Annotated in this window: 255 protein-coding genes, 1 other RNA gene and 4 riboswitches (2 of these 260 running past the window's edge); of the genes, 43 read left to right on the top strand and 213 right to left on the bottom strand. The window is 44.6% G+C overall.

All coding sequences use genetic code 11. The features are described from left to right. The 6 genes from JOJ89_RS12120 to JOJ89_RS12145 form a co-directional block, all read right to left on the bottom strand. Window positions 1-1,016: the 5' portion of a S1C family serine protease gene (locus JOJ89_RS12120; RefSeq protein WP_029280489.1), read on the bottom strand. Its footprint begins 106 nt before the window's first position; only the first 1,016 of its 1,122 coding nucleotides appear in the window; it begins with the start codon at window positions 1,014-1,016; the stop codon falls past the left edge of the window. A 13-nt stretch (window positions 1,017-1,029) separates the two neighbouring features. After that, the gene (locus tag JOJ89_RS12125) at window positions 1,030-2,202 is read right to left on the bottom strand and encodes an FxLYD domain-containing protein (protein WP_203287555.1); all 1,173 of its coding nucleotides are present in this window, start codon (window positions 2,200-2,202) and stop codon (window positions 1,030-1,032) included. Between the two features lie 268 nt (window positions 2,203-2,470). Continuing rightward, window positions 2,471-3,055, bottom strand: a complete 585-nt coding sequence (locus tag JOJ89_RS12130) for a YpmS family protein (protein WP_203287556.1) — start codon at window positions 3,053-3,055, stop codon at window positions 2,471-2,473. A gap of 15 nt (window positions 3,056-3,070) precedes the next feature. Beyond that, a complete protein-coding gene (locus JOJ89_RS12135; RefSeq protein WP_203287558.1) occupies window positions 3,071-3,865 on the bottom strand; it encodes an SGNH/GDSL hydrolase family protein in 795 nt (264 codons plus the stop codon). 122 nt (window positions 3,866-3,987) lie between these two features. Then, window positions 3,988-4,560 (bottom strand): SCO family protein, encoded by a 573-nt coding sequence (locus JOJ89_RS12140; protein ID WP_203287560.1) that lies wholly within the window; start codon window positions 4,558-4,560, stop codon window positions 3,988-3,990. A gap of 69 nt (window positions 4,561-4,629) precedes the next feature. Then, on the bottom strand, window positions 4,630-5,586 hold the full coding sequence (locus JOJ89_RS12145) for a nucleoside hydrolase (RefSeq protein ID WP_203287562.1): 957 nt from the start codon (window positions 5,584-5,586) through the stop codon (window positions 4,630-4,632). Window positions 5,587-5,731: 145 nt separating this feature from the next. Between JOJ89_RS12145 and JOJ89_RS12150 the strand changes: the two genes are divergently transcribed. Beyond that, window positions 5,732-6,214 (top strand): PCYCGC motif-containing (lipo)protein, encoded by a 483-nt coding sequence (locus JOJ89_RS12150; protein ID WP_029280479.1) that lies wholly within the window; start codon window positions 5,732-5,734, stop codon window positions 6,212-6,214. Between the two features lie 78 nt (window positions 6,215-6,292). Here JOJ89_RS12150 and JOJ89_RS12155 read toward each other — a convergent pair whose 3' ends face one another. The 4 genes from JOJ89_RS12155 to ilvA form a co-directional block, all read right to left on the bottom strand. Beyond that, the gene (locus JOJ89_RS12155) at window positions 6,293-6,460 is read right to left on the bottom strand and encodes a hypothetical protein (RefSeq protein ID WP_158001624.1); all 168 of its coding nucleotides are present in this window, start codon (window positions 6,458-6,460) and stop codon (window positions 6,293-6,295) included. Between the two features lie 105 nt (window positions 6,461-6,565). Next, on the bottom strand, window positions 6,566-7,408 hold the full coding sequence (locus tag JOJ89_RS12160; RefSeq protein WP_029280477.1) for a DegV family protein: 843 nt from the start codon (window positions 7,406-7,408) through the stop codon (window positions 6,566-6,568). A 978-nt stretch (window positions 7,409-8,386) separates the two neighbouring features. Beyond that, on the bottom strand, window positions 8,387-8,638 hold the full coding sequence (locus tag JOJ89_RS12165) for a DUF2535 family protein (protein WP_029565979.1): 252 nt from the start codon (window positions 8,636-8,638) through the stop codon (window positions 8,387-8,389). Window positions 8,639-8,728: 90 nt separating this feature from the next. Further along, window positions 8,729-9,997: a threonine ammonia-lyase IlvA gene (gene ilvA / locus JOJ89_RS12170; protein WP_029280473.1), complete on the bottom strand. Its 1,269-nt coding sequence runs from the start codon at window positions 9,995-9,997 to the stop codon at window positions 8,729-8,731. A gap of 111 nt (window positions 9,998-10,108) precedes the next feature. On the opposite strand from ilvA, the gene JOJ89_RS12175 reads away from it, so the two are divergent. The 3 genes from JOJ89_RS12175 (at window position 10,109) to trhA (ending at window position 12,135) form a co-directional block, all read left to right on the top strand. Further along, a complete protein-coding gene (locus JOJ89_RS12175; RefSeq protein ID WP_347401497.1) occupies window positions 10,109-10,336 on the top strand; it encodes a hypothetical protein in 228 nt (75 codons plus the stop codon). A 103-nt stretch (window positions 10,337-10,439) separates the two neighbouring features. Beyond that, window positions 10,440-11,510 carry a sigma 54-interacting transcriptional regulator gene (locus JOJ89_RS12180; RefSeq protein WP_029565981.1) on the top strand — a complete coding sequence of 357 codons (1,071 nt, stop codon included), beginning with the start codon at window positions 10,440-10,442 and terminating at the stop codon, window positions 11,508-11,510. Further along, window positions 11,494-12,135 carry a PAQR family membrane homeostasis protein TrhA gene (gene trhA, locus JOJ89_RS12185; protein WP_029280469.1) on the top strand — a complete coding sequence of 214 codons (642 nt, stop codon included), beginning with the start codon at window positions 11,494-11,496 and terminating at the stop codon, window positions 12,133-12,135. The genes JOJ89_RS12180 and trhA overlap by 17 nt, the downstream gene beginning before the upstream one ends. 19 nt (window positions 12,136-12,154) lie before the next feature. Here trhA and JOJ89_RS12190 read toward each other — a convergent pair whose 3' ends face one another. The 4 genes from JOJ89_RS12190 to JOJ89_RS12205 all read right to left on the bottom strand — a co-directional run bounded on the left by JOJ89_RS12190 (window position 12,155) and on the right by JOJ89_RS12205 (window position 15,151). Further along, window positions 12,155-12,880 (bottom strand): lysophospholipid acyltransferase family protein, encoded by a 726-nt coding sequence (locus tag JOJ89_RS12190; RefSeq protein ID WP_029565982.1) that lies wholly within the window; start codon window positions 12,878-12,880, stop codon window positions 12,155-12,157. Between the two features lie 227 nt (window positions 12,881-13,107). After that, a complete protein-coding gene (locus tag JOJ89_RS12195; protein ID WP_203287564.1) occupies window positions 13,108-13,590 on the bottom strand; it encodes a dihydrofolate reductase in 483 nt (160 codons plus the stop codon). After that, a complete protein-coding gene (locus JOJ89_RS12200; RefSeq protein ID WP_029280463.1) occupies window positions 13,587-14,381 on the bottom strand; it encodes a thymidylate synthase in 795 nt (264 codons plus the stop codon). Before JOJ89_RS12200 ends, JOJ89_RS12195 begins: the two co-directional genes overlap by 4 nt. 26 nt (window positions 14,382-14,407) lie before the next feature. Then, the gene (locus tag JOJ89_RS12205; RefSeq protein WP_347401530.1) at window positions 14,408-15,151 is read right to left on the bottom strand and encodes an anthrax toxin lethal factor-related metalloendopeptidase; all 744 of its coding nucleotides are present in this window, start codon (window positions 15,149-15,151) and stop codon (window positions 14,408-14,410) included. Window positions 15,152-15,296: 145 nt separating this feature from the next. Here JOJ89_RS12205 and JOJ89_RS12210 point away from each other — a divergent pair, with 145 nt between their 5' ends. Then, on the top strand, window positions 15,297-15,452 hold the full coding sequence (locus tag JOJ89_RS12210; protein WP_158001626.1) for a hypothetical protein: 156 nt from the start codon (window positions 15,297-15,299) through the stop codon (window positions 15,450-15,452). 49 nt (window positions 15,453-15,501) lie between these two features. Here JOJ89_RS12210 and JOJ89_RS12215 read toward each other — a convergent pair whose 3' ends face one another. The 7 genes from JOJ89_RS12215 to ilvD form a co-directional block, all read right to left on the bottom strand. Then, window positions 15,502-16,278, bottom strand: coding sequence for a TerC family protein (locus tag JOJ89_RS12215; protein ID WP_029280460.1), 777 nt, complete (start codon window positions 16,276-16,278; stop codon window positions 15,502-15,504). 179 nt (window positions 16,279-16,457) lie between these two features. Next, window positions 16,458-16,982: a phosphatidylglycerophosphatase A family protein gene (locus JOJ89_RS12220; RefSeq protein WP_029280458.1), complete on the bottom strand. Its 525-nt coding sequence runs from the start codon at window positions 16,980-16,982 to the stop codon at window positions 16,458-16,460. Between the two features lie 16 nt (window positions 16,983-16,998). Beyond that, on the bottom strand, window positions 16,999-17,586 hold the full coding sequence (locus tag JOJ89_RS12225; RefSeq protein WP_203290334.1) for a YpjP family protein: 588 nt from the start codon (window positions 17,584-17,586) through the stop codon (window positions 16,999-17,001). A 466-nt stretch (window positions 17,587-18,052) separates the two neighbouring features. Continuing rightward, entirely contained in the window at window positions 18,053-18,178 is a 126-nt protein-coding gene (locus JOJ89_RS12230) for a YuzL family protein (protein WP_087946325.1), read from the bottom strand. 27 nt (window positions 18,179-18,205) lie between these two features. Continuing rightward, window positions 18,206-18,985, bottom strand: a complete 780-nt coding sequence (locus JOJ89_RS12235; RefSeq protein ID WP_203287568.1) for a class I SAM-dependent methyltransferase — start codon at window positions 18,983-18,985, stop codon at window positions 18,206-18,208. Window positions 18,986-19,111: 126 nt separating this feature from the next. Beyond that, window positions 19,112-19,546 carry a BrxA/BrxB family bacilliredoxin gene (locus JOJ89_RS12240; RefSeq protein WP_029280452.1) on the bottom strand — a complete coding sequence of 145 codons (435 nt, stop codon included), beginning with the start codon at window positions 19,544-19,546 and terminating at the stop codon, window positions 19,112-19,114. Window positions 19,547-19,619: 73 nt separating this feature from the next. Continuing rightward, window positions 19,620-21,332 (bottom strand): dihydroxy-acid dehydratase, encoded by a 1,713-nt coding sequence (ilvD, locus tag JOJ89_RS12245; RefSeq protein ID WP_277987825.1) that lies wholly within the window; start codon window positions 21,330-21,332, stop codon window positions 19,620-19,622. A 156-nt stretch (window positions 21,333-21,488) separates the two neighbouring features. Between ilvD and JOJ89_RS12250 the strand changes: the two genes are divergently transcribed. After that, window positions 21,489-22,187 carry a DUF421 domain-containing protein gene (locus JOJ89_RS12250; RefSeq protein ID WP_412768600.1) on the top strand — a complete coding sequence of 233 codons (699 nt, stop codon included), beginning with the start codon at window positions 21,489-21,491 and terminating at the stop codon, window positions 22,185-22,187. A 41-nt stretch (window positions 22,188-22,228) separates the two neighbouring features. Here JOJ89_RS12250 and map read toward each other — a convergent pair whose 3' ends face one another. The 9 genes from map to JOJ89_RS12295 all read right to left on the bottom strand — a co-directional run bounded on the left by map (window position 22,229) and on the right by JOJ89_RS12295 (window position 30,220). Continuing rightward, window positions 22,229-22,978, bottom strand: a complete 750-nt coding sequence (map, locus tag JOJ89_RS12255; protein ID WP_029280446.1) for a type I methionyl aminopeptidase — start codon at window positions 22,976-22,978, stop codon at window positions 22,229-22,231. Between the two features lie 31 nt (window positions 22,979-23,009). Further along, entirely contained in the window at window positions 23,010-23,714 is a 705-nt protein-coding gene (locus JOJ89_RS12260) for a class I SAM-dependent methyltransferase (RefSeq protein WP_203287570.1), read from the bottom strand. Between the two features lie 147 nt (window positions 23,715-23,861). Beyond that, window positions 23,862-24,986 (bottom strand): conserved virulence factor C family protein, encoded by a 1,125-nt coding sequence (locus tag JOJ89_RS12265; RefSeq protein ID WP_029280442.1) that lies wholly within the window; start codon window positions 24,984-24,986, stop codon window positions 23,862-23,864. 79 nt (window positions 24,987-25,065) lie between these two features. Further along, window positions 25,066-25,716, bottom strand: coding sequence for an HD domain-containing protein (locus tag JOJ89_RS12270; protein ID WP_203287571.1), 651 nt, complete (start codon window positions 25,714-25,716; stop codon window positions 25,066-25,068). Between the two features lie 13 nt (window positions 25,717-25,729). Beyond that, the gene (locus JOJ89_RS12275) at window positions 25,730-26,578 is read right to left on the bottom strand and encodes a DegV family protein (RefSeq protein WP_203287572.1); all 849 of its coding nucleotides are present in this window, start codon (window positions 26,576-26,578) and stop codon (window positions 25,730-25,732) included. Between the two features lie 59 nt (window positions 26,579-26,637). Continuing rightward, window positions 26,638-27,501, bottom strand: a complete 864-nt coding sequence (locus tag JOJ89_RS12280; protein WP_029280438.1) for an amidohydrolase family protein — start codon at window positions 27,499-27,501, stop codon at window positions 26,638-26,640. 57 nt (window positions 27,502-27,558) lie between these two features. After that, entirely contained in the window at window positions 27,559-28,041 is a 483-nt protein-coding gene (locus JOJ89_RS12285; protein ID WP_029280436.1) for a glutathione peroxidase, read from the bottom strand. A gap of 2 nt (window positions 28,042-28,043) precedes the next feature. Next, the gene (locus JOJ89_RS12290) at window positions 28,044-28,544 is read right to left on the bottom strand and encodes a hypothetical protein (protein WP_029565995.1); all 501 of its coding nucleotides are present in this window, start codon (window positions 28,542-28,544) and stop codon (window positions 28,044-28,046) included. Then, entirely contained in the window at window positions 28,544-30,220 is a 1,677-nt protein-coding gene (locus JOJ89_RS12295) for a formate--tetrahydrofolate ligase (protein ID WP_029280432.1), read from the bottom strand. Before JOJ89_RS12295 ends, JOJ89_RS12290 begins: the two co-directional genes overlap by 1 nt. A 139-nt stretch (window positions 30,221-30,359) precedes the next feature. Here JOJ89_RS12295 and metA point away from each other — a divergent pair, with 139 nt between their 5' ends. From metA to JOJ89_RS12310, 3 genes are all read left to right on the top strand, one after another. After that, window positions 30,360-31,268 carry a homoserine O-acetyltransferase MetA gene (metA, locus tag JOJ89_RS12300; protein ID WP_029280430.1) on the top strand — a complete coding sequence of 303 codons (909 nt, stop codon included), beginning with the start codon at window positions 30,360-30,362 and terminating at the stop codon, window positions 31,266-31,268. 139 nt (window positions 31,269-31,407) lie between these two features. Further along, window positions 31,408-32,577 (top strand): diglucosyl diacylglycerol synthase, encoded by a 1,170-nt coding sequence (locus JOJ89_RS12305; RefSeq protein ID WP_051827260.1) that lies wholly within the window; start codon window positions 31,408-31,410, stop codon window positions 32,575-32,577. Between the two features lie 42 nt (window positions 32,578-32,619). Further along, window positions 32,620-33,627, top strand: coding sequence for a metal-dependent hydrolase (locus JOJ89_RS12310; RefSeq protein ID WP_203287573.1), 1,008 nt, complete (start codon window positions 32,620-32,622; stop codon window positions 33,625-33,627). A gap of 44 nt (window positions 33,628-33,671) precedes the next feature. On the opposite strand, the gene JOJ89_RS12315 is transcribed toward JOJ89_RS12310, so the two are convergent. Both JOJ89_RS12315 and JOJ89_RS12320 read right to left on the bottom strand, forming a co-directional pair. Continuing rightward, window positions 33,672-34,370: an AIM24 family protein gene (locus JOJ89_RS12315; protein WP_029566000.1), complete on the bottom strand. Its 699-nt coding sequence runs from the start codon at window positions 34,368-34,370 to the stop codon at window positions 33,672-33,674. Further along, window positions 34,367-35,065 (bottom strand): class I SAM-dependent methyltransferase, encoded by a 699-nt coding sequence (locus tag JOJ89_RS12320; protein WP_234703403.1) that lies wholly within the window; start codon window positions 35,063-35,065, stop codon window positions 34,367-34,369. The genes JOJ89_RS12315 and JOJ89_RS12320 overlap by 4 nt, the downstream gene beginning before the upstream one ends. A gap of 138 nt (window positions 35,066-35,203) precedes the next feature. Between JOJ89_RS12320 and JOJ89_RS12325 the strand changes: the two genes are divergently transcribed. Together JOJ89_RS12325 and JOJ89_RS12330 are read left to right on the top strand one after the other, a co-directional pair. Then, a complete protein-coding gene (locus JOJ89_RS12325) occupies window positions 35,204-35,431 on the top strand; it encodes a DUF3892 domain-containing protein (RefSeq protein WP_029566002.1) in 228 nt (75 codons plus the stop codon). A gap of 12 nt (window positions 35,432-35,443) precedes the next feature. Next, complete coding sequence (locus tag JOJ89_RS12330; RefSeq protein WP_203287574.1) at window positions 35,444-35,599, top strand: hypothetical protein; 156 nt, start codon at window positions 35,444-35,446, stop codon at window positions 35,597-35,599. Between the two features lie 802 nt (window positions 35,600-36,401). Here JOJ89_RS12330 and JOJ89_RS12335 read toward each other — a convergent pair. The 3 genes from JOJ89_RS12335 to JOJ89_RS12345 form a co-directional block, all read right to left on the bottom strand. Further along, complete coding sequence (locus JOJ89_RS12335) at window positions 36,402-36,584, bottom strand: hypothetical protein (RefSeq protein ID WP_029280420.1); 183 nt, start codon at window positions 36,582-36,584, stop codon at window positions 36,402-36,404. A gap of 74 nt (window positions 36,585-36,658) precedes the next feature. Further along, window positions 36,659-36,925, bottom strand: a complete 267-nt coding sequence (locus JOJ89_RS12340; protein ID WP_029280418.1) for a phosphocarrier protein HPr — start codon at window positions 36,923-36,925, stop codon at window positions 36,659-36,661. Window positions 36,926-36,994: 69 nt separating this feature from the next. Further along, window positions 36,995-37,246 carry a hypothetical protein gene (locus tag JOJ89_RS12345; protein ID WP_029280417.1) on the bottom strand — a complete coding sequence of 84 codons (252 nt, stop codon included), beginning with the start codon at window positions 37,244-37,246 and terminating at the stop codon, window positions 36,995-36,997. Between the two features lie 237 nt (window positions 37,247-37,483). Here JOJ89_RS12345 and cspD point away from each other — a divergent pair, with 237 nt between their 5' ends. Then, window positions 37,484-37,684 carry a cold-shock protein CspD gene (gene cspD, locus JOJ89_RS12350; protein ID WP_029280415.1) on the top strand — a complete coding sequence of 67 codons (201 nt, stop codon included), beginning with the start codon at window positions 37,484-37,486 and terminating at the stop codon, window positions 37,682-37,684. A 57-nt stretch (window positions 37,685-37,741) separates the two neighbouring features. On the opposite strand, the gene JOJ89_RS12355 is transcribed toward cspD, so the two are convergent. After that, window positions 37,742-37,948, bottom strand: a complete 207-nt coding sequence (locus JOJ89_RS12355) for a hypothetical protein (RefSeq protein WP_029280413.1) — start codon at window positions 37,946-37,948, stop codon at window positions 37,742-37,744. 191 nt (window positions 37,949-38,139) lie between these two features. Here JOJ89_RS12355 and JOJ89_RS12360 point away from each other — a divergent pair, with 191 nt between their 5' ends. Beyond that, on the top strand, window positions 38,140-38,406 hold the full coding sequence (locus JOJ89_RS12360; protein WP_029280411.1) for a DUF2564 family protein: 267 nt from the start codon (window positions 38,140-38,142) through the stop codon (window positions 38,404-38,406). A gap of 38 nt (window positions 38,407-38,444) precedes the next feature. On the opposite strand, the gene JOJ89_RS12365 is transcribed toward JOJ89_RS12360, so the two are convergent. Both JOJ89_RS12365 and JOJ89_RS12370 read right to left on the bottom strand, forming a co-directional pair. Beyond that, entirely contained in the window at window positions 38,445-38,630 is a 186-nt protein-coding gene (locus tag JOJ89_RS12365) for a zinc-finger domain-containing protein (protein WP_029280409.1), read from the bottom strand. Continuing rightward, on the bottom strand, window positions 38,623-39,309 hold the full coding sequence (locus JOJ89_RS12370) for a reverse transcriptase-like protein (protein ID WP_029280407.1): 687 nt from the start codon (window positions 39,307-39,309) through the stop codon (window positions 38,623-38,625). Before JOJ89_RS12370 ends, JOJ89_RS12365 begins: the two co-directional genes overlap by 8 nt. Before the next feature lie 137 nt (window positions 39,310-39,446). Here JOJ89_RS12370 and JOJ89_RS12375 point away from each other — a divergent pair, with 137 nt between their 5' ends. The 3 genes from JOJ89_RS12375 to JOJ89_RS12385 are packed head-to-tail and all read left to right on the top strand — an operon-like array spanning window position 39,447 to window position 41,431. Continuing rightward, window positions 39,447-40,124: a queuosine precursor transporter gene (locus JOJ89_RS12375; RefSeq protein WP_029280405.1), complete on the top strand. Its 678-nt coding sequence runs from the start codon at window positions 39,447-39,449 to the stop codon at window positions 40,122-40,124. 12 nt (window positions 40,125-40,136) lie between these two features. After that, complete coding sequence (locus JOJ89_RS12380) at window positions 40,137-40,538, top strand: reverse transcriptase-like protein (protein ID WP_029566006.1); 402 nt, start codon at window positions 40,137-40,139, stop codon at window positions 40,536-40,538. After that, the gene (locus JOJ89_RS12385) at window positions 40,535-41,431 is read left to right on the top strand and encodes a DMT family transporter (RefSeq protein ID WP_029280402.1); all 897 of its coding nucleotides are present in this window, start codon (window positions 40,535-40,537) and stop codon (window positions 41,429-41,431) included. The genes JOJ89_RS12380 and JOJ89_RS12385 overlap by 4 nt, the downstream gene beginning before the upstream one ends. A gap of 27 nt (window positions 41,432-41,458) precedes the next feature. Here JOJ89_RS12385 and JOJ89_RS12390 read toward each other — a convergent pair whose 3' ends face one another. The 6 genes from JOJ89_RS12390 to JOJ89_RS12410 form a co-directional block, all read right to left on the bottom strand. Further along, on the bottom strand, window positions 41,459-41,737 hold the full coding sequence (locus tag JOJ89_RS12390; protein ID WP_087946326.1) for a DUF6123 family protein: 279 nt from the start codon (window positions 41,735-41,737) through the stop codon (window positions 41,459-41,461). A 22-nt stretch (window positions 41,738-41,759) separates the two neighbouring features. Then, on the bottom strand, window positions 41,760-42,416 hold the full coding sequence (locus tag JOJ89_RS12395; protein ID WP_029280399.1) for an NAD(P)H-binding protein: 657 nt from the start codon (window positions 42,414-42,416) through the stop codon (window positions 41,760-41,762). Window positions 42,417-42,516: 100 nt separating this feature from the next. Continuing rightward, on the bottom strand, window positions 42,517-43,416 hold the full coding sequence (locus tag JOJ89_RS12400) for a 5'-3' exonuclease (RefSeq protein WP_029280397.1): 900 nt from the start codon (window positions 43,414-43,416) through the stop codon (window positions 42,517-42,519). Window positions 43,417-43,534: 118 nt separating this feature from the next. Next, the gene (locus tag JOJ89_RS21280; RefSeq protein WP_087946327.1) at window positions 43,535-43,660 is read right to left on the bottom strand and encodes a hypothetical protein; all 126 of its coding nucleotides are present in this window, start codon (window positions 43,658-43,660) and stop codon (window positions 43,535-43,537) included. Window positions 43,661-43,728: 68 nt separating this feature from the next. Then, complete coding sequence (locus tag JOJ89_RS12405) at window positions 43,729-44,004, bottom strand: YpbS family protein (RefSeq protein ID WP_029280395.1); 276 nt, start codon at window positions 44,002-44,004, stop codon at window positions 43,729-43,731. 177 nt (window positions 44,005-44,181) lie between these two features. Next, window positions 44,182-47,757: a dynamin family protein gene (locus tag JOJ89_RS12410; protein ID WP_203287575.1), complete on the bottom strand. Its 3,576-nt coding sequence runs from the start codon at window positions 47,755-47,757 to the stop codon at window positions 44,182-44,184. Window positions 47,758-47,985: 228 nt separating this feature from the next. On the opposite strand from JOJ89_RS12410, the gene JOJ89_RS12415 reads away from it, so the two are divergent. Further along, window positions 47,986-48,378, top strand: a complete 393-nt coding sequence (locus JOJ89_RS12415) for a sporulation protein (protein ID WP_029280390.1) — start codon at window positions 47,986-47,988, stop codon at window positions 48,376-48,378. A gap of 205 nt (window positions 48,379-48,583) precedes the next feature. Here JOJ89_RS12415 and JOJ89_RS12420 read toward each other — a convergent pair whose 3' ends face one another. The 4 genes from JOJ89_RS12420 to JOJ89_RS12435 form a co-directional block, all read right to left on the bottom strand. Then, window positions 48,584-49,210 (bottom strand): metal-dependent hydrolase, encoded by a 627-nt coding sequence (locus JOJ89_RS12420; protein ID WP_029280388.1) that lies wholly within the window; start codon window positions 49,208-49,210, stop codon window positions 48,584-48,586. A 107-nt stretch (window positions 49,211-49,317) separates the two neighbouring features. Beyond that, window positions 49,318-49,839, bottom strand: coding sequence for a DUF2812 domain-containing protein (locus JOJ89_RS12425; RefSeq protein ID WP_051827261.1), 522 nt, complete (start codon window positions 49,837-49,839; stop codon window positions 49,318-49,320). A gap of 3 nt (window positions 49,840-49,842) precedes the next feature. Continuing rightward, entirely contained in the window at window positions 49,843-50,178 is a 336-nt protein-coding gene (locus JOJ89_RS12430; RefSeq protein ID WP_029280384.1) for a PadR family transcriptional regulator, read from the bottom strand. A gap of 138 nt (window positions 50,179-50,316) precedes the next feature. Next, complete coding sequence (locus JOJ89_RS12435; protein WP_029280383.1) at window positions 50,317-50,952, bottom strand: FMN-dependent NADH-azoreductase; 636 nt, start codon at window positions 50,950-50,952, stop codon at window positions 50,317-50,319. 209 nt (window positions 50,953-51,161) lie between these two features. On the opposite strand from JOJ89_RS12435, the gene JOJ89_RS12440 reads away from it, so the two are divergent. Further along, entirely contained in the window at window positions 51,162-51,449 is a 288-nt protein-coding gene (locus JOJ89_RS12440) for a hypothetical protein (protein WP_029280381.1), read from the top strand. Between the two features lie 273 nt (window positions 51,450-51,722). Here the strand turns inward: JOJ89_RS12440 and JOJ89_RS12445 are convergent, their stop codons facing one another. The 4 genes from JOJ89_RS12445 to JOJ89_RS12460 all read right to left on the bottom strand — a co-directional run bounded on the left by JOJ89_RS12445 (window position 51,723) and on the right by JOJ89_RS12460 (window position 54,836). Continuing rightward, window positions 51,723-52,286 carry an isoprenylcysteine carboxyl methyltransferase family protein gene (locus JOJ89_RS12445; protein ID WP_277987826.1) on the bottom strand — a complete coding sequence of 188 codons (564 nt, stop codon included), beginning with the start codon at window positions 52,284-52,286 and terminating at the stop codon, window positions 51,723-51,725. Then, window positions 52,283-53,383, bottom strand: a complete 1,101-nt coding sequence (locus JOJ89_RS12450) for a type III polyketide synthase (RefSeq protein ID WP_029280377.1) — start codon at window positions 53,381-53,383, stop codon at window positions 52,283-52,285. Before JOJ89_RS12450 ends, JOJ89_RS12445 begins: the two co-directional genes overlap by 4 nt. A gap of 186 nt (window positions 53,384-53,569) precedes the next feature. Further along, window positions 53,570-54,106 (bottom strand): GNAT family N-acetyltransferase, encoded by a 537-nt coding sequence (locus tag JOJ89_RS12455; protein ID WP_029566014.1) that lies wholly within the window; start codon window positions 54,104-54,106, stop codon window positions 53,570-53,572. Between the two features lie 76 nt (window positions 54,107-54,182). After that, the gene (locus JOJ89_RS12460; protein WP_029280373.1) at window positions 54,183-54,836 is read right to left on the bottom strand and encodes an MtnX-like HAD-IB family phosphatase; all 654 of its coding nucleotides are present in this window, start codon (window positions 54,834-54,836) and stop codon (window positions 54,183-54,185) included. 105 nt (window positions 54,837-54,941) lie between these two features. Here JOJ89_RS12460 and JOJ89_RS12465 point away from each other — a divergent pair, with 105 nt between their 5' ends. Next, window positions 54,942-55,700, top strand: a complete 759-nt coding sequence (locus JOJ89_RS12465; protein ID WP_029280370.1) for a L,D-transpeptidase family protein — start codon at window positions 54,942-54,944, stop codon at window positions 55,698-55,700. A 67-nt stretch (window positions 55,701-55,767) separates the two neighbouring features. Here JOJ89_RS12465 and JOJ89_RS12470 read toward each other — a convergent pair whose 3' ends face one another. The 14 genes from JOJ89_RS12470 to JOJ89_RS12535 all read right to left on the bottom strand — a co-directional run bounded on the left by JOJ89_RS12470 (window position 55,768) and on the right by JOJ89_RS12535 (window position 70,349). After that, window positions 55,768-57,078, bottom strand: a complete 1,311-nt coding sequence (locus JOJ89_RS12470) for a nucleobase:cation symporter-2 family protein (protein WP_029280368.1) — start codon at window positions 57,076-57,078, stop codon at window positions 55,768-55,770. Further along, complete coding sequence (locus JOJ89_RS12475) at window positions 57,075-57,665, bottom strand: xanthine phosphoribosyltransferase (protein ID WP_029280367.1); 591 nt, start codon at window positions 57,663-57,665, stop codon at window positions 57,075-57,077. Before JOJ89_RS12475 ends, JOJ89_RS12470 begins: the two co-directional genes overlap by 4 nt. Before the next feature lie 90 nt (window positions 57,666-57,755). Beyond that, window positions 57,756-57,857: riboswitch (purine riboswitch) on the bottom strand. A 146-nt stretch (window positions 57,858-58,003) separates the two neighbouring features. Beyond that, window positions 58,004-59,527, bottom strand: coding sequence for a carboxypeptidase M32 (locus JOJ89_RS12480; RefSeq protein WP_203290337.1), 1,524 nt, complete (start codon window positions 59,525-59,527; stop codon window positions 58,004-58,006). Between the two features lie 490 nt (window positions 59,528-60,017). Further along, on the bottom strand, window positions 60,018-61,955 hold the full coding sequence (locus JOJ89_RS12485) for an ATP-dependent DNA helicase (protein ID WP_203287576.1): 1,938 nt from the start codon (window positions 61,953-61,955) through the stop codon (window positions 60,018-60,020). 143 nt (window positions 61,956-62,098) lie between these two features. Continuing rightward, window positions 62,099-62,296, bottom strand: a complete 198-nt coding sequence (locus tag JOJ89_RS12490; RefSeq protein ID WP_029280361.1) for a hypothetical protein — start codon at window positions 62,294-62,296, stop codon at window positions 62,099-62,101. A gap of 55 nt (window positions 62,297-62,351) precedes the next feature. Continuing rightward, window positions 62,352-63,503, bottom strand: coding sequence for a THUMP domain-containing class I SAM-dependent RNA methyltransferase (locus JOJ89_RS12495; RefSeq protein ID WP_203287577.1), 1,152 nt, complete (start codon window positions 63,501-63,503; stop codon window positions 62,352-62,354). Window positions 63,504-63,662: 159 nt separating this feature from the next. Further along, a complete protein-coding gene (locus tag JOJ89_RS12500) occupies window positions 63,663-63,809 on the bottom strand; it encodes a hypothetical protein (RefSeq protein ID WP_203287578.1) in 147 nt (48 codons plus the stop codon). Between the two features lie 173 nt (window positions 63,810-63,982). Further along, an RNA gene (rnpB, locus tag JOJ89_RS12505) (RNase P RNA component class B) lies at window positions 63,983-64,373 on the bottom strand. A 69-nt stretch (window positions 64,374-64,442) separates the two neighbouring features. Beyond that, window positions 64,443-64,748, bottom strand: a complete 306-nt coding sequence (gpsB, locus tag JOJ89_RS12510; protein WP_029280358.1) for a cell division regulator GpsB — start codon at window positions 64,746-64,748, stop codon at window positions 64,443-64,445. 76 nt (window positions 64,749-64,824) lie between these two features. Then, a complete protein-coding gene (locus JOJ89_RS12515) occupies window positions 64,825-65,391 on the bottom strand; it encodes an SLOG family protein (RefSeq protein WP_203287580.1) in 567 nt (188 codons plus the stop codon). A gap of 63 nt (window positions 65,392-65,454) precedes the next feature. Next, window positions 65,455-65,877, bottom strand: coding sequence for a spore coat protein (locus tag JOJ89_RS21350; RefSeq protein ID WP_320155872.1), 423 nt, complete (start codon window positions 65,875-65,877; stop codon window positions 65,455-65,457). Between the two features lie 344 nt (window positions 65,878-66,221). Next, window positions 66,222-67,466, bottom strand: a complete 1,245-nt coding sequence (locus JOJ89_RS12525; RefSeq protein WP_029280352.1) for a ribonuclease H-like domain-containing protein — start codon at window positions 67,464-67,466, stop codon at window positions 66,222-66,224. Beyond that, the gene (locus tag JOJ89_RS12530; RefSeq protein WP_029280350.1) at window positions 67,457-69,742 is read right to left on the bottom strand and encodes a DEAD/DEAH box helicase; all 2,286 of its coding nucleotides are present in this window, start codon (window positions 69,740-69,742) and stop codon (window positions 67,457-67,459) included. Before JOJ89_RS12530 ends, JOJ89_RS12525 begins: the two co-directional genes overlap by 10 nt. Window positions 69,743-69,845: 103 nt before the next feature. Continuing rightward, the gene (locus JOJ89_RS12535; RefSeq protein ID WP_029280348.1) at window positions 69,846-70,349 is read right to left on the bottom strand and encodes a PTS sugar transporter subunit IIA; all 504 of its coding nucleotides are present in this window, start codon (window positions 70,347-70,349) and stop codon (window positions 69,846-69,848) included. A 200-nt stretch (window positions 70,350-70,549) separates the two neighbouring features. Between JOJ89_RS12535 and JOJ89_RS12540 the strand changes: the two genes are divergently transcribed. The 4 genes from JOJ89_RS12540 to JOJ89_RS21285 all read left to right on the top strand — a co-directional run bounded on the left by JOJ89_RS12540 (window position 70,550) and on the right by JOJ89_RS21285 (window position 71,556). Beyond that, entirely contained in the window at window positions 70,550-70,954 is a 405-nt protein-coding gene (locus JOJ89_RS12540) for an Hsp20/alpha crystallin family protein (RefSeq protein ID WP_029280347.1), read from the top strand. A 61-nt stretch (window positions 70,955-71,015) separates the two neighbouring features. Continuing rightward, window positions 71,016-71,171, top strand: a complete 156-nt coding sequence (locus JOJ89_RS12545) for a hypothetical protein (RefSeq protein WP_168713767.1) — start codon at window positions 71,016-71,018, stop codon at window positions 71,169-71,171. Then, a complete protein-coding gene (locus JOJ89_RS12550; RefSeq protein ID WP_029280346.1) occupies window positions 71,171-71,422 on the top strand; it encodes a hypothetical protein in 252 nt (83 codons plus the stop codon). The genes JOJ89_RS12545 and JOJ89_RS12550 overlap by 1 nt, the downstream gene beginning before the upstream one ends. Beyond that, window positions 71,422-71,556: a hypothetical protein gene (locus tag JOJ89_RS21285; RefSeq protein WP_087946328.1), complete on the top strand. Its 135-nt coding sequence runs from the start codon at window positions 71,422-71,424 to the stop codon at window positions 71,554-71,556. Before JOJ89_RS12550 ends, JOJ89_RS21285 begins: the two co-directional genes overlap by 1 nt. Window positions 71,557-71,578: 22 nt before the next feature. Here JOJ89_RS21285 and JOJ89_RS12555 read toward each other — a convergent pair whose 3' ends face one another. Continuing rightward, window positions 71,579-71,881, bottom strand: a complete 303-nt coding sequence (locus JOJ89_RS12555; protein ID WP_029566022.1) for a phage holin family protein — start codon at window positions 71,879-71,881, stop codon at window positions 71,579-71,581. Between the two features lie 32 nt (window positions 71,882-71,913). Continuing rightward, a complete protein-coding gene (locus JOJ89_RS12560) occupies window positions 71,914-72,363 on the bottom strand; it encodes a YppG family protein (protein ID WP_051827262.1) in 450 nt (149 codons plus the stop codon). Window positions 72,364-72,535: 172 nt separating this feature from the next. On the opposite strand from JOJ89_RS12560, the gene yppF reads away from it, so the two are divergent. Together yppF and JOJ89_RS12570 are read left to right on the top strand one after the other, a co-directional pair. Continuing rightward, window positions 72,536-72,715: a YppF family protein gene (yppF, locus tag JOJ89_RS12565; protein WP_029280340.1), complete on the top strand. Its 180-nt coding sequence runs from the start codon at window positions 72,536-72,538 to the stop codon at window positions 72,713-72,715. A gap of 108 nt (window positions 72,716-72,823) precedes the next feature. Beyond that, window positions 72,824-72,997 carry a hypothetical protein gene (locus tag JOJ89_RS12570; protein ID WP_203287582.1) on the top strand — a complete coding sequence of 58 codons (174 nt, stop codon included), beginning with the start codon at window positions 72,824-72,826 and terminating at the stop codon, window positions 72,995-72,997. Between the two features lie 91 nt (window positions 72,998-73,088). Here JOJ89_RS12570 and JOJ89_RS12575 read toward each other — a convergent pair whose 3' ends face one another. Further along, on the bottom strand, window positions 73,089-73,460 hold the full coding sequence (locus tag JOJ89_RS12575) for a DUF1798 family protein (RefSeq protein ID WP_029280338.1): 372 nt from the start codon (window positions 73,458-73,460) through the stop codon (window positions 73,089-73,091). A 58-nt stretch (window positions 73,461-73,518) separates the two neighbouring features. Further along, complete coding sequence (locus JOJ89_RS12580) at window positions 73,519-73,755, bottom strand: hypothetical protein (RefSeq protein WP_029280337.1); 237 nt, start codon at window positions 73,753-73,755, stop codon at window positions 73,519-73,521. A 194-nt stretch (window positions 73,756-73,949) separates the two neighbouring features. Here JOJ89_RS12580 and JOJ89_RS12585 point away from each other — a divergent pair, with 194 nt between their 5' ends. Continuing rightward, window positions 73,950-74,054 carry a spore protein gene (locus tag JOJ89_RS12585; protein WP_081414142.1) on the top strand — a complete coding sequence of 35 codons (105 nt, stop codon included), beginning with the start codon at window positions 73,950-73,952 and terminating at the stop codon, window positions 74,052-74,054. Window positions 74,055-74,670: 616 nt separating this feature from the next. Here JOJ89_RS12585 and JOJ89_RS12590 read toward each other — a convergent pair. Next, window positions 74,671-75,642, bottom strand: a complete 972-nt coding sequence (locus tag JOJ89_RS12590; protein WP_029566023.1) for a DUF2515 domain-containing protein — start codon at window positions 75,640-75,642, stop codon at window positions 74,671-74,673. A 146-nt stretch (window positions 75,643-75,788) separates the two neighbouring features. Between JOJ89_RS12590 and recU the strand changes: the two genes are divergently transcribed. Both recU and JOJ89_RS12600 read left to right on the top strand, forming a co-directional pair. Further along, window positions 75,789-76,382: a Holliday junction resolvase RecU gene (gene recU / locus JOJ89_RS12595; RefSeq protein WP_029280332.1), complete on the top strand. Its 594-nt coding sequence runs from the start codon at window positions 75,789-75,791 to the stop codon at window positions 76,380-76,382. 44 nt (window positions 76,383-76,426) lie between these two features. Beyond that, the gene (locus JOJ89_RS12600; RefSeq protein WP_203287592.1) at window positions 76,427-79,093 is read left to right on the top strand and encodes a PBP1A family penicillin-binding protein; all 2,667 of its coding nucleotides are present in this window, start codon (window positions 76,427-76,429) and stop codon (window positions 79,091-79,093) included. A 74-nt stretch (window positions 79,094-79,167) separates the two neighbouring features. On the opposite strand, the gene JOJ89_RS12605 is transcribed toward JOJ89_RS12600, so the two are convergent. From JOJ89_RS12605 to JOJ89_RS12690, 18 genes are all read right to left on the bottom strand, one after another. Continuing rightward, entirely contained in the window at window positions 79,168-79,701 is a 534-nt protein-coding gene (locus JOJ89_RS12605; protein ID WP_029280330.1) for a YpoC family protein, read from the bottom strand. After that, window positions 79,694-80,356, bottom strand: a complete 663-nt coding sequence (gene nth, locus JOJ89_RS12610) for an endonuclease III (protein WP_203287594.1) — start codon at window positions 80,354-80,356, stop codon at window positions 79,694-79,696. The genes JOJ89_RS12605 and nth overlap by 8 nt, the downstream gene beginning before the upstream one ends. A gap of 22 nt (window positions 80,357-80,378) precedes the next feature. Continuing rightward, the gene (locus JOJ89_RS12615; RefSeq protein WP_203287596.1) at window positions 80,379-81,083 is read right to left on the bottom strand and encodes a DnaD domain-containing protein; all 705 of its coding nucleotides are present in this window, start codon (window positions 81,081-81,083) and stop codon (window positions 80,379-80,381) included. 179 nt (window positions 81,084-81,262) lie between these two features. After that, window positions 81,263-82,555, bottom strand: coding sequence for an asparagine--tRNA ligase (gene asnS, locus JOJ89_RS12620; RefSeq protein WP_029566028.1), 1,293 nt, complete (start codon window positions 82,553-82,555; stop codon window positions 81,263-81,265). A 112-nt stretch (window positions 82,556-82,667) separates the two neighbouring features. Next, on the bottom strand, window positions 82,668-83,855 hold the full coding sequence (locus JOJ89_RS12625; RefSeq protein WP_029566029.1) for a pyridoxal phosphate-dependent aminotransferase: 1,188 nt from the start codon (window positions 83,853-83,855) through the stop codon (window positions 82,668-82,670). A gap of 13 nt (window positions 83,856-83,868) precedes the next feature. Then, window positions 83,869-84,360: a cell wall elongation regulator TseB-like domain-containing protein gene (locus JOJ89_RS12630; protein ID WP_203287598.1), complete on the bottom strand. Its 492-nt coding sequence runs from the start codon at window positions 84,358-84,360 to the stop codon at window positions 83,869-83,871. Window positions 84,361-84,372: 12 nt separating this feature from the next. Continuing rightward, window positions 84,373-84,543: a YpmA family protein gene (locus tag JOJ89_RS12635; RefSeq protein ID WP_081414144.1), complete on the bottom strand. Its 171-nt coding sequence runs from the start codon at window positions 84,541-84,543 to the stop codon at window positions 84,373-84,375. A gap of 181 nt (window positions 84,544-84,724) precedes the next feature. Further along, window positions 84,725-87,529 carry an ATP-dependent DNA helicase DinG gene (dinG, locus tag JOJ89_RS12640; RefSeq protein WP_203287600.1) on the bottom strand — a complete coding sequence of 935 codons (2,805 nt, stop codon included), beginning with the start codon at window positions 87,527-87,529 and terminating at the stop codon, window positions 84,725-84,727. Between the two features lie 132 nt (window positions 87,530-87,661). Further along, on the bottom strand, window positions 87,662-88,045 hold the full coding sequence (gene panD, locus JOJ89_RS12645; RefSeq protein WP_029280316.1) for an aspartate 1-decarboxylase: 384 nt from the start codon (window positions 88,043-88,045) through the stop codon (window positions 87,662-87,664). A gap of 24 nt (window positions 88,046-88,069) precedes the next feature. Then, entirely contained in the window at window positions 88,070-88,912 is an 843-nt protein-coding gene (panC, locus tag JOJ89_RS12650; RefSeq protein WP_203287602.1) for a pantoate--beta-alanine ligase, read from the bottom strand. After that, the gene (gene panB / locus JOJ89_RS12655) at window positions 88,909-89,751 is read right to left on the bottom strand and encodes a 3-methyl-2-oxobutanoate hydroxymethyltransferase (RefSeq protein ID WP_203287604.1); all 843 of its coding nucleotides are present in this window, start codon (window positions 89,749-89,751) and stop codon (window positions 88,909-88,911) included. The genes panC and panB overlap by 4 nt, the downstream gene beginning before the upstream one ends. A gap of 251 nt (window positions 89,752-90,002) precedes the next feature. Further along, the gene (locus JOJ89_RS12660; protein ID WP_029566034.1) at window positions 90,003-90,986 is read right to left on the bottom strand and encodes a bifunctional biotin--[acetyl-CoA-carboxylase] synthetase/biotin operon repressor; all 984 of its coding nucleotides are present in this window, start codon (window positions 90,984-90,986) and stop codon (window positions 90,003-90,005) included. Further along, window positions 90,971-92,170, bottom strand: a complete 1,200-nt coding sequence (locus JOJ89_RS12665; protein ID WP_203287606.1) for a CCA tRNA nucleotidyltransferase — start codon at window positions 92,168-92,170, stop codon at window positions 90,971-90,973. Before JOJ89_RS12665 ends, JOJ89_RS12660 begins: the two co-directional genes overlap by 16 nt. Further along, entirely contained in the window at window positions 92,163-93,308 is a 1,146-nt protein-coding gene (bshA, locus tag JOJ89_RS12670; RefSeq protein ID WP_203287618.1) for an N-acetyl-alpha-D-glucosaminyl L-malate synthase BshA, read from the bottom strand. The genes JOJ89_RS12665 and bshA overlap by 8 nt, the downstream gene beginning before the upstream one ends. Beyond that, on the bottom strand, window positions 93,305-94,045 hold the full coding sequence (gene bshB1 / locus JOJ89_RS12675; RefSeq protein WP_242524605.1) for a bacillithiol biosynthesis deacetylase BshB1: 741 nt from the start codon (window positions 94,043-94,045) through the stop codon (window positions 93,305-93,307). The genes bshA and bshB1 overlap by 4 nt, the downstream gene beginning before the upstream one ends. Next, window positions 94,008-94,436, bottom strand: a complete 429-nt coding sequence (gene mgsA / locus JOJ89_RS12680; protein ID WP_029280303.1) for a methylglyoxal synthase — start codon at window positions 94,434-94,436, stop codon at window positions 94,008-94,010. The genes bshB1 and mgsA overlap by 38 nt, the downstream gene beginning before the upstream one ends. A gap of 13 nt (window positions 94,437-94,449) precedes the next feature. After that, on the bottom strand, window positions 94,450-95,247 hold the full coding sequence (gene dapB, locus JOJ89_RS12685) for a 4-hydroxy-tetrahydrodipicolinate reductase (RefSeq protein WP_203287624.1): 798 nt from the start codon (window positions 95,245-95,247) through the stop codon (window positions 94,450-94,452). A 12-nt stretch (window positions 95,248-95,259) separates the two neighbouring features. Beyond that, window positions 95,260-95,589: a nucleotide pyrophosphohydrolase gene (locus tag JOJ89_RS12690; protein ID WP_029566040.1), complete on the bottom strand. Its 330-nt coding sequence runs from the start codon at window positions 95,587-95,589 to the stop codon at window positions 95,260-95,262. A 148-nt stretch (window positions 95,590-95,737) separates the two neighbouring features. On the opposite strand from JOJ89_RS12690, the gene JOJ89_RS12695 reads away from it, so the two are divergent. Next, window positions 95,738-96,610 (top strand): YitT family protein, encoded by an 873-nt coding sequence (locus tag JOJ89_RS12695; RefSeq protein ID WP_029280298.1) that lies wholly within the window; start codon window positions 95,738-95,740, stop codon window positions 96,608-96,610. A gap of 194 nt (window positions 96,611-96,804) precedes the next feature. On the opposite strand, the gene ypjB is transcribed toward JOJ89_RS12695, so the two are convergent. From ypjB to JOJ89_RS12725, 6 genes are all read right to left on the bottom strand, one after another. Continuing rightward, window positions 96,805-97,617, bottom strand: coding sequence for a sporulation protein YpjB (gene ypjB / locus JOJ89_RS12700; protein WP_029566041.1), 813 nt, complete (start codon window positions 97,615-97,617; stop codon window positions 96,805-96,807). 80 nt (window positions 97,618-97,697) lie between these two features. Next, a complete protein-coding gene (gene lhaT, locus JOJ89_RS12705) occupies window positions 97,698-98,294 on the bottom strand; it encodes a lipoprotein heptaprenylglyceryl N-acetyltransferase LhaT (protein WP_029566042.1) in 597 nt (198 codons plus the stop codon). A 71-nt stretch (window positions 98,295-98,365) separates the two neighbouring features. Next, window positions 98,366-99,133, bottom strand: coding sequence for a menaquinol-cytochrome c reductase cytochrome b/c subunit (locus JOJ89_RS12710; protein ID WP_029280292.1), 768 nt, complete (start codon window positions 99,131-99,133; stop codon window positions 98,366-98,368). A 59-nt stretch (window positions 99,134-99,192) separates the two neighbouring features. Further along, window positions 99,193-99,867 carry a menaquinol-cytochrome c reductase cytochrome b subunit gene (qcrB, locus tag JOJ89_RS12715; protein ID WP_029280290.1) on the bottom strand — a complete coding sequence of 225 codons (675 nt, stop codon included), beginning with the start codon at window positions 99,865-99,867 and terminating at the stop codon, window positions 99,193-99,195. A gap of 3 nt (window positions 99,868-99,870) precedes the next feature. Then, on the bottom strand, window positions 99,871-100,380 hold the full coding sequence (locus JOJ89_RS12720) for a QcrA and Rieske domain-containing protein (RefSeq protein ID WP_029280287.1): 510 nt from the start codon (window positions 100,378-100,380) through the stop codon (window positions 99,871-99,873). 143 nt (window positions 100,381-100,523) lie between these two features. After that, window positions 100,524-100,979: a YpiF family protein gene (locus JOJ89_RS12725; RefSeq protein ID WP_203287626.1), complete on the bottom strand. Its 456-nt coding sequence runs from the start codon at window positions 100,977-100,979 to the stop codon at window positions 100,524-100,526. Window positions 100,980-101,101: 122 nt separating this feature from the next. Here JOJ89_RS12725 and JOJ89_RS12730 point away from each other — a divergent pair, with 122 nt between their 5' ends. Then, window positions 101,102-101,323 carry a hypothetical protein gene (locus JOJ89_RS12730; RefSeq protein ID WP_203287628.1) on the top strand — a complete coding sequence of 74 codons (222 nt, stop codon included), beginning with the start codon at window positions 101,102-101,104 and terminating at the stop codon, window positions 101,321-101,323. A 33-nt stretch (window positions 101,324-101,356) separates the two neighbouring features. Here the strand turns inward: JOJ89_RS12730 and JOJ89_RS12735 are convergent, their stop codons facing one another. The 32 genes from JOJ89_RS12735 to JOJ89_RS12890 all read right to left on the bottom strand — a co-directional run bounded on the left by JOJ89_RS12735 (window position 101,357) and on the right by JOJ89_RS12890 (window position 134,605). Next, window positions 101,357-105,052, bottom strand: coding sequence for an alpha-amylase family glycosyl hydrolase (locus JOJ89_RS12735; RefSeq protein WP_203287630.1), 3,696 nt, complete (start codon window positions 105,050-105,052; stop codon window positions 101,357-101,359). Window positions 105,053-105,265: 213 nt separating this feature from the next. Further along, window positions 105,266-105,805: a ReoY family proteolytic degradation factor gene (locus tag JOJ89_RS12740; protein WP_029566046.1), complete on the bottom strand. Its 540-nt coding sequence runs from the start codon at window positions 105,803-105,805 to the stop codon at window positions 105,266-105,268. 81 nt (window positions 105,806-105,886) lie between these two features. Continuing rightward, the gene (locus JOJ89_RS12745; protein WP_203287632.1) at window positions 105,887-107,152 is read right to left on the bottom strand and encodes a tetratricopeptide repeat protein; all 1,266 of its coding nucleotides are present in this window, start codon (window positions 107,150-107,152) and stop codon (window positions 105,887-105,889) included. Between the two features lie 23 nt (window positions 107,153-107,175). Continuing rightward, window positions 107,176-108,072, bottom strand: coding sequence for a hypothetical protein (locus JOJ89_RS12750; RefSeq protein ID WP_203287634.1), 897 nt, complete (start codon window positions 108,070-108,072; stop codon window positions 107,176-107,178). Between the two features lie 107 nt (window positions 108,073-108,179). Further along, window positions 108,180-109,490, bottom strand: coding sequence for a 3-phosphoshikimate 1-carboxyvinyltransferase (gene aroA, locus JOJ89_RS12755; protein ID WP_203287636.1), 1,311 nt, complete (start codon window positions 109,488-109,490; stop codon window positions 108,180-108,182). Between the two features lie 11 nt (window positions 109,491-109,501). Next, window positions 109,502-110,614: a prephenate dehydrogenase gene (locus tag JOJ89_RS12760; RefSeq protein WP_203287638.1), complete on the bottom strand. Its 1,113-nt coding sequence runs from the start codon at window positions 110,612-110,614 to the stop codon at window positions 109,502-109,504. Window positions 110,615-110,672: 58 nt separating this feature from the next. After that, complete coding sequence (gene hisC / locus JOJ89_RS12765) at window positions 110,673-111,755, bottom strand: histidinol-phosphate transaminase (protein WP_203287640.1); 1,083 nt, start codon at window positions 111,753-111,755, stop codon at window positions 110,673-110,675. Window positions 111,756-111,806: 51 nt separating this feature from the next. Further along, window positions 111,807-112,628: a tryptophan synthase subunit alpha gene (gene trpA / locus JOJ89_RS12770; protein WP_203287642.1), complete on the bottom strand. Its 822-nt coding sequence runs from the start codon at window positions 112,626-112,628 to the stop codon at window positions 111,807-111,809. Further along, complete coding sequence (gene trpB, locus JOJ89_RS12775) at window positions 112,591-113,820, bottom strand: tryptophan synthase subunit beta (RefSeq protein WP_029280270.1); 1,230 nt, start codon at window positions 113,818-113,820, stop codon at window positions 112,591-112,593. The genes trpA and trpB overlap by 38 nt, the downstream gene beginning before the upstream one ends. Further along, window positions 113,801-114,457, bottom strand: coding sequence for a phosphoribosylanthranilate isomerase (locus JOJ89_RS12780; protein ID WP_029280268.1), 657 nt, complete (start codon window positions 114,455-114,457; stop codon window positions 113,801-113,803). The genes trpB and JOJ89_RS12780 overlap by 20 nt, the downstream gene beginning before the upstream one ends. Beyond that, window positions 114,454-115,212: an indole-3-glycerol phosphate synthase TrpC gene (gene trpC / locus JOJ89_RS12785; protein ID WP_029280266.1), complete on the bottom strand. Its 759-nt coding sequence runs from the start codon at window positions 115,210-115,212 to the stop codon at window positions 114,454-114,456. Before trpC ends, JOJ89_RS12780 begins: the two co-directional genes overlap by 4 nt. After that, entirely contained in the window at window positions 115,205-116,221 is a 1,017-nt protein-coding gene (gene trpD / locus JOJ89_RS12790; RefSeq protein ID WP_203287644.1) for an anthranilate phosphoribosyltransferase, read from the bottom strand. Before trpD ends, trpC begins: the two co-directional genes overlap by 8 nt. Beyond that, window positions 116,193-117,737 (bottom strand): anthranilate synthase component I, encoded by a 1,545-nt coding sequence (gene trpE / locus JOJ89_RS12795; RefSeq protein ID WP_203287646.1) that lies wholly within the window; start codon window positions 117,735-117,737, stop codon window positions 116,193-116,195. The genes trpD and trpE overlap by 29 nt, the downstream gene beginning before the upstream one ends. Before the next feature lie 334 nt (window positions 117,738-118,071). Next, window positions 118,072-118,437, bottom strand: a complete 366-nt coding sequence (aroH, locus tag JOJ89_RS12800) for a chorismate mutase (RefSeq protein ID WP_029280260.1) — start codon at window positions 118,435-118,437, stop codon at window positions 118,072-118,074. Beyond that, window positions 118,434-119,519 carry a 3-dehydroquinate synthase gene (aroB, locus tag JOJ89_RS12805; protein ID WP_203287648.1) on the bottom strand — a complete coding sequence of 362 codons (1,086 nt, stop codon included), beginning with the start codon at window positions 119,517-119,519 and terminating at the stop codon, window positions 118,434-118,436. Before aroB ends, aroH begins: the two co-directional genes overlap by 4 nt. After that, a complete protein-coding gene (aroC, locus tag JOJ89_RS12810) occupies window positions 119,519-120,691 on the bottom strand; it encodes a chorismate synthase (RefSeq protein WP_029280257.1) in 1,173 nt (390 codons plus the stop codon). The genes aroB and aroC overlap by 1 nt, the downstream gene beginning before the upstream one ends. A 76-nt stretch (window positions 120,692-120,767) precedes the next feature. After that, the gene (locus tag JOJ89_RS12815) at window positions 120,768-121,541 is read right to left on the bottom strand and encodes a CheR family methyltransferase (RefSeq protein WP_203287650.1); all 774 of its coding nucleotides are present in this window, start codon (window positions 121,539-121,541) and stop codon (window positions 120,768-120,770) included. 678 nt (window positions 121,542-122,219) lie between these two features. Beyond that, on the bottom strand, window positions 122,220-122,666 hold the full coding sequence (gene ndk / locus JOJ89_RS12820) for a nucleoside-diphosphate kinase (RefSeq protein WP_029280253.1): 447 nt from the start codon (window positions 122,664-122,666) through the stop codon (window positions 122,220-122,222). A gap of 101 nt (window positions 122,667-122,767) precedes the next feature. Further along, the gene (gene hepT / locus JOJ89_RS12825; protein WP_203287652.1) at window positions 122,768-123,730 is read right to left on the bottom strand and encodes a heptaprenyl diphosphate synthase component II; all 963 of its coding nucleotides are present in this window, start codon (window positions 123,728-123,730) and stop codon (window positions 122,768-122,770) included. A 107-nt stretch (window positions 123,731-123,837) separates the two neighbouring features. Next, complete coding sequence (locus JOJ89_RS12830; protein ID WP_203287654.1) at window positions 123,838-124,533, bottom strand: demethylmenaquinone methyltransferase; 696 nt, start codon at window positions 124,531-124,533, stop codon at window positions 123,838-123,840. 1 nt (window position 124,534) lies between these two features. Continuing rightward, a complete protein-coding gene (locus tag JOJ89_RS12835; RefSeq protein ID WP_203290339.1) occupies window positions 124,535-125,341 on the bottom strand; it encodes a heptaprenyl diphosphate synthase component 1 in 807 nt (268 codons plus the stop codon). Between the two features lie 111 nt (window positions 125,342-125,452). Next, window positions 125,453-125,680, bottom strand: coding sequence for a trp RNA-binding attenuation protein MtrB (gene mtrB / locus JOJ89_RS12840; protein WP_029280244.1), 228 nt, complete (start codon window positions 125,678-125,680; stop codon window positions 125,453-125,455). 29 nt (window positions 125,681-125,709) lie between these two features. Next, the gene (gene folE, locus JOJ89_RS12845; RefSeq protein WP_203287655.1) at window positions 125,710-126,276 is read right to left on the bottom strand and encodes a GTP cyclohydrolase I FolE; all 567 of its coding nucleotides are present in this window, start codon (window positions 126,274-126,276) and stop codon (window positions 125,710-125,712) included. 205 nt (window positions 126,277-126,481) lie between these two features. Further along, window positions 126,482-126,760, bottom strand: coding sequence for a non-specific DNA-binding protein Hbs (hbs, locus tag JOJ89_RS12850; RefSeq protein WP_029280242.1), 279 nt, complete (start codon window positions 126,758-126,760; stop codon window positions 126,482-126,484). Window positions 126,761-127,286: 526 nt separating this feature from the next. Then, window positions 127,287-128,765 carry a stage IV sporulation protein A gene (gene spoIVA, locus JOJ89_RS12855; protein WP_029280240.1) on the bottom strand — a complete coding sequence of 493 codons (1,479 nt, stop codon included), beginning with the start codon at window positions 128,763-128,765 and terminating at the stop codon, window positions 127,287-127,289. Between the two features lie 201 nt (window positions 128,766-128,966). Beyond that, complete coding sequence (locus JOJ89_RS12860) at window positions 128,967-129,686, bottom strand: hypothetical protein (protein ID WP_203287657.1); 720 nt, start codon at window positions 129,684-129,686, stop codon at window positions 128,967-128,969. Window positions 129,687-129,714: 28 nt separating this feature from the next. Beyond that, window positions 129,715-129,915: a DUF2768 domain-containing protein gene (locus JOJ89_RS12865; protein ID WP_203287659.1), complete on the bottom strand. Its 201-nt coding sequence runs from the start codon at window positions 129,913-129,915 to the stop codon at window positions 129,715-129,717. A gap of 426 nt (window positions 129,916-130,341) precedes the next feature. Continuing rightward, a complete protein-coding gene (locus tag JOJ89_RS12870; protein WP_203290340.1) occupies window positions 130,342-131,376 on the bottom strand; it encodes an NAD(P)H-dependent glycerol-3-phosphate dehydrogenase in 1,035 nt (344 codons plus the stop codon). Between the two features lie 15 nt (window positions 131,377-131,391). Beyond that, window positions 131,392-132,702, bottom strand: coding sequence for a ribosome biogenesis GTPase Der (der, locus tag JOJ89_RS12875; RefSeq protein WP_029280232.1), 1,311 nt, complete (start codon window positions 132,700-132,702; stop codon window positions 131,392-131,394). Window positions 132,703-132,925: 223 nt separating this feature from the next. After that, window positions 132,926-133,117 carry a capping complex subunit for YIEGIA gene (locus JOJ89_RS12880; RefSeq protein ID WP_029280230.1) on the bottom strand — a complete coding sequence of 64 codons (192 nt, stop codon included), beginning with the start codon at window positions 133,115-133,117 and terminating at the stop codon, window positions 132,926-132,928. Then, window positions 133,114-134,010, bottom strand: a complete 897-nt coding sequence (locus JOJ89_RS12885; protein WP_029280228.1) for a YIEGIA family protein — start codon at window positions 134,008-134,010, stop codon at window positions 133,114-133,116. Before JOJ89_RS12885 ends, JOJ89_RS12880 begins: the two co-directional genes overlap by 4 nt. A 1-nt stretch (window position 134,011) precedes the next feature. Next, on the bottom strand, window positions 134,012-134,605 hold the full coding sequence (locus JOJ89_RS12890) for a YphA family membrane protein (RefSeq protein WP_203287661.1): 594 nt from the start codon (window positions 134,603-134,605) through the stop codon (window positions 134,012-134,014). A gap of 126 nt (window positions 134,606-134,731) precedes the next feature. Between JOJ89_RS12890 and JOJ89_RS12895 the strand changes: the two genes are divergently transcribed. Continuing rightward, a complete protein-coding gene (locus JOJ89_RS12895; protein WP_081414146.1) occupies window positions 134,732-134,863 on the top strand; it encodes a YpzI family protein in 132 nt (43 codons plus the stop codon). A gap of 51 nt (window positions 134,864-134,914) precedes the next feature. On the opposite strand, the gene fni is transcribed toward JOJ89_RS12895, so the two are convergent. The 9 genes from fni to prsW form a co-directional block, all read right to left on the bottom strand. Next, complete coding sequence (fni, locus tag JOJ89_RS12900; RefSeq protein ID WP_029280225.1) at window positions 134,915-135,976, bottom strand: type 2 isopentenyl-diphosphate Delta-isomerase; 1,062 nt, start codon at window positions 135,974-135,976, stop codon at window positions 134,915-134,917. Window positions 135,977-135,988: 12 nt separating this feature from the next. Further along, window positions 135,989-137,137, bottom strand: coding sequence for a 30S ribosomal protein S1 (rpsA, locus tag JOJ89_RS12905; RefSeq protein WP_029280223.1), 1,149 nt, complete (start codon window positions 137,135-137,137; stop codon window positions 135,989-135,991). A gap of 129 nt (window positions 137,138-137,266) precedes the next feature. Next, window positions 137,267-137,851 (bottom strand): lysophospholipid acyltransferase family protein, encoded by a 585-nt coding sequence (locus JOJ89_RS12910; protein WP_029280221.1) that lies wholly within the window; start codon window positions 137,849-137,851, stop codon window positions 137,267-137,269. A 5-nt stretch (window positions 137,852-137,856) separates the two neighbouring features. Continuing rightward, window positions 137,857-138,528 (bottom strand): (d)CMP kinase, encoded by a 672-nt coding sequence (gene cmk / locus JOJ89_RS12915; protein ID WP_029280219.1) that lies wholly within the window; start codon window positions 138,526-138,528, stop codon window positions 137,857-137,859. Between the two features lie 83 nt (window positions 138,529-138,611). Further along, on the bottom strand, window positions 138,612-138,806 hold the full coding sequence (locus tag JOJ89_RS12920; RefSeq protein WP_029280217.1) for a DUF5359 family protein: 195 nt from the start codon (window positions 138,804-138,806) through the stop codon (window positions 138,612-138,614). Between the two features lie 51 nt (window positions 138,807-138,857). After that, window positions 138,858-139,502: a flagellar brake protein gene (locus JOJ89_RS12925; protein WP_203287671.1), complete on the bottom strand. Its 645-nt coding sequence runs from the start codon at window positions 139,500-139,502 to the stop codon at window positions 138,858-138,860. A gap of 95 nt (window positions 139,503-139,597) precedes the next feature. Then, window positions 139,598-140,941 carry a germination protein YpeB gene (gene ypeB, locus JOJ89_RS12930; protein WP_203287673.1) on the bottom strand — a complete coding sequence of 448 codons (1,344 nt, stop codon included), beginning with the start codon at window positions 140,939-140,941 and terminating at the stop codon, window positions 139,598-139,600. Between the two features lie 12 nt (window positions 140,942-140,953). Beyond that, complete coding sequence (sleB, locus tag JOJ89_RS12935) at window positions 140,954-141,901, bottom strand: spore cortex-lytic enzyme (protein WP_481825275.1); 948 nt, start codon at window positions 141,899-141,901, stop codon at window positions 140,954-140,956. A gap of 237 nt (window positions 141,902-142,138) precedes the next feature. After that, entirely contained in the window at window positions 142,139-142,813 is a 675-nt protein-coding gene (prsW, locus tag JOJ89_RS12940; protein WP_203287687.1) for a glutamic-type intramembrane protease PrsW, read from the bottom strand. A 105-nt stretch (window positions 142,814-142,918) separates the two neighbouring features. On the opposite strand from prsW, the gene JOJ89_RS12945 reads away from it, so the two are divergent. After that, window positions 142,919-143,887 (top strand): asparaginase, encoded by a 969-nt coding sequence (locus tag JOJ89_RS12945; protein WP_029566059.1) that lies wholly within the window; start codon window positions 142,919-142,921, stop codon window positions 143,885-143,887. Window positions 143,888-143,914: 27 nt separating this feature from the next. On the opposite strand, the gene JOJ89_RS12950 is transcribed toward JOJ89_RS12945, so the two are convergent. The 10 genes from JOJ89_RS12950 to JOJ89_RS12995 all read right to left on the bottom strand — a co-directional run bounded on the left by JOJ89_RS12950 (window position 143,915) and on the right by JOJ89_RS12995 (window position 153,764). Continuing rightward, a complete protein-coding gene (locus JOJ89_RS12950) occupies window positions 143,915-144,895 on the bottom strand; it encodes a YpdA family putative bacillithiol disulfide reductase (protein WP_481825276.1) in 981 nt (326 codons plus the stop codon). Window positions 144,896-144,987: 92 nt separating this feature from the next. Further along, window positions 144,988-146,259, bottom strand: coding sequence for a Glu/Leu/Phe/Val family dehydrogenase (locus JOJ89_RS12955; RefSeq protein ID WP_029280204.1), 1,272 nt, complete (start codon window positions 146,257-146,259; stop codon window positions 144,988-144,990). A 230-nt stretch (window positions 146,260-146,489) separates the two neighbouring features. Then, complete coding sequence (locus JOJ89_RS12960) at window positions 146,490-147,092, bottom strand: genetic competence negative regulator (protein ID WP_029280203.1); 603 nt, start codon at window positions 147,090-147,092, stop codon at window positions 146,490-146,492. A gap of 122 nt (window positions 147,093-147,214) precedes the next feature. Beyond that, window positions 147,215-148,135 carry a MerR family transcriptional regulator gene (locus JOJ89_RS12965; protein ID WP_029280202.1) on the bottom strand — a complete coding sequence of 307 codons (921 nt, stop codon included), beginning with the start codon at window positions 148,133-148,135 and terminating at the stop codon, window positions 147,215-147,217. Between the two features lie 559 nt (window positions 148,136-148,694). Further along, a complete protein-coding gene (locus JOJ89_RS12970; protein WP_029566062.1) occupies window positions 148,695-149,330 on the bottom strand; it encodes a CBS domain-containing protein in 636 nt (211 codons plus the stop codon). Window positions 149,331-149,399: 69 nt separating this feature from the next. Next, entirely contained in the window at window positions 149,400-149,858 is a 459-nt protein-coding gene (locus JOJ89_RS12975; RefSeq protein ID WP_203287689.1) for a DUF2663 family protein, read from the bottom strand. A gap of 109 nt (window positions 149,859-149,967) precedes the next feature. Further along, entirely contained in the window at window positions 149,968-150,633 is a 666-nt protein-coding gene (locus JOJ89_RS12980) for a LysM peptidoglycan-binding domain-containing protein (protein ID WP_203287691.1), read from the bottom strand. A 4-nt stretch (window positions 150,634-150,637) separates the two neighbouring features. Next, window positions 150,638-151,222 (bottom strand): CPBP family intramembrane glutamic endopeptidase, encoded by a 585-nt coding sequence (locus JOJ89_RS12985; RefSeq protein WP_242524606.1) that lies wholly within the window; start codon window positions 151,220-151,222, stop codon window positions 150,638-150,640. Between the two features lie 4 nt (window positions 151,223-151,226). Then, the gene (locus JOJ89_RS12990; RefSeq protein WP_203287693.1) at window positions 151,227-152,705 is read right to left on the bottom strand and encodes a RecQ family ATP-dependent DNA helicase; all 1,479 of its coding nucleotides are present in this window, start codon (window positions 152,703-152,705) and stop codon (window positions 151,227-151,229) included. Between the two features lie 9 nt (window positions 152,706-152,714). Then, window positions 152,715-153,764 carry a YpbB family protein gene (locus JOJ89_RS12995; protein WP_203287695.1) on the bottom strand — a complete coding sequence of 350 codons (1,050 nt, stop codon included), beginning with the start codon at window positions 153,762-153,764 and terminating at the stop codon, window positions 152,715-152,717. A 290-nt stretch (window positions 153,765-154,054) separates the two neighbouring features. On the opposite strand from JOJ89_RS12995, the gene JOJ89_RS13000 reads away from it, so the two are divergent. Further along, on the top strand, window positions 154,055-154,303 hold the full coding sequence (locus JOJ89_RS13000) for a ferredoxin (RefSeq protein WP_029280187.1): 249 nt from the start codon (window positions 154,055-154,057) through the stop codon (window positions 154,301-154,303). Window positions 154,304-154,346: 43 nt separating this feature from the next. Here JOJ89_RS13000 and JOJ89_RS13005 read toward each other — a convergent pair whose 3' ends face one another. Beyond that, complete coding sequence (locus JOJ89_RS13005) at window positions 154,347-154,928, bottom strand: ECF transporter S component (protein WP_203287704.1); 582 nt, start codon at window positions 154,926-154,928, stop codon at window positions 154,347-154,349. 154 nt (window positions 154,929-155,082) lie between these two features. Further along, a riboswitch (FMN riboswitch) is annotated at window positions 155,083-155,223 on the bottom strand. 179 nt (window positions 155,224-155,402) lie between these two features. Here JOJ89_RS13005 and serA point away from each other — a divergent pair. Next, window positions 155,403-156,977 (top strand): phosphoglycerate dehydrogenase, encoded by a 1,575-nt coding sequence (gene serA, locus JOJ89_RS13010; protein WP_203287706.1) that lies wholly within the window; start codon window positions 155,403-155,405, stop codon window positions 156,975-156,977. Window positions 156,978-157,022: 45 nt separating this feature from the next. Here the strand turns inward: serA and JOJ89_RS13015 are convergent, their stop codons facing one another. From JOJ89_RS13015 to JOJ89_RS13040, 6 genes are all read right to left on the bottom strand, one after another. Continuing rightward, complete coding sequence (locus JOJ89_RS13015) at window positions 157,023-158,276, bottom strand: ATP-binding protein (protein WP_203287708.1); 1,254 nt, start codon at window positions 158,274-158,276, stop codon at window positions 157,023-157,025. A 141-nt stretch (window positions 158,277-158,417) separates the two neighbouring features. Next, window positions 158,418-159,230, bottom strand: a complete 813-nt coding sequence (locus JOJ89_RS13020; protein ID WP_203287710.1) for a histidinol-phosphatase — start codon at window positions 159,228-159,230, stop codon at window positions 158,418-158,420. Window positions 159,231-159,300: 70 nt separating this feature from the next. Further along, window positions 159,301-160,149 carry a M23 family metallopeptidase gene (locus JOJ89_RS13025; protein ID WP_203287712.1) on the bottom strand — a complete coding sequence of 283 codons (849 nt, stop codon included), beginning with the start codon at window positions 160,147-160,149 and terminating at the stop codon, window positions 159,301-159,303. Window positions 160,150-160,931: 782 nt separating this feature from the next. Further along, window positions 160,932-161,417, bottom strand: a complete 486-nt coding sequence (locus JOJ89_RS13030) for a hypothetical protein (RefSeq protein ID WP_203287714.1) — start codon at window positions 161,415-161,417, stop codon at window positions 160,932-160,934. An 80-nt stretch (window positions 161,418-161,497) separates the two neighbouring features. Continuing rightward, entirely contained in the window at window positions 161,498-161,926 is a 429-nt protein-coding gene (locus JOJ89_RS13035; protein WP_203287716.1) for a hypothetical protein, read from the bottom strand. A 196-nt stretch (window positions 161,927-162,122) separates the two neighbouring features. Beyond that, window positions 162,123-162,848, bottom strand: a complete 726-nt coding sequence (locus JOJ89_RS13040) for an alpha/beta fold hydrolase (RefSeq protein ID WP_203287718.1) — start codon at window positions 162,846-162,848, stop codon at window positions 162,123-162,125. Between the two features lie 528 nt (window positions 162,849-163,376). Here JOJ89_RS13040 and JOJ89_RS13045 point away from each other — a divergent pair. Then, complete coding sequence (locus JOJ89_RS13045) at window positions 163,377-164,633, top strand: MDR family MFS transporter (RefSeq protein ID WP_203287720.1); 1,257 nt, start codon at window positions 163,377-163,379, stop codon at window positions 164,631-164,633. A 222-nt stretch (window positions 164,634-164,855) separates the two neighbouring features. On the opposite strand, the gene JOJ89_RS13050 is transcribed toward JOJ89_RS13045, so the two are convergent. The 18 genes from JOJ89_RS13050 to JOJ89_RS13135 form a co-directional block, all read right to left on the bottom strand. Further along, window positions 164,856-165,992 carry a hypothetical protein gene (locus JOJ89_RS13050; protein ID WP_203287721.1) on the bottom strand — a complete coding sequence of 379 codons (1,137 nt, stop codon included), beginning with the start codon at window positions 165,990-165,992 and terminating at the stop codon, window positions 164,856-164,858. Then, window positions 165,989-166,525: an RNA polymerase sigma factor SigX gene (sigX, locus tag JOJ89_RS13055; protein ID WP_029280156.1), complete on the bottom strand. Its 537-nt coding sequence runs from the start codon at window positions 166,523-166,525 to the stop codon at window positions 165,989-165,991. The genes JOJ89_RS13050 and sigX overlap by 4 nt, the downstream gene beginning before the upstream one ends. A gap of 117 nt (window positions 166,526-166,642) precedes the next feature. Then, the gene (locus JOJ89_RS13060) at window positions 166,643-167,221 is read right to left on the bottom strand and encodes a cob(I)yrinic acid a,c-diamide adenosyltransferase (RefSeq protein ID WP_203287723.1); all 579 of its coding nucleotides are present in this window, start codon (window positions 167,219-167,221) and stop codon (window positions 166,643-166,645) included. A gap of 80 nt (window positions 167,222-167,301) precedes the next feature. Beyond that, a complete protein-coding gene (locus JOJ89_RS13065; protein ID WP_203287725.1) occupies window positions 167,302-167,817 on the bottom strand; it encodes an ECF transporter S component in 516 nt (171 codons plus the stop codon). Between the two features lie 12 nt (window positions 167,818-167,829). Continuing rightward, entirely contained in the window at window positions 167,830-168,243 is a 414-nt protein-coding gene (locus JOJ89_RS13070) for a DUF4430 domain-containing protein (protein WP_203287727.1), read from the bottom strand. Window positions 168,244-168,393: 150 nt separating this feature from the next. Continuing rightward, window positions 168,394-168,578: riboswitch (cobalamin riboswitch) on the bottom strand. A gap of 77 nt (window positions 168,579-168,655) precedes the next feature. Further along, entirely contained in the window at window positions 168,656-170,461 is a 1,806-nt protein-coding gene (locus tag JOJ89_RS13075; RefSeq protein ID WP_242524607.1) for an ATP-binding protein, read from the bottom strand. Then, window positions 170,458-171,180: a response regulator transcription factor gene (locus tag JOJ89_RS13080; RefSeq protein ID WP_029566080.1), complete on the bottom strand. Its 723-nt coding sequence runs from the start codon at window positions 171,178-171,180 to the stop codon at window positions 170,458-170,460. Before JOJ89_RS13080 ends, JOJ89_RS13075 begins: the two co-directional genes overlap by 4 nt. A 351-nt stretch (window positions 171,181-171,531) precedes the next feature. After that, window positions 171,532-172,707, bottom strand: a complete 1,176-nt coding sequence (gene ccsB / locus JOJ89_RS13085) for a c-type cytochrome biogenesis protein CcsB (RefSeq protein ID WP_203287729.1) — start codon at window positions 172,705-172,707, stop codon at window positions 171,532-171,534. Window positions 172,708-172,727: 20 nt separating this feature from the next. Further along, complete coding sequence (resB, locus tag JOJ89_RS13090; RefSeq protein WP_203287731.1) at window positions 172,728-174,353, bottom strand: cytochrome c biogenesis protein ResB; 1,626 nt, start codon at window positions 174,351-174,353, stop codon at window positions 172,728-172,730. Between the two features lie 16 nt (window positions 174,354-174,369). Beyond that, window positions 174,370-174,894: a thiol-disulfide oxidoreductase ResA gene (gene resA, locus JOJ89_RS13095; RefSeq protein WP_029566083.1), complete on the bottom strand. Its 525-nt coding sequence runs from the start codon at window positions 174,892-174,894 to the stop codon at window positions 174,370-174,372. A 100-nt stretch (window positions 174,895-174,994) separates the two neighbouring features. After that, a complete protein-coding gene (gene rluB / locus JOJ89_RS13100; protein WP_029280139.1) occupies window positions 174,995-175,720 on the bottom strand; it encodes a 23S rRNA pseudouridine(2605) synthase RluB in 726 nt (241 codons plus the stop codon). Window positions 175,721-175,894: 174 nt separating this feature from the next. Continuing rightward, window positions 175,895-176,422, bottom strand: coding sequence for a spore maturation protein (locus tag JOJ89_RS13105; RefSeq protein ID WP_029566084.1), 528 nt, complete (start codon window positions 176,420-176,422; stop codon window positions 175,895-175,897). A 2-nt stretch (window positions 176,423-176,424) separates the two neighbouring features. Then, window positions 176,425-177,018: a nucleoside recognition domain-containing protein gene (locus JOJ89_RS13110; protein WP_029280135.1), complete on the bottom strand. Its 594-nt coding sequence runs from the start codon at window positions 177,016-177,018 to the stop codon at window positions 176,425-176,427. Next, complete coding sequence (locus JOJ89_RS13115) at window positions 177,011-178,162, bottom strand: D-alanyl-D-alanine carboxypeptidase family protein (RefSeq protein WP_481825258.1); 1,152 nt, start codon at window positions 178,160-178,162, stop codon at window positions 177,011-177,013. Before JOJ89_RS13115 ends, JOJ89_RS13110 begins: the two co-directional genes overlap by 8 nt. A 665-nt stretch (window positions 178,163-178,827) precedes the next feature. Further along, window positions 178,828-179,319: a DUF3907 family protein gene (locus JOJ89_RS13120; protein ID WP_029566085.1), complete on the bottom strand. Its 492-nt coding sequence runs from the start codon at window positions 179,317-179,319 to the stop codon at window positions 178,828-178,830. 24 nt (window positions 179,320-179,343) lie between these two features. Next, window positions 179,344-179,751, bottom strand: a complete 408-nt coding sequence (locus JOJ89_RS13125) for a hypothetical protein (protein WP_203287733.1) — start codon at window positions 179,749-179,751, stop codon at window positions 179,344-179,346. A gap of 99 nt (window positions 179,752-179,850) precedes the next feature. Continuing rightward, window positions 179,851-180,435, bottom strand: coding sequence for an SMC-Scp complex subunit ScpB (scpB, locus tag JOJ89_RS13130; protein ID WP_277987827.1), 585 nt, complete (start codon window positions 180,433-180,435; stop codon window positions 179,851-179,853). A gap of 4 nt (window positions 180,436-180,439) precedes the next feature. Continuing rightward, a complete protein-coding gene (locus JOJ89_RS13135) occupies window positions 180,440-181,189 on the bottom strand; it encodes a segregation/condensation protein A (RefSeq protein ID WP_203287735.1) in 750 nt (249 codons plus the stop codon). 198 nt (window positions 181,190-181,387) lie between these two features. Between JOJ89_RS13135 and JOJ89_RS13140 the strand changes: the two genes are divergently transcribed. Beyond that, a complete protein-coding gene (locus JOJ89_RS13140; protein WP_081414149.1) occupies window positions 181,388-181,483 on the top strand; it encodes a YjcZ family sporulation protein in 96 nt (31 codons plus the stop codon). A gap of 133 nt (window positions 181,484-181,616) precedes the next feature. Further along, window positions 181,617-182,138 (top strand): DUF309 domain-containing protein, encoded by a 522-nt coding sequence (locus JOJ89_RS13145; protein ID WP_203290345.1) that lies wholly within the window; start codon window positions 181,617-181,619, stop codon window positions 182,136-182,138. Between the two features lie 74 nt (window positions 182,139-182,212). On the opposite strand, the gene JOJ89_RS13150 is transcribed toward JOJ89_RS13145, so the two are convergent. From JOJ89_RS13150 to JOJ89_RS13180, 7 genes are all read right to left on the bottom strand, one after another. Further along, window positions 182,213-182,569 carry a GNAT family N-acetyltransferase gene (locus JOJ89_RS13150; protein WP_029280123.1) on the bottom strand — a complete coding sequence of 119 codons (357 nt, stop codon included), beginning with the start codon at window positions 182,567-182,569 and terminating at the stop codon, window positions 182,213-182,215. Between the two features lie 188 nt (window positions 182,570-182,757). Next, window positions 182,758-183,222 carry a 6,7-dimethyl-8-ribityllumazine synthase gene (ribH, locus tag JOJ89_RS13155; RefSeq protein WP_029280121.1) on the bottom strand — a complete coding sequence of 155 codons (465 nt, stop codon included), beginning with the start codon at window positions 183,220-183,222 and terminating at the stop codon, window positions 182,758-182,760. Between the two features lie 17 nt (window positions 183,223-183,239). Next, window positions 183,240-184,436 carry a bifunctional 3,4-dihydroxy-2-butanone-4-phosphate synthase/GTP cyclohydrolase II gene (locus JOJ89_RS13160; protein WP_203287737.1) on the bottom strand — a complete coding sequence of 399 codons (1,197 nt, stop codon included), beginning with the start codon at window positions 184,434-184,436 and terminating at the stop codon, window positions 183,240-183,242. A gap of 15 nt (window positions 184,437-184,451) precedes the next feature. Then, window positions 184,452-185,093, bottom strand: coding sequence for a riboflavin synthase (gene ribE / locus JOJ89_RS13165; RefSeq protein WP_029280117.1), 642 nt, complete (start codon window positions 185,091-185,093; stop codon window positions 184,452-184,454). Window positions 185,094-185,099: 6 nt separating this feature from the next. Then, window positions 185,100-186,185, bottom strand: a complete 1,086-nt coding sequence (gene ribD / locus JOJ89_RS13170) for a bifunctional diaminohydroxyphosphoribosylaminopyrimidine deaminase/5-amino-6-(5-phosphoribosylamino)uracil reductase RibD (RefSeq protein WP_203287738.1) — start codon at window positions 186,183-186,185, stop codon at window positions 185,100-185,102. 146 nt (window positions 186,186-186,331) lie between these two features. After that, window positions 186,332-186,477: riboswitch (FMN riboswitch) on the bottom strand. A 567-nt stretch (window positions 186,478-187,044) separates the two neighbouring features. Further along, entirely contained in the window at window positions 187,045-187,956 is a 912-nt protein-coding gene (locus tag JOJ89_RS13175; protein ID WP_203287740.1) for a nuclease-related domain-containing protein, read from the bottom strand. Between the two features lie 113 nt (window positions 187,957-188,069). After that, window positions 188,070-188,504, bottom strand: coding sequence for a peptidylprolyl isomerase (locus JOJ89_RS13180; RefSeq protein WP_029280109.1), 435 nt, complete (start codon window positions 188,502-188,504; stop codon window positions 188,070-188,072). A 172-nt stretch (window positions 188,505-188,676) separates the two neighbouring features. Between JOJ89_RS13180 and JOJ89_RS13185 the strand changes: the two genes are divergently transcribed. Then, complete coding sequence (locus tag JOJ89_RS13185) at window positions 188,677-189,558, top strand: DUF1002 domain-containing protein (RefSeq protein ID WP_035206863.1); 882 nt, start codon at window positions 188,677-188,679, stop codon at window positions 189,556-189,558. Window positions 189,559-189,597: 39 nt separating this feature from the next. Here JOJ89_RS13185 and JOJ89_RS13190 read toward each other — a convergent pair whose 3' ends face one another. The 25 genes from JOJ89_RS13190 to spoIIM form a co-directional block, all read right to left on the bottom strand. After that, window positions 189,598-191,022 carry a sigma-54 interaction domain-containing protein gene (locus tag JOJ89_RS13190; protein WP_203287751.1) on the bottom strand — a complete coding sequence of 475 codons (1,425 nt, stop codon included), beginning with the start codon at window positions 191,020-191,022 and terminating at the stop codon, window positions 189,598-189,600. Window positions 191,023-191,183: 161 nt separating this feature from the next. After that, a complete protein-coding gene (locus JOJ89_RS13195) occupies window positions 191,184-191,969 on the bottom strand; it encodes a 3-hydroxybutyrate dehydrogenase (RefSeq protein ID WP_203287753.1) in 786 nt (261 codons plus the stop codon). Window positions 191,970-191,999: 30 nt separating this feature from the next. Next, window positions 192,000-192,653 carry a CoA transferase subunit B gene (locus tag JOJ89_RS13200; RefSeq protein ID WP_203287755.1) on the bottom strand — a complete coding sequence of 218 codons (654 nt, stop codon included), beginning with the start codon at window positions 192,651-192,653 and terminating at the stop codon, window positions 192,000-192,002. Window positions 192,654-192,668: 15 nt separating this feature from the next. After that, window positions 192,669-193,370, bottom strand: a complete 702-nt coding sequence (locus JOJ89_RS13205; protein ID WP_203287757.1) for a CoA transferase subunit A — start codon at window positions 193,368-193,370, stop codon at window positions 192,669-192,671. Window positions 193,371-193,400: 30 nt separating this feature from the next. Beyond that, on the bottom strand, window positions 193,401-194,843 hold the full coding sequence (locus JOJ89_RS13210) for a GntP family permease (protein WP_029280099.1): 1,443 nt from the start codon (window positions 194,841-194,843) through the stop codon (window positions 193,401-193,403). A gap of 910 nt (window positions 194,844-195,753) precedes the next feature. Next, on the bottom strand, window positions 195,754-197,076 hold the full coding sequence (gene lysA, locus JOJ89_RS13215; RefSeq protein ID WP_029280097.1) for a diaminopimelate decarboxylase: 1,323 nt from the start codon (window positions 197,074-197,076) through the stop codon (window positions 195,754-195,756). 136 nt (window positions 197,077-197,212) lie between these two features. After that, window positions 197,213-198,691: a spore germination protein gene (locus tag JOJ89_RS13220; RefSeq protein ID WP_029280095.1), complete on the bottom strand. Its 1,479-nt coding sequence runs from the start codon at window positions 198,689-198,691 to the stop codon at window positions 197,213-197,215. Beyond that, window positions 198,648-199,256, bottom strand: a complete 609-nt coding sequence (gene spoVAEA / locus JOJ89_RS13225) for a stage V sporulation protein SpoVABEA (RefSeq protein WP_029280093.1) — start codon at window positions 199,254-199,256, stop codon at window positions 198,648-198,650. The genes JOJ89_RS13220 and spoVAEA overlap by 44 nt, the downstream gene beginning before the upstream one ends. A gap of 9 nt (window positions 199,257-199,265) precedes the next feature. Beyond that, on the bottom strand, window positions 199,266-199,616 hold the full coding sequence (gene spoVAE, locus JOJ89_RS13230) for a stage V sporulation protein AE (RefSeq protein WP_029280091.1): 351 nt from the start codon (window positions 199,614-199,616) through the stop codon (window positions 199,266-199,268). Then, a complete protein-coding gene (gene spoVAD, locus JOJ89_RS13235; protein WP_029280089.1) occupies window positions 199,604-200,638 on the bottom strand; it encodes a stage V sporulation protein AD in 1,035 nt (344 codons plus the stop codon). Before spoVAD ends, spoVAE begins: the two co-directional genes overlap by 13 nt. Window positions 200,639-200,660: 22 nt before the next feature. Continuing rightward, window positions 200,661-201,110: a stage V sporulation protein AC gene (spoVAC, locus tag JOJ89_RS13240; RefSeq protein ID WP_029280087.1), complete on the bottom strand. Its 450-nt coding sequence runs from the start codon at window positions 201,108-201,110 to the stop codon at window positions 200,661-200,663. A 17-nt stretch (window positions 201,111-201,127) separates the two neighbouring features. Then, a complete protein-coding gene (locus tag JOJ89_RS13245; protein WP_029280085.1) occupies window positions 201,128-201,550 on the bottom strand; it encodes a stage V sporulation protein AB in 423 nt (140 codons plus the stop codon). Continuing rightward, entirely contained in the window at window positions 201,540-202,160 is a 621-nt protein-coding gene (locus JOJ89_RS13250; RefSeq protein ID WP_203287759.1) for a stage V sporulation protein AA, read from the bottom strand. The genes JOJ89_RS13245 and JOJ89_RS13250 overlap by 11 nt, the downstream gene beginning before the upstream one ends. A 177-nt stretch (window positions 202,161-202,337) precedes the next feature. Continuing rightward, complete coding sequence (locus JOJ89_RS13255; RefSeq protein ID WP_203287761.1) at window positions 202,338-202,553, bottom strand: hypothetical protein; 216 nt, start codon at window positions 202,551-202,553, stop codon at window positions 202,338-202,340. Window positions 202,554-202,632: 79 nt separating this feature from the next. Next, the gene (sigF, locus tag JOJ89_RS13260; protein WP_035206878.1) at window positions 202,633-203,391 is read right to left on the bottom strand and encodes an RNA polymerase sporulation sigma factor SigF; all 759 of its coding nucleotides are present in this window, start codon (window positions 203,389-203,391) and stop codon (window positions 202,633-202,635) included. 11 nt (window positions 203,392-203,402) lie between these two features. Then, window positions 203,403-203,843, bottom strand: a complete 441-nt coding sequence (gene spoIIAB, locus JOJ89_RS13265; protein WP_029280081.1) for an anti-sigma F factor — start codon at window positions 203,841-203,843, stop codon at window positions 203,403-203,405. Further along, on the bottom strand, window positions 203,840-204,193 hold the full coding sequence (gene spoIIAA / locus JOJ89_RS13270; RefSeq protein ID WP_029280080.1) for an anti-sigma F factor antagonist: 354 nt from the start codon (window positions 204,191-204,193) through the stop codon (window positions 203,840-203,842). The genes spoIIAB and spoIIAA overlap by 4 nt, the downstream gene beginning before the upstream one ends. 110 nt (window positions 204,194-204,303) lie before the next feature. Next, a complete protein-coding gene (locus JOJ89_RS13275; protein ID WP_029280078.1) occupies window positions 204,304-205,464 on the bottom strand; it encodes a D-alanyl-D-alanine carboxypeptidase family protein in 1,161 nt (386 codons plus the stop codon). A 117-nt stretch (window positions 205,465-205,581) separates the two neighbouring features. Then, entirely contained in the window at window positions 205,582-206,886 is a 1,305-nt protein-coding gene (locus tag JOJ89_RS13280) for a pyrimidine-nucleoside phosphorylase (protein WP_203287762.1), read from the bottom strand. Next, window positions 206,883-207,716 (bottom strand): purine-nucleoside phosphorylase, encoded by an 834-nt coding sequence (locus JOJ89_RS13285; RefSeq protein ID WP_203287765.1) that lies wholly within the window; start codon window positions 207,714-207,716, stop codon window positions 206,883-206,885. The genes JOJ89_RS13280 and JOJ89_RS13285 overlap by 4 nt, the downstream gene beginning before the upstream one ends. Before the next feature lie 14 nt (window positions 207,717-207,730). Beyond that, complete coding sequence (gene deoB / locus JOJ89_RS13290; RefSeq protein ID WP_203287767.1) at window positions 207,731-208,918, bottom strand: phosphopentomutase; 1,188 nt, start codon at window positions 208,916-208,918, stop codon at window positions 207,731-207,733. Window positions 208,919-209,129: 211 nt separating this feature from the next. Next, window positions 209,130-210,023 (bottom strand): site-specific tyrosine recombinase XerD, encoded by an 894-nt coding sequence (gene xerD, locus JOJ89_RS13295; protein WP_203287769.1) that lies wholly within the window; start codon window positions 210,021-210,023, stop codon window positions 209,130-209,132. A 6-nt stretch (window positions 210,024-210,029) separates the two neighbouring features. Beyond that, window positions 210,030-210,236, bottom strand: coding sequence for a YqzK family protein (locus tag JOJ89_RS13300; protein WP_203290346.1), 207 nt, complete (start codon window positions 210,234-210,236; stop codon window positions 210,030-210,032). Window positions 210,237-210,360: 124 nt separating this feature from the next. Continuing rightward, window positions 210,361-210,825 (bottom strand): ferric iron uptake transcriptional regulator, encoded by a 465-nt coding sequence (gene fur, locus JOJ89_RS13305; RefSeq protein WP_029280065.1) that lies wholly within the window; start codon window positions 210,823-210,825, stop codon window positions 210,361-210,363. A 113-nt stretch (window positions 210,826-210,938) separates the two neighbouring features. Further along, the gene (spoIIM, locus tag JOJ89_RS13310; protein ID WP_029280063.1) at window positions 210,939-211,589 is read right to left on the bottom strand and encodes a stage II sporulation protein M; all 651 of its coding nucleotides are present in this window, start codon (window positions 211,587-211,589) and stop codon (window positions 210,939-210,941) included. 126 nt (window positions 211,590-211,715) lie between these two features. Here spoIIM and JOJ89_RS13315 point away from each other — a divergent pair, with 126 nt between their 5' ends. Next, the gene (locus JOJ89_RS13315; protein ID WP_029280061.1) at window positions 211,716-212,279 is read left to right on the top strand and encodes a GNAT family N-acetyltransferase; all 564 of its coding nucleotides are present in this window, start codon (window positions 211,716-211,718) and stop codon (window positions 212,277-212,279) included. 32 nt (window positions 212,280-212,311) lie between these two features. Here the strand turns inward: JOJ89_RS13315 and JOJ89_RS13320 are convergent, their stop codons facing one another. Further along, window positions 212,312-213,481 carry an endonuclease Q family protein gene (locus tag JOJ89_RS13320; RefSeq protein WP_203287770.1) on the bottom strand — a complete coding sequence of 390 codons (1,170 nt, stop codon included), beginning with the start codon at window positions 213,479-213,481 and terminating at the stop codon, window positions 212,312-212,314. 1 nt (window position 213,482) lies between these two features. After that, window positions 213,483-214,034: an NUDIX hydrolase gene (locus tag JOJ89_RS13325; RefSeq protein WP_203287772.1), complete on the bottom strand. Its 552-nt coding sequence runs from the start codon at window positions 214,032-214,034 to the stop codon at window positions 213,483-213,485. Window positions 214,035-214,173: 139 nt separating this feature from the next. On the opposite strand from JOJ89_RS13325, the gene mciZ reads away from it, so the two are divergent. Together mciZ and JOJ89_RS13335 are read left to right on the top strand one after the other, a co-directional pair. Beyond that, a complete protein-coding gene (mciZ, locus tag JOJ89_RS13330; protein WP_081414156.1) occupies window positions 214,174-214,296 on the top strand; it encodes a Z-ring formation inhibitor MciZ in 123 nt (40 codons plus the stop codon). A 71-nt stretch (window positions 214,297-214,367) separates the two neighbouring features. Next, window positions 214,368-215,270: an aldo/keto reductase gene (locus tag JOJ89_RS13335; RefSeq protein ID WP_203287773.1), complete on the top strand. Its 903-nt coding sequence runs from the start codon at window positions 214,368-214,370 to the stop codon at window positions 215,268-215,270. Between the two features lie 230 nt (window positions 215,271-215,500). On the opposite strand, the gene JOJ89_RS13340 is transcribed toward JOJ89_RS13335, so the two are convergent. The 4 genes from JOJ89_RS13340 to JOJ89_RS13355 form a co-directional block, all read right to left on the bottom strand. Beyond that, window positions 215,501-216,943: a YfcC family protein gene (locus JOJ89_RS13340; RefSeq protein WP_203287774.1), complete on the bottom strand. Its 1,443-nt coding sequence runs from the start codon at window positions 216,941-216,943 to the stop codon at window positions 215,501-215,503. Between the two features lie 75 nt (window positions 216,944-217,018). After that, window positions 217,019-217,681 carry a DUF2848 family protein gene (locus JOJ89_RS13345; protein ID WP_203287775.1) on the bottom strand — a complete coding sequence of 221 codons (663 nt, stop codon included), beginning with the start codon at window positions 217,679-217,681 and terminating at the stop codon, window positions 217,019-217,021. A 102-nt stretch (window positions 217,682-217,783) separates the two neighbouring features. Next, window positions 217,784-219,457, bottom strand: a complete 1,674-nt coding sequence (locus JOJ89_RS13350) for a M20/M25/M40 family metallo-hydrolase (protein WP_203287776.1) — start codon at window positions 219,455-219,457, stop codon at window positions 217,784-217,786. Between the two features lie 26 nt (window positions 219,458-219,483). Then, window positions 219,484-220,665 (bottom strand): aminotransferase A, encoded by a 1,182-nt coding sequence (locus tag JOJ89_RS13355; protein WP_203287777.1) that lies wholly within the window; start codon window positions 220,663-220,665, stop codon window positions 219,484-219,486. 254 nt (window positions 220,666-220,919) lie between these two features. Between JOJ89_RS13355 and JOJ89_RS13360 the strand changes: the two genes are divergently transcribed. Continuing rightward, window positions 220,920-221,570, top strand: a complete 651-nt coding sequence (locus tag JOJ89_RS13360) for a GntR family transcriptional regulator (RefSeq protein WP_203287778.1) — start codon at window positions 220,920-220,922, stop codon at window positions 221,568-221,570. A gap of 201 nt (window positions 221,571-221,771) precedes the next feature. Here the strand turns inward: JOJ89_RS13360 and JOJ89_RS13365 are convergent, their stop codons facing one another. The 4 genes from JOJ89_RS13365 to JOJ89_RS13380 form a co-directional block, all read right to left on the bottom strand. Further along, window positions 221,772-222,029: a DUF3886 domain-containing protein gene (locus JOJ89_RS13365; RefSeq protein ID WP_203287779.1), complete on the bottom strand. Its 258-nt coding sequence runs from the start codon at window positions 222,027-222,029 to the stop codon at window positions 221,772-221,774. A 66-nt stretch (window positions 222,030-222,095) separates the two neighbouring features. Continuing rightward, window positions 222,096-222,764, bottom strand: coding sequence for a CoA transferase subunit B (locus tag JOJ89_RS13370; RefSeq protein ID WP_203287780.1), 669 nt, complete (start codon window positions 222,762-222,764; stop codon window positions 222,096-222,098). A gap of 14 nt (window positions 222,765-222,778) precedes the next feature. Continuing rightward, window positions 222,779-223,474 carry a CoA transferase subunit A gene (locus tag JOJ89_RS13375; protein WP_035207274.1) on the bottom strand — a complete coding sequence of 232 codons (696 nt, stop codon included), beginning with the start codon at window positions 223,472-223,474 and terminating at the stop codon, window positions 222,779-222,781. 3 nt (window positions 223,475-223,477) lie between these two features. Next, window positions 223,478-224,671 (bottom strand): acetyl-CoA C-acetyltransferase, encoded by a 1,194-nt coding sequence (locus JOJ89_RS13380; protein ID WP_029280043.1) that lies wholly within the window; start codon window positions 224,669-224,671, stop codon window positions 223,478-223,480. Window positions 224,672-225,590: 919 nt separating this feature from the next. On the opposite strand from JOJ89_RS13380, the gene JOJ89_RS13385 reads away from it, so the two are divergent. Then, window positions 225,591-225,950, top strand: the beginning of a protein-coding gene (locus tag JOJ89_RS13385; RefSeq protein ID WP_203287782.1) for a hydroxymethylglutaryl-CoA lyase. 552 nt of this gene lie beyond the right edge of the window; the window shows 360 of its 912 coding nt (coding positions 1-360); its start codon is at window positions 225,591-225,593; the stop codon falls past the right edge of the window.

The following is a 225,950-nucleotide window of genomic DNA, read 5'->3' on the forward strand; positions in this document are numbered from 1 at the left end:
GTTTTTGGCTGTACAGTAATGTCTGCATGCACGATGATTTCCTCACCGGATTTTTCTGTTGTGATTGTCTCAATTGACATAGATGAAAAACGGTTAAACTGCTCTTTGAATGCTTCATAGGTCAATTCTGTCTGCAGTTCGCTTCCAAGCAGAGAATAGGCCGTAACATAGTCGTGGAAGTCAAGACTCTCTATGTAATAGCTGACCAGATAATCGGCCGTTTCTGACTTTTTATTTTCACTCATTTCTCCTGAATCGTCAAGACCTGTATATGCAGGCAATGACTTCATCGGATTTTGCGCCCATGTTTTGGCAATAGGCAGTATATCCTCAATCGGTATGCTGAAGCCAATTTCCCCGTCTTCCATTCTCGCAGAGTTCATGCCGACGACCTGTCCGGTTTTTCGGTCAATAAGAGGCCCCCCGCTGTTTCCCGGTGCAATAGGTGCAGATATTTGATGTACGCCTTTGTACGTATACGGAGGAAGATCAAAATCTCTGTTTGTTCCGCTGATAATACCTGTTGTCACCGTGTTTTGAAACCCTAAAGGACTTCCAAGAGCCAGAATTTCCTGTCCAAGTTCAGCATCGAATTCTTCTGCGATCCGGACCGGTTCCTGCCCTTTAAGCCCCTCCACTCTTACTAATGCAACATCTGTTTCAGTGCTGATGCCAATGACTTTCCCGTCGTAGCCTTTCGCATCCGTCGTTCTCACTTTAACTTCGTCTGTTCCGGCAACCACATGCGCATTTGTGAGAATGTCGCCTTCCATGTTGAAAAGAAATCCTGACCCAACTGTTCCATCTGCAAGCTCAACCATTACTGTTTTTTTCTGCGTTTCCCTGATAATCTCCTTTAAATCCAGCTGCATTTCTTCCTTTTTTGATTCACGGAGAATAGAAGGCTCAGAAAAGATGTTTTCTGCAGCGTCACTTTTAATTTGAACATATCCTGCTGCCCCTGCTGAAAAGATAAGGAGTGACAGCGAAATGCTGATAATCCAATTCTTTTTCATATACGTCCCTTTCTTATTGGTGCTTAGTGACCGTGTTTTTGCCTGCATGCCATGTCATGCGTTCAATGGCAAACGAAACCTCTTGTTTCACTCCATATGAGATATGTGAGTATTCAGCTTCTTCACCAGGCTTAAGTTCATTTGGAAATACATTTGTTTTTCCTTTTTCAATAAGTGTTCCCTCTTCATTCTTTACAATAAAATAAATCGTGATGGACTGGACGGGAGCACCTGAAATGTTTTTGACTTTCCCGGTTATATGAGCATCGCCGAATTCGTCTTCTTCCACAGCGGGATTCGACGTTTTCAGGACTTTGTCCGTCCGTTCCTTCTCTTCATTTGCTGCCATGGCTATCTGCTTCAGCCTGTTCTGTTCAGCCTGTTCAAAATGGGTCCGCTCTGATAGAATCTTCTCCTTTAAGGAAAGAAGTTTTTCGTTGTCCCCATCATACTGCAGGGCTTTATCAACAGACACAATGGCTGCATTAAATTGCTTTTCTTCAAGATCTTCTTCTGCAGCTGATGAACCGATCAGAACCATTTTGGCCTTTATCTGTTCTTTCACTTTACCTGCTTCCGCTGCATCTAAAACAGTCACTTCTTTGAGCTTTTCAGAAAGCTCCTCAATCGTGTTAAGCGTTTCTATTTCTTTTTTCACTTCGGCCACTGTCACATTTCTGTCTGCCTGTTCAAGCTCAGCTTTAAGTTTCGCATACAGAGGCGATGAATGTCCGCTGAACGTTTTAGACAGTACGGCTATTTGCTTTGCCGCCTGATCCAGATTTCCTTTTTGGATATGGGCATTGATCTGATCCAGGTCTTCTTTATCCTGAAGAACTCCAAGAAGCAGTTCTTTTTCCTGTTCAAGAATCCGGTAGTCTTCTCTAAGGGCAAGTCCTTTATCTGCAAAATCAAGTGCTTTCTCATACTCTCCTGCAAGGGCTGTATCTTCCGCTTTTTGCTGATAGGAAATCACTTTATCATTAATCGCAGCCTCATGCTTATCCGCTGCCGTCAGAAGCATCCATACAAGACCGATGCTTGCAGCTGGAAGAATAATCAGGGCACGCTTGGATATCCGGTAATGCTTCCATTCCTGCTCGTTCATAAATACTTTTTTTCCGCAAAATGGACAATAATTCGAAAGGGGATCTATTTCTTTTTCACCGCAATAATGACACTCCATGTCCGGCCTCCTTTTCTGAGTACAGACGCCTTATTTCGACTCAATCTCTATTAAGTATACATGGTTCGCTATTTTCGCTCTACTTTCATTCGTGCCGCGAAGCTTCATGATGGCAGGCCTATTTTACTAATAATCAGGTTTATAAGACAGCTTCTTGCGGCTGCATTCTATCTATTACTGTTACACCTGATCACTGTTCAGCTTAACCGGTGTCAATTGACTCATTTTTTAAAAATAAAAAGCACCGTATCCGTTTTAAGATACAGTGCTACTTTTCGAAGTCCGCCGGCACAAAAAGCTTGAACCGGATATCATCATTTTTCAGATTGAATGATTCTGCCTTAGCCTTGAGATTGTTTTTAAACTTCAATTCGGTAACCTGAACGGTAACACTTTCCTTTTTTGGATCAATGTATACATACTCGGGCAGCGGATATGTCTTTTTAATATAGCTCATAACATACGGCACAGGAATCGGCAGCCTGCCGATTGACAGACGTTCAACCTTTAACAGCAGGTTCCCGTTCTCGTTCACCTGAGGCTCAAATGAGAGCGTCAAATCAACATCTTTACCAAAAGCCTTTACCGAACCATACAGGTTTACCTTATCTTCAAGCAGAACCTTGTAATTCAGTTCCTCTGCTTTAGCTTCTTTCACCAGATAATAGTTAATCAGCCGGTTCAGGTCGTTCTTTGAAGAACTGACGGTAAGAGGAATCGTATCCCCTGCTTTGAAATCTGCTGTTTCTGTTTTTGGCTGTTCTGCGGGCAAAAACGGAGATACGGCCAAAAACAGCAGAAATACCAGATTTAATGTGAGCAGTACGATAAATGCGAGTTTCCATTTTCCCATTGATATCATCCAATCCTATTCGTTCTGTTCAGACAAGCTTGTATAAACTCTGTCTGCAATTAATGAATACCCTGTTTCACTGGGGTGAAACTCGTCTACATACAGCAATTTGCCATAAGATCTGGTTGCAAACAAATCTTCTGTCGGAACAAATATAGCATTTCCGTCAGCCATAATCATCCTGTTTGACGCCTGATTCCATTCCTCGACAATCGTATCAATCTCGCTCAGTTCAGGAAGCATGAATTTAAATGGATTGTAGAGTCCTGTATAAACAATAACGGCATCCGGATTTGCGCTGCGGATCGTATTTAAAATTTTCTTAAACCGCTTCTCAAAACGCGGCTGTTCCTCTCTGTACGGTTCAAGCTGAAGATCCATAATATGATTGCGGGTAACTTTCATGATATCATTTCCGCCGATTGTCATCAAAATGATGTCTGCTTCTCTCAGCTTTTCAATCACGTCCCGTTTGCCCAGTACTTTTAATAAGTCATTCGTTTTGTGTCCCCTGACGCCGAAGTTGGATACATCTACTGAGGAAACCTCTTCCTCAAGCTGGAGAAGGTCGCTGACATCCCCTACATATCCACCATTGTTGTCAGCGTCCCCGACTCCTGCTGTCAGTGAGTCTCCTACTGCAACCACGTTTAAATTGCTTTCGATAAAGTCAGAGGGGATAGGTTTTTTCGTATAAGGGTCCTCAGCTGCTTCAGGTTTCATAGCCATATTAGCAGGCTTTGCAGAAAAAACGTCACATCCGGCAAGCATGAGACATAATCCTGTAAGAGCTAAAAACGATTTCCGCATGTTGTTATCCCCCTTTCCTCGTTCTTTTAGCCTATGATTATACCATGCTTTTGCTTACAGTTACAGCGCAGAAATCTGTACAATGTACTCTGTAAATTAAAAATACCCGCATTTTGCGGGCATCAGTCATGAATTTTCTTAGCATCCCCGATGATTTCTTCATACGGCACATTCTCAACGCCGTCATAGTCCTTCATCACTTTGCCGTTTTGGTCTACTAGATAAAAAAGCGTTCCATGTATCACCTGATCTTGTCCTTCAGGCTTCTGAACAATTGTTTTAAAGCTGTTTTTCGCAAAAGCGTCTATGTCGCTCTGTTTATATCCGGTAAGGAAATCCCAGTTATCTAATGACAGCGGATACCTTCCTGCATATTCCTTCAGTTTTTCAGGGGTGTCCACTTCAGGATCAACACTGAAAGAAACAAGCCTTACGTCATCAAGGCCCTCCGCTTTCAGCTGCTTCTGAAGCTCTGTCATATGGGCAGTCATTGGAGGACAAACGGTGTCGCAGCTTGTAAAAATAAAATTCGCCACCCAGACTTCACCCTTCAGATCACTCAGTCCAACTTTTTCCCCGTCCTGATTTGTATAGGAGAAATCTTCAATTTCATAATTGAGCGCCCCCTTAATGCCTCCGGTTCCGCACCCGGTTAAGAGAGTAAGAGATACTATAAGCCACAGCCATTTTTTCATCACGGGTTCACCTTTCCTTATCTTTCAATAAGGGTAGTGTATCAAAACATGCCTGGCATGAAAAGGATTTCATTTCTTTCTCATAATCTTTTGAAAATCAGACACAAATGCCCCGTAATCAAATTTGACGGCAATTCTGTGCACAGGGTAGTCCGCGAGCGTTTTATACGGCCTGAAATCTGCAATGCTCTGGCCTCTGGCATACTCTGATTCTACAATTACTTTCACAGGCTTTTCTACATAAGTAATCTTTTCTTCCCTGACTGCGCCCCAGAATGCAAGAAGATCGTGAAGCGGGCCGCCTTGAATTTCCGGGTTGTTTTTTTTATAAAAATTCGTATAGTAATCAATCATAGGCTTCAAAATCTGGCCAAACTGATTATCGGTCTCTTTGTAGAATTGATCCAGTTCCTGAATAATCTCATCCGGAATGATGGCGTAATTTGTGACATTCAGCGGAAAAATGGAGACCTTATTCGCAAGGGTCAAAACAAGATTGGCTGCTGCAGGATCGCCGTAGAAGTTTGCTTCTGCAACGGGTGTTACATTGCCGGGGTATAAAAAGGCGCCGCCCATGATAAAGATATCCTTCACCCTTCCGACAATGTTCGGAAAAAGAACGAACGCCGTTGCGAGCGACGTAAGACGCCCTACATTTACGATTGTGACACCATAGTTATACGTAACGATCAATGATCGGATCATTTCAAAATTTTCAAAATTGCCATCTGGGAAATCGCCTTCGGGCACAATGGGTCCAAGCCCTTGTTCGCCGTGGATTTCCGGATAGTAGACAGGTATTTCTCCAGTAAGGGGCCTTGCTGCGCCTCCAATAAGGGGAATGTTCTCCGTTTTTGACAGCTTCGCCAAGTATTGCGCTGTTTTTAAAGCCGTCTGCTTGGAAACGTTCCCGTAGTCTGCCACAATGCCAATGATGTCTGTATCATCATCAAAATAACTGAACATCAGCGCCGTGATATCATCCACTCCAAAATCGCCAAAAAACAGCACCTTCTTAGTTCCCATCTCTTCCCCCCCCTTTTCTTACTGTATGAGAAGAAATTCAATATTTGTTCAAAAGTTTGGAAGGACTGCCTCATCTGAAATGTGTTAGAGTAAAGGTAATCAAGCAAAGCAGGTGACCGAATTGAAAAAGAAAATACCATTCTTCATGACCGCTTTTCTGTCTTGTTCTCTTATTCTCTCAGGCTGCCAGGAATCTGCCGGCAAGGAAACACATGAAGACCACAGCAGTCATTCAACGTTTAAAAACAACGGAGACATCCGCGAGGAAACCCCTTCAGCGGACATTCTCCCTGGATTTTTGGATAAGCAGCCAGACGAAATCAAAACTCTATATGCAGCGGCAGCCAGACATGAAGATCTGCTGAGCTATATGCCTTGCTACTGCGGCTGCGGCGAATCCGCCGGGCATAAAGATAACGGGGACTGCTTTATCAATGAACGGAAAGAAGACGGCACCATTGTCTGGGACGACCACGGCACAAAATGCGGAGTATGCCTGGAGATTGCCGCTAAAGCCATTATCGAACGCGAAAAAGGCACCTCTGTAAAAGAAGTGCGTCAAATGATTGATGAGCAGTATAAGGAAGGGTATGCAGAACCTACGGATACTAAACTGCCGGGAGTATAAGCAGAGGCAGCTTATTTGTGAGACAACACCCGGGAATAGTGATATTCCCGGGTCTTTTTATAGAAGAGGCTGCGGAGGCTAGTTTGGAGGACCGTAAGAATTCATTGTTGAGCCTGAACCGGACAGAAAACCAGAGTGCTCATCCTGTTTAGAATCCTCAGGAAGAGTCATTCCGGATTTTCTGCTGAAATAAATGGCAATAGCCGACAGGATTAAAACCGGGGACAGAATCATCAGCCAAAGCATAGTTGTTTCACCTTCTTTCTATAGGTTAGTACTAATACGGATGAACCGAAAATAAGTTTCAGAATATTCAAAAAGGCGCATGATTGCTCATGCGCCTTTTTTTATCTATTCAGCATAGTACATAAATCCGATAGCTCCGGGACCGGTGTGCGTTGAGATGACCGGGGTAGTGTAATGGACATCAATCGGATAATCTGCGTTCATTTCATGCAGGGCATTTTTTAAGTTGGTCGCAAGCGTCAGTGAATCCGCGTGCACAATTCCGACAGCTTTAACCGTTTTGTTTTTTACATCCTCCGCAAATTGTTTTGCAAGATACTTAACAATTTGTGAGTGGCTGCGCACTTTTGTAACCGGCGTGTATACACCGTCTGCCAGTGAGGCAATCGGCTTGATGTTCAGAAGGGATCCAATCATGGCTTTTCCTCTGCCGATACGGCCTCCCTTTACAAGGTTCTCAAGCGTGTCAACCGTTACAAACAGACTTGTATTGCGGCGGATTTCATCCAATCTCTCAAGAATTTCTTCTTTAGAAGCTCCGTCCTGTGCCATCTTAGCGGCTTCTATCACCTGAAAGCTTAGCGCTCTTGAGATGAACATAGAATCAACAACGGTCACATCTGCATCCGTCATTCCGGCTGCACTCTCTGCAGAACGGACAGTCCCGCTCATGCCGCCTGTCATGTGGATGGAGATGATGATGCTTCCGTCAGATGCCAGCTTGTCATACATTTCCACAAACTTTCCTGCAGGCGGCTGAGAGCTTTTTGGGAGCTCGTCCGCTTTTTTCATCTTTTCAATAAATTCAGCGGGCTGAATATCTACACGGTCAAGGTACGATTTTCCATCTATCACAATCGTCAGCGGAACAACGTTAATCTCATATTTCTCAAGAATGTCCTGACTCAAATCTCCGGTTGAATCAGTCACAATTTTCACTTTTGTCAACGGTATCACTTCCCTATTATTCTTGCTACCTTGTATTATACATTCAAATAAAGATGTTTCAATCGAAATCGCATACAAACTTATGGAAACTGCCAATTTTGCAGGCATCAGACTTTTTTCTGTACACAAAAGACTGTTTTTTCATCATACCAGTCTTTGTTTTTTCTGACAAATATCTGTATAAAATAAGATCGTGCGCGATCTTGCTTACCATCCCAAATCGTTTTTCGGTTTGCGAGGGTATGATTCCCGGTGTTACTTACCCTCCCACATCGTTTTTCGGTTTGCGAGGGTACGATTCACGGCGTTACTTACCCTCCGACATCGTTTTTCGGTTTGCAAGGGTACGATTCTCGACCTTGCTTATCCTCACACATCGTTTTTCGGTTTGCGGGGGTACGATTCACGCCTTTGCTTACCCTCTCAGATCGTTTCTCGGTTTGCGAGGGTACGATTCGGGCCTTTGCTTACCCTCCCAGATCGTTTTTCGGTTTGTAAGGGTACGATTCACGCCTTTGCTTACCCTCCCAGATCGTTTCTCGGTTTGCGAGGGTACGATTCACGCCTTTGCTTACCCTCCCAGATCGTTTTTCGGTTTGCGGGGGTACGATTCACGGCGTTGCTTACCCTCCCACATCGTTTTTCGGTTTGCGGGGGTAAGATTCGCGGCCTTGCTTACCCTCCCACATCGTTTTGCGGTTTGCGGGGGTAAGATTCGCGGCCTTGCTTACCCTCCCACATCGTTTTTCGGTTTGCGAGGGTACAATTCGAGACGTTGCTTACCCTCCCATATCGTTTTTCGGTTTGCGAGGGTACGATTCGGGCGCTTGCTTACCCTCTCACATCGTTTCTCGGTTTGCGAGGGTAGGATTCGAGACGTTGCTTACCCTCCCACATCGTTTCTCAGTTTTCCAGGGCATGAATTAAAGATACAGGCTAAAAATGAAAGAGCGCATGCCCGGGGCATGCGCTCTTGTACTATGCATTATGCTTTAGTGTGACTGGCTGATAGATTGCTTCATAATCGGTCCATTTGACGGTTCTTTTTAAGTACTCTTTAAATGAGTAAACAGCGTTTGGTTTCGGTTTTGCAGTGATCTTTCTGAGGAACGACTGCAGACGGCTTTGAACGAGAAATCGGTATTGATTATCTTCCTCCAATACTGGAATATCTGTGATCTTTACCTTATGTCCATTTAACAGCTTGAACTCTAGGCTTTTGAATAACAAGTTATCAATCCTCTTTTTCACCCGTTTCTTATATTATACCCCAACAGCTTTAAGAAATCTGTCTAATTGTGTCAGGAAGAATGAAATTTTTCAGATGAAAAGATGGAACAGGCTGCTGTCTTTTTTCACTTCTGTGTATGGGAATCCTTTGCGGTTCATTCTTTCGATCAGGCCGCTGTAATCTTCCCTTTTTTTCAGTTCAATCCCTACAAAGGCAGGGCCGCTGTCACGGTTGTTTTTCTTTGTATATTCAAATCTTGAAATGTCATCATCCGGGCCGAGCACTTCATCCAGAAATTCTCTGAGTGCGCCTGCTCGCTGCGGGAAGTTGACAATAAAGTAATGCTGCAGGCCTTCGTACATGAGTGACCGCTCTTTCATCTCCTGCATCCGTCCAATGTCGTTGTTCCCTCCGCTTACGATGCAGACAATGTTTTTTCCTTTTATCTGGTCGCGGTAAAAATCCAGGGCGGCAATCGGCAAGGCTCCGGCAGGCTCTGCCACGATCGCATTTTCATTGTAGAGGCTGAGAATGGTCGTGCACACTTTCCCTTCCGGAACAAGTACCGTGTCATCTACAACGGACCTGCAGATGGAAAAATTGGTGTCCCCAACTCTTTTTACTGCTGCTCCGTCTACAAATTTATCAATTTTATCAAGCTCAACCACTTTGCCGGCTGAAATGGATTCCGCATATGACGGAGCTCCTTCCGGCTCAACTCCAATGACCTTCGTTCCTGGGGAAACCTGCTTAAAATAACTGCCGACGCCTGAAATCAGGCCGCCGCCCCCGATGCTTGCAAACACATAGTCCATCTCAGCATCAGCGTCATTTAAAATTTCAAGGGCAATCGTCCCCTGGCCTGCTATCACGTCGAGATCGTCAAACGGATGGATGAAGGATCTGCCTTCGGCCTCGCTGCACTCTCTCGCTTTTTTGTAGGAATCATCAAACGTGTCGCCTGTGAGAATGATTTCAATATGCCCGCGGCCAAAAAGCTCAACTTGTGAAACCTTCTGCCTCGGGGTGGTTGAAGGCATATAGATTTTGCCGTGAATGTTCAGCTGTTTGCAGGAATAGGCAACGCCCTGTGCATGATTCCCGGCGCTTGCACAAACAATACCGTTAGCCGTTTCCTGTTCAGACAGCTGCTTGATCTTGTTGTATGCCCCTCTTAATTTGAATGATCGGACAATCTGAAGGTCTTCTCTTTTCAAATAAACGCTGCATTCATATTTTTCAGAAAGACGCTCGTCTTTTTGGAGAGGCGTGTGGACGATTACATCCTTTAACAAATGGTGCGCCTTTAGGATGTCAGCCACATGAAGTGAGGGTTCAAGATTCATCATTTGTTTCATTCGGAAAATCCTTTCTGCAACTAGAGTTTAATTGAAACATTATATCATGAATATTCAAAATTAAAAGTTATTATTAAAAAATTCACACAATTATTTAACAATGGAGGTTTTATGATGGAGTTTGAATTAAAATCACCAGGCAGCGCCATTCCCTGCCTGGTCACAGCAGACGCAGATAACGGACGGTATATGATCAGGAAAGAGGATACGAGCGGAGAAGTGTTTAACTCCGTGCAAGAACTCAAAGAGTGGATCAGGCTGAACTGGACGGAATCTCAATTTGAAAATCCGAAGCAGTTTACATACATGCTTGAAAATCTTAAAGCGATGGAGCAATAGCTTGCATTTTTATTAATATTCTGTAAAGATGTTTTTATTGGTTCCATTTAGTTGCATTTGGGTGTTATAATGAAACCAATTAGAACATTCAAGGAGCAAACATATGACACTTGAAAAATTGATTGGGGAACACCCGCTGTTTATTGAAAAAAAATCACTTGCAAAAAAAATGGCTGCAAATGATCTGCCCGTCATGCTGGAAGGCCCCGTAGGAAGCGGCAAACAAACATTTGCACACGCGATTCATCTGGCTTCTGAGAGATCTGCCCGCCCTTTCGCTTCTGTTAACTGCAGTACATATTCTGAAGCTGCTCTTTATGAGGAACTTTTCGGCTCAGATCAAAGGAGCGGTCTGATCGAATCTGCAGATGGAGGAACTGTTTTCCTTCATGAAATCTCAGGTTTAAGCCTGGACCTTCAGGCTCAGCTTCTGAGAGTTCTTCAGACGAAGCAAACAAAAAGAACAGGTTCTTCAACGTCTGTCCCGTCAGACGTCCGGATCATTGTCTCTTCTTCTCAGGATTTAAAAGCTCTTGTAGAAAATGGAACTCTTCGTCAGGATTTTTATTATCATGTAAATGTACTAAGACTGACGCTTCCTCCATTAAGTGAGCGAAAGACAGACATCCCGCTTCTCTCTGCCTTTTTTATAAAGGAAAGAGGGCATGAGCTGCGCATTGATAAGACGGTCAGTGAAATTCTTTCAGGGTATCCATGGCCCGGCAATATTCTTGAACTCAGAAACACGATGGACTACTTGCTTACGGTTTGCGACGGCAGATCCATTCAGCTGCATGACCTCCCGAAGGATCCCTTCCTTTCAAAGGAGACGGTGAGCAAAAAAGAACCTAAAAAAACAAAAGATAAGCCCTTGACGATGATGGATAAACAGGAATACCTGTTCATCCTCGAGTCGATCCGGGATTCAAATGAAGACGGGGACCCTGCCAGCAGGAGAACCATTTCCGACAGCAGCAAACAGACAAAAAACCCGCTGACACCCCAGCAGGTCAGGCACAGACTGGATTTTCTCGAAAGAAATGAGTATGTGACAAAGGGCCGCGGACGTGCAGGAACTAAAATAACGCTTGAAGGCCTTGATTTCCTGCAGTCATTGAGCCAGAATCTTGAAACGATTCAAAAGGAGGCAGCTAAAGATGGAATACTCGATTAAAGAAGAAATTGCAAATGCGATCACACATGGAATCGGCGTGCTTCTAAGCATCCCGGCTCTCGTTTACCTGATAATCTATGCCGCTAAATACGGAGATGCATGGCACATTGTCAGCTTTTCCATTTTTGGGGCAACGATGATTCTGCTTTACTTGTTCTCAACACTTCTCCATGCCATTCCGCACAGAAAGGCAAAGGACGTTTTTGAGATACTGGATCACTCGGCCATCTATCTGCTGATTGCCGGAACGTATACTCCGTTTCTCCTTGTTCCGCTTCGGGGAGCGCTTGGATTTACGCTGCTCGGCATTGTATGGGGTCTCGCGATTGCTGGCATTGTGCTGAAGATCTTTTTTGTAAAGCGATTTATCATCCTTTCAACACTTGCCTACATTCTGATGGGCTGGCTCATTATCATTGCGATTAAGCCTTTATATGCCTATTTAAGCCCTGAAGGGTTCGGACTGCTGCTTGCGGGCGGTCTGCTCTATACAATCGGCGCTGTCTTCTACGTCTGGAGGAAGATTCCCTACCACCATGCAATCTGGCACGGATTTGTTCTTGCAGGCAGTGCGGCTATGTTTTTCTGCGTACTCTTTTATGTAACGGATGTGCCATTTATTTAAAAATAGAAACAAAAAACACTCAGGAGGGATTCCTGAGTGTTTTTGCGATGGTCTGCCTTAATTCTTCAGCCGTAGTCTTTAAATCCCGGCCTGTATACTCCTCTGCCTGGACCGGCTTGCAGACAATGACTTTGACTTGAGACGGCTTAAATCTCCATCCGCCCTGTTTTTCCATAATGTCATACGTACCGTCAATCGCAACCGGCACAATCGGAACCCCCGCTCCTGCAGCCATACGGAGAGCACCTGTCTTAAATTCGGCCAGATCGTCCCCTTTACTTCTTGTTCCCTCCGGAAAAATAATCAGGGAGTGGCCCTCTTTCAGTTTTTCGCTTCCTTCTTTCAAAGACAGCAGAGCCTGGCGTTTATTTTTGCGGTCAACAAAAATGCAGTTCATGACTTCCATCCATTTTGGAAGAAGGGGCAGTTTTTTCACTTCTGTTTTCGAGAGAAATCCTGCCGGTTTTTTAAGCGAACTCATTAAAACCGGTATATCAAAATTGCTTTGATGATTGCTCACAATGAGTACAGGACCGTCCGGCATGTTATGTTCCCCTTCTAGCGTCACCTTGGAACCTGAAGACCTGATTAACGATGCTGCCCAGTTTTTAGGGAGTGTGTGTGCCGCTTCGTCTCTTTTTTCGACGGAAAGACGAGGGTCAAGCTTTTTCACACGGCTGAGTTCCGGCAGGCTGCAGATTAAATAGCCAATTCCGTACAAAACCGTCACTAACATTCTGATCATTTGATTGTTCCTCCTGATGTCCCGATAAGAAGCCTCCCTATTATACGGGAGGCTTTTTTCATTGTTTATGAAATTATGAAGAATAATAGGCTGTGGATAACATAACAAAGTTATCCTCGTCCAGCTCCAGCGCCTAGATCCTCTGTCAGAATAAATCCGTCAAAAAAGTCAAAACCGGACTTTTCCGCCGGATTCTTATCTGCCTATCGGATCTGACCAAGGCTTTTCTATTTCTCATAGATGATAAATTCATAATCATACGGATTCTTCTCGTCTTTCGGCCCTTTTTCACGGCTGATGACACGGTAGTTTTCTTCTTTGAATTCCGGAAAAAAGGTATCTCCTTCAAAGGTATCATGAATCTTCGTAATATACAGCCTGTCTGCAAGATGCAGGCATTCTTTGAAGATTTCTGCTCCGCCGATGATGAACAGATTCTTCTCTTGTAGTGACTGGTCACCCAGCACTTCACCCAGCTCATGAATAACCTTTGTGCCTTCCTGAGAGTAATGCTTGTTCCGTGTAAGAATAATATTTTCTCTGCCTGGCAGAGGCTTTCCAATCGATTCAAAGGTCTTCCGCCCCATCAGGACCGGATGGCCGAGCGTCACCTTTTTAAAGTAGGCAAGATCAGCGGGGATTCGCCACGGCAGATCATTGTTGCGTCCGATGAGATGATTTTCATCCATTGCGACAATCATCGAAATCATACGCTGACAGCCCCTTTAATATGCGGATGAGGATCATAGTCTTGAAGTGTGAAATCTTCAAATGAAAAATCAAAGATCGATTTCACGTCCGGATTGAGCTTCATTTTCGGAAGCTTTCTGACATCGCGGGTCAGCTGCAGGTCGACCTGCTCCAGGTGATTTTTATAAATGTGAACATCTCCGAAGGTATGAACAAACTCACCCGGTTCCAGGTCCGTCACATGGGCCACCATCATCGTCAGCAGCGCGTATGAGGCAATGTTGAACGGAACGCCCAAAAATACATCTGCAGAGCGCTGGTAGAGCTGGCATGATAGCTTTCCATCGTTTACGTAAAACTGAAAAAAACAGTGGCATGGCGGCAGTGCCATCTTATCGACATCTGCCGGGTTCCAGGCGCTCACGATCAGCCGTCTTGAATCAGGGTTGTTTTTAATCTGATCAATCAGTTTTGCGATCTGATCCACCGTTTCACCATTTGCACCCTCCCACGAACGCCATTGCCTTCCGTATACAGGGCCAAGCTCGCCGTTTTCATCAGCCCACTCGTTCCAGATGCGCACTCCGTTGTCCTGAAGATACTTTACGTTCGTATCTCCTCTCAAAAACCAGATCAGTTCGTGAATAATCGATTTTAAGTGAAGCTTTTTCGTTGTCAGAAGAGGGAATCCTTCGCTTAGGTCGAATCTCATTTGGTAACCGAACGTACTGATCGTTCCGGTGCCTGTCCGGTCTTCCTTTACTGTCCCATTTGAAAGAACATGCTTGCATAAATCCAAATACTGCTTCATTTAAAGACACTTCCTTCGTATTTCATCTAGTGATAATTGTATCGGAAGTCCGCCCCGTTTTCTACCGTTGATTTATAAAGATTCGCGATAAACTGATAAGAAAGCGGCGCCATTTCCTTCAGCTTTATTCTTGTCTCCCTGCTGTAATAATACATCGCAAAGATTTCTGCAAAATACTCTTCCGGAAATCGTTTGAAATAGGTCTGGTCTGAAAACAGCATGCCGGCTTCTTTTTTCCATATATTCAAATAAAGCGGATTGCTTCTGACCCGCGAAAAAACGTTGAGATCTGCAGCATGGGCAAATTCGTGCAGCTCAAGGGACACCGATCCGTGACCCATACCGTATTCACTCATGCCGATTTTCACGTATACTCTGTTATCCTCTGTCATGCCCGGAACGCTTTCCCAGCCTGTTTCTTCACTGCGCCCCTTTGGCGTTAATCCATCCAGATGCTTAAGCCCTTTTTCTTCCGTCAATTTTCCTTCAAACAGCTTAATGACGACACCCTGATCATTTGCAGCTTCAAGAATGGCAGGATGGATTTGATGAAGGTTTTTCAGCATCTTTTCTGCTTCCTGCTCCTCTATGCTTTGTTCCGGCAAATAAACCATTTCGTTCAGCGGGGAGTCTGCAGGTATCGCTGTTGTTTCCTGAATGAGAGGATGTTCTTTCAGAAGCTGACCGGAGGGGATACTTACGGACGTATAGAAATAGAAGGCAAAAGCTGCTGTAATGGCAAGGCTTGCCAGGATAAGATTTCGTTTCATCACATATGTATACCTCCTTCATTCGTTCTATATACTTATGAAAATAGTAACATACTGAAAAGACCCAGCCCATATACTCTGTCCTGTCACTTTTACGGCGATTCCGCCATATGATGGAAATTATCATGGAAATTAGGTGATCTTGATGAGGATGCTTATAAAGCGGAACATTCCATACAGAGAAAGGCAGCAGCTGACAGAAGAAGTCATTGAAGTCATGACGCTAAAGAGCTACATGGTCCTTGACGGCCTTACTTCAATCGGATTGATTGCGCTGTTTTCAATGCTTTTCATGGGATAGAAAAACAAAATAAAAAAGCCGCACGAATGCAGCTTTTTTACTTTGAAGATTATAAGCCAGTGCTGTTGCTGTGGCTTGATTTTTTGCGGAAATAGTTAAGAGCGAATGTACCTGCAAACATCACAAGGATGACAATGAAGAATACAGAGTGCTCAATGTGAATATGTGCTACAGCCAGACCCATTTTAACTGCAATCAGAGCAATAAGAATGTAGGCAGTTGTTTCAAGCTCAGGCACTTTGTCAATCAATTTGAGGAATACGCCGGCAACTCCGCGCATCATAAGTACCCCAAAAATTCCTCCAAGAAGAAGAACCCATACTTCTTCGCTGACGCCGAATGCTGCAAGGACGCTGTCTACAGAGAACGCGATATCCATTAATTCTACTGCAACAACTGTACCCCAGAACGTACCGAAAAGACGGATAAGCAGGCCGTTTTTGTTGATGCCGCCGTGCTCTTCATCACCTTCGGCATTTTCTTTTCGTTTATCCATGAAATATTTAATTGCAAGCCATGCAAGATAGGCTGCACCTAATATTTTTACCCACCACAGTTTAATCAGGAATACCCCGACGCCAATAGCGATGAAGCGGAAGACGTATGCTCCAAGTAAACCGTAAAATAACGCTTTTTTGCGCTGCTTTTCAGGCAAATGTCTTACCATAACAGCCAGTACCAGCGCATTATCTGCTGATAAAAGACCTTCGAGAATAATCAGTGTTCCAATCAGTCCCCATGAAACCGGATCTGTAAGTACCTTAACCCACATATCCCAATCAAAAAAAAGTGCGTATGTTTCAAGCATGCCTTCCAAAATTGCCATTTGCCATTTCCTCCTAAACTTCACATTAACTTTTTCATTATACTGAAAAATAGATTGCTTGTTAAGTATTTTCACCTTTCTTCATGAAAAAGACACTTTTAAGCAGCCTGCCCAACTTAATACGATTGAGCCCGGAAAAGGTTTCAAAAAAAAATATGCACCATAGAGGTGCACAATTTTTATACTGTAGCTTTTGCATCACGGCCATCCGCTATATCCCGTGCTCTGTGCGCCATTCTGCTTGCTGCGGCTGCGGCAAGTGCAGCCACAAGATCATCGAGAAAGGTATTAACGCGGTTTCCGCCATGTTCATCAAGCGCTTTTATAATGCCGAACTTTTCTTTGTCCAGATATCCGAAATTGGTCAAGCCTATGGAGCCGTACACATTCACGATGGAAAGCGGAATGATTTCATCGATGCCGTAGAGCGGTTCGTCTGTTTCAACAAGATGTTGAAGCGGCTGCGGCAGCAGGTTCTGCTCAGCGAGCTGATCAAGCGCAAGCCCAGTCAGGACGGCATGGACAATTTCCCGCTTGTTCAGAACTCTTTCTACGTTTTCTACACAATCTTCAAGTGTAATGTCAGGGATATATTTCTTCTGAAGCGTCATGACAATCTCTGCGATATCCGTCAGCGCTACTCCCCTGTCATACAGCATTTCTTTAGTTGTTTTCACCATTTCATCAATCGTGTATTTGCCCACTAGACATTGCACCCCTTTAATGTGTCATCCAGTTTGGAGGCATATTCTGATTCCAGTAGATGCTTCCAAGTTCGTGATGCTTCTGAAAAGAATCATGGTGCGTGTGGTAATGAAAGTTGAACCAGTAACCCTGTTTTGGCGGGTGGTCACGGCGAACATGAAATCTTAAGATGTCTTCACCGGTTTCTTTGTTATATAGATGAAAGATTTTTTCGCCCTTCCCGTCAGCAGGCTTTTTAGAAATAACTAGATCCCTGATGTCCTCATCAGAATAGTCTTCCGCATACTCCCTGATGGCTTCTTCCATTTTAGGAAGAATGATCTGCCTGAATTCATCTTCAATTTTAGTGCCGATTTTGTCTCCGAATTTCTCAAAAGACTGAATTTCTGCCGCTTCTAAAAAAGAGGAAATGTGCTCTTCTTTAGATGGGGTTTCCCAGTAAGCGGTTTCATCCTCAAATAAATGTTTTTGCGGAACGTTTAAATTAACAGCAGAATCTTCAGATGAACGGTTTTCAACTGTCAGGGCTGCCGGAGGCGCAACCATTCCGAAGGTTGCAATTGTAAATAAGATGACAAGCGTTTTACGCATCCATTTGTTCATCATGCCGTGTCTTCCTCCAAGTCTTCCTATAATACTATTATTCTATCATAAATAAATTCTTTATTTATAGAATTTTTTTGCAAAAGCGACCTTCTAATGGTTTTAAATCGGGATGAAAACGTTTAAACTAAGGGGGAAGCTGGAAATAAAAACCTAGAGTGTTTGGAGTGAATCAGAATGGAATCCGTCTTTATTATTGCATCATTCGTGACACTGGCATATTTTATTTTCACTGAAATTACAGATTGAAAAAAGCTCATGGCTGCTGCCATGAGCTTTTTCGTTGTTAAGCGGGAAATTATAAAGAGTAAAATGATGTAAATTTCATAATTAAGTTATCCTCGGCCAGCTCCAGCGACTAGATCCTCTGTCAGAACAAATCCGTCAAAAAAGTCAAACCCGGACTTTTCCGCCGGATTCTTATCTGCCTATCGGATCTGACCAAGTCGCTTCCGCTTTTGATTTTTTACTGCTTTTGCTTTTTAGATGCAGAAGATTGTTTTCTTCCTGCCTCAGAAGCCGTTGTTCCCTGTCCTTGTGTTTCAGGTGAACCAAGCTGAGATTTCGATGGATCGCTTTTATGTTTTGACATTGGATGAGCACCTCCTCATCCTATTTTTCACAGATCTTTTGTTTCTATCACACCATAGTGAAATTTTGCTGATTTTCTTTTAAAAACTTGAAAGCCGAGTTGATGAAATGACGGGCTTTTCCAATGATCCTTTAACACAACCCTTTTTGCGGCAACCCTCTTGGCTTCCTTTACGGTGTCCTCCGTTATTGGAGAATACTCACTCAGCGCCCTCAATTGGCCGATTCCATCAGATTCGGTGATAGCTTCTTCAAACATGGGATCGAAGTAAACGACATCGTAAGAATTCGCATCAAGTTCCTTGAGCAAATCAACATGATTCCTGCTTTCAACTTGTATTCTCCGCATGCAGGCATCAAACTCATCCACTCCCGTTTCCCACGTTTCAAGGCCTTTTTCTACGAGATAGGCTACGAGCGGATTCGCTTCCGCTGCTGTTACATTCCCCTTTTCTCCGACTGCATAGCTTGCTGTGATGCTGTCAGAGCCAAGACCAAGCGTGCAATCCAAAAACGTGTCGCCCGGTTTCAGGTCAGCTGCAGCAATTAGGGGATCATGCTCTCCTTTTTGAAGCCTCTTGAGTCTGAACATCGCTGAATTGGGATGAAAGAAAAACGGCTCCATCCCGCCTTTTTTATGCCATTCAAGCCTGTCCTTTCCGACCACTAGCACATCTCCGTGCACTTCTGACAGCGTCTGTACGGACTGTTTCTTCCGGCTGATATAAGCTGCCTTCAGGTCATTCGCTATTCCTTCTGCAAGCCGGATCATGGAAGGATACGTCCTTCCGGCAGTTGTGACAATCACAGGTTTTCACTCCCATTCAAAGCATAAGCGCCGCGGCCCGTTTCTTCCGGACAGGAGCTCGGGGCTTGCAGACTAGTCAATTTTTCATGACAAAGGGATGCCTGTTTCCAGGCATCCCGAGAATTTTTATTTAGCTGCTTCAAAGGCACCGAGAAGATTTTCCATAATGTTCTCGATCGTGTTTCCTTCGATTTCATGACGCGGGATAAAGTGGACAACTTTATCTCCCTTTAAAAGAGCCATTGATGGAGAAGAAGCTTCCAGCCCTTCAAAGTAGCCTCTCATTGCAGCCGTAGCTTCTTTGTCCTGCCCTGCGAAAACTGTCACAAGGTGGTCAGGCGCATTTTCAGCCTGCATAATCGCCTGAGTGGCAGCCGGTCTTGCAAGTCCTGCCGCACAGCCGCAGACAGAGTTGACTACTACAAGAGTCGTTCCCTGTGCTTTCTCCATGAACGCTTTTACATCTTCTTCAGTCGTTAATTCCTGAAACCCTGCATTTGTAAGCTCTGCTCGCATTGGTTTCACCATTTGACGCATGTATTCTTCATATGCCATTGACATTTGTCATTCCTCCTAAGCCTTCGCATGTAGTAAAAGAATACTACAGGTAGAATGACAATTCAACAGACGGCCCTCAGCGGGTTTTGGCAGGTTCTTTTGCCTCTTCAAATGCATCTGTCACCGCACCCTGTGATGCGCAGGAAACGGTTCTTGCATATTTCCCGAGTACACCGCGGTTTCTGAGAGGTGGAGCCGTCCATGTTAATTTTCTTTCAGCAAGCTCTTCATCAGACACATGCAGATGAAGTTCGCGCTTATCGCTGTCAACCGTAATCAGATCACCATTTTTCACAATGGCAATCGGGCCTCCGACCTGTGCCTCAGGCGTAATGTGTCCGACAACAAGACCGTGTGTCCCTCCGGAGAAACGGCCATCTGTCAGCAGTGCTACGCTCTCTCCAAGGCCTTTGCCGACAATGATGGACGACAGGGACAGCATCTCAGGCATACCAGGTCCCCCTTTAGGGCCCTCATAGCGGATAATGAGCACATCACCTGCGGTCACTTCGTTTGACATCACAGCTTCTGTCGCTTCAATCTCTGTATCAAATACCTTTGCAGGCCCTGTCATTTTCGTTACTTTCAGGCCGGAAACTTTCGCAACCGCCCCGCTTGGCGATAAGTTCCCTTTTAAAATCACAAGAGGTCCGTCTTTTCTCAATGCCTGCTCAAGAGGATAGATGACGTCCTGTCCTTCTCTCAGGCCTTCCATTTCGCGAAGGTTTTCTTCTACTGTTTTTCCTGTAACTGTCAGACAGTCTCCGTGCAGAAGCCCTTCTTCAAGGAGAAGCTTCATCACAGCAGGTACTCCGCCTGCTTCGTGCAGATCCTGCATAACATATTTTCCGCTCGGCTTCAGATCAGCGATATGAGGCACTTTGCGCTGCAGACGCTCAAAATCCTCAAGCGATAATTCTACGTTGATTGAATGGGCAATGGCCATGAGGTGAAGGATGGCATTTGTTGATCCGCCAAGCGCCATCACGACCGTAATCGCATTTTCAAATGCTTTTTTCGTCATGATGTCTTTAGGGTAAATATCCTGCTCAAGCATACGGTATACGGCCTGTCCAGCCTCATAGCAGTCATTTTGCTTCATTTCTGTTTCAGCCGGATTTGAAGAGCTGCCCGGCAGACTCATTCCCATCGCTTCAATCGCAGATGCCATCGTATTCGCCGTGTACATGCCTCCGCAAGAACCTGCGCCTGGGCATGCATGACATTCGATTTGGTGCAGTCCGTCTTTGTCGATGTCTCCGTTGTTGAATTTTCCGACCCCTTCAAACGCAGATACAATGTCAATATCTTTATCATTTAAGCGGCCCGGTTTAATCGTGCCGCCATATACAAATACTGCCGGCACTTCAGCGCGTGCAATAGCAATCATACATCCCGGCATATTTTTATCGCAGCCCCCGATGGCAACAAATGCATCGAGATTTTCTGCTCCGACTACCGTTTCAATAGAGTCCGCGATGACATCGCGGCTAGGCAGGGAGTAGCGCATGCCTTCTGTTCCCATTGAAATGCCGTCTGACACTGTAATTGTGCCGAAAATCATCCCTGCGCCGCCTGCAGTGTTTACGCCTTTTTTAGCCAGCTGGGCAAGTTTATCAATATGTATATTACATGGAGTTACTTCGCTCCATGTAGAGGCGATGCCAATCATCGGTTTCTGGAAATCTTCATCTTTTAACCCAACCGCACGAAGCATGGCACGGTTCGGCATTCGTTTCATATCGTCGCTGATTACTTTGCTCTTGATTCTCAAATCTTTTTTGCTCACTTACATCACCCCGTTAAATTGGTATTGTTATATACTATAGTCCGAATTCTACTGTATTTCAACAATATTCGAATAATTTCTAAAAATAAAATTTCTGCCATTTTTTATTCAGCTGAAATAGTTTTAGGGAGAAGGCCTATACTAGCTACCAAAGGGGTGACTGCTTTGGAAATTGCGAAAGACATAGGTATTGTAGCGGTTCGAATAGTTACCATCCTCCCGCTTTTATTATTTTTCACTCTTTTTATGGGAAAGCGGTCAATCGGAGAACTGCCGGTTTTTGATTTTTTAGCCATTTTAACACTTGGTTCAGTAGTAGGGGCAGACATTGCAGACCCTGAAATTGAACACCTGCCTACTATCGCAGCCATTTTCATGATTGCGCTTTTGCAGAAGATATTAGCTAAATGGAAAGTTTCAAACAGAAGAATGGAAAATCTCGTAACGTTTGAGCCGAATGTCATTATCGAGAATGGGGTTCTTCTGTCGGATGCAATAAAAAAGAATCAATTCACAATCGATAATGTTCTAGCTCTTTTGAGAGAAAAAGACATCTTTCACCTTTCTCAAGTAGAACTTGCAGTCATTGAAGGCAGCGGTAAACTATCTGTCTTTAAAAAAACAAGCGGCCCTGTCATTAAAGAAGCCGGATTTCCATTAATCGTTGAAGGGAAAGTCTTTGACGAAGTACTTGAATTTTTTGAAACTGACAGGAGTTGGCTGGATGGCGAGTTATTAACGCAAGGTTTTGAATCTACGGATGACGTTTTTTTTGCTTCTATTACTAAGAACAAATTTCTTCAGGTCAGCCCAAAACATGCCCAAGCAGCCAATTATCCTCCTTTCCTAATATAAATCATCAGCAAAAAAAAGCGATTTCTGAGTGAAATCGCTTTTTACTGCTTTTCAGTCAATATAAGAGGCCCATCTTTCGTAATGGCCACAGTATGCTCATATTGGGCTGAAAGTTTTCCGTCAACTGTGCGGGCAGTCCATCCGTTATCGTCCATTTTTGAATACCACGTTCCGGCGTTCACCATGGGTTCAATGGTAATGACCATTCCTTCTCTCAGTCTTAATCCTTTGCCTGGCATCCCGTAGTGCAGAACAGTAGGTTCCTCATGGATGCTCGGACCGATGCCGTGGCCGGTAAAATCTCTCACAACCGAGAAAGATTCACCTTCTGCATAGTCTTGAATGGCATGCCCAATATCCCCAAGCCTGTTGCCGATCACTGCCTGCTCAATCCCTTTATACATGGCCGTTTTTGTGACATCCATTAATTTCAGCGCCTGATCGGACACATTTCCCACTGCATGTGTCCACGCCGAGTCTGCAAGAGCACCGTTTAAATTCACGACAAAATCAATCGTTACAATATCACCATCATTTAGGGGCTGATTTCTCGGGAAGCCGTGGCAGATTTCGTCATTGATCGATGCACACGTGGCAAACTCGTAGCCTTTATAGCCTTTTTGCTCAGGGACCGCTCCGTGGTCAGCAAGGTACTTATCCACGAAGGAATCGATCTCAAGTGTCGTTACACCTGGTTTCAACAGCTTTGAAACCTCTTTATGGCACAAAGCAAGCAGCTTTCCCGCTTCGTGCATCCGGCTGATTTCTCTTTCGCTTTTTAGAATAATCATCGAACGTCTCCTCTTGGAATTGGACCTCTTCTTATGATCTTGCAGTTGCCCTAATCATTATAAAATGAGGGTTATTCGTCAAATATTCATAGTTTGCAGGATGTTTTTCATACAAACTTTCAGCAGGCTTAGGTTCAATCAGTTTATCTATTGAAAAAAAGCGGCTCGTTTCTGTGACGATTTTTTCCAGAGGTTTTCTGTAAAAACTCACATCAAATGTCTGACCTGATTTTTTCCAGGTGTCATGCAAAAGTTCCTCGCTGAAATAGTTTTTGCACTCAAACAGTTTCCAGTCCATAAATGGATGGTGAGTGGAAAAAAGAAGCCAGCCTGATGGTTTTAGAACTCTGGAAAATTCACTTAAAACAGGCCTCCAGTCTTTGCAGTAATGAAGCGTAAGTGAACTGACAATACCGTCAAACGAGGCATCAGCAAAAGGAAGGGTCTCTGAGAGGTCGTGACAGATCATTTTTGCACGCCCTCCCGTTTTCCTGATGGCTGCTTCAATCATATTGGGGCTGATATCAACGCCCGTCACATGCGCTCCTCTTTTCAGCAGCTGATCCGAATACCAGCCGGCAGAACAGCCGGCATCAAGGATACTAGAGCCGTTCAGGTTTTCAGGGATATTAGCCATCATAGCAGGCCTTTCATAATCTGTATTATAAAGACTGTCCGTTTCGGTTTCATAGATCCTCGCAAGTCGGTCAAATGCTTCTTTTGTCTTATTCGGCATATAAGATTTTCCCCCATCGTTTTTTCATCAAGCGCTAAGAAACCGCGCTAAAATAATATGGCTAAAGTCCAGAATGGGTCTTTGCATTTCAGAAAAAAACTCTGCAAAAAGACTAAATCCACTAAGTGATTTAGTCTTTCGGCCGTCTTATTGCTGTCTGCTTTCTGTCATCTGTTTCCAGACGGAGCCTTTTGCCTCTTCTCCGCCTTCAATCCGTTCGATGGCCATTTTCACTTGAAGGCTGACCTCGAATTCAGGATCGTTTTCGGCCTCTTTTAGGGCGCTCAGTGCCCGCTCGTCGCCGACTTCATAAAGGAACATGGCTGCACGCCATCTGACAAGCTTGTTTTTGTCTTTAAGGGCAAGCATCATCTCTTCCATAGCTGCAGGGTCACCGATGTCTGAGAGGCAGTCGCCGGCCGTTCTGCGAACGGTAACCGATTTGTCTTTCAGGGCTTTGTACAGGTAAGGAAGCACAGACGGTTCCTCGATCATCCCCAGATATACTGCCGCAAGTCTTCGGATTGATGCCTTTTCATCTGTTAATGCTTTATTTAAAACAGGAAGATCGCTCTCTTTTGGATCCATTTGCTCGAGATGCGCATAGCGCACCGTCCATTCCGGATCCTCAAGCATGTCCTCTGTCACCGTGTAAGATTTGCGGGATGGAACCGGTTCAGACTTGTCCTTTTTCAAAAGAGCTTCTGTAAGCTTTGTCAGCCGCTCCTCTGTATAGGCTGCCTGCAGCTCTTCCGTGACGTCTTTTCCAATTTCATCAAAGTCGCCATACCTTACTCCCTGTTCCTTCCACTTTCTTTCAAGCACAACGTTGTCTGCGTTCTGCTGCGCAGCAAGAACCGCTTTTTGAAAACGCTCGGGAAGTCCGAACCGTTTTTCTGTCTCGCCGTCAGAAAGCTTAACCTGCATCGGGATGCCGCTGAACATCTGGACGTGGACATTGACCTCGCCGAAATGATCATTGATTTTTGAGCCGGAGTCAGCTTTTTCTTCCGTCTCTTCGCCGAATGCAGCACGGACTTTGGGCAAAATCTCTTTCCAGTCGTATTTGGCATTGCGTTCTACTGCCAGAAAATCCGCCACATGATAGACGCCTTTTACGCCTTCCACTTTAAGAATCTCCTGAATGACGCCCGGTGCACCCTCAGCTGTTTCAGGCTTATAATTGCTGCTTTTCCCGCCCGGCAGCTCCTCATCCAAAATGACTTTCATTGTATTTGGGCTCGGTGTCGGTTCAATTGATTTAATATTCAAGCCATGTCACTCCTTGTTTCGTGTCTGCACCTATTCTAACATAGCTGTAATTGCTCTTTCCATTTAGAGAAACCGTCCCTCACGAGTTCCTTCCCGGCCCTTCCCATTCAAGGTAAAATTGCTTGAGATAGGCAACCATAAACTGATGGCGCTGCAGGGCAAGAACCCTTCCTTCCTCTGTATTCATGAGATCTTTCAGCTTCAGCAGTTTTTCGTAAAAATGATTGATGGACGTAGAACGATCCGAGCGGTATTCTTTTTCAGTCATGCTGCTCCTGACAGGCATGTCCGGATCATGGATGAGGCTGCCTTTTGATCCTCCGTAGGAAAAGACTCTTGCAATTCCTATTGCCCCCATTGCATCAAGCCTGTCGGCATCCTGGACGATCTGTGCTTCTATGGAAGAAACCTTCTCCCTGCCCCCTCCCTTAAATGATATCGATGTAATGACCGCCAGAATATCACTGATAGACGACTGATCGAGTCCTTCCTTTTCAAGCAGGGCTGCGACTTCTTCGGTACTCATCCGGATTTCATCTGACAGCTTTTCGTCAATCACATCATGAAGGAGAGCAGAAAGTTCAACAACAGATTGGCTGCACGCGTATTTTTTCGCCAGATTAACAGCCGTCCTTCTTACCCTTTCAATATGGTGCCAGTCGTGACCGGTGCCTTCTTTTTGGAGACGCTCTTTTACGATGTGTTCGATGTTTTCAATGATTTCTTTCAAATTAAGACACTTCCTATTCTTGGAACCAGGATACGCCGGCTACGTCCTCGCCTGTATGTACACCGATTGTTGTGCAGAGCGGCACAAGCTTAACCGGAATTTCGGGAAATTCTTTCGCAAGCGTGTCATGCAGGCGGTCGGCCTTGTCGCGTTTTGAAGTGAACATCACCGCAATTTCACGGATTGAATGTGTTTGACTGCCTTGTTTGATTTGACCTGCTATATACTGAAACGCCTTCTTTTCAGACCGGACTTTTTCTTCGGTAGAAAGCGACCCGGACTTAATGCGGATGATTGGCTGAATGTTTAAAAGACTTCCAAGGTAATATTGAGTTCCGGTCATTCTTCCGCTCTTGTGAAGTCTTGTAAGGTCCCCGATCAGCACGTATGTATGGTGTTTCTCCTTCAGACTCTCAAGCTCTGCAACAATTTGTTCCGTCTCCATGCCTTTTTCGTGCATGCGAACGGCTGCTTTAACAATTCTTGTCAGAGGTTCTGACAAAATGAGAGAATCAATGACCGTAACCGGTATTTCTGCTTCGCCTGCTGCCTGAACAGCAGAAGAGTAGGTACCGCTGAGAAGACTTGACAGGTGGATGGAAATCACTTCGTCATAGTCTTCTGCAAGCTTCCTGTAAAGCTCTGCAAAAGCTCCCGGCGGCGGCTGTGATGTGGTAATGGCATTTTCCGGTTTTTTAAGTAGCGGATATAATTCTTCCGGTGCTAGAGTCACACCGTCCAAATAGTCTTCTCCATTGATGCATACAAGGAGAGGCACCCAGTATATGTCGGGGTGATCCCTGATTTCCTGATCAATGCTTGCCGTGCTGTCTGTTACCCATGCAATTTTTCTCCCCATCATCGTATTCCCCTTTCTCTTTAAGCTTTCAAACCCCTATTCTTAGTATTAGTCGAAAGAGTTTAGGATTCCTCTTTTAAAAACTCATTTAATTTTGGAAACAGACGCAGGGCGTTATCGTAAAAAAAGAGCCCGTGATGTTCCTCGGGAATCAGTTCGCAAAACAGTTCAATGTATGGTTTTATCCCTATAAGCGGCCAGTCTGTCCCAAATAAAAGCCTGTCATAGTGATCGCAGTAGGAAAGCGCATGAATCAGGTGATCAAAGAACCTGGTCTTCTTTTTGGCTGCAATCGTCCTGTCAGTGCCGACAAGCAGTCCGGATAAATCGGCATGCATATTATGGTTTTTATTAATGACCTCAGCACCGTCAAGCACCCAGGGGTCTCCGAGATGCGCCATCATGAACTGGATATTCCGGTGTTCAACTGCCACTTCATCAAGAGTGAGAGGGTGGCTGTATTTGAGAAGACCTCTGTCTGAATATGTATCGCCCGTATGAAAAACAACCGGAAGGCGGAATGCTTCAGCAAGCTCATAGACTGGTCCGTACACTTTGTCATAGGCATAAAAAGGATAGTATCCGAGATAAATTTTAATCCCGGCCGTCTGTGGGTGCTGGAGGGATTTCTCGAGCATCAGAAGATTTTCTTCGCTGAGCTTATACGGATTAATTCCCTGACAGACGAAAAAATTATTGGGCACACTGCCTTCAATGTCGACTCCCATTGGTGTCTCTGCAGCTTTATCCGGAAAAGCACCGCCGGCTGTTTCAGTCACACCCATGGCAATGGCAGCTACAACTCCTGCATCTTCATATTCTTTCTGCAGCCCTTTCAGGGAATAATCCACAAGAGAAACGTCATCCCCTGTTTGCCTAAAGCTTTGAATCTCTGAAATATGCATATGGGCATCAATGATTTTCACTGCACGTTCCTCCTTTATAAACGAAAAGAAGCCGTTATTGGCTTCTTTCCGGCAAATTTACTGCTGCAGCAGCTTCTGAATCGTTTCTTCCATTTCTTTAGGGTCTGTATTTGGAGAAAAACGTTCAACAGCTTTTCCGTCACGATCCACTAGAAACTTGGTGAAATTCCATTTAACAGCCTTTGAACCGAGCAGGCCAGGCGCTTCGTTTGTTAGATGGGTAAACAGCGGATGAGCTTTCGGGCCATTGACATCAACTTTGGCGAACATTGGAAAAGAAACACCATAGTTCAATTCGCAAAAGCTTATAATGTCCTCTTCCGTCCCAGGTTCCTGGCTCATAAACTGATTACATGGAAAGCCAAGAATTTCAAGCCCCTCCGGCTGATACCGTTCGTAAAGCTCCTGCAGCGCTTTGTATTGCGGAGTAAATCCGCATTTGCTCGCTGTATTCACAATCACAAGCACTTTTCCGCGGTACGTATCCATTGATTTTTCATCACCATTAATTGTTTTTACATGAAGATCATAAATACTCATAGTCAGCTTCCTCCTTCAGCTATTTTTTCGAGGGTTGTAATGGCATGTTCTGTCATCGCCATCAGATCATCCACATGATCTTCGCTTATGCTCCGCCCGAACTGAACGTGATAAACATGGCTGTACTCTTTAAACGGTACATCATACATCACCTGGTGACGCACCTTAAAGTTAACTCCCCAGTCTTCTTCTATCATTCGTTTAGCGAACGTAAACTCTTCTGGCCCCTTTTCATGAAAAGTGAGGCCAATTTCGCACGAATGTACATCATTTGTTTTCAAAAGCTCTCCAGAAAGCTCCGGGAGGCTCATGGCGAGCCGGAATACAGCAGCTGCATCCTTTGATTCTTTCAGCTGAAATTGAATCTCATACACCCTTGACATCGCCGCAAGGTCTACAAGATCCTTTCTGCCTGTAACTGAAATGCTGCCGTCAAGATCCGCGTCGTAAACAGCACCTTCAAGGACCGTTTTTAAGTTGTCAAATGCAGTCGGATCAAACATCAGAACAGCCCTGCCGCTTTCCCGTCTGCATCTACCGACATGCCGAGTGCCGCAGGCTTTTTAGGGAGTCCTGGCATTGTCATGATATCCCCTGTCAAGCATACGATGAACCCCGCTCCAATTGAAGGCTTCAGCTCTCTGATTGTAAGCGTAAAATCTTCCGGCCTTCCAATCAGTTCAGGCTGATCAGAAAGAGAATACTGGGTTTTTGCCATGCAGACCGGAAGATTGGACCACCCGTACCCGTCATACTCCTTAAGCTGCTTTTTGGCTTTTGACGAAAATTCCACCGCTTTTGCCCCGTAAACGGTTTTTGCCACTTTTTCAACTTTGGCTTCAATACTGTCGGCAAGATCATATAAATGCGAAAACTGATTTTTATTTTCTGCGATTGTCTGAATGACTTTTTCAGCGAGTTCCATTCCGCCTGCGCCCCCTTTTTCCCATACTTCAGAAAGAGCTGCAGGATGGGAATGAGCCGCGCACCAGTCAAGCAGCGCATCGATTTCTTCATCAGCATCAGATGTAAAACGGTTAATGGCAACCGTATAAGGCAGCCCAAACTGCTGGATGGATTCAATATGCTTCGCAAGATTCGATGCTCCTGCAAGCATCGCTTCTTTATCAGGTTCCTGAAGCTGGTCTTTTTTCACTCCGCCATGCATTTTAAGAGCGCGGACGGTCGCTACGATGACGACTGCAGCAGGTTCGAATCCTCCTGCCCGTGTTTTGATGTGAAGAAACTTCTCTGCTCCCAGATCTGCTCCAAATCCAGCTTCTGTTACAACATAATCACCAAGCTTGGCAGCCATTTTTGTTCCGAGAAGGCTGTTGCAGCCGTGGGCGATATTTGCAAACGGGCCGCCGTGAATGATCGCTGGCGTATGTTCCAGCGTCTGCACGAGGTTAGGCTTCAGGGCATCTTTTAATAGAAGTGCAAGCGCTCCCTGGAAACCAAGCTCTCCGACTGTCACCGGCTCCTTGCTGTATGTAAATCCGACGACGATATCGGCAAGTCTTTTCTTTAAATCGTCAAGGCCCGATGCAAGACAAAGAATGGCCATAATCTCCGATGCGACCGTTATGTCAAAATGATCCTCTCTCGGAGTTCCGTTAACAGGGCCACCAAGACCGACAATGACATTCCGGAGTGCCCTGTCATTTAAATCCATGACCCGCTTCCACGTAATCCTTCTTGGATCGATCCCTTTTTCATTCCCCTGATGAATATGATTGTCCAGTAAAGCTGACAATGCATTGTTTGCCGCTGTAATGGCATGAAGGTCTCCTGTGAAATGCAGGTTGATGTCCTCCATCGGAATGACCTGAGAATAGCCCCCGCCTGCAGCTCCCCCCTTGATTCCCATCGTCGGACCGAGTGAAGGCTCTCTCATGGCAATCACTGCTTTTTTTCCAAGCAGATTAAGCGCCTGGCCAAGGCCCACTGTTACCGTCGATTTCCCTTCTCCGGCAGGTGTCGGATTAATGGCCGTCACGAGGATGATTTTCCCGTCTGGAGCATCTTGCTTTCTTTTAAGAAGATCCAGCGACAGTTTCGCTTTATATTTACCGTATTGCTCAATTTCATCTTCTAAAATATCAAGTTGTCCCGCAATTTCCCGGATTGGTTTTATGACAGCTTCCTGAGCGATTTCGATGTCTGATTTATGTTTCATTTTTAGCACACAGCGCCCTACTTTCTGCTTAATAGATTGATTTCACGCACAATTGTAACACAAAAGCAAATTGAATTATTATTCCAAACTTTCTATAATAGAGAAAACTCTGAAATGTACAGAAAGTTGAGGTTCATTCATGCCTATAAATATTCCATCTGACCTTCCCGCAAAAGAAATTCTTGAAAAAGAAAACATCTTCGTCATGGACGATAAGCGAGCGTATCAGCAGGATATCAGACCGCTGAACATTGTGATCCTGAATATTATGCCCGAAAAACAGAAAACAGAAGTACAGCTGCTGAGACTGCTAGGGAATTCCCCTCTTCAGCTGAACATTACATTTATGAGACCTGAAACCCATACATCCAAAACAACAAAAGAAGAGCATCTGCAGCAGTTTTACACAACTTTTTCAAAAATCCGCCACAAAAAGTTTGACGGCATGATCGTAACAGGCGCGCCAATCGAACATCTTCCTTTTGAAGAGGTTTCATACTGGGACGAACTGAAAGAAATCTTTGAATGGACAAACAATCATGTCACGTCCACCCTTCATATATGCTGGGGTGCCCAGGCAGGACTTTACTATCACTATGGCGTAAATAAATATAGTCTGGAAGAAAAATGTTTCGGTGTGTTTGAACATGTCATTTGTAATGATTCTGTAAAAATTGTCCGAGGGTTCGATGATCACTACTATGTGCCGCATTCCCGGCATACGGATATAAAGAGACAAGATATTGCGGCGGTTGAAGAACTCGACATCATAAGCGAATCAAAAGAAGCCGGCGTATGTCTTGTAGCTTCAAAGGATGCAAAGCACGTCTTTTTGACTGGCCACCCTGAATATGATCTTCACACCCTGCAACAGGAATATGAACGTGACCGGGCTAAAGGAATCCAGACGGCCATTCCGTCCTCTTATTTTCCAAATAACAATCCGTCTGAAAAACCTGTTCAAAAGTGGAAATCCCATGCCCATCTCCTTTTTGCAAACTGGCTGAATTACTGCGTCTATCAGGAAACGCCTTACGAATGGGAATAAGCGATGGAAAAAAATATCACACAATTTGGATTTATTTGTTAAAATTAAGGTGAATTTAATTTAATTTTTATCTAATCTTTATATTTTGTAAATAATCCTGTGATACGCTTTTAATAGCAGGAACATAAGCGTCCTGTTTATGATTATAGCTGAGGTGAATGCATTGTTAAAAAAACCGAAAGTGTTAATTTTAACCGCAAAATACGGGAACGGACATGTTCAAGTCTCAAAAACACTTGTTAAGCAATGCAAGGACATGGGAATTGAGGAAGTGGTTGTTTCTGATCTGTACGCTGAATCGAACCCTGTTTTTACAGAAATCACCCAATACCTTTATTTAAAAAGCTTCACGATCGGCAAACAGTTTTACCGCATGTTTTATTACGGCGTCGATAAAATTTACAACAAGAAACTGCTGACCCTGTATTTTAAGCTCGGAAATAAAAGGCTTTTTGAGCTGATTGAAAAGGAGCAGCCAGATCTGATCATCAATACATTCCCGATTTTCGTCGTGCCTGAGTACAGAAGACGCACTGGCCACATGATTCCAACCTTCAATGTGCTCACTGACTTCTGTCTTCACAAAATCTGGGTTCACCAGAATATCGATAAATATTATGTGGCAAGCAAACGGGTGAAAGAAAAGGTCATGAGCCTCGGCATTCATCCTGCATCCGTCAAGGTGACAGGCATACCAATTCGTTCCGTGTTTGAAGAAAACCTTGATAAAAATGAAATCTGCAGCAAATACGGGCTTGATCCCAATAAAAAGATTCTGCTTGTCATGGCAGGCGCGCACGGTGTTCTCAAAAACGTAAAAGAACTGTGCGAGTCGTTTATTGAAGACCAGAATCTGCAGACGGTCGTGGTTTGCGGAAACAATGCGGTTTTGAAAGAAAACCTTGAGACGATAACAGGCAAAAATGTTAGAAACCTGAAGCTTCTTGGCTACGTTGAAAGGGTAGATGAGCTTTTCAGAGTCGCATCCTGCATGGTAACAAAACCAGGCGGCATCACGTTAAGCGAGGCCGCAGCTGTCGGTGTTCCCGTTATACTTTTCAAACCTGTTCCCGGACAGGAAAAAGAAAATGCCCTCTTTTTTGAAGAAAACGAGGCAGCTGTTGTAGTCAATCGCTCAGAGGAAGTGTATGAGACTGTCAGCAGCCTGCTGAAAGACGATAAAAAACTTAAGAGAATGAAACGCAACATCAAGCGTCTTCACCATCCGAATTCATCCTTAACCATTATGGAAGATATACTCAGAGAAGCTTCTCTTTTTAAAGAGAACAAATTTATTAAGGCTCAATAAGACCTTCCGGATGAAGGGGAATACACCCCCGGAGGCTAAAAAATGGATACAAGCACGCACATCATCATGGGTTTCGGCCTTGCAGGACTCGCATACATCGACCCTGCTGTCGGACAGAATCCCGAACTTGTCGCTGCAGTGATGGCCGGCACCGTTCTTGGATCAAATGCACCGGATTTTGATTACGCGCTCAGAGTTTTTAAAGGCAAAGGAATGTACACCGAGCATCACCGCGGGTTATCGCACTCTGTGCCTGCATGGTTTATCTGGAGCTTTCTGCTTACTGCCATTATTTTCGTTTTTTCACCTGCCTTATCAGGCCAGGAGGCGATGCACCTATTCGGCTGGACGTTCGCTGCGGTGCTGATCCACGTTTTATTTGATCTTTTTAACGCATACGGCACTCAGGCAGCACGGCCATTCACAAAAAAATGGCTGTCCCTGAATTTCATCCCGCTGTTTGACCCGCTGATTGTCTTTTTGAACATTGCCGGTTTTGCACTTTGGACCGCTGGAGAAAGCCCGGGTCTTATTTTTTCTGTTATTTACACAATCATATTGGTGTATGTCATTGAACGTTTCTTCAGTTCCAGAAGAGCTCTTGCACAAATCAGAAACGAACTCCGCGAGTCTTCAGTTTTGACTGTCGTCCCTACGATTCGCTGGTCAGTATGGCAGTTTGTGTCTGAAACAGAATCAGGCTTTACCACCGGTGAACTGCGCTCAGGCAAGGTCAGGCCGGTTCATTCGTTTGAAAAAACAAAGCATGGGCTGATATCAGCTGCTGAAAAAGATCAAAACGTGCGGCATTTCCTGAAAAACTCAAAACATGTGCACAGTATGGTTATTCCTAATCCATCTGGATATGAAGTCCGCTTTTTTGACCTCCGTTTCCGGACTAAAAATCATTACCCCTATATGGCTGTCTGCCTGTTGGCCCGGAACGGAACGATTCTCTCATCTCAAACAGGATGGATTCACCAGACAGGAAAGCTGCACAGTACCCTCCTTCCCGGTAACTCATCAGGGACAGCAGGTCTCGACGCATAATAAAACCCCCGGAATTCCGGGGGTTTTATCTATTTTGGCCATGATCAGCCTGACGTCGTTTGACTGTAATATACCTCTTCAAATGGCTGAACGACAACAAAGCCTTCACCTTCAAATTTCATCTGTATAGACTCTCCGCTCCCTCTCCCGAATAACGTTTTCAGCGAGATATCGGTAACAAACTCCGGAGTCAGTCCCCCTGACCAGGCAACCGTTGCATTCGGGTCGGTATAAACCGGATCACCAGGTTTGACAATCAGTGTCAGAGGTTCATAATGAGAGGTAATCGCAAGCATTCCCCTGCCTTCAAGCCGCACATTAAAAAGTCCTCCTGAGAGCATACCCGCAATCTTCCTCATCATTTTTATATCCCATGTGATGGAAGGCTCGAATGCAAGCAAATCATTGCCGTTTACAAAAATGGACTCTCCCTGCAGATTTATGATGGAAATCTTTTTTCCCTGGTCAGCTACATAAAGCTTTCCGGCTCCAGTCGCTTTCATAAGAGCCGTCCCCTCGCCTGTCAGCGCCTTTTTAAACATTTTCCCAAGGCCGTGCTCAAGAATTCCTTCTCGTTCATATTTGATCTGACCGCGGTATGAGACCATCGCTCCGGCTTTTGTCCAAATTTGCCCGTTCAGATTGATTTCAAGCAGCCTCTCGGTTTCAAGCTCAAACAGCCCCTGTCCTTTGTCCTGCTGCTCTGTTTTCTCCACAAACTCTTGAATGCTGTATCTGTTCATCGCTTATCCTCTCCCTTTTTCTGAAGCATGAACAGCCACAAAAATGAAAGTGACTGCTTTAATTCTACTGACAGTTTATGTACCATGTCCTCTGTAACTCCCCGTTTGTAAACACCCTGACTGTCGATCAATTCCCAGCCGTTTTCATGCGCCAGTTTTTCAAATTCCCACGGCATCATGGTGTTGCAGATGACATCTTTTCCATACAGCCTCCCGTAGCTGTTTTCTCTTGGATGCGCTGTCGGCCCAAGAACAGCAATGCACAGATAGCCTTCCTTTTTAACAACCCTCTTTAATTCCAGTAATGCGGCGAGCGGATCGGCTGTCCATTCAAGGCAATTAATCGTCAGCAGTGCATCGGCCTCTCCGTCACCGAATGGCATTGACATGATATTTGCCTGTCTAAACGCAAGCCTGCCTTCTTTTTCGTGCTGCTTTGCAAGCCTGATCATTTCAGGGGACAAATCAGCTCCTGTCACCTTCATGCCCTCCTGCATTAAAAGGAACGACCCATAGCCGTCCCCGCAGCCGATATCAATAACCTTTGATCCTTCACTCACATACTTCTTGAAAAACGGGATGACCGTGCTTCTGCTGCCGGTATCCCACATTTCTTTGCTGCTCTTGTTCCAGAAGGCAGCCCGCTCGTCCCATTTTTTCTCTGCTTCTTTTTCCCAGTCATATGTATTTACCACTTGAATCAGCTCCAGTTATCAGCATTCATTATACATTTCTAGGAAACCGCCGGAATTCCTCTCTGCGGAATAAAAGTCGGCAAAGAATAAAAACTAATGTAAGCAGAGATCTCTCTGTATGTGAAAGGAGTGCTTACAATGGAGAAGGAAACCTTTATTGCTGTTCAGAAAAACAGCGACGGCGATCTGTCCGCTTTTAAAACCTCTGGAGGCAGAATTCTTTCCTACGAACAGGCGCTTGCAGAAGCAGGAAGCGGCATGATTGAAGGTGTCAGCACCTTTAAAGGAAAAGGCGGCGGCACATATATCCGAAGCAACCCTGACAACACCAAAGCAAATAACCTTGACGCACTACCACAATTTTAGGAGGAATAGATAATGACAAAAAAATACAACAAACAAGGCAGCGCAAACAGCAACTCACCTGAAAAAGGACACTTCCAGGAAGAATTCGGCCAGGAAATCATTTCAGGCGACAACAGCAAAGGAAATAAACGCAACAAAGACCAGAAATCAAAAACTTCCGGGAAATAAGGATGATGAAACCAGCTGCCGCGGCAGCTGGTTTTCTGTCTGCAAAGACTGTTTTAATGCGTTGTTTGCAGGAAAGATTCCGTTCTCTTAATGGATGGAGTCTGTTAATGGCTTCACTCAACGGAGTGGTGCCTCTTTTCTTCGCCTTCAAAGCCTGTTTGTGGCGTCACTCATCGGAATGACGCCACTTTCTCCACGCTTGGAGCCTGTTTGTGGCGCAATTCACCGGAGTGCTGCCACTTTTCTTCGCCCACAGAGCATGTTTGTGGCGCAACTCACAGGAATGACGCCACTTTTCTTCACCCATGAAGTCTGTTTGTGGCGCAACTCACCGCAGTGTTGCCACTTTTCTTCACCCATGAAGCCTGTTTGTGGCGCCACTCACCGGAGTGGTGCCACTTTTCTTCGCCCACAAAGCCTGTTTGTGGCGTCACTCGACGGAATGATGCCACTTTTCTTCACCCATGAAGCCTGTTTGTGGCGTCACTCGACGGAATGATGCCACTTTTCTCCACGCATGGAGCCTGTTTGTGGCGTCACTTACCGGAATGACGCCACTTTCTCCACGCTTGGAGCCTGTTTGTGGCGCAATTCACCGGAGTGCTGCCACTTTTCTTCGCCCACAGAGCATGTTTGTGGCGCAACTCACCGGAATGACGCCACTTTTCTTCACCCATGAAGACTGTTTGTGGCGTCACTCACCGGAGTGTTGCCACTTTTCTTCACCCATGAAGCCTGTTTGTGGCGCCACTCACCCGAGCGGCGCCTTTTTTTTCACGCTGAAACCAAAATATTTGGAGCCCTATTCTTCACGATCAGCCTGCTCATTTCTGCCCCTGTCAATCGTAATAGCCGCTGTTTCATTGTTCATATAGAGAGGGATTTGCATTTTGTCCCCGTTGTCATAGAATGCTTCATTGATGCCGTCATTGGCGCGTGATGTTTCTTCGCTTCCAAGGTAAGATGGATATTTTTTATCCTTCATCTTTCTCGCCTCCATTCAGGTATAGTATTTCCTGCCATAAAAAAAAATCTCCTGTTTCCAGGAGATTTTCATGATTATGCGCCAAGCTGTTCTGCCATGATGACACGCTCTACTGCTTCAATAGCTTCTTTTTCATCTTCGCCTTCGGCTGATACGGTAATGGTTGTACCTTTTCCAATGCCTAGTGACATTACACCCATAATTGATTTCAGGTTAACCTTGCGGCCGTTCGCTTCCAGGTTCACATCTGCTGTAAAAGAGTTGACTGCATTGACAAGAGATGTTGCAGGACGTGCATGTATGCCTGACTCGCTTGTAATTTCAAATTTCTTCTGCTGCATCTTTCTTTCCCCTCTCCTCATTCTACAAAGAAATATTATAATCGTTTTTGATCAAAAGGAAACTGTTTTTTAAGCAAGCTTAATGATTTCTTCATTTGTAATGTAGCTGTGCAGATAAATGGTGCAGATTTGCGTGTTCTTTTTTTCTACAATGATGGTGTTCTGAAGGGCATCTTTAATGAGAATCAGCCTTTCATGCTCGAAGTCCAGCAGTGATTCAAGCGTTTCAAGCTGGCTGCATGCCTGCAGAAAACGGTCATCGCTCATTTTTCGGTCTTTTTTAAAAATAACCTGCATGTTTCCAATGTTTGTTTTGTACACGTTTCCCACATCCCTTTACAAGTTATTCCACCTATAATTAAAATATCTGAAATTTCCGTAAAAATCTATAGGTAACTTGACGACAAATTTCCAATAGTGTATATTTAAATCATCATTTAGCTAATAGTTAGTGAAACATCGTTTTTCCAAACTTTGTTTGCGCATACATATTCGCTGATTGATAAAATATTTCCAGGTAGCAACACCTGTGCTACAGTATTAGGAGGATAAAGTACTATGCAAAACGGTAAAGTTAAATGGTTCAACAACGAAAAAGGTTTCGGTTTTATCGAAGTTGAAGGCGGAGACGATGTATTTGTACATTTCTCAGCTATCGAGGGAGACGGCTACAAGTCACTTGAAGAAGGCCAGGAAGTTTCTTTCGAAATCGTTGAAGGCAACCGTGGACCACAAGCTGCTAACGTAGTGAAACTATAATTACAAACGTACATTATAATTGATCATATACGAATGCAAGAAAGAGGCTGAGATATCTCAGCCTCTTTCTTTCGTTAAATCCTGGCTGACAATTAAAAATTCAACAGCCTTTAAGTTTTGCTTAAGCTTCCCTTCGATCCTTTTTACTTCAAACTGGTTAAAGACGCTGCCGTTTTTTGCCATGAACAAAAGCATATCTAAATCGCCATATATTTCGTAAAAAGCCTGCTTTATATCATCATTGATTTTGATTGTTGTTTTCATTGCTGTCACCCTCCCCTGCGGCATAGTCAAAAAGGTTCATCCTAATCTACAGTTATTCTTCAATAAAGAACAAAATCCTTCTTTTTAACGAATATTTATTTTAGAGAAATTTCATCCAGTTTCTTTCGCCCTATTTTTTCGATGTATATTTTAAGAAGGTTGTCGAACGATAAAGGTGTGGAGGTGAGGACTTGGATCAAATTAATCACACAGGTCTTATCAGCGGTTTTAACAACTTAAAGCAGCTTGAAATGGCAGTTGCTGCTGCACAGAAAATGACGGGCTCGGCAACGATGAGCATGGATCCTGAAGCTATCCAAAACGCAGAAAAAGCTTTGCAGGATGCTAAAGCCATTTATCAGACAGCTGGTGAGACAGGCGTTGATCAGCCGTTTTTAAGCAATCAGAATGAGCTTTTGCTGCAGTGCGAGCATCAGCTTAATGAAGCGAAAAAATAAAAAAATCCGCTGAGTTCAGCGGATTTTTCTCTGTTTTTCTATACAAGTTTTTTGCCGTACTCCTTCATCTTTTGCCCTACTGTGCATTCTCCAATGCAAAATGCATGGGCTGCTTTTTTCCCGCGTTCTTTTCTGAAAAGTTTTTTGAGAAGACAGTCTGAGCAGTATGTATCATTCAGCTCATCAATCTCATGGACGATTTGTCTTTTGTCTCTCTCATTCATCTTGATCACCAGCCGTCCATTCACTTGCAACCTTTATGCCGCTGAGCCCCTGTCCTGCAAGTTTATCCGCCTCGGCATTTTCTTTTCTGGCGACAGGTACGCAGATTGGGCGGATGTTTCTCTTGTTAAGTGCTTTTTCTATTTTATCAAGCCAGCGGGAGTATGCTTCCTCGTAGCAGGGCCACTCTCCCGAAAGCTGATTGAGAACGACCTGCGAGTCTCCTTTAAACGTGACGTCCTGATGCTGCACGCCGAGCTCTTCAAGCTTTTGGACCAAAAAATAAAAGGCCATGTATTCTGCTTCATTGTTAGAAAGAGCCTCCGCCTTTTGACTGTATCTCATTCTTGATCGTTTACCGTTTATTGTATAGTAGATAACAGCTCCAAGGCCCGCTTCTTTTGAGAGCTTATTATAATTTCCGTCAAAAAAAGCTTCTACATCCGTTGGTTCATGCGCAACTTCGAGTCCCAGCTTCTTAAGTTCTTTAAGTGTCCATGAAGTGCCCCTGGAATCAATAAACTCAAGTGACTGGGCTCTGCCTGTTTTTTCGGCATCTTCTCCGATACTGATGGCAGTCTCAAGATCGGTCTCATCCGAACTGAACAGGACGCTCTGCTTTTTCGGGGTTTTGTACATCCACTGAATGTGATATTTCACCATTTTCACTCCTGACTTCATGGTTCGTGTTATCCTGTAGTCTTGCTTGTACCGGCAATTGTATTCAATGTGCTATAATCATATTCGGCTTAATGCATAGTAAGGGAAAAGTCTTCACAAAAAAACCTTCCTAAATTATATCAGCAAGGAGATTTTATATGCCAAACGAATTATTGTGGATCGGATTTGCATTCATTAATTTTATCATTGTTCTGCTATTTTATAAACTTTTCGGCAAGAGCGGATTATTTGTCTGGATCGGATTTTCGACCGTTGTAGCCAACCTTCAGGTAGTCAAAACGATCGAGATCTTCGGATTAACGGCCACGATGGGGAATATCATGTATGGTACTGCCTTTTTAGTGACCGACATCATCAATGAAAAATACGGGGAAAAAGAGGCCAAAAAAGCCGTCTGGCTGGGTTTTGCAACATTGATTTCCCTTACCGTCATTATGCAGGGTGTACTCATGTTCCAGCCTGATGAAACGGACTTTGCACAAGGGGCATTAAAGACGATTTTTGATATGATTCCCCGTATTGCCATCGGGAGCCTCGCAGCCTTTATTATCAGCCAGTATACAGATGTGGCAATTTACTCATGGCTCAGACGGAAGTTTCCATCTGACAGGCTGCTGTGGGTCAGGAATAACGGAAGCACGATGATCAGCCAGCTGCTTGACACCCTTATTTTCACATCAATTGCCTTTTTGGGCGTCTATCCGTTTGACATCTGGATTCAGATTTTCATCACGACTTATCTGATTAAATTTGTCGTTGCTATTATTGATACACCATTTGCGTATCTGGCCAAAAGAATAAAACCTGCGGAATGAGGAGAGGAAGAAATGATTGAAGTATATGTGGATGGTGCCAGTGCCGGAGACCCGGGCCCTTCCGGAGCAGGCATCTTCATAAAAGGGCATGGCAAGGGAGAGCAGTTTGCCGTGCCGCTTGGAACAATGACGAATCATGAAGCGGAGTATCATGCATTGATAAAAAGCCTTGAGATCTGCAGGGAGAAAGGGTTTTCCATCATTTCAGTCAGGACCGACTCCCAGCTTGTCGAGCGGGCTGTTGAAAAAGAGTATGTGAAGAACCCTTCCTTTGTACCGCTGCTCGAGAGAGTTCTTGAGCTAAAAAACGGATTTGATCTTTTTTTCATTAAATGGATTCCAAGCAAGCAGAACGCGGTTGCTGATGAGCTTGCGAGAAAAGCGATCCGGATGAATGGCCGTGATAAAGCATGAAGATTAAATCATCTCTCACAGCCGATCTCAGCCTGCTTCTTGTGGCATGCATCTGGGGGTCTACTTTTGTTATTGTTCAAAAAGCGATTCAGTTTATGCCCCCTCATTTTTTTAACGGCGTCCGGTTTTTCCTTGCTGCTTTGCTTGTTGCTTTAATTGGCAGGAAAATGACGCGTCTAGCTCCTTCGAAACGTTCAATTGCCGCCGGTGTCACATTGGGTCTGTTTCTCTTTCTCGGCTACGCTTTTCAGACAGTCGGCCTTTTGTATACGACTTCTTCTAAAGCAGGATTTATTACGGGCCTGAGCGTGATGATTGTTCCCCTGCTTTCCATATGGATCCTTAAGGAAGCGGCAAGGAAAACAGTTTATGCCGCAGCTGCGGTTGGCACAGCCGGTCTGTATTTTTTGACATTCAGCGGCTTTTCATCGTTTAACCAGGGTGACTTGCTCGTTTTCTGCTGTGCTCTTGCCTTTGCCCTGCATATTTTGTTTACGGGAAGGTTCTCGGGACAGCACGATGCCTGGCTTTTGACCATCGTCCAATTATTTACCGTTTCTATTCTGAGTTTTTCAGCGTCAGGTCTTTTTGAAAATGTGCCGGATGCGGGAAAAATGCTGACAGCGGACGTGATGTTAGCCCTGTTTATTACAGCCTTTTTTGCAACAGCTTTTGCTTTTTTTGTCCAGACAAAGCTTCAGCAGTATACGACAGCATCCAGGGTTGCCCTCATATACGCATCAGAGCCTGTATTTGCAGCGCTGACTGCCTACTTCTTCGCAGGTGAGCGGCTCTCTTCAGCCGGTATATTCGGCTGTGTGCTCATTCTATCTGCGATGCTGATGGCGGAATGGAAGCCTGCCCGAAAAAAAGAATCAATTGTTTCCCATTAAAAAAATCCCGGAGATCTCCGGGATTTTTTAATTTAAAATGTTCAGTTCCCTTGCAACCCGCAGCGCCTGGCTGCGGTTTCTTGCCTTTTCTTTTGTCAGTCTTTCTAGAAGAGAGACAAAAAAAGCGCCGTCAAATTCTTTTTGTGCTTTTAATGTCAGCTCGATTGCAGCTATGACCAGCTTATCTTCTGCGCCAGTATAGTGCTTTCCAAATTCAATAAATCCGAGGGCATCTTCCTTAAAGTGGAATCCTTTATCCTGTAAATGCTGCAAATAATCTGTCACTGATTGTATCGTATGTAGCAAGCATACCCCGCCTTAGCATGTTCTAATAGCCAATATCCTTAATTTCATCAGATTGAAATGTGATAACCAGAGGATCTTTATTCTGTGCTTCCTTCAGCATTGCTTTTGCGACCGTTTTCGCATGTATAGGTTTCATCGCTTTTAGTTTGCCTATAAAGACAAAACCGAAAAGTTTAAACAGCCACTCGCCCAGTTTTTCCCCCATCCGGAATTCCTGTCTGTCTCCAAGCAGAAGAGAGGGCCTGAACAGAATAACTGACGGAAGGCCAATGTTTCTGAGTGCATCCTCCATTTGTCCTTTTACCCGGTTATAGTAAAAGAGCGAATCTCTGTCAGCACCTATTGCAGAGACAGCCAGCACCCGTTTCACTCCCTGCTGTTTTGCAAGCTTTGCCGCCTCCACTGAATATTCGAAATCAACTTTATAGAAAGCTTCTTTTGATTTTGCTTTTTTCATGGTTGTGCCAAGACATAAGAAGAGGTCATCCACCTCAAATTCATGTTTGCTTGCTGAAAGATGATTAAAGTCGACGACGATGTTCTTATGCTTATCGTGTTTGCGGTCCAATGCTTTCCTTGTAACCGTCTTCACTTCTGAATAATGCTTTGATGAGAGCAGCAGCTCAAGCAGCTCCGTGCCGATGAGGCCGCTTGCCCCGACAATCATTGCTTTCTTCATGATTTGTCACTCCAATCTTCTTCGGATCATAAAGGAAACGGGATCAAAAACAAAGGGCTTGCTCCCGTTTTGGGGCCGGTTATGTAAAAGAGAAGAGAGGTCATATTGCCTCTCTGGAATTCAATGCATCTGATAAAAAGGTATGAAGCCCTCTAAGCTCCATTTCTTCAATTAACCGTGCAGCACGGCTGTGCTCTGCATCAAATACAGCTTCTTCAAGGGTGCATTCAACAGGTACATCGCACGCAATTTCTGCAAGCCGTCTTGATAGATGAAGCATGTCCAAATCCTGCTCAATCTTTGACCGCTGGGCTTTCGTCAGCTCTTCAAGCCGCTCAAGCAGAACATCGATAGACTTGTACTTTGCAATCAGCTTGTAGGCCGTTTTCTCTCCGATGCCTTTCACTCCGGGATAGTTATCGCTGCTGTCGCCCATGAGTCCTTTCACATCCACAAGATGAGCTGGAAGAATGCCCGTTTCTTCTGTAAAGAAATCCGGCGTATACACTTTATATTGGCCAATTCCCTTCTGCATTAGAACGACCTGTATGTTTTCATCAAGCAGCTGCAGAAGATCGCGGTCGCCCGTCAGAATGGAAATATTCATTTCAGCAGAATAAAGCTTTGCAATGGTCCCGATGCAGTCATCCGCTTCGTACCCGACAAGACCGACATTTGGAATGTTAAAAGCTTCTGCAGCCTTTTTGGCAAGGTCAAATTGCGGAAGCATTTCAACAGGAGCTTCCGGACGGTTGGCTTTATAGTGATCAAAAAGCTCTGATCTGTATGTTTTGCTGCCCATATCCCAGCAGCAGATGACATGGGTCGGCTGAAAATGTTTAACGGAAGCGAGCAGATGCTTCAGGAAGCCGTTTACTGCATTTGTCGGCACGCCCTTGCTGTTTATCATAAAGTTGCCGTAAACGCTTGTGGCGTAGAAAGCTCTGAATAAGAGAGCCATGCCGTCAACGATCAGCAAATGTTCTTTTTTGTTATTCATATAGAGATCAAACTCCTATTCTAAAAAATACGCTGTCTCTATCATACCATAATTATGTCCGCGGGAAGAAAGGGAAAAACATGAAAAGGGCCGTTCTATAGAACGGCCCCCTGCTTTATTACTTCTCTTTTTTGCTGTTCATTTTTTTCACTTCAGTTTCTGCGTATGAAGCGAATTCTTCATTATAGCCCTTTGCATTGTTGTTGCGCTGTGCGTTGGCATTCCCTTTTTTCGTTTTTCCCAAAGCTGACACCTCTTTTCAGTTAGGTTAGCTTTAGTATCTTCAGGGAACAGCTGCCTGACACGAAGAAGTTATTGGCTGTCCTGGCCGAACTTTCTTTGCACATATTCTTTGACCATTTCCTCTGTAACGTGCTGTCTCGTTGGAATGATGCCCCCTTTTGCAAGTTCGTTGATCTCAGCTGTGACTTCATTTATGCCATTCACTGAAAAAGGCTTGGATTGTCTGCACTGCATAACCGCTTTTTCAATCAGCGCCTCTCTTTTCTCCTCTAATGCCGCAAACTTTGTAACGATGGCATTTTGCTTTTTGCTGTGTGCCGTAATGGCTTCATGTACGTTGCTCATCTTGTTGATCTCCTCTTTTTTCCATTAGTTTTTTTACTGATTCCTTTGGACTCCAGCAATCAAAGGAATAATCAGGTTTTGTTTCAAATCCGAGCCGGCTGCAGCGGTAAATCATCCGCCCTTCAGCCCGGAAGCTTTGAAAGTGTATGCAGGCGGCGCATACCTGATAGGGTGACTTCATGACTGGACACCTGCTGCAGAAAGAATCTTCTCAAGCATCTCATTACTCCGCTCATAGGACGAGACATCCTCAAGCGTGTATGCTGACAGAAGCACTTCATAGAACGACTCTGTCTGGAGAACAAGATTCCCGTTAAGCTCCTTGCTTGCTTCCCTCAGCTTTTCTCCATAGTAAGCCTTAAACTGATGTTCGCTCTCTGTCAGCTGAATTGAAACAGGAAGTGCAAGCTTTTCCTGAAGCTCTTCGCTTATTTGCTTTTTCTCGTTTTTCTCAAAAAAAGCCTTCGTATTTTTAAATTTCTTCAGCGGCTGTTTTTCTTCATTTGTTACATGTTCTTTCAAAGACGTTCTGATTTTAGGTGTCTCAATCTTCTGTAAATCCGGCATGGAAGTCCGGAGCTGTCCATTGTGCATCAGCATTTCTCTTGCCGCCTGTTTGAAAGCATCAGATAAAAGACTGTGCACGTACTTTTCAAGCCTCAGAGTAACAGCCTGCAATTCCTGCAGAACATAAAACTGAAGGGACGCAAGGAGATCCTGATAGCAATCTTCCAATACTTCTTTCGGGGATTTGGAACCGCCAAATGCTCCCGGATGAAAGGCTTCTTTGAACAGATCCGGGAACCTGAGCATCGTCCGCTGCTTCACATAGAACAGCTGCTCTTTCACTTCCTGCTCCAGCTGTTTCTCCCTGAGATTTTGCGTTTCCGCATTCAGCATGGACAGCACCTTTTCTCTTTGAGCTGTCAGCGTTTTTATTTCCAGTTCTCTTTTCTCCTGATCGCTGTCTGCTGCATCAAGGACCGACTGCAGCTGCTGCTTTGCAATCGAAAGCTCAAGCTTTGCAGACTGAATCATGGAGGCAGAAAGATCGTGGTTCATAAAGTGATGGAATTCCTCTTTCATCACCCCGAATTCAGACTGGAGAGGATCTGCCGTTTTAGCAAGTTCCTGCATGCTTGATATCCCGTAAAGACGGGGATGCCGTATCTCGTGAGTCAAAAGCTGGTCCCGGATATAGTCTTTCACCAGCTCAATTTCTTCATTGCTTCCTGCAAGGTCAATGGCATTGATGATAAAAAACATTTTATCCATTGAGAAGGTGTCTTTCACCCTTCCAAGCTGCTTCAGAAACTCTCTGTCTCCTTTTGAAAACGGATGGTTATAGTAGGTGACAAACAAAATGGCGTCCGCATTTTTAATGTAATCGAATGCTACTTCTGTATGTCTTGAATTAAACGAATCTGCTCCAGGAGTATCGACGATCGTAATTCCGCTTTGCGTCAGCGGGCTGTCAAAATAGATGACAACTTCTTCAACCGTGCACGCTTTTTCCTCATTGGCCACATATTCTTTGTATTCTTCCCTGTTTGCAGCAATCGTTTTGCCGCTGATGGAACCTATCTCTGACAATGCCTTTTGATAGAGGGGCAAAAGAGACTTCAGCCTCTCGCTGTCCCCTTTCATACCAGCAAGTTTCATGCGGGCATCTTCAGCTGAAACTGCCTCTATGGAGAAAATATCTGAAATGTCCTCAAGAAATGCACGTTCAGTTTTAAATTTCACTTCAATCATCCCGTGCGGTTTATCCTTTGTAACTGGTTTGATTTTATTAATTGCAGCCGTTGTCGGCGTTGGTGATGAAGGCAAGAGCTTTTCACCAAGCAGCGCATTTGCAAAGGATGATTTCCCTGCGCTGAATGCTCCAAACAGGGCAACAGTAAACGACTTGTTCTGAAGGGACTCTGCTTTCGTCTTTAGAGACGATGAAAGCTGCTGAAAGCCCGGAATGCCGGTCAGTACATTTGATGCTGCAGCGATCTGCTCTGCAAAAAAAGCCTGATCAGCCGTTTGATCCTGGACTTGTGTCTTTTCAGCAGATTCCTTTTCGCTTTTCCTGCTAACGGACTGCTTTTGCTCAAGCGTTCCTTCTGAAGCCATTTTTTCAGGATGCTTCCTTATCCACTCGGCAAGGTCGAGATCTGGTAGCTTTTCCTGTGCGGCAAGCTCCATCACGTCATTTTTCAGCTGTTCAAAACCAATCAGCCTGCGGTACTGTTCGTTTAATGCCTCAAGTTTCTCTGTTCGTTTCGACACGTCTGAAGATAATGCTTGAAGCTGAACTTCGTTTTGATCCTTCACATGCTGTTCCATCTGTTCGATAAGAGGCATCACCTGTTTTTTTGCGTCTTTTTTTACCGATTCACTTAAATCATTGGAATAGGTGAGTGTATACTGCGCGTTGGCCGTAGCCCCTTTTTGAACGGAAGTGTGCAGAAGTGCAGCATCTGTCTTGATTGAAAAATCCTGAAGCTTCTGCAGAAAATCAGGGCTGCTGATTTCATGCTCTGCCGCTTTTTTCTTCAGCAGTTCATTCACGTGCCAGGCAATTTGAGACTGCAAGTGAGCTGAAATGTCCTCAAACAGTTCCGTTTCCCGTTTTTTCTGTTCTTCTGCTGTTTTTGCTTTTGAGAAGAACAGCCCCACTTTAAAGCCCGGCAGTGACGCTTCAATAAACCGTTCAGCCTTTGACCTTGTCTCGAATGGAATCAGATTGGCATTTTTAAGAATATAGTCCAGCTGATCACGCAAGTCTGCTGAAACAGAGCTGATGCTGTCAGAAAGATTCTTTAATGCAGCCTGGGATGTGTCCAGTTCTTTTTGAACACTGCCGATTTGCGAGAGAAGTTCATCTGCTGAAATCTCCTTCAATTCAAGATCTTCTTCCTTTTGGCCGAGATAGTCTGAAGATAATGAGATCAGCGTGTTTTGGGCATTCTCTTGTACAAGACCCTCTTTAGAAATCATTTCGCTGATGAGACTTTTTACGGAAGAAAGCTGATTATGCTCATGGTCTAAAGCCGTAAGTGACGTATAGAAAACATGGTCTGAAGGCAGTCCCGCCGCCTCGAACGTCATTTCAATCTGAGCCCTGAATGCAGAGAAGGCCACTTCCTCTTCCCTGTGTTTATCAACTTGATTAACAATTAAATAGATCTGTTTGCCTTTATGTATCATTTCGTGGACAAATGCCACATTTTCTTCGGATTGAACGTGATTGTAATCTGTCACATAAAACACTAAATCTGCTAGATGCAGAGCGGATTCGGTCGCCATGCGGTGAGCGGCATCCGTGGAATCAATTCCAGGCGTGTCCATGATCACAACGTTTTCCTGAAGAGACGAATACTCATCTTTTATCTCGATTTTTAAGACCTCATTGCCCTGCCTGCAATAGTCCTTCACTTGCTGAATGGAGTAGGAACCCTTCAGCTTGATCAGGTTTCCTTTCGTGTCATGCAGAATGACAGATTTTTCACCCTTTTGAAGCAGCACGACATTTGCACTTGTCGGAATCGGGCTTGTCGGCAGTACCTCTTCACCGATCAGCATGTTGATCATCGTTGATTTCCCTGCTGAGAAATGGCCTGTAAAAGCAATGTGCTTCGTATTTTTTTGAATTTTATAGAACAGCTCGATCAATTTATCGGCTGTTTCAGGTTCATCCTGTATTTTATTCCATACAGCAGCCGTTCTGGGAAGCAGATGCTGTTTTAACGTTTTCGTACTCATTCCCTAAACCCCTTTGTCTGGCGTATATTGCTATTTTACTTGATTTTTTGCCTTTTTCCCATCCTATTATGAGAATCTTTAAATAGTTACGCCGTAAAATGAAACTTTTTCCAGATAAAAACGTAAAAAAGACAAACTTTTATTAAAAATATGGTTGAAAAATTACAATAAATACGTAAAATAATCAATGATAACAGATGGCCGCACGGCCGGAAGGTGGGTATTTTCTTGTTACTTGGAAAAGTACTGTGCAAATTTGGAGTAGGATCTGCCAAAATTGATCTTGTCCTGAAAAAAGATACATACCGCATTGGCGATATGATTAAAGGTGAATACGTTATAAAAGGCGGATTTGCTGAACAGCGCCTGAAGAGGGTAGAGTCGGATCTCGTGCAGACGCATTCAGTGAATGACACGGAAAGGGTTATCAACACAAGAACCATTCTTTCTTCCGCTGTCATTTCAGCACAGGAAGAAAAAACGATGAATTTTTGTTTTGAGCTCCCTCCTTCCCTGCTGCCGACAGACAGCCACATTTCCTATAAATTTATTACCCGTCTAATCTTTACTGACGGCATCAGCAGCGTTGACCACGATGAAGTCATTATTCAGCCAAGCTGAACCTTTTAAAATCAGAAAATGCAGTCCGGATGCGGACTGCATTTTTTCAATGTCACGAAAATAGAATAACAAATTAATCCTCGTCCAGCTCCAGCGCCTAGATCCTCTGTCAGAACAAATCCGTCAAAAAAGGCGGGAACCGGACTTTTCCGCCGGATTCTTATCTGCCTATCGGATCTGAGCAAGGCGCTTCCGCTTTTGATCTTTAAAACTCCTTTGATGAGAACGGCAGAAAGAATTTAACTCCGCGCCTGTTAAAAGGAAGAATTTTCATATCTGCAATCAGATGACTCGCATACCCTGCAGTACCTGCGTAAAAAGCTCCCTGAAGCCCTGTTGCCTGTTCAAATTGTGAGGCTATAACTGCGAAAAACAAAAGCCCGGCAATACTGTGCGTATAGCTTCTGTGAGGGACAAAAGAAGCTATGATCATATAGATGCCAAGCAGAATGACCCATGTTTCCTGCAGGGAAAAACCTCCTGCGGCAATTCCCGCCCCTGTCATCGTCAGCATATGCCTCTGCCTGATAAAAGCAGACAACACAATGATCGCTGCTCCTGCTCCCATGCCAGTCCAGATTTCATTTCCCTTTCCTTGAAAAAAACTGTACATAATCATTAGAAATCCCGCGATCTGTGCGACACTGCGGATAAAATGATGTGAAAATGTCAGTCTGTTTCTCAGCTTGCCGTCAATATCAGCATCAGGCATTAAGGCTGTGAGTCCTCCGAGCGCAGATAAAATGAGCGTCGCTTCCAGATCCGCCCCGACTGCACTCGCTGCGCCGAAACCTGCTGCCGCTCCTATCGCCATATGTGATGTTCCATCCATGCTGTACTTTCTCTCCTTTAATGTTCATCCCTACATTCTAATACAAAAAAGCCCTGCTGAGAGGACTTATGGGGAAAATCATTCTTTTAGCTTACACAAACGCATATTTACAGGTTCTTTCTAACGGCTGCATACCGAATTTGCAGGGTAATAAACGTCATAGCTGCTGGAACAGTCAGAGCAAGTGATGCTGGAAAGATAAACCGCTGGATGATGACCGACTCCTGCATTAAAAAGACAGACGCAATAGTGAGCAGTATGAGGAAACAGGCAATCGATCCAAACCAGTTTTTCATCACGGCATATTTTTCTGCTTTAGATTCATCCTCTGTATGAATAGGCGGAGTTCCCTCTTCTGCTGAAAAAACATGGACGCTTCCATTTGATGTAACAGGCTCCCAGCCCGCAGCCCTGAAAACGTCATAATACTCTTCAGCTCCATCCCCCTTTACATTCTGATAGTCAAGGCTGTAAATCAGATGTCGAGGATTGGATTTTTTAAGCGTATAGCCCATGAAGGAGAATTTTTCAAGCACCCAACCCTTTTGGGCCATTTTACTGAGTTTTTTCATTTCCCGTTCTTCTGCAAAAGCCAGACCTGCCGAAGGCATATATCTTCTTTTCGCCATTGATCAGACCTCCTTATTTTTCTTAAAAGCATCCATTCCATGTGCAGCCATCCTCTGTCTGCGGCCTATCTCGAGCTCCAGGAGTTTTCGGCCCTTTTCCGTTGCTTTGTAAACTTTCCGTCTGTCGTCCTGACTGGCAGAAAGGGAAATCATTTCAGCGTCAAGCAGTTTTTTGGTCAGTGTATAAAGTGTAGCAGGGCCTATTATAAACTCTCCGCCTGTCAGTTCTTCTATATGTTTCATAATGAGATACCCGTGCTTTTCTTCAAGCAAAGATAAAACAATGTAATAAGCGGGGTCTGTAAGCTGTTCCATTTCCATCATCGCATTTCTCGGCAATGTATCACCTCTTTATATCATGTATCAATATATCGTTTAATGATATATCTATTAATAATATAATAATGGCATATCCTGTTTGCTGTCAATCTTTTCTAATCAAAAAAAAGAATCCCCGGCTGGAGATTCTTTTTATCATTAGAATGTATGAGCAAGGTCTTTCGCGCGTGCGATTCCGTCTTCTTTGATTTGCTGAGCTTTGTCAGGCATTGCTGCATGTCCTTCAATGAACAGGCCTTCGAATGAAGGAACACCGAAGAACTGCATCATGATGCCGAGGTAGCGGTGCCCCATTTCCATTTCAGCAGCAGGGCCTGTTGAGTAGATGCCTCCGCGCGCCTGAATGTGAAGAGCTTTTTTGTCTGTCAGCAATCCGACAGGTCCCTGCTCTGTATATTTAAACGTTTTGCCTGCAACAGCGACAGAGTCAAGATACGCTTTCATAACAGGAGGGAAAGAGAAGTTCCAAAGAGGTGTGACGAAAACATATTTGTCAGCTGAAATGAATTGTTCGCTCAGCTCAGACAGGCGTCCGACCTTTGCTTTTTCTTCCGCTGAAAGTTCTTCAAAGCCTTTTCCGGTCTGCAGTTTTCCCCAGCCGCTGAAAACATCTGCATCGATATGCGGGATGTTTTCTTTATAAAGATCAATGTGAACAACCTCATCGCCTGAATTTGCTTTTTTGTACTCATCTAGAAATGCTTTTCCTGCAGCCATACTGAAAGAGGCTGTATCGTCGTGCGGATGCGCAGTGATGTATAAAACTTTTGACATGGTAGTCACCTTTCCTTTTTTAAAAGTTTGATCCCGTTTTATTATTGATTAAATCCACGTGATTAAAACAATAATTTAAGAATCTTTAAATTGAATATCTTCAATTCGAGATAATAATATCGAATCCGGCGAATTTTGTCAAACAAAAAGCTTACAGAAATATTATCAGCCGCATTCTCTCATACTAAAGACAGAAAGGATGGAGAGAAGTGACAGAATTTCCGATTATCCATACAAATTTCTGGGATGCGGTCATTGCCGTTCCTGCCGTTATCATATTGACTCAAATCGCGAAGCTGCTCTTTAAGATTCCCCCGCATTTTGTCCCTACTGCCGCAGGATTTACCGGTTTGCTGATCGGCATTTTCATCAGCCATCCCAACCATTTTTCAACAGGGCTGTTTATGGGTTGTTTTTACGGAAGTGCTGCTGTCGGGGCATATTCCTCTCTTAAAACTTCGCTGAAAGCTTATCGCAGGTATGAAAAAAAGACATAAAAAAAACTGCCGAATCAGGCAGCATGAGGTTAAGAAGCAGTATTCACTTTTTTTAATATGTAGCCCATCAGTGTGCTGTAGGCCAAAACCGTTCCTAATACGAGTGTCATTTCCATCGTCTCACACAACCTTTTCACTGAGAATGATTATTACCTTCACTCTACCACGAATGAAAATCATTTTCAACAGGGATTTATGTGCATGGATTAAAATGATGGTGTTCATTCGTTCTATTTGCGGCATCTATGCTTAAATTATGCCCAATTGAACCTGTTATTCCTCCCCTTTTCGGGGGACAAATCTCTTTTTCCATGAAAACGTTTCGTCGTAATCGGCCGTATGTTCTGCAAGGGCTCTTTCTTCAGCTGGAATTCTGATCGACAGAATGACTGCATTAAGCAGGGTAAATGTCACAGCCGTAGCATATGCCTGAAAAAGGATCGGCAGAAACAGGATTTCAACGGCAACAACAAGGTAATTCGGATGCCTCATATATTTGTACGGTCCTTTTGCCACAATTTCGAGATTAGGGACAATGATAATTTTTGTATTCCAGTATGGCCCGAGACTGAACACAGCCCAATAACGGATGATCTGCGTGAAAACAATAATCGGCAAAATGACCATCCAAAGCGGGGAAAGCTGTTTATCAAAAAGCAGCACTTCCAGAAGAAATGAGAGCAAAAACAGGCTGTGGAGCGCTACAATCCACGGATAATGCCTTTTGCCGTGTTCTTGCCCGCCAAGGTTCAGCAACCGTTTTTCGTTTCGTTTTGCCAGCACAAGCTCACTCAGCCGCTGAAGGATAATAATCGTCAGAAAAAAGGCGAATATCATGAAACCCGCTCCCATTCCGCAAGAAGAAGTTCTGCGCAAAACCCCGGACCGAGTGCTGCAATTATGCCCAGATCTCCAGGGTTTGTGCGTCCGTTTGTCATGTACTCGTCAATCACATACATTACCGTTGCAGACGACATATTTCCGTGCTGTCTTAAAACATTCTTAGATACGGACAGCTGCTCCTCGGTGAACCCGAGACTTGCCTGATACGCATCAAGCACTTTCTTTCCTCCGGGATGGGCAAGGAAATGCTGAATGCTTCCGAGTGAAACCCCCTCATCAGCAAGGTAATCCTCCACCGTACCCTTCAGCCAGTTTCTGATAATAGCTGGTATGTCTCTTGAAAAAATAACATAGAATCCGTTGTTTTTAATTTCCCAGCCCATCACATCTTCCGAATCTCTCATAAACACCGAGCGTGTCGAACGTGTTTTAGGAAGGACAGAAAGAGCGGATAAATGAGCAAGATCAGCGTTTTCTCCGGCAAGAAGAGTACATGCAACCCCGTCTGCAAACAGGGAGGTGCCGATAAAATTGCTTTTGGAAAGGTCGTCATGCTGAAAGGTCAGGCTGCAGAGTTCGACACAGACAACAATGACTTTCGCGTCCGGATAAGCCTTGCAGTAGTCATGAGCCCTCGACAGGCCTGATGCGCCGCCTGCACACCCGAGTCCCCAGATGGGCATTCGTTTCACTGACTCTTTGAACGGGAGATTGTTGATGATTTTGGCATCAATGCTCGGAGTAGAAATCCCGGTGCTCGAGACAAAGAAAATCGCGTCAATTTCTTCGCATCCGATCTCTCTGTTTAAATAGACCCGGTTTTGCAGGCAGCTGATAATCGCCTCCGTTCCAAGGGCCACAGCCGCCTCAATGTATGTATTGTTTTTTTCCTCAAAGGTGTGCTGAGTCCTGTACCAGCTGATGTCTTTAACAAATTGCCGGGATTCTATGTCGCCATTTTTAAAAGCAGGCAGAAGCCGGTTAATATCTTTAAACGTTCCTTCAAAGAGTTCTTTTGCAAATTCTACAGTCGCGTCCTGCTGCATCCTGTTTTCCGGTATGCTCTTGCCGACTGATAAAAGATAGGCCATCCCATCCACCTCATTTTATTCTTATAACGGTTACTTTTTCCAAATAAAGGAGGTTTTATGTAATGACCGGCAAAAAAAAAGCTCTTCCCTGATCAGGGAAAAGCAACGTTTTAAAGGAGTTGTTGTTGTGCTCTTTTATTATATCGCGAAAAACGGGTTTGAACAGACATGTTTGAATGGAAATTTTTAAAAGAAGTACGCCATATGAATTTCATCGTCGTATTTCCCGTTCAGAATTGCCTGTTCACGCTGTACTCCCTCAATTGCAAAGCCGTATTTTTCATAAAGCTTTACCGCTACTTCATTGGAAGCAAAAACCGTCAGGCAAAGCTTATGGAGGTTGTTCTTTCTGCACCAGTCAAGTGTTGCACTCATGACCTCCTTGCCGATGCCGAGGCCCTGCGCAGAATCTGTAAGCCACGTCCGGAACAGGCCGGTATGTCTTTTCATTTGAAGCTCTCCCCGCAGAACTCTTGCGATGCCGACAACCTTCCCCTGCATTTCAACACCGAGATAAAAGTTATCTTTTTCTTTTAATTCTTTAATAAATGCTTTTTCTTCTTGGAGGGAACGCGGACTTTCTTTTTGTATGTACGTCCCCGAATCAATGATGCTCTGTACAGATTCAATTATGTCTGCCGCATCCTCTTCCCTTACAGGCCTCAGCGTAATCTGTTCTCCATTTTTTGCAGTAAAAACCGTTTTGTCATCTTGAGTAATCATTGAAGTTCAGCTCCTTGACGTTAGTATATCTCTGCGCTCAAGAAGTATCACATTATACAGGCTGTTTCACGATTTTTCAAATGACAAGTACTCCCCGTCCGCGCAAATACGCTTCTACATCTACAAATGAGTCTGCTTCAATATAGGCAATTCCCTTTTTTTCAAGCAGACCGCACAGCGCGTCCTTTGCGAAGGTTACATCTGCAAAGGCTGCAGGATGGGAATCAGGTTCGCTGTCTCCGTAAAAGTAAACCGCATCATAGGTTTCTTTCAGTTTCTGAATGACTTTTGATTTATCAATTCCATATCGCTCTGAATAGCTCCAGTCATTTTTATCAATTTCCAGATGAATGTTTTTGCTTTTAAAATGGCCTTTATTTGAGATGATCTCGACGTTTTCTGCGCCAAGCGCGTCAAAAATGTGCTTAATATAATAATCTGTTCCTGCACTGAGGATATAAAAATCACCGCCGTTTTTTTGGACACGTTCAATAAAAGGGCCGATATAATTGTCCAGCGGCAATGTCAGAATGGTTTTAATCAGTTCTTCCTCTTCAAGGTGAATAGAGGTGAATATTCGGCTTAAAAAGTCAATATCCAGCATCTCCCCCCGCTTCCACTGCTTGAACAGCGCTTCTCCTTCAGGGAAAAGTTCCTCAATAACAAGGTGATAAAAATCTTTCTTGGAGATTGTCCCGTCAAAATCAGATACGAATGCCCATGGTTTCATTGTAAGTCCTCCATTGATTTAATTTTTTCATCTGGAAATATATAGGTTTCTCTCTTCATATCATGTAGTAATTGCTTTTAACTACTCACATCAAAGGAGAGACACATGAAGAAATTATTCGTTATTTTCACCGCCGCGCTATTTATCTTTTTCGGCGCAGGCATCAGCAAAACAGAGGCAGCAGGCAGTGACTTTATTATTATTAACAAGTCCAAAAATCAGCTGGCCTTTTATAAGAACAGCAAGCTCAGCAGCGTGTTTAAAGTGGCAACCGGCAAAAAGCCATCCTACACCCCTGAAGGAACCTTTAAAGTGGTCAGCAAAATTGTAAACAGACCATACTACAAGCTTGGCATTCCCGGCGGCGACTCGCGCAACCCTCTTGGAAACCGCTGGCTTGGCATCAACGCAAGAGGCACATGGGGCACAACTTATGCCATACACGGGAACAACAATCCAAGCTCCATCGGGCAGTACATCAGCAACGGATGCATCAGGATGTATGATAATGAAGTGGAATGGCTGTACAGCCAGGTTAAAATGAATACACCTGTTATCATAACATCTTCCGGCAGTTCGTTTGATGCCATTGCCTCCTCAAAAGGATATAAGGTGAGCGGCAGCAAAGCAGTATCTTCTAAACCATCCGGATTTACGGGACAAAATCTGAAAAAAGGCAGCCGGGGAAGCGAAGTCAAACATCTCCAGCAGCTTCTTACCTCCAAAGGGTTCGACACGCGCGGCATTGATGGAATCTTCGGAACCAATACCGATAAAGCAGTGAGATCTTTCCAAAAGAGCAAAAAGCTTTCAGCAGACGGCATAGTCGGTCCGGCTACAAGAAAAGCCCTCAGTATGTATTAAGAAAAGCCATACCCTGAAGATATTCGGGTATGGCTTTTCTATTGGATCTTATTTTACATCAGAAGAATTAAGATGCGTGTTTTTCGTTCAGACGTACAGCTTCGCTTTTTTCTTCTTTTCGAACAACGTTGAACACAATATTCAGCAGAATGGCTGTCAGGCTCCCCGCCACAATGCCGTTGTTGGTCAGGATTTTAACAGACTCGGGAAGAGCGGCGAACATATCAGGCACGGCAGTCACACCAAGTCCCATTCCTACAGAGCACGCGATAATAAGCAAATTTTCTTGTGAAGCAAACTCAACCCTGCTCAGCATCTTGATGCCGTATGCAATAACCATCCCAAACATGGCGATCATGGCTCCGCCGAGAACGGCTTCAGGAATAATGGTTGTGAAGGCTGCAATTTTAGGAACTAGTCCAAGCACCATGAGCATTCCTGCTGCTGTATAGATGACATTCCTTGATTTAACGCCAGAAAGAGAAATCAATCCTACATTTTGAGAATATGCCGTATATGGGAAAGCATTAAAGATTGCCCCAAGCAAGTAAGCAACTCCTTCTGCACGGTACCCTTTCGCAAGATCCTCTTTTGTGATGTTCTTTTTCGTAAGATCCCCAAGCGCATAGTAAACCCCGGTTGACTCTACCAAACTGACGATAGCGACGAGGATCATTGTCAAAATCGGAGCAATCTCAAACGTCGGCGTTCCAAAGTAAAACGGCTTGCCGATCTGAAACCATCCCGCTTCAGAGACAGGCTGCAGGTCCACCTTTCCCATAAGCGCAGCCGCAGCTGTTCCCGCAATCAGCCCAATCAGGATGGAAACGGCGCGGATGAAGCCGGTGAAAAATCTGTAAAGCAGAATAATAAACAGCAGAACACCAAAAGCAAGCGCAAGATTGGAAGGAGATCCAAAATCAGCGGCCCCCTGTCCGCCCGCCATATTATTCATGGCAACCGGAATCAGCGTGATTCCGATAATCGTCACGACAGATCCTGTTACAACAGGCGGGAAAAATACAGCCAGCTTCCCAAACACTGTTGAAATCAGAATGACGAAAATTCCTGAAGCTAAAATCGAACCATAGACAGAAGATATACCGTACTCCGTCCCAATGGCGATCATTGGACCAACTGCTGTAAACGTGCATCCGAGCACAACCGGAAGACCAATTCCGAAAAACTTGTTTTTCCACACCTGCAGAAGTGTAGCAAGACCGCACATGAAAATATCAATGGAAACAAGATAAGTCAGCTGTTCAGGCGTTAATCCAAGGGCTCCGCCTACAATCAGAGGCACGATAATCGCACCTGCATACATGGCAAGAACGTGCTGAATGCCGAGTGAGAACACTTTAAAGGAATTGTTATTCATCGGACTGCCTCCGTTTTGTCAAGAAATTGCACGGCGCCGTTTTCAAGAGACTCGATTCGTGCAAGAGATTCCACGCGAAAGCCTTTTTCACGAAGCAATTTCCCGCCGTCCTGAAACGATTTTTCAATAACGATGCCTATTCCCGCAATTTCTGCTCCGGACTGCTTCACAATCTCGGCAAGTCCAAGAGCTGCCTGTCCATTTGCCAGAAAATCGTCAATAATGAGCACACGGTCTGTTTCATTCAGATGTTCGCCTGATACAGCGATCGTGTTTTCTTCCTGCTTCGTAAATGAATAAACAGCTGCTGTGAGAAGCTTGCCCTTTAACGTAAGAGAGCTGCGCTTTCTTGCAAAAACGACCGGCGCGTTCAGCTCAAGCCCTGTCATCACCGACGGCGCAATCCCTGACGATTCCAGGGTAAGAATTTTCGTAATGCCTTCGTTTTTAAACCTTCCTGCAAACTCTTTTCCTACTTCTCTCATTAAAAATGGATCAATTTGATGATTTAAAAAGGAATCTACTTTCAGTACCTGATCAGAAAGCACCTTTCCTTCAAGTTTAATTTTTTCCTGCAGCATGATCATCCTATTTCCCTCCAGCTATAAAAAAACGGCATCGTCTCATAGAGTGAGACAATGCCGTTTAGAAGATAGCTTAAAAGAAGCAGGCTGCAAAACAAAGCACTGCTCACTCATAGTCAGATGATTAACGGTCATCCGGTAGAAACTTGCAGGCCATATCCCCGCGATTATATGAGTGTGCACGTTTTATTAGAATAGTAGCATTATAACAGGGTTTATTCGTTATGGGAAGAGTATTCTGCACAAAAAAGCGAATAATGGCATGTAATTTAATTCGAATTATTCGTTATTTCTGAAAAAACCAAAAGAGACCGCACGAGAACACGTGCGGCCTTTGCTTATTATTTTGCCGGCTGAAGCTGATAAAGTTTCGAGTACTTCGTCTCGAGATGATCGATTAAATACTTGGCATTCAGGCCTTCTCCTGTTACATCATGAAGGATCTCAAGCGGCTGCTTCATTTTTCCGTGCTGATGGATCTTTTCTGTCAGCCAGTTTTTAATCGTGCCGAACTCCCCGTTTTCAACAAGCTGATCAAAGTCAGGCAAGTCTTTCAGCATCGCCTGTTTAAACTGCGCGGCGTACATATAGCCAAGTGCATAGGACGGGAAATAGCCGAACATGCCGCCGGACCAGTGAACGTCCTGAAGCACGCCTTCTGCGTCATTCGATGGCGTTACGCCAAGGTACTCTGTATATTTTTCATTCCAGATGCGCGGAAGATCCTCTACTTCGATTTCATCATTAAATAAGCCCTTCTCAATTTCATAGCGGATCATGATGTGAAGCGGATACGTCAGTTCATCTGCCTCGATGCGGATAAGAGACGGCTTGGATTCGTTGACTGCGCGGTAGAAATCCTGGAGCGCTACATCATCAAACTGCCCGTCTGCATAGTTCTTGAGCGAATCGTAGTAGCGGTTCCAGAATCCAGGATTTTTGCCGATGAATTTCTCATAGAAAAGAGACTGCGACTCATGAATTCCCATGGATGTTCCGTCGCACAGCAGGGTTCCTTCAAGCTTTTCTGAAATGTTCTGCTCATAAAGCGCGTGACCGCATTCGTGGATTGTGCCGAAAAGCGCTGTACGGAAGTCATTTTCAGCATATTTCGTAGTAACACGCACATCCCCGCGGTTAAGACTGATCGCAAATGGATGGACCGTTTCATCCAGGCGGCCTGCTTCAAAATCGTAGCCGAGCTCTTTCAGGAAGAACTCTGAGATCTGGCGCTGCTTGTCTTTTGAAATCGGCTCATACAAAAAGTGAGTTTCCGGCTGGTTCTGTGACTCTGTAATGCTTTTGACAAGAGGCACGATCCGGCTTCTCAGTTCGCCGAATACCCGGTCAAGCACTTCGACGGTTACACCCGGCTCATACTGGTCAAGGAACGTATCATATTTGTTTTCTTTGTAGCCCCAGTACTCAAGAAACTTTTTGTTGGTGTCAACGAGCTTCTTTAAGTACGGTGCAAACAGGCTGAAATCCGATTTTTCCTTCGCTTCTTCCCACACGGACTCTGCTTTTGACTGCAGAATGACATATTCTTTGTATTCTTCCTGCGGGATCACTTTGCTTAGATTGTATTCTTTCTCACTTTCAAGGGCTGCTTTGAATGTGATTTCAGAAACCTCATCCTTCGCGCTCAGAATCTGATCAATATAGGACTTCATTTCATCAGATGTCTGCATTTGGAACACTTCAGTAGATAAAATGCCAATTGCCTGCGAACGCTGTTCAATCGCTTTTTTCGGTGCTCCTGTGCGCAGATCCCAGAACATGAGCGAGATGGCTTCATTATAGCTTTTCATTTTTTGCAGGTACTCTAAAAATGACGTCTCAACGGATTGAATAGTCAATCTGATCACCCCTTCTTTAGGTATGTAAAATAGTAGTAATTTTCTAACATTTTTAGATTAAAGGAAAGAAAAGGTTTTTGTCAATGATTTTATAAACTGACGGGTCGGTTTTATTTTTGTTTGCGAATGTGTGCTTCTGGCAATTGCTTACCCTCCACATCGTTTCTCGGTTTCCGGGGGTACGATTACAGCGCTTGCTTACCCTCCCAAATCGTTTCTCGGTTTCCGAGGGTACGATTCGCCCACTTGCTTACCCTCCCAAATCGTTTTTCAGTTTCCGAGGGTACGATTCGCGCTCTTGCTTACCCTCTCAAATCGTTTCTCGGTTTCCGAGGGTACGATTACGGCGCTTGCTTACCCTCCCAATTCGTTTCTCGGTTTCCGAGGGTACGATTCGCGCGCTTGCTTACCCTCTCAAATCGTTTCTCGGTTTTCGGGGGTACGATTCATTATGCCGAAAAAAAGAGCGAAGGGACCTCTCCCCTCGCTCTTACACTTACAATTCTTCAGCTGTCACAGGCAATATGGATTTAACTTCTTCAAGCACGTTCAAATCCTGCTTTGTGGAGAGGTAAATGGAAATCTCCCCGCTGTCAGTGCTGGTTCTGATCAGGCGGCCAATGCCCTGTTTCAGTCTCAGCATCATATACGGCATATCCACATCAGCGAACGGATCGGCCGAGCTGCTCCGTTTTGATTCAAACACCGGGTCATTTGGCGGGAACGGCAGTGACCAGATGATCACATTCGACAGGGATTCCCCAGGAATGTCAAGTCCTTCCCACAGATGCACGGCGCATAATACGGATGTCTCGTTATTCTGGAACTCAGAAACAAGCTTGCTTATTTCCTGGTCTCCTTCAAACAAGAAACGATAATCAGCTTTATGGGCTGATGCATACCGTTTAAACACATCAAGCTCATCTTTCGTATTAAACAGGACGAGCGCGCGGCCTCCTGATTGTTCAATTCTTTTCAATGTTTCCGCACATTTCACTTCATTGATGGAAACAGACGCTGTCACGTCGAGCAGTGAAATCTTCATGTTTTCTTCATAATCAAACGGTGACTCAACGTTCAATGACAAATAGTCTTTGATTCCAAGACTGCCCGCGATAAAATCGAACGATCCATGATTGGACAGTGTCGCAGATGAGAAGATATAAGGCTTTTTCTGAGAAAATACTTTCTCTCTCAGCACTTCTTCCACGGTTCTTGGCATGATGATCAGGGAGAAATCCTGCTCGCCGTTTTCAATCCAGTGGATCGCGCCTTTTTGTTTATTAAAAAGGGAAATGGAAAATTCCATGCTGTCCAAATACTCCTCGACGATTTTAAGCTCGTAGGAATCAATGGTATACATTTCCCCTTCAAATACTAGGGCCTCGCCAATTTCAGCCAGCATCCTGTGCAGCTCAATCCCCTGTTTCCGCAGCGTATCGTTCATCACTATCCGTGAGCGGTGTGAGCCTTTTACTTCTTCTGATGCTTCAAGCAGGCTGTCGAAAAATTCCTCGTTGATGACAAGCGTGTCTTCAACTAAATGAGCAAATTCTTCCCTGATGTCATTCTGAAGCAGTCTTTCAAGCAAGATGGCAAGCGTGCTGCTTTTCACTCTGTAGGTAAGGGCTTTTTGGGCTGCATATTCAAGAAGATGCCCTTCATCGAAGACGACTGAGCTGTGTTCAGGCAGCAATGGAAGCTGTCCTTCCCGCTTTCTTGAGTCGTATGTCCAGATATGCTCCATGTAGAAATCATGAGAACAGACGATCAGGTCGGTTGCTTTGCGGTAATGCTCGCGTGAAAGCGTGAGGCCGCAGCGGTGCCTTTGGTCACATGACAGACAGTCCTGGAACGAGTCATAATTCACATGACTCCACTCTTCATCTGTCAGGTTGGGATATTCTTTACGGTCTCCGTAATGATAGAAAGACTGCATACCTGCTTTTTCATGGACAAAGCCTGGAAGCGACTCAAATAAATCAAGATACAGATCATCACCCGTCCGCTGAATCGTCTGATCCAGTTTTTTCAGGCACAGATACTGATCCTGGGATTTTCCGAGTCTTACATCAATGGTTAAATCCAGATGCTTTCTCAGCTTTGCAATATCCCCTTCATTTTTAACAAGCTGTTCAATCAATGTTTCATCCGCACATGCAATAACAGCAGGTTTTCCAGTGTAGCGTGCATAGCTGATCGCATAAAGCAGATACACCAGTGTTTTTCCCGTTCCAACTCCAGCTTCTGCGAACATGACACTCTTTTCGCGGAATGCCCGTTCAAGCTGAAACGCCATAAAAATTTGTTCATCTCTAAGTTCAAAGCCTTTTTCAGGCAAAATATCGTAAAATACATCTCCGATCCAATTGTTCAGCCCTTCATAGAAGGTTTCATTTTTGGAAACAGCAAATGGCAGACGTGACGTCGGCATGTATTAGATCCCCCGCAATCATTTATACTCAAACAACTATTTTCTCATTTGTCGATCGGTTCGTCAACTGCTTCTGAGCTGAATATGACCCTGAATTCAGGAGCCATGAAAAAAGACAGGCTTTCATCATATGAAAGCCTATCTCAGCGGTCGTAAAGCGTATCAATCATTACCTTTTGGTCAATCGCAGAAGCATGTGCCACTGCTTTTAGAAAATCGGCTCTCGCACTGCCGAGCGATGCTTGAGCAGCTGCTTCATGGCCATTCTCAATGAGAGACAAATAAGTTGATGACAGCGCTTTGGATATTAGATTAAAATCATTGTTTTCGCCCAGAATCACTCACTCCTTGAAAAGAAATCAATACTGTTTCTAGTGTATTCAAGGAGAGATGCTTCTATACCTGTTTTCTGTCTCTTGGCGGGCGTTTACCCCAGTACTGATAATAATCCGTTTCAATAAATCCGTTAAAGAGCTTGCGTTTTTTTGTTGCCTGCCTGCCGTAAAAATCTTCAAATCCTTTATGGGAAGTCAGCATATAAACAGACCACGTCTCAAGAGGCAGCAGAGCGCGTCCCATTCCTTTGTACAGCTGCTCAACTTCTTCTTTTTCTCCAAGTCTTTCCCCGTATGGAGGGTTTCCAACGATTACGCCATACTCTTTTCGGGTTGTGAAATCGCTGACCTGCATTTGCTTGAATTGAATGATGCCGCCAAGGCCTGCTTCATCCGCATTTTCCTCCGCAATGGAGATCATGCGGTGGTCAATGTCATGTCCTGAAATATCAAGCTCGAGATCATAATTCGCCAGGTCTTCAGCTTCTGTGCGTGCTTGATTCCAATGGCTTTTTCCGATAATATCCCATTGTTCGGAAACGAATTCCCGGTTAAACCCGGGGGCAATGTTCTGTCCGATTAGTGCCGCTTCAATCGGGATTGTACCCGATCCGCAGAAAGGATCTACAAATGGACGGTCAGGCGTCCAGTTTGTCAGCATGACTAGAGCAGCAGCCAGTGTTTCTTTAAGAGGCGCCCCTCCCTGGTCAAGCCTGAAGCCGCGCTTGTGAAGCCCTGCGCCGCTTGTATCAATCGTCAAGGTCGCTACATCTTTTAAGAGCGCAATTTCCACTTTATAAAGCGGACCTGATTCCTCGTACCACTCTGAAGCAATCTTATACTGCTGCTTCAGTTTTTCGGCAATCGCCTTTTTCACGATACGCTGACAGTCAGGTACACTGTAGAGCTTTGATTTTACCGATTTTCCCGTGACAGGAAATTCTGCCTGGCGTGGAATAATTGCTCCCCAGTCAAGAGCCTTTGTTTTTTCAAACAGATCGTCAAAAGAGTAGGCTTTAAATTCGCCCACTTTCAGCTTTACGCGGTCAGCTGTGCGAAGCCATAAATTCAGACGGGGAATGTCCTTTGGATCCGCCTCAAATGTCACTTTGCCGTTATCGGTCGTGCATTCATATCCAAGATCCCGCACTTCTTTGGCAACAAGCGCCTCAAGTCCCATGGCAGCTGTTGCGATTAATGTCACCTTACTCATTGCATCACCTTCTAAATCAGACTGCAGGAAAGGCCTGCAGATCATTTTTAATTTCATTTTATTTTGCACATAGTGCACACAGCTCAAACTTCCTTTGACATTCGGCCGGCTGTGGTTTTTGCTATGTTCAGTTATATGAGCTGGGTAATTCCGCTTTTCTCATTGTCCAGCTGCGCCTCCTAGTCCTTCTGTCAGAACAAAATCCCCCAAAAAGTCAAAACCGGACTTTTCCGGTGATTTCTTATCTGACTGCCAGGCCTGAACAGTCGGCTCCGCTTTTCTGTATTGTCCAGTTCCATCGCCCAACTCCTCCGTCAGAACAAAATCCCCCAAAAAGTCAAAACCGGACTTTTCGTGTGATTTCTTTTCTGCCTGTCGGAGCTGAACGGGCGACTCCACTTTTCTTTATGTAAATGAAAAGCTCTCATCACATATGAAGAGAGCCTGTTTTAAACATGTTAAGTTTACCTGAAATAACGTTCTGTAAGCCATGTTTTGTCCCTTTGTACTGCAAACGGCCGGTATCACCTCGTACTCCGGTGGTAATCATCTATCTACGGAAGCTTAAAGCTTCCGGCCTTCTCCGTGTTCAGTTCCTAAGAGAAGGTGCCCCTACCTATATTTGGGTTTCTCGCTCGAGGGGTTTACCGCGTTCCACTCCTCAGGTTTCCCTGAGGACTACGTCACTGTGGCACTTTCAAGGTAGCAGAGCCATATCCGAAGACTTAGGCCCCTTCCCTGCCGTCAGCCGGATCACCCGGCTGCCCTAGCTTATGACTTCGCTAGGCACGAACACTACGGGCATCTCAGCACCGTGCGAGCATGGACTTTCCTCTACAGCCCTAAAGACTGCAGCGATTACCTGAACGTTATTATTTTTTAAGAGCAAATACTAGTATAGTTAATTACAGAAAAGATTGCAAGAGCAAATAGTGGAAATCAATCGTAAAGCTTGCTTCCGAAAACATGCTTTTCAAGGTTTGACAAACGTTTCAGAATATCAAAGTTCGTTGTGTTTGTCTGTACAGGCTGAACCTGCTTTCGGTTGAACGAGTCTTCAAGCTGTTTTGTCAGACGCAGGTTTTCCTGCTGAAGCTCCTCGATTTCCTGATGGAACGTTTCATAGTCCTTGATGATCAAATCAAGAAACTTATCCACGTCTTCCTGTTTGTAGCCGCGCATTCCCTGTTTAAATTCTTTTTCTAAGATTTCTTTCGCCGTTAATTTAATTTTATCGGAAAGCATCTCTTTCACCTCGTCACACTGAAATCATCTTTTCATATTTTTTCATAATCCTGATGCCGTTGTCAATTTTCTTCCGTTATTCGCCTGTCCAAAAATGATCCTTGCTTTGCTCTTCTTCCACGATGAGCTGCAGATCTGCAAAAGAAATTGTCATAATGGTATATTCGCCGGACTCAGCCTTTTTTCTGGCGGTCTCGAGCAAATATTTTGGAGACCCAGGGTTTTCTTCGTCATAAACCAGCAGGAGTCCTTCACTTTTTGAAACAAAAAATTCATTTTTCAGCCTGAACTGATTTGGATTATCATATTTTCTTTTTGTGATGCTGTCAACAAAGTCGGCTGATGACATAATGTATTCATAATATTCTTTATTGTCTTCATTCCATTTTTCTTCCTGCTCCAAAAATGGAGTCAGAATGCCGAGCTTTAGTTCATCATACTCTACCTGCAAATCAAAGACAACCTCTGCAGCCCAGAGCTCTATTCCGAGCTGGCCGCTTATGAGCACCCACTCGAGTCCTTCTTCTGCAAGCGGCCGCAGGGACTTTTCAATGGCTTTTTTTATATAGGCGACTCCCGGATCATCATTTTTAAAGATGCCGAGTTCAAAAGGTTTGTATCCGGATACGGTCAGGACCTTCATTATGTATGTCTCCCTTCAAAGAAGATAGGAGCTGACAATTGCATCAGCTCCTAAGGTGAGGTATTAACGGCCGTAAGGACTCATAGGAGGTCTTCCGCCGCCGCAGTTAAATTGTTGGTTTGATACAGAGTTTACCATAGAATTTGTTTGAGGGAAAAAATGCTTGTGCTGAATGTTCTGGTGGTTAACGACAGTTGTGTGAGTCGGGTGGATATGAGGAACAACTGTTGTAGAGAAAGTATGCTGCACGCAGCATTTTGTCGGATGAACAATCGGCGGACACATTTTGACAGGTCCCATCGGCATCATCGGCATTTGTGCACCTGCCACCATATTTGGAGCTGGCATGTTTGGTCCCATTTGTGCACCTGCCACCATATTTGGAGCTGGCATGTTCATTTGAGCTCCGCCTACCATATTCGGCATGTTCGGTCCCATCTGAGCGCCGCCCACCATATTAGGAGGCATGTTGTTATTTGGCATCATGTTTGTTTGTCTCCTTTCCTTCATTTCTTATCTGTCTTACAGTGATAGTCTATGAAGCAAGGAGTGTACATGTACTGATGCAATAACCTATTTTTTACAAGAATGCATAGAAACTGTCTTTGAAGTTTGAAAAGATGAAGACTGTTGCAAATAAAACGATGAAAAACAAGTAGAAGATGCCTTTGTACATGATCGTGCTCACCCCGGTTATTAATGTTTACAGTCCTTAATTTTACACGCATCTTCACCGTTCTACAATTACTTGAATGCCCATCTTATAAATTTCACAATATCGACAAATTTTACGCGAAAAAGAGCGGATTTTGCGGTTCCCCGGGGAATAATCACCCCATTTTATTCCCCAGCCTCTTCATTCTTTTTAAAAGCTCTGCTTTCTCTTTTTCTGAATCGGTTTTCAGTGCCTGATCCTTTTCCTTTACCGCAAGATAAGCGGATGTGGCAAATGAAAGGGCCTTTTTTGAATCTTTCTCCTTGTGTTCATAATACTTCGCCGCTTCCACTGATGCCTTTATCTTATATTTCAAGCTGCCCGCTTTTGCGCAAGAGAGGAAAATCGGCAGTGCTTCGTCCATCCTGTTGTTCTTTTTCAGCTGCATCGCCATCTCAAATTTCGCTTCATATTCCCTCTCTGAGCCTGATTCTGCTGCAGCTTTAAATGTGTCGAAGGCTGCCGCCTTTTCACCTGCTGAAAGCAGCCAGCGTGCGACTTCATATTGCTCGATGCCGGTTGCTTCGACAGAGGGAAACAAAATTCTGTGTGTGAGATGCGTGTAGAGAGTGATGAGTGAAAGGATATCAACTTCATTATGTGTCAGCACACCGCTGATGTGATCTGGATCCTGGGACTGTACATAGCTGAAATACAGCATGGGGGCAAGATAGCCCGGAACATCATGCTCCCTCACGATTCCAAGAATCTCCTTCTCCACATGACTCAATTTAACTGATTCAAGCCTTGTTTTCCAAAGCCTTCTGGCCGCATGGAAAAGATCGAAATGGCCGAAGGAAGGAAGCTTCGGCACCTGATCTTTAATCAGCGTATGCCGCGTTTTCACCTGAGGCCAGTCAAAGGCTTTACCGTTATAAGTGACAAGGGTTTTCGTATTGACCCGGCTCAGAAAACTTTGATAAAGCGCTACTTCATTTCCGGGTTTCGGCAGAAAATGCTGAACAACTTTCACTTTATCGTCAAATACCTGCGCATGACCAAGCAGAAAAATCGTATTTCCCGCTCCTCCCCCAAGACCTGTCGTTTCTGTGTCAAAGAAAAAGAGATCGTGCGATTGATGCTCTTTGGAAGAAAGCGGATGAAGGCTGTCTCTCTCATTCCACAGGGAAACCGCTCTATGAAATTCACCTAGCTGATAGAGGCCGTGCTGAAAAGAAAGATCATATGTCCTTTCCCTTACAAGACAGTACTCACCATCGAACCAGAATGGTTTGGCGTCAAGTTCTTCCCACTTTGAAAGGTGCGGAACATTTTCTTCCGGCTCCCTTTTGACAGTCTCTGTTTTCTCTTCCAGCGACATATGTGATTTTAATCGGTTTAGCTTTCCTTTTAACGACAAGAATCTTCGGCTCCTTTAAGACCGTTTATTAAGTAAAGGGTATCCTTCTTCTGATGGTCGGATCCTTCCAGGCCAGTGCACGACGGACAGCCTGTTTCACAGGGGCATCCGCTGATCATGGCATACGTTTCAGAGAGCACGATTTCCATTGTTTCAAAGACTTTCCCTGCAAGACCGACTCCGCCGGGATATTTATCATAGAGAAAAACGGTAGGCTGGTCGTTATGCGTCGCCTTCATTTGCGGAACAACGCTTATATCTGACGGGTCACACATGACGCTGATCGGAACAATATGCTTTAAGGCATGCGAAAGACCGAGAAGGGCTTCTTCGAGCCTGTCTTTCTTCAGCATTCCGGCAAGTCCATCCGAAAGGCTGATCCACGCAGCATTCGTGTGCAATTCTTCTTCAGGAAGGTGAATCGGGCCTGATCCGATATTCTCATGCGTGTCAAACTTGATCTTTTTAAAAATGGTCGCCATCGCCTGAACCGTTACATCCCCGTAGCCAAGATGGTGGCTATCTCCCGCTCTCGTTTTGTCTTCTTCAAGCACTTTCAGCTGCACGGCAAGATTTGCATCTGTAAAATAATCAACATCCACTTCTCTTACAAAGGCTTTTTTCTCTTCCCAGTCGAGCATCTCCACCTGATACTGAATGCCCTGATGAAGGTAGATCGCTTCATCATGAAGCAGGGTCATGGCGCTGAATCTGTCCATCTCCCCGATGACTTTGACATTTGCAATATCCGACTGGTCAATGATGATGACATTTTCCTGTGAAGCCGATCTCAGACTGATGTTATGGGCCGGGAAAGAATCGTTCATCCAGTGATATTTGTCTCTGTTAAAATATAGAACTTTCTCCTCTGCCAGGAATTCGAGAATTTCCTCGATATCCATTTGCCCGAATGATTCATCTTTTTTGAATGGCAGTTCAAACGCAGCACATTTGATATGATCCACAAGAACAATGAGATTGTCCGGATTAATGATGGCCGTTTCCGGATTCTGCCTGAAAAAATAATCCGGGTGCTGAATGATGTACTGATCAATTGGAGTCGATCCCGCCACCATCACAATCAGGGCTTCCCCGCTTCTTCTTCCGGCCCGGCCAGCCTGCTGCCAGGCACTCGCGATCGTTCCCGGATAGCCTGTCATAATGCACACCTGCAGCTGCCCGATATCAACTCCGAGTTCAAGGGCGTTTGTGCTGACAACGCCGAGAATCTCCCCGTTCCTCAGCCCTTTTTCAATTTCGCGCCTTTGTTTTGGCAGATAACCTCCCCTGTAGCCGCGTATCGTCTTCTTTCCAAGCTCCCCCTTGATCAGCTCCTGCAAGTACGTCAAGATAATTTCAACACGCACCCTGCTCCTTGCAAAAACGATTGTCTGAATTTTATTTTTCAGGAGCTCTGACGCTATCTTTCTGACTTCAAGTGTAGCGCTTTTCCGGATATTCAGCGGCTTGTTGACGATTGGGGGATTGTAAAAAAGAAAGTGTTTTTTCCCCGAGGGTGCCCCGTTATCATCAACGAGCACCACGTCTTCTCCAAGCAGCTCTTCAGCAAGCTCCTTAGGATTGGCAATCGTTGCTGATGTGCAGATAAAGACCGGATCGCTTCCGTAAAAACGGCATATGCGTTTTAGCCTGCGGATCACATTGGCAACATGGCTGCCGAATATTCCCCTGTAAATATGAAGTTCATCAATGATGATATACTTCAAGTTTTCAAAAAGGGAAACCCATTTTGTATGATGGGGCAAAATCGCCGAGTGAAGCATATCAGGATTTGTCATGACAATGTGACCCGCCTTGCGGATGACATTCCTGATTGTCGGAGCGGTGTCTCCATCATAGGTGTAGGAGTTGATTGGAACGCCAAGTTCTGTAATCAGCTCATTTAATTCGCTCTTCTGGTCCTGTGCGAGTGCTTTGGTAGGAAATAAATAAAGGGCCCTGCTGCTTTCATCTTGAACAATCTGCTGCAAAACCGGGAGATTGTAGCAGAGCGTTTTCCCTGAAGCAGTCGGAGTGACGGCAACAAAGCTTTTTCTGCTGCGTGCAAGCTTATAAGCCGTTGCCTGATGGGTATAAAGAGACTCTATGCCTCTTGCTGCAAGCGCCTCTCTTAACCTGCTGTCAACAGAAGACGGCATTTCGGCTGTTCTTGCTTCTTTTGGTTCTATCGTATGAGCATGGACAATCTGCTCTTTAAATTCTTCATCGCGTTTTAAAAAATCAATAATCTCTGACAGTGACTGCTTTCTTCGCACCCTGATCACCTCTTTCTCCATTTTAACAGAATAGATGTTCGTTTTTAAGCAAAACAGACGATAACATAAAAAAAGCAGGCGCGATGCCTGCTCCGTTCTGCACTTATTTAACCTTGATGTCAAACACTTTATCTTTTCCGCCGTTCACCTGTCCGACAGGAGCTTTCTGAACACTATCCACAATATCGCCATTTGTAATGATGATTGGAGTGATCGTGCTTGCTGCTTTTTCTTTGATCAGATCAAGATCAAACGAAATCAGTTTATCTCCCGGCTTGACGCTGTCTCCTTCTTTGACAAACGCTTCAAATCCTTCTCCGTTCATAGCCACCGTTTCAAGGCCGATGTGAAGAAGAATCTCCATGCCCGTCTGGCTTCTGATGCCGATCGCATGCTTTGTGTGGAAGAGCTGAATGATCTCTCCCTCAACAGGTGACACCAGGATCCCTTCTGAAGGTTCAATCGCCATTCCATCGCCCATCATTTTCTGGGAGAAAACAGGATCCGGAACTTCTTCTAATTGCAAAAGCTTTCCTGTTAATGGTGCAAATACTGTTTCTTCTGTCTGTTTTTCCGTTTTTTTACTGCCGAATAGTTTTTTAAGCATGGCTCTGCTCCTTTTCTGCATTGAATTCTACTTTAGAAATACCCCTGTCTCCCTGAAATTAAACGCTTCTCACTTCACCCGTCCCTTTATAATTATCATCATTTAACCATAAAACGCCTGAATCAAGCAACCAATTTACAGCGCCATGCATATTTTAGCCTAAAAGATGCTTTATCCCCATTTAAAAGGAGACACGGCAGATGAGTGAAAAAAATCACAACCCGTTATATGAACTTGCGGAGCAGTTCTTCGGTGACAGCTCATTTAAACAGAACGTACTGGAGTTTGAGAAAGTATTTCAGGAGCAGATGAATACGGCTTATATGAAAGTATCCTCATGGGAAGAGGATAATCGCTATTTTGTAAAAGCAGAGCTTCCCGGATTGAAAAAAGAGCAGATCAAAATTGAATTTCATGACCTTTGCCTCTCCCTGACCGTCAGCCACAAGGAAGAATTAAATCTCAGCCATATAAATGGATCTGCTTACTCGCAGACGAGAAAACAAATGACAAAAACCATTCTATTGCCTAAGGCGCCGAAGATGGACGAAGTGGATGCCGCTTTTCAAAACGGCTGCCTGCTCATATCCTTTCCGCTCAGCTGACCAGATTTTAACACAATAAAATCCCCCCTGCTTATGAAAACTACTAGCAGGAGGTGCTTTTATGAAGGAACATGAAAAAAGGATCAGCGCAGAGCCGTCGGGGTCTCCGATGCTTGTTATAAAAACAAATCTGGATGAAGGTGCGGCCTCGGAAAATCCATACGCATCCGGCAGTGATCCGGGAAAAGTGAAAGAATTCTTTGAGGATCCGTCCTGATGGAACAGTCACTGTCATATTTAAGAGAAGCCCTTTCCAATTATCTGGAGGAGCATGAAACCAGCAGGCACATTTATTTCAAACTCTCCAGGGAATCCTTTACAGATGAAAAGCAATTCATCAGGATGCTTTCTGAAAAAGAGCAGATGTTCTTAAATAAAATGCTCCCGTATGAAATAAAGCATGCGATGGGCGAGCAGGACTATGTCAGGATGAATCAGCTGAATGACGTTTATGAGGAGCTGCTGTAATGAAAAAAGACGCGGGACTCCAACCCTTCAGCACGACAAATGCAGAGGAAGTTAAAAGATTGAATGCAGCTTCAGGCTTGTCCTATTCTGAAGTTAAAAAAAGGCTGGCGGAAAGATTAAATGAAAAGAAGTAAACACAGGCAAAGACGCATAAGGTTATGCGTCTTTGTTTTTGCCGTCCGCGTTTCGTTCGAGAACAGATTGTTTATACGCCTGATGAGTGGTGATGGCCGCTCCTGCCGCGATAAAACCGTTGGCAATGCTGCTGACTGAAAAACCCAGTGTGAAAATACTTGCGATAATGCCGGCTCCGAGGAGAATCCAAACAATCATCCAGTCCTGCACATTAGGAGTCCGCTTTAAAGCATACCCTAAGATCATGAGGGCCGGAACGACAATCACGAGCTGGGGGTGAACATTAATCTGATCAAACAGACTTGAGAGCGCTGCAGAAACCATGCTTATCCACCTCATTTATAGCTTAATGCAGCTTATACTTTAAACATGGATGTGACCCCTTTTACAAGAGAACTCACCTGATTAACGGCTCCCATCATCTGCCCTGCCGTATCCATTACTTTGTTGAAATCCATCTGACCATCCGGCTTTTTAAACTGGGACATCACTGTAGAAATGCCTCCCTGCTGATTTTTCGCTGCAGGTACCGGTTTTGGGTATGGATTTGCATACATTGCTTGCGGCATCATATTCTGCTGGGGCTGCTGCATCATAAACCCCTGTGTCTGATAGCCGTATGGCGGCATCTGGGACTGCTGATAGAAGGCTTGATTTTGCTGCACTTGCTGATAGGTATGCTGATTTTGAGGCAAATATGCCGGATTTTCATATGGTGCATAGCCTTCATATGGATAGTAATAGCTGATTCTCTCTTCTTTCTTTTTTCTGCGGTTTTTAAATGAACTCATTTCTTGAGAATACATAACAGATCTCCTTTCAGCATAATGGGCTATTTCATACATATGCAAAAGAAAAGACTGCCGTGCGTGTCTAAAAGAAATTGTCAACTCTTGTCGGAAGTTTAAATTATTTGAAAAATCGAGATAAAAATTTCCCGTGATACCATTAAAGCAAGGGAATGGGAGGAGATACACGATGAATCTGCAGAGCATACAATCCGCTTTTTTAGAAACAAAGAAGTATGAACCGACCAGCATCAGCGAATTAATGAATTTTATCAAAACGCTTTATATCAAGGGTGAGATGACCATCAGCGAATACAGGACGGCTGTCATGTACCTTGAAGCCTCAGAACTTGAAAAGATAAGCAACTGATGACTGAGAGGGGATTCCCTCTCTTTTTTTTTGTTATTTTCCATACATAACAGCACGCAATCGGAAACATATTATGAAGGATTCACCATTTCATTTATGGAGGTCATTATGATGGGAAGAGGCAACCATTTCAACCATAAGAAAAAAGGACAGGATCTAACATTGTCAAAAAAGGGACAGCCTGCCGCTGCTAAACATTCAAAAGATGTTGCAATTGAACCTGTCGCAAGCGAAGGAGACCGCGCTGTCACATTCCAGGAAGCGCGTGAAATAGACGAATAAACGTCATGAAGGGTGTCCGATATACTTCGGACACCCTTTTCATTGAGGAAAATTCTTCACCTTGAGGTCTTTAAGCAAAATAAAAAGCCCCTCATTGTAAGGAGCTGTGTGCCTCCAGCCGGTCCATAACAGTTTCAATCGTATAGTCAATGGACTGTTTCATGTTCTTAAAACGTATGGCTTTGGAATCTTTGTAAAACGACTGAAGCACAAGCTGCTCAAAATTTTCTTCAGCTGAATCAATTTGAGCCGGAAACAAATATTTTGGTTTTGCTTCATCTCTCCATGCAAGAACGTCTCTTTTCCACTCGCTCATTACTTTCATCGCATCCTCAAATGCTGGCTTTACTTCGTGAAAAAAATCAACGTCTTCTTTCTTTTTGCTGTCGTTCTCAAAACGGCGGACACATTCGTCCGTTATATATAGAAGCTTTTCGGAATTTTCAAGAATTTTCGCTTTCATGCTGCAACCCCTCTCTGGGGTATCTTACCAAACATAAGCATGAAAAGCCAGATTCCTGCTAATAACTGAGCCGGTAGCTTGGTTTAACCCGTGATACGGAATCTTCCCTGTTTTCTTCTCCATTTGCCTGTAATACCGATTCTTCCGTCCTCTTTATGCTGCGCTGAAGGTCCTCTTCGCTCTGCAGAATGGTTTCCGATACTCTCTTTTGTATGGCAAGTTCTAATTTCGTCATCTCTTCATCGAGTTCCATTAAAAGTCTTTCCACAACCATTTTCGGCACGAGGTGTTCCATCCTAACTCCTCCTTTCAATCTACTCGTACTATTCGCGGGCCAAAACGCTCCTCCCTTCACGGATGACAAAACTAGTTCGCTTTCGGCAAAGAAAGAAGAAATGATTGGATATTACTGTTTTTTCGACAACTCCCCCCCGACATGCTGCATGAAATCGATTCCCATGCAAACACTACACTCAGGAGGTGTCTAACATGGCAAAAGAAAACAAAAAGAACACACAAAAACAGCAGCAGCAAGCCCCGTCAAAAAATGACCTCGACAAAAAGCTGGGTGGGCCGAATCGCCCTTCTACGTAATAGAAAACACACAGAGGCTAGGACGTAACTAATTTAGCCATAAAAAAACCGGACTAGTTTATAGCAGCTAGTTCGGTTTTTTATGTTAATGGACTAAAATTGATTGTCAATTGTAGGAGTCATTCCCCTTAGTGACGCACTTTTTCCAGTGATTGATGCTCATTTGTGGCGTCATTCATCTTAGTGACGCCACTTTCACCATTGATGGATGCTTATTTGTGGCGTCATTCATCTTAGTGACGCCACTTTTTCCAGTGATGGATGCTCATTTGTGGCGTCATTCATCTTAGTGACGCCACTTTTTCCAGTGATGGATGCTCATTTGTGGCGTCATTCATCTTAGTGACGCCACTTTTTCCAGTGATGGATCCTCATTTGTGGTGTCATTCGGCTTAGTGACGCCACTTTTTCCAGTGATGGATGCTCATTTGTGGCGTCATTCATCTTAGTGACACCACTTTTTCCGGTGATGGTGCTCATTTGTGGCGTCACTCGCCGTAGTCCCTGCCACTTTTAAAAGAAATGGATCCTCGATTATATCATCATTCATAGGTGTAACTGCATTCTTCCAGATTTTTTATCGAACCTCTTTACACTATGATTTGTTCCAGCCTCCTCATATCTTTTTTCTCTTCGCCTGAACATACTCATTAGCAATGGCCAGAGCGTGCAGCTGATTTTCCTTTTTTATAAGCCAGTCTGTCAAATCGATTGTTTCTGGCACCGGTATCGGTCTGTACCACCTGTCAAGCGGCTGGCCATGAAACCATTTTCGTTTCTTTTCGTCTAATTGATGGGAAACAAAAGGAAAGGCCGTTCTTAAATACGGGGTCATACGAAGCCTGCTTGAAGGCTCATAATCTGCTCTTGAGCCGGTATGAACTGTCTTAGCCGCGAAGGTCAAAAACTCGCCGTAATAATCAGGATGAAAAAGAAGCCATGCAAGGGATCGTCCGAGCCTGATCCTGCTTTTCAGCTTTCTGAAATCATGTACGGAGAAACCGTAAAGTCTGCCGCCCTCTCCGGGAAAAATGACTGTGCTGAAGTGAAACAGATCCTGAAAAAGAAAAAACGGTGTGCCGAATACTTTTCGTTTAAAGACAGTTCCCTCTATAACGGGTTTCTGGATAAGATGCTGCTCATTAATAATGAGAGAGGTCATCAGCCGCTCCATGTCCCCTCTTTCCCAAAACAAAACCCATTCTTTTTTCATAAAGGCAGAAACGTGAAATGCATCAAGAAGGTGAAACAGGGGTTTCCCTGCTGTTTTTGACCATTCATAAAGCAAAAGCTGCGGATACGCATCCGAAAAAATCAGCCAGTTGGCATCCTCATATGTCAGAAAGAGGGCTTTCCTTGTTTTCTCGTCCAATAATTTTTGAAACCAAACGCCCTTTAAATCCGTCATACAGTAGCCTGCATTCCGCGAGACCATGCTTGCCAGAAAAGACCATTTGATTTCGGGGTGACGGAGAAAAAAGTCCTGATAGCTTTGCGTGCGAGAAATATTGTCGTAATTATTTTTGCGCACCGTATTCTTTATAAGTGCTATAATATTCTTTTCATCTAAATGGCTGCCGCCTGTCATCAGCATTCGCCTCCCTGTTTTAAGCTTGCCCAGGGAACCCGGAACTACGCGCGGCGTCTGTTAACAAAATCGAAACTTTTTCACCATGTCTTTTTTCATTTTTTTGATATGATAGGTAGTAGTTTTACCTGAGGAGGGAAGAAATGATTTTTCGTTATCCTAACGGAAAAACGTACAATCCTGGTGCTGTTCCGGCTAAAAAGCGTGAGGCTAAGGAATCCTATAGTAATAGAGGGATGACTCTTGAAGAGGATTTGAATGAAACCAATCAGTTCTATCTAAACAGAGCGATTGCCGTCATTCATAAAAAGCCGACTCCTGTGCAGATTGTGAATGTTGATTTTCCGAAAAGGAGCGCAGCGGTTATTCGCGAGGCCTATTTTAAACAATCCTCTACAACAGACTATAACGGGGTCTATAAAGGAAAGTACATTGATTTTGAAGCGAAGGAAACGCAAAGCGATACTTCATTTCCGCTGAAAAATTTCCATGAGCATCAGATCAGCCACATGAAAATGGTCATTGATCATGGAGGCATTTCGTTTGTGATTCTGTCTGCCTTCGGAAGTGTGTATTTGATGGAGGCAGCCGTTTTATTTGAGTTTTGGGAAAGAAAAGAAAGCGGAGGCAGAAAGTCCATCTCGAAAAAAGAAATTGAAGCATCGTCCCACTTGATACCGCTTGGCTATCAGCCCAGAATTGATTATATTAAAGTATTAGAAAAGCTTTATTTCCATTAATTCGCCGCAGCGCGGATCTTGTAATGAAAGGTTGGAAAAACGCAATGTCAGATCAATACAAAAGCCGCGAGGAACGCCGCAGGGCACTTGCGCAAACAAGTAAAACAAGCAAGACTAAAACGAAAAAACCGAACAAACCCGGCGGGGGTGCCCTATGGAAACGCATCCTGTTTATCCTGATATCGATCGGACTGATCGGCATGATTGCAGGCGGCGTAACATTTGCGGTTATCGCAGCAGGAGCCCCGAAGCTTGATGAGAAGAAACTGAAGGATTCCTACTCCTCTACCATTTACGATAAAGAAGGCAATGAAATTACGGAAGTAGGCGCTCAAAAACGAACCTATATTTCCTACAATGACATTCCGAAAGTACTCGAAGAAGCTGTTCTTGCAACGGAGGATGCCCGCTTTTATGAACACAGCGGGGTAGATGTTATCCGCCTTGGCGGTGCAGTCGTTGCCAACGTTACACAAGGGTTCGGTTCCCAGGGCGGAAGCACGATCACCCAGCAGGTCATTAAAAACTCTTTCTTCACTCATGAAAAAACGATTACCCGTAAGGTTCAGGAGCTGTGGCTCGCTTTTCAGCTTGAGCAAAAATACTCAAAGCATGAAATTCTTGAGATGTACTTAAATAAAATTTACTATCATCCTCAATATTACGGAGTCGGGAAAGCAGCAGAAGGCTTTTACGGTAAAGAACTGAAGGACCTTGAGCTTCACGAGGCAGCAATGCTTGCCGGGATCCCTCAGAGCCCGACAAACTTTGACCCGAGAAAAAATCCCGAGTCAGCTGAAAAAAGACGAAACATCGTCCTGAATATGATGGTGAAACAAGGCTTTATTACAGAGCAGGAAGCAGAAGAAGCGAAAAAAGTTCCTGTTCAGTCTACCGTTGTTCCTGAAAAAGAAAAATCAAATCCATACAGTGCGTATGTCGAGCAGGTCATTGAAGAAGTGAAAGAAAAAACGGATATCGATGTAAGCTCAGCAGGTGCGAAAATCTATACGACAATCGATACAGATGCACAAAAATACGTAGAAGATCTTCTTAATGGAAATGATGTCGGCTTCCCTGATGACAACTTCCAGGCAGGCATCACGCTCATTGATACAGAGTCCGGCGAAATCCGCGCAATCGGCGGCGGACGCAACCAGAATGTCGGAGACTTCAACTATGCAATTGACACGAGAAGACAGCCGGGTTCGACGATTAAACCTGTCCTTGATTACGGTCCGGCCATTGAATATCTGAAGTGGTCCACATATGAACAAATTAAGGATGAACCATATACCTATTCAAACGGCGTCAAAATCAATAACTTTGACCGCGGCTACAAAGGACAGATGTCCATCCGCGACGCCCTGGCACAATCACGCAACATCCCTGCTCTGAAGGCTATGCAGGAAGTCGGAATTGACAAAGCCCGTGACTTTGCTGCAGGACTTGGCATTCCGCTTGAAGAGGAAATTCCGGAAGCATACTCTATTGGTGGATTTGACACGGGAGTATCCCCTCTTCATATGGCAGGAGCATTTGCAGCGTTCGGCAATAACGGCATTTACACAGAGCCACATGCCGTTACAAAAGTTGTCTTAAGCGACGGAACAGAATTTGATCTTTCTCCTGAGGCTGAAGCTGCAATGAGCGATTACACCGCTTATATGACAACAAGCATGATGATTTCTGTTGTTGAAGAAGGAACAGGTACAGCAGCAAGAGTTCCCGGGGTCACAGTTGCAGGCAAAACAGGAACGACAAACTTCTCTGAAGAGGATAAACAAAAATACAACGTTCCATCCGGCGGTGCGAAAGACAGCTGGTTTGTCGGCTACACTCCGGAATATGCGGCTGCAGTATGGACCGGTTATTCAAAAAATGATGAAAAAATGCATCTGAATAAATCAGATCAGCAAATTGCGAAGAAACTTTTTAAAGAAGTGATTTCAGAAGTATCAAGCGGAAACGGCAAAGATTTCAAAAAACCAAACTCAGTTGTTAAAGTTACAGTTGAAAACGGCTCTAACCCGCCGAAGCTTGCAAGTAAATTTACGCCTGACAGCAAGAAAATCAGCGAGTACTTTGTAAAAGGCACAGAGCCTACAAAGGTTTCTGAGCAGTATAAGCGTCTTGCTAAACCATCAGGATTTAAAGTGGAATATGATCAGACAGCCAATCAAATTGTACTCAGCTGGGATTACAAAGAGGATCTGAAAGACTCTGTTACCTTTGAAATCAGCCAGTCTGTTGACGGAGGTCCTGCACAGGTGATCAATCAGACGAAAGACACCAGCATGGCCATCCCTAACCCGAATCCTGGATCAACGTATAAATTCCAGATTGCAGCCGTCAGCGATGACGACGGCTCTAACCGAAGCGACTCTGCCGCAGCAGCGATCCAAATTCCGGAAGCAGTCATAGAGGAACCTGCAGAACCGGAAGAGCCTGAAGAAGAGCCTGGTGAAGGCGAACAGCCTCCTGGCGAAGAATTCCCCGGCGGTGAACTTCCGGGTGAAGGTGAGCCTGGTGAAGGCGAGCAGCCTCCTGGCGAAGGAGAACAGCCTCCTGGTGAAGGCGGACCTGGAGATGGTGAAACACCTCCTGGCGAAGGCGAAACACCTCAAGAGCCTGCTGAACCTCTGATTCCGCTTCCTCCCGGCAACGGAAATGGAAACGGAAACGGCAATGGAAACAATGATGATGATTGATAAGAAAAGCACAAGCGCATGATAAAAGAGAGACCTGCACATGCAGGTCTCCCCAAAACAAAAACGCAGGAAAATCATTCCGATTTCCCTGCGTTTTTTTGTTTGTATTTTTTTAGGGCCATTTGTTTTGAAAACTGCTTTTCGCACTCCTGAAAGAGCTGATCAAGCTGAACAAAGGAATGATACTGTTCCGGCTTTATAAGGATATAGTTCAGTCTTTCATGTACATTCACAGGCTGTATGTCAAAAGCAGTCCAGTCTGTGTTTCTGAGATCTAAATGCCCGACCGGTTTGCCGCTGCTCCAGTAAAGACAGCAAACAAACAGGGAGACCCCGTCAATCATGTCTTTCCTTGAGGCTTTTTTCTGACGGGAACGGAAGCCGGATGCAATTGTTGTCTTGAGTGCATCCCACCTTTTCATAATAGCGGAAACCGATTGATCTGCATGCTCCCAAGGTCTCCACAGCACCTGCTCGCCTGTTTTCAGACAGATGTCATAGTAAAAAGGATTAATGGCCAGCACCTGTTCCAAATCACTATGAAAAGCTTCTTGAAAAGGACCGAACGGCTCATGGAGAAAATCCCCGGGCACACTGCTGCTATACATTTCTGACCGTCCCTTTTTTGATGCGCTTCTGCCCTTCCCTGCACATATGTAAAAGCGGACATTCTGAGCATTTTGGCGCCTGGGCCCTGCAGTGATATCTGCCGAAAAAGATCAGTCTGTGATGGGTCAGAGACCACTCTTCCTCAGGCACTTTCCGCATCAGGGTTTTTTCAACTTCCAATACAGAATCTTTCCACCTGCAGATCGCAAGCCTTTTGCTCACCCTTTCTACATGAGTATCAACAGCGATGGCCGGTATGCCAAAAGCTACGGAAACGACTACATTTGCCGTCTTCCTCCCTACCCCGGGAAGCTTTGTCAGTTCATCGCGGTCTTCAGGAACCTTTCCGCCATATTCATTGATAAGCAGCGTGCACAGCTTTTGAATGTTTTTAGCTTTATTTCTGTAAAGTCCGATGGACCGGATGTCGTTTTGCAGTTCTTCAATGGGAACTGCAAGATAATCTTCCGGTGACTTATATTTTTCAAACAGGCTCTTCGTCACTTTGTTTACAAGCACATCTGTACACTGGGCAGAAAGAGCAACTGCTATGACAAGCTCAAATGGATTGCTGTGATTTAATTCGCAGTGGGCATCCGGAAACATGTCCCCGATTGTGTCCATTGCTTCTCTGATTTGTTTCTTGTTCAGCATAACATCACCTGTTCATTTTCATTTAACTTTCAAGCCAGTTGTAAAAAGGCACTTTTCGTTTGTACTCTTCTTCAGAATCCGGCTGTTTTTGCGGCTGCACTTGATGCTGCCTAAACCGTTTCCCATAGCTTCTTGCCTGTTCAATCGTTCTGATGCCGTTCTTTTTCCATTCAAAAAGAATCCTGTCAATGTATCTGAAGTTCAGTTTGCCCGAAATGACCGCTTCTTTAAGGGCTGCTTTTATAATAACCGGATCATGATAATCCTGATCCATCCAAATAGACAGCGTTTCAACTTCAAATGGGGACAGGGGCCTTCCAAATTCACGTTCAAATACAGGATACAGGTTTACATTTTCCTGCTCCTGTTTCTCCCCGGATTGAACTTCCTCTTTTTTCAGCAAATCATCATACAGTTTGCCCCAAAGCGGTTTTAGGGAATAACGTTCATATTTTATGGAAGCCTGCTCATATTCTTCAATATCAATAAACCCTCTCTGCAGCAGACTTCTTAAAAGAGACGTGCAGGCAGAAGTCTGTATGGTCATGGAATTTGATAATTCGTCCGGTGTAGGAAACTGATTTCCGTTTTGAAGATGCAGATTTACCTGCAGAAGCAAAACCAGCTCCTCTTCTTTGAGGCCTAACCGGAAGTAATTGGATATAAGCGCCGAAGGCACAGTCAAATAGCCCTGTTCCTGCATGGCTGTAAATTGTTCTTTATTCATCACGGGTCACCTCACCTCACTTAGTATAACACGACCTGTCTGAAAAACGGCGATGGTCTTTTAAACCAATTTAAAGACAGGACCGAAAGGAAAGAGCAGCTGCAAAGCGCCGGATAAAATACTGACAGGAAAAGAAAACATGAGCCTCTATAGAGACTCATGTTCGCCCGTTTTGCTGATTAAGGATAAAGTCTGTTTAACAGACGAGGGAACGGAATCGTTTCGCGTACATGCTCAACGCCGCTGATCCACGCTACTGTTCGCTCAAGCCCAAGTCCGAAGCCTGAATGCGGCACTGACCCGAATTCACGGAGCTGCAGGTACCACTGATACGCTTCTGGTGAAAGATCATGTTCTTCAATACGCTGTTTCAGCAGCTCATGATCATGGATGCGCTGTGAGCCTCCGATGATTTCACCGTAGCCTTCAGGCGCAATCAGGTCTGCACAAAGGACAACGTCGTCGCGGTCAGGTGCAGGCTGCATGTAGAACGGTTTAATGCCTGTCGGGTAGTGTGTAATGAATACCGGCTTATCAAAGCTTTCAGCAATGGCCGTTTCATGCGGCGCTCCGAAATCATCCCCCCACTTGATATCGTCAAAGCCTTTTTCGTTCAGGAATTTGATGGCATCGTCATATGAAATGCGCGGGAACGGTGCTTTAATTTGCTGAAGCTTTTCAGTATCGCGGCCAAGAACCGTCAGTTCAAGACTGCAGTTTTCAAGGACACTTTGAACAACGTATGACACGTAATTTTCCTGAACCACAAGGTTGTCTTCAAAATCATAGAAAGCCATTTCAGGCTCAATCATCCAGAATTCAATCAAGTGGCGTCTTGTTTTTGATTTTTCGGCACGGAATGTCGGGCCAAAAGAGAACACTTTTCCAAGAGCCATTGCAGCTGCTTCCATATACAGCTGGCCGCTTTGTGAAAGGTAGGCATCTTCATCAAAGTATTTTGTTGCAAACAGTTCTGATGTACCCTCAGGCGCGCTGCCCGTAAGGATCGGAGGATCTACTTTTGTAAATCCTTCTTTGTTGAAAAATTCATAAGTTGCACGGATAATTTCGTTTCTGATTTTCATCACAGCATGCTGGCGTTTTGATCTCAGCCATAAATGGCGGTGGTCCATCAAGAACTCTGTGCCGTGCTCTTTAGGTGTGATCGGATAATTAACAGATTCATGAATGACTTCAATGCCTGTTACCCCGAGTTCATAACCGAACGGAGAACGCTCGTCCACCCGCACAACGCCTGTTACAAAAATGGATGATTCCTGTGTGATTGATTTAGCTGTCTGGAAAACAGCCTCGTCGACTTCTGCCTTTACGACAACGCCCTGAATGAAACCAGTGCCGTCACGAAGCTGCAGAAAAGCAATTTTACCGCTTGAACGCTTATTGGCGATCCATGCGCCGATTGTTACTTCTTTATCTACAAATTTGCTTACTTCTTTAATCGTTGTTTTCACGTTATGTCCCTCCAAAAAAACCGCAGATCAAAATATATGTACATGCATCTATTATACCTTATGGCCTCTCCAAACAAAAGAGCGGACCGTCAATTGACGGCCCATCTTCTTTTTAGTTTGAACTGTTTTCTTTTACAAACCGTTCAATTCTCTCAAGTGCTGCTTCAATGACGTCAAGAGATGTCGCATATGAAAGTCTTACATTATCCGGAGAGCCGAAGCCTGATCCTGGAACAATGGCAACTTTTTCTTTTTCAAGCAGCGCTTCTACGAATTCATCCACTGATGCAAAGCCTGTCATTTCAGCTGCCTGCTTTGCATTCGGGAATAGATAGAAAGCACCTTGAGGCTTCAGGCATGAAATACCCGGAATGGCAACGAGTTTATCATAGATAATGTTCAGTCTCTCTTCAAACGCCTTCCGCATCTCTTCAACAGGCTCCTGCGATCCCGCGTATGCAGCAATCGAGGCATATTGTGCAATGGAAGTCGGGTTAGAGGTGCTGTGGCTCGCAAGATTTGTCATCGCTTTGATGATTTGTTCATTGCCTGCTGCATACCCGATTCTCCATCCTGTCATGGAATGCGATTTGGAAACACCGTTGATGATGATTGTCTGATTTTTAAGCTCTTCTGACAATTCAGCGATTGAAACATGCTTATGAGTTCCATAGATGAGTTTTTCATAAATCTCATCGGAAACAATCAGAACATCATGCTCCAGGCAAATTTGGCCTAGCGCTTCAAGTTCTTCCTTCGTATAGAGCATCCCCGTCGGATTGCTCGGAGAGTTAATGATGACAGCTTTTGTTTTCTCAGTGATTGCTTCTTTCAGCTGTTCAGGAGTTAATTTAAATTGATTCTCTTCAGATGCCTCTACATAAACCGGCACTCCGTCTGCAAGTTTAACCTGCTCAGGATAGCTTACCCAGTATGGTGCAGGGATGATGACTTCATCACCTTCATTTAAAAGAACCTGAAACAGGGTATACAGGGCATGCTTTGCGCCGCTGCACACAATCACTTCTCCCGGTTTATAGGCAATTCCCTGGTCACGTTCAAACTTGCTGATGATTTCTTTTTTCAGCTCAGCCAGGCCGCCTGCAGGTGTATACTTTGTCTGGCCTGCATTCATTGCGTTTACGGCAGCGTCCATAATGTGCTGCGGCGTATTAAAATCAGGCTCGCCTGCACCAAGGCCAATCACGTCATGTCCTGCAGCTTTAAGTTCTTTTGCTTTTGCAGTAATGGCCAAAGTGGTTGATGGTGTTAATGCAGATACTCTGTCAGCTAGTTTCATGACTATAGTCCCCCTATTTCCTGATGGCAATATGCTTTCTGATTTCTCCGTCTGTAAATTGGACGAGATCATATGTATACCTGTTCTGATCATCAATATACTTCACTTCCCAGACAGGAACCCTGCCCTCCATGCCAAGCTGCACACTAATCAGCTTTTGCGGGTTTTGTTCCGATCTGACAGCTTCAAGTGCTTCCTTTTCTGAAATGCCGTCTGACACAAGCTTCAGTACAGGCTTTTTCTTTTTGTCTGAAGGAACAAATACATACACGGGCTTCCCGCTGTCATCAGATCCTGTAATGACGATGTATTGTTCCAGGCCGTTAAAGGTTTCAGCACTCTCTGCCTTTTTCAGCTCTGTTTCTTGTTCGGCTCTCTGAATGGCTTCCGTGTGGCCATCCTTCTTTTGAGCCATAGCCGTGTTGTAGACATTCATAAAAACAGCCACGGCAATAAGCAGCAGAATTCCTGCAGAAATGGATGCAATCGCTATTTTTCTCCCCATTATTTCAAATCCTTACGTTCTGTATATCGTGAAAACAGCTTTATTTTTGTCTTCCTGATCAAGAGCGAGCCCAAACATCAGATTTTCTCTTTTAAGCGTACGGTTCAGCCCGTCGACAATTTTATAGAGATCATCCGAATGCTCCACGGTCACAGTAGACAGGATTTCAATCTTACTTTCCATGGTCTATACCTCCAGTGCAAAAACAAAAATTGTAACTTATATCACAGCCGCAAACGGCCACAATAAAAGTACAGACAACGACATGTTGTTTTATGTACCCATTATAACAGCATCATGATCATTTAGTGAAAATAAATTTTCTCCTACCCACACCATTGCCTGTGCGCTCACACAGGCTTTTTTACGTTCTGCTGTTTTTCCAGCCTGCGATTTTTTTGTGCAGGCGGGCCATTGGCTCAACCGAAACTTCAATGTCAGGAAGTGAATCAATGAAATGTCTTCCATACTTCGCTTCAATGATTCTTTTGTCAAAGACAAACAGGAGGCCTTTGTCGTTTTCTGTACGGATGAGGCGTCCAAATCCCTGTTTGAATTTCAGCACTGCCTCAGGAAGCGAATAATGGTAAAAGGCATTCTTTCCTTCTTTCGTCAGCTGTTCGCATTTGGCTGCTGTTCTGGGATCATCAGGCGGAGAAAACGGCAGCCTGACAATCACAAGCGTTGTCAGTTCATCGCCTGGAAAGTCCATTCCTTCCCAGAACGTGCTCGTTCCCAGAAGAATAGCCTTTTCAAACTGACGGAAGTTTTTAGTCAGCTTCGTAATGCTTCCGCCACCCTGGCCCATGATGACAAAATCATCCAGGCTCTGATCATTTTTAAGCAGCTGCTGCGTTTTTTTAAGCATATCATAGGCATTGAACAAGATAAGAAGCTTTCCTGACGCAGCTTTGGCTATTTCAGAAACCCTGCAGGCGATTGCTTCAGTATACTCATCAAGCGTAACATGCTGGACAGACGGGAAATCTGATGGAATCATCAGCATGGCCTGCTTCTTATAATCAAAAGGTGAGTCAATTTTGTGGACCAAAGGATAGAAATCGCTTAGCCCAAGCTCAGAAATCATATAATCAAAAGTCCCGTTTACAGTGAGAGTGGCCGATGTAAGAACAGCGCTCTTCATACTGGCGAAAAATCCGTCAGCCAGCTGATCAGAAACAGAAACAGGCTGTGAATACACACTTACCGCATTTCTCGCTCCCCTGGACTCTATCTCAATCCACTTCACTTCTCCCGGGCTGTCCTTAAAGAAAAGGGAATCTAGGCTGTCATATGCAGCCTTAAACCGGTCAAGCACTTCCCAGTATTCATAAAGATCGAACGATTCTTCTCGTTCTTCCAGTCTGCTGAAGACACCCTTCTGTTTATTCATGATGGACATCATATCATGAAGCTGAAATTTCACTCTTGCTGCAAGCTCTAAAATGGCCAGCCATTTTCTGCTTTTTTTCTCATCATGACTGAAGCGGCAGGCAATCCTGTTTGATGAAGAGTCCTTTTGGTTCTGCAGCACATAGCTGTGCAGGGTTGTAAACAGAAGCTGATTGTCTTCTGCAAGCTGCTTTAGAATCGCATCGATTTCAAGAAACGGTTCACTCCATTTCTTTTTGCTGAAAAGCTGCTGCGTTTTGCGGAGCAGACCGTCTGTATAAAGGTTGCCCAGCTGATTTGTCAGGGCTTGAAGCGTCAGGTAATGAATTCTTTTCCCTAAATGCTCACTTGCTGTCCGCTCAAAATGATGCGCCTCATCAATGACGACTTCCTCGATGCCTTCAAGCATGTCTGAGGAAGAAGAAACGGCTGAGAGCAAAAGCGAATGATTCGTCATAATCACATCAGCCTGATTTGCCCGCTTATAGGCTCTCGTATAGAAACAGCGTTCCTTCCAAGGATTTGACGCGGACCCCGACAGCTTCGGGTCGTAGTGGAGCCTTTGCCATAGGAGTTTCCCGCCAGAAGGCAGATTGAGTTCATCCACATCTCCTGTTTCGGTCTCGGTCAGCCAGATAAGCAGCTGCGCTTTCGTCAAAAGATTATCATAATTCATATCTTCTTCATTCAGGTATTTTTCAAATTTCCGTAAGCAAAGGTAATGGGACTTCCCTTTCAGAACAGCCATTGAAAACGGCAGACCCGCTGCCTGTTTTAAAAGCGGATATTCTTTTTCCATCACCTGCTGCTGAAGGGCTGTCGTATATGTGCTGATGAGCACCCGTCTCTTTTCAGTAAGGGCATAATAGACAGCGGGAACAAGATAGCCCAATGTTTTCCCGGTTCCGGTCCCTGCTTCAATCAGACTGTGCTGATGGCTTGCAAAAGACTGATAAACCGATTTCATCATGTTTACCTGTTCACTGCGCTTTTCATATTGCACAAAGTGGGCTGCGACAGAACCATTTTCATTCATCAGCTTCTCTGCAAACGCATTGAAAGGAAGTGTTTCACTCACGGACTGATCCGGATTCTGATTGGCACAGGCCATTTTTCTGACAGCAACCGACCGGTACACCTCGATATCTCCAGCCTCTTTCAGCCTTAGCTCACTCATTGTTTCAAGCTCCTCAAGCATTTCCTCGGCATCGCTGATAAACGAAGCTGATAATCTTTTGAGGGAATGAAGAGTAACAGACGGCAAGCTTGAAAGCCTGGAGAGAATATGAATAAGCAATTCTCCCGTCACTTCCGCATCGCTGTCAGCCCTGTGAGGATTCTTGTGCTGGATCCCAAGGTCTCTGCACAGCTCAGAAAGCTTGTAGCTGTCAGCACTCGGAAAAACAATCCGGGAAAGCTCGACTGTATCTAAAATCGGCCCTGTAAACATTTGAATGCCGCACCGGTTCAATTCCTCCTGAATGAAAGAAAGGTCAAAATGAACATTATGGGCAACAAAATAAGCATCGTTCAAAAGCGATGACACTTTATCTGCAATCTCTTTAAATGCAGGGGCATGTTCCGTCATTTCTGTCGTAATGCCTGTCAGCTGTTCAATAAAAGAGGGAATCTTTTTTTTCGGATTCACGAAGCTTGAGAAGCGTTCAATGATCTTTCCTTCTTCAATGACAACGGCTGCAAGCTGTATAATCCGGTCTCCCTTTTTCGGAGAGTTCCCTGTTGTTTCCACGTCAACTACAACAAATCTTTGTTTCATCTTTGCTACACCTCAACTAACCAGGGCCCGTTTAAGCCCCATCCAAAAAACCAATATCGTTATTTTACCACTTATAATGCAAAATCCCCCAAGATTTTGGGGGATTTTTTTGAAATCGGTGCTATTTATTCATTACATGATGGTTGAAGCAGGCTCCTGGCCCAGCATCTCCACGATTTCATTGTTTTCATTCATGATGGCAACCTTCGGCTTATGTGCGCGGACTTCTTCTTCTGACATCATGGCATAAGTTAAAATTATGACAACATCACCTTCTTGAACAAGTCTTGCTGCAGCGCCGTTCAGGCAAACTGTGCCTGACCCTCTTTCCCCGGGTATAATGTAGGTTTCAAAGCGGGCTCCATTATTGTTATTTACAATCTGGACTTTCTCATTAGGAAGCATATCCACTGCATCGAGTATATCTTCATCGATTGTAATGCTGCCTACATAGTTCAAATTCGCCTCTGTCACCCTTGCACGGTGTATTTTACCCTTCATCATGGTGCGGAACATCCCTATCTCCTCCTGTATCTTTCTCTATAGCTGTAACGTAATATTATCGATTAATCTTGCCTTGCTGAATTTGACCGCTGCTGCAAGAATGATTTTTCCTTTTGCTTCCTGCAAAGGCTGCAGTTCCGGATAGGAATAAACCTCGACATAGTCAATTTCGCCGGTTGTTCTTTCCTCAATCCTCTTTTTCACAGTATCAGCTGCATGTTCCGGAGAATGGCCTGAAGCAAGCAGCCCGGCACCTTCATTCAAGGCTTTATACAGTTCAGGCGCCTGTTCTCTTTCTTCTTCAAGCAGATAAACATTGCGAGAACTTTTGGCTAGTCCGTCCGGTTCTCTGACCGTTTCAACCGGTACAAGCTCAACAGGGAAATGAAAATCTTCAATCAGTCCGCTGATCACCGCAACCTGCTGAGCATCCTTCATTCCAAAATAGGCCCGGTCCGGCTGAACAAGATGAAACAGCTTCGTCAGGACAGCTGCTACACCGTCAAAATGCCCGGGTCTGGATTTGCCGCATAAAACATTCGTGCGCTTCACTGCTTTCATGGAAATGGACGGTTCATGAGGGTACATTTCGTCTGCAGAGGGAGCAAACAAATAGTCTGCGCCCTCTTCCTTTGTCAATATTGCATCCCGCTCCAAGTTGCGGGGATACGAATCAAAATCCTCATTTTCACCAAACTGGAGAGGATTGACAAAAATGCTGACAACAAGCAGATCGTTTTCTTCCCGTGCTTTTTTCATCAGACTTAAGTGGCCCTCGTGAAGATAGCCCATCGTTGGAACGAAGCCAATGGTACGGTTTTCTTTTTTATGATTTTTGATAATCTGCTTTAGTTCCTTTATGGTTGTGACAGTTTTCATTTTGCAGCAGTACCCCCGTACAACGCCTGTAGTTCTTCGTCTTTCATCGTGAATGTATGTTTTTCTTCAGGAAATTCTCTCTTTTTCACTTCCTGCACATAAGCAGTCAGAGCGGACTTCATCCCGCTGCCGGCATTTGTGTACTGTTTGACAAACTTTGGCACACGGTCAACGCCGTAGCCAAGAACATCGTGGTAGACAAGCACCTGTCCGTCTGTTGAGGCTCCTGCCCCAATTCCGATGACAGGAATGGATAATGTATTTGAAATTTCTGATGCAAGCTGGCGCGGAACACATTCCAGCACAAGCGCAATTGCGCCCGCTTCCTCGCACTGCTTTGCATCATGCATTAATTTTTTTGCACTTTCTGCATCTTTTGCCTGAACTTTATATCCCCCAAGCACTCCTACTGACTGCGGTGTAAGGCCAAGATGGGCAACAACCGGCACTCCTGCTGATGTAAGCGCTTCAATATTTTGGAGCACCCCATCCGCCCCTTCAAGCTTAAGAGCATGTGCCCCGCTTTGCTGCATGATCTCCGCTGCATATTTAAGGGTCTGTTCTTTTGAGACATGATAGGACATAAACGGCATGTCAGTCACGATAAACGTAGAAGGCGCCCCTCTTTTAACAGCTTTCGTGTGATGAATCATATCCGCGACTGTAACAGGCACAGTTGAATCGTATCCAAGCACGACCATGCCGAGTGAGTCACCGACTAAAATCATGTCCACACCTGATTCTTCAGCAAGCCTGGCTGAAGGATAATCGTAGGCTGTAAGCATGACGATCGGTTCATTTTCCTGCTTCATTTTGACAAAATCAAGTCTCGTTTTCATTTTTTTCCCTCCCATGTGATGCAGAGGAATTTCGGAACCAGCAAATGGCTGACCGCAAAAAAACCTTCTCCAATAGGAAGAAGGATTGATGGTCTCATCATATCTGGCTTGATATCCCTCTGTCCCAGTCCGAATTCCGGATCAAGGCAGAACTATTAAAATCTGGTTTTCATTACTTGCAGGTGCAATTCCTGAAAAAGGATACTGCCCGCCTTGAATTATACCAGAAAGTAAAAGGGGATACCAAGTATTTATGACTGGATTTCGATATCGGCAGAATAGATTTTTTCGAGCTTCCCTTCATCTGTTTCAAGAAGAAGAACGCCTTCATCATCGATTCCTGCAGCCCTGCCGCGCAGAGTTCCCTGCAAGGTTCTTGCAATCAGTTTTTTATTCAGGCTGATGGCGTAGCTTTCCCAAAGAAGCTTGACAGGTTTAAATCCGTGCGAGAGATAGCTCTTATACAGCTTTTCAAAGCGGATCATCACAGACTGTATCAGCTTTGCCCTGTCAATCTGCTGACCTGTCTCTTCAGCTAAAGATGTAGCAATATGCTGAAGTTCTTCTGGAAATTGCTCCTTCGTATGATTCACATTGATGCCGACCCCGATAATAACAGAATGCACCCTGTCAGCTTCAGCCTGCAGCTCCGTTAAGATTCCGACGGCTTTTCTGCCATTAATGAGGATATCATTCGGCCATTTAATTTCAGGTGTCAGTCCCGTGACATCTTCAATGGCCTGTATAAGGGCAACCGCCGTCAGCAATGTCAGCTGCGGGGTTTTATTGATTGGAATTTCAGGCTTCAGAATCATGCTCATCCATACGCCTGTCTGTTTGGGGGAATACCACGCTCTTGCAAGCCTGCCCCTGCCTTCTGTCTGCTGGTCGGCTACTACAAGAGTCCCTTCTAGTGCACCGTCGCCTGCCAGAGTATGGGCAATCTTTTGTGTAGAAGCCACCACTTCCTCGAAGTGGATATGCCTGCCCATGAATTCCGTTTTCAGCCCGAGCTGTATTTCATTGCCGCTGATCTTATCTGGCTTGCGGGTAATTCTATAGCCGCGTTTTCGGACCGCTTCAAGCTTATAACCCTCGCTTCGCAAGTCCTCAATGTGCTTCCAGACAGCTGTCCTTGAGCACCCGAGTGTCTCACTCAGTTTCTGTCCGGATAAAAATTCTCCATCGGCTTCTGAAAAAGCCTGAAGCAATCGCGTTCTTAATTCAGATTGCACGATTTCAACATCTCCTTAATCGCTTCCTTGCTGTTTTCTACCTGACCATTCACTACGGCAAGTTCTATTTTTTCCATATACTCACTCAGCCACGGTCCGGGATTACGGCCTTCAAAAGCCATCAAATCATTCCCGTTCACAGCAAGCTCCCTCTTTGAATGAACAGGAAGGGAATGATATCGCGCTTTGATCTCCCGGATCCTTGATTCACTGAACGAAAGACCGCTCAGCAGACAGAATACAGCTTCAGTCTGCAGCGCACACTGCAGGCCTGCCCTGTACAGGTTAACCTTTGTCCAGTCAGACTGCCTGCGCTCCTCTAAAAAGAGAAGGTTCTGCCTGATGGACCCAATTTGCCTGTTGGAAAGCTTCCATTTTTTCAGAAAAGCTTCAATGCCGCTTATTCCAATAACGTCGAGGAAGGCGGTCCAGCGCTCTTCATTCGAACTAAGGCGGTAAAAAGGAAGTTCAGCCGCTTGAAGGATCTGCTGCTTTTTCTCTTTTAAACCAGGAAGGTATTCAGTCATGCCCGTCTCTGCAATCAGCCTCATGCCTTCGCTGCATCCGCAGCCTGCAATCGTTTTTTCAAATTCGGCTGTTTTGCGTTCTGCCGATATATGCTGCAGCAGGGATATGTGACTGACAATGGCATCATGTGTGCTTTCGCTTAGAGAAAAACCGAGCTGACTGACAAAACGGACAGCTCTCATCATCCTCAGCGCGTCTTCTGAAAATCGTTCGGCAGGACTTCCCACTGTAGCTATCCGTTTTCTTTGAGCGTCTTCCCTGCCGTTAAAATAATCGATGATGCTGCCGTTCTCATCCATGGCCATGGCATTGATCGTAAAATCACGGCGTTTTAAATCTTCTTTTAGCGAGGAAACAAACGTCACTCCGCTTGGCCTGCGGTTATCCTCATAAGCCGACTCTGTCCGGAACGTTGTGATTTCGTAGTGAATTCCGTTTTCAATCACAATCACCGTGCCGTGCTCTGAGCCGATATCAACGGTTTTCTGAAAGAGCTGCTGTACTTGATCCGGTGTCGCAGATGAGGCGATATCGACATCTTTAATCGGTTTGCCGAGGAGCTGGTCTCGGACAGAACCGCCGACAAAATAAGCCTCAAAGCCGTGTTTTTTCAGCTTTGAAAGAACAGGAAGCGCCTCCTGAAATTCTCTATTCACCCTTCTCACCTGATTCCGCCAGTTGATAGTAAAGAGTTTCATACTGTTTGACAATATGGGCAGAATGAAAGGTTTCCTGTGCGATTTTGACGGATTCTTTTGACATCCGCTCATGAAGTTCATGATCCGTTAACAGCGAAATCGTTTTTTCTGCTATAGCTGAAATATCTCCTACATCGCACAGGTATCCGGAAACGCCATCCTGAACGACTTCAGGAATCCCTCCAATATTGGATGCCACACAGGGAACCCCGCATGCCATCGCTTCAAGAAGGACAAGTCCAAAGCTTTCTTTCTGTGAAAGGAGCAGCTTCACATCACTTAATGAATACAGTTCTTCAAGGTGATTCTGCTTACCAAGAAACAGAACGTCTTCGCTGATGCCCAGTTCCTTCACGAGTTTGCAGACAGACGTCATCTCAGGCCCGTCCCCTACAAGAAGAAGCTTTGACTTTACTTCTTTAGTAACGCGTGCGAATACCTTGACCACATCCTGCACCCTTTTTACCTGCCTGAAGTTTGAAACGTGAATCAGTACTTTTTCATCTTCAGCTATGCCATATTCTGCTTTCAGATGACCGACATTCTTCTTTTTGTAAATGCGTTCATCGATAAAGTTGTAGACGGTCTGTATGTCTTTCTCGGGATGGAGAAGCTCATACGTCTGATCGGCAAGTGCCTTTGACACAGCCGTCACTGCATCAGAGGCTTCTATGCCGAACTTGATCATATTGGACAGTGACAGATCATGGCCGAGAACTGTAATGTCGGTTCCGTGCAGCGTGGTAACGATTTTCAGGTGGTCACCCGTCATCTGTTTTGCAAGATGGGCGCAAATCGCGTGGGGCACCGCATAATGAACATGAAACAAGTCCAGCTCTTCCCTTTTCGCCACTTCAGCCATCTTGCTTGCGAGCGCAAGATCATAAGGAGGATGCTTGAAGACAGAGTATTGATTCACTTCCACCTCATGAAAAAAGATATTGGGATACATTTTATCAAGCCTGAAGGGTCTGCTTGTTGTGACAAAATGAATACTGTGTCCTTTTTCCGCCAGTTTTTTGCCAAGTTCCGTTGCCACTACCCCCGAACCGCCGACAGACGGATAGCAGGTAATGCCGATTTTCAACTTTTTCATAGTTGTTCACCGAGCAGGTCCTTATCAAGCAATAGAGGTGACCTTGAGAAAAATCCCTCTGCATAAGTGACTCCCGCTTCTTTCCCAAACAGCCGCTCCCGGCTTTCAACACTTTCTATGTATCCGTTCGTAAGGGGTGTATCAACGGATGATTCACCCTTGATGAACTGGCTTTCGTACGCTTTCAGACTCAATCGCTTTTTCTCCATCGTACCGGTTACATCAACAACAAAATCCGGCTTGTGAAAACCGTTGATCATATAAAAATAGACGCGGTTCACTCTGTGAGGTGCCTGAGATTTTGAATCACGGACATTTTTAACAGCTGCAGAAAAGCTTGCTTCCTCTACAAGGTTTGCACAATTCCCGTGATCAGGATGACGGTCCTGAAACCATGGTGCAAATACGAGCTTAGGTTTATACTGCCTGATAACCGTTATAATCTTATCTATGTATTGTTCGTTCATATAAAGTCCTCTGTCAGGGAGGTCAAGGAAAATCCGTTCCTGCAGACCGAGTATGTCTGAAGCAAGCTGCGCCTCTTTTTTCCTGACTGCGACCGTTCCGTTTGAAGACAGTTCTGCCTCCGTTAAATCGCAGATTCCCACTCTGTACCCCTGCTCTGCATATTTAGCGAGAGTTCCCCCCATCCCGATTTCGGCATCATCGGGATGGGCTCCGAATGCAAGGATATCAAGGTTATTCTTTTCCATAGTCATCATCAATTTCTTTGTCATTTACAATTGCTCTCCATTTCAAATCACCGCGCTCCAGTCCATGTATCAGAATTTCTGCTGTTCCCATATTCGTTGCAAGCGGAACCGCATAAACATCGCACAGCCGGATTAAAGCGGACACATCAGGCTCATGAGGCTGGGCAGTCAGAGGATCACGGAAGAAAATGACCATGTCCATCGCATTGTTTGCGATGCATGCGCCAATTTCCTGATCACCGCCAAGCGGCCCTGACTGGAATCTGTGGATTTCAAGGCCTGTCGCCTCTGTTACTTTGAAGCCTGTTGTTCCGGTCGCATAAAGTTTATGTTTTCCAAGGATGCCTTTGTAGGCCAGTGCAAACTGAATAAGATCATTTTTTTTCTTATCATGAGCTATGAGTGCAATATTCATCTGACATTCCCCTTTAGTCGATTAAATTTTCAAGGCCGTATACAAGAAGATCCAGCTTCATCACCTGTTCGACGCACAGTTTAACACCCGACATAAACGATGCCCGGTTAAATGAATCGTGGCGGATGGAAAGTGTCTGCCCGTCTCCCCCGAACAGCACTTCCTGATGGGCAACAAGCCCCGGAAGCCGGATGCTGTGTACGTGAATCCCCTTGTAATTGGCACCGCGGGCTCCTTCTAATGTCTCTTTCTCATCCGGATGTCCCTGTTCTTTCTCTTCTCTGACAGCAGAAATCATTTCCGCCGTTTTCAAACCAGTCCCGGAAGGTGCATCCAGCTTCTGATCGTGGTGCATCTCAAGAATTTCTACATCCGTAAAATACTTGGCGGCCATTTGTGAAAATTTCATCATTAAGATGGCGCCGACTGCAAAGTTTGGGGCAATAATGGCGCCAATGCCTTTTTCTTCTGTCAGCTCCTCGAGTTCTTTCAGGTCAGTATCTGAAAAACCGGTTGTGCCGACTACAGGTCTCACACCATATTCAAGAGCTTTCTTCGTATGAATCTTCCCGATCTCAGGTGTGGTTAAATCAATAAGCACATCAGGCTTTGTTTCCTGAAAGCATACTTCTATATCCGTATAAATCGGTGCATCGCTTTTGAAATCACCGGCTTCTTTCAGCGTTTGGCCCCCGAACTTATGATCGACTGCTCCTACGAGAGTAAAGTGCGGCGTTTCTTCTGCAAGCTTAACTGCCTCTTTTCCCATTCTTCCTCTTGGCCCTGCAATAACAACTTTAATCTGTTCCATAGCGGTTTCTCCTTATGACTCTTTTTTTGTCCAGCGGTCTTTATCTCTTGTTGTGAATTTTTTCATGACAAGATTATGCGCTTCTTCCAGATCGATTTGAAGAGAATTGGCAAGGCAGATCAGCACAAACAGAATATCTCCTGCTTCCTCTTCGATCTTCTTTTCTTTTTCTGAATCCTTTTTTGGCTTTTCGCCGTATGTATGGTTTATTTCCCTTGCAAGCTCTCCCATTTCTTCGGTCAGCCTTGCCATCATCGCAAGCGGGCTGAAATATCCCTCTTTAAACTGGCCGATGTACTCATCAACTTCTTTTTGAAGGTCTTTCATTGTCTTTTGGCTCATAAGATCACCTCTTTATTCTTCTTCATGTTAGCGGGTTCAGGACATTTTGACAAATTTTCCGGCTTGCAAAAAAGGCGTGATTGCACCTTTTCTTTCCATCATCTATACTATTATCGCAAAGTACATAGAAAAGAGGATGATCGACATCATGTTTCTTCAATTGAAAATACGGAATATTTTCTTTATTTTACTCGGTTCAGCGATTTTTGCATTCGGACTAGTTCATTTTAACATGCAGAACAATCTCGCTGAAGGCGGATTTACCGGAATAACCCTTCTTTTATACTTTCTTTTTAACATTGACCCCTCGATATCCAACCTGGTGCTGAACATCCCGATCTTTTTCATCGGATGGAAATTACTCGGCAGGACGACCTTTCTCTATACCATCATCGGTACGGTCGCACTGTCTGTCTTCCTTTGGCTTTTCCAGCGGTTTCAGATCTTCATGCCGCTTAAAGATGACTTGACCCTTGCAGCATTATTTGCAGGTGTTTTTATCGGAGTCGGCCTTGGGATCATTTTCAGATACGGCGGCACGACCGGCGGTGTTGATATCATTGCAAGACTGGTACATAAATACAAAGGCATCAGCATGGGAAAAACGATGTTCATCTTTGACTTTGTCGTCATTACCCTTTCCCTCATTACCTACTTATCCTATAAAGAAGCAATGTATACCCTTGTTGCCGTCTTTATTGGCGCAAGAGTGATCGACTTTATGCAGGAAGGGGCCTATGCAGCTAAAGGAGCGACAATCATTTCGGAGAAAAACGAAGAAATCGCAGAAAAGATCATGCAGGAGATGGACCGCGGCGTCACGACTCTAAAAGGAATGGGATCCTATACAAAAATGGACCGGAACATTCTTTACTGCGTAGTGGCAAAAAATGAAATCGTCCGCCTCAAAGCCGTCATCACATCCGTCGACCCCCACGCATTCGTGGCAGTCAGCGACGTCCATGACGTCTTAGGAGAAGGGTTTACGCTCGATGCGGATAAGAATCCTATTCAACGCTAGAAGAGCGGAATCGCCCGTTTAGCTCCGGGAGTCAGATAAGGAAATGGCGGTGAAGGCGCTTTTTGCCTTTGCCGACAGTTCCGTTCTGGCAGAGGAGTTGGGCGATGGAGCTGGACAACAAGAAAAGCGGAATCAGCCGTTTAGCTCCGCCAACTTCAAATAAAACAAACAAGAGGCCTCGCTCACGAGGCCTCTTACTTGTTAAAGTCACGTTCTCTATTCATTTTGTCTTTCTCGCCTTTGTACTTTCTCCAGCCTGTATAAGAAAGCGCCATAAAGATAATGCTTCCGGTAGAAATCATGACCCACCATAGAGACGGATCCGCTTCATCTTCTTTTACCCTCTCAAATAAGTTCTGCAAGTCTTCCTCCATCAATGTCAGCTGATTCACCTGTGATTCTACAGGAATTTCTGCAAAGAATGAATCTTCCACCACAGACTTGTGAGCTTCAATTCTCTTAAGCTGCTCAGACTCAAGATCCATCAGCATGCTGGGATAAACCGTTTCATAAAGAGAGACAAATTCCTCCCAGTTTTGTTCAAAAGCCTGATTATTTCCGTCTTTCACACCATCTTTCACTTGTGTGAAGGCACTCATAACAGGCGCTTCCATTGAACTCCACAGCGGCTGATGCTCTGATGCAGCTGCATCAACAACCAGCCTGAGGCGGATCAGGGCTCTTACTTTTTGATCAGGCGAGGCCCCTGTTTCCTGCAGCTTGTCGACAGCCGTCTGCTGAGAAGCTGAAATTGTACGGATTTCTGCAGCTGAAACGTCGTTATTTCCCTTTATGGATTTCTCGAATTCCCTGCCAAAATAATTGACGAGCTGAAGCGATTCTTCAAACCGGTTCTGTTTTGTCAGCTGAAGTGCTGTATCCGTCAGTTTATTTAAATCATCCCAGCTGCTGTCCATGTGCCCTGCACGATGATCAGCCAGTGAATAAAACGGCAGAGCAAGCGCCATGATCATAAAAACTGCCATTGCGGCTATTCGTTTTTTCATCCTTGTCCCTCCCACAGCTTCTACTTAAAACTATGAAAAAGTGGACAAGGATAGACCTTATTTTTCAGATAAAAGAAAATCTATTTCAAGAGGTCCAGCTTATACGAATCTTTTCTCACCACAAAATAATAAGCAAGATAAATAGAGAAAAGACTAAGCCAGAAAGTAAAATACCCGATCTCAGGCAAATAGTTCATCAAAACACTGTACTTCGGCATTTGCCCAAACACATAATCAATGATTTCATTATGCAGTGTCCAAACAGCAGCTGCCGCAAGATGCCAGGCTTTGAACCTGTAAAACGGTGCATAAAGCAGCCCCTGAACGGCCATGCCTAGATGAGACAATATCAGCATATAGCCGACAGGGTCCAATACCCCTGTTTCATTCAAGACGAGCAAATTCATGACAACCGCCCATATGCCATATTTAAACAGCGTAATTATGGCAAGAGCTTCAATTAAAGGGAAATTCCTTTTAAAAAGAAAGCCGAGCATGACAATCGTAAAAAAAAGACTTGCCGTCGGGCTGTCAGGTACAAACGGCAGAAAGATGGCCGGCGTTTCGTACAGCTGATATCTGTACCAGTAATACCCGTAGAGGGTCCCAAATAAGTTGACAGTAAACATCAAAAAAAGAAAAGGCTGTCTTACAAGCAGATAGTGCATCCATCTCATAATGGTTTCAACTTCCTTTATATGTAGTTCACAACGCAGAAAAAAGCTGACATTTTGTCAGCTTTTTCTGATTATTTTGCAGTAACACTGGAGACAAACTCAGAAAGCACTTTCAATTCTTCATCTGTTCCCTTGAAGATGCCAGCAGGCATGCCGCCCTGGCCTTCAACTGCGATTTTGGCAACCTCTTCAGGACTTAAACCAGTATCAACCAGTGAAGGACCGGCTGCGCCTCCGGCTAAATTGTCGCCGTGACAGGAAACGCATGTTTGTTCAGTGAAGATTTTGTAGCCTTCTGATTCTTTGTCAATTTCAGCTTCTGCTTTGATTTTCCCTTGTTCAGCAGCTGCTTCCCAGTCGTGAGTTGCAACAGATTCCCACGTCAGGAAAATCGTTGCCGCTACGCCTAGAAGCATCATTCCGACTGCAACAGGGCGTTTTGAAGGTTTGCGCTCAGGCCCGCGGTCAATAAACGGTGCAAGAAGCAGTGCACCAAATGCAAGACCCGGCATGATAAATGCGCCAATTACTGTGTATGGTCCTGCAGCATATGTGTACTTGAGCAATTGGTATAAGAATAAGAAATACCAGTCAGGCAATGGAATATATCCAGTGTCCGTCGGATCTGCAACACGTTCAAGCGGCGACGGATGCGCCACAGTCAAACACAGGAACCCAATCAGGAACACAGCTCCAACCAGCCATTCTTTTAATAAGAAGTTCGGCCAGAACGCTTCCGTTTTACCCGGGAATTCTGAATAGTCTTTTGGAATATTCGGTTTTCTTTCAGCTGGAACACGAGAGTCTCCAACAAATTTCATCCCTTTTCCGCGATGCATGATTTCCCCTCCTTCTTTGGCAGTTCCGCATATAGATGCGGCTGATCATCATTTGAATTTTACAGAGGTCCGGATATACCCTGTTTGCGGATCATGATAAAGTGAGCCCCCATTAAACCAAACAGCGCTGCTGGAAGGAAGAACACATGAATCGCAAAGAAACGGGTCAGTGTCTGTGCACCGACGATTTCCGGATGGCCGGCAAGCAATGTTTTAACTTGAGTACCAATCAGCGGCGTTGCCTCAGCGATTTGAAGACCAACTTTTGTCGCAAATAGCGCTTTCATATCCCAAGGCAATAAATAGCCCGTAAATCCAAGACCAAGCATTACGAAGAAAATCAGTACGCCGACAACCCAGTTAAGTTCGCGCGGTTTCTTATACGCACCCTGGAAGAATACGCGGAGAGTATGTAGGAACATCATGACGATTACAAGACTTGCTCCCCAGTGATGCATGCCGCGGACAATTTGGCCGAAAGCGACTTCATTTTGAAGATAATAAACAGATTCCCATGCATTTTTAATGTCGGGAACATAATACATTGTCAGGAACATGCCTGATAATACCTGAATAACGGTTACAAAGAACGTCAGTCCGCCAAAGCAGTATACGAAAGCTGAAAAATGGTGTGCCGGATTTACATGCTCTGGCACTTCATGGTCAGCGATGTCTCTCCACATAGGCGTAATATCGAGCCGTTCATCAACCCAGTCATAAATTTTGTTTAACACTTATTACGCCTCCTTTCGCGGTTTAGCCGAACCAAGATACAGGAATCCATCCTTCACTTCACTTTTGTATACATCAAGCGGAGCAAGCGGCGGTGTACCAGGAACATTCGTGCCGTCTTTTTCATACAGTCCGTAGTGGCATGGACAGAAGAATTTGTTTGGATTCGATGGATCACTGTTCCAGTTAACTGTACATCCCAAGTGTTTGCAGACAGGAGAAAGCGCTATAATATCCCCATTGTCGTTTTTGTAGACCCATGCAGCCCTAGGCTCTTCCGATTTGTGCCAAGCATCAACCTGTTTAATTTTAAAGTTAAAACGGGTTGGTTCATTTGTAATTTCATCTACACTGACAACCTGGACAAGATCCTGTTCTTCGACCTTTCCGAGTACTGGATCAAGCGCAAAACGGACCATAGGCATAAGCATACCCGCAGCCATGAAACCGCCTACACCAGTAAGTGTATAGTTGAGAAATTGCCGTCTTGATACCCGATGTTTTTTCTCGCTCATCATTTTCCCCCCTCTATCTTAAGCTGAAGTCCGTCAGGACATACGATAAAACCATATAAAACTAGGACAATCTCATGATATATCAATCTTCCAGTAAGGTCAATATTATCCTTTTTTGGAACTTAATAAATATGTAAGGGTTTTTATTTCCCTCTCCAAAATTGTAAGAAAATGTTCATAATTTGGCTGACCTGATCCTCAACCATTTTTCTTTTCAGCGATTCATCCATATGCTCCATAGGGACCGGCGGGAGGTAAATGACTTTTCCATTTGCAAAATTCTCTTTTGTTTTCCAATAAGGATCACTTGTCATAAAAAAGATATGGCTGAAGCTCTTTTCAAGCTCACTGTACCATTGCTGCACCGTGTTTTCTGCATTTTCAGCTGCCTCTTTCAAATAAGAGACAGGAGGCATGAGGAAAACTCTTCCTTTAAGCTGCCTTTCAAGGTCTTCAGAAATCAGCAAAGCATATTCACCCTCTGCAGCAGCATGCTTCAGGCCTGTCCCGAAATCGGCCTGGATGAGGGGCACGACTGCCGTATCAACATAATCTGCCGACTCCAGATAGGACGCTGCGTCTCCGGCTGTCCATTTCATTCATTTCAGCTCCTTCAAGTTGTGATGCTTCTCATTATATAGGTTTTGCAGGAATCGGAAAAGAAGATTTAGAATCTGTACGTTTCTTTGAGACCTTTGATCTTAGGTCAGGATGGAAATAAATGAAGGAGGCAGGCTGTCAGTTAGGAGGAAGCTGGAAATTTTCTAGTAAACACACGTTTCCTGCAAGTAACAGACCTGCTTTTTCAAATAAAAGAGGCATTCTTGCAAGTATTCCGCTATATCCTGCAAGTAACGGACTTGCTGAAATCCACGATCCCCGTTTTAAAGCGTTGCATGCTCAGGAACCTCTTCCACACAGCAAAAAAAGTGCCCCTGCATAAAATCAGGGACACCTATCATTCGTTTCGCAAGTCTTATTGAACAGCGCGCTTAACAAAACGCCTTTTCAGCATCCAGCCGCTGATGCCGGCTGCAAGCAGCACGATTCCGATAAGCATGATGCTGTAGGACGCTGTAGCTGTTGCAGGAAGTCCTTTTCCTGCACCGGGAGCTGAAGTGCTGTCTGGTGAGGCGCTTCCGCCGGCAGCATCTCCTCCTTTAGCTGGGGGTGTCCCCTGTTCATCCTTATCATGGGGCTGAGCGGCACCGTCAGGTTTTTCGTCTTTTCCTGGAGGTTTTGGCTGACTGTTTTTTTCAGCCAGAATAAAGGTGCCTCCAGCTTCCCGTTCAGGAAGGTCTGCTGTCACTTTTCCGCCTGCAGAAACTTTGTATTCTTTTCCGCTGTACAGATCGATCACTTTCGTGTTCTTTTTAAACGGAACAGATACTGTTACTTTTTGAGCTGTTTCTGTTGTATTCAGTCCGACTGCAACAGATTGTTTGCCGTATGTTCTGATGAACACGAGGTAGCCCTCATTGTTGCTGCCCCCGATTTTTGCGCGGGTTCCTTTTGAGAAGACCTTTGAGTAGTCTTTACGGATGTTCAGCAGCTTCTGATAGTGTGTTAACAGGTCATTATTCTCTGTTTTGTCCCAGGCAAAATCGTACCGGTTTTCATTAAATTCGCCTTTGTCCATGTCCCCGGCATGCTTGCCTGTCTGTCCGATTTCCTCCCCGTAATAAACGACCGGCTGTCCTTTTGCCGTAATCTGAAGGGCTGCAGCAATTTTCTGCTTGCTGATGTCACCGCCTGCATGAGTCAGAAGGAATCCATCCTCATCGTGGCTGCTGAGAAATTGTCCCATCGTGGCAGAGCTTGTCATGTTTGCATTGCGTTCTTCCAGTCTTGCTTCTACTGCTTCTACATCACCGTTGATGAAATCTCTCGCATCATATTTAAAGTTGAAATCAAGCAGAGAATCCATCTGGCCGCTGTCAAGATAACCACCGGTGTTGCCGATGCTGCCTCCGTAATATTCACCGATCAGTTTAAAATCAGGATTGATTTTCGCAAGTTCATTTTTAAACATTTTCCACGTTGTATCCTCGACATGTTTGACTGTATCTACACGGAAATAGTCAATAGCGTTGCCTTTTTCCGTCCTGTGAGCAGCCCAGGCTGTCTGCCAGTCAATCATCTGTTTGCGGACAGCAGGGTCTTCCGTTATCAAATCCGGCAGGCCGGCAAGCTCGCCTTTAATGACGTCAGTCCCGCCGCTGCGGAGCATGCCGCTGAAACGGTTTCTGTCCTCATCTGTCGGATAGTTAGAGATTCCCGTATTTCCTGCATCCGTCTCTTTTAAACCGTATCCTGTATGGTTAAGAACGACATCAACCATAATTTTGATGTTTTTTTCATGAGCTTTGTCCAGAAGTTCATTCAGGTCATCCATTGAGCCCAGATGTTCATCAAGCTTTGAGAAATCCTTTGCCCAGTAACCATGATAGCCGTACTGATGCCCGTTCTTGTCATGGCGCAGGTCCCAGTCAATGTTGTCAACGACAGGAGTAATCCAGATCGTGTTGATGCCAAGGTCTTCAAGGTAATCAAGCTTTTGAGTGATACCTTTAAAATCACCGCCGTGATACGTTTCAAGATGGCTCGTGTCGTAGCCTTCCCCGTTTGGATCGTTGTTTGTTTTGTCTCCGTCATTAAAACGGTCTGTCAGCATAAAATAAATTCTTGCCTCATCCCAGTCAAAATCGCCTTTTCCTTTTGAAACGCGGGTTTTAACTGTGATAGATGCCGTCTTAGTATGTTTATTCCCGTATTGGTCAACAGCAGTCACAGGAATTTGTTTTTCACCTGCCGTCACGGTATCTGCAACTGAGAGAGATGTTTCCATAAGCTGCGGATCAATTTTCAGCGCCTTTGGTCCGCCGAGTGCGGAAACGTCAGCTGTCAGCTCGGTAAATTCAACCTCCTGATCTGTTTCAACATCAAGGCTCAGCATCGCATTTTGATTAGAGGTTACTGCCTTCGGAGAAACAGACAGTTTCATGGATACATCAGGCACGATGTAGTCTACAGATGATTTTTCATAGTACGGATCTCTTACTTCTGTTTCTGTCCCATTGACAGTGACCAAATAACTGTAGTCATACGTACCTTCTCCAGGCAGGGCAACTGTATGGGAAAAGTACTCGTTTTTCTCGTCATAGGCCATTTCGTATTTCTTGCCTGCAACTTTAAGGCTCACTTTCTCAACCGTGTCCATTGCATTATCTGCAAACAGCTCGGGATCTCTGTAAAAGAAGGTTGCTTTTCCTTCTGACAAAACAGGACCTTTTACGGCCGGAACAGTATGAAAGTCACCTTTCCCGCTTTCAACAACGACCTTTGTGAGAGCTTGTCCCGCTTCTGCAGTGATGTATCTGTCCCCGTCATATGGATCTTTAACAGCCCAGTCCTGGCCTTTTCTGATGACAAAACCGACTGGCGTTGCATCTGAGCTGATTTCAAATTTCGAGACAGCACCTTGTTCTGTTATGTCAGAAAACAGCTTTTCGCCGTCCTGCAGTCCGGTCTGCCAGGTCCAGATGTTCCAGTCCGCGTAGTCTGCGTCCTCCCTGACATAAGTAAATTGAATAAATCTTTTAGCAGGTTCAATCATGTTTGAAGTTGCAAATGAAAGAACAAAATCCTCCTGCAGATATGAATTAGTGGATTGTCCCTTTACAGCATCTTTTTTTACTGTCAGTGTGTAGGACTGTCCTTTTTTCAGCTGCTCTGCTTTGATGCTGAGCTGATTTCCTTCTGCTTTTAAAGCAGCCGGCACATCCCCGCCGTCTTTTTCTGACAGAGTTACTGCATCCTGCTTCTCAACAGCCACGTTTTCATTGAATGTAACAATCAGCGGGGCTTCAGGCTTAAATTCAGCGTCCCCCTCAGCAGGCGTTGAAGAAAGGACCTCCAGCTGAGCAGCTTCCTCCACTCCGCCTATTGTGTAGCTGCTGCTGTATACTGCCTGGCTGTTTGGGTTTCCTGATTCATTCCAGGTGCCGGCAAGAACATTCCCTTCGGCTTCGGGACTTACATCAAATGCACCATGCTCCGCCGGATTGTTTCCGCTTAAAACGGCAATGGCCCTGATCGAGTCATCATTTTTCAGGCGGAGCTCGCTGAGCGGAATTTTTCCTTCAAAGCCTTTCGTGCGATCAGCTGCGAATTGTGCTCCTTTGCTATTTTCCCAGGTTGACAGCTTGGGAGCTGCCAGATCCTCCGAGCTGTATAGAGCAGCTCCGGCAAGTTCATTGTCATTTTTTATTCTGACAGTAATGTGAAACTGCGGCTTAGCTTCTGTGCCTCCAAAGTGAAAAGGAGCTCCCCATGGATTGCCTTCTATTTTTGAATCTTCTTCATTCACATTCAGTGCAAGGTTTAAAAACATCCCGTCGCTTCCCCAATTCGGAACATTTTTTGCTTCTGTCCAAAAATAGAGATACCTGCTGTCGTTCGTTATATGCAGATCTCCAATCTGAAACCCCTCATATCCCGGTGTTTCAGATGATGCAAGCGGTTGCATTTCAGACCAGTCTTCTCCGCTTCCGTCAACCTTTATTGCAGCCGGTGCCGAAGCGGCAAATCCCTGCCACGTTCCAAGCACACTGCTCGCGAGAAGGACCAGTATGGCTACAGCCGCCGTCCATCTCCCCCATTTGTTCCTCATTCCATTTCCCCCTTTGGCATATAAAGAAATCGGCTGCACTCGAGACCAATGCCTGTCTATGTAAACGATTTCATCAACACCCTTATTTTGTCACGGTTCGACCGAAAAATCAATTGAAAATTCTGAAAAAAATAAGCTGAAAAGCCTAAAAAAAAGAAACCTCCTTTTCTGAAGGTTTCTTCTCAAAAGCTGCAGTTACGGCAGCGGGCAAGCTTATCTGAGGCATTTCAATTTGTCTGTCAAATGGTTGAATGCTTCTTTATCCTGGCGGTCAAGGGCATCATCAATCATTTGAAGGAGTTTTTCTTTTTGGAACGTCTGAATGGATTCTTCAAGAATTCTCTCAGCCACTACACGGTCTTTTTCATTAATGTTGAGGTGCTTTGGCATAAACGGGTTTGCCTCAAGCACGGCTGCGTAATTCGGAGACTGATAAGATGAGCGGAAATTGAGCTGGATATACAGATCCTCGTCTTTATTTAATCGAATGTCATGGAACGATTTTTCGGCATCCGTTGTCATGACATTTTCTTTGTAAAAACGAAACGGCACTTCCTCTACACAGTGGGTCGACATGATAATTCCGCGGGGACAATACTGTGCCTGCTCGACAAAATGCACTTTTTCCATCAGAGTATCATGACTCATCAAATAATTCAGAATCCATACACATTCTCGTCTTTTCAGCTGATAATGATTTAAAAACCACCTGATAAAATCCTTCTTCTCAATGACAGATACAGGGGCCATCATATGCATTTCCCTCCTCTGCTAACTGTAGATTCTTACTTTAAAAGTTCAACAGATCCCAGGTGAATTCCTTCCGGCCGAGTGTTAAAAATCATCTTCTAATTGCATCAAAATCTCTTCGATTTCGACATTCGCAGGGTCATGCGTTAAAGCCCTGCTGAACATCTCCCTTGCAGCTGTCCGGTTTCCGTCCTCAAGCAGATAATGCCCGTACTCCATTAAAAAGTCTGGTTCTTCCTTGAAGAAATTATATGCTCGCTGGTAATGGTTTAATGCATCCGAATATTGTTCTGTTTCATGATAGGCGCGTGCAAGCTTCCGGTCATATTCAGGATCTTCTTCGCCGTACCTCATGACCTCTTTCAGACAGTCGATGACCTCTTCATAAAGCTGTTCCTGCATGTAGATATTCGTCAGGGTGATTGTCGCTTCCACATGACCCGGATCAATGGCAATCGCCTGCTGGAGCAAAGCTTTGGCTTCATCCGGCTGATTGTTTTTAAGCGCCGTTTTTCCGCCGTATACATACAGCTCTTTATTGTATTCATCTACTTTAAGTCCATCTTTTACAGCTTGGAGGCTTTCCCCGAGCATTCCTTCAGCCTCATAGGCCTTTGCAAGGAAAAGATAGAGGGATGTATATTCATGATCCAGTTCTTTCAGCTTCAGAAACTGCTCAATCGCTGTCTTCGGATAATTCGCCTGAAGGGCGGTAAACCCGTAGCCAAACAGGGTGTGCAGATCAACCTGCTCATCTGCTGCTTTTTCGTAAAAAGGCAGAGCCTCTTCAAATTCGCCGCTTGCGCTGATCGATTCTGCCAATCTCTGATAAACGTTTACACCTGTGACGGTACTGTGTTCCTTAAGCACGTCTTTGAAAAAAGGAATGGCTTTATGGTAATGCCCCTGATGAAAATAAAGCTCTCCGAGTGCAAAATCGATAATCGGCTCATCAGGCACTAATTTTTTTGCTGCTTGGAGCTTTTGTTCGCTTACTTCGTTCAGACCCTGCATCTGGTAAAGGTCTGCTGAGAGAATCAATGCCTGTACATAAGCAGGATCCGTCTCCGGAATGGTATTCAGGAGGTCGATTGCTTTTTCTTCCTGATCCATGTCGATATAGATTTCTGCAAGAAATACGGTTACTTCAGACTCTTCAGGATAGAGAAGATGCATATCTTCCATAATCGAAAGTGCCTGATCTGTATTCCCCCACTGATAATATTTTTCTGCAAGCAGAAATTTTTCTTCATCGTGCAGTTTGTTTTCGAGACCGGAAAGCTTAGCAAGCCCTTCCTGGACCTGTCCCGATTCAACCAGTTGAATTGCTTCGGATAATGTGTTGTTCACCTTTAACGCCCTTTCCATTCCAGTTACGGAACAGCCTGAGCAGCAAACCTGCCTGACATGGCCACGGTGCGCTCTTCTCCAAAACCCGGCTTTAAAAAAATCGTTTCACCGGCTTTTTGCAGCTGTCCTTTATGAACCGTAAATTTAGGAATATGACTATGATACCCGCTTGAGGACAAATCTTCAACTGAATTGAATGCATTTCCCTCATACAGGTTATAGTCAACTTCGCCGCCGATGCGGATATCTCCTTTATCAGGAAACAGGCCGATTTTCATCAGGAGGTTTTTATCTAGAATAGTATGCTCGGGCGGGCAGGCAGCACTTGCTGAGAAGCGGTGTTTTTTCATCAGGGCTTCGAACGTTTTTTGCTGTTTATCCTGCAAGGCACGATCCGGCCATTGCGGCAGAAACGTCATCGGGAAATGGTAAATGCTGCTGCGGATCCATCCCCACGGGAATCCTGCAAGATCATCCTCAGGATGAATCTCAAGGACAAGCAAAGGGATCTTCTGGCGTTTGCAGGCAATCAGCAGGGATGGAGTCAGTCTTTTGAGCGGAATGGCAGCACTGATGCAGTAATCAATTGGGGAATTAATCATCCTTTGTCTCTTTTTCCTGACTGCATCTGATAATTCACGTTCGTATTCTGCGCGGGCAACCGTAATAACGGCTGTACAACCGGATGCTATGAGCTTGTCCTTAAAAATGGGTTTGGCTTCTGAATAAGAACCGTTTATGGAGAAATCAAGCATAACATGCCCGGGTGTCATCACATACGGAGAGGCGTCCATCTTCATATAGGCCATATTTTTAACTGAAGAATGGATATAATCCATTTTGTTGTTTCTTACGAGAATGGACGTTTTTTCAGCTGCGGCATGCTTAACAATGACTGCATCTTCAATTATATAGGCCACTTCCGCTTATCCCTCCCTTGTCATCTTCTTAAGACAAGCTATGAGGAAAAAGAAGAAATTATGCCAGAAAAAATGCCTGCGGAGAATCTCCGCAGGCCGGCTATGCATCAGTCCTCAGTATTCCCAGTCAATGCACGTACATGCTCAAAGAAGGAAGGATAAGAAACATCAATCGCCTCATGCCCGTCAAGGCTCACTTCCCCGTCTGTGATCATGGCGGCGACTGCAAGCATCATGCCGATTCGGTGATCACCATGGCTTGAAACAGATGCTTGTTCAGCAGACAGCTTTTGTTTGCCGCGGATAATCATTCCGTCATCCGTCGGAATAACCTCAGCTCCAAGCTTTCCAAGCTCCTGAACGACTGTATCAATCCGGTTCGTTTCTTTCACTTTCAGTTCACTTGCATCTTTAATAATGGTTTCTCCTTCTGCCTGTGTGGCAAGCAGGGCAATAATCGGGATTTCATCAATGAGACGCGGGATCAGGTCACCTGAAATGACAGTTCCTTTTAATGAAGAAGTTGAGATTGTTAAATCCGCGACAGGCTCATGAGTGTTTGAACCTTTTTCTTCAATCGTCAAATCTGCACCCATTTTGTTTAAAACATCGATTATGCCAGTTCTCGTTGGATTTATGCCGACATTTTCAAGCGTGATCCTGCTGTTTGGAACAATTGCCCCCGCCGCAAGGAAAAACGCTGCAGATGATATATCCCCTGGCACGTCCACTTTTGCCGCTTTTAATGTCTGTCCGCCTTTGATTTCAGCAGTCAGTCCCACCTCATGCACCTCTGCACCAAATGCCCGGAGCATCCGTTCTGTGTGGTCACGTGATTTATGCGGCTCTGTTACACTTGTCAATTCCTGATTCGCCTGAAGGCCTGCAAGCAGAATGGCTGATTTCACCTGTGCGCTGGCTACAGGAGACGTATACTTCAGCCCCTTCAGTTTGCCTCCGCGGATGGAAATCGGCGTGTAATTGCCCTCCTCCCTGCCGTCAATGGAAGCGCCCATTTCTCTGAGCGGATTCGTCACCCGTGTCATGGGCCGTTTTGCAATAGATTCATCTCCAATGATGCAGGAATGGAAAGGCCGTCCTGCAAGAATGCCAAGCATTAGCCGGGTAGTTGTTCCGGAATTGCCTACATCCAGTATGCCTGAAGGCTCCTTAAGAGCATCCATTCCCTTGCCTTTTACTCTGACATGAGTCCCGTTTTGCTCAATTTCAACACCCATTTGCCTGAAGCAGGCGATTGTAGACAGACAATCCGCCCCTGCAAGGAAGTTGTCAATCACCGTCTCTCCTTCTGCCAGCGCGCCGAACATCACCGCTCTGTGTGAAATGGATTTATCTCCGGGAATAGCTATTGAGCCCTTGAGGCCTTCTGCTCTCTGCAGTTTTCTCTCGCTTTTCATACCAGCACCTCTTAACTGAAAAAAGTTTTGTAATCTGTATATTTTTCTATGCACTTCTGTGCCCGCTCACGGTCAATGTCAGTCTGAAAACTAAGTCTCAGGACACCGTATATTTCCTCGCGTGTTTCAATGATACGGATATTTGTGATGCTGATTTCCTCCATTGCAAGGTACCCTGTAATCTCAGAGATAACCCCCGGATAATCAGGGACATCGACATATAAATCATAAAAAGAAGGAATTGCGCCTTTTTCCCGCTCGGGAAGTCCATCTCTGTAGTCCTTTGCATCTTTAAAATAAGAAAAGAGAGCAAGACTGTCCAGGCCTTCTACCATATTCTTCACACGGCTCATTTCCCGTTCCCAGTCTGCAAACAGAGTGAGGAGCTTCTCCTTATTATGCAGAAGAATGTCTCTCCACATAGCGGGACTGCTTGAAGCGATTCTCGTAATGTCCCTGAAGCCTCCTGCTGCCAGTCTTTTAATAACAGGATGAGTGTCTTCAAACCGTCCAGCCTGATGAACAAGGCTTGCTGCGACGATATGGGGAAAGTGGCTGATCACTCCTGTTACCTCATCATGGACTTCGGGCGTCATTTCAATAAAATGCGCATTTGTTCCTTTTAGAATGTTCTTCAGTTTATTTAAGGAGTCCTCACTCGTAGTTTTTGCGGGAGTCAGAATATAAAACGCATTCTCAAAAAGATGCGCTCTGGCTGCCGTGACACCTGATTTATGAGAGCCTGCCATCGGATGCCCGCCGATAAAATGGACATCGCCTTTGAAGGCTGCGGCAGCACAGGCGGTGATCTTCTGCTTGGTGCTTCCCACATCTGTAATGATGACGTCTTTTTTCAATTTCATGCCGCTTAATGTCTCTATCATCGAAAGAGTTTGCTCCACCGGGGCCGCAAGAATGATTAAATCCGCTGTTTCGATGTTTTCAAACTGGCTGCCGGCTGCCTCATCTATCACGGTAAGAGTTTTGGCAATCTCAAGCTGGCTTTGATTAATATCATACCCGGTAATCCAGGCATCAGGAAATTCCTTTTTTACAGATAGAGCAATCGATCCTCCAATTAAACCGAGTCCGATCAGATGTATTCTTTTTATTGGCTGATCCATTGTTATCACCTACGGATTTTATGTATGAAGAAAGAGGTGACAGCATCACCTCTTTAGGTTAAGAAATCAATTCGGCAAGGATGCTGATGATTTCCGCGTTTTGTTCTTTTGTGCCGACAGTAATGCGGATAGAAGTCGGAAATCCGAGCGCTTTTCCTGAACGGACAATGTATCCTTTTTCAAGCAGAGCCTGGAACACTTCGTCTGAATCCCGGTTAAAATCGATCAGAATGAAATTTCCCTCAGAAGGATAATAGCTTAGGCCATGTTCTTCACTGAAGCGGTAGAATTGCTCCAGTCCCTGTTTGTTCTTTTCTCTGCACTGAAGAATAAATTCCTGGTCATCCAAAGCATGAAGAGCGGCTGCCTGTCCAAGGCGGTTTGTATTGAACGGATCTCTTGCAGGCTCAATGCTTTTGATCAGCTCACGATTGGCTGCTCCATACCCGACGCGGAGGGCGGCAAGCCCGTACGCCTTTGAAAACGTGCGGAGTATCATGACATTTTTGTATTCTTTTATGAGAGGAAGTGTTTCCGGAAAATCCTGAGCTGTCACATATTCATAGTAGGCTTCATCAAGAATGACGAGCACGTGCTGCGGCACTTTTTCAAGAAAAGCCGAAAGAGACGGTTCATTGATGTAAGTTCCCGTCGGATTATTCGGCGAGCACAGCCAGACAACCTTTGTTTCCGGGTCGATCGCAGCAAGCATCGCATCAAGATCATGGTATCCATCCGCAAGAGGAATTTCTCTGATTTCCGCTCCTTCAATCACCGCATTATGACGGTACTGAGGAAAAGTCGGCGTTGCCATCACGGTATTTGTCCCCGGTTTCAAAAACGCACGGCAAATGATCTGAACGATTTCATCTGAACCATTCCCGAAAATCAGCTCAGACTCGCTTACGTCAAGGAATGATGCCAGCTTTTCTCGCAGCATGGCGCTGTAGCCATCCGGATAGATGGCAAGCTGATTCAGTTCATTTTGGATGGCTGCCTTGGCAGCTTCTGAGCTGCCGTACGGATTTTCATTAGAGGCAAGCTTGACGATATGAGTCAGATTGTATTCTCTCTTAACTTCTTCAATGGGCTTGCCCGGCTGGTAGGGTTTTAGATTTGTAAGCTGATCTTTAATTTGCATAAGTAGACACCTCTTCTGTTTTGAACGCGAAGGAAGCCTTCGCATGCTGCTCTATGATCCGATTTCAACTTCAGCGGGCAATACAAAGGAAGCGGCTTTCTTTTGAAACTCTTCAAAAGCAGCAATCCGGGCATCCGGATCTTTGAGCTTTTGCGATAAACGTTCCACTTCTTCTATCAGGGCGCTGCCTACAACGACTCCGTCGCACGTTTTTGTCAGTTCTTCGACGTGCTGCCTTGTTGAAACGCCAAAGCCGACAAGGACAGGAACATCCGCTTCCTGTTTTACTTCTTCAAGGAAGTCAAAGATGCGCTTGTCGAATGATTTGCGCGAGCCCGTTACACCGAGTGATGAAACACAGTACAGGAAGCCTTCGGCACTTGAGACGATTTTCTTCAGGCGCCCGCTTGAAGTCGGGGCCACCATGGAAATGAACGTCACCCCATGCTGTCTGCATGCATCCCTCAAATCTCCGCTTTCTTCAAAAGGAAGGTCCGGAATCAGCAGTCCGTCGATTGTATTTTTCTCCGCTAAAGCAAAAAAGGATTCTTTTCCTAATTGTAACACAGGATTATAATACGTAAAAAGAATGATTGGAATAGTCAGACCATTTTCTCTCATTACCGGAACCAGTTCCATTGCTTTTACAATGTTCATTCCTTCTGCAAGAGATCTTTGCGATGCCCGCTGAATCACAGGTCCGTCTGCAAGCGGGTCTGAATAGGGAATGCCAAGCTCAATAGCCGAGGCGCCGGCTTTTTGAAGGGCAAGTGCAAGTCCGACGGTCGCCTCCCCGTTCGGATCACCCGCTGTGATAAACGGAACAAAAAGCTTCTTATTTTGTGAAAGCAGGTTCTGCAGGTGTGTCTTCATGCTTGCCGCCCCCTTCAAAAGAATCCATTAATGTGTGGACGTCCTTATCACCGCGTCCGGATAAACAAATCATCAGTGTTTCATCCTGTTTCATCTGTTTTGCAAGGTCAAACGCCTTTGCCAGAGCGTGTGCTGTTTCTATGGCAGGAAGAATCCCTTCCTCCTGAGCAAGGAACGTTAATGCTGATAAAGCTTCATCGTCTGTCACACTTTCATAGGAAACACGTCCTGTTAACGACAGATGGGCATGCTCAGGACCAATTCCCGGATAGTCAAGTCCGGCCGAGATGGAGTACGGCTCCGTAATCTGCCCGTGTTCATCCTGAAGGAGATACGTCAGCGAACCGTGGATGACTCCCTTCGTTCCTTTCGCAATCGTAGCTGCGTGAAGGTCAGTATCCGTCCCTTTGCCTGCTGCCTCGACACCTACAAGGTCAACTTCTTCATCAATAAAGGCAGCGAACATGCCAATCGCATTGCTTCCCCCTCCGACACATGCCACAACTTTGTCCGGAAGAGTATTCAGCCTGCTTTGAAGCTGCTCCTTTGCTTCGTCTCCTATAACTCTCTGAAACTCTCTGACCATTTGCGGATACGGATGTGGCCCTACAACGGATCCAATCATATAAAAATGGTCTTCGCAATGCTGCACCCAGTAGCGGATCGCTTCATTCGTGGCATCCTTCAGCGTTTTGTTCCCGCTGTGGACAGGAATGACCTCTGCGCCAAGCAGCTTCATCCGGAATACGTTCAGCTCCTGTCTGCTGACATCCTCCTGTCCCATGAATACTTTGCACTCGAGTCCAAACTTTGCCGCCACTGTTGCAGCCGCAACACCGTGCTGGCCTGCTCCTGTTTCAGCTATGATCTTCGTTTTGCCCATTTTTTTCGCAAGCAGCGCCTGGCCGATCGCGTTATTGATTTTATGGGCGCCTGTATGATTCAAATCCTCTCTTTTCAAGAAGATTTTTGCTCCGCCAAGCTTTTCCGACACGTTTTCTGCATAGGTCAAAGCGGTCGGGCGTCCGGAATATTCCGAAAGCAGGCGGCGGTATTCATTCATAAACCCGCTGTCTGCAATGGCTTCCTCAAATGCCTCCTGAAGTTCAGCCAGCGGCTGCATTAGCGTTTCAGGAACATATTTTCCGCCGAACTCTCCATATCTGCCAAACTCATCCGGAAATTGATACATGCTGATTCACCCTTTCTTGAAATCTTCTGAGTAATAGCTCGTCTTTTCTCTCATTCTGTTCAATGCCGCTCGAAAGATCGATTCCTCCAGGCATCATTGAAAGGAGGCTGTCAATGTTGTCAGGACCGATTCCGCCTGCAATAAACATCTTCCTGTTCATTTCTTCTGCTGCTTTTATATAGGCAGGGACACTAGACCAGTCAAAGCTCTCCCCAGTTCCGCCAAACGTTTCTTTTACTTTTGAATCTATGACAAACCCATCAGCGGATGTTTTATAGTCTCTCATAAGAGAGAGAGTATCCTCTTTATGGGGAAGGGCCTTCCAGACTTCCGCCCCGAACCTGCGCTTGATTTCGCCTGCTTGATCAGGGGTTTCGCTTCCGTGGAGCTGGATAACGTCAATCGGAAGTTCACTCAGAACGCTCTCGATTTCTTCGTTTGCTGGATTGACAAACACTGCTGCGAGCTTTTTCCCTCTCAGATCAACCTTTTGCAGCCACTCCTTTACTTCGCCCGCCTGAACCCGCCTCTTGCTTTTCGCAAAAATCAGGCCCAGATAGTCAGCGGATGAAGCCGCGGTCAGTGATAAATCATGAAGAGAGCGATTGCCGCAAATCTTAATGAGCGGCTTGTTCATTCTGTTTCACCGTAAAGCCTTTGAATGGCGGACGTCTGATTCTCTTCCCTCATCAGGGATTCTCCGACAAGAATCGCGTCAGCGCCCTTGCTTTTAACGGTTTCTACATCGCTGAATGTGAAAATACCGCTCTCGCTTACAAGAAGCGTCTCTTTAGGCACTGCCTCGCTTATTTTTTCAATTTGATGGATATCGGTTTGAAAAGTTGTAAGATCCCTGTTGTTGACTCCGAGAATCTTTGGAGTGAAGTGCGGCAGCAGTTTTTCAAGCACGGGCAGCGAATGCACTTCCACAAGGACGTCAAGATTCAGTTCACCCGCATGCACATAAAGCTCATGAAGCAATACCGGGTCAAGAGCTTCACCGATCAGGAGGACAGCATCTGCGCCAATATGGCTGGATTCAATGATCTGTTTATGATCAATGATAAAGTCCTTTCTCAAAACAGGAAGGCTGACGGCCTCTTTTATTTGAGAGATATAATCTCTATGCCCTTGAAAGAACGTTTCATCCGTCAGCACTGACAGGCAGTCTGCTCTTCCCGCTTCATATGCCTTAGCTATTTCAACAGGATGAAACGATTCTTTGATGACCCCTTTAGAGGGAGATGCCTTCTTTACTTCTGCTATTAGAGCCGGCTTTCTTTTTGATTGTTTGAGGGCACTGAAAAAAGACCGCTCTGAAACTTGCTTTCTTTCAGGTATATTCAGGGATTGAACTTCTTCCCTTTTTTTCTCAAGAATCTGATTAAGCATACTGTTCCTCCTTTTTGCGCTGAAGCCGTGCAAGCTGACGGTATGCCGTGCCATTTTCAATCGCCTGTTTAGCAGAGGCAACCCCTTCTTTCAGACTGTCTGCCTTTCCTGCAACATAAAGGGCAGCTCCGGCATTCAGTGCGACAATATCGGCTGCAGCCCCCTTTTTCCGGCCTTGGAAAACAGAAAGAATTAGTTCGGCGCTTTCAGACGGGCTTTCTACTTGAATGTCTTTTAATTCCCCTTTTTCAAGACCCATTCCCTCAGGTGTGATTTCATAGCGCGTGATGTTTCCGTTTTTCAGTTCTACCACATCCGTTATGCCAGTAATGCTGCATTCATCAAGACCGTCTCTTCCGGTCACAAGAAGAACGTGCTCGGAACCAAGCTCCCGGAGGGCATGAGCGATTTTTTCAGCATACTCCGCCGAAAAGACACCCATCACCTGACGTTTGGCATTTGCAGGGTTGGCAAGCGGACCAAGAAGGTTAAAGACCGTCCTGAATCCGATTTCCTTCCGGGGATTTACAGCATGCTTCATGGATGCATGATAAATCGGGGCGAATAAAAAGCTCATATCATAGTGATGAAGGGCTCTTTTCGCTTCTTCAGGTGAGGTTTGAATCATGATCCCGAGCTGTTCAAGCACATCTGCACTGCCGCTCTTTGACGAAACAGCGCGGTTCCCATGCTTTGCCACTTTTACGCCCATGGAGGATGCCAAAATGGCGGATGCAGTTGAAATGTTGAAGGTTGAGGCACCGTCTCCGCCTGTGCCGCACGTATCAATCACATCTTCTTTATACTCAATCCGCGTCATATGCTGCTTCATCGCTTTAGCAAACCCGACAAGTTCATCGACCGTTTCCCCGCGGAATCTGAGAATGGAAATAAAGCTTGCAATCTGACTCGGAGTTGCTTTTCCTTCCATGACCTGATTCATGGCACTCATCGCTTCCTGTTCAGACAGCGTGTGGCCTTCAATGCATTTGTTCAGCAAAGCTTTCATTCCCGTCACCCTCCTTCTGTCCGAACACTTTTTCAGCAAGCTCGATCGTTTTAATTAGCGCACTTGCTTTGTTTCTTGTTTCCTTCCACTCAAGCTCAGGCTTTGAGTCGGCAACAATTCCGGCTCCTGCCTGCACATACGCTTTTCCGCCCTGAAGAGCAATTGTTCTGATTGTGATGCAGGAATCGATATTTCCATCAAATCCAATGTAGGCTATGCAGCCGGCGTATGCATTTCTCGCTGTCGGCTCGAGCTCCTGCAGAATCTGCATGGCACGAACCTTGGGAGCACCGGACACTGTGCCGGCGGGAAAAGAGGAAAGCAGGGCATCAATCGGATGTGTGCTGCTTTTCAGCTGGCCGGTGACTTTTGAAATCAGGTGCATCACATGCGAAAAGCGTCCAAGCTCCATTAGAACAGGTGTTTTAACGGATCCGTATTCGGCCACTCTTCCTATGTCATTTCTTGCAAGATCCACCAGCATGTAATGTTCTGCTTTTTCCTTTTCATCCTGACGCAGATCTTCTTCAAGGAACAAATCTTCTTCCTCGGTTTTGCCGCGTTTTCTGGTCCCAGCAATCGGATGGATTTCCAGATATCCGTTCTGTACGTAGATCAGCCGTTCAGGAGAACTGCCGATCAGCTCAGTGCCGTCAAACTTAATATAGAACATGTAAGGGGAAGGGTTTACGACCCTGAGCATGCGGTAAAGATCAAATCCCCCTGCCGTTACAGGGATTTCAAAGCGCTGAGAAAGAACTCCCTGAAAAATATCGCCTGAACGGATATATTCTTTGATTTTCTCAACAGCTTCAAGGAAATCTTCTTTTTCAAAATTCGAAGCCACTCCCTCAAAAGAAACGGCTGCCTGATCAGTCGGCGACAGCATCAGGTCGTGAAAATCCCGCTTCTCGCCAAGCTTTGAAATCAGCTGGCTGATTTTCGCCTCTGCCATTCCGTAGACAGCTCGTATTCCCTCTTCCGATTCTTTGCCTGTAAGCCGTTCATACTGAATGAACGAAAGCTTTTTATCCTGATGATCATAGGCAATCATCGTCGAACAGACAAACAGCAGGCATTTTTTAAAGGAAAGATCCTGATGTTTGTGCTGCGGAACCCGTTCAAACATCGTCACAGAGTCATATCCAAGATAGCCGACTGCTCCGCCGGCAAATGGGATATCGAGATCCGGGACCTTCACTTTTAAATACGCGTCCATCCATTTGAAAATCTCTTTAAGCGAGGATGATTCATGCAGCGTCTGACGCTGTTTAGAACGGACACAGTAACGATTCTTTTCTTCTTCAATAAATAAAAATGGATTTAATCCGATAAAGGAATAGCGTGACCAGGATGATTCCGCGTCTTTACTTTCAAGCAGATAGACCGCTTCATCTTCAAACACCTTAAAAAGCTGTATCGGCGTAAAGGTGTCAACTTGAAAGGATTTGATGACGGGGATGGTCCGAAACTGTCCGCTGTCCTCTTTAAATGAGGCAAAATCAGTATGAAACAATGTACTCACTCCTCCAGCAGTGTGGAGAATAAGTATTTAGGAGGTTATAGAAGGTTGCCCGGTAAACAGAAAAACCCAAAAACGAGGATGACCTGTTTTTGGGTAGACGTATGCCGCAGCGTAAATATAAAAATACCTCAGCTAAACTGACTCATTCTCGGCTACCCTAAACTAAACTCTTGCTAAATGTATCGTATCTCTTATCTTTTCCTAATCTCTAAACTCAGCTAACGCACTGGAACATATTAGAAGCTCTCTTCTAATTTCTATTCTTGTGAACTATGTTAATACAGCTTTTGAAAAGTGTCAACGAAAGAAGGCAAAGCGGTATGTTTTATTTACCTGTAAGGTCCGGCCTTAAAACCGTCGCTTTTCCCTGATAAACATGTTTGACTTCCTTTTGGCTAAGCGGTGTTTCAGCCGTCATCATGACCCTGATGCATTTCTCGAGGCTTCCTTCAACCGGAATCTCCTGCATGCACATAACCGGGACATATTCCCATCCGTCAAAATTCCGTAAAGCTTTGGCAGGAAAAACAGTGTTCAAATCCGCTGTTGTTGAAAACAGGACCGACGTCACATCTTCAGCTTTAACATGATTGGAATCAATCATCTCCAAAAGCACTGCTTCTGTTGCCTTTATAATTTCCTGCTCATTGTTTTGCTGAACGGTTGCAGCTCCTCTTATTCCCCGTATCATACAGTTCCCTCCTGTCTCCAGTTTTCCAGCAGGGATCTTAAACGTTCTTTTTCAAAGGCTTGCGTTCTGCATTCTCCAATGGACTGAAGAAGCACCATTGTGATGGTTCCCGAGCTGGCTTTTTTATCTTTCATCATTTTGCCGAGGAGCAGATCTGTATCCAGATGGCTTGGGACCTCTGTTGGAAATCCAAGCTCTCCAAACCACGATTTCATCTCTTCGTACGGAAGATCCGCGCCGAGAGTAAAATTGCTCAGCCATACAGCAAACAGCATGCCTGCTGCGACTGCGTCACCGTGGCTGATCTTCCCGTATCCTGCTCCTGATTCAATTGCATGACCGAGGGTATGCCCAAAATTCAAATGGGCCCTCACTCCTGATTCCTTTTCATCTTCTTTAACGACAGCAGCCTTTACAGAAATGCCTTGGAGGATCATCCGCTGAAGCATGGAATCATCGATTCTGCTCACATCACGTATCTCCTGTTTCAGCCATGTATATAATTCTTTATTTCCTATCAGTCCATGCTTTATTACTTCTGCAAAGCCTGACCGCAGTTCACTTTCCGGCAGGGATTCAAGGAAGTCAAGATCATAGATGACAGCTTCCGGCTGATAAAAGGCACCGATCATATTTTTCCCTTCCGGATGATTGACGGCCACTTTACCGCCAACTGCACTGTCATGGGCAAGCAGCGTTGTAGGAAGCTGGATAAAAGGTATGCCCCTCATATAGGTAGCAGCGACAAAACCGGCAAGATCGCCAATAACGCCTCCGCCGAATGCGAGAATGAGAGATTTCCTGTCAAGTCCTTGTTTAAGAGCAAACGTCTGAATGTCATAGTAGGTTTGAAATGACTTGCTTTCCTCTCCGCTTGGAACGGCATAAACATCTGACGGGAATGAGCTGACTGCCCGCATCAGCTTATCCCCGTATAGATTCTGAACAGCTGAATCGGCAATAACCAGAATTCTGCTTGGATTTAACCGCTCCAGCTGTTTCATTAGTTGTGTTTCAATCACGCCTGCCCCGATAAGAACAGGGTAGGTACTTGCTGATGTTTCAACAACAAGCTGTTTCATTAGAATTCCCTCGCGTACTCGCGGATTTCCTGAATTTCTTTTTGCAGGGCGTCTATACGGTCTGAGCCGAATTGTTCAACAATGGCTGATGCAATTTCCCATGCGACAACAGCTTCAGCCACAACACTTGCAGCAGGAACTGCACAGCTGTCCGAACGTTCAATACTTGCAGAAAACGGCTCTTTTGTTTCTATATCAACACTTTGGAGAGGTTTGTAAAGGGTTGGAATAGGCTTCATGACTCCTCTGACAACAATCGGCATTCCTGTTGACATTCCGCCTTCAAATCCTCCGAGACGATTCGTTTTGCGGGAGTAGCCCTGCTCTTTTGACCAAGTAATTTCATCATGAACTTCGCTTCCGAATTTGCGTGCAGCATCAAAGCCAATTCCAAACTCAACGCCTTTGAAAGCATTGATGCTGACGATGGCAGCCGCGATTTTCGAATCAAGCTTGCGGTCATAATGGACGTAGCTGCCTACTCCTGCAGGCATCCCTTCAACAATCACTTCCACAATGCCTCCGATTGAGTCTCCGTTGCTCTTGGCATCATCGATTGCCTGCATCATTTTAACGGCAGCATCCTCATCCAGGCATCTTACTGGCGATTCCTCTGTTACACGCTGCAGTTCTTCGATTGAAGAGTATTCTGTCTTTTCTGCTTTTACAGATCCGATTTCCACAACATGTCCTGCCACTTTGATTCCAAGCTCTGCAAGCAGTCTTTTAGCCACTGCGCCTACAGCTACTCTGACCGTTGTTTCACGGGCTGAAGATCGCTCAAGCACATTGCGTATATCACGATGTCCATATTTAATGGCACCGTTCAAATCAGCATGACCAGGACGGGGGCGGCTGATCTGACGCTTGATTTCCTTTTCCTCGCCTTCTTCTAAAGGCTCGATCCCCATAATCTTAGTCCAATGCTTCCAATCATTATTTTCAACAACGAGTGCAATTGGAGAGCCAAGCGCTTTTCCGTGGCGGATTCCGCTTGTAATCTGAACCTCATCTTTCTCAATCTGCATTCTTCTTCCTCTGCCATGTCCTTTTTGTCTGCGTGCAAGATCGCGGTTGATGTCCTCGGCAGTAATTGCAAGACCTGCCGGCACTCCTTCCACAATTGCAGTTAACTGAGGACCATGTGATTCTCCTGCTGTTAAGTATCTCATCTAAAGCTCTCCCTTCATCGCACTAACGCTTTTAAGTAACACTATATCATATCCTTCAAAGGATGAATAGAAAGATTTACAGTTGTTTTTTTCTGTAGAAAAAAGTGCCTGCCGATTCCAGTCCATATGTATGGGCATGAAAAATCTGCTCTGTGCTTCCAACAAAGAGAATTCCCCCCGGTTTCAGCGCATTTGAGAACTTTTCATAAATGGCTTCTTTCGCCGCTTCTGTAAAATAAATCAGTACGTTGCGGCAAATAATCAAATCAAAGCCGCTTTCATAACGGTCTGAGAGGAGATTATGCTTTTTAAACTGCACCGATTTTTTCAGGTCACTCTTAATTTTATAGCCTGTCCCATCTCCTGAAAAGTATTTGCCCCTCATTCCGTCAGGCAGCTCTGACAGGCTTCTCTCAGGAAAAACCCCCGCTTCCGCTCTTTTCAGTACCGTTTCATCCAAATCTGTTGCCAGAATGCGGATCTCTGACTGGGCAGCATACTTTGACAAAATCATGGCCAGTGTATACGGCTCTTCGCCGGTGGAGCAGGCCGCACTCCACACCTTCAGCGTTCCGGGCTTTTTGACCATGTCCGGGAGAAGCTTCGTTTCAAGCATTTCCCACTGTTTTTTATTCCGGTAAAACTCTGTGACATTTATCGTCATTTTATCAAGCAGCTCTGCAAGCAGCTCCGGCTCTTTCCGGAGACGTTCACTGTAATCCCTAAACCCGCTGCATCCTCTTTTTATGTAGAGGGAAATTAACCTTCTTTTCATCTGCGCTTCCTTGTAGAGCGAAAGATCAATCCCCGTCATCCTTTTGATTTCATTTATAAACTGCTCGTATCCCATCAGCGTTTCTCCTCTGCACATGCATTATGTATAGTATATCGGATTTGGAGAACGACTTGTGAAATGAGTTTTAAAAAATCTGAAAAATCGGATTGGATGGATGGTCAGAGCTTACTTAGCTCCCTTTCAATGGCTGTCCGCGGGGATGGCAGGATGTTTGCTTACCCTCCCAGATCGATTTACTGTTTGGGAGGGTACGATTCCTCACTTTGCTTACCCTCACAGATCGAATTATGGTTTTGCAGGGTACGATTCCGGACTTTGCTTACCCTCTGATATCGTTTTACGGTTTTACAGGGTACGAGTCCTCACTTTGCTTACCCTCTGATATCGTTTTACGGTTTTACAGGGTACGAGTCCTCACTTTGCTTACCCTCACAGATCGAATTACGGTTTTGCAGGGTACGATTCCTCACTTTGCTTACCCTCACAGATCGAATTACGGTTTTGCAGGGTAGGATTCCCAACTTTGCTTACCCTCCGATATCGTTTTACAGTTTTGCAGGGTACGATTCAACACTTTGCTTACCCTCCCAGATCGATTTACAGTTTTGCAGGGTACGAGTCCTCCCACCATTCACCAAAGGTGGCTAAGCCTTGAAGCAAAAAGAGGTTCTATCCGCTTGCTCTAGTCGAAAATAAATAAAAGCCAGCATCTCTGCTGGCTTTTTGTGCGGATCAGTAGATCCAAGTATGAATATCTTTATCGTATTCGACAAGCTCTTCAGCTTTGAAGAATAAACCGATTTCGCGCTCTGCGCTCTCAGGAGAGTCAGATCCGTGAATGATGTTCTTTCCGACAAATAAACCATAGTCGCCTCTGATTGTACCCGGCAATGCTTCGGCTGGTTTGGTTTTCCCCATCATCGTACGTGAGATTTCAATCACATTTTCCCCTTCCCAAACCATTGCGAAAACTGGTCCGGATGTGATGAATTCAACTAATTCGCCGAAGAATGGCTTGCCGTTATGTTCCCCGTAGTGCTGTTCAGCAAGAGATACAGGGATCTGCATCAATTTTGCCCCGACTAAATGTAAACCCTTACTTTCAAATCTGGAAACGATTTTACCGATAAGCTGACGCTGAACGCCATCAGGCTTGACCATCATAAATGTTTTTTCCATGTTAATTTCTCCACCCCGCGATTGTTATGTATGGGCTTTCATGGCCCATGGAAATCGTACCATTATTTCACTTTTTACGCAATCGCATGGAGCGGATGAAATTAAAATTTTCTTTTTCCAATAAATTTTGCAATGCTTGAAAGAGCTGATCTCGCTCTGTTTCTCGGAAGCTCGCTCAATATATTGAAACCTTTCTCAAGATACATATCGCTGACCTTTACAGACCGGCTGATTGCATCAGACGCAATGATGGCGCGGATGATTTCATCCATCTCCTCTTTTGTCGTTCTGCTGTGCACCTTGCTGATTTTTTGCTTCAGTTCATCATCTTCCATAGCATAAAGAACCGGAAGCGTAATATTGCCCTGAAGGAGATCTCCCCCTACCGGTTTTCCGAGTTCCTCTTCTGTAGAAGTGAAATCAAGGATGTCATCTGTGATCTGAAAAGACATGCCGACATAATACCCAAACAGAAACAGTTTTCTGTGAACAGATTCAGGCACTCCTCCTGCGATCGCCCCAAGCTGGCAGCTCGCAGCAATCAAAAGAGCGGTCTTCCGCTTAATGCGTCTCAAGTAGACCCGCAGGTTCTGTTCATAGTCATATTTGTCTTTGATCTGCTCAATTTCACCAAGCGAAACTTCTACAATGGTTTTAGAGAGAATCTGGTGGGCGGCAACATTCTCGAGGGATGTCATAATTTCAAGTGATCTTGCAAATAAATAATCTCCGGTGTACATGGCAATGCGGTTGTCCCATTTCGCTTTTATCGTAGGTTTGCCGCGTCTGAGTTCAGCATCATCGATGACGTCATCGTGCACAAGTGATGCCATATGTATAATTTCAAGCGCAATCGCCACTTTTTTCACTTTTTCAATTTCATATTCGCCAAACATGGCCGAAAGCAATACAAAAACAGGGCGAATCCGCTTTCCCCCTGCCTGAAGAAGATGCAGCCCTGCCTCGCTTAGCAGAGGCTCTGTGGAGCTAACCGTTTTTTCTAGTTCCTGTTCGATCAGATCGAGATCTGCATTTAGAAACGAATACGCCATTTTAAATTTCATTCAATTCACCTAAATACTCGCATTTTTAAATCCGGATGAACCTGAGCCCGCTGAAAAAAATAAGTGCAATTCCTATGAGAGCTGTTTTAAAGAGATACTCGTCTTCTTTACTTTACACCGAGATGCATTGCTGCAACTCCGCCTGTGAAAGGTTTTACTTCCACGTCTTTAAAGCCGGCATCCCTGAACATCCGGGCAAGCTCCTTCATGCCCGGGAAATCTCTTGCAGACTCCTGGAGCCATGAATACTCGTCATAGCTTTTGGCAAACAGCTTTCCAAAGAGCGGCATGATAAACCGGAAATAAGCGTAATATGCCTGTTTAAAGCCTATCATCGTCGGCTGTGAGGTTTCCAGGCAGACGACTTTCCCCCCCGGTTTGACTACACGGTGCATTTCTTTGAGGACTGTCATATAGTCAGGAACGTTTCTGAGTCCAAATCCGATTGTGACATAATCAAATGTATTGTCAGCAAAAGGCAGCTCCATCGCGTTTCCATGAATCAGTTCAATGTTTGAATGGGCTTTGATTTTTTCTCTTCCGATCTTCAGCATATTGTTGCTGAAGTCAAGACCGACCGCCCTGCCTTCAGGACCGACAGCATCTGCCATGGCAATCGTCCAGTCTGCCGTCCCGCAGCATACATCAAGGGCTGCCGCTCCCCTTTTTACGTTCATTCGCTTCATCGTTTCCCTGCGCCAGGCTATATGGCGCTGAAAGCTGATAACGGAATTCATTTTGTCATAGTTTTTGTAGATTTTCTCAAATACAGAGTGTACTCTTTCCTCTTTTGACTGCTGCATGTTATAACCCTTCTTCCGCAAGCGTAGTGTATCTCATCTCCTGATTATACTTAAAAGACTGCAGTCTCGCCAAGAGAACCTTCTGAAGAGAGGACGGCTGCTGAAAACTGCTTTCGATCAAGGCTGCCGTTTCTTCAAAATAACGGTTGCAGAACTCTTTTAAATAGACACCCGTCCATTCAATGGCACCGGCATTCTTTTTCTTTTTGGCAGAATCGCCTGTTCGGTGATGAGATTCTGAGCTGTATTTGCTTTTTTCAAGCAGGAGGAGTTTGTATGAAAGAAACGCAGTCGTTAGCCTTGAGAATATGCCGGCCTGAATATAGTCAGACACATGCTCAAACAGGGAAGTTTCCACTTTAAGCAGACTTGCTGTGAATGAATCAAAATCAGCCGCCGATTGTTCGTATAGACGGATTTTGTGTTCATTGATTTCTTTTATTGCCGTTGCTAACGTCCGAATCATTCCGATATCCTGCATTTCAGAAAGAAGTGCGTAATAGAGTCCGCTGAAATAATCCCCGGCCAGAACAATAAGCTGTCTCTGCTTGAACTCTTCCTGCCTGAGATGAGCAGACGTTGAGACTTCATCATGAGTATCAAGGGCAATTTGCACAAGCATCGCAGTAATGATGTAATTTTCTTTCTTTTCCTCCGGAAGATCCGTCTGATCAAACAGAGCATAAAAGAGAAGCAATTTATCTTCATCAATCATTGGAGAAGGTATATATTTCGCTAAAAATGGATGAGTGAGTTTTACATGTAATGCGTCTTTGATTTTAGCTAATTGTACATAGATGTCTTGCAAATGAATCACCCTTGTCCCCACGTAAGAAATTTTTTCGGAAAGCCAGCAATAGCAACAACGTTCGTGATGCTTAGTAATGATTATTATACCATAAGTGCGCCGGGCGGAGTATTATCTTCTGGAATCGCTCTCTATTTCTCCGTGGCCTGTCTGAATAAGCGCTTTGCCCCTGATTTTAATGGCAGATGTGTGCTCTGTAAATTGCGCAATCATCACTTCGCCTTTATCAAGCTTTTCAGAATGATGGAAGCGTGTATCCGACCCGCGCGTAAGCCCGATTACGTTTACTCCGTCTTCGATTGCTTTAATCACAAGGAAATCATTTGTATTGTCTTTCAAGCAGGTTCACCCCCGTATTATGTAGTTGCTTATTCTTTTATAAATGAAAGAACTTCGGCTCTGGCCGCAGCATCTTTTGTAAAAACGCCTCTGACGGCTGATGTGATCGTTTTGCTGCCGGGCTTTTTGACGCCTCTCATTGTCATGCACATATGTTCTGCTTCCACGACAACCATAACGCCGTGCGGCTCCAGGGAATCGACAATGCTTTCTGCAATAGTTGATGTGATTCTCTCCTGCAGCTGAGGTCTTCTGCAAACGGCTTCAACTGCTCTTGCAAGCTTGCTCAGACCCGTTACTTTTCCGCCTTTAGGTATGTATGCTATATGCGCTTTTCCGAAGAAAGGGACGAGATGATGCTCGCACATGGAGTGAAAAGGGATATCTTTTACTAAAACGAGCTCTTCATGATCCTCGCCGAACACCGTTTTAAAATGTTCCTTTGGATCCTCATTAAGTCCTGAAAATACTTCCGCGTACATTTTTGCGACTCGTTTTGGAGTATCAAGCAGCCCTTCACGGTTAGGATCCTCACCTATTGCTTCAAGGATCAGCCTGACCGCCTCTTCGATCTGCTGTGTGTTGATTTGCCCCATACTTTTCCTCCCGGTAACAAGTTATTTGATACAGATTCTAGCACAGGTGAAAGATTAAAAGCAAAGAATGATGCACGCCCGCTCTGCCAGAATGAACTTCCTGCAGGCTTCTTCATCTTTCTCAGCACAAAGGAAAAGCCCCTATAAAAGGGGCTGTCCATTTGTTGTGTATGTATTTTATGCATCATACACGGGTAAGAGCACATTATTTACCGGCTACAGCATCTTTAAGAGCTTTACCTGGTTTGAACGCAGGCACTTTGCTTGCTGCGATTTCGATTTCTTCTCCAGTTTGCGGGTTGCGTCCTTTACGAGCCGCGCGCTCACGAACTTCGAAGTTACCAAAACCGATCAATTGTACTTTATCACCGTTTTTAAGTGCATCCAAAAGTGTATCGAAAACAGCATCAACCGCTTTCGTTGCATCTTTCTTAGACAGTTCGCTAGCTTCTGCTACCGCGTTGATTAGTTCTGTTTTATTCATGCCTTTCACCTCCTCCCAAAGTTTGTTGTCAGATTCAGCATAAATCCATTCTGTTAAATTCATTTCTTCACAGATTCTGCGGAATCTATACATGATAGAAACGCATTTTACTGTGAACACGCTAATCTTATCCGATTAACGCCTGAAATTCAATGTTTTTCCGCATGAATAGTGGGTTTCAAGGAAGATTGCACCAATGCAGAAAATAATTTCTGATAGTAGATTAACACATCAGGTTTCGCTAAGCAAGGAGAAACCTCAAGAAAACCTTTATAAATCAGGCATTGAGGCCTCCCCAGGCGAACATGCATTCTTGCCGGGACTCTATTTTACAAAAAAATGATGGGAGAAGCAAATACTATTTTAAAATATGTAACAACATACGCCGAACATGATTGTATATAAGGGGGTACGAAAGCGAATATTTTACTGAAATACATTTTTGTAACGTGTTTGTCATCTGGCTGAAAACTATTATTAAAGACAAAAAGACAGCCACCGAAAGTGGCCGTCATTTTGGTTGAGCTTATAGGATAATCGCGATTAAACCGCCTGATCCCTCGTTGATGATGCGTTCAAGCGTCTCTTTAAGTTTGTATCTTGCATTCTCGGGCATGAGTGACAGCTTCGCCTGAATGCCTTCTCTTACAATTGAGCTCAGGCTGCGGCCGAAGATATCAGAGTTCCAGATCGACAGCGGATTATCTTCGAAGTCCTGCATTAAGTACCGGACTAATTCCTCACTCTGTTTCTCTGTACCGATAATCGGCGCAAATTCAGACTCAACATCCACCTTGATCATATGGATAGAAGGAGCAACTGCTTTCAGGCGCACTCCAAACCTTGCACCCTGTCTGATGATTTCAGGCTCATCAAGGCTCATGTCGCTGAGAGCCGGTGCAGCAATGCCGTAGCCGGTCTGCTTAACCATTCTAAGAGCATCTGCGACTTGGTCGTATTCTGCTTTTGCATAGGCAAAATCCTGCATGAGCTGAAGGAGATGATCCTTCCCTCTTATTTCAACACCTACGACTTCTTTTAAAATCTGATCATATAAATCATCCGGAGCATAGAGGTCAATTTCGGCAATTCCCTGACCCATCTCAATTCCGGCAAGGCTTGCACGGTCGATAAAGTCGTATTCACTGAAATAGCCGACGACTCTGTCCACATCTCTCAGTCTTTTAATATCCTGAACGGTATCTTTTACAGCTTCCTGGTAGCTTTCACGCAGCCAGTGGTTGTCGCGCAGAACCATTACCCAGCTCGGGAGATTGACATTAACCTCTAGCACAGGGAATTCATATAGCGCTTCGCGGAGGACGTTCATGACATCTGTTTCGCGAATGCTCTCCACACTCATTGCCAGTACAGGAATATCATACTTTTCACTGAGCTGTCTCCGGAGCGTCTCAGACTCAGGATGATACGGCTGGACCGTGTTGATAATCATGATGAACGGTTTGCCAACTTCTTTCAGCTCTTCAATCACGCGCTCTTCTGCTTCTACATAATCTCTTCTTGGAATTTCTCCGATTGAACCGTCTGTTGTAATGACGACGCCAATTGTGGAGTGCTCCTGAATCACTTTTCTTGTTCCGATTTCAGCTGCTTCATGAAACGGAATCGGTTCTTCGTACCAAGGCGTATTGATCATTCTCGGGCCGTTTTCATCTTCATATCCTTTTGCTCCCGGAACCGTGTACCCGACACAGTCCACCAGTCTGATATTAACGTCAAGCCCCTCTTCAACATGAATCGATACTGCTTGATTAGGGACAAATTTAGGCTCTGTTGTCATGATGGTTTTGCCTGCGGCACTTTGCGGCAGCTCATCCTGCGCGCGTGCCCGGTCAGACTCGTTATCAATATTCGGAAGCACAACCTGCTCCATGAATTTTTTGATAAATGTAGATTTGCCTGTTCTTACTGCTCCTACTACTCCAAGATAAATATCGCCGCCTGTGCGCTCTGCGATATCTTTGAAAATATCTACCTTTTCCAAGTGATCCCCTCCCGATCATAGGCTTCTTGGGTTATTGACCGTCTGCTTTTTCGTGTTTAGGACACTATATATTTATGACGTTGTCCTATTTCTTTATGACAGTGATCTGAAATTTTTTTCTTGGTTCATTTTATGAACAGGTTTTTTATAAATGAAAAACCCTTCTTTCAGAGTTTATTTCCCGAAAGAAGGGTTCATGACTTAATTATTCAAAAAGACAGGTTCATTTTTTTCATTAACGGTATATGGCAATGAAAAAGCAGGAACAAATGGAGAATCCTTCACAAGGACATTGCGGATATCTTCTCCAGCTTTGTATGCTTCCTTACCTTCGTTCAGCTTTTTGTACAGGTCAATCCGGTAATCGGCATATACTTCGCCTTTATTGTCAATCACAAACGGCAGTGACTCTCCCGAGTAAGGGCTGACAGCTTGAGGGGCTTCTTTGTAGCCGAGTTTCTTATAGTCAAGAGTGAACACGTTTTCAGCGACTACATCCTTATATGGAGGATATCCGTTTGAAGCTTTATACACATTCAGCCTTGTTTTAATATCCCGGATTGTCTCTGACATTCGGAGATCTATCAGCTTAACAGTCGGATTATCCTCTACATCAACAAGCACGTATAAGTACACGCCGCCGTTTTCATAAGAAGTTCCCGGCGGTTCAGCCATGTATTTTGGAGCAATCTGGCTGAAGTCTACAGGGTATTTTTGATAGACAGGTGTTGTCATATCACGCGTTTTGATGGGAAGAAGGCCTCCTGAATCTTCTCTGAACCGGTCGACTGAATTCTGTACGGCCGCAATCTGATCCTCGTATGGGACCTGATTCTGATTCAGCTGATCCTCAGGGTAAAGACAGCCGGATAATAGCATAAGCATGGTAAAAACGGTTGCAAAAATAACAGGATTTTTCATGAAAATCTTCCTTTATGTAGTGAATTCCTTATTCATTAACGGGTCCGCTGAACACAACAAAAAAGATCAGAAGTCCTGCAAGAATCATAAAAAAGTAGGCAATTGCGGCAAATGCGCCTTTTAAAAACCCTTTCATTTTAAATCTGCTTAAATAGATTGCGAGAATCGCGATAAACATAAATCCCATCGATGCAAGCGCAATCCACATTTTCATTAACGCTGGACTCATTTCTGGTTTTACCTCCCTATCGTTTCGAACATATTATAGCATATATTTCAAAAAGCGGAATTGCCTGGTTCAATGGCGAATGTTTTACTTGATTCATTCACCCTCCCTCTTGATCAGAACGCAAAAAAACCGAAGTAAAGAGGGGGCAGCTCTACTTCGGTCATGCGTTTGCACCTGACTAATCGGTACCCATTGTTTAGAACAACTCATGATTTACTACGATGCATTTTATGCGAATATCAGAGCATTTGCATCCTCTAATGCCTAATTTCACTGAGAAATTCGCCAAAAAGGATACGTAAGTATACAGTTCAATGCTTTCATGTTTCACGTAATTGCACCTAGTGGTCCGTTTTCATGAGGTTGATGAATAGGCTTCACAAACTCAAGGTATAGTATGCAGCCCCAAACCCATGTGCCACAAGGTCAGCAGCGATTTTCGCTAATATTCACAATATCTTCCATTTCATGTGTTTTCACTCTCGCCATCAGCGAGTCCACAGCGTCCTTCACTTCTTTCCCGTTAAAAAGAACGGCATAGAGAGCTTCTGTGATCGGCATTTTCACATCAAATTTTTGAGCGAGCTGGTAAGCCGCTTTTGTTGTGCGCACGCCTTCAACGACCATGCCCATGTTTTCAAGAACATCTTCAAGCTTCTGGCCTTTTCCGAGAAGATTCCCCGCTCTCCAGTTTCGTGAATGAACGCTTGTACATGTTACGATCAGATCCCCGATTCCCGTCAGTCCTGAAAACGTAAGCGGATTGCCTCCCATGATGCTTCCGAGGCGGGCGATCTCAGCAAGTCCTCTAGTGATAAGAGCCGCTTTTGCGTTGTCCCCATATCCAAGGCCGTCTGTAATGCCCGCTGCAAGAGCAATAATATTTTTCAGCGCACCGCCGATTTCCACCCCGATGACATCAGGGTTCGTGTACACTCTGAAATGCTGATTCATAAACAGGTCCTGAACAAGCTCGGCAGCTGCAAGGTTATCAGATGAAGATGTAACAGTAGTCGGCTGCCTTAGCCCGACCTCTTCAGCATGACTTGGCCCGGACAGAACGACGACGTCCTGAAGGAGATCTTCAGGAACTTCCTCTTTAATGATCTCAGAAATGCGCAGAAGACTGTCAGGCTCTATCCCTTTGCTTACGTGCACGATTGTCAGCTTATGGCTGATTACTTTAATGACATCCTGAAGAACTTCCCGTATGGCTTTTGTAGGAACAGCGAGAACGGCAATCTGCACATCCTGCAGGGTTTCTCTTAAATCAGTGCAGCCCTTGATGTTATCTGAAAGCTCTATATCAGGGAGATACTTTTGATTTTTATGCGTTTCATTAATTTCCTGAATTAATTCCTTGCGGTGACCCCATAATCTTACATCGTGCTGATTATCTGCGAGAACAAGGCTTAGAGCAGTGCCCCAGCTTCCCGCGCCAAGAACGGCTATTCGCTGCATCTTCATTCACCTCTATTATTTTCTGGCCCGTGAAAAGATCTTGATCGGCGTGCCTTCAAATCCAAATGCATCCCTGATGCGGTTCTGAAGGAAGCGCTCATATGAGAAATGCATCAATTCGGGTTCATTGACAAAAATAGCAAACGCAGGCGGCTTGACTGCAACCTGTGTAGCGTAGTAAATTTTCAGTCGTTTGCCTTTATCTGTCGGCGCCGGATTCATGGCGACTGCATCCATGATGACATCGTTCAATACAGTGGTCTGAACGCGCAGAGCGTGGTTTTCACTTGCACGCACAATTTGCGGAAGCAGTGTATGAATGCGGCGTGTCGTTTTTGCCGAAAGAAAAACAATCGGAGCATAATCAAGGAACTGGAAGTGGTCTCTGATCTTCACTTCAAAGTCCTTCATCGTTTTTTCATCTTTCTCTACAGCATCCCATTTGTTTACGACAATGACAACTGCTCGGCCTGCTTCATGGGCATAGCCTGCAATGCGTTTATCCTGCTCGATAATGCCCTCTTCCCCGTCAATGACGACAAGAACAACATCTGAGCGGTCAATGGCCTTTAGGGCACGCAGCACGCTGTATTTTTCCGTTGATTCGTATACTTTCCCTTTTTTCCTCATACCAGCCGTATCGATGATCACGAAGTCCTGTCCTTCGTAGCGGTAGCTTGTATCGACCGCATCACGTGTAGTGCCGGCAATGTTGCTGACGATTACGCGCTCTTCACCAAGCAGGGCATTAACAAGGGAAGATTTCCCGACATTCGGGCGACCGATAAGGGAGAACTTAATGGTTTCCTCATCATATTCCTCTGTAATAAGGTTCTTGAAATGCTCTGCCACAGCATCAAGCAAATCACCGAGGCCCAGGCCGTGGGAGCCTGAGATCGGAAACGGCTCGCCGAATCCCAGCGCATAAAAGTCATAAACACTCGCTCTCATATCAGGGTTATCGACTTTGTTTACAGCCAGAACGACAGGCTTTTTGCTGCGGTAAAGAATCTTTGCGACTTCTTCATCTGCAGCTGTGACACCTTCACGGCCGTTCGTCATAAAGATGATGACGTCAGCTTCATCAATCGCGATTTCCGCCTGCTGGCGGATCTGTGCGAGAAACGGTTCGTCGCCGATGTCAATACCGCCTGTATCAATCACATTAAACTGGTAGTTCAGCCATTCTCCTGAACTGTAAATTCTGTCACGTGTTACTCCTGGGATGTCTTCAACGATAGATACACGTTCACCGACAATCCGGTTAAAAATTGTTGATTTGCCGACGTTTGGGCGTCCAACAATTGCAATTACGGGTTTAGCCATAGCGATCTTTCCTTTCAGCTTACAATTTACGTATTTATGTTAAACAGGCAGCATCAGTCTCATTTTCTGTACAATAAGCTTTTTCAAAAAACTCAGGCTGTACATTTGCAGCCTTTCTGACCATGATAACAAGACTCAGGGAAGAGCCTTCATGAAAGAAACCCTTCTCTTTTAGGAAGGGCTTAACTTTTATATATTAGCAGAGATTAGCATGTTGTACAACTCAATGCTTGACAATTATGTAAAGATCCTCGCCGATTCCATGGGCAATGCCATCCAGGATGGCTTCAAGATTCTTTGCGAAAAAATCCATTTCTTCCTTGTCTTTCACAATAAATACAGCCGTCCCTCCTGCTACCTTCGCGGGGTTGGTCGTCACTGCAGCGAGTATATACTTTTCAAGAGCTGTGTTCACTTGACCGACCTGCCTTCTTTATTTGCTTTTGATTCACTTGGCATGCGAATGGCATTTTCGAGGGTAGGAACTTCGCCGATGACGGTTTTTGCAAGGTCTTTGTCTCCGCCCTGGGGAAGAACAAAAACACCAAGACGGCCGTCATCAAGGTCTCTTTTTGCCAGCGGAACAAGGGAAGGCTCTCCTGAATCGCGATGAACGCCGAGGGCTGTAGACACATCATGAAGGATTGCCTGCCTCTGACCCAGATTGGCGATTGTATTTCTGGCGTTGTAATTTTTTGGAGTCAGCACAAAGCCCATGCCGTATTTCAATACAGCTTCCTGTTTGTCTGGAACCCCGATGTTCATAATATAAATATTATCCACATAAAGTCCGGCCCCTTCAAAATGGGGCGCCACATATTCGATGTCCACGATATCTTTAATCTTGCTTCCCGCCATCAATTTTTTCGACACGAGCAGGCAAATGACGCCTGATGCAAGTGCAGCCCAAACATTCAGCGCCAAATAGACAAGCGTAACAACTAAAGATGTAAAGATCACGAGATAATTGCGGCTTTCAAAGGCGACGGCAATTCCTTCAATATAAGTAGCCCCGCGGGGCACAAGTTCATAGCCGTCAAGCTCTGTTAATGTATTGCGCTCCATGTTTCTTACCTCCCTGAACTGTGAAGCTGCAAGGGTTAAAAACGTGATGGCTGTAAATTCTTCTTCCATAATTGCCGGAATAGCGATTGTGCCAAGGCCGGCCGCTATGACTCCAAGCGCCACATGAATGATTTTCCCGTGAAGATAGGTGGGATACTGCCTGTAATCAGTCCGAAGCATATAAAGTCTTGTAAAAACCCCAAATGCTACACCAAAAATGATCGGTAACGTATATTCATTCATCCTATGCCTGCTTCCCCCTTGCTGCTTTTTGCAGAGTTTGATTCAAGGCAGCCATTGCCGCTTCCACGCCGGTCCACGTGCAGACAGCGAGAAGACTGACAGCCGCCATATTCATGTAGTCATAGGATCCGATGGCAAGGCCGCTGTAAAACCTGCTTAAGATCCCATAGAACAGGACATCTCCATGGGCTATTGCAACAAATAAGAAGCCTAAACGTTCATGGATACTTTTCCCAAGATAATTCGCTAATATACTTAAAAGACCCGTAACGACATAAAACCTGTCGACCGCAAACCAGACCGGATCAAACAGTTCCACTAAATGAACAGCTGCATAGGCTGCAGACATCGTCATCACTGACAGAAAAGAATAGAGCTTTCTGGGTGACTTCGAGAAAAGATAATACCCCGTCAGCAAGGTCAGAACAAACGGCACACTGACCGTAAATGGATAGACCTGTGCCGTCATCTCTCCTGTTATGATGAATGTCAGCAGCAAAAAGGAAAGAAAGGTTCGCTTTGCAGATTTTTTCATTAAAAACACCGCTATAATCCATGCTCCCCACAAAATCCAATAGTAAAATACGTTCTCCACTCTTCTCACTCCTATTTCTACCAGTATGGCTGCATTTTTACCTCTTTAATCCAAAATACCGGCAAAAATTTTGCTGATGAAGCAAGCTGCATTGAGTCATACTAAGCCATAAAAGGAGGGAAAAACATGGGACGCGACAGACAGGAAAAGAAATTGAAACAAAGCGGACGAGTGGAATCTGACAGAGATCAATCGTTAACTTATAAAGGCGCTGCATCACTTGAAAGTCCGGAAGAATCGAGAGCCAGAAATAAATAAGGTTTTATATATGCAAAAAATCCGCATCTCTGCTTAGAGATGCGGATTACTTTATTTCCTGATTATTCGATTGCTCCATGCTTTTGTATCTGCATTCCGTTCGGAAAGGTAATGGTGGGTAAACCCTGATATAATGACCGGCGCTTCCTGAAGCTGTTTGACGCTTTCAGCACCGAGGGCAGCCATGATCATTTTCAATTCTTCCTGAACATTTTTTATTTCAAGAACGAGTGCTTCATAGCCGTCTTCAATCAGGATCTTTAAAAAGAAGCCTGCCATGCCGGCTCCAGACGCACCTAGGGCGACAGCTTTTGCGATATCCATCGCATCCTGAATGCCTCCTGAACCGATGATGGAAACATCTTTCACCGATGACGCAATCTCTGCGATTGACGCCGCCGTTGGAATGCCCCAATCATTAAAGCTTTCAAGAAGCCTGCTTCTCCGCTCATTTTCAATTCTGGCAAAATTCGTTCCGCCATAGCCGCCGACATCAATGGCTTTCACACCTGCATCCGCAAGTTTTGAAGCTGCTTCACGGTTTATGCCAAAGCCCACCTCTTTTACAAAGACGGGTACATCCACTGCCTCTGCAATAGCAGAAATCCGGTTTAACGCCCCTGAAAAGTCACGGTCTCCTTCTGGCATCACAAGTTCCTGCACAACATTAAGATGGATTTGAAGAGCATTTGCTTCAATCATGTCAATTGCCGTTTTCGCCTGGTCAGGCGTTGCCTCGCTGCCGAGATTGGCAAACAGGACGCCTTTTTGATTCACCTTGCGCACAATTTCATAGGATTCCCGTTCAGAGGGATTTCTTATCGCCGACATTTGCGATCCGACTGCAACAGGGATCCCGCATTCAGCAGCCGCAGAAGATAATGCTTCATTAATCTTAACTGTTTCAGAACCGCCTCCGCCTGTCATCGCATTGATAAAAATTGGCGAACTTAAGACAAGTCCGCCAATTTCAGTATGCATATCAATGTGATGAACAGCTGTATCAGGCAAGCTTTGATGAAGAAACAAGATGTCGCTGAATCCATTATTACGCTTTTGTCCTGTTTTTAAAGCATGTTGAATATGGTCAATCTTTCGCTTAGCTCTGCTCACAGTCATCACCGTTTACTTTTTTAATTTGTTTAATTGATCACCGATCATCTCACCAAGCTGGAAGCCGGATGATTCTTCTTTCGCCTGATAATTGCGGTAGTCTTCTTCGTCCGCTTTTTCAGGTTCTTCAAGCTCCCGGATGCTTAGGGAGATGCGCTGTTCGTTCTCATTGACATCAAGCACTTTAACCTGAACGCTCTCGTTTTCAGAAAGAACTTCATGAGGTGTGCCGATGTGCTTGTTTGAGATCTGGGAGATATGGACAAGGCCTTCTACTCCAGGAAGAATTTCAACGAATGCTCCGAAAGAAACAAGACGTTTTACTGTACCCTCAACAACGTCTCCCGCTTTCACCTGGCTTGTAATATTCTCCCATGGTCCAGGCAGGGTTTCTTTGATGGAAAGAGAAATCCGCTCGTTGTCACGGTCGACAGAAAGAACTTTGACCTGTACCTTCTGCCCTTCTTCAACAACTTCGGAAGGCTTGTCAACATGATTGTGCGAAAGCTGTGAAATGTGGACAAGACCGTCAATTCCGCCGATATCGACGAAAGCACCGAAATCAGTGAGGCGCTGGACAGTGCCTTCCAGCACTTCTCCTGCTTTGATCATGTCAAGACGCTGCTGTTTTTTCTCACCCTGCTCTTTTTCTACGACCGCACGGTGAGACAGAATGACGCGGTTTTTCTCACGGTCAATTTCAACAACCATAAGAGAAAGCGTTTTGCCCCTGTAGTCAGAAAAATCTTCGACGAAATGTGATTCCACTAAAGACGCCGGTATGAATCCTCTGACACCGAGGTCTACAACAAGACCGCCTTTTACAACGTCTTTCACTTCCGCGTCAAACACTTCTTTTGATTCAAATTTGGCCTGAAGCTGATCCCAGGCAAGATCTGCATCTATCGCTCTTTTTGAAAGGATGAGGGCTTCATCCTCAACTTTTGTTACTTTCAGCTGCAATTCCTCATTTTCACTTACAACATCGGAAGCTTTTTCAACGTGCAGACTGGATAATTCACTGATTGGAATTATGCCTGTATGCTTTACGCCGTCAATTTCAACAATTACCTGTTTGTCTTCTACTTTGGTAACGATCCCTTTCAGGACATCACCGACTTCCGGTGTTTTTACTTCTACATCATTCATGTCTTCAACCATTCCAATTACCTCCTTGGTCACAACCCACGACTTAGTTGGATATGTATGAAATCACTTTTTAGAATAAAGTGAAAATACTCTTTTTACTAACTTCTAATAAATGCTACATTTTGTCAAGTAGTTAGACTCTTAAGATTGATGTTTTTCGAGCAATTCAGCAATTTTCGACATAATCAGTTCTGTAGCCTCATCTGCGGACGTTTTCTTCTCGCGGAGCGGAGCAAAATCGATCGGTGGACCGAAATAAACCCTTACTTTCTGAAAAGGCTTGTAGGTGCCGATTATGGCACACGGGACGATGCTTGCATCTGATTTCAGCGCAAAGAATCCTGCGCCTGCCAGTCCCTTTCCAAGCTTGCCGTCCTTGCTCCGTGTTCCTTCCGGAAACAGGCCGAGCACTCCGCCGTCTTTCAGGACATTGAGCCCTTTCCTGATGGCTTCCCTGTCGCTCATTCCTCTTTTAACCGGGAATGAGCCGACTTTCCTAACTATACCCCCAAGAACCGGCACCCGAAACAATTCTTCTTTCGCCATAAAATGCACCTGTCTCGGCGCGCAGATTCCGACGGTCGGGGGATCCAGATTGTCAATATGGTTTGAACAGAGAAGAACAGCGCCGTCTTTTGGAAAGTGTTCTTTCCCGTGAATTTCAATCCTGTACAGCGGAAAAAAAACCGACGCGACAACACCCTTGGCAAATTGATAAAAACTCATCCGCATCAAAGCCTCTCTTGGACAATTTTTTTAATTTCATCTACAACTCCCTGAATGGAGAGAGAGGTTGTATCGATTTCAACTGCATCCTCTGCTTTTTTCAGCGGGGCTACTTCTCTTTCTGAATCAAGCTTGTCTCTTCTTTCTATCTCAAGTTCAAGCTGCGCAAGATCAGAGGTAAAGCCCTTAGAAAGATTTTCTTCATGCCTTCTTTTTGCGCGCTCAGTAACAGAAGCGCGAAGGAAAATTTTCACTTCCGCATTCGGCAGCACGTGCGTTCCGATATCCCTGCCGTCCATGACCACTCTTCCGTTTACAGCCATATCCTGCTGGCGTTTCACCATTTCTTCCCGCACGGATGCATGCTTGGCCGCAATGGATACAGAGTTTGTCACTTCATGTGAACGGATTTGCTCTGTGACATTTTCCCCATTCACAAAAACAAGCTGGCCGCTTTCACTTGGAACTAGTTCAATATGTGCATCCGAAAGAATTTCTTTAACAGCTGCTTCATTTTCAAGGTCCTCATTTTTCTTAAGGACCATGTATGTGAGTGCTCTGTACATAGCTCCCGTGTCAATATATAAATATGAATAATCTTCTGCAAGTATTTTCGCAACTGTACTTTTGCCTGCAGCAGCAGGGCCGTCAATTGCAATAGAAATAGTACGTTCCATAGTTCCTCCTCGGGTAGTTTACCAGATTCTTAGCCTGAGCCGCTCTGGCAGGCTTTTTAGAACAAACAAAAAAGAATGCAGGTTTACTTGTCCTGCACACTGGATTGTTTGAACGTTTCAAGCCATTCGCTGATTGTCAGTTTGTTTACACCTTCATATTGTACCACACGCGAGATGTGAGGCTGCAAACCAGGATTTGTCAGGGCAGCCTGCGCGCACAAGAGCAATATCAGATGGATCATGATTAGTTTAAAGAGTATTCTCTCTGCCCGTTTCATCTGCTTATCAAACTCCGTTTTTACCATTAGTATGGTGCAGGAGCGCGGGTCTTATTCGGCTGCAGTCTTCTTTTTCTTCAGAAGCAGCTCCTGGTCGAAGCAATACTGCAGCAGCTGTTTCCGGTCAGTTTCTGTCATATCCGTAAATTCCAGGGCAGCTATGCCCGATTTGCCGGCATTTATTACGTTCGCCTGAATTTTCGCGTACTGGATACTGCCGTTTTGGAAATGGAGAGAAAGCCACATCCATACTTGATCATTTTCATTAAGCCCTGCGTTTGCAGGCACCTTCACGGCGGCTCCACCTGCACTTAAATCCACGGTTAAGGCTGTAAAAGGCTTAAAAGCATCAGATACAGAATGAATGGCGGCATCGGCATCTGTTTCAACTCTTACATATTCTCTTCTTTGCACTTTTGTAAAGCCATTCTGTTCAGGAAGCGTAAAAGCAAGCATTGGAATCGTTTCTTTTTTTCTGTGAAGAAGAACAGACTTAAACAAATATGCCTGCCCATGCTGTGAAAAAAAGGCGTTTATTTCTGTTCCATTTAAAAGAAAGGTCGTTTTGCCTGTTTCGTCATTAATCGGATAATCGGTATATAAGACCCGGTCCTTTAGATCGACTACCCGGCATCTTAATCTTGCCGCATCCCCGCCCTGCACTTCAATATACAGTGTATCTCCAATTGCCAGCACATGATCACACTCTTTCATTCTCTCTTCTTTTATTAAATCATGTAATAAAAAAAAGGAAAAGCCTTATTCTGCTTTTCCTTCTGAAAAAAATCCTCCTAAATTTCCTGATAAATCGGTTCGGAGTTATCCAGTTTTTCAACCTTTTCTTCTGAACCGTCTTCAGCGTTCACAAAGATCCGGTACGTGTCATTCTCCATCGTTCCCAAGAACTCGTAGCAGAGAACTTCTTCTCCGAGCTCATTTGTGATGATGGCGAGTCTGTCTTCCTGAACCATCAGATTCGGATTCACAAAGCCCTTAGCTTCTTCTGTGCTGAGCTTTGCCTTAGGAATTTCGCGTTTTCTGTGAGAGGCAAGATAATCCCTTGCAGAAAAACCGATGACTTTGCCGTCATCAAGCGCCACTTTCATGCGGATTGCATCAGGGTACAGCCTTACGTTTTCATAGACGGAAACAAAGGAAAAGATTCCGATGTTCTCAAACTGTGCGCTTTCGTAAAGAATGAGATCTGAAAAACCTTGATCTTTCAAGAATTTGGCCGCGTTGTTTGAAGCCTCATTCAGGCTGATTTTCGGTTGTGCCACTTTGCGGTTTTGAAGCAGCCAGATAGGATATCCGCCTTTTTTCGTAATATCAAGATAGATCTCCGATTTCTTTTTAGGGTCATTGACCGATACACTGTAAAATTCAAGGGGAGATCCTTTTCCATTTGGAGTCACTTTCATATTTCCCGTAGAGCCTGGAACAAATTTTTCGACAATTTTCGGAACTTCTTTTTCAGTAATGACTTTACCTTTTAAATGATTAAAGCCTTCTTCTTCTTTTTTTACTGAAGTAAAAGACGGGTCAAAGTCTGTGCTTGAGTATGCATTCACATTTTTTTCAACCGTCTTGAATCCGTTAATGATCGTGTTATCCTGCTTTTCTTCGCCTGAAGCAAGTGCAAGCTCCACATCCATCCAGCGCAGATTATTATCAATAACCATATGCTGAACGTTCCGCAGCTCTTTTTGAATATCTTCTGATTTCGCATACAGCTGCTTTAAAGTTGCGTATTCCTGATCTGAGAGCGGTTCTTTGTCAAGGTCTCTGACCGCTGTGCGGTAGCTGAAATCAGAAATGCTTGCGAGAAATTCTTCTGTTTTATTGAACGGCAGCAGAGTCAGCGGAAGCTGTCCTACATCTGAATGTGCTTCTGATGTGATTCTCCAGACTTCAACAAGACCGGGAGAAAGTGATTTTCTTGAATTCATGGCAAGAGTTGCACCGATTTTATCATGCAGCTGGTCCACTTGATAGGTCAGGTCATGGAAAGCCCTCTGATAATTGTTTTCTGCATGTATCAGCACGGCATTTTTCTCCTGATGCTCTTTATAGCCCCAATAAGCCGTTCCGACAACACCAATTGTAAGTATTGCGATCAAAATCCCTCTGATCATTTTGTTCACCTCTTAATTACAGAATATGTGCTTTCCAATCTGTTTAATTTGAGGACGTCCCCAAATCCATCCGCTTGTCGCTGTATCAGGGTTAAAGTAATAAATGGCCCCTTCAGTCGGATCCCATCCATTAATCGCATCCATGACTGCTTTTTTAGCTGTGTCGTTTGGTGTCAGCCAAATCTGGCCGTCAGCTACAGCTGTGAACGCCCGCGGTTCAAAAATAACGCCTGACACCGTATTCGGGAATGTTGCGCTGTCCACCCGGTTGATGATAACCGCTGCAACCGCTACCTGTCCGATATAAGGTTCGCCGCGTGCTTCCCCGTATACGGCATTAGCCATCAGCTGAATGTCATTTTGTGAAAATCCTTCCGGCATATTGACGGCCGTTGTTTTTGCTTTGCTTTGTGATTTAGGCTGAGCCTGCTTCTTTGGCTGTGCCTGCTGCTTCTGCTGAGGTGCCTGCGCTTTTGGCTGCTCTTTTGGCTGTTCTTTTTGCTGAGCCTGGCCTGCAGGCGCTTTTTGGCCGCCTTTTTTTCCATAGGTCGCTTTGAGCTTCGCCTTATATTCCTTTGAAGGAGCAACCTGTCTGTCGAGCGGCACGCCGCCATAATGAGTGAAATCTTTTCCTTTGTTCAACTGTCTGTGGACAAAATCACGGTAGTATTTTGTAGTCTGTGACAATTTATGCTTCGTTGCTTCTCCGACCAGACCATCAATCTCTTTCAGCCCAAATTCGTATTGAAAATTGCGCACCGCCCAATATGTGCTCCACCCATACACCCCGTCAATTGAACCGTTATAATAGCCGTTGTACTGCAATCTTGCCTGCAGTTCCACAACATCATCGCCAACAGCGCCTTTTTGAATCACTTGATCCGAAAACGCATGGGCTTCATTTTGATTAAAAATCGTTAATTGAAAAACAAGGGCAATCATCACTGCACCCGCCGTCATCCAAATGAAACGTTTTTTCTGCATGCTGCTGCCTCCTCATGATTGATGAATTTCCTTACAACGTATTTTTTGTTGTAATTGGTATTTTATACAGCATGTTTAGAAGTTCTGTTCATTTAGAGGTGAAATGGAAATGGCAATTCAGCTGTAATCCTGATGCTGAACCGAACTTTCCGCAGGGGGCGCAATGCGCAAAAAAGCAATCCTGGTGCAGGATTGCTTTTACGGATCCGTATTTTATTGTTTTAAAGCCACTGCATACTTATTATGTTTAATCATTCTCGCTTTTTTTGCTTTATGCAGGGAAAACCACCAGAGACATAGCGTAAATGGCACCATATAAAGCGGCCAGAGCTTGTGGGCAACAAGGATATAGTCATACAATCCATGCAAAATGACGGGAACCATTAACGAAAAAAGAATCCATTTTCTTTTTTCCGAGAGCTCGGAAAACTTTCCTTTTCCCATGTAATAGCCCATAATCACGCCAAATAATGCGTGACTGGAAACCGGAAGCAGCGCACGGCCGACAGCAAATTCAAGTCCGTTTCCGATTAAGTACAAAATATTTTCAAGTGTAGCAAAGCCCAGTGATGAAGCAACCCCGTATACAATGCCGTCGTAATGTTCATCAAAGTGAACATGCGGATAGATGGTCACAAATAAAATAAACCATTTAAAAAATTCTTCCAAAAGTCCGCTCGAGAAAAAAGCCAGCAGCACCTTTGAGTCAATGATCTGTTCCGTCTCAAGCACATACTGAATAAACATGATCGGAAAAACAAGCAGCGCCCCGAAGGCAAATGACCGGAACACCATATAAATCGGCTCTGCTTCATATTGGTCCTTTAAATAGAAATAACTTAAAATGGCTAAGCCAGGGGCTATGCCGGCAGAAATAATGGCAATCATCCGCAGGCCTTCTTTCTTCAAAATTCTTCTATTTATAATGGTATCATGTTATCGTAAAATTGAAAATGAATTGAGAGAAAAGATATTGAACAACCGGAGGGGCTTATGAAACATATTTTTGTCATCCATACAGGCGGAACCATTTCGATGAGCGAAGATGAAACAACCGGCGAGGTCAAGCAGGGAGAATCCAATCCGCTGCTTAAGCATTTGCTTACGTTTAACGATATTGTGATTACTTCAAAAGAACTTTTTTATCTGCCTTCACCGCACATCACACCAAAAGAAATGCTCGAACTTAAAGAAACGATTGAAAAAGCATGTCAAAAAGATCAAATAGATGGAATTGTGATTACACACGGAACGGACACATTGGAGGAAACAGCCTACTTTCTTGATTTAACTCTTAATGTACGGATTCCTGTCGTCATAACAGGCGCCATGCGCTCAAGCAATGAGCTCGGGTCGGACGGGCTGTATAACCTTGTTTCCTCTATTCAGGTGGCTGCGAGCACTGAAGCTGCAGATATGGGCGTGCTTGTCGTAATGAATGATGAGGTGCACTCGGCAAAAAACGCTACCAAGACCCACACCAGCAACGTTGCTACCTTCCAGAGTCCTCAGTACGGACCCATTGGAATTGTCAACAAGCGCGGAGTGGCTTTTCATCACAAACCTGTAAACCGCACTCATCTTAAAGCCGATCATCTGACGAAACAGGTCATGCTTCTTAAAGCTTATGCAGGGATGGACGACACAATTTTAAAGGCAATCGCCGAAGTGAAGCCTGACGGTCTTGTCATTGAAGCGCTTGGACAGGGCAACCTTCCGCCAACCTTAATGCCTGCACTTGCTAAGCTTATGAATGCAGGCGTCAAAATTGTCATTGTTTCGAGATGCTTTAACGGCATTGTTCAGGATATTTATTCTTATGAAGGCGGAGGAAAAACACTGAAAGAAGCCGGCATTATCTTCAGCAACGGCCTGAACGGGCAAAAAGCCCGCCTGAAACTGATGATTGCTCTTGAGACAACACAGGATGCAGGCGAACTTCAGAAGATTTTTTCCTTTTAAAGAACCAGACAAAAAAAAGACATCACCTTATGGAGTGATGTCTTTTTTTGCTGCGATGTTTTCTGCAATCAGTCCGCCATGGAACCGTCCGTTTTCAATAAAGATTTCATTTGCGTTATTCCCGGCTGCAATGACGCCCGCAATATAAATGCCCGCTTCGTTTGTTTCCATCGTTTCTTCTGAAAAAGCAGGACGTCCCGTAGCGGGATCAATGTCCACACCCATTTTTGTCAGGAAAGAATGATCCGGATGATAGCCTGTCATCGCAAAGACAAAATCATTTTGGATCGTCACTTCTTCTTTGCAGTCTTTTTCATAGACAACTGTATCCTCTGTTATCCGCTTTAAGAGTGAATTAAATTCCATTTTAATGGTTCCGTTTCTGACAAGCGCTTCAAATTCAGGGAGAATCCAAGGCTTAACGCTTGGCGAATACGAACCGCCCCTGTAAATAACCGTGACTCTGGCCCCTGAGTGCACCAGTTCAAGCGCCGCATCGACGCTTGAGTTTTTTCCGCCCACAACGACGACATCTTTATCAAAAAATGGATGACCCTCTTTAAAGTAGTGAAACACCTTTGGAAGGTCCTCACCCTCAATGTTCATATAGTTAGGATGATCATAATACCCGGTTGCGACAATGATGTAATCTGCATTGTATGTATCCTTTGATGTTGAAACATTAAAGGACTTGCCTTCCTTTGTTACGCCTGTCACTTTTTCAAAGGCGTGAATTCTCAGACTGCTGCGCCTTACGACATCACGGTAATAGGCAAGCGCCTGAATTCTGTAAGGCTTCCTGTTTTCAGTAATAAACGGAATGCCTCCAATTTCCAGCTTCTCGGCTGTACTGAAAAAAGTCTGGTGTGTAGGATAATGATAAATAGAATTAACAATATTTCCTTTTTCTATAATAAGGGCATCGATCCCTTTTTCTTTTAAAGCAAGTGCCGCCGCAAGTCCGCATGGACCTCCTCCGATAATGATGACCTCTTCTTTTTTCACCATGTTCACTCCTGAATTTCTAGTTTTTGCTACATGCAAAAAAATCTCCTACCGGTAATGATAGGAGATTTCTTGAACAGTTGCAAACAATTAACTTAAATCCAGCCTCTAAACCTTGATGCTTCCGCCATTTTGCGGACACCAACCATGTAGGCAGCAAGGCGCATATCGACTCGTCTTGTCTGTGACGCATCGTAGATATTATTGAAGGATTTGACCATAACCTTTTCGAGCTTTTCCTCAACTTCTTCTTCCGTCCAGTAGTAGCCCTGATTATTCTGAACCCACTCAAAGTATGAAACCGTAACACCGCCGGCACTTGCAAGCACATCAGGAACGAGCAGAATGCCGCGGTCAGTCAGAATTTGAGTCCCTTCAATCGTTGTTGGCCCGTTCGCCGCTTCAACAACGATGCTTGCGCGGATGAGATGGGCGTTTTCTTCAGTAATCTGGTTTTCAATCGCTGCCGGTACAAGAATGTCGCAATCAAGCTCAAGCAGCTCTTTATTTGTAATCGTATCATTAAATAACTTTGTCACAGTACCAAAACTGTCTCTGCGGTCAAGAAGGTAGTCGATATCAAGACCATCAGGATCGTGAAGACCGCCGTATGCATCAGAGATTCCAATGACTTTGGCTCCTGCATCATGCATGAATTTCGCAAGGTAGCTTCCCGCATTTCCGAAGCCCTGCACGACAACCCTCGCGCCTTTCAGCTCAATGCCCTTTTTCTTCGCGGCTTCATGAATACAAATTGTTACACCTTTAGCAGTAGCTGATTCACGTCCGTGCGAACCTCCAAGAACAAGAGGCTTCCCTGTAATAAATCCAGGAGAGTTAAATTCATCGATGCGGCTGTATTCATCCATCATCCAGGCCATAATCTGTGAATTAGTAAAAACATCCGGTGCCGGAATATCTTTTGTCGGTCCGACAATCTGGCTGATTGCTCTTACATAGCCGCGGCTGAGCCGCTCGAGCTCACGGAATGACATATCACGGGGATCGCAGACGATTCCGCCTTTTCCTCCGCCGTATGGCAAGTCAACAATTCCGCACTTCAGGCTCATCCAGATTGACAGCGCTTTAACTTCAGTTTCGGTTACTCCAGGATGGAAACGGATTCCGCCCTTTGTAGGCCCTACTGCATCATTATGCTGCGCGCGATAGCCAGTAAAAATTTTAACTGAACCATCATCCATTCGAACAGGTATTTTTACCGTCATCATTCTCATCGGCTCTTTTAGTAATTCATACACTTCTTCAGGATAACCCAGCTTCTCCAGGGCTTTATGTATCACCGTTTGTGTTGATTTCAGCACATCATGCTTTTCTCGTTTATGATTGGTGCTCTTTTCGGCTACCATCGAGTAAACCTCCTACTGTCTCTTCAGGATGGGTGGAATGTCCACCTTTCATGACATAGTATACACCTTTGGCCCTTTTCTGCAAAGTAGAAATAGCGAAAAGAAAACGTATTTTTGTAAGCGATTTCAATGAAGTGGAGGATATGGATAAAACAGGATTCAAACACATAAGTATAGTTCGAAAGCTTAGAATAGTAAGACATCTTCATTGAAAGAAAAACCCGAAGTCTTTAAGACTGCGGGTTTTTCTTCCAGTAATAGGAATACAGCTTTTCTACAGCGAAGTCTTCAAGCAGGCACTTGCCATACTCATGTAAGTAATGGATGGATATCATCGATGGATTCCCGTATTCTGCGATAATGGATACAAGCGTATCAACATGTATTGGCTGGTGTTCGTCGAGTATAAGAAAAAAACGGTTTTGGTATGAATAGACCGTTCCTTCCTTCAGACCCTGAGAATAAAGAGCATTTGTCAGCTGGATAATGTCTTCAAATTCATGAAATTCATAGACAATGTCGCAATTCTGATCAAGCTTCACCTGCATTTCAATATAGTCATCCGCATAATCTTCATCGGATTCTTCTTCTTCATGGTTTTTGGTGACGATGATCACCATGCCTTGCGCCTGAAGAGAATAAACCTCTACAGCAATCGGGCCGCTCGCTTCAAATCCAAGCTCCTCACTTGCTTCGTCCATCATTTCCCTGAAAAGCTGATGCACTTTCAGAGAATCTTTCCATAAGTCTTCCTTTGTCAGTCCTCTGTCCATTAAATCATCTATGGTTAAGAAGATTTTGATCTTGTTATAGTTCAATCGCTCTAGCCGCATCCCTTACCCTCCTGCCGTCAGAACGTACTTTTTTCTTTATCATATGAATTGCAGGCGGGATGGTTCGCCTGATTTTCCAGCAAGTTTACACCAATCGGACAGGTTTAGAGAAGCAAAATGGTTCAGACAGACAGACGTTCTTTCAGCCAGGTGTCCCACTCTTCTTTTGTATTGCCGACAAACATGGATTCATATGGCTTCAGATCATCTCTTGAAACCTTATTAAAGCCGTTTCCACCGAGTCCTATTATCAGGTGTTCATGCTTTCCTCTGAGTTCACCTGCAGATGCGATTGTCTTTTCTACATTTTCCTGCAGAGTACAGGAGTAGAAAAGGAATTTCGGGTTCACTTCACCCAGAACAATATCGATATCTCCGTCAGCAATGCTTGTCCCCAAATAAATGACCTCAAACCCTTTTCTCCGGAGGTAGAGGGTGAAGATCAACAGGCCGAGTTCATGCCATTCGCCCGGTCCGCACACAGAGACCACTTTGGGAAGCAGTCCGTTTACCGGAAGAGTATGAAGGATGATGCCGATTCTTGATCTGAGAAAAGATGACGCAAAATGCTCATGGGCAGATGTAATTTTTCCGTTTTCCCACAGGTCTCCTATTTTAACAAGCAGCGTTCCGAGGATATCGATAAGCACTTTATCAATCGAGTAAAGACTGAAGGCTCTGTTAAGCAGCTCGTGGGCGGTGTTCTCATCAAATGAGAGAAGCGCAGTCATAAGCTCCTCTGTTAAATCCATTGACCGGTCGGAGGCATCCGGTGCTGCTGAAACGCTGACAGGGTCTTCTGAAGGCAGTTCGCTGTGTTCAAGAAGATTGACAGCCTGACTGATCGTAAACCCTTTATTCACCTTCGTGATCAGCCATTTTAAAATTTTTATGTGTTCTTCTGTATATAAGCGGTGGCCGGAATCATTTCTGACCGGTGCGATCATGTTATAGCGTCTTTCCCAGGCTCTGAGGGTTCCCGGCTGGATTCCAAGCATTTTGGAGACTGCCTTTATGTTGTATTTGCCTTCTTGACTGGACATATCAAATCCTCCAATTACAAAAATCACTGTAATCAAAGTATATAGGATTAAACACCTTGTGTAAACTTTGTATAACAGTTGAATAGTCTGATCTCTAGTATTTTCTGAAATTTCGAGGCATGTTTCTTTCAATGCGCTCTTTTCAGCTGTTGTCTGTGCAGGAAATAGGACGTGAGACCGTAGACGGCGCTGAAACAGGCTAATCCGGCTGTTTGCCAGATGCCGATTTGAGCTAATAGGGAGAAATTCATAATAACACAAAAGGAAACGATTGAATGGACGATATTTCCTTCCTTTTTTAAAAGCTTCCAAGCATTCATAACAGCTTCTTTAAGCAAGGATGCGTGCATAAGAAAGGAGACTGTAAAAAAAACATGCCCAAAAAGGATCTGCCCGGAAACAGGGCAAGCCCCATAATGAATTCTGGAAAATGAAAAGGCAGCCTGACCGGCAGAAAGAAGCAGGACACACTGCCGGCAGCAAAGCCGGCGATAAGGCGCAAAAGCAGACTGAACAAAAAAACCCCTCCCCCACATCTTTATATGCAGGGAGAGGAGCTTTATTCATCTTCGTGAATGTCAAGTATCCGGAAGCCGGATTTTTCAATTCGTTCAATAAACCTGTTAATGTTGTCCTTCTTCTCTATCTTCATGACGATTCTTCTGACCATGCTCTCTGTTTCATCAAACGTAACAAGAGAGATAATGTCTTCGTGGAATTGCTTTGCAAGCTCTGTCAATCTCGCAATTCTTCCTTCTGTTTCAACAGAAGTAAAAGCAATCCTTACACCCTTTTTGTTCATTCCAAAAGCACTTTGAAATTGTTCAAGCACATCATACCGCGTAACGATTCCGAGGAATTCTTTTTCCACGCCGACTACAGCAATCAGGGGATAATCCTTCAGCTGCAGGAGCGTATTTTCAAAAATTTCTTCGCCTTCGAGATATACGTCAGTGTGTACAGCAATGTCCTCAGCCTTTTTCTCAGAAAGAAAAGCTTCTTTTTTTAACTCTGACTGGAAAAACTCTTCATAAAGATGAAATCTCGTCACAATGCCTATGTATGCTGCCCCTTTCAGGACAGGAACACCGTCAATCTTGTGATGTTCCAGTTTTTCAAGGACTGTTTTTAATGAATCGCCTGCTTCTGCATGTACCGTCCGGTTTTTCGGTATCATTGTACTTTTGACAAACATCGCATCACCCCATTAACGTTTTAGCATACATTCGCTTTTATCTGTCAAAATCCTCTGCGTTTCATGCAATTATTTGCTTTCGAAATAAAGATTAATGTCATAATGCTTCTTCATCATGTCATAAACCTCTCCTCTTTTTTTCCAATGATACGGCTGCGGCCATAGCTCTGAGCTTTTGCGGATGATTTCTGTGCGGAGGCCATGATATTCCTTTTCATATTTTTCTTCTTTTTTCTTATAATAACGGGCTGTTGCGTAGCCTGATCCAAGCAGGAGCACGATGAAAAAATGCAGAACGCTGCCGACCAGCTCTCCAAGCATATACCCGATATTGCTTCCATTTGGAACGACAATAAACTGATAGAAATAAAGAAAATAAACTAAACCGCCAAAGAGTGTGAACATCTGCCATTTAAAACAGTTTTTCTTATACCGGTCGTACTTTCTTTTTTTATTCAGCACGCTCTGCAGCATTTCCCTTGTTGCCTGATCTGTCGATCCGCCAAGCTCCAGTATTTGCTTTTCCACATGCATCACATCTCCCGATCGAACGAATTGTCTATTCAACTATATGATGTTGTCCGCCTTCTTATGAAATGCATGTACAAAAAAACACATGCGTTCTTCAGCATGCGTTTTACTGTTTAAGCGGTATTTTCAGGACTTGTCCTTCATAAACACTGTCTCCGCTTAATTGATTCAATTGTTTAATCAGATCTTCTCCTGATCGTCCGCCATAATATTTAACGGATATGCGGTACAGGTTATCCTCAGGTCCAACGGTATGTTCAACAATCCTGTAATTCTCTTTTGGCTCAGCTGCGGCTTCCGGTTCCGGCTTTGGCTCTTTTTGGGGCTGAGGTTCGGGCTTTGTTTCAGAGGCTTCCCCCTGCCCTTGTGTGCCGGCAGAAAGGTCTGCTGAGGCTGTCATTGTCTCTGTTTGTTCCGTTTGACCTTCTAGATCCACAGCAGAATTGCTTTCACCCGGAGCCTGACTTGATTGATCGTCTGTTTCCTGCTCTTCATCATCCCCGTATTTTATCAGCACGTCTTCATAATCGGAAATATTTTCGCCATCAACGGTTTTGCTGCGTTCATCAAAATACGAAATGGTGTAGTAAAAGCCGATGGGAAGCAGAAAAAAGAAAATGGCAAGCAAAGTGACTGCCGGATATTTATAGGGAGACTTTTTTTTCTCTTTCTTTTTGTGAATCTCGCTTCGTGAAGGGTAGCTCCCGGTCCGGGATTTCACGTCTTCAATTTTAGCTTTTTTGGCTAAAGCCGCTCTTTCCATTCTGCTCATCTTGTCACCTCCGTCTTATGTGATTCAAGCGAATTTGAATGGCAAACACTAAATCTATTAAAAAATGGGCAAATACCGTTACAAATAAATTCCCAGTTTGCTCATACACGAATCCCAGCAGCAGGCTGATCAGCACCACCATGCAAAAAAGCAGCCATTTTGACAAATATCTGAAATGGAGCACCGCAAAAATGAGGCTCGCTGCCCAAAAACCGAAATGCGTCTGCAGTATTCCTCTGAAGAGCACTTCTTCTGTAAAAGAAATCAGCAGGCACAGAAAAATGATGTGGGGAACAGAGCGGTTCCTGAACATTTTTTCATTGATTCCGTCGTCATCATACATATCTTCAGGCATCGTCTTCATGATGATCCAGTCAAATATAAGAACAGCTCCTGCTGTCAGTCCTCCAATAAGGAGGATCTGGCCGGTGTCAGGCTTCCACAAGCCCGCAAATTCTGACACACCGTTAAATAATATCATACTCAAAACAGCGGAAATTGTAAGTAGTAAAATTTGAGTAAAGTAAAGCTGCTTCAGCAGCTGACTGTCACTCATGCTCTTAACAAGTTCATTTTGACGCTTTACCATGCTATCACTCGTTCTGGCCAAATACAGCCTTTAATTCTGTTTCCCAGTCAGGCATCTGGTCATCTGCCCTTCGCTTGGACTGATCCTGTTTCAGAAAAGACAGGCTCACCCCGCATCTGTCACAGCAGAGTTCCTGTTTTTGAAACGTTTCTTCCCCGAAGTATGCCAAAATCCCTTTTCTTCTGCACTCAGGTGAAGCCAGCCAGTGCAAGACGCCGTCAAGCTTTTCCAGCTTCAATCGGCGCCGGTTTTCAATGCGGGAAAAAATCCAGTCGATTGCCTGTTGTTCAGCACCATAAATCCCATTTTCAAAAGATGTCAAATGATGCAGGATAAATCTGCCCTGAATCTCACTTATCCCCGCCATGTTAAACGCATCTTCAGGGGTCATTCCGGATGACATGGCATACATGCATTCATGGAGCTGACTGTAGGTGCAGAACTCAGAATCGATCATGGAAAGCGGGAGATCACGGTCCCCTTTTCCAATCAGAGCGACGGCAGCACTTGGCAGCCCGTCTCTTCCTGCCCTTCCGATTTCCTGAACATAGGATTCCATTTGAGCCGGAAAATGAAAATGGATCACATAGCGCACATTCGCTTTGTTTACTCCCATCCCGAATGCGTTCGTACAGCATACGGCATCCAGCTGTCCGTATAGGAACTGATGCTGAATCAGCGTCCGCTGTTCCGGTTCCATGCCTCCGTGATAGAAAGCTGTGTTCTTAATGCCTTCAGCCTGTAAATACAGTGAAATGCTTTCTGTCCACTTTCTGCTTGCACAATAAATGATTCCGGGTCCCTCAAGTGTCCGCACCAGCTCAAGAACCCGCTGAAGTTTATCTTCCAAAGAGGAGTATCCCTCAATTTTGATGCTGATGTTGCTTCTGTTCACGGAATAGACGTGCCTGATCGGTTTTTTCATATTCAGTGATTGTTCAATGTCTGCTAAAACCTCTTTTGTCGCCGTCGCCGTCAGGGCAAGACAAGGAGGATTGCCGAGGCGTTCTCTAAGTTCGCCCAATTTTGAGTAGTCCGGTCTGAAATCATGGCCCCACTGAGAGATGCAGTGTGCTTCATCAACAGCAAACAGGGATATTCGGACGGCAGAGAGTGCGGAAAGAACCGCTTCAGACTGAAGGATTTCCGGTGACGCAAAGATAAACCTGTACTGATTCAAATGAGAAAGAGCCCTCTGCCTTTCAAGATATGGAAGAGAGCCGTTTAATCCAATCACCCTTTTTTCACCCCGCAGGCGGATTTGCTGCACCTGGTCTTCCATAAGCGAGAGCAGGGGAGAAATAATCAGAACGGTCCCCTCAAGGAGATAGCCTGGAAGCTGATAGCACAGCGACTTTCCTCCGCCAGTCGGCAGCATGGCAAGGACATCCCGGCCTGACAGCACATCCCGAACGATATTTTCCTGCCCTTCCCGAAAGTGTTCATATCCAAAATAGCGGGACAATGCCTGCTGAACGTTCATAGCATCCTCCTAGGTCCTTGTGTAGGCAAGCCTGATCTGAAAGTAGCTGAACCGGTCATTTAAAGCCTCTTTTACGATTCGCAGCTGATGGGTATTCAGTTCTTGAATCTTGCGTGTAATCAGTGCAAGCCCCTCTTCTTCAAGAAACATTGAGATATCAAAACCGGGGTCATTTAAAGAGATCTCGACAATGTGGTCTTCTATCGTGCTTCTTTTCAAACGCCTTATGTCAGAAATCGCATCAACCGACTTTCCTGAGCGGATCAAATGAAGTGTTTTGGAAGCAGACTCAGTCAGGGAATCGCTTTTTGTCAAATCTTTTGAAACGGCATGCAGTATCGGATATGTGTGTATATTTTGCGCTGATTCCTTTAAAAAACGGTGAACAAGCCCCCAGAACAAGAGCCTGATGTATACTTCATCCTCATTAAATTTCTCGGCAAGCTGCTGGTAGGTGAACCCGATTCTGCTTTTGGAACTTAATTGATACACCCACACAGAGGCCGCTGTATGGTCGGCCCGCTTCAGAAATGCCTGCATCTCCTGATACATGCTGAAGGCAAGCTCTTCTTTTGAGAATGGCATTCCTTTAAGATAGGATTTCACCCATCGCTGCACTTTTTCATCTCTTATGACAGGCAGATAGCGCGCGCTCCCGGCTGCTGCATGTGAAAGCACCTGCGCGAGAAGGACGGTCCGCTTCCAGAAATGCACACCTGCCTGCGAATATAGAGTTCCGTCCAAATCTTTAGGAAGCGGCCTTTCCTTTATCCTATTTTCTTTATGAATGACGGCATCAGGATTCGGCCGGCATACATCGCCTTCAACGGGAAGCAGCCACCCGCTCTTTACAAGTCCCCCAATGGCTGCATCAAATTCTTTTCTTGAAAGATCGGGAAACATTCCAAAGAGGCGGGACAGACTGAAAAGTTTGCTGTCCTGGATGGTCTGGGAAGACTTTTTTCCTTTCAGCAGATGAAAGACAGCAGATGCCGTCCGTTCGCCTCTGAATTTCTCCAGACATTCCAGGTAAATACAATCCATATAAGTTAAAGTCATGGTCATCACCCTGCACTTTTTGACACGATTCGATATATCCTTTATTGTAACAGATTCTGTATAAAAAAAGGCGTTTAAAGTTGCGTTCAAAGGGTACCTTAAATACTAGAAACCCTTATATGATAAGTATTCTCAATGTACTTTACTATTGAAAAGTTTTAAAAACAGATTTACAATGTATAAATATAAAGAGGTACGCACTCGTTCAGACTTACGTTTTACTCGTGCTCTGACAAATGAATGAAAGTACCATATCATAGAGTGTAACCAAATCAGAGGAGGTTTTTTTGATGGCAAAGTATACAATTGTTGACAAAGATACGTGCATTGCTTGCGGTGCTTGCGGAGCTGCTGCACCGGACATTTATGATTATGATGATGAGGGTATTGCATTTGTAACCCTTGATGATAACCAGGGAATTGTTGAAGTTCCTGAGATCCTTGAAGAAGACATGATGGATGCATATGAGGGCTGCCCGACTGATTCCATCAAAATTGCTGACGAGTCATTTGACGGCGACGCATTGAAATTCGAATAGCATTCGAAAACCCTCCGCATTTGCGGAGGGTTTTTTATTGGGCTTATGCAGCCCGTTTATAGTCATTTTGAGCATGAACCCATGTTTTCAGCTTGGCGAAGATCGCCATAAACACAAAGCCCATCACAATACCTTTGATTAAGTTAAACGGCAGAATACCACTAACAATCAGCGCTTTAAGCTCAGGCGCTGCCATTGCAGGTGCATTCAGGAACCACGTGTAGGCAGGAATAAACAAGTAATAGTTCAGGACGCTCATAGCACCTGCCATGAGGACAGTTCCTGCTGAAAGGCCGATTGCCAGCCCTTTCATGCTGTTCATTCTTCTGTACAGATAGGATGCCGGCAGAATATAAAGAACTCCAGCGGTGAAGTTAGCCAGCTGTCCGACAGGTACTCCAGCTGCATTGCCCATAATAATATATTGAAGAACATTCTTAAGTGCCTCTACCATAATCCCTGCGCCAGGTCCGTAAAGAATGGCTGCAATAATGGCCGGCACGTCCCCAAAATCAAGCTCCAGAAAGCTTGAAAAACCAATCGGGAAATTAAAAATCATCAATACAAACCCTACACTCGCAAGCATCGCAATCGATACCTGCTTTTTGACTTTACTTTGCTGCATTGCTGCTTCTCTCCTTTTTCGATCCATCCGGAAAGAAAGGAAACGTCCTGTTTTTTTCCCTGAAAAAATAAAAAACCCAAGTGAAAAATCACTGTGGGGAGAATTTAATCAAGGTCAAATAAACGGTTAAAATCTTCATTTTAAACGCCAGAACCTCCATCTTCTCCCATCCAGACTTTACTGTCGGCTCTGGAATCTCACCAGATCCTGCCATCACAAGGACGGCTCGCGGGCTTTGGAAAAAATATCTTTCCTTACCGCCGGTCGGGAATTTCACCCTGCCCCGAAGATAGATCATGTTATTTTGTTTTCGAGATAAGTATACTGCATCTGTTTCAATTTGTGAATACATTTGCTTGCGAAACATCTTTCCAGCAAATGTCTTTATCGTTGTACCGCGTTAATGTTATTGACACAATAATCTTAATATGATAAATTATCTGATATTTACTAGATGTACTTAGGGGGATAAACATGTACCGAATTCTTGTTTCAGATTCAATGAGTGCAGACGGTCTGCAGCCTTTACTCGAAGCAGAACACGTCGAAGTTGTCCAGAAAAAAGCTGCCGAAGCAGAAGATGAGCTACATACATTTCATGCTTTACTGGTGCGCAGTGCCACAAAAGTCACAGACGAACTGATTGGAAAAATGACCTCTCTTAAGATTATTGCCAGGGCAGGGGTTGGAATCGATAACATTGATCTTGATGCTGCTACAAAGCACGGCGTCGTCGTCATCAATGCACCTGACGGAAATACCATCTCAACAGCTGAACATACATTTGCCATGATGACATCTCTCCTTCGCCATATCCCGCAGGCAACTGTATCTGTTAAATCCAATGAATGGAACCGGAATGCATTTGTCGGCACGGAGCTTTTCGGCAAAACGCTCGGTATCGTGGGACTCGGCAGAATCGGAACTGAAATTGCCAAGCGGGCACAGGCCTTCGGGGTAAATGTGATCGTATTTGATCCGTTTTTAACCCGCGACCGCGCAGCCAAAATATCTGTTAAAAGCGCCACGTTGGATGAAGTTCTGACACATGCGGACATTATCACCGTACATACACCGCTTACGAAAGAGACAAGAGGCCTTATCGGTGCTGAATCACTGCCGAAAACAAAAAAAGGCGTTTATTTGCTCAATTGTGCACGTGGAGGAATTATAGACGAGCAAGCCATCATCCCTTATCTTGAAAACGGTCATATTGCCGGTGTTGCCCTTGATGTATTTGAAACAGAGCCGCCGGAAAATCATCCGCTTCTGAAATTTGACAATGTGATTGCCACACCGCATTTAGGGGCATCAACAAAAGAAGCCCAGCTGAATGTAGCCGCTCAGGTTGCACAGGATGTTCTCGACTTCCTAGATGGAAAGATTGTCACAACTTCTGTAAACCTGCCTGCTCTGACAAAGGAAGTATTCGAAAAAATCCAGCCATTTTACAGGCTCGCAAAGAATATGGGCAATATCGTTTCACAGTGCATGAAAGAGCCTGTACATGATATTTCCATTAAATACGAAGGTTCTGTTGCAGAACTTGAAACGTCTTTTGTGACAAAAAGCCTGATTGCAGGATTCCTGACTCCGCGCGTTGCATCAAATGTCAACGAAGTAAACGCAGGGATGATCGCCAAAGAGCGCGGCATCAGCTTCAGCGAAAAAATCACTTCGAATCAGTCAGGATACGAAAACTGTATTACGGTGTCCATTCACGGAGACCAGACTACGTTTGAAATAAAAGGAACACATATTCCGCATTACGGCGAACGCATAGTCGGCATCAATTCCTTTAACATTGATTTCTATCCCGCAGGTCACCTTATATATATTCAGCATACAGATAAGCCGGGAGTCATCGGACGTGTCGGAAGAATTCTCGGAGATCATGAAGTCAACATCGCAACGATGCAGGTAGGACGGAAAAATGCAGGCGGAGAAGCCATCATGATGCTGTCTTTTGACCGCAAGCTTGATGATTCTCTTATTAAAACCCTATCTGACATCGATGATATTGTGTCCATAAAACCTATTGAGCTATAAGGGATCAATTAAAAACGAGCAAGCAGAATCATCTGCTTGCTCGTTTTATGTTCTTTTTACTGGCAGGTCAATGACAACTTTAGTGCCCTCTCCCACCTTGCTTGAATACGTGATGGTGCCACCATGCGACTGGATGATTCTGTAGCTGACAGTAAGGCCGAGCCCTGTTCCTTTTTCTTTAACGGAATAAAACGGCTCTCCAAGGCGTTTCAGCCTCTCCTCTTCCATGCCTTCCCCGTCGTCTTCAATCATGATGCGTGCTGATCCGCCTTCTTCAAAAAGAGAAATGGAAATCGTTTTTGATCCTGCTTCAATAGAATTTTTGATGATATTGATAAAAACCTGCTTCAGCTGATTCGGTTCGCAGTCAATCTCATTCATCCCTGCGTCTGATTGAAACACAATGTTCACGCCGTACATATTCGCCTGTGATTCCAGGAGCGAAATGACATTGCACATCAGCTTGCTTACATTTGTTTTCGTAAAGCGGATGTTTTGAGGCTTTGCCAGTACAAGCAGCTCGCCGACAATCTCATTGATCCGGTCAAGCTCATTTTCCATGATCTCATAATACAGTTTATTTACACTGTCGTTTTTGTTCATCAGCTGAACAAACCCTTTTAAAGAGGTAAGCGGATTTCTTATCTCGTGTGCAACACTTGCGGCAAGGCCACCGACAACACTCAGCTTTTCAGCTTTTTGAAGGCGGTCCTCCGCCTCTTTCATCTGGGTGATGTCCCGTCCGATGACGACAAGGGCCTTCCTCGAACCGTCATCATTGAACAGCGGAACCTTAATCGTATCGAACGTTTTAAAGCTTCCGTCCGGCTGCGGAATCTGTTCTTCACTTCTGCTGACAGATCCGCTCATCCAGGTCTGCTCGTCCGATTCCTCGCAATAAAGCAGCGCGTCTCTGTAGAATTCCGTGTATTCAGCAAGATCCCTGTCCCGCTTTCCCTTGTAATCCACTCCCTGCAGGTTAAACAAATTCAGTCCGAACGTATTTACCTCAATCCAGCGGCCTTCTCCGTCTTTAAAATTCACAAAGTCCACCATAGAATTAATCAGCGACAACAGTTTTTCTTTTTCCCGCTCAAGCTCTTGAAACTGTTCATTTTTGCTGATCAGGTATTTGATGAAGATAAAAGTGGCTGCAATAAACAAGACAGCTTTTATTTTTGAAATCACAATAAATGTGTATATGTCATAATCAAGCAGTGCAATCAAGTGGTCTGTGCCAAATACCCACACGATGCTTAGTAAAACATAGAAATATAAAACCTTTTTCATTTTTGACATGTATGTCTCCCGAAATTAAGATGTAGACTTCCATTTTACTACTAAATCCGGGAAAAGGGATAGGCATTGGCTGAAATTTTTACAGCAGAAATGTTTTTTCATGTAAAAAAGACCGCGGGCATCAGCCTGCAGTCTCCTTCTTCAATCTAATGGAACTTCTTTGCGCTCGCCTTTTGAAAATGTCATCAGAGAAGTGTAGCCCACTCTCTTAGCAAGAGCCACAGCCTGGTCATAATCTGCGCCAACATCACCCGGGACATGCGCATCCGAAGATAGGACAATCGGAATTTGCTTTTGATGGCACAGCTTTAAGAGCCTTTCATCAGGATACAGTTCACCGACTGGCTTTCTTAGCCCTGCAGTGCTGATCTCAACGCATGTCTTGGACTGAGCAAGAGCATCTGTCGCCCGGTCATACTGCTTCATCAGAAACTCTTCATCATCCGGGACGTATTTAAAAATTTTGACAAGATCCAGGTGGCCGACGATATCAAACAGATTCGACTGGGCCAGGGTGACGACCTGGTCGAAATAATGTTCATACACTTCATTTACATTACGCTTGTCCCATTCATGCAAATATTCCTTCAGGTCAATTCCAAAGTCATCCACCCAGTGTATGGAACCGATCACATAATCAAAATCATATGTATCAATAAACGACTTCATTTCAGCATGTCTGCCAGGCGTATAGTCCATTTCAATCGACATTTTCACATCGATTCCCTGATTCCATGCCTGGTGAAAAAGTGACACGTAATCCTTCATATCATAGTAGCGTCTCTCGTCTACCCAAGGATTGCTAAGGATGTTTTTTGTCTGATAAAAATGATAGGCATGCTCGGAAATTCCGAAATGCTGGATGCCTTTTGCGGCAGCTTCATCTGTAAATTCCTTTAAATAATCAAGCGTCAAAGTGCCTCTTTCAAGATGATTGTGATAGTCGGTGCGCATTGTCTGCTCCCCCCGCGAAGTTTTGTCCTATTATATCGCTTTTTGGAAAGTGTGACAATGTATTTTCAGTTTATTTAGAAGAAGCTGAAGAATGAGTAATTTTCAGCATTTGGTCAGGAAAAATAGCCTCAGATGACAGGTCATTTTCTTGTTTCAGCTGCTGTACAGAGGTTTGAAGCTGTTCTGCTATTGAAAACAGGGTATCTCCTTTTTTGACGGTGTACTGGCTGACGGAAGCCGTTCTTTGCTCAATCATCAGCTTCTGGCCTGCGTATAAATGGTCAGATACAAGGCCGTTTATCTTCTTCAGACCTTCTACGCTCAGTCCATTTTTGTTGGCAATTCCCCACAGCGTGTCCCCTTTTTGGACAGTGACAGATCCATCTTCAGCAGCAGGCTGTGCCGTCGCGGGAACGACTTCTATAGAGTGGGCTGCCACCATGATAAATGGATCAACAGCCTGTTTTTTATCGTATGTCCATTTTCCTTTATGTACTTCAAAATGCAGGTGAGTTCCTCTTGAAACACCGGTATTGCCGATCACGCCGATTTTTTGGCCCCTTGCTACTTGTTCCCCTTCTGAAACGGTCCTTTTGCTCAGATGGGCATAGACCGTTTCATATCCTTCAGGGTGAGAAATAAAGACGACGTGGCCGTATGTACTTGAAAGATAGGATTTTGTAACGGTTCCTGACTGTACGGCCGAAATGGCTGTTCCTTCAGGTGCTGCGATGTCAATTCCTTTATGTTTTCCGCTTCTTGTTCCGAATGTGTCTGTTATCGTGCCCTTGACGGGATGAATCCAGCTTTTGTCTTCAGCTGGACTTTCTGCTTTTGCCAGTGTTCCTCCGACAAAGAGCAGCATGACGCATATTCCGACAATCAGAGCGATGGATAACCTTCTTAGCAAATCTAACATGAGTTCCCCCTAGTTTGTTCATTTGTCAAAAAATGACCAATACTAGTATTATGCAGTCTTTGCCAATTCATACGTTAAAGTTGTGTGAAGACGGGGGACAGCATTCTGTTAGATAAGAACTAATTATTCTTCTCTTATCTTAAATGTGAGGCTGACTTTGTGCGGATTGTTGGTTTTAAGGTGTACCCGTTCCCTTGCGCTCCAGTCACTTGCTTTCCGCGGGGAGTGCCGGGAGCCTCCTCGGCCAGCCTGCGGGGTCTCCCGTGCCCTCTTCATCCCTTAGAAATGCGGAAGCGCCCGTTTTGCTCCGGCAGTCAGATAAGAAATCACCCGAAAAGTCCGGGTTTGACTTTTTGGGGGATTTTGTTCTGACAGAGGAGTTGGGCGCTGCAGCTGGACAAGGAGTCAAGTGCCTTCCGCTTCAGTCCACTGGTGAGTGGTGATTGAAATGCAGCCGGAATATATAGTTAAGAACCTTCATAAATAAGTTGTGAAGTTTACAGGAATCCAAGAGGAAAAAGCTTAAGATCCAGGAGCCCCGATTGCTGAAGAAGCAAAGTTACTCTAGACCAAAAACGTGAGACATAATTATGCCTGTAATTAATCCAGCCATAAGAAAAGTTGGGATAGACAGTAAAATCTTTTTCCTTAATGAAATGGTATAAAACCGTTTATACAATTTTCCCAACCGAGTAAAAAAAACAACAAAAATAGAGAGAGATAACATACTTGCTATTAAATCAACTTTTGTAAAGGGCGGATTGAGGTAACCATCCGGCCATTTAAGGATTATTAACCGATACCGTTTCTTCAAATTTCAATCCAAAGTGACTATATGTTATATGCAATCTTTCTATGGGTTCGTTATGTACAACACTTATTCCATAACTTTTATCATTTATAGTTGCCGTTCCATCATTCATCCTTTCTAACTGTGTTATTGGTGATGTGTCGGACTCAATGTCAATAGTATCAATATTACTAATGCCAAATTCCTTTTCGTCAAACGTTTTGGATATAACGAAACCTTTAAGGGGATTTGTGACCTGAATTTTCAGCTTCATAGGTTCATTATAATTATTTACTAGAACTTCATTAATCTTCAAGTTTCCAAACCCCTTATTCCCTATTGCAACAACAACTGCTTTATTATCTTGTGTTGAACCAACTGTACCACTGACCAATGGAGAATTGATTTTGAGAAAAGAATAAAGTCCAGCAAGTACTATTATTATGCTTAGAGCTATAATCAAAATGAATTTCTTCATATTCCTAAACCCCCTTACTATGAGGAGGTGATCACTTTGTGCAGAAATCGCCTCCGATTGTTAAATATCAAAAAATGAATTTAATGAAATAGGTCTCTAATTTCTAGGAGGGCTTTTCTTGATTCTTCTATTTTATATACTTCCAGTTCAAATGAGCCTTTTTGTTGTACGGATTCAAGAACAGGATTAAGATCACTTGAATAATACGTTTTATTTAATGTATATCTGATTTGGCAAGTCGAAGGACTTACCTTATTCGCATTAATAATCACTTCTTCAGGGCTCATACTTGTAAAAGCATGCTGAAAAGTATCTATAAAAGAAATATCTTTGCTTTCACCCAAAAATTTTTCAATGCTTGATAATTCAATCCAGACATTCGGTAAAGCTGCTGTAAATCCCCGATTATGAAATTCTAAGTCTACACATATGCTCGGCAAACGATATTCCACTTCTTTTAATATAATTTCGAAATAAGAGAACCCATCTTTTGAAAACATCTTTGTCATCTATAACCAAATCCTTTTTATTGCTTAAATAAAATCTTTCGTAAAAGAGATATGTACCTATGTGCCGCAATCTATTGTTGTCTAAAATCATATTTGCCACCAGGAACCTCATCTTCAGAAGTCATATTTTTCTGTTTTAAAAACATCTTTTTTCTCCTTTACCCAAATCAAATTACATTTACTTCATCACTCCTGCCTAACAATTTTCAATTAGCCTTCTAATAGCATCTACAACTAATGCCGGTTCATCATTTTGCATGTAATGTGTACTGTCTTCAGCAATTATAAATTCACTGATAGAAGATATTTGAAGAAGTTCTTCTTGCATTGTATTCCATAAATCTTGTGACTTGGATGAGTAGTGATTTTTTTTGCCTGCAGAAAGAACTATTAAGGGTATGTTTAATTTCTTTTGATCTTCTTTTATTTGATGTAAACTTTGCATAAATTCTTCATAATTACCTTCGTGAACAAATTGCTTATTGTAGGCTTCTTGAAACTCTTCAGACATCGTCGGAAGAAATCTTTCTCGGTAATCCTCGGGAGTAGAGTCTACTAGAAGCAGCCCACAAACATTTTCAGGGTAATAGCTCGCAAATAAGCGTGCATTTACACCCCCAAAAGAATGTCCTACCAGTATATATGGAGGAATTATATTCAATTTATCTAAAAGTTCTTTCAGTTCCTTTACCATCTCTCTGCTATTTCTGGGATTAGAGCTAGGCTCGCTTCTGCCTAAACCTGCTCTATCAAACACAATAACTTCTGTGAGCAGAGAAACTTCGTAAATGATGGCATTCCACCCTTTTGAATAATCCCCATACCCAGCATCCATAACAACGGTTGGCTTCCCCTTTTTTTCTCCTAGCAAATTAGCAAACATTAAAAAATCACATACTTTTATATACATCTCTTTAGACATATTGATAAAATCCTCACTTTTTTGTTCCTTTGTTAATAACATTAGCTTATTGAATTTAATCTTTTAACGGAATAACCAATATTTACAATAATATCACAAATATCCCATATGCTGCGCTGATAAGTCCAATTCCTTAGATATAGTCAGGCTCAGTCCCCTTCCTGTATCTTTACCCCACGGCAAAAAAACCGAAAGCATTATACTTAGGGGTTCCGTTTTGGAGGAAAACCTAAAATCAAATGGTATCTGGCTCCGGGAATCGTATAAGAATTAGCACCTTTCGCACCGCTTTTGAAAAATGCAAAAAGCTAAAGATCAGATGTGATCTTTAGCTTAATTATCATTAATTATCCAACTGAAGGAACATGTGTTCTTTTTTTGGGACATTTCAAATAAGACCTGCTATGCTTGTTTTTCATAATATTATTATAATTTATAGCTGAATATAAGTCTATATCTTTCTTGAAATATTGCCTATATTATACATACCCAGGCCTGGGCATCACATAAGCGGAAAGGAAGATTGCTGTGGAAAAATTTATTTGGGATAAGAATTTAAAGGTCCGGCTTGTTGGAGAAGGTCTATTCAACCTGCTTTTTTGGATGTACTTCCCTTTTATCACCGTTTATTTTGGCGAAATACTTGGTTTTAAGATTGCTGGTTTGTTAATGTCTATGCCACCAATTCTTAGTATAATTGGAAGCTTGCTTGGAGGAAATGTTGCTGATTCTCTTGGGCGGCGACCCGTAATGCTTTTTGGCACATTAATTCAAATGCTGATGTTCGTCATGTTTGCCTTTTCTACATCACCCTGGATAGATTATATTGCCTTTATTGGTATTGGGATAGGTTTTTCTCTCTACCGGCCTGCAAGTTCTGCAATGGTTGCAGACTTGGTGCCTGAGAAGAATCTTCGTCAGGTATTTGCGACGTTCATGACAGTCAATAATATTGGTGCTGTGCTCGGTCCGGTAATCGGAGCCATTTTCTTTTTCCAATATCGTCAAGAACTTCTTTGGACCTGTGCATTCGTTTTATTCCTATATTTAATGGCGATTTACTATATTACTTATGAAACATTGCCTAAATCTAAAAAGGAACTTGATTTGACAAGTCCTCTTAAACATTCTTTTAAACAAAGGTGGAATGGATACACCATTATCTTTAGAGATAAAATTTTCATGGTTTATGTGGGGGCAGGAATTTTCTCTCTATTCCCAATTATGCAGCTTGACCTCTATTTGCCGGTATACATCATAAATAATGTACCAGCTCAGCCGCTCTTTACATGGAATGGTGATTCACTCATCTTATCCAGCAATGAAATTTTCGGATGGCTTGTTGGTTTCAATGGTCTCTTATTTGTCCTATTTATCCTTCCTGTAACGAACTGGTTTAAGAATTGGCAGGAACGGAATATATTCATTCTTTCATCACTGTTAGCAGGGATCGGCACATTTCTAGTAGGAATGAATAATAACATCTGGTACTTATTGTTTGTTACGGTTATCTTCACTTTCGGTGAGATTGTGCGGACACCTGTAACTCAAAGTTTTGTCAGCCACTATGCACCTGAACATGCAAGAGGCCAATATCTTGCAGCGGACAGTTTACAAAATACTTTAGGAAAAGCAATGGCACCGTTGACCGTTTTTCTGGCCAGCTTTATTCCACCTGTGGGCATCTTTAGTTTAATTGTGGCCTTTTCCTTTATCGGTGTACTGTTATACATTAAGTTATTTAGGCTTTACTCTCCCCAACTAAAGATGGTGGATGGAGATTAAGCTAAAATTAGAAGGCGTACTAATGAATTACGCCTTCTAATATCACATCCTCCACTTTAGTCTCTTAAGTTATTCAACTAACTGCCCTTGAACTCTACAACCAATATTTACAATAATATGACAAATATCCCATCTGATAGCCATAAATATAGTTGCAGCACCCTCTTGTTTCTTTTAATAACGGCAAAAAACCCGCAAGCGTCAGGCTGCGGGTTTTTACTGCTATTCCTCAAGATCGACAGGGTTCGGCGAGAACGGGACGGGCACGGCTTGTGTTACGTCCATTTCACCAATTCTGCCGGCTTCGATTCCTTCGAATTTTACACTTTCGTAGCCGAAATCTTTGGCAGTCATCAAAATCGCTTCGAGCATCAGTGTATCTGTTTCGTTATCATCAATTGTTGAGGCGTCTGTGAATTCAATGGTTACTCCATTTTCTGTTTCTTTTATTTCATCGATGATAACTGTTTCTTCGATCACCGGTTTTAATCCGAGTGTCCCTTTTTCTTTCATAGCCGTCAGGGCATCTGTCAGCTTGTTGAAGGATAGAAGGGAAGGCGCCAGGAATTTAGGTGAGTCCAGGCTCTCCTGATACAGGAAATAGGCTTTCTTCTTGAACTTTTTGAAAGTCAGTTTATCCTGATAGCCATACGCTCCGATTTCCGCTCCCTTTTCGCCGCCGGTATAATAGTCAGCCTGAGAGGCATCCTGCCAGCGGAAAGACTCTTCAAGACCTTCTGTAAAGAGCCTGTTTTCTGTTTCTGAGCTTGAAGTCGCATATGCATTGCCTTTTATGTCAACAGACATCCGTTCTTCTCCTGTCTCATACGAGAGCTTTGTTCCTGAGAGCGCAGAAGGACTCAGTCCGGCGCTCATCGGGTCAAATGAAGTCAGCGCCGACTCAAAAAGAGTCATGTACGAGTCAGAGGAATCGAACTGAAAGCTGAGCGGTATCGTATTTTGAACCTGAAGATCGGGATAGGCAACCGTTACAATCGTTTGATTGTCCTTTGTCCTTGCTACAAATGACTTTTTCTCAGGCTCTGGTGCAGATTTTGCTTCTAATTTCATGTCTGCGTTTTCTTCAGACACCTGGCCGCTTTCAGCTGCTTTATCCGCACTGTATTCAGACCTGCTATCACTCATCTGGAAGTTCTGAAGGAAAAAGGGTGAAAGGATTAAAAGAATAAAAAGGGCGGCAAAGCTTGCAAGAGCCGGTGCTTTCCATTGAACTTTCTTTTTGTGCATACGCTGCTGCAAACTGGTGTAGATTTGCTGCTGCGTCCTCCGGTCTTTGATATCCGGCATGGCTTGAAGTTTATCGGTAATCTGCTCATCGTTCCATTTTGATTGATTCATCCCTTTGCTATTCCCTCCTTCCTGATCGAGTGTTCAGATAACTTATTTTTCAGAGCTTTCAGCGCTCTGTGCTGGGTCGTTTTCACTTTACTTTCCGTAAATCCGAGGGCTGCTGCTGTATCGGCAATGGACATTCCCTGAATATACCTTAAGATAACGACGGCCTTCTGATCGACCGTGCATGTATCAAGCATCCGGTAAACCATCTGCATCTCTTCATTTAAAGCAGCAATTTCCTCCGGCAGCGGCTGCTGATCCCGTATTTGCTCACGGTCCCAGTCAAACGCTTCAAAGATTCGCTGTTTAAGTGTTTTCTGTTTGCGGAAAAAATCAATCGCAACATGTCTTGCAATGGAGAGGATCCAGGTTTTCTCACTGCTCCGTCCTTCAAAACTGCTGTGTGATTTTAATATTCGTATATACACTTCCTGAACGAGGTCCTCGGCCTGTTCACGATTCTTCACCATATAAAACAAGAACTGGAAAAGATCGCTGTGATATTTTTCATAAATCCTTTGAAAGGCCTCTTCCATGAACGAACCTCCAATCAATACATTAGTCGGAATGAAGAATAAAAAGTTACACATCTTTTACTATATCGGGATTGCATAGAAAAAGGAAGGCAGTTTCCGCCTTCCTTTTCAAAGAAATTATGACTCTTTCTTTTTCGTAAATACGATGGCACTTCTTTCATACTCCACATCTTTTGAACCGAGTCTGGCATTTGCCGCTCTCGCAGCCGCAAAGAAATAATCGGAAAGTCTGTTCATATACGTTAAAACATGCTCATTGATTTCCGTTTCTTTTTTGAGCGAAACAATACATCGCTCCGCTCTTCTTGCCACGGTCCTTGCCACATGGATGGCAGCAGCCGCCTCTGTCCCTCCAGGAAGAATGAATCGCTCGAGCGGAGGGGCTTCTGCTGTGTACGCATCAATTCGCGTTTCAAGAAACTCAATCATGTCAGGTGTTGTTTTATAGGGATGCTTTTGCTTGCCGTGGATGACAGCAAGATCGCTTCCGCAGTCAAAAAGTTCATGCTGGATTTTTTCAAATTCCTGCTTCATGTCTTTCAGGCTTTCATCGTTCATCCATGTCATGGCAAGACCGGTAAAAGAGTTTACCTCATCGATTGTTCCGTAGGCTTCTACCCTCAGGTCATCCTTATCGACCCGGCCCCCGATAATGCTTGTTTTCCCTTTATCGCCGGTTCTAGTATACAAATTCATATTCAGCAGCTCCTGTCCTTTGTTCTCAGACTGTCTTGCCTAAGCTAAAAAGAAAGTCTCTCTCTTATTCTGCCATTATTTTATTGAAGTGTAACGCCATAATCGTTTTTACACAGATAATACTGAAACGTTTTTTGCATAACCGGGTACAGCACAAGAAAGAAAATGCCGTTTCCTGCTGCATGCATCGTATCAAACGGGATTCCTGCAAGATAGTAGGCGAGTCCGTTATCTGTCAGGACAAACATATTCAGAGAAACGATGAATCCAAATAGATATCCCGCAAGAACAGCTGTCGGGGTAAAAATGAGCAGCCTGTTTCTTTTGACAGCTTTTCCAAGCAGGCCGAATACTAGAGCCAGAATCCCCCATGCAAGCATCTGCCAGATTGTCCACGTTCCCATGCCAAGCAGCAGGTTGCTCAGGAAACAGCCTAGCACTGCGACAATCATTCCATTAACCGGTCCGAGCAGAATCGCCGTGATGAGAATGATGGCTGTCATCGGCTGTATGTTCGGAACAAATTGAAAGGAAAGTCTGCCGACAACGGACAAGGCTATAAGCAGAGACAGAAGACTGATTCTTCTTGTTGTCATTGTTTCTCTCGCTTACTCATAATTCCGCAGATCAAATTCAATTTTATCGCCGTCTTTCAGCTTAATGTCATTTGCTCCTGTCATGGCATCTTCCCCGTTAACGATTAAATGCCAGTATGTTTTGTCCGCTTCGCTCGCCTGGATGCCTTCAATTCCGTTGATAAAACCTCCGGACTCTTCAATTTCAAAGTTCTCCTTCATGGCATCCATCAAGTTTTTTCCTTCTTCAAAAGCGATTTCTTTAGCGTCTACTTTTTCTGCCATTTCATTTTTTGTCAGCGTGACAGATGCTTTCAGCTCTTCAGCCTGCTCTTTGCTCTCAGCAGCAGGTTTTGTTTCTTCCGTTTTAGGCTGCTCTGCCGCATTTCCGCAGGCACTCATCAGTGTCAGAAGAATGATTGCGAGAAAACTGTAAAATTTGTTCATGGTCCATCTCTCCTCTTGTTGTTGTGTATGTATTGGAAAAGCAAAAAGCCCATCTTATAGAAGATGGGCTTTTAAAAACGGCATAGAAGAAACTGCAGGCACTCATGCCATACCTGTGCCGTTTCTATGCTCAAATCCCCGAAGAATAGTAACGTTCGAAAGATCCCGGCAGGTCTACTGACTCGTGCTTCATCCTCAAGCCTGCACCTTCCCGTCTGAATTCTGACAGTGGTCTAAAAGCAGGTATTGTCTGCACTTACAGTTGCGGGGACAGTCCAGGCATCTCACCTGATTCCCTATTAAGCAAAGTTTGCACCAGTTTCTTTTCGTATTCACTTTTATATCCAGCTTTTATTGTACCTAAAACGACATGCGGCATCAACAGGTGTTTCGTATGAAACAAGAATATTCGTCAGATTCTTTCAGGATAAACGGTTTTTCGAGGCAGAAAGAAACTGAATGTTGTTCCTTCATTTACTTTGCTGTGCACATTAATCGATCCTGAATGAGCATCGACAATGTTCTTGGCAATCGCAAGACCAAGGCCAGTTCCGGAGCGGCCTCTCGTCCTCGCCTTATCTGCTTTGTAAAAACGCTCAAAAACAAACGGAAGGTCTTCTTCGACAATTCCTGTGCCCGTATCCTTCACATCAACTTTAATACCGCCGGCAGCAGACTGCACAGCCATTTCGACTGTACCGCCCTCAAGTGTATGCCTGATAGCGTTATCCACGAGATTCGTCAGAACCTGTTCAATTTTATCAGGATCGAGAACAAATTCAGGTTCGTCAAGTGTAATGCTGGAGGTGAGCGTAATGTCTTTTTCTCTTGCAAGTCCCTGGAACTTCCGGTTTATTTTTTCAATAAATTCATGAATGGAAATGCTCTCGAGATTAAGGGTAATATGACCCGCTTCCATCCGGGCAAGATCGAGCAGGTCATTGACAAGCCTTCCCATTCTGAGCGATTCATCGTAAATAACCTGTGCAATCTCCTTTTTCTCTTCATCCGAGCTTGCAATATCATCCACGATTGCTTCAGAATACCCCTGGAGCATGGCAATCGGCGTTCTCAGTTCATGGCTGACGTTTGCGATAAAGTCTTTGCGCAATTTATCAAGCCTGCGCTCTTCTGTCATGTCCCGAAGCACGGCAACAGCCCCCCGGACGTACGACTGATTGTAAAGCGGGCTCATGACAAGCACCCAGCTTCTTCCCTGAAGGGTTACTTCAACGATATGCTCTCTTTCTGTGTTGACAACCCGCTGGAACAATTCCTTTGCTTCCGGCGGAATTTCTTCCCCTTCATTAATCTGCATTTTCTGTTCATAGTACCATGACTGCAGGAAGCGTTCTGCAGGAGGATTGGTTACGAGAATTGTTCCATCAATATTAAGCGTGATAACCCCGTCTGCCATACTGCTTAAAATGCTCGTTAAGTGCTCTTTCTCCTGATTGAGAGCGTTGATGTTAAACTTCAGCTGTCTGCCCATCTGATTGAACGCAATGGCAAGCTCCCCGATTTCATCGTGGCTCAAAATAGGAACTTTTGTATCAAAATTGCCGCGTGTCAGCTCTTGTGTCGCCTCTCTCATTTTTCTCAATGGATAGGTAATTCTAGTAGACAGGAAAAAGGCAAAAACCGTTGTCAGAATGATGGCTATACCTGCTGCAAGAAGAATGTATTTTGTCGTGTGCTCGGTCGTCTTTTGGACGGCCTGCAGGGACTGTGACATAAAAACGGCTCCGTCCTTGCCGTCGCTTGTTTTATAGGGAACACCGACTACAAGCACTTCCTCCTTGTTTCCGGAGTTTTTTTGCTGTTCTTCAGGCAGCCGGGTGAGCTTGCTTACATTTTTCTGATCCTGAAACACCTTTGACAGCTCTCTGTCAGCGCGGATGTCCTCCATGCTGAAGGTTGGCGTGTTTTCATACTTCTTTGGTGAAAACCAGTATTCATTTTCGTTTTCGGCTATCACAATGCTTGTCAGTTCATCCGCAAGCTCCCAGGTGATGGACCTTGCAAGCTCCTGGTCTTCATGGTTTTCCAAAATAACAGACACTTTGTTGGCCAGCTGAGTCAGTTCGTTTTCGGCTTCATCAACATGAAAACTTTCAATAAATTGAAGCAGCAGAACGGTCAGAACAAATAAGACGAATGATACAAGAAGCAGGATGGTAAACCAGAGTTTACCGACTACGCTTTTCCAAAACATCATTCACTGCCTGCCTCAAACTTGTAGCCGACACCCCAGACCGTCACAATCATAGAAGCAGCATCGGGTGAAACTTTGCTGAGCTTTTCTCTAAGACGCTTAACATGTGTATCAACCGTTCTCAAGTCGCCGAAAAACTCATACTGCCATACTTCTTTCAAAAGCTTCTCACGGTCATACACTTTATCAGGCGTTTTCGCCAAAAAGTAAAGAAGCTCATATTCTTTCGGCGTTAAGCTGACTTCTTTTCCATCAGCAAGAACGCGGTGGGCATCATGGTCAATGGAAAGATGCGGGAAGACAATCACGTTCTTGGCCTTTGTCTCTGTTTTAAGGAATGAAGTCGTCGAAGAGCGTCTCAGCAGGGCTTTCACTCTCAAAACAACTTCTCTCGGGCTGAAAGGCTTAACGATATAGTCATCTGTGCCGACCTCAAATCCCTGTACCCTGTTCACTTCTTCCCCTTTTGCCGTAAGCATAATGATCGGCGTTGCTTTTTTCAGGCGAAGCTGTCTGCACACCTCAATGCCGTCAATGCCCGGCATCATCAAATCAAGCAGAATCAGATCATACTCTTCTGCAAGAGCCATTTCAAGCGCATCGCTTCCGTTGTCGGCTTCTTCAATCTGATAGTTTTCCCGTTCAAGGTACATCTTCAACAGTCTTCTGATTCTGTCTTCATCATCTACAACAAGTATTTTATAGTTTGGATTGGTTTCCATAGAGGTTCCTCCTGAATTAGAAAAGTGTAAGCGGACGTTCAGCTCCGGGAGCCAGATAAGAAATCACCTGAAAAGTCCGGGTTTAGACTTTTTAGGGGATTTTGTTCTGGCAGAGGAGCTGGCCGCTGAAGCTGGACACAGAAAAGTGTAAGCGGACGTTTAGCTCCGGGAGCCAGATAAGAAATCACCTGAAAAGTCCGGTTTTAGACTTTTTAGGGGATTTTGTTCTGGCAGAGGAGCTGGCCGCTGAAGCTAGACACTGAAAAGCGTAAGCGGCCATAAGAATGATTACTTCCTATTTTACCAAAAAACCTTCACTTTATAGGAGTGAAGGCTCTTTTAAAACGTATTTTAAGCGTAAGAATGCAGACCGGCGATGACAAGGTTCACAAAAATCAAGTTGAACATGATGATAGCAAAACCGATCACAGCAAGCCAGGCGGACTTTTCTCCCTGCCAGCCTTTTGACAGCCGCAGATGGAGGTATGCTGCATAAAACAGCCAGGTAATCAGTGCCCAGACTTCCTTCGGATCCCAGCCCCAGAAACGAGTCCATGCAATCTGCGCCCAGATCATGGCAAAGATCAGCGCGCCTAATGTGAAGACCGGAAATCCGATTGTTACCGAACGGTATCCAATTTCATCAACAAGGTCCAGGTTGACGTTTTTCACGAGCGGCTGCAAAAAGGCGGAGATCCGCTTTCTTAAAATCAGGCGAAGCGCGCCGTAAAGCAGCAATCCTGTTCCAAGCGACCAGAGCACGGTATTCAGTTTTCGTGCTGAAATCAGGGCCGGAACTTCAACAGCAGCTTCCATTTTCCCTTCTGTAAGGAGCTCACCTTTATGGGGACCTACAAGAGCAGGAAGGTTATAGACCATTTCCGCTTGCTGTTCATTTTTATCTGTCCATTGATAGACAGCTTCATAATCCATGATTCTGAATGTGCTTGTTATCGCAATAAACGCAATGGTTGCAACCAGGGCGTACATCACCGTTTCAAGCCAGAACGTCTTTTTGGATTTAACAGACTGATCAACCGTGCGAAGCAGATAAATAACGCCGGCAATGAAGCTGATGGAGAGGATTGCCTGTCCAAGAGCCGCAGTGGTCACATGAATGTGAAGCCAGCTGCTCTGCAAAGCCGGAATCAGCGGAGATATGTCTGTTGGAAACATGCTTGCATAGGCAATCAGAAGCAAGGCAACAGGAAGTGTAAACAATCCAAGAACCGATACTTTATAAATAAAATAGAGGACAATAAATGCCAGAACAAGCATCATGCCGAAAAACGTTGTAAACTCAAAAAGATTGCTGACAGGAGCATGACCGGAAGCCATCCATCTTGTAATAAAATAGCCGGTCTGTGCTGCAAACCCGGCGATTGTTACCGCAATGCCTGCAGACGCCCATTTCGTAGGCTTTTTATATTCTTTTCTCTTGTCGCGGATTGCTCCTGCAAAAAGAAAGGTTGCAGCCAGGTATAGAAAGAATGCTGCAAATAGCAAATTACTGCTTAAAGCCGCCACACCTTTTCCTCCTCATCGCTTTATTTCTCATCTGACTGGTCAGCCGGCTTTTCAATCACTGTTCCTTCAAGCACAGCTTCCATTTCCTTTTTAATGCCGTACCAGTTTTTATTGGTATGGCCTGCAAGGAGAATGGCATCCCCGTTCCGCCTGATCCAAATGCGGCGGTGATTCCAGTACATGCCCTGAGTGACACCGATCATGAAAATGGCTCCGCCAAGTCCAAGGAACCAGAGGGTATTGTCTTTTCTAACCGTAAGAGCAGAAAGGTTTTTCGTTTCGACTCCTTCAAACTTCATCTTCATCTGATTATCTTCACTCGGCTCAATCGTCTGCTGAATCGCAACAAAACTCGTCTCGCCCTCAGGTTTATCAGGAGAAATCATTTTAAAAACAAATGCCGGGTTATCCGGTATTCTTGTTTTCGTTGCCGGCTCTCCCTCGCTGTTGAAATAAAAATCAGGAAGGTAGCTTGCAACTTCCACTTTATAGCCATTGCCAAGGTCATACTGTTTTTTCGGATCAAGCAGATCTATGGCAAGTTCACCAAAGCTCTCTTCCGTCTCTTTGTCTATCAGACTGAATTTCATCTTGTTTAATTCGTTCAGTTTGAAATCAACTTGATAAAGAGCATACGAATCATGCTTTAACGGCTGATTCACTTTAATCTGCTCATCCTTTATTTTCTCAAGCTCAGGATCTGCGCCAATTAGCGCTTCCCCTATTCGTTCAAATAAGGTGACGTTTGTCTGATAGTTTTTGGCTACACTGCCGTCTCCTACTCTAGTAATCGCGTTTTCAAATACTTCATCTTCGCTTTCTTTCTGGTAGGTTTCCATAATGAACTGATCGCTTTTCAGAAAATACTTGCCGTCTGTTCCGGGGATGACCTTTGTTTCTCCTTCGCGGATCCACAAGACATCATCCACATACATGCCCGGCACAAACCTGAGCATCGCTCCAAACAAAAAGATGATCAGACCGATGTGGTTGACATAAGGTCCCCATCTGGAAAAACGGTTTTTTTCAGCCAACAGGCTGCCGTTCTCTTCTCTGACATGATAGCGTTTTCTCTCAAGCTTTTCTTTCACCATTTTCAGCTGCGCATCTGCGTCAGTGACAGACGGTGTCTCGCTGAACAGGCGCTGTCTTCTCATAAAACTTTCATGGCGCGTGATTCCCTGCTTTTTCAGCGCCCTGTAAAGCGGTACAAACCGGTCAAGGCTTGCAATGACAAGCGAAGCCGCCAGCGCCCCAATCAGGACGATATACCACCACGAGCTGAAAAGTTCATGAAATCCAAGCTGATAATAAAGCTGGCCGATTACGCCGTATTCTTCCCGGTAGAAATCTTTAGGCGTCACATTCGGCGGTATGTACATCACTTGAGGAAGAATGGTGCCGATCGCTGACGCTATTAAAATCAGAACGATAATCCAAATCCCGACTTTTACGGAAGAAAAGAAATTCCAGATCTTGTCGACCGGGGTTCTTTTATAGGTCTGGGACCGTCTTGCACTGCCGTCATACTTCATATCAAGCAGCTTGCTTCCGTTCTCCTTTTCCTGAATAGGACGGCCGCAGGATTCGCAGAGAACCGTTCCATGCGGATTGCTGTGGCCGCATAAGCATTTCACTTCATTCATGATGAAAACTCCCCGTTTACGGCTTGATTGATTCCATATAATCCCTGACCATCCGCTCATTCATCTGGCCAGTGATAATTTCTTTCACTACTCCATTTTTGTCAATGAGAAATGTAGTCGGAAGCGGGACAACTCCATATGCCTCCAGCACCTGCGAGTCTTTATCAAGAACCACGGGAAAAGATAAATCATATGTTTCCATAAAGCTCTGCACGGCAACGTTTGACTCTGCGATGTTCACGGCAAGAATTTCAACGCCCTGGTCTGAATAATAATCATACTGGCTCTGCATATAGGGCATCTCGCGTTTGCACGGCTCACACCATGTTCCCCAGAAATTCAGAAAAACACCTTTTCCTTTGTAATCAGAAAGCTGGTGCTTTTCCCCTTTCAGGTCTGTTAATACGAAATCAGGCGCCTCGCTGCCAACCTTCACCTTTTCTTTGCTTGAGAAAAAATTTGTGTATAACGTATATCCCAGCGCCCCGGCAAGCAGGGCGAGGATAATGGATCTCATGATCAGACGTCTTTTTTTCTTCATTGAAAACTCTCCCATATCCTCATACATTTCAACTCATTATATCACTGTTTTTTTGGAACATTTTCCTGATAATTTGAAGTTTATGTGAAAATTAAGGCGCTTACTTTCCGAATTTGGCAAGGGATCTGAGCTGTTTTACCTCATGCGGGGAAAGCTCGCGGGCATCGCCTGTTTTCAGTCCCTTCAGGTCAAGGAAGCCGTATGTTTCGCGCTTCAGCTTAAGAACCGGGTGACCAATCGCTTCAAACATGCGGCGCACCTGTCTGTTTCTGCCTTCATGAATCGTCAGTTCCACAATGCTTGTCTGCTTCTTTTTATCAAGAGATACAAACTTCACCTTTGCAGGAGCCGTTTTTCCGTCTTCAAGCATAACCCCTTTTTCAAGCGATCTCAGCGTTTCACGCGGAGGAATGCCTTTGATTTTTGCCACATAGGTTTTTTCAACCTCGCTCTTTGGATGCATCATCAAGTTGGCAAATTCGCCGTCATTTGTCATGATGACAAGGCCGGACGTATCATAATCAAGCCTTCCCACCGGATAGATGCGCTCTTTAATATGCTGGAAGAAATCTGTCACCGTTTTTCTTCCTTTATCGTCAGAAGCAGTCGAGACCACTCCGCGCGGTTTGTAAAGAATAAAATACACAGGTTCTTCTTTTTCAACAGGAATTCCGGCAACTTCAACACGGTCATTTCCGGATACTTTTATCCCAAGCTCCCGGACTGTTTTTCCATTCACTGTCACTTTTCCTTCTAATATAAGCTCTTCCGCTTTCCTTCTTGATGCAAGGCCTGCGTGAGCTATCACTTTTTGCAAACGTTCCATTCTTTTCACCTCGTTAACATCTTACTGCTAAAAATTTGATTAGACAAGTTTACGTGGCATGCACGAAGCCTTATTATCTCACAAAAATGATGCGCCTGCTCAAAAATCTTCATAACCGCCCATTCAGGCATATAAAAAAGCCTTCCAGGTGAGGAAGACTTGTATTCTCTGCCATTAAAAAGCAAGCATCACAATAAAAATAGCGGCCGCGATTCCAAGCAAGTCTGCGAGAAGCCCCACTTTCAGCGCATCCCCCATTCTTTTCACACCGACTGCACCGAAATATACCGTCAGGATGTAGAGCGTTGTATCCGTGCTGCCCTGCATGACTGCAGCCAGCCTTCCGATAAAAGAATCCGGTCCGTAGGCGGCAATCAAATCTGTCGTCATGCCAAGAGCGGCAGTACCTGATATCGGCCGGATAAACGCAAGGGGAACAATTTCACTCGGCACACCAATTGCATTCAGTGCAGGTTTCATCATCCCGACGAAAAACTCAAGCGCACCAGATGCGCGAAAAATGGTGATGGCTACAAGCATTCCTACTAAATAAGGAATAATTGAAAAGGCAATCTCAATTCCTTCCTTGCCGCCTTCAACAAACGTTTCATAGGTCGGCACTTTCTTAAACGTGCCGTAAAGAAGAATGAACCCGATCATCAGGGGAATCATCCATAGAGATATGATACTGACAAGCCCCATCCCTATCTCCTCTCCTTCCGCATTCTTCTATGGTAGAAATAGCGGTCTATCAGAATGGCGCCAATGGCGGAAATGATGGTTGCAAGCAGGGTAGGTCCAACAATATCAGTTGGTGACTTTGACCCGTACGTCATCCTCACCGCAATGACTGTTGTTGGAATCAGCGTAATACTTGATGTGTTCAGTGCGAGAAACGTAATCATCGACCTGCTTGCATCCGTTTTATTCCCATTCAGCTTTTTCATCTGTTCCATCGCTTTAATGCCAAGAGGGGTGGCTGCATTGCCAAGTCCGAAAAGGTTCGCCATCATGTTCGACAGAATGTAGCCCATTGCAGGGTGTTCAGGAGGGATCTCCGGAAAGAGTCTTTTAACAAGCGGCTTAAACAAATTGCTCAATTTTTCAAGAAGTCCTGCTTTTTCCGCCACCTTCATCAGACCAAGCCAGAACACAAGCACACTGATCAAGCCGATGCTGATCGTAACAGCATCTTTAGCCCCTTTAAAAACCGCAGCATTCACTTCTTCCATCGTGCCGTTCACCATGGCAAATACAATTCCGATGACGGTCAGCCCCACCCATATGATGTTAATCATGTCCGCTGTAGCCCGCTCCGATAAAAAATAGCTTCCGGAATTTTTCCCAAAGAGGGGCATTCGGTTTGTTTGTCAGGCCATTATCATAGTAAATGGGCACTTCATCGACACGTTCATCTTCTACAATAACGGACATTTTCCCGACGACATTCGGAACATCTTCCGGCTTATCCCATTTTTTATCCGGTTTGATGAGCGTGATGTCGATTCTGATTTCATCCTCCTCTTCATCATTCAGCGGATAGTACACATCTCTTTTGATGAAAAGACGGTTCTTATAGATCTTCTCCTGAATATCTTTCAGCGTTCCCGACTCTTTCACTTTAAAAAGCTCATAATCTCTGTATGCCATATTGAACATGGCAATATGATCATTCCAGTCATCAGAAGCATCAATCGTCACAGCCACAAGGTTCATGCCCTCTTTAGAAGCAGTTGACACAAGCGTCCGCTTCGCCCGTTTCGTATACCCCGTTTTCCCGCCTGTGCTGTACTCATAAAGACTTGTCAGCAGTTTATTTTTGTTTCTCCAAACACGGTCCCACTGCTCATTCGGATTGGGAGCACGGTGCACCTTAGTGCCTGATATTTTCTGATACATCGGGTTTTGCATGGCATGCCTTGTCAGAATCGCCATATCATAGGCAGTTGAATAATGGTTTTCATGATCATCCAGACCGTGCGGATTCGCAAACTCCGTGTTCATCATGCCGATTTCCGCCGCCTTCTGGTTCATCATATGGACAAACCCTTCAACACTTCCTCCGACATGTTCTGCTATTGCGACAGCCGCATCATTTCCGGAACGGAGCATCAGGCCGTACACAAGGTCCTCAAGCTTGATCTTCTCCCCCTCCTGAAGGTACACCGCCGACCCTTCAGTATGTATCGCGCGATTGCTGACCGTTGCCTTTTCATCCATCTTTCCGGATTCAATCGCAAGAATGGCCGTCATAATTTTAGTAATGCTCGCGATTCTCCGTTTTGTATGGGCGTCTTTTTCAAAAAGGATTCTTCCTGATTCCTGTTCAAGCAGTACAGCACTTCTTGCACTGACGCCCATCGCATCAGCCTTATGCGGCAGACCCGAAATAAGCAAAAGGCAAACAAGTGCGGTCACTGCGATCTGTTTCCATTGCCGCACAGCCCCCACGTCCTTTGATCGTTTTGTACAAGTTTATGCGGATGGACAAAGGTTATGAAGGAATAATTTTTGCTTTTGGAAAGAAAGTGTCATTTCGGTAGAGTGGTTGCTTACCCTCGCAGATCGTTTTACAGTTTGCGAGGGTACGATTTGTGACTTTGCTTACCCTCGCAAATCGTTTCTCGGTTTCCGAGGGTGCGATTCATGAGTTTGCTTACCCTCCCAGATCGTTTTTCGGTTTCCGAGGGTACGATTCACACGCTTGCTTACCCTCCCAGATCGTTTTTTAGTTTACGAGGGTACGATTCATGGGTTTGCTTACCCTCCCAGATCGTTTCTCGGTTTACGAGGGTACGATTCGAGCCTTTGCTTACCCTCCTAGATCGATTTACAGTTTACGAGGGTACGATTCATGGGTTTGCTTACCCTCCCAGATCGTTTCTCGGTTTCCGAGGGTACGATTCGCTCGCTTGCTTACCCTCCCAGATCGTTTCTCGGTTTACGAGGGTACGATTCGAACCTTTGCTTACCCTCCCAGATCGATTAACAGTTTACGAGGGTACGATTCGTCCGGTTGCTTACCCCAAAATCAAATTCAGGCACTCACTTCGTCACAATTCCGCAAAACAAAAAAACAGCTGCCCACTGGACAGCTGCTCACATCTTTATTTAGATTGAATCATTTTTGTGCGGTAATCGGTTTCGTAGTACTCAAGCTCTTCACGGATCTCCTGAAAGCCGCTTTCGAGCGAAGCAATCATCGTTTGAAGAGTTGCCGGTACAGCATGGCGGTATTTGATGGCATTTTTGCCTGTATAGGCTGACCTGCTGTCTTCATACCACACATCATTTTTCGGATTATAAAACTCTTCAATGCACTGATGATAAATTTTATAGAGCGCCTTTTCGGCAGCAGGCTTTCTGAAGGGCTCGTTCTGAAGCACGATTTTGCAAGCTTCAAGCCCTTCCTCACAGTAGACGGACAGCCTTCTCAGATTGCGGAAAAGATCTTCGTAATACTCCTCTTCTCCTCCCGCTTCCTCGTTTAAAAAGGATGAGATTGTCGCATGGTTTAAAAACGTATTCAACTCATTGACGACATTCCCCAAAAAACGTTCTACTTGTTCTGTTTGTGCTTTTACAATGGCATTTCCCACTTGAGACACTTCCCTTCCGTTTGTTTAGATTTCTTTATGTACAGTCATTTTCATTTTTTCAGCAGCATCTTTCATACTGATCCTGCCATGCTCTTTAATGTGAGCCGGAATCTCCAGGGCCTGCTGGAGATTGATTCCATCCAAGTACTTGAGAAAAACATCCTGTTCATTTACATAAAATCGTTTCCGCTTTAAGAGCGATTCATTTTGAATAATGCAAATTAACGCCAGTACATCCTTTATTGCCGCATCTTTGAAAAGGCCAGGGTTTTGGCCGGCAAACACCTCTTCAAAGTACCTGACATACAGGACGTGAAACGTTTTTTCGGTTTTACCTGTGACAATCGTGATTTCAGAGCGGTTAAAAAAATCCTCGGATGTATTCGGCATCTCTTTTTCTAACTCATAGCCTCTGCACATGGTTATGTACACCTGATTGCCCTCCTGATTTAGATTCAAAAAAAGGAACAAAGAGTGTCCTTTGTTCCGTTGTACCCTATTTTACCACAGGTTTTGCTTCAATTGTGTAAATTATTTGATTTCTTCAAATGTCTGATTGAAATTTTCAAAAAAGAGATCGGCTTCTTCTCCGAACGCCTCGTCGTCTTCTTTTTCGGGAAGAGGAGGAAGCTCTTTAATGTTCTTCAGTCCGAAATGCTCGAGAAATTCCTTGGTCGTTCCATAGAGAATGGCCCGTCCTGTTCCTTCCGCCCGTCCGACTTCTTTCACGAGAACCTTGGCTGTGAGTGTCTGAAGGGGGCGCTCGGATTTGACCCCTCTTATCTCTTCAATTTCCGCTCTAGTAATCGGCTGTCTGTAGGCTACTATCGCAAGAATTTCAAGGGCTGCCTGCGACAGGGAGCTGTGGTTAGGTGTTTCAACCAGTTTCTTTAAATAAGCGGCATGCTTTTTTTTCGTTGTCAGCTGATAAACACCTGCGACTTCGATCAATTCAATGCCCCGCTGCTTTTTCTTATACTCTTTTTGAAGTTCTTCTATTGCTTCTGCTACAACCTCTTCTTCAATCTCAAGCACGGCTGTGAGCTGTTTTTTTGAAAGCCCCTCATCACCTGCAGCAAAAAGCAGGGCTTCCATAATGGATTTCCATTTCTCCAAGGCTTTAAACCCTCCCCAGAATATAAATATCTGAAAAATTTTCTTCCTGTTCAATCATGATGCTGTTGTTTTTCATCAATTCCAAGATGGCAAGAAAGGTTACCACTAGATGATCCTTCTGGTCTGAGGGAAACAGCTCGGTGAATTTGCGTCTGCGGGGATTTCGCCTGAATTCATCAAGTATTTCATCCATCCGCTTCTCAATCGGTATTTCCTGTCTGGCAATTTTCGTCTGCAGCGGCTTCTGCAGTTTTTTTCTGCGCATCATCTTCTGGAATGCCCCAAGCATATCGTAAATGGTGACATTCACAGAATCTGATCCTGAAGCAGGCTCTGCGGCATATGCGCTGAGATCACTCGGCGGCTTTGTAAAAACCTTCGACCGTTCTTCTTCCATGTGTCTTAAATCATCTGCAGCTTCTTTGTACTTGCGGTATTCAATCAGCCTTCTCATCAGCTCATCGCGCGGATCTTCCTCAGGCTCAAACCCAAAGTCATCCTCTTCAAGCTCTTCTTCATGTTTTGGAAGAAGCATGCCGCTTTTAATGGACAAGAGCGTTGCTGCCATTACCAGATACTCAGACGCCACATCAAGCTGTAGTTCTTTCATTGTATGTATATAGAGCATATACTGCTCGGTTATTTCAGCAACCGGTATATCATAAATATCAATCTCAAGTGTATTGATTAAATGCAGGAGAAGATCCAGCGGCCCCTCAAATGCATCGATTTTCACTTTGTACTGCACGTTCATCCCACCACTTCATTCTGTACCGCTTAAGCAGACTACCCTTTAGTATAGAACATAATGTGATCAATCTCCATTACTATTTTGAGTGATTCAGAGAACAATGAGAAAAAAGTCCAGAACCGGGATATTCGCCCATACACATCAAAGCGCCCTGCATAAGATACCAATGTAAATTCGAAAGTTCTTAAGGAGGAATTAGTAATGGGAGATAAAGGTTTTGGCTACGGTTCTGGATTTGCGCTGATTGTTGTATTGTTCATTTTGTTAATTATCGTTGGAGCTGCTTGGCTGTACTAATCAGCGCCTATTAAAGACAGCAATATTCTGGTGCTCAGGCTGATGAGCACCTTTTGTGTTTCATTTCTTCATGGGAGATGCCCCTTTATGCTAAACTGAAGATACATATTTTCTGATGTGAGGGTGATGTTTTCTGTATCCTAAAGCCTATTTAGATTATTTAGTTCACTTCCACGGAGACCGCGACTATTTTGAATGCCATGAAGTGCTTGAAGAACACTGGAAGGAAGATCCTCCCGGAAAGCGCAAGGCATACTGGGTCGGGCTCATTCAGCTTTCGGTCGGTCTTTATCATTACCGAAGGGAAAACTGGAACGGGGCAGAGCGGATGATTAAAAATGCCATTTCCATTTGTTCGCAGGAAAAAGATGTGCTCGCATCACTCGGCCTGCACCCCGAATCGCTTCTTGAGCTGATGAGAAAAACAGCTCTTGCGATCGAACAAAAGCGGCCATATGAGAGCATAAGTCTCCCTGTTGCTGATGAAGAGCTGCTGAAGCAGGCGAAATCACACTGTATAGAAAACGGCATGACGTGGGGAAACCCAAGCAATCTTGCGGATGCCTCACTTGTTCACAGACATTCCGCGAGGGACCGGTCGGATGTTATTGCAGAACGGAACAGAAGTCTTCTGCAAAAGAAAAAAAACAGATGAAGCATATGCTTCATCTGTTTTTTTGAAATCACGGATTTCTTTAATCCGTGCTCAGGCGTTCTGAAAGTCTGCAGCTAGCAGTCCGGTTCCGTGCACTTTTCGAAAAAAGCTTTTGTCCGTTCATCCGGAACCACTGTTTTTGTTTTGTACTGTTCTTTTAATGCCGCCACCATTTTTCTGCCGATTCCCTGATGACGGTGAGAAGGGTTCACACTTACATGCTGAATCTTCACGCGGTCATCGTCCTCGAACACGACTCCGATTGTGCCGATGATATCATCGTCTTCTTTCCATAGAAACAGCTGCCAGAACTCATCTGCTTCATACTGTTTCATTGTCTGCTGCAAATGCTTTAAATCTTTTTCATTTGGCATAAAAGACAAAAGACCCATGGCAATTTTTTCAAAGCTTTTCTTATAGCGAATTAACATATGAACCCCTCATTAACGAAATAACCTTCCGATTAGAGAAAGCAAAAACAAAAAATTAGAGCCTGTCATCAGACTGATGTTCGGTCCATGTTTCTTCCGTTCACCTAAGCAGATCCCGGATCAGGCAAGAATCACTCTCAGAACATTATAAACAGTTTTCCGGGCTTTTTAAACACTTTTAAGCGAAATTAATCCAATGTGCGCATTAAATTCGCCATTTCGATGGCTGCTACAGCTGCTTCATAGCCTTTATTCCCAGCTTTCGTGCCCGCACGCTCAATCGCCTGTTCAATGGATTCCGTCGTCAGGACACCGAAAATCACCGGAACGCCTGTTGACATTGAAGCCTGTGAAACTCCTTTAGCGGCCTCATTGCAGACATAATCATAATGAGTCGTAGATCCTCTGATGACCGTTCCTAGTGTGATCACTGCATCATATTTGTTTGATGCGGCCATTTTTTTGGCAACCAGCGGTATTTCAAATGCGCCGGGCACCCATGCAATTTCCACGTTCTCTTCCTCTACGCCGTGACGCTTCAGTGCGTCTGTTGCCCCGCTCAAAAGCTTGCTTGTAATGAATTCATTGAATCTACCTACGATAACCGCTACTTTTAATCCTGATCCGACTAAATTACCTTCATATGTTTTCATGACTGTTTCCTCCAATATTATAGGTTGAGTAAATGTCCAAGCTTTCCTTTTTTCGTTTTCATGTAGCCTTCATTTTCTTCTTTAGAAGGCATTTGAATCGGTACGCGGTCCACTACTGTCAGTCCGTACCCTTCAAGCCCTGCAATTTTTCTCGGATTGTTTGTCAGAAGCTTCATCTCTGCCACGCCAAGATCTTTTAATATCTGGGCACCGATTCCGTAATCCCTCAGATCATCGGCAAATCCAAGCTTATGATTGGCTTCAACCGTATCATAGCCTTCTTCCTGGAGGGCATAAGCTTTCATCTTATTTAAAAGGCCGATTCCTCTGCCTTCCTGTCTCATATATAGAAGAATTCCGCTGCCGGCTTCTTCAATCTGAGCAAGAGCTGCATGGAGCTGAGGTCCGCAGTCGCAGCGGTTTGACCCGAACACATCGCCTGTCAGACATTCTGAATGGACGCGTACAAGAGTTGGCTGATCAGGAGAAATGTCTCCTTTCACAAGGGCAATATGCTCCTTGCCGTCAAGAACATTTGAATATCCGACGGCTCTGAACACGCCGAACTCTGTTGGAAGTTTAATATCCGCTTCTCTTTTTACAAGAGCATCAGACACATTGCGGTAATGAATCAGATCTTTAATGGTGATCATTTTCAGGCCATGGTGCTCTGCAATTTCCACTAAATCCGGAACCCGCGCCATTTCTCCGTCTTCTTTAATAATTTCACAGATGACGCCTGCCGGGCTTGCACCAGAGAGCCTCGCAAGATCAACAGCAGCTTCTGTATGCCCTGCCCGTCTCAGCACGCCGCCCTGCTTTGCGACAAGCGGAAAAATATGACCCGGACGTTTAAAGTCTGAAGGAACGGCATCTTCATTTAGAATCGCCATGATCGTATCTGATCGTTCAGAAGCGCTTATCCCTGTTTTGGTGGTTTTATAGTCAATGCTGACAGTAAACGCCGTTCCATGCGGGTCCGTATTGTCGCTGACCATCGGATGAAACTGGAATTTTTCCGCGTATTCCGCTGACAGCGGTACACACACAAGTCCTCTGCCGTGCTTAATCATAAAATTGATCACTTCAGGAGTCGCATGGTCGGCGAGTGCTACAAAATCTCCTTCATTTTCACGGTCTTCATCATCTACGACAATGACAACCTTGCCGTTTTTCAAATCCTCAATTGCCTCACTTATGGAATGAAATGCCATGATGTGTCCTCCATTCTAGTAAAATCCGTTTTCTTTTAAAAAATCAGGTGTAATCGATGAAGAGCCCTGTGACTGGTCGATGAATTTTTTCACATACTTGCCAAGCATGTCACATTCGATGTTAACAATGTCCCCTGCCTCTTTTCCGCCAAGAACGGTTTCAGAAAGAGTATGCGGGATGATGGACACCGTAACTAATTCATTCTCTAGGCCGAAAATTGTGAGGCTGATTCCATCAATGGCGATTGAGCCTTTCATCACAAGTGATGAAGTCAGGTCCCTGCTCGCTTTTATATCGTAATAAACCGCATTTGCAGACGGCCGCTTGCGGATAATCGTACCTGTTCCATCCACATGTCCGGTGACAAAATGCCCCCCGAACCTGCCTCCTGCAGCCATCGCCCGTTCAAGATTTACGTTTGATCCCTGTTTTAAGGCGTTCAGCGAGGTAGCCTTCACGGTTTCAGGCATCACATCCACTGTAAACGAGGATGATGTGAACTTTGTCACCGTCAGGCACACACCGTTCACGGATATACTGTCGCCAAGCTTCACATCTTCCAAAACGTTTGACGCATGAATGGTCATTTCAATGGCTTTATCGCTTCCGCTCATGCTGCCGATCGTGCCGATTTCTTCAATAATTCCTGTAAACATCCTGCACTACCCCTCCTTCTTCACGCAGACAAGCTTCAGATCTTCTCCAATCAGCTCGGCTGACTTAATTTTCAGCCGGACGGCTTTGTTTATTTCCTTAATCCCTGTTCCTCCTGCAAGAGACGGGGCACCTTCCCCTCCAATCAGAACGGGAGCCGTATAGCTGATGACTTCATTAAACATGCCGCTTTCAATAAAACTTCCATGTACCGTTGCGCCGCCTTCTACAAACAATGACGTCACACCCATTTCACCGAGGGTCTGCAGCAATTCCTCCATTTTTATGGAGGGCGTGTTCATTTTTATCACGTTGGCTTTCTTTTCAAGCCGGTTTACTTTTTCAGCAGGTGCTCCGCTTCCGGCGATCAGCCACGTTTCCGCAAGACCGTCATTCAGCACGGCGGCTGTTTCCGGAATTCTCAAATGCGTATCAAGCACAATTCGGACAGGCTGCTTTTTAGCATGCTCCGTCCTGCATGTTAAAGACGGATTATCTTTTATAACTGTTTCAATACCGGTAAGTATGGCATCGTGCCTCTCTCTGTAGGAGTGGACATCCTTCCTTGCCTCTTCCCCGGTGATCCATTTGCTCTCTCCAGTGACAGTGGCTGTTTTGCCGTCAAGACTCCCAGCCCACTTCAGCGTAACAAACGAACGTTTCTTTTGAATATAATGGAAAAAGATTTTGTTCAGCTCTGCAGCTTCTTCTTTTAAGACGCCAAGCTCCACTTCAATCCCGGCATCACGGAGTTTCCTTATTCCTCTGCCGGCAACTGCGGGATTCGGGTCTTCCACAGCCACAACCACTCTTTTCACTTTGGACTGAATAAGCAGATCCGCACAAGGCGGAGTCTTCCCGTGATGGCTGCATGGCTCAAGCGTCACATAAACAGTCGACCCTTCAGCCTCAGCACCCGCCATCCTGATCGCATGAACTTCTGCGTGCGGCTCTCCCGCTTTAAGATGTGCACCAAGACCGACAATCCTGCCGTCCTTCACCACAGCCGCACCAACATGCGGATTGGGCGACGTCTGCCCGATTCCCTGCTCTGCCAAGCGCAGAGCGGTCATCATATACTCGCGATCCTCCAAAACCATATCCCCTTTCTTTTAGAATGCAAAAAAGCCCGCAGGTTGATACCTGGGGGCTTGTCAGGGATTATTGGTCACATTCGCATGCCAAACAAGAGTACTATCCCTCTGTTTTTTCAGAAAAATAATACCCGCACGTCAACACTGTGTTCCTTCTCCCATCCAGACTATACTGTCGGCTCCAGAATTTCACTGGATCCACCGCCTGCACACTGTGCAGCCGGGTCACGGACTGAAAAGCATCTGCTTTATCACCGCCGGTTGGGAATTTCACCCTGCCCCGAAGGAAAACAATGAGTATGAAATTGTTCCTTTCTATCATCTTATCCGGATATGCGGAAGATTGCAACGATTTAATTCCGGGGTTTTCTTATTGGAGATTGATTTTTCTTCTTAGAAAGGGTTGCTGGTTTTTTTAAGGTGAGATACGGACGTTTGCTTACCCTCCCAAATCGTTTCTCGGTTCGCGAGGGTACAATTCCCGCGCTTGCTTACCCTCCCACATCGTTTTACGGTTTGCGAGGGTACGATTCAGAACTTTGCTTACCCTCTCAAATCGTTTCTCGGTTTGCGAGGGTACGATTCCCGCGCTTGCTTACCCTCCCAGATCGTTTTACGGTTTCCGAGGGTACGGTTCAGAACTTTGCTTACCCTCTCAAATCGTTTCTCGGTTTGCGAGGGTACGATTCCCGCGCTTGCTTACCCTCCCACATCGTTTTACGGTTTGCGAGGGTACGATTCAGAACTTTGCTTACCCTCTCAAATCGTTTCTCGGTTTGCGAGGGTACGATTCCCGCGCTTGCTTACCCTCCCAGATCGTTTTACGGTTTGCGAGGGTACGATTCAACTGTGTCTACAATTACTTACGTGGCACATAATGTGTAGCTTTGCCAGTCCCGGTTTGTAAAAAATGACTGTTTAAGATTTTCCTGATGGTCTTTTTCGATTTTACTAAATGGCACCATTCCCAAATTTGTTCAACAGTCATCTTTCTTTGTGGAAAAAGAAACTGATATTCTTCAATAGCCCGCAGGATTGCAGGAATATAGGCTTCCGTAGTTTTACAATTTGAGCAACGAAAATATGGATTTGCAAATGAAGTATAAATGTTACCGCAAAACCTGCACCCCACCCCCTTCTCAAGCTCATCATACTCATACTCAGGCAGCCGCTCAAAACGGGATTCCTCCTGATGGAGTGCCAAAAGCTTCTCCGCAAGCTTCGAGTGAATGGCTTTAAGCGGGGCGGCACTATTCTTTTTTAGTGTTTTGGCAAAACGGTCCAGCTGGGAATGAAAAATAATGGGGTGTGAGGACGATGCTTGATAGAGGTGAAAGCGGGGATTGATAAAAACCAGGATGGCTTCAATCGGAAGCTGAAAGTGGTGTTCCTGCAGCAGGATTCGAAAGAGGGTTTCGTTTCTGCTTAGCTGCAGCAAGGGGTTTTTGACTTCTTTTTTAACCGGAGAGAGCCACTTATCTTTGTCCAGGTGATAGTCTCCTTCGAAGTTCTTCACTTCAAACAAGTAGATTTTTTGCGGCGAAAGGTACAGAGAATCGATTTGATAGGTTGTTTGATTGGTTTCGAGCAGGAGATCGCTCAAGATGATTCCGTTCCCTTGGTGAAGTTTCAGCCACGCCTCAAACTGTTTTTCCCCTTCAAACCCTTTTTCAAGGTTAAGATGGTGGGCTGCTTCTTCTGCATTCAAATTCTTTCGGGCATTCAGCTTTCTGTACATCAGCAGTTCTTTTGATTCTCGCAGATCTTTCAAATGCATTCCTCCTTTCCCCCATCGTATAGCAAGAAGAAAATTCCATCAAATCCCGAAAATCAAATTTTCGCACAAAAAAAAGCTATCCAATTAAGGACAGCTTTCCATTCATCTTATTCTTCCCAGACTTTAACTTCTTTCATTGCATCGCCCTGTTTGATTTTGTAGACGTTGTCCAGTCCTTCAACAACTTGTCCGAAAACAGTGTGGACGCCGTTCAAATGAGGCTGTGGCTCGTGAACGATGAAGAATTGGCTGCCGCCAGTGTCTTTTCCGGCATGCGCCATTGAAAGAGCTCCCGCAACGTGCTTGTGAGGGTTTCCTGCTGTTTCGCATTTGATTGAGTAGCCAGGGCCGCCTGCGCCAGTTCCAGTCGGGTCTCCGCCTTGTGCAACGAAGCCAGGGATAACGCGGTGGAATGTTACGCCGTTGTAGAAGCCTTCGTTTGCAAGCTTTTCGAAGTTTTCTACTGTTTTAGGTGCTGCTTCAGGATAAAATTCGATCACCATTTGATCGCCGTTTTCCATTGTAATTTGACCTTTTTTCATATGTATGAAACCTCCTGCATCTTTTTTTCGTCTAATAGACTGAACGTTATTCATTCTACTATATAACGTTTCATAAAGCCAAACAGTTCGCTGTTTTCCTGAAAAAACCTGTCGCCAAACCGATAAAGACATTATAATGAAGATTGCTGTCATAAAGAAGGAGGTCTTTTTTTTGAAAAAGATAATGATTACCGCATTCTCACTGGCACTGCTTGCTTTTCCGTCAATGGGACTCGCCGATGCAGCACCCGGAGACAAAATTATTACACTTGGAAAGAACTTAACAGAAGCACAGAAGGATTCCATGCTGTCTGAAATGGGAGCGGATGACAGTGCTCAAGTCATAGAAGTGACAAACGAAGAAGAACATAAATATCTTGGAAACTATATTCCGAAGGCGCAAATTGGCACGAGAGCGATTTCCTCTTCAGCCATTACGATTGAAGAGAGCGGCGCAGGCCTTGAAGTAAATACGAAAAATGTCAATTGGGTAACGGATGAAATGTATTTGAACGCCTTGATGACAGCAGGCGTAAAAGATGCTTCCATCCAGGTTTCAGCCCCATTTGAGGTATCCGGCACAGCAGCTTTGACAGGTTTGCTGAAAGCTTATGAAGTAAGTTCAGACGAGGCCATTCCAGAAGATGTGAAACAGGTGGCGAACGAAGAACTTGTTAAAACAGCTGAACTCGGCGACAAAGTCGGACAGGAAAACGCAAGTGCGCTCATGGCTAAAATTAAAGAAGACATAGCGAAAAACGGAGTTCCTGAGACAGATGCCGAGTTCCGCGAGCTGATTGAAACATCAGCAAACGACCTGGGCATTACACTGTCTGAAGAAGAAATCAACAGCCTTGTAGCCCTGTTCAATAAAATGAAAGACGTCAACATCGACTGGAATCAAGTAGGACAGCAGCTTGATCAGGCAAAAGACAAGATTTCAAAATTCATTGATTCAGAGGAAGGCCAGAACTTCCTTGATCAGCTGAAAGAGTTTTTTATTGCTCTTTGGGATGCTATTATAGCTATTTTCAGCAATAAAGATAACGCCTAATGCAAACAGCCTGCAGAAACGATTTCTGCGGGCAGTTTTTTATCTGATTTCATAGTCCCTGCATTTTTCATAAAAGCTTGTTTTCCCAATTCCAAGAAGCTTTGCCGCCTCCAATTTGTTTCCTTTCGCTTCTGATAACGCATGGAGTATGGCTCTCTTTTCAGCTTCGGCTACAATGCTCTTAAGCGGTTTCACAGGACCCTCGAATGTATTCCCGTTTACAGGCTTCAGCGGCGGGCCCGCATTGTATGGCATGCTTTGGCTCTGTTCTTCTTTCTGTAGATAAAGCGGCAGATGTTCCGGATAGATGATTTGTCCGTCGAGCACATTTACAGCCCGTTCGAGCACGTTTTCAAGTTCCCGGATGTTTCCGGGCCACTTATGCCGTTCAAGATCATGCATCGCTTCTTCTGATAGATCCAGACCATATCTGTGAAACTTTGTCTCTAGTTTTTTCAAAAGAACTCTTGAGATCGGAACTATATCTTCCTTTCGGTCCAAAAGTGAGGGAATCTCAATTTTTATCACATTGAGCCTGTAGTAGAGGTCCTCTCTGAATTCACCGTCCAACACCATCTTCTCCAGATTCCTGTGTGTTGCGGCAATGACCCTTACATCAATTTGAACAAGGCCCCTGCCGCCGATGCGTTCGATTTCTTTTTCCTGCAGCACGCGAAGCAGCTTGCTTTGCATCTGAAGGGGAAGATCGCCTATCTCGTCGAGAAAAATAGTGCCCCCGTGCGCAAGCTCAAACTTCCCCTTTTTCCCTCCTCTTTTAGCACCGGTAAACGAACCTTCTTCATATCCGAAGATTTCCGATTCAAATAGGTGCTCAGGGATGGATGCGCAGTTTACTCTCATAAAAGGGGCGAATTTTCTCCCGCTTGTCTGATGAATGGCGTGGGCAAACAGTTCTTTACCAGTTCCGGACGCTCCAAGAAGGAGCACGGCCGACTGACTGTCTGAAACTCTTTCTGCGAGCGTTTTGGCTTCCGTAAATTTCGGGCTGCTTCCTACAAGATCCCCGAAATGGTATTTGCTGAAGAGCTCCTTTTCGAATTTCCTTTTATAATAGTTCAACTCTTCCATGATCGGCTGGATTTTCTTCGAGTAATCAATCCATTCCTGTGCATTGCGGAACATAACCGTCCCGACAGCGCCAACGAGCTCTCCTTTAACATAGAGGGGATAGCGGTTTGCAATCATTTCGCTCCCCTTAATAGGATGGATGGATGCGACTTCAGCCTGTCCGGTTTTGGCGACAATCTGCATTCTTGTGTTTTCAATCACATCCTGAACAGGCTTTCCGATTGATTCTTCGGCATTGACATTTAAAAACTCGCAATAGGCAGAATTGAGATAAAGAACCGTCCCCTCATGGTCCACTACCACCATGCATTCAGCTGCCAAGTTGATGACCTCTTCAATCCAGTCTGCAGGAAGCTTTTCCATGAGCCCTTTCATCCTCTTCACCTCTTCCCTTTCTTTTAACCGTTTACATTTATGTTCATCTTACACGGACGGATTGATAAAAATCAATAGATTAGGAGATTCAGCACCGGCATTTATACTGGAAAAATAAAGCATATAAAAAAGACAGCATGTCCCGCTGTCTTTTTCCCCTCTTATTGAACTGTATATCCGCCGTCAAGAATCGCTGCCTGACCAGTTATTCCTTTCGCTTTGTCGCTTGCAAGGAAAACGGCATAATCCGCAATTTCCTGAACAGCGAGAAGTCTCTTTTGCGGAACGAGCGGATAGATCACCTGCTCGAGCACGCGTTCTAGCTCTACATTTCTTGTTTTTGCAAGATCTGCGAGCTGATTGCGCACAAGCGGAGTATCCACGTAGCCGGGGCAGAGGGCATTAACGGTAATGCCATGTTCTGCCCCTTCGAGCGCCGCTACTTTTGTTAATCCGATGACACCATGCTTTGCACTGTTATATGCTGCTTTTCCGGCGAATCCGATGACCCCGTTTATGGATGCCATGTTAATGATTCTCCCGAATTTTTGTTTTTTCATGATCGGGAAAGCATGCTTTGTGGCGACAAACGGCGCTGTCAGCATGACTTTAATCAGAAATTCAAACCGGTCAGTCGGAAATTCCTCAATTGGCGAGACATGCTGCAGTCCTGCATTGTTGACCAGAATATCCAGGCGTCCGTATTGTTTTTGGACGGTTTCAATCGCTCCAATCATCTCGTCTTCCTTTGTTACATCGCACGCCGCCGCAATAGATTCAAATCCTTCATCCTTCAGCTTTGATGCAGCTGCTTCTGCTGCTTCTCTATTAATATCTGAAATAACGACCGCAGCACCTTCTCTAGCATACTCTTTTGCTATTTCAAAGCCGATCCCGCCTGCAGCGCCTGTGATCAGCGCTGTTTTTCCGCTGAGTAATTGGTTCATCGCCATACTCCTTTCTATCTGTAGCTCGCCTTAGTGGGCGGTCATCAATGATTGGTTGACCGTAAAGGCGGCCTCTGTTTTCTCTTTTACCTCTTCAATGGTCACTCCGTCCTGCAGTTCGACAAGCTCCATCGCACCACCCGCAAAATCAAAGACGGCAAGATCTGTAATGAGGCGGTTGACTACATGCTTCCCTGTCAGCGGAAGGCTGCATTCCTTTTTCACCTTGGATTCGCCGTATTTGTTCACATGCTCCATAATCACAATGATTCTTTTGGCGCCGTTTACAAGGTCCATGGCGCCGCCCATTCCTTTTACCATTTTCCCAGGGATCATCCAGTTGGCAAGGTCACCCTGTTCAGAAACCTCCATTCCACCGAGAATGGCGAGGTCAATATGCCCTCCGCGGATCATGGCGAAGGATTCGGCACTGTCGAAGTAGGAAGCTCCGGGCACACTTGTTACCGTCTCTTTTCCTGCGTTGATCAGGTCTGGATCTTCTGTTCCAGAAACCGGGTAAGGTCCGATTCCGAGGAGGCCGTTCTCTGATTGCAAAAGAACATTGTAATCATCCGGAATTTCATTAGCCACAAGCGTCGGCATTCCAATTCCAAGATTCACGTTCATTCCATCCTGAATTTCTTTCACTGCTCGCTGCACCATTTTCCTTCTGCTCTCATTCATGGTTTTGCCTCCTTCTTATGCCTGTCGCACAGTCAGGCGTTCAATGCGCTTTTCATAGTTTGTTCCAAGCAATACGTGCTGGACGTAGATGCCCGGTGTATGAATTTCGTCCGGATCTAGTTCGCCTGCTTCAACAATTTCTTCCACTTCTGCAATCGTTATTTTCCCTGCCATTGCAGCGACCGGGTTAAAATTCCTGGATGTTTTCCGGAAGACCAAATTGCCAAGTGTATCAGCTTTCCATGCTTTCACGAGGGCAAAATCACCTACAATCCCTCTTTCAAGAATATAGGTCCGGCCGTCAAAGTCCTTATGTTCTTTTCCTTCCGCGACCTTCGTTCCCACTCCGGTTGCTGTATAAAAGCCCGGGATGCCGGCACCGCCCGCTCTCATTCTTTCGGCGAGCGTACCCTGCGGAATCAGTTCCACTTCCAATTCGCCGCTTAAATACTGGCGTTCGAAAATTTTGTTTTCTCCCACATAAGAGGACATCATTTTCTTAATTTGTTTGTTTGCGAGAAGAAGCCCGAGACCCCAGTCATCCACTCCGCAGTTATTGCTGACAACTGTCAGGTCTTTGACCCCTTTATCTCTTAATGCGAGAATTGATTTTTCCGGAATGCCGCAGAGGCCGAAGCCTCCAACGACCAATGTTGCACCGTCTTCTATTTTTTCAATTGCCTGTTGGAATGAATCGAGCACTTTTCCTTTCCCCATCACTGTTCCCTCTCTTTCCCGGATGTTTTCTTATACTAGACCGAATAGACTGTAAATACCGATGATGACAAACACGGCAACTGTTTTAATGATCGTAATGGCAAAAATATCACGATAGGATTGTCTGTGAGTCAATCCGGTAACAGCAAGAAGCGTGATAACCGCTCCATTGTGAGGAAGCGTATCCATACCGCCGGAGGCCATTGAAATGACCCTGTGCATCACTTCAGGAGGAATATTAAATTTTTCAATCGCCTCAAGGTATTTATCAGACATCGCACTGAGCGCAATTCCCATACCGCCGGATGCAGAACCTGTAATACCTGCAAGTGTCGTCGTCGTAACCGCACCGTTTACGAGCGGATCTGTGAAAGTAGAAGAAATTCCGTTGCTTACTGCTTTAAATCCAGGCAATGCAGCGATAACGCCCCCGAATCCGTACTCAGCGCCTGTATTCATAGCTGCAAGCAGAGCACCGCCGATACCGGCATTCAGGCCCTCTTTAATGTTAGCGGTTACAGCTTTCCAGTCAAAAGCAATTGTCGCGACGATACCAATTAGCAGCGCCAGCTCAACAGACCAGATAGCAACAACGGACGGCAGTTCGATCTTGCCGAACGCTTCAAGGCCGATGGCTGAAAAATCAAATCCGTTCGGATACCATTTCGGAAATGAAACTGTGAAAAATTTATTCATCACACCAACCAGAATCAGCGGCACAAATGCTAAAACCTGGCGGGCAACACTCGGGTCAGTTCCAGCTGATAAGATAGCTTCTTCTTTTTCGCGGGCGATTTCAGGATCAAGTCCTGCAGCCGTCTCAGAATGAAATCCTGCATATCCTTCTCCGGCTTTTTCCGCTTTTTTGCGTCTTGATTCCAGATACCACATCCCAAGTGAGAGGACGAAGATCGCACCAATGATCCCAAGAACAGGTGCTGCATAGATATCTGTTTTGAAGAAAGTAGTCGGAATTACGTTTTGAATCTGCGGAGTACCCGGAAGGGCATCCATTGTAAAAGTAAAGGCACCGAGAGCAATCGTTCCCGGAATCAGGCGTTTTGGAATGTCCGCCTGGATGAAAAGGTTTTTCGCAAATGGATAGACGGCAAACACAACAACAAACAGACTGACGCCGCTGTACGTTAAAATCGCACCCATCAGAACGATTGCAAGAATCGCTCTCTTCGCACCGACAAGTTTGACAATCGTCTTGGCAATCGATTCAGCAAGGCCTGACATTTCAACCACTTTCCCGAATATTGCCCCAAGCAGGAAGACAGGAAAGTAAAGTTTAATGAATCCGACCATTTTTTCCATAAACACATTGGAGAAAAACGGAAGGACATAACTCGGATCTGTCAGCAGCACGGCAAACAGTGCACAGATCGGAGCAAACAAAATAACCGAAAATCCCCGATAAGCCACAAACATCAATAAACTCAGTGACAATAAAATAATAATGATTTCCACAAACATCCCCCTTAACCTAAGTGTTCTCCTGCATAAGCAGCTCATTTAATGGTAAGCGCTTACAATTCGGGTACCCCTTCCCGCTTTCGCCTTCCATCTAAATGACCGCCTCACAGTAATTACTTGCAAGTTACGTGCCAACATGGCTTTTCCAAATAAAAAGTTCGGAAAATCGACTTAAATTCAGTGAGGGCTTGGTTTGCCTGATTTCAAAAAACAGAAAATTCAATTTTAAAAAGCTGGGTTTTTCCGCAATCTCGGAAATAGAACTCATTCCATTCCGGTATAGCGGAATATTCCGGATATGCGGAATGGGCTTTTATTAAGCATTATTTACCTGCTCCGATTTATAAGGATGCATTTCTCTCTTTTGCTACCCCATATTTCACCCGCACCATTTTATAAGAATGCATTTTCTCCTTTTGCTACCCTATATTTCACCCGCTACGATTTATAGGATTACATTTTCTTCCTTTGCTACCCTATATTTCACCCTCTCCATTTTATAAGAATGCATTTTCTTCTTTTACTCCCCCATATTTCACCCGCTCTGTTTTATAGGGTTACATTTTATCTTTTTGCTACCCCATATTTCATCTGCTCCGTTTTATAAGAATGCATTTTCTTCTTTTGCTGCCCTATATTTCACCCGCTACGATTTATAGGGTTACATTTTCTCTTTTTGCTACCCATATTTCATCTGCTCCGTTTTATAAAGAAGCATTTTCTCTTTTTGCTACCCCATATTTCATCTGCTCCGTTTTATAAGGATGCATTTTCTTCTTTTGCTACCCCATAATTCACCCGCTCCTTTTTATAGGTACGCATCCCCTGTAATAACCAGCCTTTTTCACCCCTTCTCCCAAAATCAAAAAAACCGCTCCCAACCGGAAGCGGTTTTTTCTATCTATCAGCATTGAGACACTTTTGATTTTAATGGCAGATCCAGTGCGACCAGATCCTGATACGTTTCTCTTTTAATGACAAGCTGTGCTTCTCCATTTTCTGCGAAAACAACCGGTGGACGCGGGATGCGGTTGTAGTTGTTTGCCATGGAGTATCCGTATGCGCCTGTGCAGAAGACTGCAAGCAGATCATCTGGATTTGCTTGCGGCAGTGGAAGATCCCAAATGAGCATATCTCCGCTCTCACAGCATTTTCCGGCGATGGAAACCGAGTCATCTTTAGGGTCATTCATCCGGTTCGCAAGGGCTGCTTCGTATTTTGCCTGGTAAAGAGCGGGACGGATGTTGTCGCTCATGCCGCCGTCGACTGAGACATATTTGCGGACATTCGGCACCACTTTTTCTGAGCCGATGGAATAAATCGTTGTGCCTGCGTCACCTACAAGTGAACGGCCCGGTTCAATCCAGATCTCAGGCATGGCAATGCCGCTTTCCTTCACCTGCTGTTTGATGCTTTCAACGATTTTTTCAACATAATATGTGGCAGGCATCGGCTCATCTTCTTCAGTGTAGCGGATTCCGAATCCGCCGCCGAGATTGACCACTTTCGGTTCGTACTGGAACGTTTCTTTCCAGTACGTCACTTTAGTGAAGATTTTTTCAGCAGCGAGAACGAAGCCCGTTGCATCGAAGATCTGTGAACCAATGTGGCAGTGATAGCCGAGAAGGTCGAATGCATCTGATGAAAGAACACTTTCCATCGCGCGTTCTACCTGGCCGTTTTGAAGGTCAAAGCCAAATTTTGAATCTTCCTGGCCGGTCGTAATATAGTCATGTGTATGCGCTTCAACGCCTGGAGTAACCCTCAATAGAACGGGCACTGTCGTTTTTTCCTGGGCGGCAATCTCTTTGATAAGCTCGATTTCTCTGAAATTGTCAACAACGACGCAGCCTATATTCAGCTTAATCGCCATTTCAAGCTCTGCTCTGCTTTTATTATTGCCGTGGAAATGAATTCTGTCTGCAGGAAAGCCTGCTGTTACAGCTGTGTAAAGCTCTCCGCCTGATACCACGTCAAGGGAAAGGCCTTCTTCTTCCACAAGCTGAAACATGGCAACGGAGGAGAACGCTTTGCTTGCATAGGCAACCTGCGCCTTTACGCCAAGCTTTTCAAATGTATGTTTAAAGCTTCTCGCACGTTCGCGAATAAGCGCGACATCGTAAATATAAAGAGGTGTACCGTATTTTGATGCGAGCTCTGCTGCATCTACTCCCCCAATTTCAAGGTGATTCTGCTCGTTGACTTTGCTGCTTCCATGTAAGAACAATTTAGCATCCCTCTTTCATTCCGTAAAAGGACAAAAGAACAGCTGCTACCTTTTGGGTGAACAGCTGTTCCGCACTTCTGGTCCTTCAGGTAAATTAAGCTTACAATATCACAAAATCCATGCACTTTCAATCCTTTTAGCGCGGCTGTTTCCTGATATTCTGGGGGTGTACGATGCTTGGTCTGACCTTTGCCCCGGGCACCGATGTCCGGATAAAAACCTGCCACAGAGCTTTTGCATTAAATGGGAGGAACGGCCACAAATATGGCGTGTTCAACGATCTGATGCTCGCCAAGTATAAGAAAATCAAGGTAGTCCCGACGACAAGTCCTTCTGCGTGAAAGAGTGCAACTGCCACAAGGAGCACCAGCCTGACCATTTTGTTGGCAATGCTCAGCTCATAACTTGGTGTTGCGAACGTTCCGATGGCAGCAATCGCTACATATAGAATGACTTCAGGAACAAAAAGTCCGACATCAATGGCAATCTGTCCGATCAGAGCTGCCGCAATCAAGCCCATGGCGACGGACAATGCTGTCGGCGTATGAATGGCCGCCATTCTTAAGAATTCGATGCCGAGATCAGCGAGAAACAGCTGTACGACAATTGGAATGTTCTTCTTTTCATTTGGTCCGATATAGTCTATCGCTTCAGGCAAAAGTGACGGCTCCAATACGTATGCAAACCACAGCGGGACGATAAATATCGATCCTATGATGCCGAGAAACCTCACCCATCTTAAAAATGTCCCGACAGCAGGGGCCTGGCGGTATTCCTCCGCGTGCTGAACATGGTGAAAGTACGTGGTTGGCGTAATGATCACACTTGGAGATGTATCAACAATAATTAATACATGTCCTTCAAGCAAATGATTGGCCGCAACATCAGCCCGCTCTGTGTACCTGACAAGCGGAAACGGATTATATCCCTGTTTCACCAGGAATTCTTCCACCGTTTTGTCTGACATCGTAAGTCCGTCTATCTTAATGGTCTCAAGCTCTTTTTTTACCACTTCAACCATATCGGGGTCTGCAACATCTTCTATGTAGCACAGGCACACATCGGTTTTTGAGCGTTCACCGATTTTCATCATTGAAAACCGCAAGCCTTCATCCCGGATTCTTCTGCGCATCAAAGCAGTGTTCACAATGATATTTTCAACAAAACCGTCTCTTGAACCCCGGACCACTTTTTCTGTATCCGGTTCTTCAGGGTTTCTGCCGGGATAGCTCCGCACATCAACGACGATTCCGTAATCAAAGCCTTCAATCATGAAGACAACTAATCCTGAAAGGACCTGATCTACTGCTTCATCCATGGTTTTAAGCTTTTGCACCTGCTGATGGGCAAGCCTGTTTTCAATGATTTCATTGACTTTCATCCGTTCAAACTCAAAGTCATTGATTTCAACGAGTTCTTTTAAAATCGGAATCAGAAAAGAAGTATCACAAAGGCCTGTCACGTAGTACATATTGACCTCTACGCCCAGGACATAAATTTTCCGGACTCCAAGGTCAAAGCTTTGATTTAGCCCAACATGGTTTTTAAAATAGTTTTCATTGACGGATAGTTTAGATGAAATTTTGGTCTTCTGTTCTGATTTTTTTTCGCTCATCTGCCATTCCGCTCCTTTCCAGGATTAATTCAACTGCTTTCATGGTTATTGGAGAGCCCCGGTCAACGCTGTCTTTGCGGGACATTTTCCCGATGTCTCCGATCCCCACAATAATCGGCACATTCAGTCTGTCCAGACAATAGACGGTGTCTCCCGTCATTTTTCCAACTTCAAATTCTCTTATGCCGCTTTTATCGACCCCATATTCGGAAATCTGTCCGTCCCGGTCGATGGATACATCAATATTCGTCCATTCGGACCCGTGCGTCTTGGCTGCAACGGCGATGACCCCAAGCACTTCAATTTGAGGATGCTCCGCTACATGCATAAGCGCTCTTTCACCCGGACCTTCTTCTAAAAGACCGCAATCATCAAACATGACAAAGACAGGGTCATATGGGGTTTTTAAGATTAGCTTCACAATTTCAGGACCTGTCAAAAAAGTGGGATTCCCTTTGGACTGGGAAATGCATCTGCCGCCGACTTTCTTTGCCGCATAAGCAATCGTTTTGGCCGCATATACATCTCCATCTGTCACGATAATGACCCTTCTTGTCTCTGTCATAGGATGATCTTATCCTTTCGGCTTAAAAATAAGTGCCACGAAAAATGCAAACACGATAGCAGCGGAGATCCCGGCAGATGTCAGTTCGAAAATACCGATTCCAATCCCGATAATGCCGTGTTCCTCTGCCTGCTTCATTGCCCCGTGCAATAGAGAATGACCGAAGCTTGTAATCGGAACGGTGGCGCCTGCCCCTGCAAATTTTATAAAATTATCATAAATGCCAAAGCCGTCAAGAATGGCACCTGACACAACGAACGTACTCATAACATGTGCCGGTGTAAGCTTTGCAAAATCAAGCAAAATCTGGCCGATGACACATATAGCCCCGCCAACTGCAAACGCAATTAAGTATTCCATGTATTGTTCCCACCCCTGTCCACTCTCTCGAAAACAACTGCATGAGCAATTGTCGGAATGGATTCTTTTTGCTGAATCATCGTCGGGCTTAAAAGAGCACCCGTTGCAACCACCATCACTTTTTTCAAATTGCCGTTTCTCATTTCGTCAAAAAGATGGCTGTACGTGACAACAGCCGAACATCCGCAGCCGCTGCCCCCTGCAAACACGTTCTGGTCAGGCCGGTATATCATAATGCCGCAGTCGTTATGATTGGCATAGACGTCAAATCCTTCTTCTTTTAAAAGATCTTTCACAATCGGGCTTCCGACAGAAGCCAGGTCGCCTGTTGCAATCAAGTCATACTCGTCCGGAGATATCTGCAAATCCTTAAAATGCTGTGCAATGGTATCCGCAGCTGCAGGCGCCATAGCAGAACCCATATCAAAAGGATCCGTTATTCCAAGGTCCGCCACACTGCCGATGGTCGCTGACGTAATTCTGATGTCACTCTCGTCGCGGCTGACAATGACAGCTCCTGAACCGGATATTGTGGACTGAGCTGTTTTCGGCTTTTGACCGCCATATTCGGTAGGATACCTGAATTGCCGTTCTGCTGTAGCGTTGTGGCTGCTCGTAGCAGCCAACACCCTGTTTGCAAATCCCCCGTCAACTAGGGCCGAACTCACAGCCAGCGTTTCCATGGAGGTTGAGCATGCTCCAAACATGCAGAGAAAAGGAATCTTGTTATGCCTTGCTGTATAGTTTGCTGTCACGTTCTGATTCAGGAGATCTCCTGCAAGGAAAAAATCAATATCTTCCTTTGTGAAATTTCCTTTCTTCAGGGCAAAATCGATCGCATCCTCCATCAGCCGCCGTTCTGCAAGCTCCCAGTTATCCTCATCGCAGTGGAGATTATCATATGTTTTATCAAATCCGCTGCCGAGCGGACCATCTGCTTCTTTTGGCCCGACAGCTGTTCCGCTTGACTGAACATAAACAGGATTTTCAAAAACCCACGTCTGCTTCCCGGTTAATCTCATTTTTTATAGCCCCTCCTTCTTTTTAAAATGCCAGTCCGTAAACATATCTGATAATCCCTACCACGTATGCTGCCACTACACCGAATACAATGACCGAACCTGCAAGCTTAAACATGTTTGTCGCAACTCCGAGCACAATCCCTTCACTTCTGTGCTCAAGAGCTGCACTTGTCATAGAATTAGCAAAGCCGGTAACAGGTACGGCTGAACCTGCCCCTGCAAACTGGCCGATTCTGTCGTAGATGCCAAAACCCGTAAGGAGAGCTGAAATTAATATAAGTGTTGCGACCGTAGGGTTTCCGGCGGTTTTTTCCGTAAAATGAAAGAAGTTTATATACATGTTTGAGATGGCCTGGCCAAACGCGCATATCAGCCCTCCCACAATGAAAGCCTTGAGACAGTTTTTGAAATATGGCGGCTTCGGCTGATACGTCTTTACCTTATTTTTATAATCGTCCTTTAAATTTGCCATGTTTTCTCCTCCCGGAATTATTGATAGACGAAATAGAGCCAGTGAAACAGAGACCCTGCAACTTTTCCAAACACAATCGCCATTAAGAGAATGACAATCTTGTCGGCAATCCCGATTCTTTTAGCGAGAATCGGAAAGACATTCAGCACTTCAGTAAGCGCTGCGGCAAGCATGCCGATGAAAATTCCATTGATTAAGCCAACGGGTAAAAGGAAAAATTCGGGCAAGAACAGTTTTGAATCCCTTAAGCTGACCCATCCCCCTGTAATAGCCCCTGCTACAATGGCCCACTCATATGCCTGAATCATATCGACGGTTTTCGTCAGCTGCGTGAGCCGGGGGATGATTCCGAGCACCGCTAAAAATGCTACGAACCCCGATCCTACAGCAAGCCCCCCTGCGAGCCCGATCAGCATCGTGATCAGAAGGTTAATGATCATCGATTTTTTTCATGCTTTCTTTGTTTTCTTTCATGGATACATACATATCCATGTCGAGCTGATAATTGAACATCTCGACCTCAAGCGGACTTGGCTCTTCATTAATTCTCTTTTTAAAGAGATGATTGAAAAACAGAATCATCCCAAGACCGAGTCCGATTGAATATGGGATTTGCAGAAGAAGCGGATGCTCAGACGTTTTTCCGGTAATAATCGTATACAGCCGTTTATGCACAAGCTGCATGCTGACATCTTCATGAAAATTCATAATCGCAAGCGCTGCTCCGACAAAGAGCAGAATCCAGACAAGCGCGAACAAAACAGGCGAATACGATTTTTTCTGAAACACAATCTCCACAATTGTCTGCGCAGGCCCCACAGCTTGAACATCAATATCCGGATCTGTCTTATGTACCTCTGCAAGCACCCGCATGACATCGATCACGACGATATTCTTATCACTCGGCTGCACCCTGTGAACAACAAGTTCAGAAATCCGGGTCCGGAGCTCCTCTTCAGCCACAATCTGAGCAATTTTTGAGACGGTAATACAATCGTCAGGGCGGACCTGCACTCTGTGACGCAGCCGGATGTATACCGTTTTTTCCATCACATTCACTTCCTGAAAATAGGATTGTACCTGTAGTATGCATTGGAAGAATTTATATCATGCAACTTGCAGCGGGCCATTAATTACCAAAGGAGTTTTTATTAAGGGGATACTCGGGGATTTGCGGGAGAATGTCGCTCACGGGGAATTCGTGATGCGATTTAAAGGAAAATCGATTTAGATTTGAAATACAGCTTCAAATAAGCGATCAATTGCCCGATCCTGTGCTTCTGGCAGTCTGACAGCAATCAAACTTTTGCTTTTACTACCAGCTTTTCCGGATTTACTGCCAACTTCTCTGCTGCAACTACCAACTTTCGTAAAATTACAACCAACTTTTCCAGCTTTACTACCAACCCTCAAAATCCGGCTATCGTTCACAGCCTGCTGCAAACCAAACCTCAATCCATCCCGCTTAGTATTTTCCGCAAACTCAAAAAAGACACATCGCATGATATGTCTTTTTGAACAATTATTGATCCATCCGGTCTTTCATTTGCTGGAGGATCTTTTTTTCGAGCCTTGATACCTGCACCTGCGAGATGCCGAGGCGTTCGGCGACTTCTGATTGAGTCTGGTCTTTGTAGTATCTGAGATACACGATCAGCTTTTCCCTCTCATCAAGTTCTTTTATGGCATCTTTCAGGACGATTTTGTCAAACCACTTCGTCTCGCCCGAGTCAGCGATTTGATCGAGCAGGGTGATTGGGTCGCCATCGTTTTCGTAGACGGTTTCGTGGATGGAGGATGGCGCGCGTACGGCTTCCTGTGCAAGAACGACTTCTTCGGGTGTGATCTCAAGGTAGTCTGCGATCTCAGATACAGTAGGCATTTTGCCGAGCGATTTTGATAAATCATCTTTTGCTCTTCTGATTTTGTTGCCCAGTTCTTTTAGAGAGCGGCTCACCTTTACTGTGCCGTCATCCCGGATAAAGCGCTGAATTTCGCCGATAATCATCGGAACCGCATAGGTTGAAAATTTAACGTCGTAGGACAGGTCAAATTTGTCAACCGATTTTAAAAGGCCGATGCAGCCGATCTGAAACAGGTCATCTGCTTCATAGCCCCTGTTCAGGAATCTTTGAACGACAGACCACACTAAGCGCATGTTTTTTTCGACAATCGTGTCTCTTGCCGTCTGGTCGCCATCCTGGCTGCGTTTGATCAGTTCCTTCACTTCATGGTCCTTAAGCTGAGTTTTTGAGATATCGTTCTTGACCTCCACATCCATAGCAAGTCTCCTTAGTTTACTAAAGCTTTGCTTTTCGATAAGTGTTTTGTAAGCTTTACCGATGTTCCGCGGGATTTTGACGATTCAATTTCCACTTCATCCATGAAGTTCTCCATGATGGTAAAGCCCATTCCTGACCGTTCAAGTTCCGGCTTAGTTGTATAAAGAGGCTGTCTTGCTTCTTCTACATCGCTGATTCCCATTCCCTCATCGCGGATGGACAGTGTGACTATGCTGTCTTCGAGTGTGACAGAAATATAGACAATTCCGCTTGGATCGTTGTCATAGCCGTGAATGATGGCGTTTGTCACCGCCTCGGATACGACCGTTTTGATTTCAGTCAGTTCATCAAGTGTCGGATCGAGCTGGGCAATAAATGCCGCAACTGTCACCCGGGCAAAGGATTCGTTCTGGCTGAGCGCGGAAAATTGAAGGTTCATCTCATTTCTCATGATGCCACCCCCAATGTAACGAGCGCTCTTTCTTCAGACGACTCCAGGCGGATGATTTTAAACAGGCCTGACATATCAAACAGGCGTTTGACTGCAGGCGATATGGCACAGACGACCATTTCCCCGCCGATTTGCTTCACTTGTTTGTATCTTCCTAAAATGACGCCAAGCCCTGAACTGTCCATAAATGACAGGTGCTCAAGGTTCAGTACGATATGCTGAACGTTTTCAGATGCAAGAATGTCTGTCACCTTCTGGCGCAGTTCCTCCGCAGTATGATGATCGAGTTCACCGATCAGACGAATGCACAGGACAGATTGTTTGACATCAAGCTCTACTGCTAGACTCATCCCTATTCCTCCCTAAATTCCGGATATAGTCAGTTTCGAGGTTTTGACGCTTTTTTCCTGCCCTGTGACAAAACTAGTGCCTATTCGCCAACATTAGCCAGTTTCTGTTTTCAGCCTGATTTCGTAAAGTCTGAGAGTACGCGTTTAAAGAGTGTCCACCAGCCGGCCTGCTGAATATCGCCTTCTGCTACAAGCGGGCTTTCAACAACGGTTTTGCTGTCTTTTTTAAGAATCAATTTTCCAAGCTCATCGCCTTTTTTAAGCGGCGCCTGAAGATTTTGCTTCATGACAACTTCCTGAGTGACATCTTTTACACTTCCGCCTTTTTTCGTCAGTACTGAAATCGGTTCAGATGTGACAAGATTTAAGGTTTTACTGTCGCCTTTGCTGATCTTCATTTTTGCAACGACTTCGTTCCGTTTGAACAGAGGGTGCGTTTCATATTGGCTGAATGCGTAATCAAGCATTTTTGTCACTTGTGCATTTCTGTCTTTTGGAGTCGGCGCTCCCATGACAACGGCAATGACACGCATGTTGTCTTTTTTGGCAGTGGCCGTCAGGCAGTATTTTGCTTCATTCGTAAAGCCTGTTTTCACGCCGTCGACGCCTTTATAGAACTTTACAAGACGGTTTGTGTTAACGAGCCAGAATTTTTTATCGGTATCCTCGCGAAGATAATCTTCGTAAGACCCTGTGTATTGGGTAATTTTTTCAAATTTCAGCAGTTCTTTCGCCATAACGGCCATATCATGAGCTGTGCTGTAATGGCCTTTTTCAGGCAGACCTGTCGGGTTTTGAAAAGCCGTATTTTTAAGTCCCAGTGCTTTAACACGTTTGTTCATTTTTTTAACAAAAGCATCTTCAGAGCCTGCAATGCGCTCGGCCATGGCAACCGATGCATCATTTCCTGATGCGATGGCGATGCCTTTAAGCATTTCATGAACGGTCATCTCTTCTCCCGGTTCAAGGAAGATTTGAGATCCGCCCATGGAAGCCGCATATTCGCTTGTACGGACTTTTTCGTCCATTTTAAGCTGTCCTTTATCAATCTCTTCCATAATCAGCAGCATGGTCATAATTTTTGTCATGCTCGCTGGAGGAAGCTTTTCATCACTGTTTTTATCATAGAGAATGTTGCCGGTGTCGCGTTCGATCAGTACAGCCGATTTTGCTTTATCCGCAAGCTGGACTGAGCCTTCTTCTGCAAAAGCAGGTGTTGCAATGGTCAATATCATGGTGCTGAGCACTGCGGTTGATAGTAGACGTTTCATCTCCAAGCCCTCCATTCATATACTTCCCATTTTTTCCATGTGATGAAAAAATATACTTATGGACACCAAAATTTTTGCATGCAAAAAGCCGGGAGTTCATCCCGGCTCTGGCTGTTCTTATTCTTTTACTGTATCATGCACAAGCGGCGGTGCTTCCACTGCCTGCTGTGACACTTTGATGCTCTCATAAAGCTTTGCTTTTACTTGCTCCACATCTTCCTGGTTGCTGTAAATAGTCACTAGAGAATCGCCTTTTTTGACGGCCTCTCCAATTTTTTTGTTCAGCATCAGACCGACTGCAAGGTCAATTTCAGATTCTTTCGTAGCGCGTCCCGCTCCAAGCCACATCGCTGCAACTCCTACAGAATCTGCTACGATTTCAGACACATAGCCGTCTTCTTTTGCCGGAAGTTCAACTTTGTATTTTGCCTGCGGCAATTTGCTTGGGTCATCAACCACTGAACCGTCTCCGCCCTGTGCTTCAAGGAATACTTTCAGCGTTTCAAGAGCTTTTCCGTTTTGAATCACTTCTTCAAGCATACTGCGCGCCTCTTCAAGGGATGATGCTTTTTCTGCAAGGAACACCATGTAGCTTCCAAGCGTTAAGCACAGCTCGTGAAGATCTTCCGGACCTTCGCCTTTTAATGTATCAATCGCCTCTTTGATTTCAAGTGCGTTTCCGATCGCGTAGCCAAGCGGCTGGCTCATATCAGAAATAACGGCCATCGTTTTGCGTCCGACTGCATTTCCGATCTCAACCATTGCCTGTGCAAGTTCTCTTGCATCATCAAGGTCTTTCATAAATGCGCCAGCGCCAGTTTTTACATCAAGAACAATGGCATCTGCACCTGCTGCAATTTTTTTGCTCATAATAGAGCTTGCAATCAGCGGAATGCTGTCAACTGTTGCTGTTACGTCACGAAGAGCATAAAGCTTTTTATCAGCAGGAGTTAAGTTGCCGCTCTGGCCGATAACCGCGATTTTGTTTTGGTTTACAAGCTTAATGAACTCTTCATTTTCAATCTCAACATGGAAGCCAGGTACGGCTTCAAGTTTATCGATCGTTCCGCCTGTGTGGCCAAGGCCGCGTCCTGACATTTTCGCAACAGGAACTCCGACTGCAGCTACAAGGGGTCCAAGAACAAGTGTCGTTGTATCGCCGACTCCGCCTGTGCTGTGCTTATCAACCTTGATGCCTTCAATCTTGCTTAGGTCGATCGTGTCGCCTGAATGAACCATTTCCATTGTCAGGTTTGCGCGCTCTTCTTTTGTCATGCCTTTAAAAAAGATGGCCATTGTAAGAGCACTGATTTGATAATCAGGAATGTCTCCGTTTGTATAGCCTTTAATGATAAAGCTGATTTCTTCTTTTGTCAGTTCTTTTCCGTCACGTTTTTTTTCAATTAAGTCAACGATTCTCATTTTTTCTCCACCCCGCTGTGAATATCTTCAACGATTTTCTTCACTAGATTCAGGAAGTTCGTTTTTACCTTTTCTGTTGTTTCCATTACTTCATCATGTGAAAGCGGCTGGTCCAGAATACCGGCAGCCATGTTTGAAATACAGGAAATGCCAAGCACGTTCATGCCTGCATGATTGGCTACAATGACTTCAGGCACAGTTGACATGCCGACTGCGTCTCCGCCAAGGACACGTGCCAGGCGAACCTCTGCCGGTGTTTCATATGCAGGTCCCGTATTTCCGACATACACGCCTTCCTGCACGTTAATGCCAAGCTCTGAAGCCGCATTCTTTGCAAGAGTTCTTAGGTCGCGGCTGTATGCCTGGGACATGTCAGGAAAACGCACGCCGAGGTCTGAATCATTTGGTCCAATTAACGGGCTTGTTCCCATATTATTAATATGGTCAGAAATGATCATTAAATCACCCGGTTCAAACGATTCATTCACTCCGCCTGCTGCATTCGTGACGATAATCGTTTTTACGCCCATTTCCTTAAGTACACGGACAGGGAACGTCACTTTTTTCATGTCGTAGCCTTCGTAAAAGTGGAAACGGCCCTGCATGGCAGCAACGTTTGCTCCTTTAAGCGTTCCGAATACAAGCTGTCCGGCATGGCCCTCAACAGTGGATACCGGGAAATTTGGAATGTCCTCATATGGAATTTTAACCGGATTCTCAATTTCATCCGCCAGTACACCAAGACCAGATCCAAGGATCAGACCGATTTCAGGCAGGTTTGTTACTTTTTCCTTCATGAACTCTGCAGACTGTTTGATTTCTTGCAGCATGTCTCGTTCCCCCTTTAGTTTTTCAATTCGCTCAAAAAGCTTTTGCCGTGCTTTGGCATCGTCACTTTAAAGTTGTCGGCAATCGTTGCGCCGATATCAGCAAATGTTTCGCGGACAGGCAGTTCCGTGCCCTGCTTCATGCGCGGGCTGTACGCCAGAAGCGGAACATACTCACGTGTATGGTCTGTCCCGTGATGAACAGGGTCATTTCCGTGATCAGCCGTAATGATAAGCAGGTCATCTTCATTTAATTTGGACATTAATTCAGGCAGACGTGCATCGTACTCTTCAAGCGCGAGGCCGTATCCTTCAGGATCTCTTCTGTGCCCGAACAGCGCATCAAAATCAACCAGGTTTACAAAGCTTAGGCCTGTAAAATCACGGTCGGCTGTCTCAGCAATCTTGTCCATTCCGTCCATATTCGATTTCGTGCGCAGCGCGTCTGTAATGCCTTCTCCGTCATAAATATCCGAAATTTTGCCGATGGCAATAACGTCGAGCCCGCCGTCCTGAAGCTCATTCATGACTGTGCGCTCAAATGGTTTCAGTGCATAGTCGTGGCGGTTTGCCGTACGCTTGAAGTTCCCCGGATTCCCGACAAAAGGACGGGCAATGACGCGTCCGACCATGTACTTTTCATCAAGGGTCATCTCGCGTGCCATTTCACAGATCTTAAGCTGCTCTTCAATCGGAATGATGTCCTCATGAGCCGCAATCTGAAGAACCGAATCCGCAGATGTATAAACGATCAGCGCTCCGGTTTTCATATGCTCTTCGCCAAGCTCATCCAGAATCTCCGTTCCTGATGCAGGTTTGTTTCCAATTACTTTTCTGCCTGTTTTTTCTTCAATAGCAGAAATCAGTTCATCAGGAAAACCGTCCGGAAACACTTTAAACGGTGTATCAATATGAAGGCCCATGATTTCCCAGTGACCTGTCATCGTATCCTTTCCGTTTGAAGCTTCCTTCATTTTTGTATAGAATGCCTGCGGTTTTTCCTGAACAGGAATTCCTTCAATTTCTTCTATGTTGCTCAGTCCAAGCTTTGCCATGTTCGGCATGTTAAGGCCTTTCATATGCTCTGCAATGTGGCCGAGTGTGTGTGAGCCTTTGTCGCCGAAATCAGCTGCATCCGGCGCTTCCCCGATGCCGACTGAATCCATGACGATCAGAAACACTCTTTTATATGTATAATCAGACATGTAGATCCTCCTTATGACTTAAAGTTGCTCTTTACTACCATTTCCCAATCGATGAAGATTGATTTACGCGTTTTCATTGGTCAGAAGTCTGACATCTAAAGTATAAACCGTTTTCACGGATTCTGACAATCATTATCTTTCTTTTTCCTTGTTTTATTTGTTCGAAAACCTGTTTGTCAAAAAAAGATAAAAAGCCACCCCTCAGGATGGCTTATGCTCTTGGATGATATTGTCTGTAGACGTCTTTCAGTCTAGTCTTTGAAACATGCGTGTAAATTTGAGTGGTGGAAATATCCGCGTGGCCGAGCATTTCCTGTACCGCCCGCAGATCTGCTCCATTTTCAAGAAGATGCGTTGCAAACGAATGGCGGAGAGTATGCGGCGTAAGCTCTTTGCTGATGCCTGCCTCAAGGGCAAGCTTTTTCAGATTCTTCCAGTAGCCCTGGCGAGTCATCCTGTTGCCGTGATGGTTTAAAAACAGGGCATCTGTCTGGTTTTTCTTCGATGCAAGCTTTGTTCTTCCCCTTTCAATGTACGTCTCAAGCGCTTCTGCTGCGGTTCTTCCAATCGGAACGATCCGCTCTTTATTGCCTTTTCCGATGCAGCGGACAAAGCCCATCGTCAAATGCACGTCGGTTATATCAAGATTAATCATCTCACTCACCCGTATGCCAGTCGCATAAAGCAGTTCAAGCATGGCTTTATCTCTGTAGCCAAACGGCGATGTGAGTTTTGGGGTATCAAGCAGTTTTTCAACTTCTGTCAGTGAAAGCACTTTTGGAAGGGTCCGTTCGACCTGGGGAGATTCAATATGTACAGTAGGATCGTGGTCTGCGGCCTTTTCTCTTAAAAGAAACTGATGAAAGCTGCGGATGGAAGCAGTGTGCCGGGCGATCGTCTTGCTTGATTTTCCCGCTTCCTTTAAAGATTTTAAGAAATGGATAATTGAAAGTCGCGTCACGTCCTGAAAAGACGAAAGCTCTTCTTTTTCAGTCAAATAGTGATGGTAGCTTTTTAAATCACGTTCATACGAAACAATGGTATTGTGGGAAAGCCCCCGCTCCACCACCAGGTAATGCATGAAATCCTGAATTTGATCTTTCAATTTCCTCTACTCCCCGTTTAAGTAAAAGAAAAGCAGCCTGTTCAGCCAGTGCTCCTCTTCATCGGCCACCATCTTGGTGACCTTAAGCGCTGCACCCTCGGGCTGGTCATAGCGGTGCATTTCTTCATACTCTAAGTTAACCCAAATGATAGCATAATAGAAAAGAATCGTAAATCCGGTAAACAAAATAAACACTTTGATCATATCAAACATGGTCCGTGCTGCTCTCACTCGCTTTGCCTCCTCAAGAACCCGGCATCTTACCTAAACATATGCCAAAAAGGACAAACTTTATACGAATAAACGCAAAAAAACCTCTCCAATAATTAGGAAAGGTTTACTCCTGCTCTTCGTCCGGCTGTTCTTTCTCCTGACACCGGCGGCAAATGCCGTGAAAGGTCAGACGGTGATCTTTAATTTTAAATTGAAAGTCCCGTTCAACAATCTGTTCTACATCCTCAAGAAGATCTTCTTCTATTTCAGCGACCGCGCCGCATTCAATGCAGACAAGATGATGATGAAAGTGCGCTGCGCCTTCTTTTCTCAGATCATAGCGCGATACGCCGTCTCCAAAGTTTATTTTATCGACAATTTTAAGTTCTGTAAGTAGCTCCAACGTACGATAAACAGTTGCTAAACCAATCTCTGGCGCTTTTTCCTTAACGAGGAGGTAAACATCTTCAGCACTCAAGTGATCTTCTTCACGCTCCAGCAGTACTCTGACAGTAGCTTCGCGCTGAGGAGTCAGCTTGTAGCTGGATGAATGCAACTGCTTTTTTATCCGCTCAATTCTGCTTTCCATACACACATTCCTCCCTCGCCGCGTTCCTCATCCATTATATCAAAAGAAAGGGATGTGTCCAACGAAAATCATTCCAATCTAATAAATAAAATGATTATTAGATAAAAATCATTCTATTTAGATACAATCTCAATAACATTTTTCATCAAAACAGGCGACGCATATGCCTCAAGCCCTGATGCAGCAGCGGTCAGCACAGCAATAGCAACAAAGAATGCCGCATACCGCGCGAACATCGAAAACGGCGACTCTGCCAGATTTGATTTTTTATTCAAGAGCTGCTTTACAATTTTAAGAGAAAAAGAGATGGCTGTCGTACCCATAATAATAAATGCCGGTATTAAAATCATATTCTGCGGCATAACCGAAACAAATGAAAGCAAAAAGCCCTGCCAGCCCATTTGATTGACAAGAAAACCGACAGTAAAGCCAACGACAATTCCCTTTAAGAATAACATAATCAGAATCACCGGCAAACCTATGATTGAAATGCCGAGCACCCACATCAGGCCCAGATATTTCAGATTATGAAAAAAACTCTGCTGCAGCATTTCCACCGAACTTGCCACCTTGCCTTCAGAAACTTGTCCGAAAAAGCGGCTTAAATAAAAATATAAATCTTCCTTTTGAGTAAAGTTCATGCTGTTGACGATGACCGCCCCGAAAATAACCCCCATCAAAAACAATACAAAGACAAACAGGTAGAGCGACGAGCGTTCTTTCATATGCTGGATCATCATTGCTTTTAATGGATGTTTGCGCATCTTTTCTTCCTCCCGGTTTTTCACTTACTAGATTGTATGAAAAAAAGGAAGAAACTATGACAAGCCCCTATTGCATTATTTTCCCAAAAGGTTATAATTCTTAAAAACTGACAAGGCGGTGTTCCCATGAAACGACCAATCTTACTTGATTTTCCGAATGAACTGACAACAGACAGACTCCTGATCCGCGCTCCCCGTCCAGGTGACGGCAAGGCAGTGAACGCCGCCGTAAACGAATCACTTGAAGAATTAAAGCCTTGGATGCCGTTTGCGCAAAAAAGCCAGTCCATTGAAGACACAGAAGCAAATATCCGCGAATCCTGCGCTAAATTCATGCTGCGGGAGGATCTGCGTCTTCTCATGTTTGACCGGATCACCGGCGAATTTATCGGAAGCACCGGCTTCCACCGCATGGACTGGGATGTTCCGAAAGTGGAAATCGGCTACTGGATTTCAACAAAGCACTCCGGAAAAGGATACATGATCGAGGCTGTTGAAGCCCTGACTGCCTTTGCCGCCAGAGAATTCGGCGCCAGGCGGGTAGAAATCAGATGTGATCCGGAAAATGTTAAAAGCCGGCGCATTCCTGAAAAACTCGGTTTTCAGCTGGAAGGCATCCTCAGACAGGACGATGTTTCTGCAGACGGACGTTCCCTGAGAGATACGTGTGTGTTTGCTAAAATCTTTTAACGCAAGAAGGCACTTTGACGAAAAGTGCCTTTTCATGTTTTAGAAACCCTGCCGTAAATCCCGCCTCCGCCTGGTTCGGCGCCAAGCCTTCCTTCCCTTGCCGCAAGTATATATGCTGCTGTTTTAGCAGGAAGTACTTCCTCAAGACGTTCCTTTGAAACCTCATGCAGGATCGTCATTTCCGTTCCGAACGCAGTCTTCAGTTTTTCCAGTGTTTTCGGTCCAATGCCGGGTATAAACTGCAGCGGAACCTGGTGGACATAAGACGGTCGCTCCCTGCCGCTTTCAGCCCATCTGTCCGCCAGTTCAGACAGCCGGGTGCTGACCCCTTTTGTAAACCGGGAACTGCCGCAGTTTTTGCATGCCTGTTCATGTTCTTCTTTTGCAGCACCGCATGTTTCACAGACGGTTCTGTAATACTTTCCAAGCAGCGGATTCAGCCCGTGGTTGGAGGCAATCCGGCGGCCCCCTTCCCCTTTCAGCGCCATCCGGACCTCTTCAAATGACGGTTCGGCAAGCTTGAGCTTCTGATATTCTCTCCCGATTTTGGCCGTCGAATGAGCATCCGAATTGGTCAGAAACGGATACTTGTCAAGCTCGGTGACCTTCGATGCCATCTCTGTGTCTGAACTCAGGCCAAGCTCAACGGCGTCAATCCATTCAGGATCCATTACCTCTTCAAGAGAAGCACGGACTCCGCTTCCATAAAGACTCTTATGCGGAGTGAAGATATGGGCGGGAATAAACAGCCCGTTAAGCTCCCTTACTTTCTTCTGCAGTGTTTTTGCTTCCCCGTACATTCTCTGCGTACTCAGGGTCAGGTTTTTCACCCTGCTGCCGAGCCAAAAGGAAAAATCCTTCATCCTCTCAATCGTCGGCATGAACACCAGGACGTGCAGCGGCCCTTTGCAGAGAGAATCATACACTTCTATTTCACAGCCAAGCAGAAGGGTCGTTTTTTCAAACCTGATGCCGCCATGCTGGAGTTCGCGCCATTTCCCTTCCCCGATGCTGTTTTCAAGCGTAAGCAGAACTTCAGGAACGTGACAGTCTATGACTCCTATGATATCCATCCCTTTATGCCCGCTTGCTTCTATTAAAATATTTTCAAGCGTAAGCTGCTTTGAGGCCGTTATTTTCACAGGCTTTCCGGAAGAAGTCCGGCCTATATGAATATGTAAGTCCGCATAATAATCGTTCATGCTATTTCTGAAGAGCCTGCTTTAATTGCAGATATTGAACAGCATAGGCGGTTTTTGCATCGAAAATCCGCTGCTCATCAATCAGCTGCTGCGCCTCTTCAAGCGTCACCTCCAGCACATCAACGAACTCATCCTCATCAAGCTCTGCCTTTTCTTCAAGAACGTGCAAGTCATCCGTGTAGTAAACATGAACAAGTTCATCGGCAAATCCCGGAGATGTATAAAAAGAAATCAGATGCTGCAGCGATTGTGTTGTATAGCCTGTTTCCTCTTCAAGCTCACGCTTTGCCGTCACTTCCGGAAGCTCCCCTTTTTCAAGCTTGCCTGCAGGAATCTCCACAAGCACCCTCTCCATGGCTTTTCGGTATTGCTGAACCATCACAAGCTTATTGTCTTTCGTCAGTGCCAGGACAGCTACAGCACCGGGATGCTTGATAATTTCGCGCGTGCTTGTTTTTCCGTTAGGCAGCTCCACCTCTTCCAGATAAAAATCAATAATGCGTCCTGAAAACAATTTTTCTGATGTTTTAGTGGTTTCCTTTAAGTGGTTCATTTCCGTTCCTCCGCGTTCTACAAATTCTCATGATTACATATATTCTACCACATTCTTAAGAAGCATCAGAGGCACCGCCTGAAACACCGCTTTAATGGACATACTGATATCCACTACACGGGAAGCGAGGCGAATAAGCATGAAGATCTACCTTCTTGAAAAAGGCATCGTCCTTGTCGGCAAAGCCTGGGAAGTCCGGGAGAAGCTGAAAGAATACAGCAGAAAATATGAAACCATTGAACAGTGGACAAAGGACAAGTAAGCGTCACAATTGCTTTTTCCTCCTGCTTGTACTAATGTCAGTAGAAAGACGAACAGGCAGGAGTGAGACAAATGAAAAAAAGACAGCTTGGCACATCTGATTTAATGGTAAGTGAAGTCGGACTCGGCTGTATGTCCCTTGGCACTGACAAGGAGCAGGCAGAATCCATCATTGATGCAGCGCTTCATGATGGCATCAACTATTTTGACACGGCCGATCTATATGATTTCGGACTGAACGAAGAATTTGTCGGAGCTGCCCTGAAAAAGAAACGAAAAGAAATCATCCTCGCCACAAAAGCGGGCAACCGCTGGAACGAAGCAAAAGACGGCTGGACATGGGACGCTTCCAAAGCCTATATAAAAGAAGCGGTTAAACACAGCCTGAAACGCCTGAAAACAGATTACATCGACCTTTACCAGCTCCACGGGGGCACAATCGAAGACAATATCGATGAAACCATCGAGGCTTTCGAGGACTTGAAAAAAGAGGGATTGATCCGCTACTACGGCATCTCCTCCATCCGTCCGAATGTCATTAAACAGTACTTGGAGAAATCCTCCATCGTCTCTGTTATGATGCAGTACAGCCTCCTTGACCGCCGTCCCGAAGAATGGTTTTCCCTTTTGAACGACCACGGTGTCAGCGTCATCGGCCGCGGCCCGATGGCAAAGGGTCTCCTTACAGACAACTGGGAAACAAAGCTGAATGAAAAAGGCTACCTCTCATACAGCGAAGAAGAACTGCGCAGACTTCTTCCGCAAGTCGCAGCAGAAAGCGGACTTACCATGACCGAAACGGCCATCCAATATTGCCTGAAACAGCAGACAGTCGGAACCATCGTACCCGGCGCAAGCAAAATCGAACAGGTTCAGGCAAACTGCCGCGCCGCAGAGGCACGCCCGCTTTCAGGTGAAGAATTTGTAGCGCTGCAGGCTTTGACGAAGTTTGATAAGTATGAGGGGCATCGGTGAGGGGTGTGTAGGTTTTCTTTCATAACTATCCCTTATTCTTCTCTTTAGAGCCTTTCCTGACGGAGAGGCTCTTTTTTGCAACAGACCTTTAATGGGTATAACCCACATAAAAACGGCAGAAAGAGTAAGCTCTCTTTCTGCCGTTTTTTCCAATTACCGTACTGCGTATTCAAAAGAAAAGATTTTTCAAATAGATGGTAGTTTATATGCGCAGGAGCGAATGTCCTATATTAGAACGGACCATAATTTGTTGCTACAGCAATAAATATGAAAATCATTTGTATGATAAACAGGATTCCAAACAGCGGCATAAAGAATTTAAACCATCTGCCAAAAGGAATCTTGGCGATTCCAAGCATGATACCGATATGAGCTGTAGGATACAACAAGTTGGAAAAACCATCTCCAAAAGTAAATGCCATGACTGCCGTTTGTCTCGTGACATCTGACAAATCAGCTAATGGCACCATTATAGGCATTACGGTAACGGCTTGTCCCGTTCCAGAAGGTATGACGAAGTTTAATAATGTCTGCATAACCAGCATCCCTTGAGCACTTGCCCATGGAGGCAGGTCTTTTATAGGCTGATAAAGCCCGTATACAATGGTATCAATGATATCTGCATTGGTTAATATGATTAAAACACTTCTAGCTAATCCAATCAAAATAACGACCATCATAATTTCAGAACAAGCTTTGCAAAAGTTAGCTGCTATTTGATCAGCAGAATACCTGGCTACAAAGGACATTAATAATGCACCTATTAAATAAACCATCGCAACCTCTGCCAAACCGAATTTATATAGAATAGACCCTGCTACAATTGCCACTATAGAAAGTAAAAAGATTGCTAAGGCAATTTTTTGCCTGCCAGTCATTTTGGATTCATTCAAATTATTGATTTTGTCTTCATCAAACGCAAAACTTTTAAAATCTAAATCACATACAATACTTTTTGATGGATCATTTTTAATTTTCTTTGCATATCTCAAGGTATACCAAATAGTTGGAATTAAAAAAGCGATTATTGAAAGCCACTTTAATCCTTGCCCAGAATAAAGGGGAAGTTGTGCAACGTTTTGGGCCAATGCTGTGGTATACGGATTGGACGTTCCGACAGCTGATCCAATTGCACATGCCATGCCGCATATACACACTCCAATAATAGCGTCATGTCTCATCATGATGGCCAAGCCTATGAAGAGGGGCAAAAGTCCATATGTCGCAGTCAATTCCCCGTAGGTGGATCCTGCTAAAGCGAAAATAATTATAAATATCGGGATATATAAGCGGCGAAGTTTGCTGTTGTTGATAATCTTTCCTATAACTGCATTAAAAGCACCCGTTTGAAGCATTGTATAGACCCAGAAATAACCGAGGAAGACCAAAAAAATAATACCTCCGCCTTCTACTAGGCCTGTATAGATACTTTTGAAAACATCCAGGATGCCTACAGGTGAAGAGTCTACATAATGAAAAGAGTTCGGATCAATTTTAGTAATTCCCGTTTCCTTATCCTCAACTCTTACAAATTCTCCGGCTGGAATAAGATAGGTTGCGACGGCTCCTATAATCAAGGTATAGAATAAGAACACTACTGTACTTGGAATTCTGTCGTACCATTTTTTCTTTGCTGTGTTTTGGTTGACTGACAAATTCGTTGTCGTTTCCATCTCTCCACTCCTTGTTTATGCCCGATTAAAAGCTTAATGGCCTTAGAGTTAAATTCTCCATTTTCATGCTTATCTTTATAGGATTTTAACTGAGTACTCTGAACTGATTTTTTCTTTATTCACCGGATCATGCAAAGAATATTTGAAATGCTCTCCATACTTAAATCCGTCAATGGTTGGAACGCTGCCTGAAAATATCACGCATTCCAAATTCAATAGTGAATGGTCGTAATCGCTCTCCACAGATTGAATAATGTCTTCCGGCCGAAGCATGACTTCTGCGATGTTTCTTTGATAAAGTTCTTCTTTGCCATTAACGATGTAACGTGATTCTAATACAATTTCATCCCAATGATCTTTGACTGCACTCCATTTCCACACCTCCTCAGACATATGCTTGGCGCACAACTGTTTAGACTTATGAATATTTTGAGATTCTATCTGTTTGTCAGCATGATCGCTTCCAACCCCTATATATATCTCGCCTTTTGAAAGAATAATTAAATATTCCACTTCTCCATTGGTATCACTTCCTACAACAGAAATTTCTTCTTTAGTTGTCAAAAGGTCCGCTGACAGTGGGAAAACCACTGGTGTTGTCTCAGGAATTTGACCCCCTATTTTCTCCATAGCATTAAATAGTTTCTTCAGCACCCTTGTGTCTCTAGAAGTAAACCCCATAACAACTAAATGTTCGGGCTGAAAGTGAATTGTTTCCCCTTCACATCTAAGCTCCATCTTTTCCTCCCAGCAGTTAAGTAATAGGTATTTTTACAATGACTGATAATTCCGATAATTAAATGTAACAATATTCTCTCAACCTGTCTCCAAATTATTTATTCAGACTAAAATCTCTTCACTTTTTTTCAACAGATTATGAGTTACTTTCCTAATAAGTTTTGGCAAAATACCGAATGTGTACGGTTTATAGATTCGTTCTGTCCACTTATGGCCATCTTTTCCGTATACACCTATATTAATAGAAGGTATATTTAGGCTGCGAATTTCCTTAACAGGCAATGGATAAACAGAGTCCCACTCCGGAAAGTTTTTTACTAGCGACAGAATTTCTTCATCCGTTTCATGCAGTGATAAAAAGCTGCCATCAGAAAGATATGGGAAAAATTTCTTTAGTGCAAATTTTTCATTCGTCTCTACTGCAAAATCATCCAGTACTTCTCTTAGCATCTCTTCTAGTTTAGCGTCCCCTTCATTTTCTGGGTTCAAGTAATTGTGCGGAAGGTATGGCGGAGCAAAGAAGATAATCACCCGCGGCTTTTTATTTGGATCGAGCTTTTGCAGAGCTTCAACGATTTTAAAGCAGAGCATTCTTGGATCCAATTGCCCGTTTTCAACAGTGACATTTTTTGATACTTCTGCTGTATTCACTCCCAGACTTTCTAATTCATCAATGAAATCACCCAAGCTAGTGACTTCAATATTCCAAGACAACGTTCTTTGCGGCAAGCCTGTTCTTTTAAGGAAGTCTAGGTAATGTTTAAATAAAACTTGCTCTGTTTTTATGCAAGCTTCTGTTGCCACATTCAGCAGTTTGTCCATGATTTCTTTTGTAGTAGCTTTATAGATAAAGTAGTTAAAATAGAGGTGACTGCTTGCGGCAGTTTGAACATTGTAAATTTCCTTTGTATCCCGCTGATACAGGCAAGTTGGAGGGAGAACCAGTTCGCCTTCAATATTTTCGGCAAGTTCCAGGTTATTATGAACCCGTGTAGTAATCTCACTTGCAATAAAGTTCGGATCAATTCCAGTCAATGTGTCACCAACATGTGCCTCCCGTCCATAAATATAGAAACACGGCAATAGTTTTCCAGCTGAACCAGTGTATATGTATCGGTGCGGGTCATTATCATACAGAGGGGTAATAAAATCGTCATTGATAGCAGCTTTAAATGACAATCCATGCTCCTCTTTTAATCGATTTAACTCCGAGATGGCGGTTATGATGCCTTTGTGCTGACTTTCCTCATCAGGATTTACCATAAAAAGAATATTGCCGGTCAGTTCATCAGGATTTTCTGAAAAATGGAGTACATTAGCCAGGTGCACTGCAATTCCGCTCTGCATATCAAGAGCCCCTCTTCCAAAAAGCCAATCCCCCGATTGTGCGTCTCTCTGAACCTCTTTGTCATACTCAAAGGTTTTGAAAAACTCTACTAATGCATCTGGATGAAAAGCATTTTCTTTCATGCTGCAATAATCCTCTATCCCTACTGTATCTAAGTGTGAATGATAGATAATTGTCTCTTTCGACTCATCCTTTCCTCGTACAAATGCAAATATGTTTTTTCGGCCCAAAGGGTCGTTTGGAATTTGCTGCTCCCATACTTGAAAAGGGTGTTGTAAGAAATAAGGAAAACTTAAAAGGGTTTCTTTTATAAAGTCTGCAACTTCCACTTCACCAACAGTCCCGTTAATACTGTTGATACTAACCAGACGCCTGGTTAACTCTTCAATCTTTTCTGCTTCTCCCAAGTTATAAATCTCTCTATACATAGCTTGACCCTCCGCGAATTTTTCTTTTATTGCTCGAGTATAATCGGCTTTTTAGCTAATAAATAGATGAACTGTTCCATTCTGTTCAACCCTTCTTCCAGCATTTCAATTGAAGCTGCAAAAGAAATTCTTATGTACCCTTCTCCCCATATTGAGAAAGAATCCCCCGGAACAACTGCTACACTTGTCTCTCGAAGCAGTCTAAGTGCAAAGTCAAAGGAAGACATCCTCGTATGTTTGATGGAAGGAAAAACATAAAAGGCTCCTTCAGGCTTAACCACATCCAATCCCATTTTCGTAAGCCTCTCACAAACGTAATCTCTTCTGCTCCTGTACTCCATTACCATACTAACAGGGTCATGCATTCCTTTTGTCAAAGCTTCAATGGCCGCATACTGGCTCACTGTACCAGCACAAACCGAATTGTAAAGGTGAACTTTCAGCATCTCACTGGATAAATATGCCGGAGCAAAGGTAAAACCAATTCTCCATCCAGTCATAGAATGTGATTTTGCCAGACCGTTTACAACTATCGTTTTATCACGCATTTCAGGAACAGCAGCTATTGAATAATGCTGATTTTCATATGTCAGTTCACTATAAATCTCATCTGAAATAACAAAAATGTTTTTCTCTTTTATTAGTTTAGAGATTTTCAGGATCTCTTCTTTGCTTAACATACTTCCTGTAGGATTTGATGGTGAGCAAAGAACGATGCAACGCGTTTTGTATGAGAGTTTATCCTCGATCATGTCTGCGGTTAACTGGAAGTCATTTTGTGTTGTGTCAACATATACGGGAATTCCTCCGCATAACAATATAAGCGGCTCGTATCCAGGATAGATAGGAGCAGGCAAAATCACCTCACTTCCCTCTTGTAAAATACTTCGGAACGCTATGTCGATCGCTTCAGTCGCTCCGTTAGTCACAATAATTTCATTGTCAGCGTCATATGTAAGACCATATTTTTTTGAAACATACTCCGCAGCAGCTTCCCTGAGGCTATGCAATCCTGCATTGTGCGTATAAGAGGTCTGATTGTTATTTATAGCAGAAATTGCTGCTTCTTTAATATGGTGAGGTGTCGGAAAATCGGGTTGGCCAAGTGTGAGATTAATAGCATCAGGATAATTTAAGACCAGATTGGAAAACTTTCTTATTCCAGGAACTTGAATTTCAGTCACGGTTTTATTAATCAGAGCTTTCATATACTCATCCCCCTTTATACGATTATATTTAGAATTTCAAGCGGATCATCAATGAAATATTTTTCAACACATACTCCCTTGTTTCACTTGTATTCATCTTGCATACTATATGTATACAACAAAAACGAACGATTAGTCAATATATTCTGAATTTTTATAAATAAAAGCACGTTAACATACATGATTAATTTATTGTTTTGATAATTTCGTATATACTGTTCTGTAAGATTACTAAATATAAAAGGATAGATAAAATGACTATAAATAAACCTAAAAAATCATTTCTAAAAGATCAGGCATATGAAAAAATTAAAGAACTCATTGTTAATGGAGATTTAGCACCTGGGGATTTTATATCTGAGGCTTTTCTAAGCGAACAGTTAGAGATGAGCCGCACTCCTGTTCGCTCTGCTCTCCAACGTTTGGAGCATGATGGAATCTTGCGTATTCATCCGAAACAGGGCATCTATATCAGCGATATATCTGTAAAACAAATAAACGAAGTATATGAGATACGGATTGCCCTCGAAACATTTGCACTGCGTAAGCTATCTAAAACGATTGAGCAAAACCAACTTGAAGTGTTGCATGGCATCTTAAAAACCCAGTTTGAACACGTAAAAAACGAAGAATTTGACCTTTCTCTTAAGTATGATCTAATCTTCCATCTTAAAATAATGGAATTTATTGAAAATGATCAGATGTTGGAGATGTATAAAAGTATTAGAGATAAACTTAAATTTTTCGGAAATGAAGTATTGAAGAAAAATATAGATCGTTTATGGCAAACATATGAGGAGCACATATCCATTTTGGAGGAGCTTGAGGAAGGTAACACAGAAGAAGTGGTGGAGAGAATGGAAAACCATCTACAAGATGGAAGAAGAACCCTTTTAGATTCCTAACCACCAAACGCAGATGGCAGTTTAAATATAGACATCATGTTCTCTGCTCTAGGTATGATGAGTCGGACTAAGTGCATAAAAAAATAAACATAAACATTACTTCAAACAAAAATAGCAGGCTAAGTTCGCATGCGAATTAACCTGCTACTATCGTATTTTAAGTTCTACCCCTACAATTCAAACTTCAGCGGAGGCTCTTTCTCATTTATAATCCGACCACTTCAAAGAACTGTCATTAAGCAGTTCTTCAAAACTTTTATTTTTCTCTCTTTCTTTCTTTTCCTTCAGCTTCTGCAGGCGTTCCTGCTCCTGCTTTTGCTCCTGTTCTTCAAGCAGTCCTTTTTTCATTCCGGAGAGCTGTTCAAACAGGCCGGAATCGAGGCGGTCCTTCAGGTTCAGGGACGCATCGTCTGTTTTTTTCGGCTGTGCTTTTTGGTGTTTCTTCTGTTTTTTCGCCATGATGATCACTCCTATATACATACATTATATACAAGAAAAGGCGATGTTAGAAAGGGATATGATTGATTAATAGGCGTCCAGGATGACATCGTCGCCGACAATCAGCTCAGGCTCAGTTGAGCGCTTGATATCTTCCACTGTATAGCCTTTTGCGACTTCCCTAAGTTTGAGGCCGAGTTCAGTGACATCAATGACAGCCTGATCCGTTATAATCCGGTTCACAACACCCTTGCCTGTCAGCGGCAGGGTGCACGTGTTCAGAATCTTCGGTTCGCCGCTTTTATTTACATGCTCCATAATGACAATGATCCTCTGTGCTCCATGAACGAGATCCATCGCCCCGCCCATTCCTTTGATCATTTTTCCCGGGATCATCCAGTTTGCAAGATCGCCGCTTTCTGACACTTCCATGCCGCCTAGAATAGCCACATTTACGTGCCCTCCCCGGATCATCGCGAATGATTCGGAACTGTCGAAATAAGCGGATCCGGGAATCGCTGTGACGGTTTCCTTCCCCGCATTGATTAAATCAGGATCGACATCCCCCTCTTTAGGATAAGGCCCAATCCCGAGAAGTCCATTTTCTGACTGCAGCACAACTTCTTTGTTTTCACTGATATAATTGGCGACCAGTGTCGGCATGCCAATTCCGAGATTCACATAGAAACCGTTTTCAATTTCCTGTTCAGCCCGTTTGGCAATTTTCTCGCGGACTTCTGCTTTGTTTTGTATCATGGCTCTGCCTCCTGTCATCCTGTCTTTTGTACAGTCAGACGCTCAATGCGCTTCTGCTGCTCTCCGAGAATGAGTGCCTGGACGTAAATGCCCGGAGTATGAATTCCGTCCGGCTGAATGCTCCCTGTTTCAACCATCTCTTCCACTTCTGCAATCGTGACTTTTCCCGCCGCTGCAATCATCGGGTTAAAATTCTGCGCCGTCTTGTTGTAGAGCAGGTTGCCCATTTTATCCGCTTTGCTCGCGCGTACAAGGCTGAAGTCTGCCGTCAGCGCTTCTTCAAGCAAGTATTCTTTCCCGTTGAAGTTCCGCGTTTCTTTTCCTTCAGCAATTGGCGTTCCCACTCCTGCAGGCGTATAAAACGCAGGAATGCCGGCTCCGCCTGCGCGGATTTTTTCAGCAAGCGTCCCTTGAGGAACTAGCTCGACTTCAATCTCGCCTGAGAGCACCTGGCGTTCAAATTCTTTGTTTTCGCCGACATAAGAGCTGATCATCTTTTTGATTTGCTTATTTTTCAAAAGAAGCCCGAGGCCCCAGTCGTCTACACCGCAGTTGTTTGAAATAATCGTCAGATCCTTCACGCCTGTTTCAACAAGGGCAAGGATGAGGTTTTCAGGAATGCCGCACAGCCCGAAACCGCCGACCATCAGAGTGGAACCATCTTTGATCTCGCTTACTGCTTCTGTAAAAGATGTATAGATCTTCTTCATCATTTATCCCTCCAGATTTTCAACGATTGTCGCAACACCCTGGCCGCCGCCGATGCAAAGAGTGGCAAGGCCGCGCTTAGCGTTTCTGCGCTTCATTTCGTGAATCAGCGTCACAAGAATGCGCGTGCCGCTTGCACCGATTGGATGTCCAAGGGCAATGGCGCCGCCGTTTACATTGAGTTTTTCTTTGTCAAAATGAAGTTCGCGGTCAACGGCAATCGACTGTGCCGCAAACGCTTCGTTCGCTTCCACAAGGTCCATGTCATTCATTGTCAGCCCGCTTTTTTGGAACGCTTTTTGAACGGCTGCAACAGGTCCAATCCCCATAATGCTTGGATCTACACCGGCATTCCCATTTGCAGTAATTTTAACAAGCGGCTGAATGCCCAGCTCTTCTGCTTTTTTTCTGCTCATAACAACGACAGCTGCAGCACCGTCATTAATGCCGGACGCATTTCCCGCCGTTACAGAACCTTCCTTCTTAAATGCAGCACGAAGACCGCCGAGCTTCTCTGCCGTTGTGCCTGCGCGCGGGAACTCATCCGTGTCAAACGTAACAGCATCCCCTTTTCGCTGAGGAATGACGACAGGCGTAATCTCCGATTTGAACGTACCGGACTCAATCGCCTTCACCGCTTTTTGCTGGCTCCACGCTGCAAACTCATCCTGCTCTTCTCTCGTAATCTCGTATTTATCGCACAAGTTCTCTGCTGTCACACCCATATGATAGTTATTGAACGCACACGTCAGACCGTCAGAAACCATCGTATCAATCAGCTTCTGATCGCCCATCTTAAATCCGTCCCGAGCATTTTTCAATATGTAAGGCGCCTGGCTCATATTTTCCATACCGCCTGCAACCACAATCTCTGCATCCCCTGATAAAATCGCCTGTGCCGCAAGATGGACCGTTTTCAAACCGGATCCGCACACTTTGTTGATCGTCATGGACGGCACATTCTCAGGAAGACCCGCTTTCATAGCCGCCTGGCGCGCCGGATTTTGCCCAAGTCCCGCCTGCAGCACATTCCCCATAATGACTTCATCCACCTGCTCGCCCTTTAAACCCGCTTTCTCAAGAGCATCCTTGATCACAATCGCCCCAAGCTCCGGCGCGGACACACCCTTCAGCGCTCCTCCGAAACTCCCGATTGCCGTGCGGACAGCACTCACGATGACTACTTCATTGCTGCTCATACTACACTCATCCCCTTTGTCATGGCTTTAACCATTGGTTTCGCTAAATCCTGATAAATTCCTGCAATCTTTTCAAAATTCAGCTTTCAGTTGCATACACTCTTAGTAAACTATTAATATGGGGATATGTAAACCCTTACATCAGAAAAGCGGAGCCGACTGTTCAGGCCTGGCAGTCAGATAAGAAATCACCGGAAAAGTCCGGTTTTGACTTTTTCGGGGATTTTGTTCTGACAGAAGGACTAGGAGGCGGAGCTGGACAATACGAAAAGCGGAATCGCCCGTTTAGCTCCGACAGACAGAAAAGAAATCACCCGAAAAGTCCGGGTTTGACTTTTTGGGGGATTTTGTTCTGGCGGAGGAGCTGGGCGATGGAGCTGGACAACCCGAAAAGCGTAATCGCCTTGGTCAGCTCCGAAGGACAGAAAAGGATCCGCCGGAAAAAGCCGGGCTTGCTTTTTGCGGCGGAGCCGTTCTGGCCGAGGAGTTAGGCGATGGAGCTGGACAATACGAAAAGCGGAGCCGACTGTTCAGGCCTGGCAGTCAGATAAGAAATCACCGGAAAAGTCCGGTTTTGACTTTTTCGGTGATTTTGTTCTGACAGAAGGACTAGGAGGCGGAGCTGGACAATGTGAAAAGTGGAATCGTACCCTCAAAACCTGAAAACCTGAAATTGAGGGTACACAAATTGCCGATAAGTACCCTCAAAACCTAAAAATCAAAATTTGTGGGTACGCAAAATCCCGATTCGTACCCTCAATACCCAAAAATCAAAATTTGAGGGTACGCAAATTGCCGTTTCGTACCCTCAAAACCTAAAAATCTGAAATTGAGGGTACGCAAAATCCCCAATCGTACCCTCAAATCCTGAAATCCCGAAATATAAGGTACTCAAAAATCCGAAAGGCTGGTGCTTCCTGTGAATCTTCCAAAACATGCAACGCTGATTGAGGTCGGTCCCCGTGACGGGCTGCAAAATGAAAAAAATGAAATTCCGACAGACGTTAAAATTCAGTTTATCAAGGAGCTTAAAAAAGCAGGGTTCAAAGAAATGGAATTGACCTCTTTTGTCTCGCCAAAGTGGGTTCCCCAGCTGAAAGATGCAGGAGACATCATCACCTATTGTTCCGATGAGAACAGAAACCTGGTTCTGACTCCTAATGAAAAAGGGATTGCGCGTGCAAAAGAGGCAAATTGCAAAGAGGTGGCTTTTTTTGTGGGAGTCAGCAGCACCTTCAATCAAAAGAATATCAACGCGACAACAGAAGAAAGCATGCAA

Origin of the sequence: Metabacillus sp. cB07, assembly GCF_016839225.1 — a bacterium.
Classification (GTDB): domain Bacteria; phylum Bacillota; class Bacilli; order Bacillales; family Bacillaceae; genus Bacillus_P; species Bacillus_P indicus.

Bases quoted from the DNA above. Each gene is read 5' to 3' on its own strand.
- JOJ89_RS12135 (WP_203287558.1), bottom strand. From the start codon at position 3,865: ATGCGGAAATCGTTTTTAGCTCTTACAGGATTATGTCTCATGCTTGCC.
- JOJ89_RS12155 (WP_158001624.1), bottom strand. From the start codon at position 6,460: ATGCTTTGGCTGATGATTCTGTCCCCGGTTTTAATCCTGTCGGCTATT.
- JOJ89_RS13370 (WP_203287780.1), bottom strand. From the start codon at position 222,764: ATGATACAAAACAAAGCAGAAGTCCGCGAGAAAATTGCCAAACGGGCT.
- JOJ89_RS12325 (WP_029566002.1), top strand. From the start codon at position 35,204: ATGGAGAAGGAAACCTTTATTGCTGTTCAGAAAAACAGCGACGGCGAT.
- JOJ89_RS13030 (WP_203287714.1), bottom strand. From the start codon at position 161,417: ATGAAGAAATTCATTTTGATTATAGCTCTAAGCATAATAATAGTACTT.
- dinG (WP_203287600.1), bottom strand. From the start codon at position 87,529: ATGAAACAAAGATTTGTTGTAGTTGACGTGGAAACAACAGGGAACTCT.
- folE (WP_203287655.1), bottom strand. From the start codon at position 126,276: ATGGGGCAAATCAACACACAGCAGATCGAAGAGGCGGTCAGGCTGATC.
- serA (WP_203287706.1), top strand. From the start codon at position 155,403: ATGTACCGAATTCTTGTTTCAGATTCAATGAGTGCAGACGGTCTGCAG.
- JOJ89_RS12885 (WP_029280228.1), bottom strand. From the start codon at position 134,010: ATGAATGAATATACGTTACCGATCATTTTTGGTGTAGCATTTGGGGTT.
- JOJ89_RS12240 (WP_029280452.1), bottom strand. From the start codon at position 19,546: ATGTCAATGGCATATGAAGAATACATGCGTCAAATGGTGAAACCAATG.
- metA (WP_029280430.1), top strand. From the start codon at position 30,360: ATGCCTATAAATATTCCATCTGACCTTCCCGCAAAAGAAATTCTTGAA.
- JOJ89_RS13300 (WP_203290346.1), bottom strand. From the start codon at position 210,236: ATGTTTGATATGATCAAAGTGTTTATTTTGTTTACCGGATTTACGATT.
- JOJ89_RS21285 (WP_087946328.1), top strand. From the start codon at position 71,422: ATGAAAAAAGACGCGGGACTCCAACCCTTCAGCACGACAAATGCAGAG.
- sigX (WP_029280156.1), bottom strand. From the start codon at position 166,525: ATGGAAGAGGCCTTTCAAAGGATTTATGAAAAATATCACAGCGATCTT.
- spoVAC (WP_029280087.1), bottom strand. From the start codon at position 201,110: ATGGCAAATTTAAAGGACGATTATAAAAATAAGGTAAAGACGTATCAG.
- JOJ89_RS13025 (WP_203287712.1), bottom strand. From the start codon at position 160,149: ATGTTAGATTTGCTAAGAAGGTTATCCATCGCTCTGATTGTCGGAATA.
- JOJ89_RS13015 (WP_203287708.1), bottom strand. From the start codon at position 158,276: ATGTCAAAAATGAAAAAGGTTTTATATTTCTATGTTTTACTAAGCATC.
- JOJ89_RS12405 (WP_029280395.1), bottom strand. From the start codon at position 44,004: ATGAGCAACGTACATGAAGCCATTACGGCACACAGCAAAAAGCAAAAT.
- JOJ89_RS12545 (WP_168713767.1), top strand. From the start codon at position 71,016: ATGAAGGAACATGAAAAAAGGATCAGCGCAGAGCCGTCGGGGTCTCCG.
- JOJ89_RS12515 (WP_203287580.1), bottom strand. From the start codon at position 65,391: ATGAAGGTCCTGACCGTATCCGGATACAAACCTTTTGAACTCGGCATC.
- JOJ89_RS12690 (WP_029566040.1), bottom strand. From the start codon at position 95,589: ATGAGCCAAAAGACAATGAAAGACCTTCAAAAAGAAGTTGATGAGTAC.
- JOJ89_RS12465 (WP_029280370.1), top strand. From the start codon at position 54,942: ATGAAGAAATTATTCGTTATTTTCACCGCCGCGCTATTTATCTTTTTC.
- JOJ89_RS12695 (WP_029280298.1), top strand. From the start codon at position 95,738: ATGTTTCTTCAATTGAAAATACGGAATATTTTCTTTATTTTACTCGGT.
- JOJ89_RS13190 (WP_203287751.1), bottom strand. From the start codon at position 191,022: ATGAAAGGGCTCATGGAAAAGCTTCCTGCAGACTGGATTGAAGAGGTC.
- aroC (WP_029280257.1), bottom strand. From the start codon at position 120,691: ATGAGATACTTAACAGCAGGAGAATCACATGGTCCTCAGTTAACTGCA.
- JOJ89_RS12260 (WP_203287570.1), bottom strand. From the start codon at position 23,714: ATGCCGAATAAGACAAAAGAAGCATTTGACCGACTTGCGAGGATCTAT.
- JOJ89_RS13070 (WP_203287727.1), bottom strand. From the start codon at position 168,243: ATGAACAAATTTTACAGTTTTCTCGCAATCATTCTTCTGACACTGATG.
- rluB (WP_029280139.1), bottom strand. From the start codon at position 175,720: ATGGAACGTTTGCAAAAAGTGATAGCTCACGCAGGCCTTGCATCAAGA.
- JOJ89_RS12580 (WP_029280337.1), bottom strand. From the start codon at position 73,755: ATGGAACACCTCGTGCCGAAAATGGTTGTGGAAAGACTTTTAATGGAA.
- JOJ89_RS12730 (WP_203287628.1), top strand. From the start codon at position 101,102: ATGAAGGAGGCAGGCTGTCAGTTAGGAGGAAGCTGGAAATTTTCTAGT.
- JOJ89_RS12395 (WP_029280399.1), bottom strand. From the start codon at position 42,416: ATGAAGAAAGCAATGATTGTCGGGGCAAGCGGCCTCATCGGCACGGAG.
- JOJ89_RS12425 (WP_051827261.1), bottom strand. From the start codon at position 49,839: ATGGCGAAAAGAAGATATATGCCTTCGGCAGGTCTGGCTTTTGCAGAA.
- JOJ89_RS12870 (WP_203290340.1), bottom strand. From the start codon at position 131,376: ATGCAGCGAATAGCCGTTCTTGGCGCGGGAAGCTGGGGCACTGCTCTA.
- resB (WP_203287731.1), bottom strand. From the start codon at position 174,353: ATGAATGAAGTGAAATGCTTATGCGGCCACAGCAATCCGCATGGAACG.
- JOJ89_RS12910 (WP_029280221.1), bottom strand. From the start codon at position 137,851: ATGAGTTTTTATCAATTTGCCAAGGGTGTTGTCGCGTCGGTTTTTTTT.
- JOJ89_RS13040 (WP_203287718.1), bottom strand. From the start codon at position 162,848: ATGTCTAAAGAGATGTATATAAAAGTATGTGATTTTTTAATGTTTGCT.
- JOJ89_RS12590 (WP_029566023.1), bottom strand. From the start codon at position 75,642: ATGACAGGCGGCAGCCATTTAGATGAAAAGAATATTATAGCACTTATA.
- gpsB (WP_029280358.1), bottom strand. From the start codon at position 64,748: ATGCTTTCCGATAAAATTAAATTAACGGCGAAAGAAATCTTAGAAAAA.
- JOJ89_RS13350 (WP_203287776.1), bottom strand. From the start codon at position 219,457: ATGTATAGAGAGATTTATAACTTGGGAGAAGCAGAAAAGATTGAAGAG.
- panC (WP_203287602.1), bottom strand. From the start codon at position 88,912: ATGAAAACTGTCACAACCATAAAGGAACTAAAGCAGATTATCAAAAAT.
- deoB (WP_203287767.1), bottom strand. From the start codon at position 208,918: ATGTCTGATTATACATATAAAAGAGTGTTTCTGATCGTCATGGATTCA.
- JOJ89_RS12995 (WP_203287695.1), bottom strand. From the start codon at position 153,764: ATGACTTTAACTTATATGGATTGTATTTACCTGGAATGTCTGGAGAAA.
- JOJ89_RS12555 (WP_029566022.1), bottom strand. From the start codon at position 71,881: ATGGTTTCTGCAGCGCTCTCAAGTCTGTTTGATCAGATTAATGTTCAC.
- sleB (WP_481825275.1), bottom strand. From the start codon at position 141,901: ATGACGGCGGGTGCAGTGATGATTGCCCTTGTTTTTCAATTAACGATT.
- aroH (WP_029280260.1), bottom strand. From the start codon at position 118,437: ATGATACGGGGAATAAGAGGAGCTGCAACCGTTCAGCAAAACAATGAG.
- JOJ89_RS12735 (WP_203287630.1), bottom strand. From the start codon at position 105,052: ATGAGGAACAAATGGGGGAGATGGACGGCGGCTGTAGCCATACTGGTC.
- JOJ89_RS12410 (WP_203287575.1), bottom strand. From the start codon at position 47,757: ATGAGTACGAAAACGTTAAAACAGCATCTGCTTCCCAGAACGGCTGCT.
- ndk (WP_029280253.1), bottom strand. From the start codon at position 122,666: ATGGAAAAAACATTTATGATGGTCAAGCCTGATGGCGTTCAGCGTCAG.
- JOJ89_RS13220 (WP_029280095.1), bottom strand. From the start codon at position 198,691: ATGAGCGAAAAAAAATCAGAACAGAAGACCAAAATTTCATCTAAACTA.
- JOJ89_RS12225 (WP_203290334.1), bottom strand. From the start codon at position 17,586: ATGAACAAATGGATGCGTAAAACGCTTGTCATCTTATTTACAATTGCA.
- bshA (WP_203287618.1), bottom strand. From the start codon at position 93,308: ATGAAAAAGTTGAAAATCGGCATTACCTGCTATCCGTCTGTCGGCGGT.
- JOJ89_RS12625 (WP_029566029.1), bottom strand. From the start codon at position 83,855: ATGAAACTAGCTGACAGAGTATCTGCATTAACACCATCAACCACTTTG.
- JOJ89_RS12780 (WP_029280268.1), bottom strand. From the start codon at position 114,457: ATGAACAAGCCGCTCATTAAGATTTGCGGCAATCGCTCTCTTCATGAT.
- JOJ89_RS13380 (WP_029280043.1), bottom strand. From the start codon at position 224,671: ATGAGCAGCAATGAAGTAGTCATCGTGAGTGCTGTCCGCACGGCAATC.
- JOJ89_RS13110 (WP_029280135.1), bottom strand. From the start codon at position 177,018: ATGATTAACATCATATGGGTGGGGCTGACCGTCATCGGAATTGTATTT.
- JOJ89_RS12455 (WP_029566014.1), bottom strand. From the start codon at position 54,106: ATGATTACTCAAGATGACAAAACGGTTTTTACTGCAAAAAATGGAGAA.
- lhaT (WP_029566042.1), bottom strand. From the start codon at position 98,294: ATGAGATGGATGCACTATCTGCTTGTAAGACAGCCTTTTCTTTTTTTG.
- trhA (WP_029280469.1), top strand. From the start codon at position 11,494: ATGGAATACTCGATTAAAGAAGAAATTGCAAATGCGATCACACATGGA.
- mciZ (WP_081414156.1), top strand. From the start codon at position 214,174: ATGAAGATCTACCTTCTTGAAAAAGGCATCGTCCTTGTCGGCAAAGCC.
- JOJ89_RS12205 (WP_347401530.1), bottom strand. From the start codon at position 15,151: ATGAAACGAAATCTTATCCTGGCAAGCCTTGCCATTACAGCAGCTTTT.
- JOJ89_RS13180 (WP_029280109.1), bottom strand. From the start codon at position 188,504: ATGAAAAAAGGTCAAATTACAATGGAAAACGGCGATCAAATGGTGATC.
- dapB (WP_203287624.1), bottom strand. From the start codon at position 95,247: ATGGAACAGATTAAAGTTGTTATTGCAGGGCCAAGAGGAAGAATGGGA.
- trpB (WP_029280270.1), bottom strand. From the start codon at position 113,820: ATGTATCAATTTCCGGATGAGTTTGGCAGATATGGAGAGTTCGGCGGA.
- JOJ89_RS12600 (WP_203287592.1), top strand. From the start codon at position 76,427: ATGTCAGATCAATACAAAAGCCGCGAGGAACGCCGCAGGGCACTTGCG.
- der (WP_029280232.1), bottom strand. From the start codon at position 132,702: ATGGCTAAACCCGTAATTGCAATTGTTGGACGCCCAAACGTCGGCAAA.
- JOJ89_RS21350 (WP_320155872.1), bottom strand. From the start codon at position 65,877: ATGATGCCAAATAACAACATGCCTCCTAATATGGTGGGCGGCGCTCAG.
- JOJ89_RS12495 (WP_203287577.1), bottom strand. From the start codon at position 63,503: ATGAGTAAGGTGACATTAATCGCAACAGCTGCCATGGGACTTGAGGCG.
- JOJ89_RS12375 (WP_029280405.1), top strand. From the start codon at position 39,447: ATGCCAAACGAATTATTGTGGATCGGATTTGCATTCATTAATTTTATC.
- spoVAD (WP_029280089.1), bottom strand. From the start codon at position 200,638: ATGAGATTAACCGGGAAGCAGACGTGGGTTTTTGAAAATCCTGTTTAT.
- trpD (WP_203287644.1), bottom strand. From the start codon at position 116,221: ATGAAAGCTTTGCTGAACAAATGCATTGAAGGCCACACGCTGTCTGAA.
- JOJ89_RS12190 (WP_029565982.1), bottom strand. From the start codon at position 12,880: ATGATCAGAATGTTAGTGACGGTTTTGTACGGAATTGGCTATTTAATC.
- JOJ89_RS12990 (WP_203287693.1), bottom strand. From the start codon at position 152,705: ATGAACGTTCAGCAGGCATTGTCCCGCTATTTTGGATATGAACACTTT.
- JOJ89_RS12535 (WP_029280348.1), bottom strand. From the start codon at position 70,349: ATGCTTAAAAAACTATTCGGCAGTAAAAAAACGGAAAAACAGACAGAA.
- trpA (WP_203287642.1), bottom strand. From the start codon at position 112,628: ATGAAGACACACCTGCAGAACCTGCTTTCACAAAATAAGAAGCTTTTT.
- JOJ89_RS13205 (WP_203287757.1), bottom strand. From the start codon at position 193,370: ATGGGGAAAGGAAAAGTGCTCGATTCATTCCAACAGGCAATTGAAAAA.
- JOJ89_RS13315 (WP_029280061.1), top strand. From the start codon at position 211,716: ATGAAACGACCAATCTTACTTGATTTTCCGAATGAACTGACAACAGAC.
- JOJ89_RS12145 (WP_203287562.1), bottom strand. From the start codon at position 5,586: ATGGGAACTAAGAAGGTGCTGTTTTTTGGCGATTTTGGAGTGGATGAT.
- JOJ89_RS12305 (WP_051827260.1), top strand. From the start codon at position 31,408: ATGATTATAGCTGAGGTGAATGCATTGTTAAAAAAACCGAAAGTGTTA.
- JOJ89_RS13005 (WP_203287704.1), bottom strand. From the start codon at position 154,928: ATGCAGCAAAGTAAAGTCAAAAAGCAGGTATCGATTGCGATGCTTGCG.
- JOJ89_RS13360 (WP_203287778.1), top strand. From the start codon at position 220,920: ATGACTATAAATAAACCTAAAAAATCATTTCTAAAAGATCAGGCATAT.
- nth (WP_203287594.1), bottom strand. From the start codon at position 80,356: ATGCTGAACAAGAAACAAATCAGAGAAGCAATGGACACAATCGGGGAC.
- JOJ89_RS12340 (WP_029280418.1), bottom strand. From the start codon at position 36,925: ATGCAGCAGAAGAAATTTGAAATTACAAGCGAGTCAGGCATACATGCA.
- JOJ89_RS12960 (WP_029280203.1), bottom strand. From the start codon at position 147,092: ATGCGGCTAGAGCGATTGAACTATAACAAGATCAAAATCTTCTTAACC.
- JOJ89_RS12365 (WP_029280409.1), bottom strand. From the start codon at position 38,630: ATGAATGAGAGAGACAAAAGACAAATCGTCCATGAGATTGATGAGCTG.
- mgsA (WP_029280303.1), bottom strand. From the start codon at position 94,436: ATGAATATTGCACTCATAGCTCATGATAAGAAAAAAAATGATCTTATT.
- JOJ89_RS12725 (WP_203287626.1), bottom strand. From the start codon at position 100,979: ATGAAATGGACAGCCGGAGACGCAGCGTCCTATCTGGAGTCGGCAGAT.
- JOJ89_RS13150 (WP_029280123.1), bottom strand. From the start codon at position 182,569: ATGTTAATTCGCTATAAGAAAAGCTTTGAAAAAATTGCCATGGGTCTT.
- JOJ89_RS12475 (WP_029280367.1), bottom strand. From the start codon at position 57,665: ATGATCATGCTGCAGGAAAAAATTAAACTTGAAGGAAAGGTGCTTTCT.
- JOJ89_RS12950 (WP_481825276.1), bottom strand. From the start codon at position 144,895: ATGGTGAAAAAAGAAGAGGTCATCATTATCGGAGGAGGTCCATGCGGA.
- JOJ89_RS12550 (WP_029280346.1), top strand. From the start codon at position 71,171: ATGGAACAGTCACTGTCATATTTAAGAGAAGCCCTTTCCAATTATCTG.
- JOJ89_RS12330 (WP_203287574.1), top strand. From the start codon at position 35,444: ATGACAAAAAAATACAACAAACAAGGCAGCGCAAACAGCAACTCACCT.
- spoIIM (WP_029280063.1), bottom strand. From the start codon at position 211,589: ATGCGCAAACATCCATTAAAAGCAATGATGATCCAGCATATGAAAGAA.
- JOJ89_RS12585 (WP_081414142.1), top strand. From the start codon at position 73,950: ATGGCAAAAGAAAACAAAAAGAACACACAAAAACAGCAGCAGCAAGCC.
- JOJ89_RS12285 (WP_029280436.1), bottom strand. From the start codon at position 28,041: ATGAGTATTTATGATCTTCATGTAAAAACAATTAATGGTGATGAAAAA.
- JOJ89_RS13135 (WP_203287735.1), bottom strand. From the start codon at position 181,189: ATGAACGTGCAGTACAAAGTGAAAATCGATGCATTTGAGGGGCCGCTG.
- JOJ89_RS12295 (WP_029280432.1), bottom strand. From the start codon at position 30,220: ATGAAACATAAATCAGACATCGAAATCGCTCAGGAAGCTGTCATAAAA.
- JOJ89_RS12630 (WP_203287598.1), bottom strand. From the start codon at position 84,360: ATGGGGAGAAAAATAGCGATTGCATCCATTTCTGCAGGAATTCTGCTG.
- JOJ89_RS13245 (WP_029280085.1), bottom strand. From the start codon at position 201,550: ATGATCATTAACCTTCTGATCACGATGCTGATCGGGCTCGCAGGGGGG.
- JOJ89_RS12830 (WP_203287654.1), bottom strand. From the start codon at position 124,533: ATGCAGCAGTCAAAAGAGGAAAGAGTACACTCTGTATTTGAGAAAATC.
- JOJ89_RS12380 (WP_029566006.1), top strand. From the start codon at position 40,137: ATGATTGAAGTATATGTGGATGGTGCCAGTGCCGGAGACCCGGGCCCT.
- JOJ89_RS13000 (WP_029280187.1), top strand. From the start codon at position 154,055: ATGGCAAAGTATACAATTGTTGACAAAGATACGTGCATTGCTTGCGGT.
- ypeB (WP_203287673.1), bottom strand. From the start codon at position 140,941: ATGATCAGAGGGATTTTGATCGCAATACTTACAATTGGTGTTGTCGGA.
- JOJ89_RS12575 (WP_029280338.1), bottom strand. From the start codon at position 73,460: ATGAAAGCGAAAATTCTTGAAAATTCCGAAAAGCTTCTATATATAACG.
- JOJ89_RS12230 (WP_087946325.1), bottom strand. From the start codon at position 18,178: ATGTCAAAACATAAAAGCGATCCATCGAAATCTCAGCTTGGTTCACCT.
- JOJ89_RS13340 (WP_203287774.1), bottom strand. From the start codon at position 216,943: ATGGAAACGACAACGAATTTGTCAGTCAACCAAAACACAGCAAAGAAA.
- fur (WP_029280065.1), bottom strand. From the start codon at position 210,825: ATGGAAAGCAGAATTGAGCGGATAAAAAAGCAGTTGCATTCATCCAGC.
- JOJ89_RS13375 (WP_035207274.1), bottom strand. From the start codon at position 223,474: ATGAAGAAGATCTATACATCTTTTACAGAAGCAGTAAGCGAGATCAAA.
- prsW (WP_203287687.1), bottom strand. From the start codon at position 142,813: ATGATTGCCATTATTTCTGCCGGCATAGCCCCTGGCTTAGCCATTTTA.
- JOJ89_RS12605 (WP_029280330.1), bottom strand. From the start codon at position 79,701: ATGTATAGCAGCAGTGTGCCCGGGGATTTTCTCCATGAGCCGTTCGGT.
- panB (WP_203287604.1), bottom strand. From the start codon at position 89,751: ATGAAAACGAGACTTGATTTTGTCAAAATGAAGCAGGAAAATGAACCG.
- JOJ89_RS12310 (WP_203287573.1), top strand. From the start codon at position 32,620: ATGGATACAAGCACGCACATCATCATGGGTTTCGGCCTTGCAGGACTC.
- JOJ89_RS12895 (WP_081414146.1), top strand. From the start codon at position 134,732: ATGGGACGCGACAGACAGGAAAAGAAATTGAAACAAAGCGGACGAGTG.
- JOJ89_RS13060 (WP_203287723.1), bottom strand. From the start codon at position 167,221: ATGAATTTGTATACTAGAACCGGCGATAAAGGGAAAACAAGCATTATC.
- JOJ89_RS13355 (WP_203287777.1), bottom strand. From the start codon at position 220,665: ATGAAAGCTCTGATTAATAAAACCGTGACTGAAATTCAAGTTCCTGGA.
- JOJ89_RS12865 (WP_203287659.1), bottom strand. From the start codon at position 129,915: ATGAGTCCAGCGTTAATGAAAATGTGGATTGCGCTTGCATCGATGGGA.
- spoVAEA (WP_029280093.1), bottom strand. From the start codon at position 199,256: ATGACAGAGACAAGAAGGGTCATTATCGTGACAGATGGAGATGTATAT.
- JOJ89_RS12540 (WP_029280347.1), top strand. From the start codon at position 70,550: ATGAGTGAAAAAAATCACAACCCGTTATATGAACTTGCGGAGCAGTTC.
- JOJ89_RS12400 (WP_029280397.1), bottom strand. From the start codon at position 43,416: ATGAATAACAAAAAAGAACATTTGCTGATCGTTGACGGCATGGCTCTC.
- JOJ89_RS13345 (WP_203287775.1), bottom strand. From the start codon at position 217,681: ATGGAGCTTAGATGTGAAGGGGAAACAATTCACTTTCAGCCCGAACAT.
- spoVAE (WP_029280091.1), bottom strand. From the start codon at position 199,616: ATGGAATACTTAATTGCGTTTGCAGTTGGCGGGGCTATATGTGTCATC.
- JOJ89_RS12385 (WP_029280402.1), top strand. From the start codon at position 40,535: ATGAAGATTAAATCATCTCTCACAGCCGATCTCAGCCTGCTTCTTGTG.
- JOJ89_RS12615 (WP_203287596.1), bottom strand. From the start codon at position 81,083: ATGAATAAAGAACAATTTACAGCCATGCAGGAACAGGGCTATTTGACT.
- ypjB (WP_029566041.1), bottom strand. From the start codon at position 97,617: ATGAAAAAACGAATAGCCGCAATGGCAGTTTTTATGATCATGGCGCTT.
- ilvA (WP_029280473.1), bottom strand. From the start codon at position 9,997: ATGAAACAAATGATGAATCTTGAACCCTCACTTCATGTGGCTGACATC.
- JOJ89_RS12740 (WP_029566046.1), bottom strand. From the start codon at position 105,805: ATGATGGCCCCTGTATCTGTCATTGAGAAGAAGGATTTTATCAGGTGG.
- JOJ89_RS13280 (WP_203287762.1), bottom strand. From the start codon at position 206,886: ATGAGAATCGTTGACTTAATTGAAAAAAAACGTGACGGAAAAGAACTG.
- JOJ89_RS12635 (WP_081414144.1), bottom strand. From the start codon at position 84,543: ATGGAAAGTAAGATTGAAATCCTGTCTACTGTGACCGTGGAGCATTCG.
- JOJ89_RS12450 (WP_029280377.1), bottom strand. From the start codon at position 53,383: ATGGCCTATCTTTTATCAGTCGGCAAGAGCATACCGGAAAACAGGATG.
- JOJ89_RS12460 (WP_029280373.1), bottom strand. From the start codon at position 54,836: ATGAAACCATGGGCATTCGTATCTGATTTTGACGGGACAATCTCCAAG.
- JOJ89_RS12355 (WP_029280413.1), bottom strand. From the start codon at position 37,948: ATGAAAACAACAATCAAAATCAATGATGATATAAAGCAGGCTTTTTAC.
- JOJ89_RS12760 (WP_203287638.1), bottom strand. From the start codon at position 110,614: ATGGATCAGCCAATAAAAAGAATACATCTGATCGGACTCGGTTTAATT.
- JOJ89_RS13020 (WP_203287710.1), bottom strand. From the start codon at position 159,230: ATGCGCACCGACTATCACAATCATCTTGAAAGAGGCACTTTGACGCTT.
- map (WP_029280446.1), bottom strand. From the start codon at position 22,978: ATGATTATTCTAAAAAGCGAAAGAGAAATCAGCCGGATGCACGAAGCG.
- JOJ89_RS12210 (WP_158001626.1), top strand. From the start codon at position 15,297: ATGAGGATGCTTATAAAGCGGAACATTCCATACAGAGAAAGGCAGCAG.
- ribH (WP_029280121.1), bottom strand. From the start codon at position 183,222: ATGAAAACATATGAAGGTAATTTAGTCGGATCAGGATTAAAAGTAGCG.
- JOJ89_RS13035 (WP_203287716.1), bottom strand. From the start codon at position 161,926: ATGACAAAGATGTTTTCAAAAGATGGGTTCTCTTATTTCGAAATTATA.
- JOJ89_RS12370 (WP_029280407.1), bottom strand. From the start codon at position 39,309: ATGAAGTCAGGAGTGAAAATGGTGAAATATCACATTCAGTGGATGTAC.
- JOJ89_RS12420 (WP_029280388.1), bottom strand. From the start codon at position 49,210: ATGGATGGAACATCACATATGGCGATAGGAGCGGCAGCAGGTTTCGGC.
- JOJ89_RS13200 (WP_203287755.1), bottom strand. From the start codon at position 192,653: ATGAATGAGAGCAGAAGGAAAATGGTGCAGCGAGCAGTGAAAGAAATT.
- cmk (WP_029280219.1), bottom strand. From the start codon at position 138,528: ATGGAACGTACTATTTCTATTGCAATTGACGGCCCTGCTGCTGCAGGC.
- JOJ89_RS13365 (WP_203287779.1), bottom strand. From the start codon at position 222,029: ATGGCGAAAAAACAGAAGAAACACCAAAAAGCACAGCCGAAAAAAACA.
- JOJ89_RS12720 (WP_029280287.1), bottom strand. From the start codon at position 100,380: ATGAGCGAGAAAAAACATCGGGTATCAAGACGGCAATTTCTCAACTAT.
- JOJ89_RS12140 (WP_203287560.1), bottom strand. From the start codon at position 4,560: ATGAAAAAATGGCTGTGGCTTATAGTATCTCTTACTCTCTTAACCGGG.
- JOJ89_RS12335 (WP_029280420.1), bottom strand. From the start codon at position 36,584: ATGAAGGATAAAAAATATCCATCTTACCTTGGAAGCGAAGAAACATCA.
- JOJ89_RS13065 (WP_203287725.1), bottom strand. From the start codon at position 167,817: ATGACAACAAGAAGAATCAGTCTTCTGTCTCTGCTTATAGCCTTGTCC.
- JOJ89_RS13325 (WP_203287772.1), bottom strand. From the start codon at position 214,034: ATGAACCACTTAAAGGAAACCACTAAAACATCAGAAAAATTGTTTTCA.
- JOJ89_RS13140 (WP_081414149.1), top strand. From the start codon at position 181,388: ATGGGAGATAAAGGTTTTGGCTACGGTTCTGGATTTGCGCTGATTGTT.
- JOJ89_RS12955 (WP_029280204.1), bottom strand. From the start codon at position 146,259: ATGGTAGCCGAAAAGAGCACCAATCATAAACGAGAAAAGCATGATGTG.
- JOJ89_RS12920 (WP_029280217.1), bottom strand. From the start codon at position 138,806: ATGAAACGGGCAGAGAGAATACTCTTTAAACTAATCATGATCCATCTG.
- JOJ89_RS12985 (WP_242524606.1), bottom strand. From the start codon at position 151,222: ATGGTAAAGCGTCAAAATGAACTTGTTAAGAGCATGAGTGACAGTCAG.
- JOJ89_RS12215 (WP_029280460.1), bottom strand. From the start codon at position 16,278: ATGGCAATTTTGGAAGGCATGCTTGAAACATACGCACTTTTTTTTGAT.
- hbs (WP_029280242.1), bottom strand. From the start codon at position 126,760: ATGAATAAAACAGAACTAATCAACGCGGTAGCAGAAGCTAGCGAACTG.
- JOJ89_RS12815 (WP_203287650.1), bottom strand. From the start codon at position 121,541: ATGGGATACGAGCAGTTTATAAATGAAATCAAAAGGATGACGGGGATT.
- JOJ89_RS13320 (WP_203287770.1), bottom strand. From the start codon at position 213,481: ATGAACGATTATTATGCGGACTTACATATTCATATAGGCCGGACTTCT.
- hisC (WP_203287640.1), bottom strand. From the start codon at position 111,755: ATGCAAATTAAAGATCAGCTTACAAATCTAAAACCCTACCAGCCGGGC.
- JOJ89_RS12470 (WP_029280368.1), bottom strand. From the start codon at position 57,078: ATGAATAACAATTCCTTTAAAGTGTTCTCACTCGGCATTCAGCACGTT.
- JOJ89_RS13285 (WP_203287765.1), bottom strand. From the start codon at position 207,716: ATGCTGCAAGAAATCAAACAGTCTGCAGAGTTCATGAAGGAAAAAGTA.
- JOJ89_RS12445 (WP_277987826.1), bottom strand. From the start codon at position 52,286: ATGATATTCGCCTTTTTTCTGACGATTATTATCCTTCAGCGGCTGAGT.
- JOJ89_RS12200 (WP_029280463.1), bottom strand. From the start codon at position 14,381: ATGAAGCAGTATTTGGATTTATGCAAGCATGTTCTTTCAAATGGGACA.
- JOJ89_RS12290 (WP_029565995.1), bottom strand. From the start codon at position 28,544: ATGTTTGATCCGACTGCATTTGACAACTTAAAAACGGTCCTTGAAGGT.
- JOJ89_RS13105 (WP_029566084.1), bottom strand. From the start codon at position 176,422: ATGGGGCTTGTCAGTATCATATCTCTATGGATGATTCCCCTGATGATC.
- JOJ89_RS12945 (WP_029566059.1), top strand. From the start codon at position 142,919: ATGAAACATATTTTTGTCATCCATACAGGCGGAACCATTTCGATGAGC.
- JOJ89_RS13080 (WP_029566080.1), bottom strand. From the start codon at position 171,180: ATGGAAACCAATCCAAACTATAAAATACTTGTTGTAGATGATGAAGAC.
- spoIIAA (WP_029280080.1), bottom strand. From the start codon at position 204,193: ATGAGTCTAGCAGTAGAGCTTGATGTCAAACAATCTGTCCTGTGCATT.
- JOJ89_RS13050 (WP_203287721.1), bottom strand. From the start codon at position 165,992: ATGAATCAATCAAAATGGAACGATGAGCAGATTACCGATAAACTTCAA.
- aroB (WP_203287648.1), bottom strand. From the start codon at position 119,519: ATGAAACAGCTTGTTGTTGAAACATCAGCAAGTACCTACCCTGTTCTT.
- JOJ89_RS12570 (WP_203287582.1), top strand. From the start codon at position 72,824: ATGATGGGAAGAGGCAACCATTTCAACCATAAGAAAAAAGGACAGGAT.
- JOJ89_RS12710 (WP_029280292.1), bottom strand. From the start codon at position 99,133: ATGCATCGCGGAAAAGGGATGAAATTTGTTGGAGACTCTCGTGTTCCA.
- ribE (WP_029280117.1), bottom strand. From the start codon at position 185,093: ATGTTTACAGGAATTATTGAAGAAATCGGCACGATCGGCAGCATGAGC.
- JOJ89_RS12560 (WP_051827262.1), bottom strand. From the start codon at position 72,363: ATGTATTCTCAAGAAATGAGTTCATTTAAAAACCGCAGAAAAAAGAAA.
- JOJ89_RS12180 (WP_029565981.1), top strand. From the start codon at position 10,440: ATGACACTTGAAAAATTGATTGGGGAACACCCGCTGTTTATTGAAAAA.
- JOJ89_RS13335 (WP_203287773.1), top strand. From the start codon at position 214,368: ATGAAAAAAAGACAGCTTGGCACATCTGATTTAATGGTAAGTGAAGTC.
- sigF (WP_035206878.1), bottom strand. From the start codon at position 203,391: ATGGATGTGGAGGTCAAGAACGATATCTCAAAAACTCAGCTTAAGGAC.
- JOJ89_RS12130 (WP_203287556.1), bottom strand. From the start codon at position 3,055: ATGGGAAAATGGAAACTCGCATTTATCGTACTGCTCACATTAAATCTG.
- JOJ89_RS13195 (WP_203287753.1), bottom strand. From the start codon at position 191,969: ATGAACCAATTACTCAGCGGAAAAACAGCGCTGATCACAGGCGCTGCA.
- JOJ89_RS12970 (WP_029566062.1), bottom strand. From the start codon at position 149,330: ATGTTTGTCAAAAGTACAATGATACCGAAAAACCGGACGGTACATGCA.
- panD (WP_029280316.1), bottom strand. From the start codon at position 88,045: ATGTTCCGCACCATGATGAAGGGTAAAATACACCGTGCAAGGGTGACA.
- aroA (WP_203287636.1), bottom strand. From the start codon at position 109,490: ATGAAAAGCGAGAGAAAACTGCAGAGAGCAGAAGGCCTCAAGGGCTCA.
- resA (WP_029566083.1), bottom strand. From the start codon at position 174,894: ATGAAGAAAAAAAGACGTCTGATCATGAGATCCATTATCCTCGCCCTG.
- JOJ89_RS12435 (WP_029280383.1), bottom strand. From the start codon at position 50,952: ATGTCAAAAGTTTTATACATCACTGCGCATCCGCACGACGATACAGCC.
- JOJ89_RS12980 (WP_203287691.1), bottom strand. From the start codon at position 150,633: ATGAGCAGAATGGAAAGAGCGGCTTTAGCCAAAAAAGCTAAAATTGAA.
- JOJ89_RS13250 (WP_203287759.1), bottom strand. From the start codon at position 202,160: ATGGAAAAAACGGTATACATCCGGCTGCGTCACAGAGTGCAGGTCCGC.
- JOJ89_RS12275 (WP_203287572.1), bottom strand. From the start codon at position 26,578: ATGATGGGGAGAAAAATTGCATGGGTAACAGACAGCACGGCAAGCATT.
- cspD (WP_029280415.1), top strand. From the start codon at position 37,484: ATGCAAAACGGTAAAGTTAAATGGTTCAACAACGAAAAAGGTTTCGGT.
- spoIIAB (WP_029280081.1), bottom strand. From the start codon at position 203,843: ATGAGAAATGAGATGAACCTTCAATTTTCCGCGCTCAGCCAGAACGAA.
- JOJ89_RS13160 (WP_203287737.1), bottom strand. From the start codon at position 184,436: ATGGCATTTCATTCCATAAGTGAGGCAATTGAGGATTTGAAAAACGGC.
- bshB1 (WP_242524605.1), bottom strand. From the start codon at position 94,045: ATGACAAAGAAATTGATGATGACTATGGAAAAGAATAACCTTGATATC.
- JOJ89_RS12150 (WP_029280479.1), top strand. From the start codon at position 5,732: ATGACCGCTTTTCTGTCTTGTTCTCTTATTCTCTCAGGCTGCCAGGAA.
- JOJ89_RS12485 (WP_203287576.1), bottom strand. From the start codon at position 61,955: ATGCCGACGTCACGTCTGCCATTTGCTGTTTCCAAAAATGAAACCTTC.
- JOJ89_RS12315 (WP_029566000.1), bottom strand. From the start codon at position 34,370: ATGAACAGATACAGCATTCAAGAGTTTGTGGAGAAAACAGAGCAGCAG.
- trpC (WP_029280266.1), bottom strand. From the start codon at position 115,212: ATGCTTAATCAGATTCTTGAGAAAAAAAGGGAAGAAGTTCAATCCCTG.
- JOJ89_RS13275 (WP_029280078.1), bottom strand. From the start codon at position 205,464: ATGAAACGTCTACTATCAACCGCAGTGCTCAGCACCATGATATTGACC.
- hepT (WP_203287652.1), bottom strand. From the start codon at position 123,730: ATGAAATTTAAAATGGCGTATTCGTTTCTAAATGCAGATCTCGATCTG.
- rpsA (WP_029280223.1), bottom strand. From the start codon at position 137,137: ATGGTTGAAGACATGAATGATGTAGAAGTAAAAACACCGGAAGTCGGT.
- yppF (WP_029280340.1), top strand. From the start codon at position 72,536: ATGAATCTGCAGAGCATACAATCCGCTTTTTTAGAAACAAAGAAGTAT.
- JOJ89_RS12195 (WP_203287564.1), bottom strand. From the start codon at position 13,590: ATGATTTCGATGATTGTCGCAATGGATGAAAATCATCTCATCGGACGC.
- JOJ89_RS12965 (WP_029280202.1), bottom strand. From the start codon at position 148,135: ATGTCCAGTCAAGAAGGCAAATACAACATAAAGGCAGTCTCCAAAATG.
- JOJ89_RS12175 (WP_347401497.1), top strand. From the start codon at position 10,109: ATGATGGAGTTTGAATTAAAATCACCAGGCAGCGCCATTCCCTGCCTG.
- JOJ89_RS12860 (WP_203287657.1), bottom strand. From the start codon at position 129,686: ATGAAAAATCCTGTTATTTTTGCAACCGTTTTTACCATGCTTATGCTA.
- JOJ89_RS12125 (WP_203287555.1), bottom strand. From the start codon at position 2,202: ATGGAGTGTCATTATTGCGGTGAAAAAGAAATAGATCCCCTTTCGAAT.
- JOJ89_RS13075 (WP_242524607.1), bottom strand. From the start codon at position 170,461: ATGATGTTTTGGAAAAGCGTAGTCGGTAAACTCTGGTTTACCATCCTG.